The 230686-nt window shown below is 39.7% G+C and carries 236 protein-coding genes, 1 tRNA gene, 1 pseudogene and 1 riboswitch (2 of these 239 running past the window's edge); of the genes and pseudogenes, 156 read left to right on the top strand and 82 right to left on the bottom strand.

The features are described 5' to 3' along the window. The 5 genes from nifJ to FE005_RS13550 all read left to right on the top strand — a co-directional run. A protein-coding gene (gene nifJ, locus FE005_RS13570) for a pyruvate:ferredoxin (flavodoxin) oxidoreductase (protein WP_138372006.1) crosses the window boundary here: on the top strand, nt 1-1882 show its 3' portion. It extends 1814 nt beyond the left edge of the window; only the last 1882 of its 3696 coding nucleotides appear in the window; its start codon lies beyond the left edge, outside the window; its stop codon occupies nt 1880-1882. A 211-nt stretch (nt 1883-2093) separates the two neighbouring features. Continuing rightward, a complete protein-coding gene (gene cdaA / locus FE005_RS13565; protein WP_005471347.1) occupies nt 2094-2975 on the top strand; it encodes a diadenylate cyclase CdaA in 882 nt (293 codons plus the stop codon). Beyond that, entirely contained in the window at nt 2972-4063 is a 1092-nt protein-coding gene (locus tag FE005_RS13560) for a YbbR-like domain-containing protein (protein ID WP_081132015.1), read from the top strand. Before cdaA ends, FE005_RS13560 begins: the two co-directional genes overlap by 4 nt. A gap of 16 nt (nt 4064-4079) precedes the next feature. After that, entirely contained in the window at nt 4080-5435 is a 1356-nt protein-coding gene (gene glmM, locus FE005_RS13555) for a phosphoglucosamine mutase (RefSeq protein ID WP_103299784.1), read from the top strand. 173 nt (nt 5436-5608) lie between these two features. Continuing rightward, entirely contained in the window at nt 5609-5920 is a 312-nt protein-coding gene (locus FE005_RS13550) for a DUF3784 domain-containing protein (protein WP_230320929.1), read from the top strand. A 248-nt stretch (nt 5921-6168) separates the two neighbouring features. On the opposite strand, the gene glmS is transcribed toward FE005_RS13550, so the two are convergent. Further along, the gene (glmS, locus tag FE005_RS13545; protein WP_113849629.1) at nt 6169-7971 is read right to left on the bottom strand and encodes a glutamine--fructose-6-phosphate transaminase (isomerizing); all 1803 of its coding nucleotides are present in this window, start codon (nt 7969-7971) and stop codon (nt 6169-6171) included. A gap of 447 nt (nt 7972-8418) precedes the next feature. Between glmS and FE005_RS13540 the strand changes: the two genes are divergently transcribed. The 7 genes from FE005_RS13540 (at nt 8419) to yihA (ending at nt 15258) form a co-directional block, all read left to right on the top strand. Next, complete coding sequence (locus FE005_RS13540) at nt 8419-8709, top strand: hypothetical protein (protein ID WP_060813438.1); 291 nt, start codon at nt 8419-8421, stop codon at nt 8707-8709. Between the two features lie 14 nt (nt 8710-8723). Continuing rightward, on the top strand, nt 8724-9749 hold the full coding sequence (sppA, locus tag FE005_RS13535; protein WP_103299787.1) for a signal peptide peptidase SppA: 1026 nt from the start codon (nt 8724-8726) through the stop codon (nt 9747-9749). 2 nt (nt 9750-9751) lie between these two features. Next, nucleotides 9752-10537, top strand: coding sequence for an RDD family protein (locus FE005_RS13530; protein WP_138372004.1), 786 nt, complete (start codon nt 9752-9754; stop codon nt 10535-10537). Between the two features lie 149 nt (nt 10538-10686). After that, nucleotides 10687-11631 carry a hypothetical protein gene (locus FE005_RS13525; RefSeq protein WP_138372003.1) on the top strand — a complete coding sequence of 315 codons (945 nt, stop codon included), beginning with the start codon at nt 10687-10689 and terminating at the stop codon, nt 11629-11631. A 141-nt stretch (nt 11632-11772) separates the two neighbouring features. Beyond that, entirely contained in the window at nt 11773-13056 is a 1284-nt protein-coding gene (gene tig / locus FE005_RS13520) for a trigger factor (protein WP_003126431.1), read from the top strand. 288 nt (nt 13057-13344) lie between these two features. After that, a complete protein-coding gene (clpX, locus tag FE005_RS13510) occupies nt 13345-14589 on the top strand; it encodes an ATP-dependent Clp protease ATP-binding subunit ClpX (protein ID WP_005471356.1) in 1245 nt (414 codons plus the stop codon). 81 nt (nt 14590-14670) lie between these two features. Beyond that, complete coding sequence (yihA, locus tag FE005_RS13505; protein WP_003126435.1) at nt 14671-15258, top strand: ribosome biogenesis GTP-binding protein YihA/YsxC; 588 nt, start codon at nt 14671-14673, stop codon at nt 15256-15258. Nucleotides 15259-15372: 114 nt separating this feature from the next. On the opposite strand, the gene FE005_RS13500 is transcribed toward yihA, so the two are convergent. After that, the gene (locus FE005_RS13500) at nt 15373-15555 is read right to left on the bottom strand and encodes an SPJ_0845 family protein (protein ID WP_029486767.1); all 183 of its coding nucleotides are present in this window, start codon (nt 15553-15555) and stop codon (nt 15373-15375) included. A 131-nt stretch (nt 15556-15686) separates the two neighbouring features. Between FE005_RS13500 and FE005_RS13495 the strand changes: the two genes are divergently transcribed. Next, on the top strand, nt 15687-17018 hold the full coding sequence (locus FE005_RS13495) for a hypothetical protein (protein ID WP_138372002.1): 1332 nt from the start codon (nt 15687-15689) through the stop codon (nt 17016-17018). Nucleotides 17019-17140: 122 nt separating this feature from the next. Here FE005_RS13495 and FE005_RS13490 read toward each other — a convergent pair whose 3' ends face one another. The 3 genes from FE005_RS13490 to FE005_RS13480 are packed head-to-tail and all read right to left on the bottom strand — an operon-like array spanning nt 17141 to nt 20734. Further along, nucleotides 17141-19045: a fructose-specific PTS transporter subunit EIIC gene (locus FE005_RS13490; protein ID WP_103299792.1), complete on the bottom strand. Its 1905-nt coding sequence runs from the start codon at nt 19043-19045 to the stop codon at nt 17141-17143. 22 nt (nt 19046-19067) lie between these two features. Next, a complete protein-coding gene (gene pfkB, locus FE005_RS13485) occupies nt 19068-19982 on the bottom strand; it encodes a 1-phosphofructokinase (protein WP_113849632.1) in 915 nt (304 codons plus the stop codon). Then, the gene (locus FE005_RS13480; protein ID WP_003126440.1) at nt 19979-20734 is read right to left on the bottom strand and encodes a DeoR/GlpR family DNA-binding transcription regulator; all 756 of its coding nucleotides are present in this window, start codon (nt 20732-20734) and stop codon (nt 19979-19981) included. Before FE005_RS13480 ends, pfkB begins: the two co-directional genes overlap by 4 nt. Before the next feature lie 203 nt (nt 20735-20937). Between FE005_RS13480 and FE005_RS13475 the strand changes: the two genes are divergently transcribed. Further along, nucleotides 20938-22404, top strand: a complete 1467-nt coding sequence (locus FE005_RS13475) for an alpha-amylase (protein ID WP_081132025.1) — start codon at nt 20938-20940, stop codon at nt 22402-22404. A gap of 175 nt (nt 22405-22579) precedes the next feature. On the opposite strand, the gene FE005_RS13470 is transcribed toward FE005_RS13475, so the two are convergent. Further along, entirely contained in the window at nt 22580-24127 is a 1548-nt protein-coding gene (locus FE005_RS13470; RefSeq protein WP_060813319.1) for a ClC family H(+)/Cl(-) exchange transporter, read from the bottom strand. Between the two features lie 167 nt (nt 24128-24294). Here FE005_RS13470 and pcrA point away from each other — a divergent pair, with 167 nt between their 5' ends. From pcrA to coaE, 27 genes are all read left to right on the top strand, one after another. Continuing rightward, a complete protein-coding gene (gene pcrA / locus FE005_RS13465) occupies nt 24295-26535 on the top strand; it encodes a DNA helicase PcrA (RefSeq protein ID WP_138372001.1) in 2241 nt (746 codons plus the stop codon). Nucleotides 26536-26547: 12 nt separating this feature from the next. Beyond that, on the top strand, nt 26548-28578 hold the full coding sequence (gene ligA / locus FE005_RS13460; RefSeq protein ID WP_138372000.1) for an NAD-dependent DNA ligase LigA: 2031 nt from the start codon (nt 26548-26550) through the stop codon (nt 28576-28578). Beyond that, nucleotides 28568-29665, top strand: coding sequence for a CamS family sex pheromone protein (locus FE005_RS13455; protein ID WP_138371999.1), 1098 nt, complete (start codon nt 28568-28570; stop codon nt 29663-29665). Before ligA ends, FE005_RS13455 begins: the two co-directional genes overlap by 11 nt. Before the next feature lie 105 nt (nt 29666-29770). Next, nucleotides 29771-30076 carry an Asp-tRNA(Asn)/Glu-tRNA(Gln) amidotransferase subunit GatC gene (gene gatC / locus FE005_RS13450; protein ID WP_003126448.1) on the top strand — a complete coding sequence of 102 codons (306 nt, stop codon included), beginning with the start codon at nt 29771-29773 and terminating at the stop codon, nt 30074-30076. Beyond that, nucleotides 30076-31548, top strand: a complete 1473-nt coding sequence (gatA, locus tag FE005_RS13445; protein WP_138371998.1) for an Asp-tRNA(Asn)/Glu-tRNA(Gln) amidotransferase subunit GatA — start codon at nt 30076-30078, stop codon at nt 31546-31548. The genes gatC and gatA overlap by 1 nt, the downstream gene beginning before the upstream one ends. Continuing rightward, on the top strand, nt 31545-32975 hold the full coding sequence (gene gatB, locus FE005_RS13440) for an Asp-tRNA(Asn)/Glu-tRNA(Gln) amidotransferase subunit GatB (protein ID WP_003126451.1): 1431 nt from the start codon (nt 31545-31547) through the stop codon (nt 32973-32975). Before gatA ends, gatB begins: the two co-directional genes overlap by 4 nt. A 10-nt stretch (nt 32976-32985) precedes the next feature. After that, nucleotides 32986-34020 carry a diacylglycerol kinase gene (locus FE005_RS13435; protein ID WP_003126452.1) on the top strand — a complete coding sequence of 345 codons (1035 nt, stop codon included), beginning with the start codon at nt 32986-32988 and terminating at the stop codon, nt 34018-34020. A 376-nt stretch (nt 34021-34396) separates the two neighbouring features. Continuing rightward, nucleotides 34397-34696, top strand: a complete 300-nt coding sequence (locus FE005_RS13430; RefSeq protein ID WP_003126453.1) for a YlaN family protein — start codon at nt 34397-34399, stop codon at nt 34694-34696. Nucleotides 34697-34698: 2 nt separating this feature from the next. Next, a complete protein-coding gene (locus tag FE005_RS13425; RefSeq protein WP_003126454.1) occupies nt 34699-35862 on the top strand; it encodes an FtsW/RodA/SpoVE family cell cycle protein in 1164 nt (387 codons plus the stop codon). A gap of 21 nt (nt 35863-35883) precedes the next feature. Further along, nucleotides 35884-39312 carry a pyruvate carboxylase gene (locus FE005_RS13420; RefSeq protein WP_138371997.1) on the top strand — a complete coding sequence of 1143 codons (3429 nt, stop codon included), beginning with the start codon at nt 35884-35886 and terminating at the stop codon, nt 39310-39312. 16 nt (nt 39313-39328) lie between these two features. Further along, nucleotides 39329-40459: a CAP-associated domain-containing protein gene (locus tag FE005_RS13415; protein WP_103299802.1), complete on the top strand. Its 1131-nt coding sequence runs from the start codon at nt 39329-39331 to the stop codon at nt 40457-40459. After that, nucleotides 40449-40892 (top strand): YlbF family regulator, encoded by a 444-nt coding sequence (locus tag FE005_RS13410; RefSeq protein WP_003126467.1) that lies wholly within the window; start codon nt 40449-40451, stop codon nt 40890-40892. The genes FE005_RS13415 and FE005_RS13410 overlap by 11 nt, the downstream gene beginning before the upstream one ends. Further along, nucleotides 40864-41211 (top strand): YlbG family protein, encoded by a 348-nt coding sequence (locus tag FE005_RS13405; RefSeq protein ID WP_003126468.1) that lies wholly within the window; start codon nt 40864-40866, stop codon nt 41209-41211. The genes FE005_RS13410 and FE005_RS13405 overlap by 29 nt, the downstream gene beginning before the upstream one ends. 101 nt (nt 41212-41312) lie before the next feature. Beyond that, on the top strand, nt 41313-41867 hold the full coding sequence (gene rsmD, locus FE005_RS13400; RefSeq protein ID WP_003126470.1) for a 16S rRNA (guanine(966)-N(2))-methyltransferase RsmD: 555 nt from the start codon (nt 41313-41315) through the stop codon (nt 41865-41867). A gap of 1 nt (nt 41868) precedes the next feature. Continuing rightward, a complete protein-coding gene (gene coaD / locus FE005_RS13395; protein ID WP_003126473.1) occupies nt 41869-42363 on the top strand; it encodes a pantetheine-phosphate adenylyltransferase in 495 nt (164 codons plus the stop codon). Next, nucleotides 42353-43396, top strand: a complete 1044-nt coding sequence (locus tag FE005_RS13390; RefSeq protein WP_021149767.1) for a SepM family pheromone-processing serine protease — start codon at nt 42353-42355, stop codon at nt 43394-43396. Before coaD ends, FE005_RS13390 begins: the two co-directional genes overlap by 11 nt. Nucleotides 43397-43624: 228 nt before the next feature. Next, nucleotides 43625-44044 (top strand): DUF1149 family protein, encoded by a 420-nt coding sequence (locus tag FE005_RS13385; protein WP_005471385.1) that lies wholly within the window; start codon nt 43625-43627, stop codon nt 44042-44044. Nucleotides 44045-44049: 5 nt separating this feature from the next. Beyond that, nucleotides 44050-44421, top strand: coding sequence for a VOC family protein (locus FE005_RS13380; protein ID WP_103299805.1), 372 nt, complete (start codon nt 44050-44052; stop codon nt 44419-44421). A gap of 268 nt (nt 44422-44689) precedes the next feature. Continuing rightward, nucleotides 44690-45424 (top strand): metallophosphoesterase family protein, encoded by a 735-nt coding sequence (locus tag FE005_RS13375; RefSeq protein WP_138371996.1) that lies wholly within the window; start codon nt 44690-44692, stop codon nt 45422-45424. A 368-nt stretch (nt 45425-45792) separates the two neighbouring features. Beyond that, nucleotides 45793-47976 carry a Tex family protein gene (locus FE005_RS13370; RefSeq protein ID WP_138371995.1) on the top strand — a complete coding sequence of 728 codons (2184 nt, stop codon included), beginning with the start codon at nt 45793-45795 and terminating at the stop codon, nt 47974-47976. Then, on the top strand, nt 47973-48413 hold the full coding sequence (locus FE005_RS13365; protein ID WP_138371994.1) for a SprT family protein: 441 nt from the start codon (nt 47973-47975) through the stop codon (nt 48411-48413). The genes FE005_RS13370 and FE005_RS13365 overlap by 4 nt, the downstream gene beginning before the upstream one ends. 138 nt (nt 48414-48551) lie before the next feature. Further along, nucleotides 48552-49886, top strand: a complete 1335-nt coding sequence (gene murC, locus FE005_RS13360; protein ID WP_003126484.1) for a UDP-N-acetylmuramate--L-alanine ligase — start codon at nt 48552-48554, stop codon at nt 49884-49886. A 269-nt stretch (nt 49887-50155) separates the two neighbouring features. Beyond that, nucleotides 50156-50623, top strand: coding sequence for a MaoC/PaaZ C-terminal domain-containing protein (locus FE005_RS13355; RefSeq protein WP_138371993.1), 468 nt, complete (start codon nt 50156-50158; stop codon nt 50621-50623). After that, nucleotides 50604-51296 (top strand): Bax inhibitor-1/YccA family protein, encoded by a 693-nt coding sequence (locus FE005_RS13350; RefSeq protein WP_003126488.1) that lies wholly within the window; start codon nt 50604-50606, stop codon nt 51294-51296. The genes FE005_RS13355 and FE005_RS13350 overlap by 20 nt, the downstream gene beginning before the upstream one ends. Before the next feature lie 126 nt (nt 51297-51422). Next, nucleotides 51423-54068: a DNA polymerase I gene (gene polA / locus FE005_RS13345; protein ID WP_138371992.1), complete on the top strand. Its 2646-nt coding sequence runs from the start codon at nt 51423-51425 to the stop codon at nt 54066-54068. Nucleotides 54069-54083: 15 nt separating this feature from the next. Beyond that, nucleotides 54084-54926, top strand: coding sequence for a DNA-formamidopyrimidine glycosylase (gene mutM / locus FE005_RS13340; protein ID WP_138371991.1), 843 nt, complete (start codon nt 54084-54086; stop codon nt 54924-54926). Then, nucleotides 54923-55516, top strand: coding sequence for a dephospho-CoA kinase (gene coaE, locus FE005_RS13335; protein ID WP_138371990.1), 594 nt, complete (start codon nt 54923-54925; stop codon nt 55514-55516). Before mutM ends, coaE begins: the two co-directional genes overlap by 4 nt. A gap of 140 nt (nt 55517-55656) precedes the next feature. Here the strand turns inward: coaE and FE005_RS13330 are convergent, their stop codons facing one another. Further along, nucleotides 55657-56454 carry an ABC transporter ATP-binding protein gene (locus FE005_RS13330; RefSeq protein WP_003126492.1) on the bottom strand — a complete coding sequence of 266 codons (798 nt, stop codon included), beginning with the start codon at nt 56452-56454 and terminating at the stop codon, nt 55657-55659. Nucleotides 56455-56582: 128 nt separating this feature from the next. On the opposite strand from FE005_RS13330, the gene FE005_RS13325 reads away from it, so the two are divergent. From FE005_RS13325 to FE005_RS13270, 12 genes are all read left to right on the top strand, one after another. Then, a complete protein-coding gene (locus FE005_RS13325) occupies nt 56583-56915 on the top strand; it encodes a CsbD family protein (RefSeq protein ID WP_135172123.1) in 333 nt (110 codons plus the stop codon). Between the two features lie 306 nt (nt 56916-57221). Next, complete coding sequence (locus FE005_RS13320) at nt 57222-57863, top strand: FusB/FusC family EF-G-binding protein (protein ID WP_138371989.1); 642 nt, start codon at nt 57222-57224, stop codon at nt 57861-57863. Nucleotides 57864-58064: 201 nt separating this feature from the next. Next, nucleotides 58065-58565, top strand: coding sequence for a transcriptional regulator NrdR (gene nrdR, locus FE005_RS13315; RefSeq protein WP_103299819.1), 501 nt, complete (start codon nt 58065-58067; stop codon nt 58563-58565). 14 nt (nt 58566-58579) lie between these two features. Next, nucleotides 58580-59941 (top strand): replication initiation and membrane attachment family protein, encoded by a 1362-nt coding sequence (locus FE005_RS13310; RefSeq protein ID WP_167757160.1) that lies wholly within the window; start codon nt 58580-58582, stop codon nt 59939-59941. After that, a complete protein-coding gene (gene dnaI / locus FE005_RS13305) occupies nt 59941-60873 on the top strand; it encodes a primosomal protein DnaI (protein ID WP_138371988.1) in 933 nt (310 codons plus the stop codon). Before FE005_RS13310 ends, dnaI begins: the two co-directional genes overlap by 1 nt. Before the next feature lie 18 nt (nt 60874-60891). Beyond that, nucleotides 60892-61326 (top strand): hypothetical protein, encoded by a 435-nt coding sequence (locus FE005_RS13300; RefSeq protein ID WP_003126500.1) that lies wholly within the window; start codon nt 60892-60894, stop codon nt 61324-61326. A gap of 283 nt (nt 61327-61609) precedes the next feature. Continuing rightward, nucleotides 61610-62305 carry a tRNA (adenine(22)-N(1))-methyltransferase TrmK gene (locus tag FE005_RS13295; RefSeq protein ID WP_138371987.1) on the top strand — a complete coding sequence of 232 codons (696 nt, stop codon included), beginning with the start codon at nt 61610-61612 and terminating at the stop codon, nt 62303-62305. After that, nucleotides 62305-63420 carry a Nif3-like dinuclear metal center hexameric protein gene (locus FE005_RS13290; RefSeq protein ID WP_103300799.1) on the top strand — a complete coding sequence of 372 codons (1116 nt, stop codon included), beginning with the start codon at nt 62305-62307 and terminating at the stop codon, nt 63418-63420. Before FE005_RS13295 ends, FE005_RS13290 begins: the two co-directional genes overlap by 1 nt. A 12-nt stretch (nt 63421-63432) precedes the next feature. Continuing rightward, nucleotides 63433-64662, top strand: a complete 1230-nt coding sequence (gene pepT / locus FE005_RS13285; protein WP_003126503.1) for a peptidase T — start codon at nt 63433-63435, stop codon at nt 64660-64662. Nucleotides 64663-64793: 131 nt separating this feature from the next. After that, nucleotides 64794-65702: a diacylglycerol kinase family protein gene (locus tag FE005_RS13280; protein WP_138371986.1), complete on the top strand. Its 909-nt coding sequence runs from the start codon at nt 64794-64796 to the stop codon at nt 65700-65702. A 20-nt stretch (nt 65703-65722) separates the two neighbouring features. Next, nucleotides 65723-65995, top strand: coding sequence for a DUF1294 domain-containing protein (locus FE005_RS13275; RefSeq protein ID WP_005471409.1), 273 nt, complete (start codon nt 65723-65725; stop codon nt 65993-65995). A gap of 10 nt (nt 65996-66005) precedes the next feature. Further along, nucleotides 66006-67031: a lysylphosphatidylglycerol synthase transmembrane domain-containing protein gene (locus tag FE005_RS13270; RefSeq protein WP_005471411.1), complete on the top strand. Its 1026-nt coding sequence runs from the start codon at nt 66006-66008 to the stop codon at nt 67029-67031. 127 nt (nt 67032-67158) lie between these two features. Here FE005_RS13270 and FE005_RS13265 read toward each other — a convergent pair whose 3' ends face one another. Then, on the bottom strand, nt 67159-68682 hold the full coding sequence (locus FE005_RS13265) for an ABC-F family ATP-binding cassette domain-containing protein (RefSeq protein ID WP_138371985.1): 1524 nt from the start codon (nt 68680-68682) through the stop codon (nt 67159-67161). Nucleotides 68683-69089: 407 nt separating this feature from the next. Between FE005_RS13265 and clpB the strand changes: the two genes are divergently transcribed. Together clpB and lepB are read left to right on the top strand one after the other, a co-directional pair. Continuing rightward, complete coding sequence (gene clpB, locus FE005_RS13260) at nt 69090-71693, top strand: ATP-dependent chaperone ClpB (protein ID WP_103300803.1); 2604 nt, start codon at nt 69090-69092, stop codon at nt 71691-71693. A 360-nt stretch (nt 71694-72053) separates the two neighbouring features. Further along, complete coding sequence (gene lepB, locus FE005_RS13255) at nt 72054-72623, top strand: signal peptidase I (RefSeq protein WP_138371984.1); 570 nt, start codon at nt 72054-72056, stop codon at nt 72621-72623. A gap of 66 nt (nt 72624-72689) precedes the next feature. Here lepB and FE005_RS13250 read toward each other — a convergent pair whose 3' ends face one another. From FE005_RS13250 to FE005_RS13235, 4 genes are all read right to left on the bottom strand, one after another. Next, a complete protein-coding gene (locus tag FE005_RS13250) occupies nt 72690-72875 on the bottom strand; it encodes a hypothetical protein (RefSeq protein ID WP_003126511.1) in 186 nt (61 codons plus the stop codon). A gap of 302 nt (nt 72876-73177) precedes the next feature. Next, a complete protein-coding gene (locus tag FE005_RS13245) occupies nt 73178-73846 on the bottom strand; it encodes a hypothetical protein (RefSeq protein WP_138371983.1) in 669 nt (222 codons plus the stop codon). Continuing rightward, on the bottom strand, nt 73847-74332 hold the full coding sequence (locus tag FE005_RS13240) for a nucleoside 2-deoxyribosyltransferase (RefSeq protein ID WP_138371982.1): 486 nt from the start codon (nt 74330-74332) through the stop codon (nt 73847-73849). 29 nt (nt 74333-74361) lie between these two features. Continuing rightward, a complete protein-coding gene (locus FE005_RS13235; protein ID WP_005471423.1) occupies nt 74362-75576 on the bottom strand; it encodes an enhanced intracellular survival protein Eis in 1215 nt (404 codons plus the stop codon). Nucleotides 75577-75721: 145 nt separating this feature from the next. On the opposite strand from FE005_RS13235, the gene lepA reads away from it, so the two are divergent. After that, nucleotides 75722-77557 (top strand): translation elongation factor 4, encoded by a 1836-nt coding sequence (gene lepA, locus FE005_RS13230; protein WP_003126516.1) that lies wholly within the window; start codon nt 75722-75724, stop codon nt 77555-77557. A 95-nt stretch (nt 77558-77652) separates the two neighbouring features. Here lepA and FE005_RS13225 read toward each other — a convergent pair whose 3' ends face one another. Next, nucleotides 77653-78807: a site-specific integrase gene (locus tag FE005_RS13225; RefSeq protein WP_138371981.1), complete on the bottom strand. Its 1155-nt coding sequence runs from the start codon at nt 78805-78807 to the stop codon at nt 77653-77655. A gap of 402 nt (nt 78808-79209) precedes the next feature. Between FE005_RS13225 and FE005_RS16870 the strand changes: the two genes are divergently transcribed. Then, nucleotides 79210-79383 carry a hypothetical protein gene (locus FE005_RS16870; protein WP_175413554.1) on the top strand — a complete coding sequence of 58 codons (174 nt, stop codon included), beginning with the start codon at nt 79210-79212 and terminating at the stop codon, nt 79381-79383. On the opposite strand, the gene FE005_RS13220 is transcribed toward FE005_RS16870, so the two are convergent. From FE005_RS13220 to FE005_RS13200, 5 genes are all read right to left on the bottom strand, one after another. Beyond that, entirely contained in the window at nt 79361-80284 is a 924-nt protein-coding gene (locus tag FE005_RS13220; protein WP_138371980.1) for a hypothetical protein, read from the bottom strand. The two genes, FE005_RS16870 and FE005_RS13220, sit on opposite strands and share 23 nt — an antisense overlap. Before the next feature lie 49 nt (nt 80285-80333). Continuing rightward, nucleotides 80334-80549, bottom strand: a complete 216-nt coding sequence (locus FE005_RS13215) for an XRE family transcriptional regulator (protein WP_138371979.1) — start codon at nt 80547-80549, stop codon at nt 80334-80336. Nucleotides 80550-80614: 65 nt separating this feature from the next. After that, complete coding sequence (locus FE005_RS13210; protein ID WP_138371978.1) at nt 80615-81412, bottom strand: SHOCT domain-containing protein; 798 nt, start codon at nt 81410-81412, stop codon at nt 80615-80617. 11 nt (nt 81413-81423) lie between these two features. Then, nucleotides 81424-81897 (bottom strand): ImmA/IrrE family metallo-endopeptidase, encoded by a 474-nt coding sequence (locus FE005_RS13205; protein WP_138371977.1) that lies wholly within the window; start codon nt 81895-81897, stop codon nt 81424-81426. Nucleotides 81898-81908: 11 nt separating this feature from the next. Further along, complete coding sequence (locus FE005_RS13200; RefSeq protein ID WP_138371976.1) at nt 81909-82274, bottom strand: helix-turn-helix domain-containing protein; 366 nt, start codon at nt 82272-82274, stop codon at nt 81909-81911. A 165-nt stretch (nt 82275-82439) separates the two neighbouring features. Here FE005_RS13200 and FE005_RS13195 point away from each other — a divergent pair, with 165 nt between their 5' ends. The 39 genes from FE005_RS13195 (at nt 82440) to FE005_RS13005 (ending at nt 105865) form a co-directional block, all read left to right on the top strand. After that, nucleotides 82440-82688, top strand: a complete 249-nt coding sequence (locus FE005_RS13195) for a helix-turn-helix transcriptional regulator (RefSeq protein WP_138371975.1) — start codon at nt 82440-82442, stop codon at nt 82686-82688. After that, nucleotides 82685-82939 (top strand): hypothetical protein, encoded by a 255-nt coding sequence (locus tag FE005_RS13190; protein ID WP_138371974.1) that lies wholly within the window; start codon nt 82685-82687, stop codon nt 82937-82939. The genes FE005_RS13195 and FE005_RS13190 overlap by 4 nt, the downstream gene beginning before the upstream one ends. 63 nt (nt 82940-83002) lie before the next feature. After that, nucleotides 83003-83530, top strand: a complete 528-nt coding sequence (locus tag FE005_RS13185) for a helix-turn-helix transcriptional regulator (protein ID WP_138371973.1) — start codon at nt 83003-83005, stop codon at nt 83528-83530. After that, on the top strand, nt 83523-83780 hold the full coding sequence (locus FE005_RS13180) for a hypothetical protein (RefSeq protein ID WP_230320927.1): 258 nt from the start codon (nt 83523-83525) through the stop codon (nt 83778-83780). The genes FE005_RS13185 and FE005_RS13180 overlap by 8 nt, the downstream gene beginning before the upstream one ends. Before the next feature lie 3 nt (nt 83781-83783). Further along, on the top strand, nt 83784-83975 hold the full coding sequence (locus FE005_RS13175) for a hypothetical protein (RefSeq protein WP_138371972.1): 192 nt from the start codon (nt 83784-83786) through the stop codon (nt 83973-83975). A 67-nt stretch (nt 83976-84042) separates the two neighbouring features. After that, a complete protein-coding gene (locus tag FE005_RS13170) occupies nt 84043-84366 on the top strand; it encodes a hypothetical protein (protein ID WP_138371971.1) in 324 nt (107 codons plus the stop codon). Beyond that, a complete protein-coding gene (locus FE005_RS13165; protein ID WP_138371970.1) occupies nt 84363-85241 on the top strand; it encodes a hypothetical protein in 879 nt (292 codons plus the stop codon). The genes FE005_RS13170 and FE005_RS13165 overlap by 4 nt, the downstream gene beginning before the upstream one ends. Beyond that, a complete protein-coding gene (locus FE005_RS13160) occupies nt 85213-86007 on the top strand; it encodes a PD-(D/E)XK nuclease-like domain-containing protein (RefSeq protein WP_138371969.1) in 795 nt (264 codons plus the stop codon). The genes FE005_RS13165 and FE005_RS13160 overlap by 29 nt, the downstream gene beginning before the upstream one ends. Before the next feature lie 15 nt (nt 86008-86022). Next, nucleotides 86023-86883, top strand: a complete 861-nt coding sequence (locus FE005_RS13155; RefSeq protein ID WP_138371968.1) for a DnaD domain protein — start codon at nt 86023-86025, stop codon at nt 86881-86883. Beyond that, nucleotides 86864-87166 (top strand): hypothetical protein, encoded by a 303-nt coding sequence (locus tag FE005_RS13150; RefSeq protein WP_138371967.1) that lies wholly within the window; start codon nt 86864-86866, stop codon nt 87164-87166. The genes FE005_RS13155 and FE005_RS13150 overlap by 20 nt, the downstream gene beginning before the upstream one ends. After that, nucleotides 87163-87552 carry a DUF1064 domain-containing protein gene (locus FE005_RS13145; RefSeq protein ID WP_138371966.1) on the top strand — a complete coding sequence of 130 codons (390 nt, stop codon included), beginning with the start codon at nt 87163-87165 and terminating at the stop codon, nt 87550-87552. Before FE005_RS13150 ends, FE005_RS13145 begins: the two co-directional genes overlap by 4 nt. Nucleotides 87553-87563: 11 nt before the next feature. Next, the gene (locus FE005_RS13140) at nt 87564-87842 is read left to right on the top strand and encodes a hypothetical protein (RefSeq protein WP_138371965.1); all 279 of its coding nucleotides are present in this window, start codon (nt 87564-87566) and stop codon (nt 87840-87842) included. A gap of 47 nt (nt 87843-87889) precedes the next feature. Next, nucleotides 87890-88105 (top strand): hypothetical protein, encoded by a 216-nt coding sequence (locus FE005_RS13135; protein WP_138371964.1) that lies wholly within the window; start codon nt 87890-87892, stop codon nt 88103-88105. 68 nt (nt 88106-88173) lie between these two features. Next, a complete protein-coding gene (locus FE005_RS13130; protein WP_138371963.1) occupies nt 88174-88359 on the top strand; it encodes a hypothetical protein in 186 nt (61 codons plus the stop codon). Nucleotides 88360-88655: 296 nt separating this feature from the next. Further along, complete coding sequence (locus FE005_RS13125; RefSeq protein WP_138371962.1) at nt 88656-89021, top strand: hypothetical protein; 366 nt, start codon at nt 88656-88658, stop codon at nt 89019-89021. After that, the gene (locus tag FE005_RS13120; protein ID WP_138371961.1) at nt 89021-89389 is read left to right on the top strand and encodes a hypothetical protein; all 369 of its coding nucleotides are present in this window, start codon (nt 89021-89023) and stop codon (nt 89387-89389) included. The genes FE005_RS13125 and FE005_RS13120 overlap by 1 nt, the downstream gene beginning before the upstream one ends. Continuing rightward, nucleotides 89389-89607, top strand: a complete 219-nt coding sequence (locus FE005_RS13115) for a hypothetical protein (RefSeq protein WP_138371960.1) — start codon at nt 89389-89391, stop codon at nt 89605-89607. Before FE005_RS13120 ends, FE005_RS13115 begins: the two co-directional genes overlap by 1 nt. Before the next feature lie 38 nt (nt 89608-89645). After that, on the top strand, nt 89646-89828 hold the full coding sequence (locus tag FE005_RS13110; protein ID WP_138371959.1) for a hypothetical protein: 183 nt from the start codon (nt 89646-89648) through the stop codon (nt 89826-89828). After that, nucleotides 89818-90006, top strand: coding sequence for a hypothetical protein (locus tag FE005_RS13105; protein WP_138371958.1), 189 nt, complete (start codon nt 89818-89820; stop codon nt 90004-90006). Before FE005_RS13110 ends, FE005_RS13105 begins: the two co-directional genes overlap by 11 nt. Before the next feature lie 191 nt (nt 90007-90197). Continuing rightward, nucleotides 90198-90611 (top strand): ArpU family phage packaging/lysis transcriptional regulator, encoded by a 414-nt coding sequence (locus FE005_RS13100; protein ID WP_040013712.1) that lies wholly within the window; start codon nt 90198-90200, stop codon nt 90609-90611. A 232-nt stretch (nt 90612-90843) separates the two neighbouring features. Next, nucleotides 90844-90917, top strand: a tRNA-Lys gene (locus tag FE005_RS13095). 128 nt (nt 90918-91045) lie between these two features. Further along, nucleotides 91046-91834: a DUF5677 domain-containing protein gene (locus FE005_RS13090; RefSeq protein WP_138371957.1), complete on the top strand. Its 789-nt coding sequence runs from the start codon at nt 91046-91048 to the stop codon at nt 91832-91834. Between the two features lie 103 nt (nt 91835-91937). Beyond that, complete coding sequence (locus tag FE005_RS13085; protein WP_138371956.1) at nt 91938-92480, top strand: terminase small subunit; 543 nt, start codon at nt 91938-91940, stop codon at nt 92478-92480. Then, complete coding sequence (locus FE005_RS13080) at nt 92446-93750, top strand: PBSX family phage terminase large subunit (protein WP_230320925.1); 1305 nt, start codon at nt 92446-92448, stop codon at nt 93748-93750. Before FE005_RS13085 ends, FE005_RS13080 begins: the two co-directional genes overlap by 35 nt. Before the next feature lie 11 nt (nt 93751-93761). Next, a complete protein-coding gene (locus FE005_RS13075) occupies nt 93762-95276 on the top strand; it encodes a phage portal protein (protein ID WP_175413553.1) in 1515 nt (504 codons plus the stop codon). Nucleotides 95277-95280: 4 nt separating this feature from the next. After that, nucleotides 95281-96429, top strand: coding sequence for a phage minor capsid protein (locus FE005_RS13070; RefSeq protein ID WP_138371953.1), 1149 nt, complete (start codon nt 95281-95283; stop codon nt 96427-96429). 122 nt (nt 96430-96551) lie between these two features. Continuing rightward, nucleotides 96552-97118, top strand: coding sequence for a phage scaffolding protein (locus tag FE005_RS13065; RefSeq protein ID WP_138371952.1), 567 nt, complete (start codon nt 96552-96554; stop codon nt 97116-97118). 2 nt (nt 97119-97120) lie between these two features. Next, on the top strand, nt 97121-97981 hold the full coding sequence (locus FE005_RS13060) for a capsid protein (RefSeq protein WP_138371951.1): 861 nt from the start codon (nt 97121-97123) through the stop codon (nt 97979-97981). An 11-nt stretch (nt 97982-97992) separates the two neighbouring features. Continuing rightward, complete coding sequence (locus FE005_RS13055) at nt 97993-98238, top strand: Ig-like domain-containing protein (protein WP_138371950.1); 246 nt, start codon at nt 97993-97995, stop codon at nt 98236-98238. 29 nt (nt 98239-98267) lie between these two features. Beyond that, the gene (locus FE005_RS13050; protein WP_138371949.1) at nt 98268-98657 is read left to right on the top strand and encodes a hypothetical protein; all 390 of its coding nucleotides are present in this window, start codon (nt 98268-98270) and stop codon (nt 98655-98657) included. Beyond that, the gene (locus FE005_RS13045) at nt 98657-98995 is read left to right on the top strand and encodes a putative minor capsid protein (protein WP_138371948.1); all 339 of its coding nucleotides are present in this window, start codon (nt 98657-98659) and stop codon (nt 98993-98995) included. The genes FE005_RS13050 and FE005_RS13045 overlap by 1 nt, the downstream gene beginning before the upstream one ends. Continuing rightward, nucleotides 98995-99327, top strand: coding sequence for a minor capsid protein (locus FE005_RS13040; protein WP_138371947.1), 333 nt, complete (start codon nt 98995-98997; stop codon nt 99325-99327). Before FE005_RS13045 ends, FE005_RS13040 begins: the two co-directional genes overlap by 1 nt. After that, nucleotides 99327-99734, top strand: a complete 408-nt coding sequence (locus FE005_RS13035; RefSeq protein WP_113849974.1) for a minor capsid protein — start codon at nt 99327-99329, stop codon at nt 99732-99734. The genes FE005_RS13040 and FE005_RS13035 overlap by 1 nt, the downstream gene beginning before the upstream one ends. Next, the gene (locus FE005_RS13030) at nt 99734-100192 is read left to right on the top strand and encodes a phage tail tube protein (protein WP_138371946.1); all 459 of its coding nucleotides are present in this window, start codon (nt 99734-99736) and stop codon (nt 100190-100192) included. The genes FE005_RS13035 and FE005_RS13030 overlap by 1 nt, the downstream gene beginning before the upstream one ends. A 25-nt stretch (nt 100193-100217) precedes the next feature. Then, nucleotides 100218-100532 carry a fibronectin type III domain-containing protein gene (locus FE005_RS13025; RefSeq protein ID WP_138371945.1) on the top strand — a complete coding sequence of 105 codons (315 nt, stop codon included), beginning with the start codon at nt 100218-100220 and terminating at the stop codon, nt 100530-100532. Nucleotides 100533-100577: 45 nt separating this feature from the next. Continuing rightward, complete coding sequence (locus tag FE005_RS13020; protein WP_138371944.1) at nt 100578-101021, top strand: hypothetical protein; 444 nt, start codon at nt 100578-100580, stop codon at nt 101019-101021. A 9-nt stretch (nt 101022-101030) separates the two neighbouring features. Then, a complete protein-coding gene (locus tag FE005_RS13015) occupies nt 101031-101600 on the top strand; it encodes a Gp15 family bacteriophage protein (protein WP_138371943.1) in 570 nt (189 codons plus the stop codon). Continuing rightward, entirely contained in the window at nt 101593-105045 is a 3453-nt protein-coding gene (locus FE005_RS13010) for a tape measure protein (RefSeq protein WP_138371942.1), read from the top strand. Before FE005_RS13015 ends, FE005_RS13010 begins: the two co-directional genes overlap by 8 nt. A 1-nt stretch (nt 105046) precedes the next feature. Continuing rightward, complete coding sequence (locus FE005_RS13005; RefSeq protein WP_138371941.1) at nt 105047-105865, top strand: phage tail domain-containing protein; 819 nt, start codon at nt 105047-105049, stop codon at nt 105863-105865. A gap of 49 nt (nt 105866-105914) precedes the next feature. On the opposite strand, the gene FE005_RS13000 is transcribed toward FE005_RS13005, so the two are convergent. Continuing rightward, nucleotides 105915-106172, bottom strand: coding sequence for a hypothetical protein (locus FE005_RS13000; RefSeq protein WP_138371940.1), 258 nt, complete (start codon nt 106170-106172; stop codon nt 105915-105917). 63 nt (nt 106173-106235) lie between these two features. Between FE005_RS13000 and FE005_RS12995 the strand changes: the two genes are divergently transcribed. The 9 genes from FE005_RS12995 (at nt 106236) to FE005_RS12955 (ending at nt 114666) form a co-directional block, all read left to right on the top strand. Beyond that, entirely contained in the window at nt 106236-108605 is a 2370-nt protein-coding gene (locus FE005_RS12995) for a hypothetical protein (RefSeq protein ID WP_138371939.1), read from the top strand. 54 nt (nt 108606-108659) lie between these two features. Beyond that, complete coding sequence (locus FE005_RS12990) at nt 108660-109655, top strand: acyltransferase family protein (RefSeq protein WP_138371938.1); 996 nt, start codon at nt 108660-108662, stop codon at nt 109653-109655. Nucleotides 109656-109674: 19 nt separating this feature from the next. After that, nucleotides 109675-110778, top strand: a complete 1104-nt coding sequence (locus tag FE005_RS12985; RefSeq protein WP_175413552.1) for a phage tail spike protein — start codon at nt 109675-109677, stop codon at nt 110776-110778. Next, the gene (locus FE005_RS12980; RefSeq protein WP_175413551.1) at nt 110765-111637 is read left to right on the top strand and encodes a hypothetical protein; all 873 of its coding nucleotides are present in this window, start codon (nt 110765-110767) and stop codon (nt 111635-111637) included. The genes FE005_RS12985 and FE005_RS12980 overlap by 14 nt, the downstream gene beginning before the upstream one ends. After that, nucleotides 111637-111843, top strand: a complete 207-nt coding sequence (locus tag FE005_RS12975; protein ID WP_138371935.1) for a hypothetical protein — start codon at nt 111637-111639, stop codon at nt 111841-111843. The genes FE005_RS12980 and FE005_RS12975 overlap by 1 nt, the downstream gene beginning before the upstream one ends. Nucleotides 111844-111874: 31 nt before the next feature. Beyond that, the gene (locus tag FE005_RS12970) at nt 111875-112321 is read left to right on the top strand and encodes a holin family protein (RefSeq protein WP_138371934.1); all 447 of its coding nucleotides are present in this window, start codon (nt 111875-111877) and stop codon (nt 112319-112321) included. 1 nt (nt 112322) lies between these two features. Next, on the top strand, nt 112323-113216 hold the full coding sequence (locus tag FE005_RS12965; RefSeq protein ID WP_138371933.1) for a GH25 family lysozyme: 894 nt from the start codon (nt 112323-112325) through the stop codon (nt 113214-113216). Nucleotides 113217-113479: 263 nt separating this feature from the next. After that, the gene (locus FE005_RS12960; protein ID WP_138371932.1) at nt 113480-114340 is read left to right on the top strand and encodes a hypothetical protein; all 861 of its coding nucleotides are present in this window, start codon (nt 113480-113482) and stop codon (nt 114338-114340) included. A gap of 2 nt (nt 114341-114342) precedes the next feature. Continuing rightward, entirely contained in the window at nt 114343-114666 is a 324-nt protein-coding gene (locus FE005_RS12955) for a hypothetical protein (RefSeq protein WP_138371931.1), read from the top strand. A 50-nt stretch (nt 114667-114716) separates the two neighbouring features. Here the strand turns inward: FE005_RS12955 and FE005_RS12950 are convergent, their stop codons facing one another. The 3 genes from FE005_RS12950 to FE005_RS17055 all read right to left on the bottom strand — a co-directional run bounded on the left by FE005_RS12950 (nt 114717) and on the right by FE005_RS17055 (nt 115893). Next, complete coding sequence (locus FE005_RS12950; RefSeq protein ID WP_138371930.1) at nt 114717-114908, bottom strand: hypothetical protein; 192 nt, start codon at nt 114906-114908, stop codon at nt 114717-114719. A gap of 352 nt (nt 114909-115260) precedes the next feature. Further along, the gene (locus FE005_RS17060) at nt 115261-115521 is read right to left on the bottom strand and encodes a hypothetical protein (protein WP_138372222.1); all 261 of its coding nucleotides are present in this window, start codon (nt 115519-115521) and stop codon (nt 115261-115263) included. A gap of 183 nt (nt 115522-115704) precedes the next feature. Then, the gene (locus tag FE005_RS17055) at nt 115705-115893 is read right to left on the bottom strand and encodes a hypothetical protein (RefSeq protein WP_242386830.1); all 189 of its coding nucleotides are present in this window, start codon (nt 115891-115893) and stop codon (nt 115705-115707) included. 1106 nt (nt 115894-116999) lie between these two features. Here FE005_RS17055 and FE005_RS12930 point away from each other — a divergent pair. The 20 genes from FE005_RS12930 (at nt 117000) to FE005_RS12835 (ending at nt 141183) form a co-directional block, all read left to right on the top strand. Beyond that, the gene (locus FE005_RS12930) at nt 117000-118172 is read left to right on the top strand and encodes a phospholipase D-like domain-containing protein (RefSeq protein WP_175413550.1); all 1173 of its coding nucleotides are present in this window, start codon (nt 117000-117002) and stop codon (nt 118170-118172) included. Between the two features lie 107 nt (nt 118173-118279). Continuing rightward, complete coding sequence (locus FE005_RS12925; protein ID WP_138371927.1) at nt 118280-118603, top strand: hypothetical protein; 324 nt, start codon at nt 118280-118282, stop codon at nt 118601-118603. A gap of 1093 nt (nt 118604-119696) precedes the next feature. After that, nucleotides 119697-120383, top strand: coding sequence for a YoaK family protein (locus FE005_RS12920; RefSeq protein WP_138371926.1), 687 nt, complete (start codon nt 119697-119699; stop codon nt 120381-120383). A 1087-nt stretch (nt 120384-121470) separates the two neighbouring features. Further along, on the top strand, nt 121471-122337 hold the full coding sequence (locus FE005_RS12915; RefSeq protein ID WP_135172317.1) for a lytic exoenzyme target recognition domain-containing protein: 867 nt from the start codon (nt 121471-121473) through the stop codon (nt 122335-122337). After that, nucleotides 122324-123271 (top strand): Cof-type HAD-IIB family hydrolase, encoded by a 948-nt coding sequence (locus tag FE005_RS12910; protein ID WP_252711938.1) that lies wholly within the window; start codon nt 122324-122326, stop codon nt 123269-123271. Before FE005_RS12915 ends, FE005_RS12910 begins: the two co-directional genes overlap by 14 nt. A 234-nt stretch (nt 123272-123505) precedes the next feature. After that, nucleotides 123506-123922 carry a PTS mannose transporter subunit IIA gene (locus tag FE005_RS12905; RefSeq protein WP_138371925.1) on the top strand — a complete coding sequence of 139 codons (417 nt, stop codon included), beginning with the start codon at nt 123506-123508 and terminating at the stop codon, nt 123920-123922. A gap of 32 nt (nt 123923-123954) precedes the next feature. Continuing rightward, the gene (locus FE005_RS12900) at nt 123955-124446 is read left to right on the top strand and encodes a PTS sugar transporter subunit IIB (protein WP_138371924.1); all 492 of its coding nucleotides are present in this window, start codon (nt 123955-123957) and stop codon (nt 124444-124446) included. 12 nt (nt 124447-124458) lie between these two features. Beyond that, nucleotides 124459-125268 carry a PTS mannose/fructose/sorbose/N-acetylgalactosamine transporter subunit IIC gene (locus FE005_RS12895; protein WP_113849656.1) on the top strand — a complete coding sequence of 270 codons (810 nt, stop codon included), beginning with the start codon at nt 124459-124461 and terminating at the stop codon, nt 125266-125268. Then, nucleotides 125265-126092 carry a PTS system mannose/fructose/sorbose family transporter subunit IID gene (locus tag FE005_RS12890; RefSeq protein WP_060814759.1) on the top strand — a complete coding sequence of 276 codons (828 nt, stop codon included), beginning with the start codon at nt 125265-125267 and terminating at the stop codon, nt 126090-126092. The genes FE005_RS12895 and FE005_RS12890 overlap by 4 nt, the downstream gene beginning before the upstream one ends. Further along, complete coding sequence (locus FE005_RS12885) at nt 126086-126790, top strand: HAD family hydrolase (protein WP_113849657.1); 705 nt, start codon at nt 126086-126088, stop codon at nt 126788-126790. Before FE005_RS12890 ends, FE005_RS12885 begins: the two co-directional genes overlap by 7 nt. A 142-nt stretch (nt 126791-126932) precedes the next feature. Next, entirely contained in the window at nt 126933-129443 is a 2511-nt protein-coding gene (locus FE005_RS12880) for a sigma 54-interacting transcriptional regulator (RefSeq protein ID WP_138371923.1), read from the top strand. Nucleotides 129444-129918: 475 nt separating this feature from the next. Further along, nucleotides 129919-131979 carry a pectate lyase-like adhesive domain-containing protein gene (locus FE005_RS12875; protein ID WP_138371922.1) on the top strand — a complete coding sequence of 687 codons (2061 nt, stop codon included), beginning with the start codon at nt 129919-129921 and terminating at the stop codon, nt 131977-131979. 116 nt (nt 131980-132095) lie between these two features. Further along, nucleotides 132096-133079, top strand: coding sequence for a zinc-binding dehydrogenase (locus tag FE005_RS12870; RefSeq protein WP_103300818.1), 984 nt, complete (start codon nt 132096-132098; stop codon nt 133077-133079). A 606-nt stretch (nt 133080-133685) separates the two neighbouring features. After that, a complete protein-coding gene (locus tag FE005_RS12865; RefSeq protein ID WP_103300819.1) occupies nt 133686-134504 on the top strand; it encodes an ABC transporter ATP-binding protein in 819 nt (272 codons plus the stop codon). A 15-nt stretch (nt 134505-134519) separates the two neighbouring features. Further along, a complete protein-coding gene (locus FE005_RS12860) occupies nt 134520-135221 on the top strand; it encodes a hypothetical protein (protein WP_138371921.1) in 702 nt (233 codons plus the stop codon). A 233-nt stretch (nt 135222-135454) separates the two neighbouring features. Next, on the top strand, nt 135455-136930 hold the full coding sequence (locus FE005_RS12855; RefSeq protein WP_138371920.1) for a helix-turn-helix domain-containing protein: 1476 nt from the start codon (nt 135455-135457) through the stop codon (nt 136928-136930). A gap of 134 nt (nt 136931-137064) precedes the next feature. Beyond that, nucleotides 137065-137736, top strand: a complete 672-nt coding sequence (locus FE005_RS12850) for a WxL domain-containing protein (protein WP_138371919.1) — start codon at nt 137065-137067, stop codon at nt 137734-137736. Beyond that, on the top strand, nt 137723-138769 hold the full coding sequence (locus FE005_RS12845; RefSeq protein WP_103300823.1) for a DUF916 and DUF3324 domain-containing protein: 1047 nt from the start codon (nt 137723-137725) through the stop codon (nt 138767-138769). Before FE005_RS12850 ends, FE005_RS12845 begins: the two co-directional genes overlap by 14 nt. A gap of 15 nt (nt 138770-138784) precedes the next feature. Then, a complete protein-coding gene (locus FE005_RS12840; RefSeq protein ID WP_103300824.1) occupies nt 138785-139093 on the top strand; it encodes an LPXTG cell wall anchor domain-containing protein in 309 nt (102 codons plus the stop codon). Then, on the top strand, nt 139090-141183 hold the full coding sequence (locus FE005_RS12835; RefSeq protein ID WP_138371918.1) for a hypothetical protein: 2094 nt from the start codon (nt 139090-139092) through the stop codon (nt 141181-141183). The genes FE005_RS12840 and FE005_RS12835 overlap by 4 nt, the downstream gene beginning before the upstream one ends. Before the next feature lie 90 nt (nt 141184-141273). Here FE005_RS12835 and FE005_RS12830 read toward each other — a convergent pair whose 3' ends face one another. The 3 genes from FE005_RS12830 to FE005_RS12820 all read right to left on the bottom strand — a co-directional run bounded on the left by FE005_RS12830 (nt 141274) and on the right by FE005_RS12820 (nt 142943). Beyond that, complete coding sequence (locus tag FE005_RS12830) at nt 141274-141756, bottom strand: tetratricopeptide repeat protein (RefSeq protein WP_138371917.1); 483 nt, start codon at nt 141754-141756, stop codon at nt 141274-141276. Nucleotides 141757-141799: 43 nt separating this feature from the next. After that, nucleotides 141800-142204 carry a cytidine deaminase gene (locus FE005_RS12825; protein WP_138371916.1) on the bottom strand — a complete coding sequence of 135 codons (405 nt, stop codon included), beginning with the start codon at nt 142202-142204 and terminating at the stop codon, nt 141800-141802. A 196-nt stretch (nt 142205-142400) separates the two neighbouring features. Further along, entirely contained in the window at nt 142401-142943 is a 543-nt protein-coding gene (locus FE005_RS12820; RefSeq protein WP_230320922.1) for a hypothetical protein, read from the bottom strand. Between the two features lie 230 nt (nt 142944-143173). Here FE005_RS12820 and FE005_RS12815 point away from each other — a divergent pair, with 230 nt between their 5' ends. Further along, nucleotides 143174-143485 (top strand): hypothetical protein, encoded by a 312-nt coding sequence (locus FE005_RS12815; RefSeq protein WP_138371915.1) that lies wholly within the window; start codon nt 143174-143176, stop codon nt 143483-143485. Nucleotides 143486-143609: 124 nt separating this feature from the next. On the opposite strand, the gene FE005_RS12810 is transcribed toward FE005_RS12815, so the two are convergent. Continuing rightward, nucleotides 143610-144464, bottom strand: coding sequence for a LysR family transcriptional regulator (locus FE005_RS12810; protein WP_138371914.1), 855 nt, complete (start codon nt 144462-144464; stop codon nt 143610-143612). A 116-nt stretch (nt 144465-144580) separates the two neighbouring features. Here FE005_RS12810 and FE005_RS12805 point away from each other — a divergent pair, with 116 nt between their 5' ends. The 12 genes from FE005_RS12805 to FE005_RS12750 all read left to right on the top strand — a co-directional run bounded on the left by FE005_RS12805 (nt 144581) and on the right by FE005_RS12750 (nt 156665). Continuing rightward, nucleotides 144581-145492 carry an ACP S-malonyltransferase gene (locus tag FE005_RS12805; protein WP_138371913.1) on the top strand — a complete coding sequence of 304 codons (912 nt, stop codon included), beginning with the start codon at nt 144581-144583 and terminating at the stop codon, nt 145490-145492. 5 nt (nt 145493-145497) lie between these two features. Continuing rightward, complete coding sequence (gene mdcA / locus FE005_RS12800; RefSeq protein ID WP_138371912.1) at nt 145498-147144, top strand: malonate decarboxylase subunit alpha; 1647 nt, start codon at nt 145498-145500, stop codon at nt 147142-147144. A 16-nt stretch (nt 147145-147160) separates the two neighbouring features. Continuing rightward, on the top strand, nt 147161-147460 hold the full coding sequence (locus tag FE005_RS12795; protein WP_060814921.1) for a malonate decarboxylase subunit delta: 300 nt from the start codon (nt 147161-147163) through the stop codon (nt 147458-147460). Next, the gene (gene mdcD, locus FE005_RS12790) at nt 147450-149126 is read left to right on the top strand and encodes a biotin-independent malonate decarboxylase subunit beta (RefSeq protein ID WP_138371911.1); all 1677 of its coding nucleotides are present in this window, start codon (nt 147450-147452) and stop codon (nt 149124-149126) included. The genes FE005_RS12795 and mdcD overlap by 11 nt, the downstream gene beginning before the upstream one ends. Nucleotides 149127-149129: 3 nt before the next feature. Further along, complete coding sequence (locus tag FE005_RS12785) at nt 149130-149723, top strand: malonate decarboxylase holo-ACP synthase (RefSeq protein ID WP_103300832.1); 594 nt, start codon at nt 149130-149132, stop codon at nt 149721-149723. 24 nt (nt 149724-149747) lie between these two features. Further along, entirely contained in the window at nt 149748-150833 is a 1086-nt protein-coding gene (locus tag FE005_RS12780; protein WP_138371910.1) for an acyltransferase, read from the top strand. 21 nt (nt 150834-150854) lie between these two features. Continuing rightward, nucleotides 150855-151715, top strand: a complete 861-nt coding sequence (locus FE005_RS12775) for a triphosphoribosyl-dephospho-CoA synthase (protein ID WP_138371909.1) — start codon at nt 150855-150857, stop codon at nt 151713-151715. Nucleotides 151716-152024: 309 nt separating this feature from the next. Next, nucleotides 152025-152159, top strand: a riboswitch (FMN riboswitch). Nucleotides 152160-152279: 120 nt separating this feature from the next. Further along, the gene (ribD, locus tag FE005_RS12770; RefSeq protein ID WP_138371908.1) at nt 152280-153359 is read left to right on the top strand and encodes a bifunctional diaminohydroxyphosphoribosylaminopyrimidine deaminase/5-amino-6-(5-phosphoribosylamino)uracil reductase RibD; all 1080 of its coding nucleotides are present in this window, start codon (nt 152280-152282) and stop codon (nt 153357-153359) included. After that, nucleotides 153328-153948 (top strand): riboflavin synthase, encoded by a 621-nt coding sequence (locus tag FE005_RS12765; protein WP_021149731.1) that lies wholly within the window; start codon nt 153328-153330, stop codon nt 153946-153948. The genes ribD and FE005_RS12765 overlap by 32 nt, the downstream gene beginning before the upstream one ends. Continuing rightward, a complete protein-coding gene (locus FE005_RS12760; RefSeq protein ID WP_005471510.1) occupies nt 153941-155119 on the top strand; it encodes a bifunctional 3,4-dihydroxy-2-butanone-4-phosphate synthase/GTP cyclohydrolase II in 1179 nt (392 codons plus the stop codon). Before FE005_RS12765 ends, FE005_RS12760 begins: the two co-directional genes overlap by 8 nt. Nucleotides 155120-155138: 19 nt before the next feature. Beyond that, on the top strand, nt 155139-155600 hold the full coding sequence (gene ribE, locus FE005_RS12755; RefSeq protein ID WP_003126533.1) for a 6,7-dimethyl-8-ribityllumazine synthase: 462 nt from the start codon (nt 155139-155141) through the stop codon (nt 155598-155600). A gap of 114 nt (nt 155601-155714) precedes the next feature. Then, nucleotides 155715-156665 carry an FAD:protein FMN transferase gene (locus tag FE005_RS12750; RefSeq protein WP_113849678.1) on the top strand — a complete coding sequence of 317 codons (951 nt, stop codon included), beginning with the start codon at nt 155715-155717 and terminating at the stop codon, nt 156663-156665. A gap of 241 nt (nt 156666-156906) precedes the next feature. On the opposite strand, the gene FE005_RS12745 is transcribed toward FE005_RS12750, so the two are convergent. After that, the gene (locus FE005_RS12745) at nt 156907-157821 is read right to left on the bottom strand and encodes a LysR family transcriptional regulator (RefSeq protein ID WP_138371907.1); all 915 of its coding nucleotides are present in this window, start codon (nt 157819-157821) and stop codon (nt 156907-156909) included. A gap of 299 nt (nt 157822-158120) precedes the next feature. Here FE005_RS12745 and FE005_RS12740 point away from each other — a divergent pair, with 299 nt between their 5' ends. The 3 genes from FE005_RS12740 to FE005_RS12730 all read left to right on the top strand — a co-directional run bounded on the left by FE005_RS12740 (nt 158121) and on the right by FE005_RS12730 (nt 162519). After that, nucleotides 158121-158726, top strand: a complete 606-nt coding sequence (locus FE005_RS12740; protein WP_138371906.1) for an NADPH-dependent FMN reductase — start codon at nt 158121-158123, stop codon at nt 158724-158726. An 18-nt stretch (nt 158727-158744) separates the two neighbouring features. Beyond that, nucleotides 158745-161168: a flavocytochrome c gene (locus tag FE005_RS12735; protein ID WP_003126538.1), complete on the top strand. Its 2424-nt coding sequence runs from the start codon at nt 158745-158747 to the stop codon at nt 161166-161168. 124 nt (nt 161169-161292) lie between these two features. Next, complete coding sequence (locus tag FE005_RS12730; RefSeq protein ID WP_137264407.1) at nt 161293-162519, top strand: OFA family MFS transporter; 1227 nt, start codon at nt 161293-161295, stop codon at nt 162517-162519. Nucleotides 162520-163093: 574 nt separating this feature from the next. Here the strand turns inward: FE005_RS12730 and FE005_RS12725 are convergent. Continuing rightward, nucleotides 163094-163675 carry a hypothetical protein gene (locus FE005_RS12725; protein ID WP_113849682.1) on the bottom strand — a complete coding sequence of 194 codons (582 nt, stop codon included), beginning with the start codon at nt 163673-163675 and terminating at the stop codon, nt 163094-163096. A 169-nt stretch (nt 163676-163844) separates the two neighbouring features. Here FE005_RS12725 and FE005_RS12720 point away from each other — a divergent pair, with 169 nt between their 5' ends. The 9 genes from FE005_RS12720 to FE005_RS12680 all read left to right on the top strand — a co-directional run bounded on the left by FE005_RS12720 (nt 163845) and on the right by FE005_RS12680 (nt 175782). Beyond that, complete coding sequence (locus FE005_RS12720; protein WP_138371905.1) at nt 163845-165380, top strand: ABC transporter permease/substrate-binding protein; 1536 nt, start codon at nt 163845-163847, stop codon at nt 165378-165380. Further along, entirely contained in the window at nt 165381-166343 is a 963-nt protein-coding gene (locus FE005_RS12715; RefSeq protein ID WP_138371904.1) for an ABC transporter ATP-binding protein, read from the top strand. Continuing rightward, nucleotides 166330-167658, top strand: a complete 1329-nt coding sequence (locus FE005_RS12710; protein WP_138371903.1) for an NAD(P)/FAD-dependent oxidoreductase — start codon at nt 166330-166332, stop codon at nt 167656-167658. The genes FE005_RS12715 and FE005_RS12710 overlap by 14 nt, the downstream gene beginning before the upstream one ends. Before the next feature lie 223 nt (nt 167659-167881). Continuing rightward, entirely contained in the window at nt 167882-169636 is a 1755-nt protein-coding gene (locus FE005_RS12705; protein ID WP_113849685.1) for a 1-deoxy-D-xylulose-5-phosphate synthase, read from the top strand. 464 nt (nt 169637-170100) lie between these two features. Then, nucleotides 170101-171150 carry an AI-2E family transporter gene (locus tag FE005_RS12700; RefSeq protein WP_060814903.1) on the top strand — a complete coding sequence of 350 codons (1050 nt, stop codon included), beginning with the start codon at nt 170101-170103 and terminating at the stop codon, nt 171148-171150. 133 nt (nt 171151-171283) lie between these two features. After that, the gene (locus FE005_RS12695; protein WP_138371902.1) at nt 171284-171976 is read left to right on the top strand and encodes a response regulator transcription factor; all 693 of its coding nucleotides are present in this window, start codon (nt 171284-171286) and stop codon (nt 171974-171976) included. Beyond that, a complete protein-coding gene (locus tag FE005_RS12690) occupies nt 171969-172952 on the top strand; it encodes a sensor histidine kinase (protein ID WP_138371901.1) in 984 nt (327 codons plus the stop codon). Before FE005_RS12695 ends, FE005_RS12690 begins: the two co-directional genes overlap by 8 nt. A 94-nt stretch (nt 172953-173046) precedes the next feature. After that, nucleotides 173047-173805, top strand: coding sequence for an ABC transporter ATP-binding protein (locus tag FE005_RS12685; protein ID WP_005473116.1), 759 nt, complete (start codon nt 173047-173049; stop codon nt 173803-173805). A gap of 3 nt (nt 173806-173808) precedes the next feature. Further along, nucleotides 173809-175782, top strand: coding sequence for an ABC transporter permease (locus tag FE005_RS12680; protein WP_103300848.1), 1974 nt, complete (start codon nt 173809-173811; stop codon nt 175780-175782). A 200-nt stretch (nt 175783-175982) separates the two neighbouring features. Here the strand turns inward: FE005_RS12680 and FE005_RS12675 are convergent, their stop codons facing one another. The 9 genes from FE005_RS12675 to FE005_RS12635 form a co-directional block, all read right to left on the bottom strand. Continuing rightward, nucleotides 175983-176234 (bottom strand): hypothetical protein, encoded by a 252-nt coding sequence (locus tag FE005_RS12675; RefSeq protein ID WP_138371900.1) that lies wholly within the window; start codon nt 176232-176234, stop codon nt 175983-175985. 33 nt (nt 176235-176267) lie between these two features. Next, nucleotides 176268-176450, bottom strand: coding sequence for a hypothetical protein (locus FE005_RS12670; protein ID WP_003126552.1), 183 nt, complete (start codon nt 176448-176450; stop codon nt 176268-176270). A gap of 87 nt (nt 176451-176537) precedes the next feature. Beyond that, complete coding sequence (locus tag FE005_RS12665; protein ID WP_138371899.1) at nt 176538-177188, bottom strand: hypothetical protein; 651 nt, start codon at nt 177186-177188, stop codon at nt 176538-176540. Nucleotides 177189-177235: 47 nt separating this feature from the next. Further along, the gene (locus FE005_RS12660) at nt 177236-178018 is read right to left on the bottom strand and encodes a hypothetical protein (protein ID WP_103300850.1); all 783 of its coding nucleotides are present in this window, start codon (nt 178016-178018) and stop codon (nt 177236-177238) included. Next, complete coding sequence (locus tag FE005_RS12655; protein WP_103300851.1) at nt 178008-178550, bottom strand: sigma-70 family RNA polymerase sigma factor; 543 nt, start codon at nt 178548-178550, stop codon at nt 178008-178010. The genes FE005_RS12660 and FE005_RS12655 overlap by 11 nt, the downstream gene beginning before the upstream one ends. Before the next feature lie 90 nt (nt 178551-178640). Next, nucleotides 178641-179111: an HIT family protein gene (locus FE005_RS12650; protein WP_138371898.1), complete on the bottom strand. Its 471-nt coding sequence runs from the start codon at nt 179109-179111 to the stop codon at nt 178641-178643. Nucleotides 179112-179125: 14 nt separating this feature from the next. Continuing rightward, nucleotides 179126-179491, bottom strand: coding sequence for a hypothetical protein (locus FE005_RS12645; RefSeq protein WP_138371897.1), 366 nt, complete (start codon nt 179489-179491; stop codon nt 179126-179128). 353 nt (nt 179492-179844) lie between these two features. Continuing rightward, nucleotides 179845-180324 (bottom strand): GNAT family N-acetyltransferase, encoded by a 480-nt coding sequence (locus FE005_RS12640; protein ID WP_138371896.1) that lies wholly within the window; start codon nt 180322-180324, stop codon nt 179845-179847. A 49-nt stretch (nt 180325-180373) separates the two neighbouring features. Further along, entirely contained in the window at nt 180374-180739 is a 366-nt protein-coding gene (locus FE005_RS12635) for an HIT family protein (protein ID WP_138371895.1), read from the bottom strand. A gap of 172 nt (nt 180740-180911) precedes the next feature. On the opposite strand from FE005_RS12635, the pseudogene FE005_RS12630 reads away from it, so the two are divergent. After that, nucleotides 180912-181935: pseudogene (locus FE005_RS12630) on the top strand (Gfo/Idh/MocA family oxidoreductase). 82 nt (nt 181936-182017) lie between these two features. Here the strand turns inward: FE005_RS12630 and FE005_RS12625 are convergent. Continuing rightward, a complete protein-coding gene (locus FE005_RS12625; protein ID WP_138371894.1) occupies nt 182018-182350 on the bottom strand; it encodes a helix-turn-helix domain-containing protein in 333 nt (110 codons plus the stop codon). Between the two features lie 194 nt (nt 182351-182544). Between FE005_RS12625 and FE005_RS12620 the strand changes: the two genes are divergently transcribed. Further along, nucleotides 182545-182802, top strand: a complete 258-nt coding sequence (locus FE005_RS12620) for a LexA family transcriptional regulator (protein WP_138371893.1) — start codon at nt 182545-182547, stop codon at nt 182800-182802. A 52-nt stretch (nt 182803-182854) separates the two neighbouring features. On the opposite strand, the gene FE005_RS12615 is transcribed toward FE005_RS12620, so the two are convergent. Beyond that, on the bottom strand, nt 182855-183847 hold the full coding sequence (locus FE005_RS12615; protein ID WP_138371892.1) for a DNA/RNA non-specific endonuclease: 993 nt from the start codon (nt 183845-183847) through the stop codon (nt 182855-182857). A 693-nt stretch (nt 183848-184540) separates the two neighbouring features. Here FE005_RS12615 and rsgA point away from each other — a divergent pair. Next, nucleotides 184541-185494 carry a ribosome small subunit-dependent GTPase A gene (gene rsgA, locus FE005_RS12610; protein ID WP_138371891.1) on the top strand — a complete coding sequence of 318 codons (954 nt, stop codon included), beginning with the start codon at nt 184541-184543 and terminating at the stop codon, nt 185492-185494. 259 nt (nt 185495-185753) lie between these two features. Here the strand turns inward: rsgA and FE005_RS12605 are convergent, their stop codons facing one another. From FE005_RS12605 to FE005_RS12590, 4 genes are all read right to left on the bottom strand, one after another. Then, complete coding sequence (locus FE005_RS12605; protein WP_003126567.1) at nt 185754-186104, bottom strand: DUF2200 domain-containing protein; 351 nt, start codon at nt 186102-186104, stop codon at nt 185754-185756. Between the two features lie 89 nt (nt 186105-186193). Further along, on the bottom strand, nt 186194-186478 hold the full coding sequence (locus FE005_RS12600) for a hypothetical protein (protein WP_138371890.1): 285 nt from the start codon (nt 186476-186478) through the stop codon (nt 186194-186196). Then, the gene (locus FE005_RS12595) at nt 186475-186753 is read right to left on the bottom strand and encodes a hypothetical protein (protein ID WP_138371889.1); all 279 of its coding nucleotides are present in this window, start codon (nt 186751-186753) and stop codon (nt 186475-186477) included. The genes FE005_RS12600 and FE005_RS12595 overlap by 4 nt, the downstream gene beginning before the upstream one ends. Before the next feature lie 88 nt (nt 186754-186841). After that, nucleotides 186842-187204 carry a hypothetical protein gene (locus FE005_RS12590; RefSeq protein WP_029486803.1) on the bottom strand — a complete coding sequence of 121 codons (363 nt, stop codon included), beginning with the start codon at nt 187202-187204 and terminating at the stop codon, nt 186842-186844. Between the two features lie 365 nt (nt 187205-187569). On the opposite strand from FE005_RS12590, the gene FE005_RS12585 reads away from it, so the two are divergent. Further along, nucleotides 187570-187806, top strand: coding sequence for a glutaredoxin domain-containing protein (locus tag FE005_RS12585; RefSeq protein WP_103300860.1), 237 nt, complete (start codon nt 187570-187572; stop codon nt 187804-187806). Between the two features lie 806 nt (nt 187807-188612). Here the strand turns inward: FE005_RS12585 and FE005_RS12580 are convergent. From FE005_RS12580 to FE005_RS12470, 22 genes are all read right to left on the bottom strand, one after another. After that, nucleotides 188613-189467 (bottom strand): sce7725 family protein, encoded by an 855-nt coding sequence (locus FE005_RS12580; RefSeq protein WP_138371888.1) that lies wholly within the window; start codon nt 189465-189467, stop codon nt 188613-188615. A 4-nt stretch (nt 189468-189471) separates the two neighbouring features. Further along, nucleotides 189472-190146 carry a hypothetical protein gene (locus FE005_RS12575; RefSeq protein ID WP_021149701.1) on the bottom strand — a complete coding sequence of 225 codons (675 nt, stop codon included), beginning with the start codon at nt 190144-190146 and terminating at the stop codon, nt 189472-189474. Nucleotides 190147-190238: 92 nt separating this feature from the next. After that, nucleotides 190239-191873 (bottom strand): hypothetical protein, encoded by a 1635-nt coding sequence (locus FE005_RS12570; protein WP_138371887.1) that lies wholly within the window; start codon nt 191871-191873, stop codon nt 190239-190241. Beyond that, complete coding sequence (locus tag FE005_RS12565) at nt 191857-192576, bottom strand: ATP-binding cassette domain-containing protein (protein ID WP_138371886.1); 720 nt, start codon at nt 192574-192576, stop codon at nt 191857-191859. Before FE005_RS12565 ends, FE005_RS12570 begins: the two co-directional genes overlap by 17 nt. A gap of 227 nt (nt 192577-192803) precedes the next feature. Continuing rightward, nucleotides 192804-192977: a hypothetical protein gene (locus FE005_RS12560; protein WP_175413549.1), complete on the bottom strand. Its 174-nt coding sequence runs from the start codon at nt 192975-192977 to the stop codon at nt 192804-192806. A 558-nt stretch (nt 192978-193535) separates the two neighbouring features. After that, nucleotides 193536-195806 carry an AAA family ATPase gene (locus FE005_RS12555; RefSeq protein WP_138371884.1) on the bottom strand — a complete coding sequence of 757 codons (2271 nt, stop codon included), beginning with the start codon at nt 195804-195806 and terminating at the stop codon, nt 193536-193538. Between the two features lie 16 nt (nt 195807-195822). Then, nucleotides 195823-196302, bottom strand: a complete 480-nt coding sequence (locus FE005_RS12550) for a DUF6530 family protein (protein ID WP_003126580.1) — start codon at nt 196300-196302, stop codon at nt 195823-195825. 211 nt (nt 196303-196513) lie between these two features. Next, entirely contained in the window at nt 196514-197362 is an 849-nt protein-coding gene (locus FE005_RS12545; RefSeq protein WP_138371883.1) for a DegV family protein, read from the bottom strand. 96 nt (nt 197363-197458) lie between these two features. Further along, nucleotides 197459-198715, bottom strand: a complete 1257-nt coding sequence (locus FE005_RS12540; RefSeq protein ID WP_138371882.1) for an LCP family protein — start codon at nt 198713-198715, stop codon at nt 197459-197461. A gap of 131 nt (nt 198716-198846) precedes the next feature. Then, a complete protein-coding gene (locus FE005_RS12535; RefSeq protein ID WP_113849698.1) occupies nt 198847-199311 on the bottom strand; it encodes a GNAT family N-acetyltransferase in 465 nt (154 codons plus the stop codon). Beyond that, the gene (gene pheA / locus FE005_RS12530; RefSeq protein ID WP_138371881.1) at nt 199274-200149 is read right to left on the bottom strand and encodes a prephenate dehydratase; all 876 of its coding nucleotides are present in this window, start codon (nt 200147-200149) and stop codon (nt 199274-199276) included. The genes FE005_RS12535 and pheA overlap by 38 nt, the downstream gene beginning before the upstream one ends. Next, nucleotides 200150-200656: a shikimate kinase gene (locus tag FE005_RS12525; protein ID WP_003126585.1), complete on the bottom strand. Its 507-nt coding sequence runs from the start codon at nt 200654-200656 to the stop codon at nt 200150-200152. It lies immediately after the preceding gene. Beyond that, nucleotides 200653-201939 (bottom strand): 3-phosphoshikimate 1-carboxyvinyltransferase, encoded by a 1287-nt coding sequence (gene aroA / locus FE005_RS12520; RefSeq protein WP_138371880.1) that lies wholly within the window; start codon nt 201937-201939, stop codon nt 200653-200655. The genes FE005_RS12525 and aroA overlap by 4 nt, the downstream gene beginning before the upstream one ends. A 10-nt stretch (nt 201940-201949) precedes the next feature. Further along, on the bottom strand, nt 201950-203035 hold the full coding sequence (locus tag FE005_RS12515; protein WP_138371879.1) for a prephenate dehydrogenase: 1086 nt from the start codon (nt 203033-203035) through the stop codon (nt 201950-201952). Nucleotides 203036-203113: 78 nt separating this feature from the next. Then, nucleotides 203114-204280: a chorismate synthase gene (aroC, locus tag FE005_RS12510; RefSeq protein WP_103300895.1), complete on the bottom strand. Its 1167-nt coding sequence runs from the start codon at nt 204278-204280 to the stop codon at nt 203114-203116. A gap of 22 nt (nt 204281-204302) precedes the next feature. Then, entirely contained in the window at nt 204303-205355 is a 1053-nt protein-coding gene (aroB, locus tag FE005_RS12505; protein ID WP_138371878.1) for a 3-dehydroquinate synthase, read from the bottom strand. Nucleotides 205356-205438: 83 nt separating this feature from the next. After that, a complete protein-coding gene (gene aroF / locus FE005_RS12500) occupies nt 205439-206464 on the bottom strand; it encodes a 3-deoxy-7-phosphoheptulonate synthase (RefSeq protein WP_003126590.1) in 1026 nt (341 codons plus the stop codon). A 33-nt stretch (nt 206465-206497) separates the two neighbouring features. Then, the gene (gene aroE / locus FE005_RS12495) at nt 206498-207367 is read right to left on the bottom strand and encodes a shikimate dehydrogenase (RefSeq protein ID WP_138371877.1); all 870 of its coding nucleotides are present in this window, start codon (nt 207365-207367) and stop codon (nt 206498-206500) included. Between the two features lie 418 nt (nt 207368-207785). Continuing rightward, nucleotides 207786-208544: an ABC transporter ATP-binding protein gene (locus FE005_RS12490; protein WP_103300872.1), complete on the bottom strand. Its 759-nt coding sequence runs from the start codon at nt 208542-208544 to the stop codon at nt 207786-207788. Next, nucleotides 208544-209428 carry an ABC transporter permease gene (locus tag FE005_RS12485; RefSeq protein WP_138371876.1) on the bottom strand — a complete coding sequence of 295 codons (885 nt, stop codon included), beginning with the start codon at nt 209426-209428 and terminating at the stop codon, nt 208544-208546. Before FE005_RS12485 ends, FE005_RS12490 begins: the two co-directional genes overlap by 1 nt. 173 nt (nt 209429-209601) lie before the next feature. Continuing rightward, a complete protein-coding gene (gene trpX / locus FE005_RS12480; protein WP_005473151.1) occupies nt 209602-210660 on the bottom strand; it encodes a tryptophan ABC transporter substrate-binding protein in 1059 nt (352 codons plus the stop codon). A gap of 362 nt (nt 210661-211022) precedes the next feature. Further along, nucleotides 211023-211595: a hypothetical protein gene (locus FE005_RS12470; protein ID WP_138371875.1), complete on the bottom strand. Its 573-nt coding sequence runs from the start codon at nt 211593-211595 to the stop codon at nt 211023-211025. 141 nt (nt 211596-211736) lie between these two features. Between FE005_RS12470 and FE005_RS12465 the strand changes: the two genes are divergently transcribed. Together FE005_RS12465 and efbA are read left to right on the top strand one after the other, a co-directional pair. After that, entirely contained in the window at nt 211737-212126 is a 390-nt protein-coding gene (locus tag FE005_RS12465) for a DUF1622 domain-containing protein (protein ID WP_003126597.1), read from the top strand. Nucleotides 212127-212326: 200 nt separating this feature from the next. After that, entirely contained in the window at nt 212327-214024 is a 1698-nt protein-coding gene (gene efbA / locus FE005_RS12460; RefSeq protein WP_138371874.1) for a fibronectin-binding protein EfbA, read from the top strand. Between the two features lie 251 nt (nt 214025-214275). Here the strand turns inward: efbA and FE005_RS12455 are convergent, their stop codons facing one another. The 17 genes from FE005_RS12455 to FE005_RS12375 form a co-directional block, all read right to left on the bottom strand. Next, the gene (locus FE005_RS12455) at nt 214276-214764 is read right to left on the bottom strand and encodes a pyridoxamine 5'-phosphate oxidase family protein (RefSeq protein ID WP_138371873.1); all 489 of its coding nucleotides are present in this window, start codon (nt 214762-214764) and stop codon (nt 214276-214278) included. Further along, complete coding sequence (locus FE005_RS12450; RefSeq protein WP_103300877.1) at nt 214751-215695, bottom strand: AraC family transcriptional regulator; 945 nt, start codon at nt 215693-215695, stop codon at nt 214751-214753. The genes FE005_RS12455 and FE005_RS12450 overlap by 14 nt, the downstream gene beginning before the upstream one ends. A gap of 253 nt (nt 215696-215948) precedes the next feature. Then, complete coding sequence (locus tag FE005_RS12445) at nt 215949-216317, bottom strand: iron chaperone (RefSeq protein ID WP_138371872.1); 369 nt, start codon at nt 216315-216317, stop codon at nt 215949-215951. Nucleotides 216318-216347: 30 nt separating this feature from the next. Continuing rightward, a complete protein-coding gene (locus FE005_RS12440; RefSeq protein WP_034704506.1) occupies nt 216348-217025 on the bottom strand; it encodes a carbonic anhydrase family protein in 678 nt (225 codons plus the stop codon). Nucleotides 217026-217174: 149 nt separating this feature from the next. Next, nucleotides 217175-217810, bottom strand: a complete 636-nt coding sequence (gene pyrE / locus FE005_RS12435) for an orotate phosphoribosyltransferase (RefSeq protein WP_005473159.1) — start codon at nt 217808-217810, stop codon at nt 217175-217177. Next, entirely contained in the window at nt 217807-218526 is a 720-nt protein-coding gene (gene pyrF, locus FE005_RS12430; RefSeq protein ID WP_138371871.1) for an orotidine-5'-phosphate decarboxylase, read from the bottom strand. The genes pyrE and pyrF overlap by 4 nt, the downstream gene beginning before the upstream one ends. Nucleotide 218527: 1 nt before the next feature. Beyond that, complete coding sequence (locus FE005_RS12425; protein WP_060814368.1) at nt 218528-219400, bottom strand: dihydroorotate dehydrogenase; 873 nt, start codon at nt 219398-219400, stop codon at nt 218528-218530. A 48-nt stretch (nt 219401-219448) separates the two neighbouring features. Continuing rightward, the gene (locus FE005_RS12420; RefSeq protein WP_003126606.1) at nt 219449-220225 is read right to left on the bottom strand and encodes a dihydroorotate dehydrogenase electron transfer subunit; all 777 of its coding nucleotides are present in this window, start codon (nt 220223-220225) and stop codon (nt 219449-219451) included. A 22-nt stretch (nt 220226-220247) separates the two neighbouring features. Beyond that, nucleotides 220248-223430 (bottom strand): carbamoyl-phosphate synthase large subunit, encoded by a 3183-nt coding sequence (gene carB / locus FE005_RS12415; RefSeq protein ID WP_138371870.1) that lies wholly within the window; start codon nt 223428-223430, stop codon nt 220248-220250. Beyond that, nucleotides 223431-224510, bottom strand: coding sequence for a carbamoyl phosphate synthase small subunit (locus FE005_RS12410; protein WP_003126609.1), 1080 nt, complete (start codon nt 224508-224510; stop codon nt 223431-223433). Next, complete coding sequence (locus FE005_RS12405) at nt 224507-225796, bottom strand: dihydroorotase (RefSeq protein ID WP_138371869.1); 1290 nt, start codon at nt 225794-225796, stop codon at nt 224507-224509. The genes FE005_RS12410 and FE005_RS12405 overlap by 4 nt, the downstream gene beginning before the upstream one ends. Nucleotides 225797-225837: 41 nt before the next feature. Then, on the bottom strand, nt 225838-226764 hold the full coding sequence (locus tag FE005_RS12400; RefSeq protein ID WP_060814300.1) for an aspartate carbamoyltransferase catalytic subunit: 927 nt from the start codon (nt 226762-226764) through the stop codon (nt 225838-225840). A gap of 41 nt (nt 226765-226805) precedes the next feature. After that, nucleotides 226806-228086, bottom strand: coding sequence for a solute carrier family 23 protein (locus FE005_RS12395; protein WP_003126613.1), 1281 nt, complete (start codon nt 228084-228086; stop codon nt 226806-226808). Between the two features lie 19 nt (nt 228087-228105). Further along, a complete protein-coding gene (gene pyrR, locus FE005_RS12390; protein ID WP_003126614.1) occupies nt 228106-228642 on the bottom strand; it encodes a bifunctional pyr operon transcriptional regulator/uracil phosphoribosyltransferase PyrR in 537 nt (178 codons plus the stop codon). Between the two features lie 242 nt (nt 228643-228884). Continuing rightward, a complete protein-coding gene (locus tag FE005_RS12385; protein WP_003126615.1) occupies nt 228885-229790 on the bottom strand; it encodes an RluA family pseudouridine synthase in 906 nt (301 codons plus the stop codon). Beyond that, nucleotides 229791-230249 carry a signal peptidase II gene (gene lspA / locus FE005_RS12380; protein ID WP_003126616.1) on the bottom strand — a complete coding sequence of 153 codons (459 nt, stop codon included), beginning with the start codon at nt 230247-230249 and terminating at the stop codon, nt 229791-229793. Beyond that, nucleotides 230246-230686, bottom strand: partial view of a CBS domain-containing protein gene (locus FE005_RS12375; RefSeq protein WP_003126617.1) — the 3' portion only. 267 nt of this gene lie beyond the right edge of the window; 441 of the gene's 708 nt are visible here — the last part of the coding sequence; its start codon lies off the right edge, out of view — the gene reads right to left on this strand; the stop codon is at nt 230246-230248. The genes lspA and FE005_RS12375 overlap by 4 nt, the downstream gene beginning before the upstream one ends.

The raw sequence follows: 230686 nt of genomic DNA, 5'->3' as shown, positions 1-230686 counted from the left end.
TGATCGGACCCTTGAATTGCTTTGCGAGATTCAAGTGCCAGCTGAATGGGCCTTCATTGATGTGCCTGAACGGAAATCAACTGCAACATCCCGTTATGTTCGGGAGATCGTTGAGCCAATCAATCGACAGGAAGGCAATCAATTATCAGTGGGGACGCTCGTTCGGAATCAAATGACGGAAGGAGCGATGCCTCTAGGGACCACTGCAGTGGAAAAACGAGGGATTGCTTTAGAAGTGCCAGAATGGTTATCCGACCGTTGTACGATGTGCAATGAATGTGCATTTGTTTGTCCGCATGCAGCGATTCGACCTTTCTTAGTGGATGAAGATGAACTGACAGAGGCACCAGAAGGGTTTATTGTTCGAGAAATGCGAGGAAAAGATGGTCAGAAGTATCGAATCCAAGTTTCAATCGAAGATTGTACTGGCTGCGGGCTTTGTGTTGAAGCGTGTCCCGCAAAGGACAAAGCTTTGGTCATGCGCTCCTATGAAAGCCAAAAAGAGCAAGCAATGAATTGGGCCTTTGCTATGACACTACGTCAGAAAGAGAATCCGGCAAAACCGGGTACCGTAATGGGCACCCAATTCAATAAACCGCTTCTAGAATTTTCAGGAGCCTGTGCAGGATGTGGCGAAACTCCGTATGTCAAACTGTTGACTCAAATGTTCGGGGACCGCATGATGATCGCAAATGCCACCGGCTGCTCATCGATTTGGGGCGGCGCTGCTCCGGTGTCTCCTTATACGACCAACGACCAAGGGCAAGGACCGGCATGGTCCAATTCACTATTTGAAGACAATGCCGAATTTGGTTATGGGATGTTTCTAGCAAATCAAACACGAAGAGAAGCCTTAGCAGCAAAAATGCAGGCAGCCTTAGTCACTGTTCCGATAGATCTACAAGGGATTATGCAAGACTGGATCGATCATCGGGAAGAAAGTGCAGGAAGCCAACAGAGGGCGGCAAAATTACAGGCTGCTTTACAGCAAGAAATTCATCAACAGCCAAGTTTGCAAGCGATTCTTGACGACAGCGACTTGTTTGTTAAGCCAAGTCAATGGATGATTGGTGGCGATGGTTGGGCTTACGATATCGGATTTGGCGGAATCGATCATGTCTTGGCCTCAGGCGCGGATGTAAATATTCTGGTTTTAGATAATGAAGTCTATTCAAATACTGGCGGGCAAGTCTCTAAAGCAACCCCAACTTCAGCGATTGCTAAGTTTGCAGCTAGTGGGAAATATGTGTCGAAAAAAGATTTAGGGATGATGGCTATGACATATGGTCATGTATACGTGGCGCAAATTGCTTCCGGAGCCAATCAAATGCAGACGATCAAAGCTTTCGAAGAAGCGGAGAAATTCCCTGGACCATCTCTGATCATTGCTTATACACCATGCATCACCCATGGATTAGCAGGTGGCATGAGACAATCCATCAAAGAAGCAAAAGAAGCAGTAGCTTCCGGTTATTGGTCTCTATACCGTTACAACCCATTAATGACTGAAAAAGGTAAGCCAGCAATGACACTAGACTATAAAAAACCTGATTTTTCGTTGATGCCAACGTTTATGAAAACACAGGTTCGTTTTTCAGCCTTAGATGCAGCTAACCCAAGTGCTGCAAGTGCATTATTCACAAAAACAGTCTTGGATGCCAAAAACCGTTTCTATAATTATGCGCGTCTTGCTGGGCAAGAAGAAAAGATTCGAGCAAAATTAGAAAAAGAGCCATTGTCTGAAGCAGAACCTCAATCGGTGGAAAAACAAGGAGAATCTGTTAGAACTAAACAGCGTAGATCAGTCTCTGATCCTGAAGTCGAAGCAGCTCGCGCGGCAAGAAGAGCTGCCAGAGCGCAGCGGAGAAAAAAATCAGAATAGACAAGTGTCACAGCTCTAGCCAGTATCTGGCAGAGCTGTTTTTTTAAGCTCCATTACGTAAAGATCAACCGTGTTATCCAATAATCGAGAGTCCAGAAAAAAGTGAGATTTTTTTTGGAAAAATGAGATAAATTTGCTTTTTTTCAACGTGTTAAAAGAAGTCCTATGTTATACTATTATTTGAAGTCTTAAGAATAAAGGAAGGCTGTTTATGTCGATGAATTTCAGTGATTTTTTTAATTTTGATTATTGGAGAGAAGTTTTCTCGTTTAATATATTTTCTATTTCGTTTTTAATCAATGTTTTGGATGTTTTAGTTGTCTGGTATGTGGTCTACAAATTGATTCAGTTAGTCAGAGGGACCAAGGCGATCCAGCTATTCAAAGGGGTCGGGCTGTTTATCGTCTTACGTTTTTTAGCGGGTTTGATTGGTTTGAGAACTCTCTCATGGCTGATGGATCAAGTAATCACCTATGGGGTGATCGCTGCTATTGTCATTTTTCAACCGGAGATCCGGCGAGGTTTGGAACATTTAGGTCGGAGTTCGCTATTCAAGACCTCTAAGTCTGAAAAGCACGAAGACGAAGTGATGGTCCAATCTTTAGATAAAGCGATCCAGTATATGGCGAAACGCAAAATAGGTGCCTTGATTACAATTGAGCGAACTACCGGTTTGGAAGAGTATGTCGAAACTGGGATTGCCTTGGATGCCGATATTACCGGAGAACTATTGATCAATATTTTTATTCCCAACACACCTTTGCACGACGGAGCAGTCATTATACGAGACGGCAAAATTGCGGTTTCGAGTGCGTATCTGCCCCTTTCAGAAAGCTTGTTGATTCCTAAAGAATTCGGGACTAGGCATCGGGCGGCAGTGGGTGTGTCAGAAGTCAGTGATGCTTTGACGATCGTTGTGTCTGAAGAAACTGGGGATGTCAGTATCACTATGAACAACCAATTGTTATCTGGGTTATCTCGAGAACAATACTTGGATATTTTGAATCGAGAGCTTGTGCCTGAAGAAAAAACAGCAAAACGTAATCTACTGCAATCTTTCCTTGACGGTGTGAACAAAGGGGGAAGAAAATGATTAAGAAAGAACGCCAACGAAATATTTTTTATGGTATACTAGCGCTGTTCTTTAGTTTGGTGTTGTTTTTTATTGCTAGTGGTTCCACACTGCAAGTCAATCTATCCGGCTCTACTAGTGGTTATGAAGAACATCTTAGCAATGTTCCCATCCAAACGACGTATGATACAGATAGCTATTTTATCCAAGGGTATGAAACCACCGTGAATGTCACCTTGAAAAGTCGAAATCGTATCCAGTTGAATGCAGAAAAAAATGATGAGACACGAAACTTTCGCGTGATGGCGGATCTCTCTGAATTAGGGGAAGGAACGCATGAAGTTCCTTTAGAAGTTCAGAATTTGAGTTCGGGTGTAACAGCTGAAATCGAGCCGAAGACCATCACAGTGACTATTGAAAAGAAAGTAACAAAAACATTTACTGTTGAACCAGTCATATCGGGCGCAGATTTAAAAGAAGGATATTCTATCGCTTCTCTAGAGGCAGATCCTCAGAAAGTAGCGATCACAACGGGTGATCGCACCTTAAATGATATCGATCGTGTGGTGGCTGTCATTGATCCTAATGAGATCGGAACGTCCTCTTCAACAGTCAAAGGAACGATACAAGCGTGGGATACCGCTAAAAATGCATTAGCAATTTTGCCAGATCCCGAAACTGTTAACGTAACGGTAACATTAGAAGCCCCGACAAAACAAGTGGAATTATTCGTCACCCAGCAAGGAACAGTTCCTAACGGCATCTCCCATTTTATCTATAGAATGAGTGCAATCAGCGGAACGATTTCTGGTAGCCAGTCTATTTTAGATACATTAGATCAAATTGGCGTACCAATCGATATTTCAAGAATCACCTCAACTGTTGAGCGAACTGTTGAAGTGCCAGTGCCAGATGGTGTGACGGTTGATCCTAAAGTAGTGACGATCCAAGTGACACCTGTTTTCCAATCAACGGAAACGAATGGTCAAACTGGCAACGAGTCATCTGCCGAATCTCGATCAGATGAAACTAGTGAATCATCTAGTGAAGAAAACCGTGATTCAGAAAGCGAAACAACTGTTACAACTTCAGATGAGAGTAAAGAATAAGAGAGGGTAATACATTATGGGAAAATATTTTGGTACAGATGGTGTTCGTGGAGAAGCAAATAAGGAACTTACACCAGAATTAGCATTTAAACTTGGCCGCTATGGCGGATATGTATTGAGTCAACACGAAACAGACGATCGTCGACCTCGCGTCTTAGTTGGGCGAGACACACGAATCTCTGGTCAGTTATTAGAAAATGCACTGATCGCTGGTTTGCTATCTGTGGGAATCGAAGTGTTTCAACTAGGCGTCATCTCAACGCCGGGTGTGGCTTATCTGACACGGGTCCAAAAAGCTAGTGCTGGAGTAATGATCTCAGCATCACATAATCCAGCACAAGACAACGGAATTAAATTCTTCGGTAATGATGGCTTCAAATTGGTGGACGAACAAGAAGCGGAGATCGAAGCTTTATTAGATGCTGCAGAAGATACGTTACCACGGCCGTCAGCTGAAGGTTTAGGAACCGTTGATGAATTTCCAGAAGGTCTTTTGAAGTATTCCCAATTTCTCCGTCAAACGATCCCGGGTGATCTAGAGGGCATCACCGTCTGTGTAGATGCAGCCAATGGGGCGACTGCTACAAGTGTCAATCGGTTGTTTGCAGACTTAGAAACTGATTTTTATACCATGGGAACTTCGCCGAATGGTTTGAACATCAATGATGGTGTTGGTTCCACTCATCCTGAGAAATTAGCAGAGTTTGTTGTCGAAAAAGGGGCCGATGTTGGACTAGCCTTTGATGGAGACGGTGATCGGGTGATCGCTATTGATGAACAAGGTAATATTGTTGACGGCGATAAGATCATGTACATTTGTGCAAAATACTTAGCTGAACAAAAACGTTTGAAACAAGATACCATCGTTACAACTGTGATGAGCAATTTAGGTTTTCATAAAGCTGTTGAAGCCATTGATTTGAAAGATGTGATTACTCAAGTGGGTGATCGCTACGTTGTAGAAGAAATGCGCAAAAATGACTACAACTTTGGCGGGGAACAGTCCGGACACATGATCTTCTTAGACTTCAATACGACAGGGGATGGAATGCTGTCTGGTATCCAGTTATTGAATATCATGAAGCAGACTGGGAAAAAACTTTCTGAGCTGGCAGGGGAAGTTACGATCTATCCGCAAAAATTAGTTAATATTCGTGTGACAGATAAAAATGGCGCGATGGATGTACCGGCAATCCGAAAAATCGTCGAAGAAACAGAAGCAGAAATGAATGGGGAAGGTAGAATCTTAGTACGTCCTTCTGGAACAGAGCCACTATTGCGCGTGATGGCTGAGGCACCAACAACAGAAAAAGTAGATTACTATGTCGATAAAATCGCAGCTGTCGTACGGGAAGAAATCGGTGCGGAATAAATGAGATCAAAAACCAACGAAAGTCGTTTTCGTTGGTTTTTTTATCTTGTGAAAATATAATGATAATTCAAATAATGATTTTCATGTGGTATACTCACTGTATAAAGCGCAAGAAACCGATTGGTTGAATGGATCTAAACGTTAGGCAGATGTGTAGAGAGGATGAATGTGTGATGGGAAATACAACAGGATGGTTAGTCGTGGGTTTGTTTTTTATTACAGGTATCCTATTTTTAAGCAGACATGGATGGCAATTGATTGCTGGATACAATATGGCTTCTGAAGAAAAAAAGGCACAGTATGATTTAGATCATTTGTATGTAGCGAATGGCATCGGTATGTTGGTTCTGGGTGCTTTCATCCTGCTTTCATTACTTTTTAGTGATCACTGGTCATTAATGGGGAATATTTTATTCGTTGCAACTAGTTTACTGACGATAGTAGGGATAATCATCATAAATGGCACGTGGTGTGTAAAGAAATGATACATTTCTCCTATGTTGATCAACAGAGGTACAATGAATCTGGGATGAATGCTGCTTGCTGTTTTGTGCATTACTTAAAAGACTTTAAAAAAATTGAGGGACGAGAAAAGAAAGGATGATCAAAATAGGCAGTTCCAAGCAGTTTCAGCTTGTCTAAAAAAATTGCTTTTAATTGGTTGTACGAAAAAAAGAGCTGCGACAATCGTCTTGTCGCAGCTCTTTTTTCTGCCTAAAAACTTTTAAAAGTTTTATTCGACAGTCACTGATTTAGCTAAATTTCGAGGTTTATCCACGTCATACCCTCGTTGCAATGTTGCAAAGTAAGCCAACAGTTGCGTAGGAATCACGGCAACTAAACTAGTAACCAATGGATGGACCGAAGGCAAAACAATGTGATCCGTCGCTTTCGCTAGTTCTTGGCTGACGATGACTAAAGTATGAGCGCCACGAGACTCAACTTCTTTCAAATTTCCTCTCGTATGGGAGCCGGTCACTTCTTCAGTGATGATTCCGATGACTGGGGTTCCTTCTTCGATCAGTGCGATGGTTCCATGTTTCAATTCGCCAGCTGCAAATCCTTCTGCTTGAATATAAGAAATCTCTTTTAGCTTCAGTGCAGCTTCCATGGAAACATAATAGTCATTGCTTCGACCAATATAAAACGCATTGCGACTAACAGACAAATAATCTTCTGCTAATTGACTGATGACCGCTTTTTCATCAACTAATGTTTCCATAGCAGAAGCAACGATACTTAACTCATGGAAAACATCGAAGTCCTGTGCAGCAGCAATACCTTTAGCATCACCGATTGCTTTTGCTAATAAGGTTAAAACTGCGATTTGAGCAGTATAGGCCTTGGTAGAAGCTACGGCGATTTCAGGTCCGGCATGAAGTAACAATGTATGGTCAGCTTCACGAGAAAGAGTCGAGCCTGCTACATTTGTAATAGTCAGACTAGGCAAATTCATTTGATTGATTTTTACCAAGACTTGTCGGCTGTCGGCTGTTTCTCCACTTTGCGATAGAAAAATAAAGAAAGGTTTTGCAGACAGCAAAGGCATGTTGTAGCCGAATTCACTTGATAAATGTACTTCAACAGGAATCTGTGTCAGAGATTCTAGAATCGCTTTTGCGGCCCAACCAGCGTGATTACTGGTTCCGCAAGCAACGATGTAGATGCGGTCGCTCGCAATCATTTGATCCTTTAATGCGTCATCGATCGTCACTTCTCCTGTGCCTTGATACTCTTGAACGAGACGACGCATCACAGCTGGCTGCTCGTCGATTTCTTTCAGCATATAGTAAGGATACGTTCCTTTTTCGATGTCTGTTAAATCAAGTTGTGCTTCATAAGACTCGCGATAAACAAGATTTCCTTTTAGGTCTTCGATTTCAATCGTTTCTGCCGTCACAGTTACCATTTCACCGTCTTCAATTTCAACGAAATGAGTAGTCTGATCCAACATAGCCAATGCATCACTACAAATAACGTTAAACCCATCCCCAAGCCCAATCAATAACGGACTTTTATTTTTTGCTACATAGATGGTTTCAGGGTCATTTTTATCAACTAATGCAAAGGCATAAGAACCACGAATCAATGAGAGTGCCTTTTTGAACGCTTCTTTAGTCGAAAGGTCTTTTTTCAATACTTCGATCAAGTGGACGACAATCTCTGTATCTGTCTGTCCTTCGAAGTGATGATCACTTAAATAGTTTTGATGCAATTCTTCAAAATTCTCGATTACTCCGTTATGAACCAGTACTAATTCTTGGTTAGAAGAAGTATGAGGGTGGGCATTTTTTTCTGATGGTTTACCATGAGTTGCCCAGCGAGTGTGTCCGATACCGATCGTTCCTGTTACTTCTGGTGTGACTTTGTCTTCCAAGTTTTTGATACGCCCTTGTGCTTTGACTAAGTGGCCAGAAGTACGATCAGCAACATATAAACCTGCTGAGTCATACCCACGATATTCTAAACGTTCCAAACCATTCAAAATGACTTGTTCAGCATTTGATTTTCCTACAATTCCTACGATTCCACACATAATGACAAATCCTACTTTCCACTACTTATTTACGATTCGTTATGTATTTCTACCTGCGCAGCAAGAGGTTTGTTTTCATCTCACGATGAGGTTTTGTTCTTGCTTATAGAGTGCAGTCCCTAGAGTTACCCGCCGAAAACTTCGATAAACTCTTTCCTCGTCATCTGTTGTACAGATCTGGCGCTATTCCTATTGGTCTATCTATCCTCCTTAAATTATTTTGTAGAAATACATGCATTATCATAATATTTATAAGGACGTTAGTCAAGAGAAAAAGCTAAAAAAAATAATTGGTATAGATGTTATTAGAGGCAATGTTTGTTCTGTAATGGAGATTTAAAGAAGGAGAATTGCGGATGATCCAATTCGTAAAATTGGAATTGTCGTTTTTGACTATCCTTTTTTTTTTAATTTCGATACAATGACAGAAGAAAGTGAGGGATGAAGATGTCAGAAGCTGTACAATGTATGACGTTTTCCGAGTTAAAGGAAATAGTGGAAAGATTAGAGAAACAAGAAAATGTCAATGATGATACAAAAATCATGTTAGACACTGGTTGGGACAGCCTGCAGGAAATTCTTCCGGGTGCGATCTCTGTTCAAGAAGCACAAGCGTTTCGAGTGCAAGATGAATTAACTAAAGAATATTTCGGCGGCTACGCATTGAAAGAAAAAAGCGAAAAATTCGATGCAAGTGGACTAGTTGAAGCGGTAATTGTGATTGAGAACCGCTATTAAAAAGGAGTGGAAAAATGAATAAGAGAAGATGGGTGGCTGTTGCGATTGCAATTGGATTGTTTGTGTGCTCAGGTGTTTTTGCTTTGATGGCTCCGCCAGCAAATGAAGAGTCGTCACTGGACGGATTGAATGCTCTTTTATACGGAAGCAATGAATTGGAGGAACATCAAATAGCGGCTGGAGATAGCAATAACCGTATCCTTCGCTTGACTTTGGAAGGGACGATTGCGAATACTTCAGGTGGTGGATTGTTCTCATCAGAAGGATATGATCATCAATTATTTCTTGAAGAATTACGTGCCGCGCAAGAGGACCCAACGATCAAAGGGATTCTATTTGAAGTGAATTCGCCTGGGGGCGGAGTTTACGAAAGTGCAGAGATTGCTCGTGAAATGAAAAAGATCAAAGAAATTGGAATTCCTGTCTATGTCAGTATGAAGAACACCGCAGCTAGCGGTGGTTATTATGTCTCAGCGGGTGCGGACAAAATCTTTGCCACAGATGAAACTGTGACAGGTTCTATCGGAGTTATTATGTCTGGATTGAATTATTCAGGTTTATTGGATAAATTAGGGATCGAAGATAGCACCTATAAAAGTGGTGCCTTGAAAGATATGGGTTCCTCTACAAGAGCCGCTACCGATGAGGACAAGAAAGTTCTGCAAACTTACGTGGATAATGCATACGGACGCTTTGTTTCCATTGTAGCTGAAGGACGAGGCATGTCAGAAGAAGCTGTTAGAAAAATTGCTGACGGACGGATTTATGATGGTCAACAAGCAGTGGAGAACGGGTTAGTTGACGAAATTGGGTTTCCTGAGGACGCCTTCGCTGCATTAGAAGCAGATCAAGGGTTAGAGGATGCGGAAATTTTTGAATATGGTGTCGGTTCCACAGGGTTCGCTTCTACATGGCTGGGTTCTAAGCTGGCAGAGTTTCAAGGGCTGAAGGCATCTGAGTCTAGTCGTCTTTTGCAAGTAGTGGAAAGCCTAGGTACGATGGATGCGCCGAAACCTCTTTATTATTATGGAGGTGAATAACTATGCCTGAAAAAGAAACGAAAGAGCCACGAATCGAACAACAACCTGTTGAACAGGGAGCAGAAAACGTAACTCTGGAAAATCTAGAGTCGACCTCTGGAATTTATACAGAGCAGGCGAATCAAGAAGCACAACTAGCTGTGGATACCCCAAATCAAGAGGCCGCTGCGACGAATCATCCAGATGATTTCTATCAACAAGTATTGGGCTCGTTTAAGAGAAAAGAATTTAGCGAGGAAGAGATTAATCAGCGTCAAAAAGAATGGCAACGGTATGAGGGGATAGAAGACAAACAGAAAGAACGCAGACGAGTGAATGATTTTCCAGATTACTTTTTTGCTGGGTTTTGGATTCGGCTATTTGCTTATCTCTTAGATGTACTTTGTATCGGAGCTATTACAGGAATTACTCTGGATACGATCTATCACTTAGGTGGTTGGTCAAGTAGCGGTCATCCTTTTGGACTCTACCAGTTACTCTCGTTGGCCATCTACTTAGGCTATTTTGTTTTATTAACAAAGTTCAATCAGGGACAAACGGTAGGTAAGATGATTTTCGGTATTCGGGTCGTGTCATTTACAGAAGCTGATTTGAGTTGGAAAACAGTTCTGACAAGAGAACTGTGTATGCGCTACGTTTTGCAATTCAATCCTTTCTTTTATTGCGGTTATTTGCCAGTGATTTTTACTAAAGAAAAGCAGCATGCCGGAGATTATTTTTCTGAGACCAGTGTGGTTACTATCAATTTGATTAAAGCATTCAATAAACAGGCAAATGCCAATATGTAACAAGAATAGACAATAACGTAATGAGCGGTCAGTCTCTATTTGAGGCAAACGAAGACTGACCCGTTGAAAAGCGGTCTTGCTACCAGAAGATTGCACCATACAAGCGGAAGTGCGATTGCAGATCGATTACAGATAAAGGAGAATGAGATATGGGAGACACGATCCAGTTTCCAAAACCTGAAGACCGCCTGCGTCATTCAGCAGAAAAAGCATATCAGGCAAAAGATTATCTGAAGGCTTACCATGATTACCAGGAAATTTATACTGAGCATTCTTCTTTTGAGATCAATCAGTCTCTCGTTAAGTGCTTACAGCAACTGGCTGATTTTGCAAAAGCGTTGGAAGTGGCAGATGATTTCTTGGATGAATACCTACAAGATCCAAATGGTTTTGTTCAAATTGGTCATTTGTTGATTCTTGATGGTCAATACTTGCAAGCGAGAAAATGGATAAGACTCGCAGAGGAATTTCCGGTAATCTCTGAAGCGGTAAGCGAAAATTTAGTGAAAGAATTGGATAAAGTAGAAGAAGTTCAACAAATACTTGGTTTGGAAGATTTTTTAGGAAAAAAACAGTCATTGCTTGCAATGGACAGTAGCAACCAACCCGTTAGCGGGCATACATGGCACGTTTTTTCCCAAGGACTCACAAAGGATCAGTTTGTATCGTTGATGACGGAGCTGCTTCCTCAGTTAACGAATCCTTTTTTGTTACCAAAACTAGTAGAAGAGCTTGTCCGTTTAGGAAGTTCACAGCAGTTTGAATTGATAGACTACATGGGGGATCAACGGCAGATCATTCCCAATCAGTTATCTTTATTGAGGGAAGTGCCAGTTTTCAGCCAAATGCGACAAGCTGTGAATGAACGAATCGGGCAAGAAAATCCAACCTTAGCAGAAGGCATTTTAGAAGAGTTGAATGATCATTTTGCTTTAAGCTATCCGTTCTTGCCAGAATCACAAGAGATTGATCGCTGGGTACAAAGCTATATCGATGAGTATCAAGATCTTTTTGCAAAAAGCGAACCACAAGCGATCGACGAGGAGATCCAACGTAAGAAAACAAGATTACGAAAGATTTTGGGTTCTTTCTAATTCTGAAAGCAGATCACTCAAGAAAAAAACGAGAAGTTTCTAGGTAAAATGTTTACAATTAAAGAACGTTAGTGTACTATTTAAAGGTATGCATGAAACTATTTCATATGTAAAATATAATTGTTATTCGGAGGGAAATAAATGACTGCAAAATGGGAAAAAACAGGCACCAATGATGGTGTATTGACATTTTCGATCGAGCAAGCTGAAATCCAAAAAGGCTTGACGACTGCATTTAATAAAGTGAAAGGCAACTTAAACGTACCTGGCTTCCGTAAAGGAAAAGTATCCCGCCAAGTGTTTAACCGTATGTACGGAGAAGAAGCATTGTATGAAGATGCATTGAATGCTGTCTTGCCAGAAGCTTATGAAGCAGCAGTTAAAGAAGCTGGTATTGATCCAGTATCACAACCAAAAATCGATGTTGACAGCATGGAAAAAGGTCAAGACTGGGTGATCAAAGCAGAAGTGACTGTGAAACCAGAAGTTAAACTTGGTGATTACAAAGAGTTGACTGTTGAAAAACAAGATCGTGAAGTAACAGAAGAAGACGTAGATGCTCGCATCAAACGTGAACAAGAAGCACAAGCTGAGTTAGTCATCAAAGAAGACGAAGCTGCTGAAAATGGCGATACAGTCGTTATCGACTTTGAAGGTTTCTTAGGTGAAGAAACATTTGAAGGCGGCAAAGGCGAAAACTATTCATTAGAATTGGGTTCTAACTCTTTCATCCCAGGTTTTGAAGATCAATTAGTAGGAGTGAAAGCTGGCGAAAGCAAAGAAGTCAACGTCACTTTCCCTGAAGATTATCAAGCAGAAGATCTAGCAGGTAAAGATGCGGTCTTTAAAGTAACAGTTCACGAAGTCAAAGCAAAAGAATTGCCTGAATTAGATGATGAATTTGCCAAAGATGTTGATGATAGCGTTGAAACACTTGCTGAACTAAAAGAAAAATACCGCAAAGAATTGACAGAAACAAAAGAAAAAGCTGCTGAAGATGCAAAAGATGAAGCAGCGATTCGCCAAGCAGTAGAAAACGCAGAAATCGTTGAATTACCACATTCAATGGTCCATGACGAAGTTCACCGCTCAATGGATGAGTTCTTGAACAACATGCAACGTCAAGGAATTTCACCAGAAATGTACTATCAATTGACTGGTTCAACGGAAGCTGACTTGCATCAACAATTTGAAGGCGAAGCAGAAACTCGTGTGAAAACTAACCTTGTGATTGAAGCAATCGCAAAAGCAGAAGGTTTGGAAGCAACTGAAGAAGACATCGAAAAAGAAATTCAAGAGCTTTCAGAAGCTTACAACATGCCTGTTGATCAAATCAAACGCGTCTTGACAGAAGATATGTTGAAACATGACATCACAATGAAGAAAGCCGTTGAAATCGTAACTGGTACGGCGAAAGAAGCTTAATTTTCATCAAAAGAGCGGCAAACGTCTTTTCCGATGTTTGCCCTTTTTGATTGATCAAAAAGCAATGGTGTGTATATTTCATACGATCGTTTTTTGCTTACTTTGCCTTTTTGAGCAGGAGGATCTTGACTTATTTTGCGGACGTGGTCAATTGCTAAGAAAACGTAACGGCCATGAGAAATAGCTTTTTCTTTCAAATTAGTTATGATAAGATGATTAAAGACTGTAAAGATAGTAAAACCAATTCCACTCCTTTACAGGTTAGAAATTTATCAAGGGGTGAACAGTATGTACGACAACACAAATGGAAATGACGCTGTTCGTTGTTCTTTTTGCGGGAAGACGCAAGAGGAAGTAAAGAAGATCGTTGCCGGTCCTGGTGTATACATATGTAATGAATGTATCGACTTGTGCAAGGAGATCATTGACGAAGAGTTCTACGAAGAAGCCATTCGTGAATTTACCGAGGTACCTAAACCACAAGAATTGCTGCATATATTAAATGATTACGTCATCGGACAAGATCGTGCGAAAAAGACACTTGCTGTAGCGGTTTACAATCATTACAAACGAGTGAACGTTGAGCCGACCGCAGAAGACGTTGAGTTGCAAAAAAGCAATATTTGTCTAATTGGACCAACGGGCTCTGGGAAAACGTTCCTTGCTCAAACATTGGCCCGTTCATTGAATGTGCCATTTGCTATCGCCGATGCCACCAGCTTGACGGAAGCTGGATATGTCGGAGAAGATGTAGAAAATATTTTGCTGAAACTTCTGCAAGCAGCGGACTATAACGTTGAAATGGCAGAAAAGGGCATCATTTATATTGATGAAATCGACAAAATCGCTCGTAAAAGCGAAAATGTTTCGATCACGCGAGATGTATCGGGTGAAGGGGTGCAACAAGCGTTGCTGAAGATCTTGGAAGGGACACAAGCAAGTGTACCGCCTCAAGGTGGACGGAAGCATCCTCATCAAGAAATGATTCAAATCGATACGACGAATATTTTATTCATCGTTGGTGGTGCATTTGACGGGATTGATACCATCGTTAAAAACCGGATGGGTGAAAAAACGATCGGTTTTGGAACGAACAACAAACGGTTCTCAGAAGATGAAAGCATCATGCAACATATCATTCCTGAAGACTTGTTGAAATTCGGCTTGATCCCAGAATTTATTGGCCGTTTGCCGGTTATGGCAGCTTTAGACAAATTGACGACCGATGACTTGGTCCGTATTTTGACGGAGCCGAAAAATGCGCTAGTCAAACAATACCAAAAACTGTTAGCATTAGACGATACTGAGCTTGAGTTTGAACCAGCTGCTCTACGCGCGATTGCGGATAAAGCGATCGAACGCAATACGGGTGCTCGTGGTTTACGTTCGATTATCGAAAATATCATGATGGACGTGATGTTCAATGTTCCTTCTGATGAGTCGATTGAAAAAGTCATTATTACCGAAGATGCAGCCAAAGAAATCGGTGAACCGACAATCATTTATAATGAAGAAACAAAAAAAGCAGTTTGATTTTAGTAAGTCGGATAGTTTGATGACTATCCGACTTTCTTTCTGAAAGCATATGAGATTTTATTAGAAGGGAGCGAGCAGATGAAAGTACATGATGCAGAAATTGTGATCAGTGCTGTTTCACCGGCACAATATCCGGATACGCATTTACCGGAAATCGCGTTAGCGGGTCGTTCCAATGTTGGGAAGTCTTCCTTTATCAATACATTGATTAATCGAAAAAATTTAGCGCGAACGTCTTCGAAACCTGGTAAGACCCAAACATTGAATTTTTACTTGATTGAAAACACCTTACATTTTGTGGATGTGCCAGGATATGGCTATGCAAAAGTTTCAAAAACGGAGCGGGCAAAGTGGGGGAAGATGATCGAGACGTATCTTGCAGAGAGACAGCAGCTGCGGGCAGTCGTCTCTCTAGTGGATCTGCGCCATGCGCCTTCTCAGGAAGATATTCAAATGTATCAGTTTTTGAAATATTATGAGATTCCAGTAATCGTGGTGGCCACGAAAGCAGACAAGATTCCTCGCGGGAAATGGAACAAGCATGAAAGTGTGATCAAAAAAGCGCTGGAATTCGATCCAGCAGACACCTTTATTCTTTTTTCTTCCATCACTAAACAGGGGAAAGAAGAAGCTTGGCAAGCGATAGAAGCGGCCATCAAGCAATAATAGATAAGAGGTAAGATGCATGGGGCAATCTCTCAGGACTAGAAAATAAACGGAGAAAGTTTGCTCCGGAACATCTTTTATCGGAAAAATTCTGTGCAAACAAAAAAACATCGATTAGGATGTTTTTTTTGTTTGTTTTTTAAGATCCGTATTTTTTTCAGTTTCTTCTTTATCTTCTTTCGCATTCAAGAAGCGTTCGATGTCGGGTTTGTTTTCTTTTTTGTCATTGTCGGGAAGAATAGCAAACTCATCGAACATTTTATCAAGAGAATCTTCACGTTGGAATTTTAATCCCATATTCCCACCTCCAAGCGCCTCTAGTTTACCATGAAAAACAAAGTTTTTCATCTCAAAAGTAAGCGAAATAGTGTTCAATCATGAATCCCTTTACTATAATAAAATAAGAAGTACATAAAGAGGTGAGAAAGATGATCAAAACGAAGAAAATCTATGCCTTTATTCAATCGGCACAACTCGCCGATGCTCTGATGCGTGAACAAATAGCCAACTGGTTCGCTTTGGTCCGTCTTTCCTTTACCCCCACCAGCTACTATTTAAATCAAAAGGAAATCCACTCCTATGATATCGCTGAAGTACGCTCATTGCTGGAGGGAAGTATTGATGAGGTCAATTTTGAACTGATTTTAACCGATGGACAAAATGAATCCAGTATACACGTTGTCCAAGAAGCCGTACTGCAACGACATCTTTTTACATTTGATGTTTTTCAGGGATCGCGAGAACTATTACTGAGTTATATAAAGACCACAATGGAACAAGGCGGTCTCTTTAGTTATATTCGAGCTTATGATGAATTCCTCAATCATAATGTCGAAAGTGTAGAGAAACGCTATAACTTTCAGAAACCAGAAGAAATCGCTGAATTACCAAAGCGAAAAAACCATGCCAAAGAAATCGTGATCGATTGCAATCAATTTGCCGGATATGATGTTTTTTATAACGGGTTTTGTTTAACTTCCTGTTGGCGCATGTATTTCTCAGAGTACTATGAGCGAGTGTTGCCGTTAGTGATTATTAAAGATGCCCAACAAGTAGAACAAATCCAAACGATGGAGGAAGGGGTTGTCATGGTGGAGCTTTACCGTGATCCGTTTCAATGGGATCATCCTGCCAACCTTTCTTATCAACGTTTGTTTCGGGACCAAATCGGGGTGGATCAACTTACTTGGGATAACGGAGTAGGGATTTTGCGAGAACCGTTTATTGAATACGCGTTTGGCCATCAGTTGATCCAAACGATCCAATATCAAAATGATCGTTTACAGCCCACCGTCAAACGCAAAGCGACCCATTTTATCACTCGGAACTTTGATTTAGTTCGTGAGATTTACCAAGAACGTCGGGTGAGGGGATTGTTGAATGCACAGGCTTATTTCCCTTGGATCGACCAAGAAGGCATGCGGATGATGGATTACATTGTCTTAAAACCACAGTTAACGCTCGATAATGGCTTAGATGCTTATGAATTTTATATTCGCAGTCATTTAGAGGCGGATTACACTACGGAACATTTTGAAGAATACACCGTCTGTTTGCAGTTCTATTTGCCGCAAGAGGCGATGACAGATATACCTATTGACGAATTGAAAGATCGTATGTCAGATGTTCGCTTTGGTTTTTTGCATCGCAGCAAAAAATATACCTGGGTCAATCTAAAAAAAGAAACCCATCGCTTGCGGGTCTATTTTATGAATATGGAACGCTTAGCTGAACACCAATCCATTTCTGGAAATAAATAGAGCCATATAAAAAAGTAAAGACAAGAAAGTTGAATGATTCTCGCAAAAAAATCTCCAGTGTGTTTCAAACACACTGGAGATTTTTTTGCATAGGAGACGCTAGTTGTTTCACACAACACGTATTAAGCGGTAGTTACTTCTTTTTTTAACAAACCGAAGATGATTCCTGAAACAATCGCACCAATTAATATGAACAATAGGAATAATAATGGTTTTGATAGTAAAAGGACCACAAAGATCCCGCCGTGAGGAGCCATCAATTGAATATTGAATGCACCGACTAGGGCACCAGTTAAAGCAGAACCAATCACGAAACTTGGAATGGCCCGAAGAGGATCAGCTGCTGCAAAAGGAATCGCACCTTCAGTAACAAAAGATAAGCCCATCACGATATTCGTCAAACCTGCTTCTTTTTGATCTTTAGTGAATTTATTTTTGAATAAAACTGTTGCGATAAAGATCGCCAATGGCGGCACCATTCCACCAGCCATGACTGAGGCCATTACGACACTACCACCTTCGGCAACCGTTGTGGCAAGTGTTGCTGTACCGAACACATAGGCAGCTTTGTTGATTGGACCACCTAGATCGGCTGCCATCATAGCTGCTAACAGAGCACCTAGTAAAGCGGCATTTGTTCCACTCAATCCTGTTAAGAAGCTGTTTAAGCCGTCATTGATCGCTTTCATTGGGACATTGATCATTAGCATGAGGAACCCAGTAATCAACAAACCAAAAACAGGGTAAAAGAGAATCGTTTTGATTCCGTCTAATGACTTAGGCAAACCTTTGAAAAGATTGCGCAAGAATTTGATGACATATCCTGCTAAAAATCCACCAATCAATGCACCAAGGAATCCTGCGCCACCACTGTTTGCCAATGCGCCAGCAGCAAAACCAACGATCAAACCTGGGCGATCACTGATACTCGATGCAATAAATCCAGCCAAGACAGGTAACATGAATCCGAAAGCGGCATTACCGATTTGATTGAACCAAGCAGCTTGTTGATTATAACTACCTAATTGATTTAAAGCGTCTTGCGGTACACCCATGAATTGATCGACCATAAAGGAAATAGCGATCATGATTCCGCCTGCAATAACGAATGGCAACATATGGGAAACACCATTCATCAAATCTTTATAGATTCGTTGACCAAACGTACCATCAGCAGAAGATTCTTCTGCAACTGTTTGTCCGCTACTGTGAAAGACAGGAGCATCACCGCTTAAAGCTTCATTGATCAGTTGTTCCGTCTTACGAATCCCGTCACTAACAGGACGATTCACTAGATGTTTGCCGTTGAAACGATCCATCTCGACCTTTTTATCAGCAGCGACAATGACGCCAGCTGCTCGCGCAATGTCCTCTTCTGTTAATCGATTTTTAATGCCTTCCGAACCATTCGTTTCAACTTTGATTTCTACGCCTAGTTCTTTGGCTTTTTTCTTTAATGCATCTTCAGCCATGTAAGTATGAGCAATACCTGTTGGACAGGCTGTAACAGCAACGATATAAGGGCGATCACTCACTGACTCTGTAGTTGTGACATCTGTCTGTTCTTCTTTTTGTACTTCTGCTTCAGCAAATAGTTGTTGGACTGCATCCGCAGTTGGTGCTTTCTTTAATTTCTCAACAAATTCTGGATCAATCAACAAGCGGGAAAGAGCAGCTAAGGCTTGTAAATGGGTATCATTAGCCCCTTCAGGAGCAGCAATCATGAAGAAGAGGTAAGTAGGTTGACCATCCAGTGCCTCATAATCCACACCGGTTTTACTTTTAGCAAATAAAACAGTCGCTTCATTGACTGCTTGATTTTTCGCATGAGGCATTGCGATACCGTCGCCAAGACCGGTTGATGTTTGGGCTTCGCGAGCCAAGATCCCTTCTTTGTAGACAGCAATATCTGAAATGCGGCCAACTTCATAAAGTTTGGCAACCATTTCGTCAATCGCACCTTTTTTATCCGTTGCTTGAAGGTCCATGATCATGGCATCTTTTAAGAGTAAATCGTTGATTTTCATTATTTATCCTCCTTATGTTAAGTCAAAGTATCTTTTCAATAACAACTTCTGGCAATAATTCTTGAATAAATGCTGATGTGGCTAAATCATCTGAAAAAGCAGTGGCGCTGCCGCAAGCAACTCCCCATTTAAAGGCTTCCAGTGCATTTTTTGTTGCTGTATATTGTCCGATAAAGCCAGCAATCATTGAGTCGCCAGCTCCAACCGAGTTTTTCAGTGAACGCTTCAGAACATTCGAGCGGTAGATTTCGTTTCCAGTAAACAAAATGGCTCCATCTCCGCCAAGGGAGACAATGACATTCTTGGCGCCATCAGCGATTAATTTTTGTCCATAAGGTAAAATATCTTCGAAGGAGTGGAATGTCGTTTGATACAATTCCGCTAATTCATGATTGTTGGGTTTGATCAGCAACGGTTGGTCGGGTAATGCTGCGAACAACTCTGGACCCGTTGTGTCAATGACGAACTCGGCTCCAGCTTCTTTGACGATGGCGATCAACTCTTGATAGTAGTCAGCCGTCAGTCCATTTGGTTTGCTACCAGAAAAAATGACGATATCTTCCTTGGTAAGAGAAGACAGTTTGTCTTTCAATTGCTGACTTTCATCCTTTGAGATTGTTGGCCCTAATCCGTTGATTTCAGTTTCTTCGCCAGATTTTAATTTAATATTGATCCTTGTATCGGCAGCAACTTGTGTGAAATCGGTCGTGATTCTTTCATTGATCAGCCAATCTTCAATGAAACGTCCAGTGAATCCGCCAATAAATCCAAGTGCAGTGGAAGGGATCTGGATCCGCTGTAAAATACGAGAAACATTGATGCCTTTGCCGCCAGGAAGTTTAAAGTCTTGCTTCATTCGATTAAGTTCGCCCAATTGTAATGCTTCGACGTGGACAATATAGTCAATTGATGGGTTGAGTGTGACAGTATAAATCATTCGGATACCTCCATAATAGTTGTTTGTGTTCGAAATTTAGCCGCATAGTTTTTCGGACAGAAGTCTGTGATAATCTCTGCGTCTTCAATGGCAGCAACTTGAGCAAAAGTAGTTTGTTGAAATTTAGAATGGTCCAGTAATACATAAGCTTTTTGACTATTTTCAATCGCGATTTTTTTGATCATTGCTTCTTCAGGATCTGGAGTCGTAAAGCCTGCGTCTACATGAGCACCATTCATTCCAATAAAACAGCGATTGAAGCGCAGTTTTCGCAATTGCTCACTGGCACCGCTCCCCAAGACAGCGTTCGTACTGATTTTGATCGTTCCTCCTAAAATCAATGTCTCGATTCCTTGATCGATCAGTAATGCCGCATGTTTGACAGAGTTGGTTACAACCTTCACATTTGAGATCGATGACAAGAAAGGGATCATTTCTAAAGTTGTGGTTCCAGCATCCAAGTAAATGACCTCATCCTTTTTGATCAATGAGACGGCATATTGGGCGATTTTTTGTTTCTCTACTTGGAACTTTTGCGTTTTTTCTTTCATATTGGGTTCAAATCCAAGGTGCTGGATCTTTTTGGCACCTCCATGGATTCGGACCAAAACTCCCTGTGCTTCAAGTTCTTGTAAATCGCGACGGATAGTGGACTCAGATGCTTGTAATTGATGGATCAATTCGCTGACTTTCACGATATCCGTTTCTTCTAAAAGGGCTAAAATCCTTTGATGACGCTCTTCTGTAAGCATTTACATCACCTCTTCAATTGTTATGATAGCACATAAAACAGTCATAATCAATCACAATCGGTTAAAAACGGTCAAAATGTAAGGGTAATACATTTTTAAACGGTCAAAAACGGTCGGAAAATTACTCAGAAAAGAATCGAAATGGGTTAATATTTGACAAGAATGGCTATTCTTTGGCTTAATTATTTTAAGGGGGGAATTATATGAAGAATGAAGTGATATTGCAAGGCTTCGAATGGGACTTGCCTGCAGACAGTCAACATTGGAATAGATTGAAAGAAATGAGTAGTGAGCTTAAAGATTATGGATTTACAGCGGTATGGTTGCCTCCTGCATATAAAGGTACAGCGGGCGTCGAAGATGTTGGCTATGGTGTCTACGACTACTACGATCTTGGAGAATTTGATCAAAAGGGATCAATACCAACCAAGTACGGAACCAAAGATGAATATCTTGAAGCAATCAAAGCGTTGCAAGATCAAGGGTTGGAGGTTTACGCAGATATTGTATTCAATCATTTGATAGGAGCCGATGAAAAAGAAACGGCACCAGCGGTCAAATACAGTTGGGACAATCGCAACAAGCCGATAAGTGATGAAGAAGAGATCGAAGCTTGGACGAAGTTCACTTTCCCTGGAAGAAAAGGGAAATACAATGACTATGTCTGGACGTGGAAAAATTTTTCTGGCGTTGATTATGATGACCGAACCAACGATCATGCCTTGTTTAACTTTGCCCAAAAAGGGTGGGAAGATCAAGTGGATGATGAGATGGGCAACTATGATTATCTAATGGGCTGTGATTTGGATATGGAGAATCCAGAAACTATCGAACAGCTGGATAAATGGGGCAAATGGTATCAAGAGTTAACGAATGTGGATGGCTATCGCCTAGATGCTGTCAAACATATTGAGTTTAATTATTATGTTAATTGGCTTTTGAATCGCCGGGAAGAAAAAGGCAAAGATTTATTTGTGGTGGGAGAATATTGGTCGGGTGATCTGCCGAAACTAGAAGAGTATCTCGATTCTTCCGGAAATCTGATCCATCTGTTCGATGTGCCACTGCATTACAATTTCTATGAAGCATCTCATTCGAATGGTGCGTACGATATGAGTCAAATCTTTGCAGGTACATTGACTGCTTCTCGAGAAGACTACGCTGTGACTTTTGTCGATAATCATGATACGCAAGTCGGTCAGAGTTTACAGTCATGGGTAGATGGCTGGTTTAAAGTGCATGCCTATGCGTTGATCTTGTTGCGAAAAGCTGGAGTACCAGTTGTTTTCTGGGGGGATCTATTCGGTATTCCTGAACAAGGTATTGAACCAGTTGGAGAAGATTTAGAAAATCTCCTGAAATTGCGTGAGAAAATCTCCTTTGGCAATCAAGTTGATTATTTCGATGACCCAAATTGTATCGGTTGGGTACTGACAGGAGATTATGAGCACGAACTGTCTGGCTTGGCCGTGGTCATGACGAATGCCCAAGGTGCTGAGAAAGAAATGACCATCAGCGCCATTCATGGTGGTGAAACTTACGTAGATATTTTGAAAAATAATGAAGCAAAAGTTGTCTTAGACGAAACAGGTAAAGGAATTTTCCCAGTCAATGACGGTCAAGTTTCCGTTTATGTGGATGAACGTTTGGTGGAAAAATACTATAGCTAATTTCAGAAGCTGATTTTAGAAAGAACCGTTTGGCAATATTATACGACAGCGATTGTATGGCAATGAAAGAAGGAGCAAAACTGCAGAACATGTGTCTGCAGCTTTGCTCCTTCGATTTTTTTCTGATCGACAAATAAAGACAGGAGGATGTTGACGGCAATTTGGCAGCCAATGTTTAAGTCAGAGGACCATCAGCTAAATAGCTGATTTTTTTCTTCACTTCCGAAACACTATTCGAATCCGTTAAGATCAAAAGGGCATCACCAACTTTCATGATCGTATCTCCGCGGGTCAAAATTTCGTTTTCGCCACGACGAATGGAAATCAGCAACATGTTTTCTGGCCAAGGAAAGTCTCGAACGGCCATCCCATCAAATGAACTTTCTGCGGTTACCGGATACTCGATCACTGTTTTCGTTCCTCGGATATTCACAGCGGGTTCTTTATGCATCTTTTCAAGGAGAGACTCATAAATAGGATGACCACCAAGACCATCGACCACGATATAAGCTACTAAACTAACTAGTCCTAACGGCATTAGGTGATTGATTGATCCAACCATCTCTGTTACTAAAATAATAGCAGTTAAAGGAGCCTTACCGATCGCTGTAAAATAACCAGCCATTGCTACGATCACGAAATTCTTGATATAAATAGGATCCAGACCGATCGACTGTGCCAAAAAGGTACCAAAGATCGCACCAATCAGCGCACCTAATGTTAAGATAGGTAGGAAAATCCCCCCAGGCAGTCCAGCTCCATATGAAATCATGGAAAAACAGTAACGCAAAATCAGCAACATGACCAAAAACAACAGGGGAGCCCCGGTTTCTCCTAAAGTCAAGATAATTTGATTCCCGCCGCCTAAATAGTCTGGTAAAAATAGACCGATTGGAATAATCAGCACAAAAGGAATCAATCCATACCAGTCAGAGGATATGGGTAGTTTTCCATACCATTTAGGCAAAGACAGCAATGTCCACTGGTAAAATCGTCCTAAGATCCCTAGTAAGATACCTAAGATGACTAAAGCACCGTAATATTTCAAAGGCAAGTCATTGATCTTTCCTTGGTAAAGGACAGGTTTCAATCCAAAAAAATTTAAAGAGACAAAGTTGGCGGTAATTACTGAAGCAAAAGATGTCAGCCATACAAGAGGTGAAAAGGAATGATGGATCTCTTCTAAAATGAACAGCAAACCGGCAATCGGTGCATTGAAAGCCGCCGACAATCCTGCACTGGCACCACTGGAAATCAATATTTTTTCTTCTGACTTTGGGGCTTTGAAGAACTGACTTAAACCTTGTCCGACAGCAGCACCTAGTTGAATCGAAGGACCTTCCCGCCCCAAAAAAAGACCCGATCCGACGGATAAAATGCCCCCGATAAACTTTTTCCAAAGGACAGAGAACCAATTATAATCGATCTCGCCACTTAACTTCCCTTCAACTTGAGGAATACCGCTGCCTTTGATTTGAGGTTCTGATTTTACTAAAAGGATCACAATAATTGCAGTGATGATAGAGAGAATTACCCACAGTATGATCTGATCTGGATGATCAGCAAGGTGTCGATAGACAGCAGCAACTTTTTCGCCTATCCATTCAATCGCAAGGCGAAACAAACTAACCACGATCCCCACAAATGCTCCTACCAAGATTCCTTTGCCTATAAAGGCCAGGCGGGTTGTATCTAAATAATGGATTTCATGTTTCTTCATCAAACTCCTCACTTTCCTTATTTAATTTAGCCCTTTTTTGAATAGATAACAAGGAATTTTTTTGAAGGACAAAAAAGAAAAATTTAGCAACTTTTCAAGGCGTTCGGTTTTCCCTACAATCGGATAATGCTATAATTGAATGGATTGAGAAAGAAAGGATGGTTAAAACCATGTCATCCAAAAACGAATTACTTGCGAATATGAATCCCCGGCAAAAAGAGGCCGTGATGCATACAGAAGGACCTCTGTTGTTAATGGCCGGAGCCGGTAGTGGCAAAACGCGGGTCTTAACCCATCGGATTGCTTATTTGATTGAAGAAAAAAATGTCAATCCTTGGAATATTCTAGCCATTACTTTTACGAATAAGGCGGCTAGAGAAATGAAAGAACGGGTGAATCAGCTTCTTGGATCTGGGGGAGAAGATGTATGGGTCTCTACGTTTCACTCGATGTGTGTCCGGATTTTACGAAGAGATGTTGATCAGATCGGCTACTCTAGAAACTTTACGATCATTGATACCTCTGAACAAAACACTTTGATGAAACGAGTCTTAAAAGAGTTAAATATTGATCCAAAAAAATATGACCCGCGTTCCATTTTAGGAGCGATCTCTAATGCCAAAAATGAATTGTTGACTCCGGCAGATTATGAAAATCAACAAGGGAGCTTGTTTGAACAGATCGTAGGCCGCTGTTATGCGCTGTATCAAAAGGAATTACGAAATAATCAATGTATGGATTTTGATGATCTGATCATGAATACCATTCGCTTGTTCAAGGAAAATGAAGATGCACTGCAGTTTTATCAACGAAAATTTCACTATATCCATGTGGATGAATACCAAGATACGAATCATGCCCAATATACGCTTGTTAATTTATTAGCGGACCGCTTCAAAAATCTTTGTGTCGTGGGAGATGCGGATCAAAGTATCTATGGCTGGCGGGGTGCCAATATGCAAAATATTTTGGACTTCGAAAAAGATTATCCGGATGCAGCAGTGATTTTGTTGGAACAAAATTACCGCTCAACTCAGACGATTTTGAATGCTGCGAATCAAGTCATCCAAAACAACCGCAACCGTCCAGACAAAAATTTGTGGACTGAAAATAGAGCCGGTGAAAAAATCACTTACTATCGCGGGGATAGTGAACGAGATGAAGCTCGTTTTATTGTCAGTGAGATGCAAAAACAAATTGCAGATAAAGGACGTAAATTCGGCGACTTTGCTGTTTTGTATCGGACCAATGCTCAATCCCGGGTGATTGAAGAAATGCTATTAAAAGCAAACGTGCCTTATACAATGGTGGGCGGACGCAAATTCTATGATCGGAAAGAAATCCGTGATATCTTGGCTTATCTTTCGGCCATTGCTAACCCAAGCGATTCTCTAAGTCTAGAACGGATCATCAATGTGCCTAAACGTGGTATCGGGGCGACTTCTGTCGAAAAACTTCGTGAGTTTGCTTCGCTTCATGAATGGTCCTTGTTAGAAGCTGCGATGAATGTCGATTTAGCCAATATCTCAGGCAAGGCCGGCAAAGAACTTGGTAGCTTCGGCATGATGATGGACCAGTTTGCCCAAATGATTCCTTATCTGTCAGTGACAGAACTGACGAAAGAAATTTTGGATAAAACAGGTTACAAACAAGATTTGATCAATCAGAACAATCTGGAATCACAATCCCGGCTGGAGAACTTGGAAGAGTTCTTAACAGTGACCCAAGAATTTGACAAACGCTTTGAGGCGCAAAATGAAGATGATGCCGATGCGCCAGAAGAAAAATTAACTGTCTTCCTCAATGACCTCGCTTTACTTTCCGATGTTGATTCCTATGAAGAAGAAAGCAGTCAAGTGACATTAATGACATTGCATGCGGCAAAAGGATTGGAATTTCCTGTGGTCTTTTTGATTGGGTTAGAAGAGAACATCTTCCCGTTATCTCGAGCATTGATGGAAGAAAGCGAACTGGAAGAAGAACGTCGTTTGGCTTATGTGGGGATTACTCGTGCAGAAGAAGAGCTATTCTTGACAAACGCATTTTCTCGTACATTGTATGGACGCACTCAATACAATCGTCCTTCTCGGTTTGTGGAAGAGATTGAACAAGATCTTCTGCAGTCACTGGGAGAAAGAACTCAGCCGAAAGGGGCAGCTGCTTCCTTTCAGCCTAAAGTTTTCAAACCAACGTATACCCAACCTCGTCAGTCCACTGTTTCGTCGAGACAAACCACGACTGCAGCCGGCAATCAATGGCAAGTGGGGGAAAAAGTCAACCATAAAAAATGGGGTGTCGGCACGATCGTTCGGACCACAGGGGCCGCCCAGGATCTAGAATTAGATGTCGCTTTTCCCCAACAAGGAGTAAAACGGCTGCTTGCAGCATTTGCTCCGATCGAAAAACTATAAGGAGGAATCGAAATGGCTGTGCCATCAACTGAAGTTCAACAACGAGCGGAAGAATTAAGAACCACTTTGAATCAATATGCCTATGAGTATTATGTGAAGGATCAGCCGTCTGTCGAAGATTACGTCTATGATCGACTTTATAAAGAACTTGTTCAATTAGAAACGGATTACCCGCAGCTGGTCACAGAAGATTCTCCTACTCAGCGAGTGGGTGGAATCGTTCTGCCTGGATTTGAAAAGGTCATCCATGATATTCCTCTGTACAGTTTGAATGATGTGTTTGATAAAGAAGAAATCATCGCTTTTGATGCGCGAGTCCAAAAAGCGCTAGGTCGTGCCGTTGATTATGTCTGTGAATTGAAGATCGATGGGCTATCAATCTCTTTGAAATATGAGAATGGACGGTTTGTGCGTGGTGCAACACGGGGTGACGGAACAGTCGGCGAGAATATTACGGAAAACTTGAAGACAGTCAAGTCAATTCCATTAAAATTGAAAGAACCTGTTTCATTAGAAGTCCGAGGCGAATGTTACATGCCTAAAGCTTCTTTCATCCGTTTGAATCAAGTACGGGAAGAAGAGGGCTTAGAGGTATTTGCCAATCCTCGAAATGCCGCAGCAGGAAGCTTGCGGCAACTGGATACACGGATTGCTGCCAGCCGTAATTTGAGCACATTCTTATATACTCTGGCAGATTTCGGTCCTATCGAGGCACACGATCAATTCTCAGCGCTTGATGAATTAGACAGTTTGGGTTTCCGGACAAATCATGAACGGCGTTTGTGCCGAACGATCGATGAAGTTTGGGCGTATATTGAAGAATTTCGCGAAAAACGCAGTGAGCTGCCTTATGAAATCGATGGCGTTGTCATCAAAGTCAATGACTTCTCCGATCAAGATACACTAGGATTTACGGTTAAAGCTCCTCGGTGGGCGGCAGCTTATAAATTCCCACCCGAAGAAGCAGAAACGACCATTGAAGATATTGAATGGACAGTTGGACGCACAGGTGTTGTGACACCAACAGCGGTCATGACGCCGGTTCGAGTAGCTGGTACAACAGTAAGTCGTGCCAGCCTGCATAATGTCGATTATATTCGCGCCAAAGATATTCGCTTGAATGACTCTGTGATTATCTATAAAGCAGGAGACATCATTCCAGAAGTTGCCAACGTATTGACGGATAAGCGGTCAAAAGCCAGTGAGCCCTATCCGATTCCTACCCATTGTCCCATTTGCGACAGTGAATTGGTCCATTTAGATGAAGAGGTGGCACTGCGCTGCATTAATCCGAAGTGTCCTGCACAAATGAAAGAAGGATTGAGTCATTTTGTTTCCCGAAATGCTATGAATATTGAAGGGTTAGGCCCACGAGTTCTTGAACAAATGTATGAAAAGCACTTAGTTGCTGATGTTGCAGACCTATATTATTTGACGGAAGAACAATTGTTGACATTAGACAAAATCAAAGAAAAATCGGCAAACAATATTTTGTCAGCAATCGAAGCCAGTAAAGAAAATTCCGTTGAGCGTTTGATATTTGGCTTAGGGATTCGCCATGTCGGATCTAAAGCAGCAAGAATTCTTGCGGAACATTATCGCAATCTGCGTAATCTAAGCAAAGCGGATGAGTCGGAGATCGTTTCTTTAGAAACGATTGGGCAAACCATCGCGGATAGTGTTGTCACTTATTTCAACAACGAAGAAGTCCATGATCTTTTAGATGAGTTGGAAAAAGCAGGGGTCAATTTTGATTACCTTGGTTTAAAAAATGAGGAGCTCTCGGCTATTGACTCACCCTTTAAAGGTAAGACAGTTGTCTTAACAGGAAAGTTGACTCATTTCACTCGGGAAGAAGCAAAGGAAAGAATTGAGAACCTTGGCGGCAAAGTGACGGGAAGTGTCTCAAAGAAAACAGATATCGTCGTAGCGGGAGAAGAGGCTGGTAGTAAATTGACGAAAGCGCAAAGCTTGGGCATTACAGTTTGGGAAGAGAATCAAATGGTGGCAGCGATTGAAGGGAGCCATAACCATGAAGATTAAACACTTCTTGATCGTCGCGATGTCGTTAAGCTTTTTGTCAGGTTGCGGCAATCTCAACAAAGGAATCACGAATATCAACGAAGGTGAAGAGACGGCCAGCGGTAATATTACCACTGGCCGTGTCGATAATTCAGTCTATCAGGCAGTCATGACAGACGGCAAGTACCAACCGAGTGCTGCTAGAGGATTGAATGCAGAGCAAATGAACAGCGGGTTCAATCAAACCAATTTTGAGAATGGCTTGCTGAGGCTGTCCAAGCAGACTTTTTCTGTCGATACGTGCTACTTTCAAGAAGGTCAAAAAATTCCTGCTGATACGATCAAGAATTGGCTGAAACGTGTCTCTGATGATAACCCGCAAGGTCTTAACCCTGCCGGTTCAGATCAGCCGCTTATTTTTCAACAATTGATGGAGCAAGATTTTATTAAAGAAGACGGCAAAACATTGGCAGGTATTAGTTTAGGCTTTGCCTTTAATACCGTCTACTATGGCAGCGACGAGACCATTTCTATCTCTCGTGATGAGTGGATGGCAAACGCGCGGAAGACAGTCAATGCTGTTTTGACACAAGTAAGAAAAATCAAAGGGTTGGAGACTGTACCTATCGTGATCGGTTTATTCGAACAAGCTGCTAAAGATGATATCGCCGGAGGCGATTATGTTTATCAAGCAGTCAGCCAAGATGGAGGAACAACTATCGATCAGTATGAGAAAGTAGCAGAGGCCCACATTATTTTACCTGTAGCTGCGGGGGTCACCAATGCTGCCACCGATGATGGTTTGGATAATAAGTTCAAAACATTTCGTGATGCTGTCATTAGTTTCTTTCCTGACTTGAGTGGTGTGACCGGCAATGCGTATTACGTAGATGATCAACTCCAAAAACTTGTTTTGAAAGTCGAGTCGAATTATTACAGTAAAACCGAGATCACCAGTTTTGTTCAGTATAGCGCAAAGCAAGTCGAATCTGTCTTCAAAGGAGTTCCTGGCGAGATCGAAGTCCAAGTTGGCTCTCTAGGGAAACAGCAAGCTTTTATTGCCCGTAAAGATGGAGCAGAAAAAATTGAGACCTACATTTTCAATTAAGTATGATAATTTTCAAAATGTATTTCATGATTTGCTGGAAAAGTGATACAATACATTGGAAAAACGTAAACGTATTTTTATGGATGCGAGAAAGAGGAGGATTTTATGGCGATAAGCGAAGAACAAGTCAAACACGTTGCCAAGCTAGCAAAATTATCATTCTCAGATGATGAATTACATGAGTTTACCTCTCAGCTAGGAAAAATTATTGATATGGTAGAAACCTTAGAGGAAGTAGACACAGAAGGTGTGCCATTTACATCAAACGTTGCTGAAACAATCAATGTGATGCGTGAAGATATCGCAGCAGAAGGCTGGAACCGACAAGAATTGATGCGTAATGTGCCGGAATCAGAAGATGGTTTCATTAAAGTACCAGCAATTATTGATAATGGGGAGGCCGGTGCGTAATGACAGAATTAGTAAGTAAAAGTTTGGAAGAGCTCCATGGCATGCTTGTTGCCAAAGAAATTTCAGCTGTCGATTTGACAGCAGAGACATTCGAGCGAATCAAAGCGACTGAACCAAAAGTGGATTCTTTTATTACATTGAACGAGTCAAACGCGATGGCATTAGCCAAAGCAATTGATGAGAAGGGTATTTCTGAAAGCAATGTTTTGGCAGGGATTCCGATTGGGATCAAAGACAATATCGTGACCAAAGACCTACTGACTACAGCTGCATCTAAGATCTTGGCTAACTTTGAACCAATATATGATGCAACTGTGATGGAAAAAGTCTACCAAGCAGACATGATACCAGTCGGTAAATTGAACATGGATGAATTTGCCATGGGAGCAAGTACGGAAACTTCTTACTTCAAAAAAACAAAGAATGCGTGGGATCATACCAAAGTTCCTGGCGGTTCTTCTGGTGGTTCTGCAGCTGCAGTAGCTGCTGGGCAAGTACCAGTCTCATTAGGGAGTGACACAGGTGGTTCGATCCGGCAGCCTGCTTCTTTCAATGGAATCGTAGGAATGAAACCAACATATGGTCGTGTTTCACGTTTTGGTCTGATTGCGTTTGCTTCTTCATTGGATCAAATCGGACCAATGACTCGTTCAGTAAAAGATAATGCACTGGCATTGTCTGCCATTAGTGGATTTGACGCCAAAGACAGCACTTCTGCTGGAGTAGCAGTACCAGATTTTGCTGCAGGATTAACTGGCGATATCAAAGGTATGAAAGTTGCGCTGCCAAAAGAATATATGGGTGAGGGGATTCAACCTGGTGTCCGTGAAGCTGTGTTGAAAGCGGCAGAAACATTCCGAGCATTAGGAGCAACAGTCGAAGAAGTCAGCTTGCCTCATTCTAAATATGGCGTTTCCGTTTATTATATTATTGCCTCTTCTGAAGCAAGTTCTAACTTGCAACGTTTTGACGGAATCCGTTATGGCTACCGTTCAGAAAACGTAAAAAATCTAGACGATGTGTATGTCAATTCTCGTAGTGAAGGATTCGGAGAAGAAGTAAAACGCCGGATCATGTTAGGGACATTCTCATTAAGTGCTGGATATTATGATGCTTACTTCAAAAAGGCTGGACAAGTCCGTACATTGATCAAACAAGATTTTGACAAAGTATTTGCTGATTACGATTTGATTATTGGTCCTGCATCTCCAACCGTTGCTTTTGGTCTAGGTGAAAATATCAATGATCCAATCACAATGTACATGAATGATATCTTAACGATTCCAGTCAATTTGGCTGGATTGCCAGGTATGTCTGTACCAGCAGGATTTTCTGAAGGATTACCAGTCGGTTTGCAAATCATTGGTAAACATTTTGATGAAGCAACGATGTATCAAGCGGCTTATGCGTTTGAACAAGCAACTGATTTTCATACGAAAAAACCAGTGATTTTAGGAGGGAATAACGCATGAACTTCGAAACAGTCATTGGGCTTGAAGTCCACGTAGAATTAAAAACCAACTCAAAAATCTTTTCACCGGCGCCAGCACATTTTGGTGCCGAGCCAAATAGCAATACGAATGTGATTGACTGGGGTTATCCAGGGGTATTACCGGTGATGAATAAAGCCGCGTTAGAATTTGGGATGAAAGCAGCACTAGCGTTAAACTGTGAAATTTCCAAAGATACTCATTTCGACCGCAAAAACTATTTCTATCCGGATAATCCGAAAGCCTATCAAATTTCTCAATTTGACCAACCAATCGGTCATGATGGTTGGATCGAGATCGAAGTAGCAGGCAAAAAGAAAAAAATCCGTATTGAGCGGGTTCATCTTGAAGAAGATGCTGGGAAAAATATGCATGGCATCGGCGGCTATTCCTATGTGGATTTAAATCGTCAGGGCACGCCGTTGATCGAGATCGTTTCTGAAGCAGATATGCGCTCGCCAGAAGAAGCCTATGCTTATTTGGAAGCTTTGCGCTCTATCATCCAATTTACAGAAGTATCTGATGTGAAGATGGAAGAAGGATCCATGCGTTGTGATGCCAATATCTCTTTACGTCCTTATGGTCAAGAAGCTTTTGGTACCAAAACCGAATTGAAAAACCTAAACTCTATGTCCTTTGTCAAAAAAGGCTTGGCTTTCGAAGAAAAACGCCAAGCAAAAGTATTGCTTTCTGGCGGTGAGATCCAACAAGAAACACGTCGTTTTGATGAAACCACTAATAAGACAATCTTGATGCGGGTCAAAGAAGGATCATCTGATTACCGTTATTTCCCAGAACCAGATATTCCTAAATTTGTTATCGATGACGAATGGATCGAACGAGTACGGCAAACATTGCCAGAACTTCCACAAAAACGCCGCCAACGGTACATCAACGAACTTGGATTGCCAGAATATGACGCAATGGTCTTGACACTGACCAAAGAAATGTCCGACTTCTTTGAAGCAACCATCGATGCTGGGGCAGAACCAAAACAAGCATCAAACTGGTTGATGGGTGAAGTTTCGGCCTACTTGAATAGTGAAAAATTGGAATTAGAAGAAACCAAATTAACGCCGGATAATCTTGCAGGAATGATCCAACTGATTGCTGATGGAACGATCAGTTCTAAGATTGCGAAAAAAGTCTTTAAAGAATTGATCACCAATGGCGGCGATGCCAAAGAAGTTGTCAAAGCGAAAGGATTGATCCAACTATCCGATCCAGCACAACTTCTGCCAATGATCAATGAAGTCTTAGATAAGAATCAACAATCTGTTGATGACTTCAAGAACGGAAAAGACCGAGCAGTTGGGTTCTTAGTTGGTCAAATCATGAAAGCAACTAAAGGACAAGCGAACCCTGGCGTTGTGAACAAATTACTTCAAGAAGAATTAGCAAAACGATAAGAGGCGGAATATGAAAAGAGCCAGAGTCATTTATAATCCAACATCAGGAAAAGAACTGATTCGTAAACATCTTGCCGATATATTAGAAGTCTTAGAGAAAGCCGGTTATGAAGCCAGTGCTTTTGCGACGACTGCTCTCCCATTCTCTGCTCGCGATGAAGCGAGTAGGGCAGGGAGAGCCGGATTTGATCTGGTTGTTGCAGCCGGAGGCGACGGAACCATTAATGAGGTAGTTAATGGTATCGCTCCGCTAAAAAAGCGCCCCAAAATGGCGATCATCCCAGGCGGAACAACCAATGATTATGCTCGTGCATTGAAGATTCCTAGAAACGATGTGAAGGCTGCTGCAGAAGTCATTCTCAAGGAACAAACGATCAAAATGGATATTGGAAAAACTGATCGGGATTATTTTATCAATATCGCTGCAGGTGGACACCTGACTGAGTTGACCTATGATGTTCCTTCAGAGTTGAAGAGTGTGTTCGGTTATTTGGCATATCTTGCAAAAGGCGCAGAATTGTTGCCGCGAGTCAAACCAATCAAGATGCACTTTAAATATGACGATGGAGAATATATTGGCGGCGCTTCGATGTTCTTCCTAGGATTGACGAATTCAGTGGGAGGTTTTGAACAAATCGCCCCGGATGCGAAACTTGACGATGGGAAATTTTCGCTGATCATAGTGAAAACGGCAAATATTTTTGAGATTGTTCATCTGATTGCATTGATGATGAACGGTGGCAAACATATCAATGACCGACGCTTGATCTATACAAAAACGTCTCGTTTGGAAGTCGATGCGCCAGATGCAAAAGATCGTTTGATGATCAATTTAGATGGTGAATACGGCGGCGATGCCCCGATGATCTTTACCAACTTGCATAATCATATTGAATTTTTTGCTAACCTAGATCAAATTCCAGATGACGCAGTTGTTGGGGAATCTTACGAAGAACTTAGTCAGGGATTCATCAAAGAAGTCGAACGGTTATCAGATGAGGACATCAACGGTGATGGCTTTATCGGTGAAAAGCAGAAACAGTAGTAATCAAAAGAACATGAAGCGGTGCGCTTCCTGTTCTTTTTTTGAAAGGAAAAAAGAACATGTGGACAATTCCACTTCTTTTTTTTCAATAAAGGCTGCTGGATCAATCTTTTGTCTTTTTCCTTATTAAGAGAATCGCAAAAAATGTTTCACAATTGGTTCATGTTTCACGATTTACAAAGCAAAGCGGAACCCAATGAAACAGAAAAAAACGAATGAAAATACTTCTTTTTTTTATATCAGTCGATAATTCGCTTTTTTTGTTAGCAAAAAAAAATTTATGTTCGTTATTTACGGTTGAATTTATGGCATCCTACTGTGCCAAATCGGTATAGAATATGCTATAATAATGAAACTAAGAAATGGGGGGACCAGAATGGCGCAGATTGATTCAGAAATGGCATTGAATCTGCTTTTAGAGGATGCCGAACGAATCAAACGATTGATTCGCAATCAAGAAAATAGTTTGTGTATTGCTCAGTGTAAAGCATTCGAGGAAGTCGTTGACACACAAATGTATGGCTTATCACGACAAGTCGCTTTCGCAACACGCTTGGGTATTGTAGACAATGCTGCTGGCCAACAATTGATGGCAGATCTGGAAAAAGACCTAAATCAATTGTATAGCGAAGTATATGAAGAACAAAAATCTACTGAAATCGGCAAGGAGGCATAATCTTGCCAGAAAAAGTTAAAAAAAGACACCTTTTAGACTATAGCATTTTAATACCTTACCTTATTTTATGCGTAACTGGTTTGATGATGGTTTACAGTTCGACCTCATATGTCGCAATGACAGCAAAGCCACCGACTACTTCAGCAGCTTATGTGATCAATCAAGCCGTTTTTTGGGTGGTAAGTTTGATTATGATCACGATCATGTACAAGATGAAAACTGATGTCTTTCGCAATAAGAAGTTTGTCCAAATTGCCATGATCGTTATTTTCTTTCTTTTGATCGCCGCCTTTTTCTTCCAAAAAAGGAATGGTGCATGGGGCTGGCTCTCGATTGCAGGATTCTCTGTTCAGCCAGCGGAGTACTTAAAGTTTATTATCATTTGGTTCTTGTCGGTCACATTCTCTTATCGCCAAGAGGGCATCCAGCAAGACTTCTGGGGTTCTGTGAGAAGACCAATGGCAATCGTATTGGCTTATACAGTGATTTTGGCCTTCTATCCCGATTTCGGGAACGCTGTTATTATTTTCATGCTGGCTTTTGTGGTTTTGCTGGCTAGCGGATTAAACTATGTGTATACCTTGATATTAGGTGGGGCCACAGTTCTCTTTAGTTTTTTGGCGATTACTTTTGTCAATTTGACAGGTGGGAAATTTCTGCCTGAATATATCTACAATCGATTTGCCGCTTTCACCAATCCTTTTGCCGATGAATTTGATACAGGACATCAAATGGTCAATGGATATTATGCCATGTTCAATGGCGGATTATTTGGTCGCGGATTAGGAAATAGTATTCAAAAACGAGGCTTCTTGAATGAAGCCCATACCGATTATATTTTTTCAATCGTGATGGAAGAACTTGGCTTGATTCCCTCAATCGTTTTGTTAGGGATTCTCTTTTATATGGTAGGAAGAATGTTTTTGATTGGCATTCGATCAAGAGATTCCTTTAATTCCATGATGTGTATTGGGATCGGGACATTATTTATGTCACAGATCTTTATCAATTTAGGTGGGATCACCGGCTTGATTCCGTTAACGGGGATCACTTTTCCTTTTTTGAGTCAAGGAGGATCAAGTTTGTTAATGTTGTCGATTTGTATCGGCTTTATTTTGAACATTAGTGCAGAAGAAAAGAGGAAACAATATAGTTTGAATTATTGATCAATGGAATGGAGTGGTATGATGAAAAAAGTATTAGTCGCTAATCGTGGAGAAATCGCGATTCGAGTTTTCCGTGCGTGTGCAGAGTTGGGCATCAAAACAGTGGGGATCTACGCTGCAGAAGATGAATATTCAGTCCATCGTTTTAAAGCGGATGAAGCGTATCTTGTCGGAAAAGGCAAGCGCCCCATTGAAGCCTATCTGGACATAGAAGATATTATTCGCACCGCGAAAAAGGCCGGTGCCGAAGCGATTCATCCCGGTTACGGATTTTTATCCGAGAATTTAGCGTTTGCGCAACGCTGTGAAGAAGAAGGCTTGATTTTTATTGGACCTTCGACACACCATCTGGATATCTTTGGCGATAAAATCAAAGCCAAAACAGCTGCAATCGAGGCTGGTATCCAATCCATTCCAGGTTCCGACGGACCCGTCAACACTATTGATGACGTTTTGCTGTTTGCTGAAACCCATGGTTATCCAATCATGATCAAAGCAGCCTTAGGCGGTGGTGGCCGCGGCATGCGGGTCGCTCACGATGAGAAAGAAGCCCGTGAAGGTTACGAACGAGCAAAAAGCGAAGCGAAAGCGGCATTTGGTAGTGATGAAGTCTATGTAGAGAAATACATCAGTAATCCAAAACATATCGAAGTGCAAATATTAGGGGACAGTCATGGCAATGTTGTCCATCTATTTGAAAGAGATTGTTCTGTCCAACGTCGACACCAAAAAGTGGTGGAAGTCGCTCCATGTGTATCAATGAATGCTGCCCAACGAGAAAAAATTTGTCAAGCTGCGGTACAGTTGATGAAACATGTCGGGTATATCAATGCGGGAACCGTAGAGTTTTTGGTAGAAGGAGACAACTTTTACTTTATCGAAGTGAATCCTCGGGTTCAAGTAGAGCATACCATTACTGAAATGATCACTAACTTGGACATTGTAACGACACAAATTTTGATTGCTCAAGGGAAAGACTTGCACAAAGAAATCGGCATCCCGCAACAAAAGGATATCCACTTTGAAGGGGTTGCGATCCAGTGTCGTGTAACGACAGAAGATCCTGCCAATAACTTTATGCCTGATACTGGAAAAATCGATACTTATCGTTCACCTGGTGGTTTTGGCGTTCGGCTAGATGTTGGTAATGCCTATGCTGGCGCCGTTGTAACTCCCTATTTTGATTCATTGCTGGTAAAAGTTTGTACCCATGCAGCGACATTTGATCAAGCGATTCAAAAAATGATGCGCTGCTTGAAAGAATTTCGGGTTCGTGGAGTCAAAACCAATATTCTCTTTATGCGTAATGTTGTTTCTCATCCGCAATTTCGTTCTGGCGAAGCGAAAACGACATTTATTGATAATACTCCTGAATTGTTTGAGTTTCCTCGCATTCGCGACCGCGGAAATAAAACAATGAAATATATCGGTGAGATTACGATCAATGGCTTTCCGGGAATCGAGAAACAGAAAAAACCATTTTATAATGATCCAAGAATCCCGCAACAGATCGAGACATTGCCTGATTTCGTATCGGCTAAAACCATTTTAGATACTCAAGGTGCTGATGGCGTCATTCGTTGGATCAATCAGCAAAAAAATGTTTTACTAACGGATACGACTTTCCGTGATGCGCATCAAAGCTTGCTAGCTACACGAGTTCGTACCCAGGACTTCAAGAAGATCGCTGCGTTGACAGAAGAGGGGATTCCTCAACTATTCTCCAGTGAAATGTGGGGCGGAGCAACGTTTGATGTTGCTTACCGTTTCTTGACAGAAGATCCATGGGAACGGCTGCGTATGTTTCGTAAGAAAATGCCGAACACATTGTTACAAATGCTGTTTCGAGGATCAAATGCGGTGGGATATTCAAATTATCCAGATAATGTGTTAGAAGAATTTATCAAAGAATCTGCTGCGCAAGGAATCGATGTCTTCCGAATTTTTGATAGCTTGAACTGGGTTCCGCAAATGGAAAAAAGCATCCAAGCAGTAAGGGACGCAGGCAAAATTGCAGAAGCAGCGATCTGTTATACCGGAGATATTAATGATCCGACTCGTCAAAAATACTCGATCGATTATTATAAGGATATGGCCAAGGAGTTGCAAAATCTTGGTGCACATATCATTGCGATCAAGGATATGGCAGGATTGCTGAAACCACAAGCGGCGTATCGCTTGATCAGTGAACTGAAAGCGAGTATTGATGTACCAATTCATCTGCACACCCACGACACGAGTGGCAATGGCATCATCACTTACTCTGCCGCAACCAAAGCGGGTGTCGATATTGTCGATGTTGCTATGTCTGCAGTCAGTGGAGCAACTAGCCAGCCAAGTATGAGTAGCCTTTACTATGCGTTAGTCAACGGCGAACGTTGTCCAGAAATTAATGTCGATAATATCCAGCAGTTGAATCATTACTGGGAAGATGTGCGTATGTATTACCATCCTTTCGAGAATGGGTTGAATGCTCCTCAGACAGAAGTGTATAAACACGAGATGCCTGGTGGTCAATATTCGAACCTGCAACAACAAGCAAAAGCAGTGGGACTTGGGGAAAAATGGGACGGAATCAAAGAAGTTTATCATGAAGTCAATATGATGTTCGGTGATATCGTCAAAGTCACGCCATCATCAAAAGTGGTTGGCGATATGGCTCTTTTCATGGTACAAAACGGGTTATCTGAACAAGACATTTATGATAAAGGTGAAACCTTAAGTTTTCCAGAATCAGTCGTTACTTTCTTCCAAGGTGAACTAGGTCAACCAGTCGGTGGTTTTCCAAAAGAATTACAACGGATCATTCTGAAAGGTCGGCCAGCATTCACAGAACGTCCTGGTGCGTTTGCTGAACCAGTAGATTTTGAAAAAGTCAAAGCCGAATTAGCAGAAAAGATCGGCTACCAGCCTAAAACAGAAGAAGTATTGAGCTATTTGATGTATCCGCAAGTCTTTTTAGACTACCGAAAAGCATATGAACAGTTTGCCGACGTCAAGGTCCTAGATACACCAACATTCTTTAATGGGATGCGATTAGGTGAAACGATCAATGTTGAACTTGAAAAAGGGAAAATCTTGATCATCCGCTTGGATGAAATCGGCGAACCAGATATTGAAGGCAACCGCACGTTGTTCTTTAACTTGAATGGACAACGTCGGGAGATCTTAGTCAAAGATCATTCGATCATCAGCTCCGTTCAAACAAAACGCAAAGCTGAGCCAACAAATAAAGAACAAATTGGTGCAACGATGTCAGGTTCTGTTCTACAAGTATTAGTCAAAAAAGGGGATCGGGTAGCGAAAGGACAAACCGTTCTAGTAACTGAAGCGATGAAGATGGAAACAGCGATCGAAGCTCGTTTCTCAGGTGTGGTAGAACACGTCTATGTTGCAGAAGGAGAAGCCATCACATCAGGTGATTTGCTGATCGAAATCAAAGAGAAGTAGGAAGTAGGTCTTGAAGATGAAACGTAGAGGAATTTTATTTTGCTGCTTGTTTATTTTGGCGCTGGTCGTCGTCTATCTGCAGCCAGTATTTTTTCAGCGGGTTTCTCCTTCAAGACCTCTTTTTGATAATCCTGTAAAAGCGCCTACCAATTTGAATTATGAACCAATCAAAGCAGATGGCTTAGCAAAAGCGATCGGTGAACCTCTTTCTGATTTTGAAGAAGATTTTGGCTCGCCGATACGCACGTATCGCACAGGATATGACTTTGAAGTTCGCGTATATAATCACCTAGATGATCAACAATATCTCGAAATCAACACCGACGGCGAAAGTGTTCAGGCAATCAAAGTGATTGGCCAGGGCGGCGCATCCTTAGCCCCATTTTCGATTGGGATGACAATGACAGATCTTACAGAGCTTACGATGATCTATCCGAATTTTACATTGAGTCAAAATGATCGTTCAGTGAGTTTTGAACTTATGGAACAAGATATGAACTATCGTCCCTTAGTGGCGTTTGACAATGGCACTTTCGCGGTTTTGTTTTTTGATCAAACGACATCGGAATTAGCAGCAGTCACTTATCTGGATCAAACGACATTATTGAAGCTGTCTCCTTATCAATTAACAGAAGGGGAGCTGCCGCTGTTTCAAGAGTCTCAAACAGTGAACCAAGAAACAGCTGCTCTTGAAAAAGAAACGTTAGCTTTTGTGATCATCCAAAAAATGCGTGATCAAAAAGAGCTGGAAAGTTTTGGGATGGCTTTAGATACTCATAGTGAAGCCAAAGATCTCCTTCAAGAAATCACGGAGAATCTTTCGGATCACTTAACATCTCAACGGATTCATGCCTATCAAAAAGCATTGACAGCAGAACGAACCAGCACCTTCACTCTGACCCAAGAAGAATGGCAGGATATTTTAAAGGAAAAGGAAATTTCAACCGTTTCTTCCATCTTTGAAGCACCTGTCTACGATCCGACATTTACGATTTTATCATGGTATAGTGATCCTTCGGTTTACAATGTTTTATCGAATCAAACCCCTGAGAAGATAGGAATTGCTTTTTCTAAAGCAAATATGGTAGTCTTAATCCAAGAAGATGAGAATGAACACACAGAGGATAGCACATCAGATGATTTATAATGACCATTTATATGCAATTGAAGACCAAATTGAACAATTAATTTCCAGTATCAAGAATAGTCAGTTGTTTCGCTCTTATTGTTACAACAAGAAGGCGATGTACCAAGACCAAGAAGTATTGGGATTAATTGATTCATTTGTACATAAAAAGACCGATTTTGAAAAAATAGCTGCTTATGGCACGTTTGCTCCCGGGTATAAAGAACAGCAGCGGGCATTACGCAAAGCCAAAAGGGCACTTGATTTGAATCCTCAAGTCGGAGAATTTCGACACAGTGAAAACCAGCTGCAAGTCTTGCTTGATGAGATCACAGTGTCGATTGCTGATTGTTTCTCAGAGGAAGTCAAAGTGGACGCTGGAAGTCCTTTTTTTCAATCGAAATCAACATGTGGAGGAAGTTGTCATGCAAGAGGAGACGAAAGAAACGTTTGAGATCCAAAAACGACGGGGACTGATCGTATGGGTCTATAGTTTACGCCAATTAAAAAATTTACGCAGATTCGGATTTGTCCATTATGTGTCACGCAAAATGAAATATGTGGTCATGTACTTGAATGAAGAAGACTATGAAATGAAAAAAAATAAAATCGAACAATTTCATTTCGTACGGCAAGTGGAACCTTCATATCGACCAGATGTTGAGATGAATTTTGCGGAAAAAATCGGCACTGACGCAGCATACCAAGTGAGTGATGATGGATTTGATGTGGAAGAAAAAAATACGACGATTCGACTGGCAGAAAATGTATAACAAAAGTTTGGGTGCCAATCGCACCCATTTTTGTTGCTCAAAAAGATGACGGTCACTGGAATACTTTTTTAAGAAATTATGGAACCTTTGGAGGAACGCATATGCGTGTTGTTGCAGGAGATTATCGAGGAAGAAAATTGAAGAGCTTAAGCGGGGATAATACCCGGCCAACCACCGATAAAGTGAAAGAATCGATTTTTAATATGATTGGTCCTTATTTAGATGGCGGCTTAGTATTGGATTTATTTGCGGGCAGTGGCGGATTAGCTATTGAAGCTGTTTCTCGCGGCGCCGCACATGCCATCTGTGTCGATCGCAGTTATCCAGCGATTAAGATTATTCGAGAAAATATTGGCATCACAAAGGAGCCCGAAAAGTTTACTGTTTTAAAAATGGATGCCAAACAAGCCCTAAAAGAATTTGTGGGCACTCAACAGCAGTTCGACTATATTTTTTTGGATCCTCCTTATGCGAAACAAGAGCTGGTTTTGCAGCTGGAACAAATGGTACAAGCGGATCTTATGGCAACTCATGCGGTCATTGTTTGCGAAACAGCAAAAGAAGTGGATTTGCCAGAGAGGATTGGCACATTGGTCCAAAGTAGACGGCAGGTTTATGGGATTACGGCAGTCACAATTTATAGAAATGAGGGATAAGATGAAGAGAATAGCATTATTTCCGGGCAGTTTCGACCCATTGACTGCTGGTCACGTAGATCTGATCGAACGGGGAGCTTCCCTTTTTGATGAATTGATCATTGGTGTCTTTGTGAATACTAGTAAAGTCAACTTCTTTACCGGTGGCGAAAAAGTGGAATTGATCACTGAGGCACTAGCGCATGTCCCGAATGTTCGCGTTGTTGCGCAAGAGACGGAATTGACCGTTACGGCTGCCAAAAAAATGGGTGCCCAATTTTTACTGCGAGGAATTCGGAGTGTCAAGGATTATGAGTACGAACGAGATATCATGGAAATGAATCACCACTTAGATCCGACGCTCGAAACAGTCTTTTTATTGGCAAATGCCAAATACAGTTATATTAGTTCAAGTTTGCTAAAAGAAATCTTGCATTTCGGTGGCGATGTGGAAGCCTATTTACCACCAAATATTTACCAAGCAATCGTAAAGAAGCGTGATGCTCATGAATCTTAAATCAACCGTTAAATATACCTTATTACTTGTTGCAGCATTAGTAGTTGCCGCCTGTGCCTTTTTACCAATCCCTTATTATATTGAACAGCCTGGGGCAACGATCAATTTGAAAGAACTAATTACAGTCAATGACCAAAAAGATCAAAACGATGGCTCGTTTTCATTGACCAGTGTCGGTATTCGGCAGGCAACCGTTTTTACGGCAATTGGCAGTAAATTTAATCAATTTCAAGACTTGGTTTCTGAAGAAGAACTTTTTGGCGGTGCAACGGATGAAGAGTACAATCGGATCCAACGTTACTACATGGAATCCTCTCAAAATAGTGCCATTGAGCAAGCACTGAAGCTAGCAGATATTCCCTACACAATGAACTATAAAGGTGTTTATGTTATGGGTGTAGAATCCAACTCTAGCTTCAAAGGAAAAATTTCTGTTGGTGATACAGTAGTAGCTGTCAATGGAAAACGATTTGACAACAGTCAAGATTTTATTGATTATGTTCAAAGTCAAAAAGTCGGTGATAAGATCCAAGTGACGTATCTCCAAGATGATGTAGAAAAAGAAGCAACCGGATCGCTGATTGAATTGCCATCGAATAAAAAAGCCGGCATCGGCATTTCGTTAGTTGACCATACGGAAATTAGTTCAGATCAAGATATTGTTATTGATGCAGGAAATATCGGTGGGCCATCAGCAGGCTTGATGTTCACATTAGAAATCTACGAACAATTGACGCAGCAAAACCTGCGTAAAGGGCATAATATTGCCGGTACTGGAACGATTTCCAGTGACGGAACCGTTGGCCGCATTGGTGGTATCGATAAAAAAGTAGCAAGCGCAAGTGAAAGTGGTGTAGAAATCTTTTTTGCACCAGAGGATGAAATCACGAAGGAAGAAAAAGAAGTTGATCCTTCGATCAAAACAAATTATCAAGAAGCTTTAGCAGCTGCGAAGAAACTAGGGACTGACATGAAGATCGTACCAGTCTCAAATGTGCAAGACGCACTAGATTATCTCAAAACGCTTAAATAAAAAATTTTACTTAACGAAATAGAAGCAAGAACCCATCAGGAAGCAAGAATCCATCAAATAGAAAAACAATTTATCAAGTCACGATTGTATCCTAACGATCCAATTGTAACGACGGAACAAGTTTTCTAGCATGGAGGAGATCTTGCTTCTTTTTGTCTGGATTTTTTTAATGAAGGTAGGCTGGATGTCATCGGTATGCTATACTTTTAATCAAGGAGTGTGAAGACTGTGGAAATCAAACGACAACAACCAATCGTCGAAGCTTATCATTTCGATATGAAGCCTAAAGACAAAGAAATGGAAACCAAATTGAATGTTGGCTTTGCCCCGTTGAAGGTACAAGATGAAGAGTATATGAAACAAAATAGCATTATTGGCGCCCGCTTGGAATTTCAACTCGTTTTTCCTGAATATGTGCTGTCCGGTCGGGTAGGGCAGGTCAATCACATCTTGAACCGGCAAGTCCGTTCAGGTGAAGACTTAAGCAAAGCGGAGACAGACCGCTTAGTGGAGCCGCTGTTTGATATTATCAAACGCTTAACCTATGAAGTAACAGAAATCATTACCGACAAACCAGGTCTGCAATTGAATTTCAATACGTCAAATGAAGCCTCAGAAACATCAGAATCATCAACAACAGAGGAGTGAGAGATATGTTTGCGAATCAAATGCAGATCATGTTATATGTAGAGGACGTGCCCAAATCCGTTGCGTTTTGGCAATCATTGGGATTTGAAATCATTGATGAGCAAACGGCAGATGGGACTTCTGTCGTTGAAATAGCACCAAGCAGAGAATCAGATGCTCGTTTTGTGCTTTATGATAAAGGCTTTATTGAAGCCCATTCTCCTGAAGTAGCATTGAACTCACCATCGATCATGTTTTTTTCAGAAGATATCACAACGCTTTACAAGAAATTACTAGATACAAATGTAGAAGTTGGCGACCTGATCCAGATGGAAGAACGAATGGTCTTTAATTTTGCAGATCCAGATGGTAATTACTTTGCTGTTTCTGGAAAATAAAAAAAAGAGAATTCCCAGTACTTAACTGGAGAATTCTCTTTTTTTGATTTAATCAATTAACAATCAAAATTCAAACTATTTCTTACCATGTGCAGCGATAGCTCCTGTATCAAAAGCTTCTCGCATGTCTTTTTTAAAATGGATCCATTGTTGATGCAGCCAATTCATCTTCTCGCTCCTTTAGTTGGTTTTATTATAAGGAAAGGGCTAACAGTTGTAAAGTTTCGCTGGCTTTTTTATAATAATTTAAAGAAGGGGATGAACCCAAATGAAAAAACTCATTTACGTCATTAGTGATATCCACGGGATGTATGATCTTTTTAAAAAACTTTTATTGGATTACGATCCATCACTGCATCAGCTTGTTCTGATTGGGGACTTGAATGATCGAGGGCCACGAAGTAAAGAGTGTCTCTTGTTGGGTAAACAATTGGTGGAAGAGACAGGAGCGATTTATTTGCGCGGGAACCATGAAGAATATTTTCTGCAATTTTTGAACGCACCAGAAGACTGGTATTCCGCTTATGTCCGCAATGGAGGCAAGGAGACGATGGAAAGTCTTTTACATCCGGGAGCAACAGAAGAGTACTCGCCAACTGAGATTGCATTAATGATCCGGAGTCGCTACCGTGACTTAGTGGCGTTTTTGATGGCAAGGCCGCTTTCATATGAATGGCAAAAATATCTTTTTGTTCATGCTGGTGTTGATTTGACCAAGAGGCATTGGCAGGATACTTCTGACCATGATTTTATCTGGATCCGAGAGCCATTTCATACTGGAGAAAATCATACGGGAAAAACAATCGTCTTTGGGCATACCATCACACCCATGCTTCATGGTGACATGGAAACAACGGATTTATGGTTTCATGATAATAAGATTGGTATCGATGGAGGGGCAGTTTTTGGTGGTTCTGTTCACGGCGTGATTTTTGATGAAGACGGCATTGTACAAGATATTGAATACCAAAATTTAACTGGCCCTTGGCATCCAGACTTTTAAAAAACTCTTCTAATCATAGAGGAATCTATGTGTCATTATGACTATTGGGTCTAAAGGTCCTTGGAAAAAGATAGGGTATACAAACTATTTCCAAACAGATTAGTTAAGATGGATCCGCATAGTTAAAAGGAAACATCCATGCTTGGTAATAACTACGGCTTTCGAGGACGTTGAAGAAAGATTTTGAATGTAGATGACACTTCCTGCTGATGATTCAGCGGAAGTGTTTTTTGCTGGTTTATACCTTGAGCTTTAATTTCGCACCTCATGTTCTGTATGTTCTGTTTTTAGCCTGTTACTTACGTCTCTTTTCTGAGGTGTCTTTTTTATGTTAAACTTAGAGCAGTTAAATTGAAAGGTGAACGAATATGGCAGAATTAAATCATGATGTGTTGCACTTACTAATGCAGGAAACCACATCTTACAATCAACGACAAATCACGAAAGTACTGGAACTGCTCCATGAAGGAAACACCGTTCCGTTTATCGCTCGCTACCGCAAAGAAATGACTAGCGGTTTAGATGAGGTACAAATTCGTGAAATTGAAGAGCGCTATCAATATCTGGAGAATTTGGAAAAACGCAAGCAAGAAGTTGCTCGGTTGATCGACGAACAAGGAAAATTGACTAGTGAATTGGCGCAATCGATTCAGCAAGCAACAAAAATGCAGCAGGTCGAAGATCTTTATCGTCCTTACAAACAAAAACGGCGTACGAAAGCAACTATTGCAAAAGAAAATGGCTTGCAGCCGTTAGCTGACTGGATAGCGGCATTTCCAACAACAGGAGATGTCTATGCAAAAGCGGCAGAATTTACCAATGAAGCCATCCCTGACCCTGAATCTGCGTTACAAGGTGCCCACGAGATCATTGCTGAAACCATTGGTGATGAGCCGATCTATCGTTCTTGGATCAGAAGTTATTTTGCAAATAAGGGAAGTTACACGAGTACACTTCGCGATGCTGAAAAGGATGAGAAAGGTGTTTATGAAATGTATTACGATTTTCAGCACCCCATCAATAAAATGGTTTCTCATCGTATTTTGGCAACGAATCGCGGTGAAAAAGAAGATGTTTTAAAGGTTGCCTTAGTTGTCGATGAGTCAAAAATCACTGATTATTTTGAACGGCAACTCATTAAGCTCGCCAATTCACCAGCAACTCCATTTGTTCGTGAGGCTTATCTTGATGCTTATAAACGATTCATTGCACCATCGATTGAGCGGGAAATCCGCAATGAATTAACAGAGAAAGCAGATGAACAAGCAATTGCCATCTTCGGTGAAAACTTGCGAAATCTTTTGCTGCAGCCACCTTTAAAAGGAAAAATCGTCTTAGGGTTTGACCCGGCTTACCGAACAGGTTGTAAATTAGCTGTGATTGATGAAACTGGGAAAGTATTAGCCATCGAAGTTATTTACCCTCATAAACCGGCACCGATGAATAAACGCCAAGCAGCTGGTCCAGCACTGCAACGTTTGATCAATCGATACGGTGTCCAAATGATCGCTATTGGGAATGGGACGGCAAGTCGTGAATCAGAACAATTCGTTGCCGAACAATTGAAACAAATCGATCATGAAGCATTTTATGTGATTGTGAATGAAGCGGGTGCATCCGTGTATTCCGCCAGCCCAATCGCCCGTCAAGAATTTCCGGATCTACAAGTGGAAGAACGCAGCGCCATTAGTATCGGGCGTCGACTCCAAGATCCTTTAGCTGAACTGGTCAAAATCGATCCTCAATCTGTAGGGGTTGGTCAATACCAGCACGATGTTTCACAAAAACGATTGAGTGACCAACTTGATTTTGTGGTCGAAACTGCCGTCAACCAAGTAGGGGTCGATGTCAATACTGCTAGTCCTCAACTGCTGCAGCATGTCTCAGGATTGAATAAAACGACTGCACAAAATATTGTTGCTTACAGAGAAGAAAACGGTAGCTTCACGCAAAGAAGCCAATTAAAAAAGGTGCCTCGTTTAGGACCTAAAGCTTATGAACAAGCGATTGGATTTTTGCGGATCCCTGGTGGGAAGAATATTTTAGACAACACTGGAATCCATCCGGAAAGTTATACTGCAGCCAAAGAAATTTTAGAAGTTGCTGGAGTTAAACTAACTCAACTAGGAGCCCAATCAGCAGAAGCCAAAGAACGACTTGCACAGTTAAATGTTGCTGATCTTTCTAAACAACTAGCGATCGGAAAAGAAACGATCACAGATATCTTGAAATCACTGATGCAACCTGGAAGAGATATGCGAGATGAGATGCCGGCACCATTATTGCGTAAAGATGTCCTGAGCATGGAAGACCTTAAACCAGGAATGGAATTGATGGGAACTGTCCGGAATGTGATTGACTTTGGTGCGTTTGTTGATATTGGTGTCAAACAAGATGGTTTGGTTCATTTATCAAAATTAAGCCGAAATTTTGTCAAGCATCCGAAAGACGTTGTCGCTGTCGGAGATATCGTTACTGTCTGGATTGAACAAGTCGATACCACGAAAGGCCGAATCAGCCTGACAATGGTTGATCCAACACACGGAAAATGACCACCAAAGAATTGCAGCAGCTCGTTGAAAAAGTTTCTCTAGAATCGTTTGGCAAACCATTTCAACATGAGGCGTATTTCAATGGGCGGCTAAAGACCACCGGTGGACGTTATCACTTAAGCGATCATCATTTAGATTTCAATCCGCATTTATTAGCTGAATTTGGTGTAGATACATTCATTCAAATCATCAAGCATGAGTTGTGTCACTATCATCTGCATTTAGCTGGCAAAGGCTACCGACACCGAGATCCAGAATTCAAAGCTCTTTTGGCAGCTACTGGTGGACTTCGTTATGCCCCAAGCATGATGAAAAATGCGAAGCATCAGTACCAGTGTCAACAATGTGGAGCTGTGATCAATCGAACGAGAAGGCTGAACACTAAACGTTTTGGCTGTGGAAAGTGTCGCGGACGCTTGAAAGAAATAGCGATTTGAGCAAAAAGTCAAGCCCAAAAACAAAACTCGTTGCTATTTTTTTCATTTTGTATGATAATGTAGGACGTGCAACAAATCTAAATGTTAATAAACATGCGTTTATTGTAATGTGAACTTGAGAAAAGAGGATTTTAAAAAATGGAAAATCAAGACAAAGTATATCATTTTGTTGGAATCAAAGGTTCCGGCATGAGTTCATTGGCTTTGGTTCTGCATGAAAAGGGCTATCATGTACAAGGTTCAGATGTGGAAGAGTACTTCTTTACACAGCGTGATCTGGAAAAAGCCGGAATCACATTACTGCCTTTCGATAAAGAGAATATTCAGCCAGAAATGGTGATTATCCAAGGAAATGCCTTTCCGGATACCCACGAAGAAATCCTTCGTGCGAAGGAATTAGGGTTAGAAATTACGCGTTACCATGATTTTATTGGTAAATTCATTCAACCTTACACAAGTATTGCAGTCACTGGTTCTCATGGTAAAACCAGTACGACAGGTCTATTGTCCCATGTGTTGAGCGGTGTTCGTCCAACTAGTTTTCTGATTGGCGATGGAACAGGTCATGGAGACCCTAACGCAGAGTTCTTCTCATTTGAAGCCTGTGAATATCGTCGTCACTTTTTAGCGTATTCTCCAGATTATGCGATCATGACGAATATCGATTTTGATCACCCTGATTATTATCAATCGATCGACGATGTTTTCTCAGCTTTTCAATCGATGGCCAAGCAAGTCAAAAAAGGAATCTTTGCGTTTGGTGATGATGCCTATTTAAGAAAATTAGAAGCAGATGTACCGATCTATTATTATGGTGTGAATGATGATGATGATGTACAAGCAAAAAACATTCAGCGTACAACGACAGGTTCTGAGTTCGATGTCTATATCCATAACGAAAACATCGGTCATTTCGTGTTACCGGCATTTGGCCAACATAATATCAACAACGCTTTAGGGGTCATTGCAGTAGCCTATAAAGAAGGGCTGGATATGACAGAAGTTGCGGAAGAAATGTTGTCATTTCCTGGTGTTAAACGTCGTTTCAGTGAGAAGAAAGTCGCTGATATGACAATCGTTGATGATTATGCTCATCATCCGGCAGAAATCAGAGCAACAATTGACGGCGCACGCCAAAAATACCCTGAAAAAGAAATTATCGCTGTTTTCCAACCCCATACCTTTACCCGAACGATTGCATTGATGGACGAATTCGCAGAGGCATTGGATCTAGCCGATAGCGTTTATCTATGCGATATCTTTGGCTCGGCTCGGGAATCTCGCGGCGATGTGAAAATTGAAGATCTTGGGAACAAGATTCAAAAAGGTGGACAAGTGATCAAAGAAGAGAATGTGTCACCATTATTGGATCATCAAGATGCTGTGATCATTTTCATGGGTGCCGGGGACGTACAAAAGTTTGAATCAGCCTATGAAAAGTTGTTGAGTAATACGACTCGAAACGTGTTATAAAAAATACGGAGCGATGACCAAATCAAATCACCCGAGCAGATCAACGAAACAAATGATATCTCATTTGCACTGGCTGTCAACAGAACTATGATACAAAATCAACCAGTGAGACCTACTATTTAGCCTTCGTTGCTATTGCTCGCATCGATTTGACAAAAGTCAGCGCCCCGTTTTTGCTTTTTTGGGACATCGCACCACGAACTTGCACTTTTATCTGCATCTGATAAAATGAAATCAGAGTAAAATTATTTATTTTGGAGGAAATAAATTTGAACATTGGTAAACCGCGAAAATTAGGTAAGAAAATTGATGAAATCGAGGAAGGCGATTCGTTATCTTTAACAGAATCGATCGAAGACAGTCAGCTTTTGTTGTATCTCGGTTTGACAAATGATGCCAATCCGCTTTATATTCAGCATGACTATACCCAAAAAACAGAATACCAACGGCCAATCGTGCCTTCGGTAATGTTGATGGGGATTATTACAAGTGCGATTTCTAAACATTTGCCAGGACCAGGTTCTCATGTGGTGAATTTTTCGGTGAACTTTATTGAACCTGTTTTTCATTATGAGACGTTGACCTTCGATTTCGAAGTGATTAAAGTCGATAAGATGAAAGACGTAGTGACGATCTCTGTTGAAGCTGTCAATACGCAAGAAAATCGTGTGTTGGATGCAGTAGTGATGGTCCAACCTCCAAAAATCGTAGAGGAAGGTGAAGAAAATGAACAATGAAGTAGTTAATGCCCAAGGGCTCAATCGTTTTTATTCCAAAGTCTATCTATTTTTTGCTGTAGGACTAGGAATCAGCGCAGTGTCTGCCTACTTTTTCGGACAAGTATTTGCAGAACAAACAATGAATTTTATCCGTAATTTTCCACTAGGCTTTACAGGGTTATGGATCCTTCAAATTATTTTGGTCTTGGTATTAGGCGCAAAAGCGCAAAAGAATCCTTCGCTGACCATAGCAGGATATCTGGTTTACTCCCTTTTAAATGGGGTGACGCTGTCAGTTACACTAATGTATTATGACTTCGGATCGATCGCAGGTGCATTTGTTTCGGCAGCGATCACTTTCGGTGTAATGTCAGCATTTGGTATCATGACAAAACGTGATTTAAGTGTTGTGGGACGAATCGGCTACGGCATATTGATCGGGATCATCATTTCGACATTGCTGAATGTGTTTATTTTGCATAGTGGTCCAGTTGACTTTTTCTTGTCGATCGTGACAGTATTTGTCTTTATGGGAATCACTGCCTATGACAACCAACAGATCCGTAATCTATACCAAGCAACGAATGGCCAAGCAAATACTGGAATGGCTGTCTTCATGGCATTACAGTTGTATCTTGACTTTATCAACTTGTTCTTAGCGATTTTGCGAATCTTTGGTAAAAACAACTAATGAGGAAATGCGAGGAAACTCGCATTTTTTTTTGCAATTGGCTTAATCGAACAAAGGCAATCCATCGCTTTTCATGGATTTCTTTGATAGAATAAGAGAGAACTTTTGAGGTGAGGAGTTATTCAAATGACAAAAAATAAATTATTGCTAGTTGACGGAAATAGTGTCGCATTTCGGGCTTTTTTTGCACTGCACAATTCATTGGAACGTTTTAAAAACAACAATGGTTTGCATACCAATGCGATTTACGCTTTTCACACCATGTTTGAAAATGTAATGGCAAAAGAACAGCCAACTCATGTCCTGGTGGCTTTCGACGCGGGCAAAACAACTTTTCGGACTGCGTTGTATGAGGAATATAAAGGCGGCCGTTCAAAAACGCCTGGAGAATTCAAGGAACAAATGCCCTATATTCGCGAATTGATCACCGCTTTAGGTGTTCAGTATTATGAACTGGACAATTATGAAGCGGATGATATTATCGGCACATTGGCACAAAAAGTTGACAAAGAGCAATTTGATGTTGTGGTATTATCTGGAGATCGCGATTTGACCCAATTGGCTACCGACCATGTGAAGGTTGATATCACAGTAAAGGGTGTCAGCGAGATCGAAAGTTATACGCCAGAACACGTTGCAGAAAAATATGATGGTTTAGCGCCATTACAGATCATTGATATGAAAGGATTAGCTGGAGATGCCTCTGACAACATTCCCGGTGTCACAAAAATCGGTGAAAAGACGGCCATCAAACTTTTGAAAGAATATGGTTCAGTTGAAGGAATCTACGAGCATATCGATGAGATGAAACCAAGCAAGATGAAAGAAAACTTGCTCAATGATAAAGAGACAGCCTTTTTGTCAAAAAAATTGGCAACGATCGATGTGGATGCGCCAGTGGATGTGGCCATTGATTCATTGAAGTACGAAGGAAAAGATCTGGATAAATTGATTCCATTCTATCAAGAAATGAACTTCAATTCTTTCTTGGAAAAATTAAATGTGGTGACTGAACCGGAAGAAATGGAAGATATTCTTTTTGACGTTGTAACAGAGGTCACTCCGGAAATGTTTACTGAGGATATGGCTCTTTATATCGAGATGCTGGGCGATAACTATCATTTAGAAGATATCGTTGGTGTCGCTTGGGGGAATCAGCAAAAAATTTATGTGACCAATCAAGATGATCTCTTTGAAAATGAGTATTTTATTGCTTGGCTAAAAAATGCCTCTTCACAGAAGAAAGTCTATGATGCAAAACGAACGTATGTGGCGCTGAATCGTTATGCGGCTGCACCACAAGGGATTGTCTTTGATACATTATTAGCTGCTTACTTGCTAGATACCAATGATTCAAATAATGATATTGCTGGTGTTGCTAAGCATTATGGATTTGATGCGATTCAATCGGACGAAGCTATCTATGGCAAAGGTGCGAAACGAGGACTACCGGCAGATGAAGAAGTCTTTTTCGCTCATTTAGCTCGAAAAGTTGCGGCGATCAACTACCTTTCTGTCCGTTTGGCGAAAGAGCTAGCAGAGAAAAATCAGACTGCACTCTTTACTGATATGGAATTGCCATTATCAAAAATTTTAGCAGAGATGGAAATCACTGGGATTCGCGTGGACGCTTCTCGTTTGCATCAGATGAAGGGCGAATTTGCAGAACGTTTGCATGAAATCGAACAAAAGATTTATCAAGAAGCTGGCGAAGAGTTCAATTTAAATTCGCCAAAACAATTAGGTGTGATTTTATTTGAAAAGATGGGGCTTCCAGTCATTAAAAAAACCAAGACTGGCTATTCGACAGCAGTGGATGTTTTGGAACAGTTGAAGGAACAGGCACCGATCGTCGAAGACATTTTGATCTATCGTCAAATTGCCAAAATCCAATCCACCTATGTGGAAGGACTGCTTAAAGTGATTCAAGGAGATGGCAAAGTCCATACCCGTTACGTACAGACTTTAACACAAACTGGACGTTTGAGTTCCGTTGATCCAAATCTGCAGAATATCCCAATCCGATTAGAAGAAGGGCGGAAAATTCGAGAAGCCTTTGTTCCAAGAGCCAAAGATTGGGTCATTTATTCTTCGGATTATTCTCAGATCGAGCTGCGGGTTTTAGCCCATATCTCGAATGATGAGCATTTAAAAGCGGCCTTTGTAGAAGGACAAGATATTCATTCAAGTACCGCTATGCGAGTCTTTGGGATCTCCACTCCAGAAGAAGTTACACCAAACATGCGACGTCAAGCAAAAGCGGTCAACTTTGGGATCGTTTATGGTATCTCTGATTATGGACTCTCCCAAAATCTTGGGATCACTCGCAAAGCGGCGCAGCAATATATTGATACCTACTTTGAAAAATATCCAGGGGTCAAAACTTATATGGAAGAAGTTGTCCGTGAAGCGAAAGACAAAGGCTATGTGGAAACATTGTATCATCGTCGCCGCTATTTACCAGATATCAATTCCCGCAATTTTAATTTGCGGACATTCGCGGAACGTACAGCAATCAATACACCGATCCAAGGCAGTGCCGCAGATATTTTGAAAATTGCCATGATCGATTTGGATCGTCGTCTAAAGGAAGAAAAATTACAAGCAACGATGCTTTTACAAGTCCACGATGAACTTGTCTTCGAAGTACCAGAAGATGAATTAGAACGCTTAGATGCTCTTGTCAAAGAAGTCATGGAAAATGCTGTCTCACTGCATGTGCCATTGTTGACAGATAGTAACTGGGGCAAAACGTGGTATGAAGCAAAATAAATGAGGTGAAATGTTGTGCCGGAATTACCAGAAGTGGAAACAGTTCGCAGAGGACTAGAGAAACTGATTTTAAATAAAACGATCAAAGAAATGGAGATTCGTTGGCCCCGGATCATTGAATCTCCAGAAGTACCGATTTTTGCAGCGATGCTAAAAGGACAACAATTTCACGCTTTTGATCGTCGAGGCAAATTCTTGATTTTCAAATTGACCGATTATGATCTGATTTCCCATTTACGCATGGAAGGCAAGTATGAATTTTTTGAAAAAGAAGGGGTGCCGGACAAACACACGCATGTGATTTTTCATTTCACTGATGGCAGTGAATTGCATTATCGGGACGTGCGAAAATTTGGACGTATGACTTTAGTTGAAAAAGACCAGAGCAGTACGTATAAAGGAATCATGCAGTTGGGGCCGGAACCATTGCCGGAACTGTTTCTGTTGACAGACTTTACTCGTGACCTAAAGAAATCAAAAAAAGCCATCAAGCCGCTGCTTTTAGATCAAAAGCTTGTGACAGGTTTAGGCAATATCTATGTGGATGAGGCTTTATGGGAAGCAAAGATTCATCCTGAGCAATCGGCAGCGACACTGAATGAAGCCGAAATTAACTTGTTGCATCGGGCGATCATTGATGTCTTAGCCCGAGCAGTGGAGGCAGGAGGCACAACGATTCGGACCTATTTGAATGCGTTAGGCGAAGCGGGGCATTTCCAAGTCTCTCTACACGTTTATGGTCAAACCGGCAATCCTTGTGTCCGCTGTGGTACCCCGATCGTAAAAACAAAAGTTGCACAACGAGGGACCCACTATTGTCCATTCTGCCAGCAATTACACGCGGGGACAGAAAGATGAGCTTGGTTGTAGGTGTAACGGGCGGGATTGCTACTGGCAAGAGTACCGTTGTCAAGTGCTTTGAAGAAGCTGGTATCCCAATCATCGATGCTGATATCATTGCTCGTGAAGTGGTGGAGCCAGGGATGCCAGGGCTTGAAAAAATCAAAACTGTTTTTGGGCCAGAGGTCATCAATCCCGATGGGACACTAGCTCGGAAAAAATTAGGAAAAATCATTTTTGCGGATGACAATAAACGGGAATTGCTGAACCGCACATTAGGGCCCTTTATCCGTAAAGAAATCCTACGACAGATTGAAGTCATGAAAGCAAAAGCTGATCTTGTGATCGTAGATATTCCTTTGTTATACGAAACTGGTTATGAATCCCTGCTAGATCAAGTAGCGGTCGTCTATCTTCCGGAATCGATCCAGTTGCAGCGACTGATGAAGCGAGACCATTTAACCAGCATCGAAGCCCAACAACGTATCAATAGTCAAATGCCAATAGAAGAGAAGCGCAAACGGGCAGATATCCTCTTTGACAATCAAGGAACCATTGAAGAAGTTAAGACGCAAGTTCAAGAATGGCTTGCTAAAAGAAAGAATTAAGACAGAGACACCGGCACAAAGGAGCCCCCTTTATTTCTGAAAAGCTAACAGTTGACGCATTATTTTGTCGTTTGCTGGAAACTGAAGTTAGAAAGGATATCTGGAAAGAGGCTTTGGTTGTCGCTGTCTCTTTTTTTGTTTCATTTTTTGTTTAGTGAGTTGCTTTTTGGTAAAACTGCCAGGCGATCGGAAGTGACTTCATGGAAAAAAACAGGTTTCCCATAAAAAGCAGATAACGTTTTTTCGTTAAAAATTTGCTGGCGCTTGCCAGAAGCGTGGATTTTACCATTTTTCAGCATCATGATATGGTCAAAAATCGGTAAAATCTCTTCTGTATGGTGGGTCACATAAATCAACGTAGGTGATTCCTTGTGCGCCATCTCGCCAATTCGACTTAGCAATTCTTCTCGAGCAAAAAGATCCAATCCATTACAAGGTTCATCTAAAATCAACAATTCGGGATTTGCCATCAAAGCGCGGCTGATTAAGACTAATTGACGTTCCCCTTGAGATAACTGATGAAATGGCTGGCCAATCAGTTGACTGCCGCCAGTTGAACAAAGAATGGCAATAGCTTGGTTCAAGTCTTTCATTTGGTAGTCTTCATAAATACCGATACTAGCATATTTTCCCGATAGAACGACCATTTCTGAGAGCTCCTGAGCAGGAATCTTCTCTTGCAAGGTCGCACTTATCCAACCAATTCTGCGTTGAAGGTCTGGCACAGATGTTTTTCCGTAGACTTGACCTAGGACTTGCCGTTTGCCAGAAGTCGGCCAGATCATCCCAATGATCAGTTGTAATAAAAGTGTTTTGCCAGCACCATTTAATCCTAAAAGTGCCCAATGCTGATTTTTAGCAATTTGCCAGTTGATGTCTTGCAACAAAACAGTTTGCTTGCGAACCAACTGGATGTCTTCAAAATTTAAGATGTCCATAAACTGCTCCTTGTCAAAGAATATTCTGAAAATTTGATTCAGTATACCATATCTTTAAATGAAGCGCATACGTATCTTTTGTCAATCGAAGAAATTCTTGCTATGCTAATAAAAAAGGAGGAATCATCATGGGATCATTGAAAGACGAAAAAGATGTAATTGTTGGTTCTGCAAAAGAAAAAATTGGTGAATGGATCAATAATGAAAAAATGGAACAAGAAGGAAAAGAACAGGCAAATGAAGCAAAAGCCAAAAAAGATCACCGTCAACAACAGGTAGACGAAATTGAGGATCGGCATGATGAATTAGATGCTCAACCAGGTGATAAAACATCAGAAACACTTGGTCGGGACCGATTGCTAAACGAAAATGAAGACACAGATGCTGCAAAGATCTCTTCAACCGAACGACGGGATGCTGATCATTTGAAACATTATACAGGAATCGAAGAAAAACTCTAGACAGGATCTGGAGTTTTTTTTATGATAAACCATATTCGTCAATCAATATAAATAGATAAAAAAGAAGGAAATCCTGTTTTAAAAGGTAACAATAATTCCACTTTGACAAGAAAAGAATGCTGTCTGCGGACAATGATTGACAACCCCTGAAGGAAAAACTATAATAGCCAATGACTTTCCACAAAAAAAGGGAAGTCCAGGAGGTGGTCAACAAATGCTGAATTCTGCATTGTCCTTGACTGTGGTCAGAGGAATTTATCAGTAATATCTTTTGTTTTTTCATTAAAGAGAGGATCGATATCTATTATGACCACCATTGAACCCTATCAATTTCATTTCATCAAACATCAAGTCCAACAATTAGTTCGGACTTATCAGTCTGTTAATGATCGCCATACGATTCGCACAGTTGAAATGTTAACTAAAGAAGCCATTCAACCATTTTTTTCTGAGGAGGACAAAGAAGCACAGTCTCTGATTCGTCAATTTTTTGATTCATCTTTGACGATGTCAAAGAGCTTGACCATTCTTGAAGCACTAAAAAAGAATGTCCGACCTTTTCAAGTGCCTTCAGTCAAACAAACAGAGAAACTGTTTCGTAAAGTAAAAAAATTAAAAGTACCTGATTTTTCCCAAACAGACCTTCGTGATTATACGTATTTGGCTTGGGATGACATCGGCAGTCAAAGTAAATTTATGATCGTAAATACTCAAAAAGGCTACCAAGGAATCTATGGTCATTTATCTACAGAAGTAAAAAAAGGAATCTGTCCTTTATGTCAGCATGAGTCTACTGTCTCCATGTTTTTATCGTTGACAAAAAGTGGTGGCGATGGAACATACACCAAACGAGGAAATTACATTTGTCGCGACAGTGAGCAATGCAACCAACAAATGGAACAACGGGAAACTCTGGATGAGTTTGTGTCACTGTTACAAATGAGATAAGGAGGAGAACGACAGAATTGATTCTGTCGTTTTTCTTTTGTGGCTAAAAAAACACCCGTCACATTATTTAAAATTTGTAATATTTCTTTCGCTTGAAAGACTTTACCTATTAGATAAAAGAATTTCATGTTATAATTAAGCATATAAATCATCGCTGTCTCGCCATCATTCGAGACACGGAAGAGAGAACGGGGTGGAACTATGCAATGTCCAAAATGTCATCATAACAATTCTCGAGTGATTGATAGCCGCCAAGCCGACGATGGTCGCGTGATTCGCCGCCGCCGCGAATGTGAAAACTGTGGTTATCGATTTACCACATTTGAACGAATTGAAGAAGCACCATTATTAGTTATTAAGAAAAATGGCGCTCGTGAAGAATTTAATCGTGAAAAGATATTAAGAGGGTTGATACGCTCTGCTGAAAAAAGACCCGTTACAATGGAACAAATGGAAAAAATTGTTGATCATGTGGAGAATCGTGTGCGAGCACTAGGTGAAAATGAAGTTTCGACAACGATGATTGGCGAATATGTCATGGAAGATCTAGTCGACTTAGATGAGATTGCTTACATTCGGTTTGCTAGTGTCTACCGCCAATTCAAAGATATGTCAGTCTTCTTAAAAGAATTGCAGGACATCGTTGAAAAGGCAAAAGAACCAAGTGATCCGCAAGAAACAGCAGAGAATCAAGAAGAATAGGAGGTCCCTGAATGGTGGGCAACATATTACCAAATCAATTGTATCGTGTCTTCAAAAGTCGTCCACTAACAACTGAAGGGAAGGATGCGCTGATTCATCTTTATCAGCCAATCATCGAAAGTGATGCCTTAGCACTCTATCTGACACTGACTGCGGATCAGCAGGATCCGCAAGAAAGTGAGTTTATTCATCTAGATATTTTGAATGCGATGAATGTAGGGTTACAGCGTTTTATTCAAGCACGAAATAAGTTAGAAGGAATCGGCTTACTCAAAACGTTTGAAAAAGAAGATGACGAGTTAGGAATCACATTTTTGTATCACCTGCAAGAGCCAGTTCATGCGAGCGATTTCTTTCAAGATGAACTCTATAGTTTCTTATTGCTTAACCATGTTGGCGAGCGAAAGTTTCGACAACTTGTTTCATTGTTCCAACCAGCAAAATGGCAAGCAGAAGGCTATCAAGAAGTTACGGCTTCTTTTATGGATGCTTATCGCTTGGATACACAACAATTTGCAGCCAATGAAGAGGAATTACAGGAAGTCAATGGCAAATTCCAAGACACTCAAAGCAGACTGGTGTTAGATGAACAACAACTAGATTGGGATTTTCTTCTTTATGAAGCACAACGCCGCTACATCCGTGCAGACAATTTCGATAAAGATTTTCGGCAAAAACTACTCCTATACCATTCATTATACGGCTATGATGTGATGGAGCTGTTGGATCTGATGACAGATTCGGTTTCTTTAACTACTGGAAAAATCGATCAGAAGGCATTAGAACAATTGATTTTACAAAAAGCACGGACGCGTTTTACCAAAACTGTAAATAAAGTGGATCCCACTTCAGATGAAGAGATCCGACGATTTAATACATTAAAACAAAATGGGTATAGTGATAACGATCTAGCATTGATCCGCGAAAGTGAGAATAATGCGCCGATGGCATTCTTGAAAGCAATCAAAGCTGAAAAAAAGAGCTTTGTCACAGACTCGGAACAATGGCTGCTAAAAAGCTTAGTGGAACGCTCGCCATTATCCAATAGTGTGATCAATGTTCTTATTCATTATGTGTTAGTGGTACAGAACAATGCGGCTTTGCCAGCAAGTTATGTCAATAACATTGCGGCACAATGGTCTGAATTGCAAGTAAAAACCGCGGAAGAAGCGATCAAGCATGTACGGGACTTAGTTAAAGAAGCAAAAGAAAAACGCACACGGCCGCAAAGCCCGTCTAAAAAGATCATTCGTGAAGAAAAACTGCCAAGCTGGGCCGAAAAACCAGTTGAAGAAACGACATTATCCCCAGAACGTCAGGCAGAGATCGACAAAAAACTGCAAGCCTACTTGCAAAAGAAAGCAGGTGACAATTAATGGAAGATGTTGGGAAGAATCTATCAAAAATTTTAGACAAACGAAACTATCGCGATCGTTTCTCAGAAATGATGGGGGACGTATTGAAAGATCCGGATGTCAAAGAATTCATTGCAGAACATCGGGAGGAACTGACAGATGCAGATATCCAAAAAAGTTATGCGAAACTCTATGAATTTGTTCAAGAAAAACGAAAGTTTCGTTTGAATGACCCTACGATGATCGCACCTGGATATGAGCCACGACTAGCGTTGAACTTTCATTTTATCGATGTCACTTATGTGCCCACGCAAGAGCTTTTAGCGCATCAACGACAAGAAGAGATCCGTAGTCGCATCAAAGCAATGGATATGCCGAAAGATATTCAAGAGGCCAATTTTGCTCAGTATGAAAGTACTCCCGGCCGGGGCGAAGCTTTGATGGCTGCAGTCGAGTTTATTGAAAACCTAAAAAACGATCCAAGGGCTTTTCACAAAGGATTATATCTGGTGGGAAGTTTTGGGATCGGCAAAACTTATTTACTAGGGGCAATTGCCCGGGACCTTGCGGAAGCAGGTTATACGACGACCCTTGTTCACTTCCCGACATTTGCTGTCGAAATGAAACAAGCAATCGGCAAAGACTTGGTTGGCGACAAACTCAATGCAGTTAAAAAAGCCCCCATCCTAATGATGGATGATATTGGTGCAGATGCCATGAGCAGCTGGATCCGTGATGAAGTCTTTGGTGTCATTCTGCAATATCGGATGCAAGAACAACTGCCAACGTTCTTTTCCTCTAACTTTTCCATGCAAGAGTTAGAGAAGCATCTATCCGTTACTCAACGTGGAGAATCAGAGCCATTGAAAGCCAAGCGGATCATGGAACGAATTCGTTACTTGACAAAAGAGATCCAAATGACTGGCAAAAATCGCCGGAATTCGGAAATATAGAAGAGAGGAGAACTTCTTATGAAGAAATTGACGATTTTAGGTTTGGCTTTGACAACCTTATTATTAGCTTCCTGCGGTTCGCCGTCAGATAATGATTCGATGAGTGAAACAACTAAAAACGATGAAAGCACGACAAATAGCACTGTCGAAAGCGAGGCAACGACTATTTTTACAGGAGTTCTTCAAGAAAATGCAACAGCTGGCGACAACGAAACGATACAGATTTTTCTAAATGATATCGAAGCAGTCGACGATCAAGAAACGATTGTTCCTAACTTTCAAACAGACGGCGTGATCCTACACGCACCGCAAGAATCATTTGAAGGTCAAGTTTCTGAGTTGACCAAAGGAACAACGGTCCAAGTCACATTGTCAGGCTTGCCAGTAATGACTATGTCAATCCCACCTCAAGTTCCAGGAAATTCAATCAAAACAGTTGAAATCGTGCAATAACCCCACGCGTTGTCCCAACGGACAACGCGTTTTGCTGCGAATCACTGCGATTGGCTTGCGAAGCAAGACAGAGCAGATGATGAGCAGTACTAGGCGGCCGAAGGGAGCGCAGTAACCTTCATATGGATCACAACGATTGGTTTGAAAAGCAAGATATGCAAGTTTTCTTTACGAAAAGTGCAAAAGTAACTCTAGGCGAAGTAAAGCCGTAAATAAAAGGAGTAAAAACTCTCCCTTTAAAATGCAATAAAGAATGATATACTATTTCTGAAGGAGTGACGTTATGAACGAACAATCATTATCCCTGCGATTGACTCGTGTTGGCGAACAGATTCCGGATCAAGCCCGCTTGGCAGATATTGGATCAGATCATGCCTATTTACCCGTGGCATTGATGCTACAAAATAAAATTCAGTATGCAGTAGCAGGTGAAGTTGTAAAAGGACCATTCGAATCTGCTTCACGGCAAGTCGAAAAAAATGGCTTGAGCGACAAAATCACTGTTCGCTTAGCAGATGGGTTAGCTGCAATCCAACCTGATGATCAGATTGATACGGTGGTTATTGCTGGTATGGGTGGCACTTTGATTCGAACAATTTTAGAAAATGGAAAATCTCAGCAGAAAATTACTGGGAAGGAGCGCCTTGTCTTGCAACCCAATGTGGGGGAGCGGACTTTGCGAGAATGGCTTCAGGAGAATAATTACATGATTTTACACGAAGAACTGATTGAAGAAAACCATAAAAACTACGAAATCATCGTAGCTGAAGAAGGCAGTAAAATCTATACACCACAAGAATTATTTTTTGGCCCGTGTTTATTGAAAGAAAAAAATCTCGTTTTTTATAAAAAATGGGCCCATGAATTGCAGCAGCGAGAAATCGTTTTGCAAGAACTAGAGAAAGCGGTAATTCCTCCTCAAGATAAAATAAGTGAGTTAAACGAACAGATTGATTGGATCAAGGAGGTGCTGGAATAATGTTAGCTAGAACGTTTATTGAACGTTTCGAAAGATATTGTCCGCAATGGTTAGCAGAAGATGGTGATCCAGTGGGATTGCATATCGGAACGTTGGACAATGAGATCCAACGGGTAATGATGACACTAGATGTTCGTCCAGAAGTCGTTGCAGAAGCAATTGAAAAACAAGTAGACTTCATTGTTGCCAAACATCCACCGATTTTTCGTTCCATACGTCGTTTGAGAGCCGATGATCCGCAACAAAAAATGTATATGGATTTGATCAAACATAATATTTCAGTCTATGCTGCGCATACGAATATGGATATTATTCATGATGGGCTGAATGACTGGTTTTGTGAAATGCTTGGAATAGAAGAAACCACGTATCTCGTTCCCACCCATACAATCAAAATGAAAAAATTGGCTGTTTTTGTTCCAATTGAGCAAGGCGCATCAATGAGGAAAGCTTTAGGAAAAGCTGGAGCTGGACAGCAAGGAAATTATCAAAACACCAGCTATTCTCTGATTGGTACCGGCCGTTTTACTCCTCAAGAGGATGCGCATCCTGCGATTGGTGAAATTGGGGAAGAAGAGTCGGTACAAGAAGCAAAAATCGAAGTGATTTTCCCAGAGACCATCACCGAAAAGGTGTTGCAAGCGATGGTTGAGGCGCATCCCTATGAAGAACCCGCCTATGACCTTTATTCCTTGGATAACTTGTCTCAGCATTATGGGATCGGGCGAGTAGGTCAATTAAAAGCACCTGTTTTGTTGGAAGATTTCATCGATGAAATCAAAAGTGTTTTTCAGTTAGAGGGGTTGCGTTTGATCGAACCAAAAGCAAAGCGGCAAAACGTTCAACGGATTGCTATATGCGGCGGCAGTGGCGAACAGTTTTATCAAGAAGCCGTGAAGGCCAAAGCAGATGTGTATATTACTGGAGACATCAGTTATCACACCGCTCATGATATACAAGCAAACAGCTTGACGGCAATCGATCCAGGTCATAACATTGAACGGGAATGTATCCCTCGTTTTATCAAAAAATTCAATGAATGGAAAGCGGAAGAAGGTTGGCAGGTAGACTTTATTCCTTCAGAGACTTCCACAAATCCATTCCAATATAAATAGGAGTGATCAATTATGTACGAAAATTTATTACCGCGTTTTTTAAGATATGTAAAGACGGAAACTCGTTCTGATGCGACAAGCCAAACAACACCCTCCACACAAACGCAAGTGGCGTTTGCCAAGACATTGCAAAAAGAAATGGAAGAATTAGGACTTCATGATGTCCATTATAATGAGGAAAATGGTTTTGTGATTGGTACGTTACCAAGTAATGTTTCCGAACCAGTTCGTTCCATTGGATTTATCGCACATATGGATACGGCGGATTTTAACGCGGTGAATGTGGATCCCCAAATTATTGAAAACTATGACGGTGAGTCAACGATCAAATTGGATAAAGAGGGCAAATTTACACTGAATATCAAAGACTTTCCTAATTTGAAAAATTATCGTGGAGAAACATTGATTACGACAGATGGCAGCACGCTTTTAGGAGCCGATGACAAAGCAGGTATCGCAGAGATTTTGACGGCGATGGAAATTTTGCTTAACCATCCTGAAATCAAACACGGAGAAATCAAAATCGCCTTTGGACCAGATGAAGAAATTGGGGTGGGGGCTGATAAATTTGATGTGGCTGATTTCAATGTTGATTTTGCTTATACCATGGATGGCGGTCCAGTGGGTGAGTTACAATATGAAACTTTCAATGCTGCACAAGCTGAACTAACGATCCAAGGGAAAAATGTACACCCAGGAACCGCAAAAGATACGATGATCAATGCTTTGCAATTGGCGATTGATTTTCATAATCAATTGCCAACAGATCAAGTGCCAGAAAAAACCGATGGTGCGGAAGGCTTTTTCCATTTGATGGCGTTGAACGGAACCGTCGAAGAAGCAAAAATGGCGTATATCATTCGTGATCATGATCGTGAAACGTTTGAAAATCGTAAAAAACAATTGCTTACAATCCAAGAAAAAATGAATGCCCAATTTGACGAAGCAAGAATCCAAATGGATTTATATGATCAATACTACAACATGAAAGAAATCATTGAAAAAGACATGAGTATTATTGAGTTAGCTAAGTCTGCAATGGAAGATCTGGGTATCGAGCCAGTGATCGAACCAGTTCGAGGCGGAACAGATGGATCGAAGATCTCTTATTTAGGGATTCCGACACCAAATATTTTTGCCGGTGGTGAAAATATGCATGGACGCTATGAATTTGTTTCCTTGGAATCAATGAAAAAAGCAACTGATGTAATCGTGAAGATTGCCGAGAAAAACGCACAGTAGAACTTTATTTTGTTTCGTTTTCAAGTGGAAAAATGTCGCTTGATAATGAAAAATGAGTTGAATAATGGGCTGAGACTTGATGCAGAAGTCTGCACCATTCGCAGCCCTATTTTATTTAGGAAGTGAAAAATATGAAGATCATGGTTTTATATAATGATACGGCTGGTAAAAGCGATGCCAAGGATACTGCAGAGTCTTTTAAGAACTATCTAGAAGAACATGATCCTAAAAGTGAAGCAGTCTTGCAACCTTCCAATCCTGATATTGAGCCGGAAACAATCCAAAAAAATGCGAAAGAACATCAAATCGATACGATTGCAATCATTGGTGGAGACGGTACAATCCATCATGCGCTGCAAACATTTGTGGATCAGTTAGATAAGCTGACAGTGGCAATTATTCCAGGCGGAACGGTCAATAACTTTGCCCGTATGTTAGGGATTCCTCTCAAACCTGAAGAAGCATTTGAAACGATATTGAATGGGACTGATCGACAAATTGATTATGGAATGGTCAATGACTCCATGATGATCTCGACGATGACCATCGGATTGCTGGCCGATACGGCAGCGGCTACTTCGCAAGAAGAAAAACAACAGTTCGGACCACTCGCTTTTACCAAGCGGTTTTTCCATTATTTATTCAAAAAGAAACAATACAAATTAGAAATTATTGCAGACGGAAAACGCTGGCGTGGCAAGAGTCAATTGTTAACAGTAGTCATGTCCAATTCAGCTGGCGGATTTACCAATTTCGACGAGTTGGCACGACCAGATGACGGGCTGTTTCACATGATTTTATTGCCAAAACTCAATCTATTGGAATTCATTATTTATTTGCCCCGGATCATACGTGGTCGTATTGCGAAAGTGCCAGGTGTCGAGTACTTTACTGCAAATGAAATTGAGATTCGTGCTCAGGAAAAAACTGTTTATACACGAACTGATGGCGATCCGACAGATAATCTGCCTGTTAAAATGAAGGTGATGAAACAGGCCCTTCGTGTCCGTGTTCAAGAAGAAGACTTGGATGCTAAATAATATCAACCAGAGGAGAAATGATGACAGAATTTATACAAAATCCATTGTGGTTTTATTTACTTATAGCGAATCTTTATCTTTTTGGCTTGATGGGGTATGATAAATACCAAGCCGTAAGAAAAAAATGGCGTGTCCCTGAATGGAATCTGTTGTTTATGGGATTGATTGGCGGCGGAATCGGTGGATTGATCGCGCAACGCGTTTTTCACCATAAAACACGCAAACGTAAATTTTATATTTTTTTTGCTTTCGGTGTGATTGTAGATCTTCTATTGTTTATTAAGTTTGCCTAAGGAGTTAAAAATGAAAGCAAAAGTGAAATTTGCCTTAAACCTGCTATTAATGGTCGTGATCTTAGGTGCGATGTACTATTTTATTCGCAGCTCTATGACTGATATTTTGGCGGAATTAAGACAAACCAGTCTGTCGATCGTTACAGCAGTGATGGCGTTAGGAACAATTTACTTATTTATTGAAGGACGTTCCGTCAAAGAGATCGCTGTAGGATTTCAACCGGAGTTTACAACGAAAGACGGCTTATTTACCGTCTGTTACTCTGGATTCTATCGAATTATTACTTTTGGTGCCGGGACGTTGATATCAGAAGTCAATTTTTATCGTAAAAATGGATTGAAATTGTCACAAGGTGTAGGTGTGACTACGTTGCATATGGTCATGTATAAATTGGCGGTCTTGACTTATGCTATCGCAGGGCTAGTGATTCAATTTTCTTTATTCTTTGAGAAAGCCCCAAATATGATTTGGGTGATATTAGCTGGTATGGTCGTTACTTTTCTGATTATTGCCTTTTTACTTGCACTTTCTGTAAGTGTCAACGTTCAAGTCGCTTTTGTGGTAATCAGCGACAAACTTTTCAAAAGTAAGAGCATGCGCAAAATCATCGATACTTGCAATACGCAGATTTACTCGTTACGGGAGACAGTCTATTCGATTCTCCGTGATCGTACGGCTTTTTTACGGATCTATTTCTGGAATGTCGTTAAATTGGCTGCTTGGTATGTGATTCCTTATGTAGTATTGGCACCTAAACATCCAGAAATCGACTTCTTACTGACGCTTTCTTTTGTCAGTTTTGCAGTGATCCTATCGGGTGTTATTCCTACGCCGGCTGGAATCGGTTCGTTTGAATTTGTTTATATGTTACTTTTTGGACCAATGGTAGGAACTGTTGATGCAGCGTCATCGATGTTGCTTTATCGATTTGCTACTTTTATTTGGCCATTCGTGATCGGTTTCGTCTATGTCATTTTGGAAAAACGCAAAACCATGAGTGCTGAGTTGGAAGAGTTGAAGAACGAAAAAGCGTGAGCAAAGGAATGAAACTTTTTCTTTCTCCTATTAAATCTAAATCAAAAAAATCTCGAAGGCATGCCTCAAAAACTTCAGCTAGTTCGCTGAAATTTCGGCACTTCTTCGAGATTTTTTAGTGTCGTACTTATTCACTTAATTCAATAATTCGATCTGCAAAGTCTTCGTAGAAATCGGCTTCGTGGGAAACCACTAAGACAGTTCCTTGAAAATCAGCCAGTGCTGCATTCAGATTATCTTTGGTTGCTTGGTCAATATGATTAGTAGGCTCATCCAATAGAAGAAAATTGCTTTTGATCATCATCATTTCAGCAAGTTTGACTTTTGTTTGTTCGCCACCACTCAATGATTTTAGCGCTTCTTGTGCCAGCTGACTCGGCAATCCTGCACGGGATAATTGGCGTCGTAGTTCTTTGATTGTGGCTTTAGGAAATTTATCGCTCATATAGTGCAAAGGATTTTGTAATGGTTGTTCCCAAGTTAAATCTTGCGAGAAATAATTGAATTTTGTGTGTTGGGGAAATGAAACCGATCCATTGATAGCCGGTATCTGACCTAAGAGTGTCTTGATCAACGTTGATTTCCCAATTCCATTAAACCCGCGAATAGCGATTTTTTCACCGTAGCGTATCGTCAAATCGATCGATGACAAAAGCGGTTTGTCATAGCCAATTTCTAAGTGTGTTGTTTCCAACGCCAATGTTGTGACGATAGGGGCATAAGGAAAAGCAATATGCTGTGTCGGCGCATCTGTTGGTGGCGTTAATCGTTCGATTTTCGCTAATTGTTTTTCTCGGCTTTTAGCCATCGTAGAACGAGAGCCCGCTTTATATTTTCGAATATAGGCTTCCGTTTTCTTGATATGTGCCTGTTGGGCTTCATATTGTTTCAAATAACTTTCATTTTGCAACGCTTTGAGTTTCAGTGATTTTTCGAGATTGCCGGTATATTTCGTTAATTTGCCAAATTCAATATCAATGATATGCGTCGTGATCTGGTTGAGAAACTGTTGGTCATGAGAAACCACCAAATAGGTGCCATTGAAATCATGGAGAAATTGAACCAGCCACTTGATGTGCTCATCATCTAAGTGATTGGTTGGTTCATCCAAGATCAGCATATCGGGTTTTTCCAATAACATTTTTGCTAAGATTAATTTTGATCGCTGACCACCACTTAAATTGACCAGTGGGGTTTCCATACCAAGAATGGCAATGCCCAGACCTTCCGCTAAGTCAGCAATCAGTGTGTCCATTTGATAGAAGGAACCTTGATCCAATTGATTTTGTAATTCACCGGCTTTTTCAAGTAACTCATCATCCAATGTTTCAGCATATTCACCATATAGTGAAGCAATTTTTGCCTCTTTTTCAAAATCAGCAGCAAAGGCTGAGCGTAAGAAATCGCGAATGGTTTGGGTTTCGTCCACATTGACATATTGATCCAAATAGCCCATTTTCAGATTTTTTGGGAAAGTGACCTGGCCTTCATCAGGAAGAATCTCCCCGGTAATGATTTTGATCAAGGTACTTTTTCCGGCACCGTTTCGTCCAATCAGTCCGACTTTCTCGCCACGATTGATTTGAATGCTGACTTCTTCATACAAGATTTTGTCGCCGAATTGTTGCGATAGATTTGATAGTGTTAACATGATTTTCCTCCATATAAAAAAGCCATAGACAGTCATTGTCTACAGCTTACAATCTTTTTAGTATCCACCAAAAATCAGGGCATGAGAAAGAAACCTCACTCCGAGTCTTTGATGAAGCAGATGCGCTAGGCGCTTGTAGGCTCTTAACAATGCTTCATCGTGTTCTTGTTAAGAGCAGATTTTCTGATAAATTTAAAGATAAATTTAAAATAGTAGCGTGACATCTGCTTTTCCTCCGTTGAAATGGTTCATTAAGCATACCATCTTAGCTTTCCTTATGTCAACTTTTGCTGATAGTTTGCTAAAAAAGAAAGTCAAAAAGTGCTTGCATATCTTTTGACCATTACTGACCAAAGTGGTATACTACAATGTAGGAGAAATCCTAGAAATGACGGGGAGGTAGAACAATGAACCCAGAAAAAATGACAACAACTTTACAAAGTGCCATTGCAGAAGCACAACAAGTAGCGATAACACGCCATCATCAGGAGATAGATATCGCTCATTTATGGAAAATTTTATTGCAAGCCAATCAATTTGGCCGCAATTTTTATACGGACGCTGGTCTTGATGTCGATGCTTTCGAGAAGGAAGTTGACCGACTATTGGATGAAATCCCATCTGTTGAAGGTGGCAATGTTCAATACGGACAAAGCATGAGTCAAAACTTATTTCGTTTGCTTTCTGAAGCAGACCAACTAAAAAAAGAGTTCAATGATGAGTATTTATCGACTGAAGTCGTTTTACTCGCATTAATGAAACTAAAAAACCATCCATTGACCAATTACTTAAAAGGTCAAGGAATCAATGAAAAAGAATTAAAAGCAACCATTGAATCTTTGAGAGGGGGAGAACGTGTGACATCTCAAAACCAAGAAGAACAATACAAAGCCTTAGAAAAATATGGTGTGGACCTCGTTCAACAAGTCCGCAGTGGAAAAATGGATCCGATCATTGGCCGGGATGAAGAGATCCGCGATGTGATCCGTATTCTTTCAAGAAAAACCAAAAATAATCCTGTTTTGATTGGAGAGCCTGGTGTCGGTAAAACAGCGATCGTTGAAGGACTGGCGCAACGAATCGTTAGAAAAGATGTACCGGAAAACTTAAAAGACAAAACGATTTTCTCTTTAGACATGGGCGCATTGATCGCTGGAGCAAAATTCCGTGGTGAATTTGAAGAACGGTTGAAGGCGGTCTTGAAAGAAGTCAAGAAATCTGAAGGACGGATCATCTTATTTATTGATGAGATCCACAATATCGTGGGTGCCGGCAAAACGGAAGGCAGCATGGATGCTGGTAATTTACTAAAACCAATGCTGGCTCGTGGCGAACTTCATACGATCGGTGCAACAACATTGGACGAATACCGTCAATATATGGAAAAAGATAAAGCTTTGGAACGTCGTTTCCAAAAAGTTTTAGTCAAGGAACCAACGGTTGAAGATACCATCTCGATCTTGCGGGGACTAAAAGAACGCTTTGAGATCCATCACGGGGTCAACATTCATGACAATGCACTAGTTGCTGCAGCGACATTATCCGATCGTTATATCACAGATCGCTTTTTACCGGATAAAGCAATCGATCTGATTGATGAAGCGAGTGCAACGATCCGCGTAGAAATGAATTCAATGCCAACTGAACTCGATCAAGTCACGCGACGTTTAATGCAGCTGGAAATTGAAGAAGCCGCATTGAAAAAAGAAACGGATGATGCTTCTAAAAAACGGTTGGCAAACCTGCAAGAAGAATTAGCTGATTTGCGGGAAGAAGCCAATACCATGAAGATGCAATGGGAAACTGAGAAAGATGAAGTCAATGCGGTTTCCAATAAACGGGCAGAAATCGACAAAGCCAAACATGAATTAGAAGATGCTGAAAATAATTATGATTTAGAGCGCGCTGCTGTTTTACGCCATGGAACGATTCCGCAATTAGAAAAAGAACTTGCCGAATTGGAAGCAAAAAACCAAGCGGAAGGCGTTCGAATGGTGCAAGAATCTGTGACTGAAAACGAAATTGCACTAGTTGTTGGTCGCCTAACAGGCATTCCGGTTGCGAAATTGGTAGAAGGCGAACGGGAAAAACTACTGAAATTGAATGAAACACTCCATCAACGCGTGATTGGCCAAGACGAGGCAGTCGATGCAGTAAGTGATGCGGTGATCCGTTCCCGTGCAGGTCTCCAAGATCCAAATCGACCATTAGGTTCTTTCCTATTCTTAGGGCCAACAGGAGTCGGTAAGACCGAGTTAGCCAAAGCGTTAGCCGTCAATCTGTTTGATTCAGAAGATCATATGGTGCGGATTGACATGAGTGAGTACATGGAGAAACATTCTGTGTCACGTTTAGTCGGAGCACCTCCAGGTTATGTTGGTTTTGAAGAAGGTGGCCAACTGACAGAAGCTGTTCGCCGTAACCCTTATACGATCGTCTTATTGGATGAGATCGAAAAAGCCCATCCAGATGTTTTCAATATTTTATTGCAAGTATTGGATGACGGCCGATTGACGGATTCAAAAGGTCGAGTGGTAGATTTCAAGAACACGGTCTTGATCATGACGAGCAATATTGGCTCGCAAATACTATTAGATGGTGTGACTGGGGAAGGAACGATTCCAGAATCGGTGGCTGAAAATGTTCGTTCGCTATTACGCGGTCATTTTAAACCAGAGTTCTTGAACCGTATCGATGATACAATTTTATTCACGCCACTAAGCTTAGCCAATGTTACAGGTATCGTGGATAAAATTATTGCTCAATTGTCTCAACGATTGGAAAATCAAGACATTCAATTATCCATTACAGAAGAAGCCAAAAAATGGATCGCAGAGCATTCGTACGAACCCGCTTATGGCGCAAGACCATTGCGGCGTTTCATTACACGGGAGGTAGAAACACCTCTGGCTAAAGAAATCGTTGCAGGACGTGTTCTGCCGAAAACAAAAGTGACGATAGAAGTGTTGAATGACCAGCTTGTTTTTGAAAATACACCGATAAGTGAATAAGAGATTTCTTAGTCATCTAACTTAAACGAGAAAAATACCCCTTGAATTACCTGAATGATAGACGGAATGATACTGTGGGAAAGACCTGAATAAAGTCTTCTGCCTATTCCGCTATTTTTCAGGTTTTTTCTTTTGAATAAAAAAATCATCATGTTATTATGCTACGTCAATGTGGTTTAAGAACTTTCTTTTTATTAAACAAAGATTGGTAAATTTCTCGTAAAAAAAAACTTTCGTAAAAAGATTTTACTTGCCGAAAAGGCAAATTAAACGTAAGATTGAGAAGTAAACGCAAAACGCAGGTCTATTTTCTAATGAAGGATCTACTGAGAAAATAGTTGAAGGAGCAAATAAAATAAGATGCAGAAATTTTTAAAAGAGAATTGGTTTATTCTCGCTTTTATTGTGGTGATTGTTGTCGTTCGATTGTTTATTTTAACGCCTGTCAAAGTCAGCGGGCATTCAATGGATCCAACTTTGGCTGATGGGCAACGCTTGATTGCTTCCAAGATTTCAAGTTATCAGCGGCAAGACGTGATTATTTGCGTAGAACCGGATGATACCAGTAAAATTGCGGTGAAACGCCTAATTGGTTTGCCTGGAGATAAAATCGAGATGAAAAATGACGTCCTGACAATCAATGGCAAAGAGTATCACGAAGAGTACTTAGAAGATTTTAAGAAGCAATTTGCGGATGATCAGTTGCAAAAGAAATATAGCTACCGGGAATTATTCCAGCAAATCGCGGCCAGTGCAACCCAATTCACTGAAGATTTCTCTATTACCGTCCCTAAGGGAAAATATTTTGTTATGGGAGACAATCGTCTGATTTCAAGAGATAGCCGTTCTTTTGGTGTGGTGGATGCCGATCAAATGCAAGGAAAAGTTATCTTGCGTTACTGGCCATTAAGTGAAATTTCATTATTTTAAAAGCACAGTAAAAAAGCATTCTTGCACAGGAGCGAGTCTTCACTCGAAACATGCAAGAATGCTTTTTTAAACGACCCAAGCTACTAGCGCAATCACGGAAAAGAACATTGTCCAAACGGCAATCGCCGCAGAAGCAATGAAAATGATTTTAATAGGCAGGGGTTGGACGAATTTTCGTGCATCTTTAGAAAAGGCATAGGTAATAGATGAAAAGATCATGCAGCACAAAAGAAAAAATACCGTCAAAATCATGGCGATCTCCTTACTGACTTCCAGGTCGACTTATTGTTAAATATTATAACAGACCTTTTGAGAATCGTGAAATCAAATACACTGCATTTCAGGCAATTCTTTTTGCAATTATTGGTATAAAGAGGACTCGTCCAATAACATAAATTATTAAATAACGTTTATTCCTTTATTAATGAAAGGGGTTCAATGAATTTGGGAGATTTTTGCTAAAAAAAGACCATTGTCAAAATTAGTTTTTGCGAAATCATTAGGATAAAAAAACTGTCTGAACTAATAAAATTAGTTCAGACAGTTGATAAAAATCACTGTTCACTTTTTTTGATACGATAGCTTTCAAAATAATCAGGCTTGCCTCGCCCTTGGAAGTAAGCAATCAATCCCATCAATACAGCTCCGATCGTGTTGGTCAAAAGATCACCCATCGTATCCATCAATGCCTCGCGGCCAATGAATGGGGTGCCTTCTAGCGTCGCATAGCGCTGCAGATTCATTCCACCAAGCGAATCGCAGACAAACTCCCAGAACTCCCAAAAAACACCACACAGGCCTGCAAAAGCAAATCCCATCAGAAGAAAAAGCCATGGAGAAACTTCTCGTACTGGAACATCTTTTAGGAACATACAGATCAGCCCATAACCAACTGCTGTCAGAACCATCGGACTAACTGTGTGCAGTACTTTATCCCAGAAGGAAATAATTTCAATCAGATGCAAAATCGTTCCCATAAAGACCGAGATCAACAGAAAGAACCAATAAAAGTAAATAGTCGCATTGGGAAGTTGAATCCGGAACAGCTTTTTACTGAATTCAGGTACATAGATCAACAAAATACCTAGTAATGCTTGAACTAGAAAAATCAGTGCTTGCTGTTTAGGATAGACACCTTGAAAGAATTCCCAAACAGAAAATGCGAAAACAAGGAAGCCAAATAGTGTAAATAGTTTTAATAAACGTTTATAATTATCACTCATTTATTGTTCCTCCCCGAGATAGGCAGCCAAGCCTTCTAGTAAAGCAGTTTCTGAAGAATAGATCTCTCCATTCAGTTTGATCAAACCGACTGTATAGAGATTCAAATAATGAAATTGATTTTCGGCTACAGTTTTCAGTGCAGTAATCTTTTGCTGATTATCTGCTCCTTGTTGGCGATTGTCTGTATATAGCCCCAAGACAGGGATTTCTTTGGCAAAAGCCACGCCGATTTCTGAAGCTACGCCTGGATCGATCGTTAGACCATCTAATAATGCAATCATTAGGTCACTTTCCAATACTTTTTCTGTATCAGCTTGAGCTATCATTTTACTATCAGCATAAGCAGACTTATCATTAATGGATGCATTTTCTTGTGGCAAATAGATATCTGCTTGTGGATAGGTGCTTCGGATTTGATTGACTAGATCGGCATTATAAAGCAGATCACTTTTAGCAAAGAGGGGGGCTGCAAAGTAAATATTCATTTTCATTCTCCTTCATTTTATCAACATGATTAAAAATAGTCGCCAAAATAAGCTTCCATATCAGGAATAATAGTCTCCAATAACTGTAACGTATCCGAATCGGTATGGAGACGCTCGATTCGAGCCAAATACGCAGGTCTTCGATAATTCATCAGTACGCAAGTTAACGTTTGGATATCTAATTGGACCGCTTTTCCGATCGGATCATTCGAAACGATGACTTCACCTTTAGCATAGTTCAATCCAAAAATACCATTATTCCATTCAGCAACAGGATCGGAGACAACGAAATGAAAAGGCTGATCGAATGCTTTAAAGGGGAATTTTTTCAAAAACTCTGTTACGTCAACGATGCGTGCCATATAGTAAGGTTCGATCGTTTCTTTGATTTGGCTGTCTTCCAACAAGAAAGCCAAAGGTTCATTTTTATAAATATCGCCTTTGACCCAGTAGACCATAGAGAAATGAGCCGAGATAAAGTTCCATAATCCATTGCGGGCTTCTTGATTCAAGTAAAACATTTCTTTCACGTGAAAGACTTCTTCGGCGACCCAATAAAAAAGTACACCAGTGGGGTGACCACTTTTATTATAATAGACAGCTGCTGTTCGGCTTTCTTCGTTTTCGTAGCGCCAGTATTCTTCCCAGTGAAAAGCGGTCCGCTGTAATGCGCCATGATTTTCTCTTGAGAATTGATTATAGACAGTGAAAACGTCAGGATCATCTACCTCTTTTCGTTCAACGATTCCTGGAACTTCCACCGTTTTTGGTAACTGGGTATCACGTATTTTGAAGGTTAATTTATCTGACATCATCTCCCAGCCCTTACGACGATAATAAGGAACATTATAAGGATAGAGATAAGAGATCCATTGCTGATCTGCTCGCATCGTTTCAAGAGCGAGTTTGATCAAGTCTTTCATCAGTCCATGTCCCGCATATTCAGGGTAAGTTCCGACACCGGTCACGCCGCCCATTTTGTAAAGAGTTCCATGAATGTTCACTTCACAGGGATAGACAGCAATTTGTGAAACAAGCTGATCACCGTTGAACCACCCGAACACTTTAGATAATTCCAAGATTGGTCGTTTTGATTTGATCATTTCACGCTTGCTTTCATAACCGCTTTCCTCGATGTCCGACTCAGTGATTTGAAAAACATAGCTTAGAAGCTCATTGAACTGATCGACATCTTTTTCTTCTACTGGTCGAATATGCAAATCTTGATGAAAATTATTGTCCATTCTTTCAACTCCAATTTATTTACTAGCTATAGTATAGCAAAACCTGAACAAATTTGTTTAGATATCGGTCAAGAAAAATACTTTAATTATCAGCATTTCGTTGGTATAATAGAAAAGCTGACTAAAAGAAATGAGGAACGTATCCATGAATATAGAAGAAATGAAAAAACGACAGGAAAAGATTCGTAACTTTTCCATTATCGCTCATATTGACCACGGAAAGTCTACGCTAGCCGATCGGATTTTGGAACAAACTCATACGGTAACGTCCAGAGAAATGCAAAATCAATTATTAGACTCCATGGACTTAGAACGGGAACGGGGAATCACCATTAAATTGAATGCGGTTGAGTTGAATTATACCGCAAAAGATGGTGAAACCTATATTTTCCATTTGATCGACACACCAGGACACGTGGATTTCACTTATGAAGTATCGCGGAGTTTGGCTGCGTGTGAAGGTGCTGTATTGGTTGTGGATGCAGCTCAAGGGATTGAAGCTCAAACATTAGCCAATGTTTATTTGGCTCTGGACAACGACTTAGAGATCTTACCAGTCATCAATAAAATCGATCTGCCAGCAGCAGACCCAGAACGAGTACGTACAGAAATCGAAGACGTTATCGGTATCGATGCAAGTGAAGCGGTTTTAGCTAGTGCCAAAGCCGGAATTGGCATCGAAGATATCTTAGAACAAATTGTCGAATATGTACCGGCACCAGCTGGAGATATTGAAGCGCCATTGAAAGCATTGATCTTTGATTCTGTCTACGATTCTTATCGAGGGGTTGTTCTGAACGTCCGTATCATGGATGGGATGGTCAAACCTGGGGATAAAATTCAAATGATGAGTAATGGAAAAACCTTTGATGTCACCGAAGTTGGGGTGTTTTCACCTAAAGCGATCCAACGGGATGCATTGATGGTGGGAGATGTTGGTTATATCACAGCAGCTATCAAAACAGTGAAAGATACACAAGTAGGGGATACTGTGACACTAGCAAATAATCCAGCCCAAGAAGCTTTGGAAGGGTATCGTCAAATGAATCCAATGGTGTATTGTGGACTCTATCCAATCGATACTTCTCGTTACAATGATCTGCGGGAAGCATTAGAGAAGCTGCAATTGAATGATGCGGCACTCCAATTCGAGCCTGAAACTTCTCAAGCGCTAGGCTTTGGTTTCCGTTGCGGTTTCCTAGGTCTCTTGCATATGGATGTTGTTCAAGAGCGTTTAGAACGTGAGTTCAATTTGGAATTGATCACGACAGCGCCTTCTGTTATCTATCATGTCAACAAGACAGACGGAACAACCGTGACAGTCGATAATCCAGCAGATTTCCCTGAACCAGGTACTATTGAAAATGTCGAAGAACCTTTTGTCAAAGCACAAATCATGGTACCAAATGACTATGTAGGTGCAGTTATGGAACTCTCACAGCGTAAACGGGGAGATTTTGTCACCATGGACTACCTAGATGATTATCGGGTCAATGTCGTCTATGAAATTCCATTATCTGAAATCGTCTTTGATTTCTTTGACAAACTGAAATCCAGCACAAAAGGTTACGCATCACTGGATTATGAAATGTCCGGTTACCGTACCAGCAAGTTAGTTAAAATGGACATCTTGTTGAACGCTGAGAAAGTCGATGCATTAAGCTTTATTGTTCACCGAGATTTTGCCTACGAACGCGGAAAAGCCATCGTAGAAAAATTGAAAAAACTCATCCCGCGTCAACAATTCGAAGTACCGATACAAGCAGCGATCGGCCAAAAAATCGTGGCTCGCTCCGATATCAAGGCTCTGCGCAAAAATGTTTTAGCGAAATGTTATGGTGGGGATGTTTCTCGTAAACGGAAACTCCTAGAGAAACAAAAAGAAGGTAAGAAACGCATGAAACAAATCGGTTCAGTAGAAGTTCCGCAGGAAGCCTTCATGGCCGTTCTGAAAATGGACGAGGACGAACCGAAGAAATAGCAAGGAATTCTTGAAAACAATTGTTTTTTTCTTTGTGAATTTTCAAAAACATTCGCCCGATTGTCGCCCATAAATTTAAATGGGCGACAATTTTTTTATCTTTCAGCGGATTTTTTCAATCGTTGGGCGAAGATATCAACGGCTTCTGTTTTCATCTTTTTAGTCACATGTACATATTTGTCCATTGTTGTAGCAATCCTTGAATGGCCCAATCTTTCTTGAACAATTTTTGGCTTGACTCCATCTTCTAAAAGCATGGTAGCGTGAGTATGTCGAAGAGAGTGAAAATTAAAATCAATTCCGAGTTCCTTTTTTATACGAGAAGAGTGCCATTTTATAGAATTTGGTGTCACTGGTTCGCCATTGTCTTTTGTACAGACAAAAGTTGAATCGTAATAGAATTTACCATACCTAAGTTTATTCTCTGATTGACTCTTTCTTGCTCTTCTTAATTCAGCTGCTAATACATCATCAATTGCTATTGTTCTGAAACTTGCTTGTGTTTTGGGAGTGCCAAGCTGAATTCCGTGCTTGTCCTGTAACATTATTCGATCTACTGTTATTGTTTGCTCATCCAATGAAATATCTGACCACTGTAGACCACATACTTCACCTCTCCGCAATCCTGTATGAAAACCAATCATGAGTGGTAATCTGAAAGGGCTGGATGGGGGGTTAAGTTCAAGTATTTTTTGATACTGATCCATAGTGATAATTTTCATATCATCCCTTGTTTGTTTGGGCTTATTTTCGAAGGTTGGCATTTCAACGTATACCATAGGATTTGAATTGATTGCTTGCCATGGATAGACAGCTCTTTTGAATGCTCCTTTTAAAACAGTAAATACAATTTCTACGGAATGTTTAGCAAGAGGGCGGTCAAATCCATTGGGTAACTTGTTCATTAAATCTTGAAGACGAGAGGGGCCGATAGAGCTCAAGTAATACTTGCCTATCTCTGGTTTAATGTATTTCTTAATGATGTTTTGATAATTTTTCTGAGTATTGTATTTTAACTTTTTCTCAACGTAGTTTTCAAACCAATAATCAAAGTAATCAGCAACACTCATTTCTTTTATATTAACTTTTCCTCCTTCCTTGTATGTATTCATAGCTTTTCTTAGTTCTTCTTGTGCTTCGGCTTTTGTATTCCATCCGCCTTTTTGTATACGTTGACGTTTGCCGTCAACCTTAGCCATTTCTATTACAAAATGCCATTTGCTGCCGACTTTTCTAACATGTCCGTTCATTTATGTTTTCCCTCCATTGTTTTTTGTATAGAGTAGGGGATAGCTCTATACAAACATATGTTCTTTTTCTTTTAAAAAGAAAAGCCCGAAGGCTAATCTCATTAAAATTAAATTTGATATTGTATTGCGAAAGTTATTCAATTATACTTAATTTGAGTTAAGGGGCACCATTACTATGGGACTAACCCTTTACTATCCGCACCTTTCACTCATTCAAATGGGCTTGAGAGTTTTTTTTGTGTTGAATAATCTCATGATCACCATTAATAAGAAGGTCATAACCATAAAAAAGTTTTCGGTAATCTAATCAAAATCGAATTCCAACCTGACAAGCTATTTGTGTACTCTTATCCAAAAAGTGTTATAATCAACTTAAAAAATCATTAAGGTGGGGGGATAAGCATGCATTTATTTAGAGCGAAATCCAATAAAAAGCAACTAGAAGAAAAATTCAATGCTTTTTCCCGCTACAAAAAAGATAACCACCAACAAATAGAAGAAGGTTTTCAGAAGTTAGATAAATTAAACAAAGATTTTGATAAGTCCTTTAGTTTTATTCAAAGAAAAGAGCAATAGGGCGGAGTATTCGGTCATCGGCTTTTAACATACCAAAATTAGATAAGAATACATCATGGAAAAAAGAAGGAATTCTATTCAGTTCATTTTCCTTGATTTCGTCAATATTTCCAGTAGGATGTACTGTAGTTTGTATCGCAATAACTCGTCCAATAATTTTAATTTCTCGAAAAGATTCCGTTAAAAAGGAAAGTTCGGCTTTGTTCATTCTAAAGTTAGATCTTTTACATATCATGAGCAATTTTTCACCACGAATGACGATATTATTGTCAAATATCTCATTAGCGAATGACGAAGCTTTGTTTATTACATCAAGACTCTTATCATCAAATCCGCCTTTTTCAGCTTGTTGAATTTGTCTTTCAAGTTCCATAATTTCGATTTTTTGTTCTTGTGTTAATTTTCCCTTAGAACGCATAACTCTGAGTTGACTACGAATTTTTCTTATTTCTGATTTGTCTGTCTCTGCAGGTTCTTGCATAAAAATTGACATGTTTTTTGGAGCTGAAATATTAGCAATTAAATTAAAGTCGTATATTTGAAACGGACTAGATAAAACAACGAAATCACCTTCATCAGCATCTTGGATAGAACTTTTCTTTTTTTCGTAGTCATCAATTTTATTTAATAATATGTCGACTCCGTAATCTTTTAAAACATAATCAATTGTTCTTGATTGACTCTCAGTTAATTCGGTTCCGCTTTGTTCCTTGACACCCTTTACATATTTTGCACCAATAGATACTATACCATCTATGCCACCTTCAGTCGTAGTTTCGGATGACTCTTGCCTAGCTCCAGAACTGCCACTTTCTTTTGAAAAACTACTTATTAAGCCTTCTTCGTATTGCGCAAGGACGGAATTCAATAGTTCTTCATCCAAGTATATATACTCTTTCATACGAATTCCTCATTTCAAATTATTTCATTTAAGTTCTTTAAACCAAAATTTAAAAATTTTTGTCATGCGGGGCGGTATGTTCATCAATCCTATTTAACGTTGATAAATTCTTTCTAACGTAGTCACGAATAACTATTCTATCGTGTTCATTAGGAGGATTTACTTTATAGTCACTCGCGCTATCTAGCGCAAGATCGATTAGTTTATCAGCCTTAAATTTTTCAAACTCACTTAATTCTTCATAAACTTTGTTTGACCAATCCAAAAAAAGAACCACCTTTATTAATCTCAAACTTTCAACTAAAAGAAAGGTCCGGAGATAGTTACTTATCATAAACCCAATAAATCTTTTTTCTTTTCTTCGAATTCTTCTTTAGTGATTATGCCATCGTCTAGTAACTCTTTGAATTTTCGTATTTCATCAGCGCTGCTCTGAGGTTCCAAAGATGACTCTTGTACTCCAATATCCGCAGATTCTTTAAATTGAGATTCCAATAAATAGATGATCTTTTCAGCGTCTTTAACAGCTGTTTTATATATTATGGAAGTTCTTTTAGTTTTCGAACTTATCAAATCAATAAAAAGAACGGGATTATCAATATCAGACATCAATATTTTAACTTGCATGGACTCTACAATAGAGGTTGAATGTTTTTTCCCAGTAACGGCACCAACAATTGCTCCTGCACCACCAAACGTTAACGCTCCTACAGCAGCTCTTCCTAAGCCGCCAGAAGTGACTGAGCCACCGTTTTCTACTATTTCATATCCTCTGATAGAATCTAAATCATAGATTGTAAGACCATTTAAAAGACCTTTAATCTTAAATTGTCTTTTTTTACTATCAATCAATAAGTAAGAAGAAACCTTTAAATCTGCCTTGAATTCTTTGAGACGATTTGCATTTTCTTTTTGCTGTTCTTTTTTTTCGAGCTTCAGTGCTTTCTTATCAGCTTTGGCATCTTTTTTTAAATCGTCCAATGTAATAGATCTAATTTCGTTGAAAGAAGTAGACATGCCATATCCCGCTTTTTTCATACATTTTGCACAAGCGCGTTGACCATCAGAAATCTTATAAGATCCAAATCCAACTTTTTTACCGCAGACAGCACACACTTTTTCAGCCATCTTTTCATCTCCTAATAATTATTAAATGATTTTAAAACTGCTACTGTCCCATTTTTTTGAAATAGGAGAGTGTAGTTGTTTTCTGTTTTTATACCATTAAATTTTCTAGCGTAATATTCAATGGCTGTTTTTAACGTTTCTATTGTTATCTGTAAAAAATTAGCGCTTTCAGCAAGGGTTTTACAACCATTTTCATAACAATTGATAATTTCATAAGGGCTAACTACAATTACAGCTCCCAACGTTCTTGCTTGGCGTTCTTGTTTCTTGTCATTTAAAGTCTTTTGCCTTGTAATATCACCTACAGTTGTTAAATAGTGAGCAATTTCTTCACCGATTGTACAAGGAAGTTCATAGTATGACTGTTTGGGATTTAAATAAACAACATCGCCATCGAGAAACCCCTTTTGCTTTTCGGGCATAAGGGGATCGTATAAAAAATCTAATTCAGGGGTGACAGACATCAATTCTTCACACAACTGCATCAAAAAAACACCTACTTCTTTTTCTTCAAAGGGTTATTTTTCCTGTATTCGATATAACGCAGAATATCTTCGAGATCTTCTTCAGTTGCATCATCATCAATATGAGCAGCAACTACTCGAAGTTTATCATTCACTTCCTCGAAAGAATTATCCCATTCCCTTTTATACCCGTCATCACCGTTTAATAGATAATCGGATGATACATTGAAAATTTTTGAAAGTTTTGCTAGTTCGTCGGTTGATACTTTTCTAGTACCATTTTCAATCTTATTCATAACGGATTTTTCAACACCCAAGCGTCTTCCTAATTCAGCTTGACTCCAATCTTTAGATTCTCTCAGATTAATTATTCTCGAAATTAAAGTATTATCAGTCATGGTTTACTCCTTTCGTAGAGGTTTAAGCAACTATATTCTAACATGGTTGCGAAAAAAGATATAAAAAGTTGCGAAAAAAGATATAAAAATCCTTGACGTATCTAAAATCGCAATGTATTATATGGATATAAAGTTGCTAAAATAGAAACTTATGGAGGTGGAAAGATGTTTCAAGTTGATTTAGAACTTATTAAAAAAGCTAGACTGGAAAAAGGATATTCGTTACAAGATATGGCTGATAAAATGAACTTTAACAGCAAAGCCAAATATTATCGTCGGGAGATTGGAGAGTATAATTTTAAATCTGAGGAAATTCCTTTGATTTCAAAGATACTCAGCATTCCAATTACAAAAATTTTTAAACCTAAAGTTTCGAAAATCGATACGAATAATTTGAAGCAGGTCTCCAAATGAAAGACAAACCACAAACGATCAAAGTAAATATCGATTCTGGATTTCTTAAACAATATATAGAAATGATTGTTCCAGCAATAAAGAGAAAGTTCAACATTTCTATCGGTATTGAAGGCGAACTGTTTATAAACACTGGCGGTGTTGAAGAAATCATTATTCGTTTCTTAGCTACAGATGAAGTAGCGCAGGACATTTATTCATATATTGATGAAAAATGGCAGTTCGCCTCAACACCAAAACTTATTGCTTAATTACATTTTATGGCAGTTCAACTGCTACGAAAATAAATAACTAAATACAAAGGAGATGACGATATGAGCGTAAATCCCATTGAAAAGAACATTGCGGCTATCTATCGAAAGGAGGTAGACAAGCAAGCACTTAATCAACGGATGATGGCTCAAGATATAAATATTTCTCCACAATTGCTGAGTCATGTTTTGAATGGAAGAAGATCCATGGGAGTTGAGAAGATAGTCGATATTGCTGATTATTTGCAAGATCCGGAAGTAGATTTCGAAGTAGCTGCTGAATTATTTCATACACCTAAGCCTTTGAACAGAAAAAGGAGGGACAATCATCCGCTTTCGAAAATGGTCGGTCAAGATAAAGAAGAGCTTGAGCGAATTGAAGTAGAAAAGAGATATGAAATTTGGGATTTGTTGACGATTGAGCCTGATGAGTTAACAGATGATGAAATCGATCATTTAAAACTTTATTGGTATGAGTTGAGTGATGAAGTGAGATTAGAATTATCGGTTTTATCTTCAATGTGTAACAGGTTTGGTTGGAATATGCGAGAAATGACAATTCTATCAGAAAAAATAGAAAGGAATGACTAAAATGTTGGTTTACACATTACCAGAACTGGCTAAAGAGTTCCGGACCAGTAAAGAAAATGTATATCAATTGGAAGAACTTGGGGAAATCAAAAGTATTCAATTTAGTTCTTGCAAAGTAGTAAGCATTTATGAAGCTGAACGCTTTCTAAAGGAAAGTGCCGGAAGAAAGTTTGATCAAATTCTTAAAGAAGCAAAGATGCGTAAGAATCTTGGAAGTGTTTCAAATGTTGTAAATCTAAAGGAGGCATAAAACATGAAACGATCAATTAAAGATACATTCATCGTCACAGCACTATTGATTTTTGTAGTAGCATTTACAGCAATTCATGTAGTAGCAGGATTAGTTTTAGTATTTCTATGGTCTTTCGCAAATATTGTCTACGACATGGCTGCAAAAGACTATCAAGACAAAGAAAAAAGACTTGCTAGCCGTCCAAAGCAATAGCAAGTCACAAGAAATACTTTTGAAAATATCTTTGTCTCCATTTTAAAACAGAAAAGGGGAAATGACAATGCTTAACCCAAGAGAAATATTAGAATTGGACAGCTTTTTAGTTCGACTTCCCGACGAGGATGAATCTCCTTTCATTGAAGAAACAGAAATTACTGACTCTTTCGGAGATCAGATAGAAGATGAAGATGCAGTATTCGAACTTACTTTTACACTATATGAACCAGACTTTGAATTAGGGGAAATTGTATCTCAAGAAATCACACGAATTGTTACTCAGTTAAATATTGCTGATTGTATTGAAGAAAATGAATCGAAAAGTTTAAAGCATATTGAGTTTGTTGGATTTGGAAAACAATACAAAGAAATGGAGAAAACAAAATGACATACGATTTAGCGAACGAATTTAGTTCTCAACAAAATAACAGTGTTATGGCGCAATCTAGTTCAAGCAGAGAGATTGAAGAAGTAAAAGGACAGATTTTTATGGCAAAACAGTTCCCGAGAAATCCTTTTGATGCAGAACGACGGATTTTAGATGCATGCAAACGCCAATCTCTAGCAAAAACAGCTGTCTATAACTATCCCCGTGGAGGTCAAATGATCAGTGGTCCATCGATTCGATTAGCAGAAGTAATTGCTCAAAACTGGGGGAATTTATCCTTTGGAATTAAAGAACTGCAACAATTGCCTGGAGAATCGATTGCTATGGCTTATGCATGGGATCTTGAAACGAACACACGGCAAGAGAAAGTATTCACGGTAAAACATGAACGCCACACCAAAAAAGGAGTTACTTTCTTAAAGGATCCAAGAGATATTTATGAGTTAGTAGCTAACAACGGTGCACGGCGTGTGCGAGCTTGTATTTTAGGAGTTATTCCCGGAGATATTATTGAAGCCGCAGTTGAAGAATGCAATAAAACGATGGCTGGCGCAAATGATAAGCCGCTGAAAGAACGACTGGATCAAATGTTCAGATTGTTTAAAGAAAAGCTTGACGTTACACAAGAAATGATTGAAGCAAGATTTGGCTATAAAGCAACTGCTTTTACTGAAAAAAATGGTGTGGATTTAGCAAATATCTATAATTCAATCAAAGATGGCATGAGTAAAGTAGAAGATTGGTTTGAGGTTCCGACCGCCGAAAAGAAAGAATCCTCGAAACTAGAACAAGAATTTTCTCAAACAAAGAAAGATCCTTTGAAAGAAGCGAAGGTGACGGATACCGATGGACTTAAACAAGAAGAACTATTATAGCAATGAAGCTGACTGGCAGTATATGTCAGTCAGCCAATTCAAATCATTTCAAGAATGCGAAGCAGCGACTTTGGCAAAATTAAAAGAAGAATGGTCGCCAGAGAGTGATCCTACGGCTTTACTAGTTGGAAACTATGTCCATTCCTATTTTGAGTCTCCTGAGGCACATCAAGAATTTATACAAGAGAATGCAAGTGCTATTTATAAAAAGAATGGATCAGAACGGGCAGAGTTTGCTCAGGCGATCAATAGGATTGAAACCTTAGAATATGATGATTTTTTTCGTTTTGTCTATCAAGGCGAGAAAGAACTGATTCTAACAGGAACGCTATTTGATACGGAATGGAAAGCCAGAATTGATTGTTTCAATTTAGAGAAAGGTTATCTTGTTGATTTAAAAACGACTCGGAGTCTTTCTCAGAGATACTGGTCACAAAAATATAGTGGCTACGTTTCGTTTGTTGAGCAATATGGCTATATTCTACAAATGGCTGTTTATAAAAACTTACTCGAACAAACCTATAACAGGGAAATTACACCTTATATCTTTGCAGTAACAAAAGAGTCGCCTCCTGATATTGCTGGTATCAGTATTTATCTTGGACGCTTTGATTTTGAACTTCGATTATTGGAACAAGAATTACCTCATATCTTACGAGTGAAAAATGGAGAAGAAGCGCCGAAAATGTGCGGGAAATGTGAATACTGTCGCCAACATAAGTCTTTAACAGGATTTTTAGAAGTAGGCGATTTAATAGATATGTAGAAAGGAGGAACAACCTTGGATTACATCAGACAGATTAATGCCTTCGAGAATTGGAATGAGTATAACGAACTCGGGCCTGGGGCACAGTTGCTTTGGTACAAATTAATGCGAGTAGCAAACCTGAGCGGTTGGCAGAATGAACTATCTATTTCCAATACAAGGCTACAATCAATGACTAAGTCATCTGAGAAGACACTGATTAATAACCGTAATCAGTTAATCCAAAGCGGACTCCTTCAATATAAAAAAAGAGGACGTACAAAAGCAGGTATTTACATTCTTATCGATCTAACTACTGGAATAGCTCCAGTAAGTAAAGCATCTACTGGAACTATTCCTGTAAATACTTCAGCAGATTGTTCAGTAGATACTACAGTAAAAACTTCAGTAGTTTCTTCAGTAGATACTTCAGCTTATATAAACAAAACTAAACTAAAAGAAACTAAACAAAATAATATTATTGATATTGATAAGCAAAAGATTCGTGATGCTTACGCACAAAAGATAATTCCGATGGATCGACCAGAACAAGTTGATCGAGTCGAAAGTTTTGTGGAGGAAGAATTCGATCTTGATGTTGTGTTATTCGCTATTGACTATGCAGCAAGCGAAAGAAAAAGATCTGCAAACTATATTGTTAAGCTGCTCAATGATTGGAAAAGGTCAGGTGTAAAAACTGTTGAAGATGCAAAAATAGCAGTCGAAAATTTCAAGCAGTCATTTCTTCAATCTAAACAATCTTACAACAATAAGCCAATCCGTACAGAGCCTATCCCAGAATGGCTCAACGATCCAGAAGGATATAACGCTCAAAAGGAAGCTGAGATCATGGACCGACTACGAAAAGAAGCGGGGGATGATCCATTTGGAAATTGATCAATTAAACCGAATCACTGTAATTAAGCAAATCTACGCTGCATTAGACCCTAGTCACAAGAACTTGATGGAAAACGTTAAGCGAATCCTCGACAGCAATCAGCCAGAAGAGGTCCGCTTTCGAATCTTCATGGTAATGTATCGTCACACTCGAATCAGCTTGGGAAAAGTATCGAAGACGCACTATGGCGAGTTTCTCACTGCCGGAACCACTGAATCAATGTGGCAAGAAGCCAAGTTGCTATATCTAGGACTGATGGCAAGAGAAGGTGCGGCAGTATGAGAGCAACTAAACTATCCAATAAACCAAAATATAGCAATCGAAAAACTGTTGTCAATGGCATTAAATTCGATAGTGTTGCTGAAGCACGATACCTTCCATTCGCTGCTAAATATGTGGAAACCAATGGTTTTGAACTTCGATTACAAGAAAAATTCGAGCTTCAACCCAAATTTCGCATAGGGAATAAAACCATACGCTCAATCACTTATACTCCGGATTTCACATTTTGGGATGGTAGCAAATTGGTTCAAGCGGTGGATGTTAAAGGAGTTCAAACTGAGGCATTCAAAATAAAAGCTAAATTATTTTGCTTTAGATATCAAATCGAATTGATATTGGCTAAATATGACCGAAAAACTGGACTATTTATCGAAAGTAAGTTTTAGGAGGAAAAACCATGAGAATACAAGACACTTTTGTCATTCATCCGGAAGGACGTCGCTTTGAGATTCAACCGAAGGTCAGACCAGCAAAAACAAAAGTAAAAGTCGGCAAGATCTACAACTGTGCCATCGAAGGGTTTTCGGGATTGGTTAGAACTGAATGCCTGAAAATTTATGAGAAATCGGCACATGTGAGAATTATTGTCTGTCACAAAGAACAGGACGAGTGGCGGCAAAAAGTTCTTGGTGATCAAACTGTGGTAAAGCTGAAAAATATGGTTTTGGCTAAATAAGGGGTTTGTAATCGAAAGAAATAGCAAACTAGGAAAGGTGGGAGGATATGGCGTTATCAGCGGACTTTCAAGATTTGACTGTTGTCAATAATCATGCCAACGACACGCATACAATGTTTGCGGATATTGGTACAGGTTTCATTTATTTTACAACGGTGGATCAGCAAAATGTTATGCAGCACGATATTTCTATGACTTTTGAGGAATGGGAACTTTTTAAGCAAATAATTGATATGGGCATAGCAAAAGAAAGATGTAAGTGACAGATATTACCAACTGAGAGAGGTGTTTGAGATTGAAAACTGAAAGTTGTCACAAGGAGTTTTTAGAAGTGTTAAAGAACAGAAAGTCAGAATGCATAGCAAAAATAAAAGAGCTAGAACAAGAAGCTAGGTCTTATGCAGATGATGAAAATCAAGAGCTGTATTACAATCTGGCGAATGTTTGGCGTACGAAGGTTGATACTCTCAATTTCGCAATTTGGAATTTTGAGGAGATTATTCTACGCAGTACGTAGTCAACTATCCACCAAAATTGTGGAAATAAAAAAACTACCCTAAAAGAGTAGCAACAGATTCATCAATTATTTTTTTTGGAATCGGAAATTCCGTGTTTAACTGCCAATCTGATGATTCCATAAAGCATAAATCCTATAAAAATATACCAAATAAAAGCTAAAAAAGTTCCCAAAGCAATACCTCCTTTTAGGTATTGTAACATATTTTATATTTTACCAAGTCAGTTATCCGACGAAATAGAAAACTGAATTTGTGGCCTTCAGAAATGAGGGTCACAAGAAAGCGAGGAATGAACGTGAGTGAAGAAAATAGTATTACATCAAAGACAATAGGCAAGATATTTCAGGAATCCGCTTGGAATATTGAACCAACAATCACCATTCTTGGAGTGACATATACCGCTAAAGAATTCAATAAAGCTGTTGAAATGTTAAAGCAACCGCAACTCAACGAGAATCAGCAGAGCTTAATCACCTGGATGCAAGATAACGAATGCGAAACTAATGATCCACTAGAATCAATATCCGACTTATTTTTGGAAGCTGAGGCATCTTCCTGGGAAACTTGCTTATCAGCGGCTTATAAGAGTTTAACCAATCGGGAAAAGGCGGAAATGGTGCAAGAGTATTTAAAACAGTATTTGGAACAGGAGGAAGAGTGATGGTGCAAGTAGAAGTTCTAAAGTTCATAGGATTTGTAACGGAAATATCACCGAAGGTATTCATCAATCGAAGAAATGAACTAATCTTAGTCCCAACCAAGAATATTTATTTTAACTTAAACGGCGTAGAGTCAAAAAGAGACATAACAGTAAAGATATTTCATTGGCTATCAAGACCAGCGCATAAAGGGGTGGGCAGTTATTGGGAAACCCGTATCAGAGCAATCATCAATAACTACTTACAATCTGACTTTAACCGAGATGATTTTGATTTAATCTACACAAAATTGGGGAATGCAATAAATCCAGAATTAACAGAAAAATTCATTGACTCGGATTATGATCTCAAAGTACTGGAGGAAGAGTGATGAAACTATTTATTTGGCACGGAGATGGCGTTTTGGAAGATTGGTCTAGTGGACAAATCACATGCATAGCAAAAGATTTGCCAACTGCTTTACAAATAATTGATGAGGAAATGGGATACGAAAGCGATTCTTTCCCAAGAGAAGAACCAACGGAAGTAATAGACTTGGGCATTGAGGAAGTTCAACAACGAGCATGGGTAACGTACGGCGGTGGTTAAGTCCGCAATCGTCAGCGATAGCAAACAGGAGGGATAAGATGACCAGAAAAATAAGAGTTGATATTGAAACCACGTGGTCTGGTGTTAGTGAAGTTGAATATTTTGAAGTGGAAGATGATGCGACTGAAGAAGATATCGCAGAAGAAGCGCATGAAATTTTCCAACAATACTGCAATTACGGTTGGTCAGAGGTTGAACAGGATCAATCCGATGAATCGTAAAACTATCCTTGTATTATTAATAGCAGCGATCTCAGCAAAAAGTTGGCTATCCTATACAATTGTGGATAAACAGAAGCAGATTGAACAACTTCAAGAGCAACTGCAACACGAGCAATTCAAATACAAAATGTTATATCGTGATCCAATGGTAAAAAAAGCAATCGAGAGTGGAGGATAAGAATGACAGTTGCAGTGTTAGGGTTTACAGGATTCGTGTTATTAATGATTGCTGCAGTCGTTGTAGGAAAGAAGATGGACGAGAGAGAAGGCAAATAAAAAAGCATTAAGCAGCCGCCCAATGCCCCTACAATAATGATTTTGCACCCGCCAAGGTAATTTCATTATACCAAATAAAGGGGCGATTGAGCAATGATGCTATTAAGAGAGATAGATTTTCGTAGGACTAGGCAGAATGCAAAAAGCATTTTGAGAAATTATCGTCGGTTGGAGCGGATTGCTGGTCGATCTAAGATTGATGTCCGCTCACCGATCATCACTGATATGCCTAAAACACCAAGTAACGGCAACAAATCAGAAGATGCGATCATCCAGATGATGGATGCGGAGGCAGAAAGGGATGCTATTGTAGTAGCTCTTTTGGCGTTGGGAATAGATAGTCGCCAAGTTTTGTATTATTCGTATTGTACTGTTGATCGATACTCAAATGTTGGAATTGCTCAGCAAATGGGTTATTCGGTTAGGACAATCGAAGATTACAAAGCAACCGCCTTGATTGAATTTGCTGAAGCCTATCGAAAAGGAAAATTAATAGAATATTGCTGAATCGATGTGGTTTTTATGTGGAAATACTGCGGTTTTTACATGATTTTGCGTAGTATTATTGTAGTATCAACTATTGTAAATAACAGGGCGCACTCCTTTATGATGTGTTGGCAGACCTCCTTTCTGAATTTCATTTTCAGCGCCCTGTATTTAAACTAAGACGGCGACAAAAAAATTTACTATAGAATGGAGTTGAATTCACTCCTTTTCTTCATTCGCTAGCCGTCTTTTTCAGGAATTAGCTCAGTTTGGTAGAGCGTCAGATTTTTAATCTGAAGATCGTAGGTTCAAATCCTACATTCCTGATTGGGAGTTGTCGATTGGATTACTCACATGATCTTTGATACTTCCTACTAAGCAGTCCTTCGGGGCTGTTTTTTGTTATGGAATTTTTTGTTCTTTCTTGATATTCTGATATTAAGAGGGGTGAAAGAATGCAAGATGTTTTTTATAAACAGTTAGTAAAGGTAGAGAAAGATATAATGTATAAATTTTATGAGGAAAAACGAATTGAATTTGGTTTGCATGATGGCGCTATATATGGTTTGATTATTGAATTTCGAAAGAAAAGTATGAGTGCATTATATTTATTGGAAAACAATTTGACATCTGGTGTCGGCAGTTTGATTCGATCATTATTTGAAATAACTATATACCTTGAGTTTATAGTTAAAAAAGACTCAGTGAATAGAGGAACAGCTTTTTGGTTGGATTATAAGTTAACACAGGCCAAATTGTTTTCGTTGCTAAAAGGCAATAGTAACGAAAGTAGAAAGACAAGGGAACTTTTACAAGTGAATTTAGATGATTTTCTAAGACATTCTGAGTCTTATTTCCCTGAAGAGAGTGTCGATAAATGGGAAAACCAATATGAAAAGTTACTTCCAAGGAAAGGTAGGAAACGAAGAAAATGGTATGATTTTGACGAAAAAACCAAAAATTTTTATGACCTATGTAAATCTATGGATAAAATTGGAGAATACAACACTATTTTTAGAATCTTTTCGCAGAATACTCATTCAAGTGACGTATCTAGGAATTTCAATATAGGAGAAAATTATTTAGAGATTGAGAGTCAGGTTGATGACAGAGAAGCGTTGACTAAGTTAGTACAAAGTTTAACATATTCTATTCTTAATAGCGCATTTAAATATTATGATCTTAAAGGCACGGAAAGAGCAGTGAGTTCTTCATTAAAACTATATTTTGACAATAATAAATAACCTTTTATTTCTAATAAAAAATTCAAGACACTGTTCTTGAGTTTTTTTTCTTTTTTATCTTTTATTTTCAAAACAAACACAGATTGCGAGGTGGTGGAAATGGATGGTTAAATTAACCGAAAAGCAACGTCGATTTGCGGACGAATACATCAAACTAGGAAACGCTACAGAAGCGGCTAGGTTGGCTGGATATTCGACTAAGACGGCTGCAGTAGTTGGCGCTGAAAACCTAACAAAACCTAATATAAAATTCTATATTGATAAGGTTCTTTCAGAAATGGCATCTAAGAGAGTTATGGATGCCACTGAAGCAATGGAGCTTTTGACCAGCATAGCTCGTGGGGAAATCGAAGAGATAGTCTACATCGGCACCGCAGATGGCGTGATTAAAGTGGAGAAACCACCGGATATTAATCAAAAGACTAATGCACTAAAAGAAATCTTGAAAAGGTATCCGATTGATAGAGAAGGCAAACAACGTCTATTGAAAGCTCAAGCTGATAAAGCCGTTGCTGAGGCTAAGATTATTGAAAATACGGCTGCTAAACTTGATGGTAGTGGTAAAGTTAACCAATTACTAAAAGCCTTGTTAGATGTTAAATCTGGAGGTGATGGTAGTGGCTCAACAGATCAAGTTCAGTCCTAAACAGATTGAAAATATCAATTTTGATTCTAGTTCTATTACAGTTGAATTAAACGAAGGAACTCCCAGAAGTGGAAAAACAACATCCGATATATTTAAAATGGCAGATTTCTATTTAAGAAGTCCTGATATGAATCATCTTGTGACTGCATATAACCAGGAACAAGCTTATAGGATGTTTATGGATGGCGATGGATTAGGTCTTGTGCATATCTTTGATGGCTGCTCTAGTATTCGTCATGATGAACACGGAGATCATTTGCTACTTCAAACTCCTATCGGAGAAAAGAAGATTTACTATAAAGGTGGAGGGAAGGTTAATAGCGTTGGGGCGATAACAGGGATGTCTCTTGGGTCAGTTGTTTATCTTGAATTCAATTTGCTAAATTTAGCATTTATAAGGGAATCGTTTAGACGGACCTTCGATGCAAAGTGGCGGTACCATCTTGCTGAACAAAATCCACCGGCTCCAAATCATCCGAATCTTGAAGAACTCGAAAGATTTGAAAAATCCGGACGTTTCTTCTTTAGACACTGGACACCTAATGATAATCCGATATTAACTGAGCAACGTAAAAACGAGTTGAAAAATGAGTTATCAGTTTCTGATTATTTGTTCAAGCGAGATTGGCTCGGACAAAGGGTGATGCCTGAAGGTGTGATTTACTCAATGTTTGATCGTGAGAAACACATTTCCAGTCAAATAAAAGGTAAAGTTGTAGAATGTTTCTTCACTGCTGATGGTGGTCAGTCTGATGCAACAACGTGTGCTTGCAATGTTATCACTTGGGATGAAGGCACTTATTACCTTTATCGAATGGCCAACTACTACCATAGTGGTGCAGATACAGGTGTAACTCTTGCGATGAGTGTCTATGCGACTAAAATTCAAGAGTTTGTAAACTGGTGTTATAAAGAGTGGAATTGGTTACCAAGATACAACTGGTTTTTTGTAGATCCGGCATGTAAATCCCTAAGGGAAGAACTCCATTTGCTAAATATCCAAACTACAAGAGCCGATAACAATTCCTCGGATAAAATTACGAGCAATGGAACCAAAATCGAAGTCGGAATAGAAAGAATGCAGAACGCCTTTTCTAAGGGCGTTTTTTTGTTGTATGACATCAACGGTATTTATGATCATTACAATTTTATCAAAGAGCTAGGAATGTACGTGAGAAATGACAATGGCACACCGGTTGATAAAAACAACCACGCGATGGATGAATGCCGGTATGCGATAAACTATTTCACTCGTAGATATTTGGTTTAGGAGGTGACAAATTGGGACTAATTCAGTCAATTAAAAGTTTATTTAGAAAGGGGGCTGAGGCTATCTTGCCAGTTCAAAGTCTTAACTCGGTCTTGGACCATCCGAAAATCAACTTAGAGTCAGAAGAATACAACAGAATCATTGAAAACCTTAGATACTATGAGGGCAAGCATGATGATATTCAATTTAAGAATAGCAACGGAAAGACAAAAAAACGCCCTTTTTCTAGCATTAACATGATGAAAAAAGTCGCCGGACAGTATGCAACAGTAGTTTTCAATGAGCAATGTGAGATTGAAGTAGATGGTGATGCAAAAGAGTTCATCGAAAAAGTATTCGAACACAACGATTTCAAGAAAAACTTTGCTAAGTATCTAGAGCCAATGTTTGCACTTGGTGGCCTAGCATGTAGACCGTATTTGGATAAGAAAACCAATCAAATTGAATTTTCTTGGGCGTTAGCAGATGCCTTTTATCCATTAGATAGTAATTCAAATAATATTAGTGAATGTGCTATTCCTTTCAGGACTATCCGAACAGAAGGCGGAAGACAGGTCTATTACACATTGTTGGAATTTCATGAATGGCAAGAAAATGGGATGTATACAATCACAAATGAGCTATATCGATCGGAGATGCCAGAAATAGTAGGATCGCAGGTCAATTTATCCTTGCTTTATGATGATCTAGAACCTCAGTCAACTTTCAATACAGGCGTATTGTCCAGACCGTTATTCGCATATCTAAAAACAAGTGGGTTTAATAATATTTCTCCATATTCTCAATTGGGGTTAGGTGTTTGTGATAACTGTAAGAAGACATTAGACCGCATTAACCGGACGTTTGACGAATTCAATGAGGAAATCAGACGAGGAAAGAGACGGATCGCTGCGAGTGAGATGCTTCTGAAAAGTCGTGTAGAGAATGGCCAGGTCAAAATGTACTTTGATGATGACGAAGACACTTTCCAAATTATACCTGGGGCCAATATGGATGATTACACAATCAAAGATCTAACCACTAGCATTCGGACAACGGAATACGTTGCTGCGATCAACCATCATCTGAGAACCTTGGAAATGGAAACAAATCTTTCTAGCGGAACATTTAGTTTCGATAGTTCTGGAAAGTTATCCACAAAAACTGCTACAGAAGTGGTCAGCGAGAACTCTCAAACTTATCAGACACGATCAATGCAAATCACCAATATCGAAAAGTTTGTTAAGGAACTGGTTATCACTGTTTGCGAGCTAGGTAAATCATTAAACGTCTACGATGGTTCAATCCCGTCATTTGATGATGTAGGTGTCAATTTTGATGATGGAGCATTTACATCTACGAGTGAAAAACTCACGTTTTATCAGCAACTGATAACGCTAGGTTATCCAGTTAATAAAGCTTTTGAGAAGATTTTGAATCTTCCAGAAGACGAAGCATTGGAACTTTATCAGTTAGGATTGCGACAAAGTGCGGATAAGTTATCCGGAATGATGTCTAATGCAGGTCTACCAGAGGAAATGGAGTGATTAAATGGCAATCACTCAACGACAACTAGACATTAAATCTGCTGCAATACAAGATTCTTACTTAACTCTTGAAGAAGAAATTATGCAGCTAGTTGTTGATCGATTAAAGATTAAAACTAATGCAGAACTCTCCAAGGATACTGTTTTTCAGTGGTATCTTGAAAAATTGGATCAACTGGGGCTACTTAACTGGGAGACAATCAATGAGTTGGTTGAGGAAACCAACGGTGTTACCAAGAATGAGCTAGCCGATATTGTTACAAAAGAAGGCTACAAGAAGAATCTGCAAGAAAACAAGAAACTTGCTAATTTGGCCAAAACACCCGTTAAAGAATGGACTAACTTGGATCAAATACTCAACCAATATTTCGAAAGTCAATGGTTAGATTTTGAGAATCATATCAATCAGACACTTTTGTCTACCAATTATCAAGTAAACTCAATTGCAAAGATGTATCAGCAAGTTCTGAATGATACGGTCGCAAGAATCATCGGGGGTCTGGTAACGCCACAGAAAGCTTTTAGAAGGGCAATCTATGAAATGGTTCAAAAAGGGATTGATGTCAGTCTAAAAGACAAGTCAGGGAAGTCGTGGACGCTTGAGGCGTATGTACGTACCGTGATCAAATCAACAACAGGCACTGTACTTAATGATTTGAGACTCGAAAGAGGTATAAACGAATATGGAATAGTTACAGCTCTTATGAGTCATCATCCGACAGCTCGTGATGCTTGTAGCAAGATCCAGGGTAAATATGTTCTGATGGTTCCTAAAGCTCAAGCACCTGCAGAATACCGTCACTTACCTAGCGTATACGACTATGGTTGGAAGACACCTGCCGGATGTAACGGTATTAATTGTAATCATCGTTGGTATTCTCAACTACCTATGGAAGATACTGGCATGACTGATCCTGTGAACCCAGAAATTGCTCAACAAAACGCTAAAATTGTTGCTAAACAACGAAGATTAGAGCGATCAATTAGAATGGCTAAGAAATCTCTCAAGGCTTCCGAATGGTTAGGCGATCTAGAAGACATCGAACACTTTAAATCGATTGTACGAGCAAGACAAGCTGTCCTGCGACAATTTATTGAAGACAACAAAACTCTTTTACATCGATCATATGATCGGGAACAAGTTTATTCATAATCCATATCCAAAAGTCTAGTATTGCTGGGCTTTTTTGTTTTGCTTTAGACCTGCTCGGATGTCTCTAAAAGACGGACTCGAAGCGGGAGTTGCCGCTCTAAAAACACTTAGGAGGAATATTGATGAAAAAAGAAGACTTAATCGCTTTAGGAATTGACGAAGATACGGCTAAAAATGTGATGGCTTTGCACGGTAAGACAGTAACGCAACTTAATGCGCAAGTAGCTACCGCAGAAAGTGAGCGTGACAGTGCGAAACAGGAACTGCAAGCCAACCAAGCTGAATTAGACACGTTGAAAGAATCAGCAAAAGGTAATGAAGATCTCGAAAAGCAACTTGCTGACTTACAAACAAAGTTTGACGAATCAAAAACCAATTCCGAAAAGCAATTTGCTGAACAACAGAAAGATTTTGCTATCAAATTGGCGCTTAAAGAAGCACAGGCGCTTGATGAGGACATTGTCCTTACTCAATTAGACAAGGACACGATTAAAGTCGTTGATGGCAAATTACAAGGATTTGATGAACAACTAAAATCCCTACAAGAAAGCAAAGCATTCTTATTTCAGCAACAAGAACAAAACGAGGATAAACCAACTCCTACGATCTTTGCTGGGGGCATTCCTAAAGGAGCTGGCAGCAATGAAAAAACGATGGTACAAAAAATTCAAGAAAGATTAGGTGAATAAATATGGCTTTAGTATTAGACAGTAAAGACTTAGCAACTATTGATAAGGAATTCCGTGCCGATTCTCAAGTTTGGGATGTTCTGACCCAAGGAGCAAAGAGCATCACTGCGGCTGACTTTGTCGGAGTAAATGAAGTCCGAATTAATAAAATGAGTGGATTTGTGGAAGCAACACAATATAAACGTAATCAAGACAATGCTAGAAGTGCAGTTAGCATTGAGAAGGAAACGATCAAACTTACTCATGAAGACTGGTTTGCATATGATGTAGATCAGTTAGATCAATCTGAGAGTGCAGCTTTGACAATTAACAATGTTGTAACTGAACATAAACGATTGATTACCGTTCCTCATCGTGACAAAGTGGCTATTCAAGTTATGTTTGACAATGCAGGTAAAAAAATCAATGAAACTTTGACTTCGAAAAATATTCTCACTGCATATGACGCTGCAGAAGAATACATGACAGACAATGAAGTTCCTGGCGGATATGTGATGTTTGTTTCAGCAGCTACTTATCGATTATTGAAAAATGCTGATGGAGTCAGCAAAACTTTCTCCACAAATCAAATGCAGATTAACGGAATCAATCGTACGGTTGCTCAAATTGACGGTGGTGTGCCAATTATCAAAGTTGCAAAAGGCCGTATGTCTGGTTTGACAATTGAAGATACTGTAAACTTTATCATTACACCACTAACAGCAATTGCTCCAATCGTTAAATTTGGTACGGTTGACACTGTTCCGGCTAGTCAAGATCGCAATGGCTACCGTGATACAATTAAAGGTTTGGACTATTACGATGCGATTGTATTTGATAATGCTAAAAAAGCAATTTATGTATCTTACGTCCCAAAAGCGTAGCCCCATCAGGAGTGACGTTAGATCAAACGACGTTATCTCTTGAAGTTGGGGGCACAGCGACGTTGAAAGCTACCGTTTCGCCTGCAGAATCAAGTGACAAATCAGTTCAATTTAGTTCCAGCGATACGGCAATTGCGACTGTCACTCCTGTACAAGGGAAAGTAACAGCGGTAGCGGCTGGATCTGCAACGATCACAGCAACAACAGTAAATGGCAAAACTGCAACTTGCCAAGTTACCGTGACGGAGGGAGCTTAATAAGCTCTCTTTTTTGGAAGGAGGGACTTATGGCTTACTTGACTTATACGGAATACAATGAAATCGGATATACATCAATGACTGAAGACGAGTTCGATGAGTTAGTCAACAAAGCTTGTGATCTTGTTGATGTACAAACAAGAAATTTTTATCAGTTCAACGATCTAGAATCTGACATTGACTTTCGCAAATCGAAATTCAAAAAGGCAGTTGCAGCTCAAATAGAATATATGTATCAAGCGAATGCTACTTCGACACTTGAGATCAACAGTCCTCAAAGCTGGTCAGTAGATGGTATGAGCGTAACTGAAGCTAGCAGATACAATAATACAGGAGCAAACGAGTCGCCCTCTATTATGTCCGACGATGCTATCTTACTTCTATCCGGCACGGGATTGCTGTTTAGGGGGCTAGGGTAATGGGTTATTATCGTTTACCACCAAAAAAAGCGTTCTGTCACACGATAACCTATAAGGAAGTAATCGGAGAAGATGATTGGCAAAATCCTATTACCAAAGATTGGACGGTTGAAAACTGTTGGTTTAACTTTGCTTCAAAGTTTACTCGTTCAGGAATAAACTCTACTGATGATGCTCCAAACGCTTCTATCACCATGACAGATCGCTACTGTGGACCGCTACCAGATTTCAAAGTAGAAACAAAAATTGAGTTCAAAGGTGATGAGTTTACAATTATTACTTCTAAACCGTTGATTTTAAATGGACAGTCCATTGGTTGGCGACTGGAGGTAGTCTGATGTCTGGTATCAAAGTTGATTTAAGTGGAGTTAGGAAAAAGTTGTCAACTGAAAATTTTGAGCGTGGTCAGTTCAATATGGCATCAAGGATGCATTCAACGATGAACGAAAACTTTGTCCCTGAAAAAGACGGCGATCTTCGTAAAATGAGTAATGTCGCTCCAGATGGTAGTCAGATTGAATGGATTTCCGTATACACTAGGCGCCAATTCTATGCGCCGGGCGGTTGGAAGTACACGACTCCAGGAACCGGACCAAGATGGGATCTAAAAGCAGAAGCAATCTTTATGAGCGACTGGATAAAAGCATTTAAGAAAGGAGCCGGGTTGTAGTGGACTTTATAGAACGCTTAAATCAATCAGTGAACACTATTCCGAGCCTGCCACTCAAATGTGTTCTGGGTTATTTACCACCAAAGGATGAAGCTTTTGTTTTGTACCCGTTAGCAGGTGGCCAAGTGACCCAAGAATTCTTTGACGGTACAAAAGATCAAGAGTTGAACTTTGAATTTGCAATGAAGTCACAAGATCAGCAGAAAATAAGTAATGCACTTTGGCTTGTACAAAATTATCTAGAAGAGCTGTCGGAGCTAAATAGTTCTGATGGCTCTTTTGATTTCGACTCTATTAGCATTACAAACAAACCATTCATCAATCAACTGGATGAAACAGGAACCTATATCTTTTTGGTTGATATAAAAGCAAAAATCACAACTTATCCTAAGGGGGAAACAAACTGATGGCAAGAAAAAAGAACGCCCTACGGCAACATTTTGTTGCTGACTATGATGCAACGAAACCTGATACTAAACCATTGGAAGATGCCTACAAGAAATTTGGGCGTTACGTAACAACTATCGAAGACGATGGCGATATCCAATCGGAAGATTATTCAGATTATGACGGTGATGGATCTGTTTCTACAGATGTTACTGGTGTAACTGAAAAATGGAATTTTTCTGGTTATTGGGATCCGGAGCAAGAAGCTCAACAACTTGTCAAAAAGAAGAAACGTGCTAAAGGTGATGATCGGAAAGTTTGGCATAAGATCATTGAAACAGACGAAACGACAATTGAAGGCGTTGGAACTCTTAGCGAGAAGATCGTAGTCGGTTCTGGTGAAGCTTCTGATTGGGAACCTTTCAGCTGTGCTATCACTTATGACAAAACACCAGAAGTAACGGAACCAACACCCTAATGCTCCCCGGAAGGTAACCGGGGAAATTAAAGAAGAGGGATCTATTTCTCTTAGCTGGGATGCTATAGATGATGCACAAAGTTATATTGTTCATTACGGCAATGCTAATCAGTCAGAACCAACACAAGCTGTCAATATGGGTTATACAGAAACAAACTCATGGACTTTAGCGACTGGAGATGTGCCAACATTGGCAGCTGGAGATAAGATTTATCTCTATGTTCAGACGTACAGAGAAAAAGGTGTAGGCGCAACGGATGTTGAGAAAGCTCGTTATCTACATGATGGGCCTTATACCGGTTCAGCTTGGTCAACGCCAACAATTTTAACTAAAGACTAAAAGGGAGGGCTTATTGCCCTCTTTTTTTATTAGGAGGAAACAAAAATGCAATTTGAAATTAAACGTTCTGGATTTCCTATAAACATCGGAGGAATTGAGTTTTTCTTTGGAACAACAGTCGAGGAATTAACACGCTTTTTCGATGTTCAAGACGAAGTCGAAGAAAAGATTGCGCCATTGGTGAAAAAGCGAGAAAAATTAGTGATCGATCAAGAAAATATTACTAAAAGTGATGCTGAAAGTCTTATTGAGATCTCTAATGAACTTAATGCTATTCAATATGATGCATTATTAGGCGAAGGTTCATATGAAAAAATCTATTCGAAACACAACGATGTACTTCTGCTATTCGATTTGTTTGATCCAATCGCTGAGAACGTTGCTGAAGCAATTGAAAACGATGCGAAAGATCGTGAAGACAAATTAGCACAACGCAAAGCAAATATGCTGAAGAAGAAAGCTCTTAAAAACAAAAAGAAGAAAAAGTAGGTGATTTAGATGCGGTTGAATGACCCATTGACCACTGAAATTGAGTTTGAAGGTATTACGTATCCACTAGATCTGGCTTTTGATAATGTCTTGGATGTTTTAGATGCAATCTCTGATAAGTCGTTGATGGTTTGGGAAAAGGTTGATTTGGCGCTCAATCTCCTTGTAGGCGAATCTAATCTTACCTTCAAGAAACAAATGGAGCTTTGGGAGTTGATTTTGAATCGGCATATTCAGATCGGAAGTCAAGAGAAAGTGATTTATGACTTAGAAGGCAATCCTATGCCAACGCCTAAATCTTCTGATGAAAAAAAGAGTATGGACTTGGTCCAAGATGCTAAGTACATATATGCCTCCTTCCGTCAAATCGGCATTAATCTTTTTGAAGAACAAGGGAAAATGCATTGGGAAGAATTTCAAGCTATCCTAGAAAGCCTTCCTGATGACACAATTCTTCCAAAAATTGTTCAAATCCGTAACTGGTCGCCTAGTAAAGGCGAAAGCGAAAAGGAAAAAGAGCGCATGAGAGAACTGCAAGTCAAATACTCCTTAAATAGGGAGGTGAATGCTGATGGCTGATGGGAAAATTGTTATTGCTGTGGATGTTGATGGAAAACAGGTGTCTGTACTAAATAAGAATTTGGATCAATTGGAAGGAAAGTCTTCCAAAGCCGGAGCTTCCATAAAAAACATGGCTGTCAGCATGGGGCTTGTAAAAGTTGCCGGTGCAGCATTTAAAGTCCTAGCAAACTCTTTAGATAGTGCGATAAGTCGATTTGACACGATGCAAAAGTTTCCCAAAGTAATGAATGCACTAGGTTTTAGCGCAAAAGAATCACAAAAATCTATTGATAAACTATCCAATGGAATCGACGGTCTTCTTACTAAACTTGATGACGTTGTTGCAAGCACCCAGCAAATGACTGCTATCACAGGGGATTTGGATAAATCTACCGATACTGTTCTAGCCTTGAATAATGCTTTTCTCGCATCTGGAGCCTCTACAGAGGACGCTAGTCGAGGAATGCAACAATTTAATCAAATGTTATCAACAGGCACCGTTGACTTAGAAAGTTGGAAAACTCTTCAAGAAACGATGCCTTTAGCTTTGCAAAAGACCGCTGAAGCTATGGGATTTGTTGGCAAGTCTGCTCAACGAGATTTATATGCAGCTTTGAAAGATGGAACTGTAACATTTGACCAATTCAATGACAAGCTTATTGAGCTCGGAACTGGCACTGGAATGCTTGCTGACCTTGCCAAAGAAAATAGTTTAGGGATTGCTACTTCTTTTGGAAATTTGAGCAATGCTGTAGCCAAGGGTGTAGCCAATGTAATTACTAAGTTAGATGAGTTGTCTCAGGTTTTGACAGGTAAAACAATTGCTCAAAACATAGATAGTGTTAAAGGTGTCATTAATAATGCATTCTCAGCAGTCACCGACTCTATACAAATCGTTATCGATAATTCAGATCAGCTGGTATCTGCTATTGGCGTTTTGAAAGACACAGCTGAAATAACTGCCCCCTTTTTAGTGGCACTTGCTGGAGCAATGCTTTCATTAGAAATTGCTTCTGCAGTATCTACTGCGATTAATTTTCTAACTGCCGCGATAACTGGTCTAAAAATAGCATCGATGACACTGAGTAATTTAGGACTTGCCGGAACAATTAAAATGTTAGCTGGTTTTATGAGTCCTGTTAGCTGGATAATAGCAGCAATTGGTGCGTTAGTAGCATTATTCGTATACTTTTACAAAACAAATGAAACCTTCCGAGAAGGAGTTAACAAAACTGTATCAGTCCTAAAAGAAGGTCTTTTCTCTGCTTTCAACTGGCTAAAAACTGTTTTAGCTGGTGTTTTACCAACGCTTCAAAAAGTAGCTTCAATAGTCGGTACGGCAATAGTCAATGGATTCAATAAAATGGTAGTTGTTGGTTCGGCAATTCTATCCGTCGTTGTTCCAGCCCTACAACGATTCGCAAGTGCTGCAAAGGAAGTTTTGTCTTCCGGATTGGAAAAAATGGGTTCAATTTTATCCACAATCGGCAATATTCTTTCGGGCGCTTTTTCCTCTGGCATACAACTAGCAGGCGATTTGTTAGAACGTTTAGGTGGTTCTTTTGGGAAAATCGGCGGTGTAGTAAGTATTGTGATTAGCGTGCTGACGAAACTGGCACTTGTTGCTTTGGGATTAACAGGTCCATGGGGGACTTTGATTTCCTTAGTCTTATCTTTTGTAGCAGCGTGGGTTAAAACAGGAGACCTCTCGGCAGATGGAATCACTCAAGTTTTTGATAACTTGCAGTCAACAATCACAAACGTTGCTGGTTTTATAAGTACCAACTTACCCAAATTCGTGCAGCTTGCAACAGATCTTATCACCGGATTTTTGAACGGATTGACTGCAGCTTTACCAGGAATTGTTTCTGTTGCTACAGAAATCATTCAAACTCTGGTTAATGCTATAACTACAGTTTTGCCTCAAATTATTTCATTAGCGACGCAAGTGATCACTACTTTAGTTCAAGGGTTAGCAATGGCATTGCCAGCGTTGATGATTGTAGCTTCTCAAATAATTGTCCAGCTTATTACGGCTATAGCTGATGTCTTACCACAATTGGTAGAAGTTGGTGTCTCTGTCCTTAAAGCCCTAATAGAAGGGATAACGAGTGCGCTACCAGTCATTATCAAAGCGGCAATAGGCATCTTGAATGCACTAATTGATACTCTTTTATCAGTTTTGCCAATGCTGCTCGATGTTGGTCTGCAAATTATCACTACTTTGTTAGACGCAATTATTTCGGCACTCCCTGCGTTGACGGAAGCAGCAACAACGATTGTCACTGGATTACTGACGGCCTTTATAACAGCTTTACCAATGCTTATCGCTGTTGGGGTACAAATATTAATGGCACTGATCCAAGGGCTGTTATCAATACTTCCAACATTACTAATGGCTGTCTTACAAATTATTATGGCACTTGTGACAGCGTTGATTGCGGCATTGCCACAAATCATTGAAGCCGGAATTCAATTATTAATGGCGCTGATCCAAGGTATTTTGTCAATCTTACCACAACTGATCAATGCGGCTATTCAAATCATTACGGCCTTATTAGGGGCTCTTATCGAAGCCTTACCGCAACTGATTGATGCTGGTGTTCAACTGTTGCTAGGATTAGTTGCTGGTGTCATATCGGTACTTCCACAGTTAGTTGCAGCTGCTTTGCAACTGATTGTAGCTCTTTTAGGTGCATTGATTGGTGCGGTTCCTCAGCTGCTATCTGCAGGTGTTAAGCTAATTGGAGCTCTAATAAGTGGGGTTTTAAGCTTGCTAGGACAGTTATTATCTGCTGGAGGCAAGTTAATTAGTGGGTTACTTTCTACAATTTTAGGATTCTTAGGAGACTTATTGTCAGCAGGTGGCAAGTTAATCGCAAGTCTCGTATCCGGAATAGGTGGAGCGATTGGCGGTGTATTCTCTGCAGCAGGAGATATTGCAAGTGCAGTTATCGACACTATTTCAGGAATTGACTTATTCGGTGCTGGTAAAGCTATTATCGATGGCTTTTTAGGTGGCTTAAAATCAGCTTATGAAAACGTCAAAAGTTTTGTTAGAGGAATTGCGGACTGGATTGCAGAACACAAAGGGCCTATTAGTTATGATAGACGTTTGTTAATTCCAGCCGGTAAAGCTATCATGGGCGGATTTGATGAGAGCTTGCAGTCGAACTTCAAAAATGTACAACGTACAGTAAGTGGTATGGCTGACCGATTAAATTCAAGTTTTAATTTGACTCCAGAAATGGCTTTAGGCGTTGGGAATATCGGCACAGCAAGTCTAGGATCATCTATTGCGAACAATTCAACAAGCACTTCGACTGTAATCAACAATCAAGGGCTATTAGAAGGTGCTATCTTCCAAGTTAGAGAAGAAGCAGATGTTCAGAAAATAGCAAAAGAGATCAATGATTTAACCACAAAAGAAGCTGGAAATAAAGGATTTAGGAGGATGAGATAGTATGATTACATTAATAGACGGCACAAAATCAATTAGACTTGAAGAGTTTGATATGCGTCCTTTGCGTAATCATACACGTCCTCGCTCTGGTAAGATCACCCATCGTACTCAACACATTGATGGTCGAATGGGCGATTGGTACTTTGGTGCTGAGATAGGACCGAAAACTTATGGGCTTCAAGCAAACACATTGATTCAAAAGTGGGACAATTTAGAAGAGCGGTTAGATCAACTATCTGCTTTTTTATTTGATTCCAAGGGACATCCTAAGCTTTTGAAGTGCAAGTGGGATAATACAGAAAAGTTTGCTTTCGTACGTCTTGCGGAAGCTATAACTCCTGATGTATCTACTATTCTTGAAAAAATTCCTATTCAGTTTATAAATTATGATTCTAATGAATATGCTAAGTCAGATGCATACGATCTTGACCAACCTTTGAAATACGATGCTGGGAATGAGTATGGATCAAAAGCTTATCCTAACACTCAATCATTTGTTTGGAATATTGTTCCAAATCATTACGCTGGTATTGAAAACTATTCTTATCTTGATACACCTATGAAAATTACAATTAAAGGTACTATAAAGGGTGGATCGATAAAACATTTAGAGTCTGCTAAGTCAATTTCTTTTCCCGATGTAAGTAATGGAACAGTCATCATAGATACAGAAACATATAATATTTCTGTTAATGGCTCTGATAGTCTTGAATTTGATGGAGAATTTTTTGAAATGTCAAACGGCAGCAATGGATTTCAGTTTAGTGCTGAACAAGCGAACGCAACGGTTACTTTTGACTGGGTGCATAAATATATGTAAAAAATGCTTATACACAATTTTTATAGTGTATAAGCATACTTCCTTAGTATTAATAGAACTTAGCTTCTTGATCAATTATCACGGTATCGCCATCTCGAGTAAATTCACGATTTGTTCGAATTCTCCGTCCTCCTTGAGAAACTTCATCGCAGATTACCGTTCCGTTATCATAAGTATAGAATCTTTGAAAAATAAAGCTATCATTAACAACGAATTTGGATATTAATTTCCCAGGAACTTTAAAAGATAACCCTTGTGGATGTGTATCATCCAAGATAATAATATTTGATAGGTTAGTTTCTTCCATTAATAACCACCTCACTTTCTATAAGTCAATTATACCAGAATTTATTTTTAAGGAGTTGATAAAATGCCAATTCAACCAGTAAGCGGTGAGATAAAGGCTCAGCCGCTTAATGATAATTTTAGCTATCTAGACAGCAAAGCAAGCTCAATGATTGGTGGACCAAAAGAAACATTTACCAGTCTAAGTGCTTTAAACATTAAATATCCTAATGGATCAGGATCAGCTATGCTTGTTACTGATTCAAATGGAGCAAATGGATATTTATATACATGGAACGGAACTGCGTGGATAAAGGGTCCCTTGTATCAAGCACAGGGAATTGCAACTGGATCTGTTACTACTCAAAAATTAGACGAAGGGATCTTGAAAACTTATACAGCGGAGAAATTAATTTTTCGTTGGGGTTCAATGAACGCAAATGATGGTAGTCTTGTTGGTGTAAACAATATTGCAGTGACTTCAACACGAGCAATTAGTTATAGTTATGTATATAGCAAAGGCACCAAATTTAAATTAAATGATGTTGTAAATTATAAAGCATGGGTAAACATATTTCACGAAAACGGCTCTTGGAATAAATCAATTAGCTTAAATGCTATTGATGAATGGATCTTGGAAGAAAATTCTAAAATTTATCTTGTTGTTGCTATTGCTGGTGATACATCATTTAATGCGCAGACTCTCAACTTAATCCAAAAAGAAATATCAATAACGACACTAAAATCTGATTATGATACAAGATTTCCAGTAACAGCTAGACTATTATCAGGGTCAGAGTTAGATTGGTATTATCTAACTATTAATGCAGATACCGGAATCGCAACAGCAAGTAACACTAGACTTAGTTCTGACTATATCTATGTTCCTAAGGGGACCATAATTTATTCGGATACTCCGACATTAGGACAGTGGGCTGCTCATCTATATAATTTAGATAAGACCGTTCGTACAAAAGATAGTAAATTATTTGGAAATAGTTTTTTAGGATTGTTAATTGAAGAAGATTCTTATATTCGGATAGTCATTGCAAATCCAGACAATTCGACAATAGATGCTAGTAGTTCAATTTCTAAGCAGTTAGTTTCTATAAGAATTCCTTTTACAGTAGGTATCGCTAGATCTGAAAACATAACATCATCTGTAAATAATGTATCTTTACCTCTGAGCTTTTTCAATTTTATTTATGGTAGTGGTAATATTAACACTGGCGAATTAACGAATGGGGGGAACAACAGAATAAGGACTGCTCAAAGCTTCTATGTGAAAAAAGGAGTTACAGTTGAAATTGAATCTAATCAGCAATTTTCAATATATTTTTACGAGCTATCCTCTGGCGAATATATTAGAGATTATTCAGTATCTTTTCTTTCGGGTAGAACTAAATATTTCACACCAGATGATGGTTATATCGCAATAGTTATTGCAAATTATGATAATTCTCCGATTGAAGATATATCAGAGTTAGCAAGTAAAATAAGAATATTTTTGACAAATGATAACTATCTTTATCTAAAAGCTGATGACAGAGCAATAGCAAATATTACAGGAATAAAGGAAATAAGTTTACCTTTTGAATTTGGATCAAGCTTGACTTTTATAGGGGATGAATTATGGAAATTTAATCCGAGTGAAGATGATAATTCGGCTCAGTCACTTGCAAGTTCTTATATTATTGATTTTGAAAAGGAAGAGATTGTTCAAGTTAGAACCCTATTGATAAACTGGGGACACGTTAACACGCTTAATTATAGCGAATACAATGATTCAATTGTATTTTCTAACGGGAATATTGAAGATACAAATGAAAGAAGTAAAAAATTTTTTGTTTTGGAAAATTTTACTAGCAAGATGTCTAAATCAGCAATAGATATTAGTGAATGCATTGAATATAATGTCAGTTCCCTAAATATAGAAAATACCAAAGGGTTATCTGTTGCGTTACAACCTTGTTGGGGTGATTGCAATGACTATAGAAACAATATTATTTATTTGCTATGGAACGATGGTCATACAAAAAAAATATCTAAAATATTGCTTGGACAAGGTGCGAATGATTTAGGAAGTGGAAACTTTATTCCTCAAAAAGGGGATAATGAGTTTAATGGAACAATGAAGCTTATAACAACATATGACGGACATGATTATACGGACAAAGAATGTACGCAAGACGCTACTTATGCAAATGGATATATATTTGAAGGTATAGGGCATGATGGATTTTGGTATGACAAGATCAAACTAAATGAAGCTGAAAACACATTCTCCAAGTTATCTTTTCAAGAAAGACATTATTCGTCAGATGGGAACTTATACAATAGTGTCACGAATGGCGTTGCTGTAAGAGACGGTTTCCTATTTTCGACAGTTTATCATAGAGCTAATAGCGATAGTGAAGCCGATTATGTAAAGCTTGTTTCTCGAAAATTATTATGAGAAAGCGTATTAAAACAAATCCAGTTTTGGTATACTTCATCTGGAGGTGTTTTAATGAAAGGGGAAAGAATAGACTGGGTAGATAACTTAAAAGGAATAGGAATAATGTTGGTAGTTTGGGGGCACTTTTATCCTCCAATTCTTATAAAGAAATGGATATATAGCTTCCATATGCCGCTGTTTTTTTTCCTATCAGGATATTTAAGAAAACAAAGAAGCTTTAAAGATACTATGGCAATTAAAACAAAAACTTTGCTAATTCCTTATATAGTCATAGCGCTAATATCTTTTCCAATTGGTTTTATTAGAGATTATGCTTTTTCGATACAAACTTCTCTTGGAGAAAGAATTGGACAACTATTTTTTATAGATGGATCGGTTGGCTGGAATAGTCCAATATGGTTTTTATTAGTATTATATTTAGTTGAAATAGCATATTCCTTTATTGACAGCATTAAAGTCAATAAAAATCTTATATTAATAATTTCCTTTTTTGCTGGTTATGTAATTTATATGATGGGTATAGTTCTACCACTAGGTATTCATATAGTTTTATGGATGCTACCGTTTTATCATATTGGTTTTTTATTTAGAAAAAGTGATATTATCAATAGAGTCAGGAAGAAACAAAGCGTGTTTTTTGGCCTTTTATTTGTTTTAGCAAATATCATTATTACAACTTTTACTTCAAAAGAGGTTCCTGAAATATACCATAGTATCCTAAATAATTATTTTGTATATTATATAAACGCAGTGATTATGATCATTGGGTTGTGCCTTCTATTTAAATATTTTCGAAAAATAAACATACTAGAAACGTTCTCTAGAAATGCCTTGTTTATATTGGAAACTCATTATTTCATGTATTATGGATTTTTAGTAATAGATCGTTTCGTTGCTGGAAATAGATTGTTCTTGTACTCATTTATTCCATCAATTTTCATGACTTCATTTGTTTTGTTAGCTTATTATATTTATTTTAATTATTTAGATATTATCAAAACAAAAATTTCCGCTGTGAAAACTAACATTTCTGAAAAATTGTTTTAATTTAAAGAGGAGGGATTACTTGATAACAATATATAACTTAAATAAAAAGAAAACTGCTATCCTTCGAAATTTTTATAAAGTTTCATATGAAAAACCAGTCAACCAAATATGGTCGGCTGGTTTTTATTTGCCCGCAAATGATCCCGCAAGAAAGAAAATCGACCAGTTGCACTATGCTGAAATAAAGGATAAAGATGGAGAGTATATTGGTTTATTCCGCATCATGAATCGTACTACGACATTTAATTCAACGGATAAATATATTAAGTATGAATTATCTCATGTGTTATCGACTTTAATTGATTCAGCTATAGAGGGCTACAAACAGACAGGAAAAGCATGGACTACAACAAAAGTTATCAATTGGATTTTGTCCTTTCAAAAAGTAAAGAACTGGCAATTAGGGCGGTGCGACTTTGACCGCCTTTTTGAATACTCTTTTGAGAACCAAAATGGGCTTGCAGATGCGTTGTTTTCAGTGACTGAACCATTTTCAGAGGAGTATATGTGGACCTATGACACAACTACTTACCCCTGGACAATTAATCTTATCAAGCCGGATACTAAACCAGTCTGCCGGATTCGGGAAGGATGGAATCTAAAAGATCTTTCTGTAGAAGAAAACCCTTTAAAGGTTGTAAATAAAATTTACGCTTTAGGCAAAGGGGATGGAATCAATAACCTTAATTTCAAAAAAATAAATGGTGGAAAAAATTATGTGGAAGATCTTCAAAGCCAAAATGATTATGGATTGATTGAATATATTTGGAAAGATGAGCGGTTTACAAACGAGGAATCCTTACTAGCCTCGGCTACGGCAATGCTTGAAAAATTCAAACGACCGATAGTTACTTGGAAAACGACAGCAGTTGATCTAACGAAGTCAATCCCAAGCAAATCAACTATCAAAATTCCGTCAGTGGATAAATTAAGGTCTGGCCAGGTGGTACAGCTTTGGACAGAAATGTTCGGAGTTGTAAATCTAAGAATCGTCAATGAAAAAAAATCAGATATGTTTGGAGATCCGGGAAATATAGATTTGGAGATTGGATATATCGGGGAAACAGTGGCTACTACTCTTGCGGATCTTGAACGACAAATGGAAACAAATGGAAATATCTAAGCTTTCTAGTGTTGGGGCAACAAATAAAGATACGGTGACTTTTGCAGAGAATTGCGATGAAAACTTTCCTCTAAAAATCAATTTTTATTGTGAAGAGGAACTCAAAAGAATCAATAAAATATTGCTTACCTATCAGACAGAAAAATACAGGGCCTACAGTAAAGCTACTAAAGGTGGGGGTGCCATCGTATCTGGCGGAACAACAGCTGGGGGAGGTGCCTACGTGAGTGGATCGTCTACCCAAAGCGGTGGCGGAACTACTGTCGGAAGTACCTCGCAAAGCGGTGGAGGGGCAACAAGTAGCGCTAACGGAAGTCATAGACACGCCACTTTAAAGTATATATCTGATGTCTCTGGAGAAACTTCAGTTGGTTCACCACGTCTTTATGAAGCATATGGAACAGGATTTCGGCTTATTATCCCTTCTGTCTCAATGGCTGGTGATGTGACCACCTCTCAAGCAGCAGATGACCATACGCATACTGTTCCGGCACATACTCACAATTTCAGTGTCACTGTACCAGCTCACTCACATCAATTTAATATCAATATTCCAAATCATACTCATGATTTTAAGATAGATATTCCTGATCACACACACGAAATTGATTATGGTATTTGGGAAGATTCGAAAACTCCTTCAAAAGTAGAAGTGAATATTGATAATAAAGTGGTCACTACATTAACAGGTACCAGTGCAGATCGATTTGATATTGTTGAGTTTCTCTATAACGATGATGGATTAGTCACACGAGGCTGGCACACGATTGAAATCAAACCTATAGGGGCAAGAGCAAGGTTTGTCGGTCAATGTACAATATATGGATTTATAGGGGCTACAGACGGAGGTGAATTTTAATGAAAATACGCTATCTAGTTGAAGGAGAATCAGAACCAAGAGAGGTTGGTGAACCTAATTTTGATTTTGAAGAATATAAAAATATCATGATGGGAAAGATAACAGATGAACACGGTAATGCGCTAAATGATATCTTTATCGGCAATCGATCTTACAAAAAGATTGCAATTAAATGGTTAGAAGTTTTAGGAGATCAGCCTAAATAGGGCTTTTTATTTTATAGAAAAGGTGGTTAATATGGTGATTATTAATAATGGAATGTTACTGAACGAATTTCGTGGACTGTTAACAAATGGATATATTCAACTTTTTTTGTGGGTTGTAGTAGGTGATATTGTTACAGGTCTGTGTAAAGGGATTTTTGTGAAAGAGGCAAATAGCACAAAAGGGTTGTTAGGAATCGTTAAACACATGTTAGTTGTCTGCTTAGTAATTATTGCTTACCCATATTTAAAGATTATGAATCTTGAGACGTTTGCGACTGCATTCGTCTTTTTTTATATCGCAGTCTATGGGATTTCAATTACTGAGAACTTAGGTCAATTAGGTGTACCGATTCCAAATTGGGTCAAAGAAAGATTGTCGAAGTTACAAGATACAAATACTAATCCAAGTGTTAAGAATACTAATTCAGAGAAAGATTATGGCGATGGGCAGGAGTTCACTGAGCGAAAGGATGATTAGAATGAGTATTCCAAAACCAGTTATTCTAGATATTAGTGAATGGCAGACGCCAAACTCTATCAACTATGATAAGTTGGCTAGCGCTGTTGACGGTGTAATTGTTCGCATACAGTATGGATCACGGTATATCGACAAGCACTATAAGACTCACATTGCAGAATTTCAAAAACGTGGTGTTCCAGTGGCGGTATACGCTTGGGTTCGAGGAGTTTCAAATTCGGATATGGAGAAAGAGGCGACAGACTTCTATAACCGTGCGAAAGCATATAATCCAACGTTCTGGTGGCTTGACGTAGAAGAAAAATCAATGAGCGATATGAGAACTGGGATTGAAAAGTACCGAGCAAAATTTAAATCTCTAGGTGCTAAAAAAGTGGGGGCATATATTGCTAATCATTTGTATGCAAGCTTTAATTTAGATACTTCAAAATTTGATGGTATCTGGATTCCCACATACGGTTCAAACAATGGTCAGTATAATGGTTCGAATCCCACAGCTACTTCTAACTATGATATCCATCAGTACACATCTAACGGCAAGTTAAGTGGGTATTCCGGACCACTCGACTTGAATCGGATTGTTCGTAAAGGATTTGAATATTTTTTTGGCAATAGTTCCACTGGCTCAAACACAGATAATGGATCTTCTAGCAACTCAACAACAGGAGGAAAAATTAAAATGAAAACTATTACTTTAAAAGCCAATGTTAACTTACGTGTTAGCGCAAATACTAATAGTAAGATTATTGCAACCTTGAAAAAAGGTAGTAAAGTTGAGTTCAATGATATTGTAACTGGTTCGGGCTATATTTGGGGTGTGCAGCCTCGAACGGACAGTTACAAAAAAGGCTATATAGCCATTGGAAAGATTTCTGATTGGGGAAATATTATATAAAAATAGCCTGCTACGGCGGGCTTGTACATAGAATAAAAACACCCATTACGCTATTTGTTTGATATTTATAAAAAAGATAAAAAAACAATTTATTTGTATTTATTAGTGTGTTATAACTTAGTTGTGAAGTTATTTCAGTTGGAAAGGAGTAAAAAAAAGAAATATATGCTTAAGAGTAGTAAAAATATAAGTTGTTCAGTGTTTTATTTCTTTTGGGACATGTTCTTCATTTAAAGTTGGTTTATGAATTGGAGGTCGATTAAATGTATAGAAAAATAAAGCGTTCAATATTTAGTGTATTGTTAGGACTATTATTGGTAGTCGGAGTGAAAGCATATGCATCTGAGACTACAGATGCAAGTACAATATATGATGATGCTGTAAAAGAGAATATTATTGATCCAGCACTCTATCCTAAAAGTAATTGGCTTGATGATGAGAAGAAGTACATGCGACCAAACTATGATTTTTTTAAATCCAATATACTTGATTCTGTTAGCTATAACGAATGGTTAGAAATGAATAACTATGGTGTTATGAGTGATACAAAATTGCCTTTACTGCAAAATAAAAATTCTAACAGAAGACAGGCTCGGTCTGCACAAGACAATATTAATAAATTTTGTAAAGATGCTAAAGCTGGTGATATTTTAATAGTTAGTGGCAATTTTCCAACCGGTGTGATAGGTCATGCTGCGATAATGAATTCTGATAATACAGTGCTGGAGATGAGTGGCGGAGAAGGATGGAAAAAAGGAATTCCAGATAATAATCATCAATATTCAAAAAGAACATGGATTAAAAATCATATTAAAGATTGGACAAGCATATATAGAATATCAGATTCTAAATTAGCTAAAAAAGTTGCTAGGTATGTTGATACGCATTATTTCTCTTCAAAAGGTACTGCAACAAAAGATATCCATATTGATTATAAGATTGATTCACTTCTGAAAAATAAAAATCCAAATTATTGTTCAAAATTGGTCTATCAAGCTTTTTATTACGGGACTGGAGACTTGCCTGTAATGAAACCAACAATTCCTTGGGGTGTAATACCACCTGCAAATCTTCCAACAACCTTTTCGAATAGTTATAAACCAACTTATATAGGGAGGTATTAACTATGAAAAAAATGGTAGGAATAGTTCCTTTTCTATTATTGATTTGGCTGCATCTAGGCTATGGTACCTTTGGTAAAATGTCTGTGTTTCATCAATCTTTTATGACTCTATCTAATTTTATGGATCGGGTTGTACAAAACAATCTTGTGTCAACATTAATTCTTTTTTTAGGAATTCCCGTTTTATCAATAGTTGGTTGTTATTATAGTCTTTATAATGTGAAGAGTAACTATCAAAAAATCATTTTTGGGGTTATGGTACTCGTATCAATTATTAGCTTTGGCTTCTTCCTACTTATTACGTTAATGGGTGTAGCAAATCAATAACGCATAGATAGGGAAATAATGGATCTTCAACTGAAATAAAAAAGACCCTCTTACTCAGAATCGAGTAGGAGGGATTTTTTGCGCTCCAATATTAAGTTTTCCATCTCTTCTATATCCTCAAGAGTAGCTTGTTTGCGAAGAAATGATCTAGTCGTACTGCGGTTGCGCAAATATCTTGCGTGTTCGCGATTTTTTTCTTGCCATTTCTTATTTGCTTCAGTCTGTTTGCTATTTTCTTCCAAGGGTACACGCCTCCTTTATTTACTTAAACCAAATAAGCCAAATGATTAATCCGATGAAACCTATCCAGGCAAGAGTCACTTTCCAATCTAATTTAATTTTCTCTAAAGTGATAATTATATTTTTCCATTCTTTTTTCATGGTATAATGAACATAGAAGCTAGGGGGTGTTAACCACCCCAGCTAAGTTTGATTGAGAACTTGAATATTAGAAGTGTGATTTCGAAGCCAACTTCTAATTTTCGGGCTCTCTTTTTTCTATGTCTCACTTTCTATATTTATATTATACTATCGATAGTATGGATAATCAAGCTTTTCCTGCCTTTTTTGTAAAAAAATAGCCCTTTTCAGGGCTCAAAAGGATCTGTTCAAAGACTCGAATTCAATCATAATTTTCGTTTTTCCAATCACCGAATACTTCTTCACAACAAACTGCTTACGATCGTTAAACTCACCAGCAACTACTATCCGCATTCCTTCGTCCACATCTGCTAAAAAGTTGAGACTGTGTGCAGCGATCAAACAATTTACATTATCCAGCGAGAAACGCACTAAAGGGGTCCTCGATATTTTCAACACTCGTGGCTTCGAAACTACACCTTTCAATGACTTCATGATTATCGCCACCGTATCGTTGTACATAGTAATTAAAATTAGTTTTCCCTAAAGTAAGTTTGACATAATGATCAACGCAACGAGTTCCAAAAACGCACTCTTGAGATTCAGATATACTATCAGGAAATTCCTGTACAAACTCTGAATAAGAAATATAGCCCTGCTCATACTGACTGATTACATTCATGAGAGATCAAACCATTTTAGCTCCCCGGCGTAAAATTCTACATTTCGAATTTCCTCATATTCAACGAGAGTAGAATCAACGTAAATTCCTATTTCATTATGCCCGGAAAGGCAGCCTACAATGTCCGGCAAGAATTTGTCATTCTGGGTGTAGTTAAGCTGAACAGCAATCTTTTTATTTTTCAAGAGAGCCTCTTGAAGAAATTCTCCAATTTCTTCAATTTCCATTTCCGGTTTAGGTGGGTAAGTGTAGCTCGTTCCTTTTCAACTTTATTTACACTTGTTGTATGTTCCGATAAAAAGAAACCTATCCATTTTAATTTTTTCCGGTCCTCGTAATGTTTAATCATTCCCATAATTATCACTCCTCACGGAATTTGTACGAACCTTTATTCGTTTTTTTGTAAAGCGAACAGATTATTAATTCCCACATTATTCCCACGAAAAATGTAAAAACATATAATATTCCAGAAATTAAAATAACTCTATATAAAAGAGCACATAGAAATACATCACTGTATTAAAGTCGATTATAAACGCTCAAATAGATCTGGATAAAAGGATAGAAAAGGGTATAAAAATGAGATATTTTAAGAAGCCTTCATGGCCGTTTTGAAAATGGACGAGGATGAGCCGAAGAAATAAGATTTTAAAAGTAAGATCAATAGGAGTGGGTTACAAACAATATTACATTTTCAGTTGTGGTTTTATTGCTATTGGTATAATATAAAAGTATCTTATGGAGGAGATGCTTTTTTTTTGCATTCAAATTAAACAAGAGCCTAGATTTAAGATAAGGAAAATTCTAAAAAATAAACTAAGTCCAAAGAAGTTGTTAAAAATGATAGGGATTACTCGTCAAAATATAATATGTTATGCGGATGGAAAACAAATACCTAGTTTAGATATTAAGTAGGAACCATTCTCAATTTTGAAAAAAAATTATGTGAAAAATCCGAAAACCGATAGTTTATCTACTCATATTAAGACAAACGGAGAAAGAGATAACTCAACAAGTGTTATCAGAAATGCTTGATGTTTCTAGATAAGAAATATGTAGTAGGACACCACTAAAAAAGACAAATGCGAAAATTGATGGTTTATAAGTTGTTTGTATGGTAAAAAATTGGTTCAAAGAAGCAGAGTTTTTTCAAAAGATTAGTGATTCTTCTATGTATTGATATACAAAAAATCGAGGTATTTCTAACACAGAAACATTAGATTGGCATGTACACTTAAATAAGGTTTCATAGATATGGAGTAAAAAAATTTTTTATGATAGGAGAAAAACATTGGTCTTTTTTGAAAGTTTTCATTTTGATGAATCAGATACTAAATTTATATTTAGTAAAGATAGTCTTTGTTTTCAAGAAGTTATTGATTCATTCAGTAATGCAAAATCTATTGTTGTAGTTACATATTCACTTCCGACAAGTAAAAATAGTAAAGATAGTTTTTTAATGAATTCTATTTTAGAAGCTACAAAAAACGAAATTCCAGTAAAAATTATTACAAATATTCCTGGAAGATTTGAAGAGTATTATAATAAAGGAAGTAAAAGTAAATCAAGACAAAAAATAAGTAAATATGTAGAGAGTTTCAATCCAAAAAAATTTGGTTATCTGTTGACTATGTACTTCAACTTTAATAACCATATTAAAATTATCATGACAAATGAGATCGCTTTTGTAGGATCAGCGAATTTCAGTGAGGCTAGTGGTAATAATTATGAATCAGGGATAATATCACGAAATCCTTCTTTTTTAAGACACTTGACAAATAAAATTATTCCAGAGATTGAAAAGGAGTCTTTAGGATACTACGACTCAATTGAAAGTGAGATTTTATTGGATAATATAATAGCTCTATTTTATGTTGAGGACTATATTCAAAGAGTACTAACAGATATTTCTCAAACAAGTTTTTATATTACTGGTACGAAATATGGAGTAGGAAAAGAATTTAACGATTGTAAGGATTCATCTGACGAGTTGCGTTGGAAGAGACTAATTCACGTATCAGATATGCTAGAATTTTTTTGTGACCATTTAACTGATTTAGATAGTACCTACTTTAATTATGATAAGGACCTACAAGAATTCAAGAAATTTTATGATGAAACTACCGAATTTCTTTGTACTAAAATAGCTAACTTAGGATTGAGAATCGAAGAAGGAAAAAAATTTGATGAGTATGAATTCATCATGAATTTGGTTGAGGAATTGGAACATAGTTCAATTGGATACCTAGAAGACAATTCTTCTCTCGAAATAGCACAAAATATGGCATATCATGAATCCCAAAATCGAATGTATGAATTACGTGATGATCTAATCAAGTTAATGGATTTTATCCAAGAGTATATCGATACGGTCTCTGAAGGGCGAGAACAATTAGGGAAATTTGTTTCTAAATACAATAAGTTGAATAGAAGAATTGATAATACGAATTTACAGCAAGAATAATTTTAAACTTTTCTGATTAGATATTCTTGGAATTTAATACCACCCCAAAATCTTCCGACAACTTTTTCGAATAGTTACAAATCAACTTATATAGGGAGACATTAATTATGAAAAAAATGGTAGGAATAGTTCCTTTTCTATTATTGATTTGGCTGCATTTAGCCTATGGTACTTTTGGTAAAATGTCTGTGTTTCACCAATCTTTTATGGCCCTATCTAATTTTTTAGATAGTGTTGTACAAAACAATCTTGCGTCAACATTAATTCTTTTTTTAGGAATTCCTTTATTGTCAATAATTGGTTGTTATTATAGCCTTTTTAATGAGAAGGATAGCTCCCAAAAAATATTTTTTGGAGGCATGGTACTCGTATCAATTATTAGTTTTGGTATCTTTCTATTTATTACGTTAATGGGTTTAACAAATCAATAATCAATAGAGAAATAATAGATTTTTATGTGTAGAAATCAAAATCCCTCGTACTCGATTCTGGGTAGGAGGTTTTTTGTCAAAGTACAAACATACGTTCGAAATGATGTGAGACATAGTCCTCAACTATCAGAACTGTATGAAGTGTAGCACAAAAGTACGAATATGATTAGCTATACTCAAAAAATAAAAAAACAAGAGATACAGAATTCTTATTTGCTAGTCCAATCACAAACATAAAATCTAACAATAATGTTTTACTAAATCAAAGACCCTAGCCATGCTAAGGCCTTTCTTCATTGCTTCAAATTCAATCATAATCTTCGTTTTACTAATCACCGAATACTTCTTCGCAACAAACTACATTAGTTTTAATCATCTGTGAATTTATTTATCGATCTTTTTAATAAATAGTAATACCAAGATATCATTGGAATAAAAATAAAACTTAGTAGGTAAAAGAGGTAATTTTTTTGAATAAATAAAATAATCGTAGCAATAGAGAAGAACACTAGTAACACTAAGAATAGATTGATGGCCGTATTACATGTCTCTTAAAGTTTTTACTCATAACTTTCCTGCTTTCATTTTAGTGAAAGTATATCATTTTCCATAAATTCACTTGATGCTTTTTGAATTGTAGTGGGCTTTGTTTACAATAGAGACTTGTTAATTGATTCATATAACAAGTAATATTTTTTTAAAACATTTTTGCATACTTACTTATTGAAAACAATTTATAAAATCACTTTCATTTTATAAATAACTGGATTTTTATCAAATAAAAGTTCAAAATACTTATAGAATATAATAGGTTTTTTCATCAAAAAAGCTAGAGACTTCAGAATATTTTAGCGAAAACTCATTATTATCTCCATTTATTAACAATTCTGAGGAGTATACTGCTTCTGTTAAATGAAAACCACGAAAGAAAATTAACTGATTTCCCTAAGAATAGAGGAGAACATTTTAGCTCACATGAATGAATGCTAAGTGGATGCTTTCTTTGATGAGACAGCCTCCTAATGGTGTGTTTCTGTAGAATAGTTAAGTGTAAATCTGGTTACAAAATTTAAAAAGTGTTGAGGAGTCCACTATGCAAAAAATTTTTCCCAAAGTTCCTGCTGTTTCGAACAATAGTCGTTTGTTTGCTATTCTAATGGCTTTTTCAGGAGGAGCAATAGATGTCTATTGTCACAATTATTTCCATGGACTAGTTGCTACACAGACCGGAAATATAATATTGATGGCGTCGAATTTATCTCAAAATGATTGGCAGCAAATGCTTCCTAAAATCCTATCTATCATCATGTTCACAGTAGGTTTTTTATTAGGGATTCTTCTTAAACGGAGTAACTTCAGTGACTACTGGCGAAGTTACACCATGTTGCCTGCGATTTTATCTAGTTTTGTCATTCCATTATTACCTCATGATCTTCAGCTTTTTAAAATTGGTATTCTTGCTTTCGGGAGTGGTTTACTTATGCTGACGTTTAGCGGTACTCAAATTGAAGGAAATCCTTATACGATTATGATGACCTCGGGGAATTATCGTAAGATGCTTAACGAGTGGTACTTGTATTTGACCTCAAAAGATAAATCTTCCATGCAAAAACGGAATGCACACAACTATACTATAGTCGTTGTCTCTTTCATAGTTGGTGCATGTTTACTAGCCTTTATCAGCCAGTCTTTAAAAATGTATTCGATTTGGATAGTAACGATCACATTTACCATTTCTTTTTTTATTGAAATTTACCATGCCAAGAAGACGAATAAATAAAACGTCAAAGCAACATGTATGTTAAACAAGCTAAGTCTTATTTTTAAACATATGACCACTAAGTATTATTGATGAAAAGAGAAATTAGTGGATGAAATTCGTACAAAAGAACATGTGAGATAGTTATGGCAATTGGGGAGTTTAAAAAAGCGCAAAATAATTTCTGTCTTTCTGACTTTTCAAAAAGACTGTTGAACCAACTGATTATAAATACACTACCTAATTGATCAGATAAGGCACAAGATAATGTAATCGAGCCCGTATCAAATTTGTTAATAGAGTCTCACGAAAAGTTATATTTTTAAGTTTAATCTATTAGCTAGTGTCTCCAAGTATTTGCTTTTTGATGGATGAGCCATAGAGCCATAATAGTTTATCAGTTTTCTCTCAAAAGAGTCACATAATAACCAAAAAAGTAAATATTATTTACAGAATGATTATTGTAACTAAAACTCTCTCTTACACGGAATTAAGTAGGAGAGATTTTTACGTTCAATTCAATTTTTCCTTAGTTCGTTAAGAATAGGTGATTATTACATTAATCTTTAGTATCGTTATCAAACAGTCGTCAAACTAAAGAAGTGTCATACTTCTTTGGAATCGTTAATGCCATGTTTAACAGCAAGCCGAATAATCCAGTATAAGACAAAGCCAATAAAACCATACCAAACAAAACTGAAAAGCCACATTTTGAACTCCTCCTTTTTCCTAAATTATACCACGATAAAAAATAGTCACTTACAAATATTTAGAAAAGAGAAAAGAGGATAATTAGTCTTCATGTCTCTCCAAAGCACCATTGCTCATTAAAATAACTTCTCTTAGAAAAAATAATACTTAAGAATAAGGATTTTTCCATTTTGGGAAGATCTTTTTTGTCAAACAAAGCAACAAATATTCTTTTGATAATAAAATAATCTATGAATAAATTATTGATTCAAAGAAACGAGCATAGTATAATTAAGAAAATAAAAAATATATTTCTACTAATTTATTAATTGCTATTTAATCTGACTTAGGATAAGGTATTAAGCCATCATGATGGGTTTTAATATAAAGAAACGAAGGAGTGTGGAGATAGATGAACATGAAAAAATTTCGTAAGAGTCTTTTGTTTGTTGCGGGCTTATTTGTTGTTACTTTTGGTGGTCTTTTCTTCTCTGAAAATGCCTCTGCCACATCGACTTCTCAGGCAACATCCTGGGTAAATAGCTCTATTGGTAAATCTTATGATTTTGATGGCGTGTACGGGGCGCAATGCTTTGATTATATCAACAAGTATGCCTATGATCTATTTGGAACAAGTTTTTCGGGGGCTGGCGCAATTGATTTATTGAATACGGGTAATAAGAATGGTTTCAAAGTTATCAGAGATGGCGCTAATCTTTATCCTCAGACAGGAGATATTTTTATATATCAGGTATATGGCTCACCTTGGGGACATACAGGAATTGTTATTAATGCTGATAAGAATGGGATGACGGTAGCGGATCAAAACTTTAACAATGTTCAACGAGTTCAAAAGCATTATATTAAATACAATGACTCATGGGGTGTTATCAAAGGGTGGATCAGACCACCGTTCAACAATCAGACCAATCCAAATCCTACACCCAACCAAAGGCTAAAAGTTTATAAAGTAGATGATCTACAGCATATAAATGGGCTTTGGCAAATCAAATCCAATGATCTCGTACCAACTGGCTTTAATTGGACAGATAATGGGATTGCTGTAGGTGATGTGATTGAGGTTGATCGAAATGGGAACAAAACTAGCGATCAAGTGATTGAAAAAGGCAGCTATTTCGTTTTTGATTCAGCAAAAGTGATCAGTGCGACGAATGCCCAAAAAGGAACAGGTGGCTGGTTCTGGTCGAATGTTCATTTGAAAGATAGCGGGTCGATCTGGTTATCCGTATGGAATAAAAATGATTTACTCTATGGAAAAAAATAGCAAAATTAGCCGCCTTATCCTAGGCGGCTTTAAAATTTTGAAGATCATGATTAAAAATTTACGTTTGCTTATTTTTCTTGACATGGAACGCGTTTCATTGACTATAATCACCTTGAAGGGTGGTATAAAAATGACAATAAAAATGATCGCTGTTGACATGGACGGGACGTTCTTAAATGATGAAAAGAAATATAATGTCGTTCAATTCAATCAGATTTTTCAGGTCCTAGAAGAAAAGAAAATTAAATTTGTGGTAGCAAGTGGCAATCAGTATTTTCAGTTACGTTCCTTTTTTCCTTCTCATTATGAAAGAATGGCTTTTGTAGCAGAAAACGGCGCAAATATTTTAATTGGAAGGAAACATATTTATAATGCAGAAATCCCGTCTGAGAATATCAAGAAGACATTGGCAATTCTTGAAAAATTACAACCGAAAAATTTGATTTTATGCGGCAAAAAAAGCGCTTATATTTCTGAAACGATATCAGACTCCGCGCTAAATGAAGCAAAATTTTATTATCCTGTACTAAAAAAAATAGCTAACCTATATGATATAGGTGATGAAGATGATGCGATTTTTAAGCTGGCTCTTTCATTTGATGAAGAGGACGCGAATGAAAAATTACACATTCTAAAAAAATCCTTAACCGGTATACTGATTCCAGTGTCAAGTGGACATGGAGACATCGATTTAATCCTCCCGGGAGTTCATAAATTGAACGGACTAAAAATTTTAGGAGAAAAGTGGGGAATCGGCTTAGACGAAATGGCAACATTCGGAGATAGCGGCAATGATTTAGAAATGATCAGGGGTGTCAAAAATAGTTTTGCTATGGAAAATGCGCAACAAAAGATTAAAGAAGCAGCGACAACTGTGATTGGAACGAATAACTCTGGTGCTGTTTTGGATACCATCCAATCTCTGATAAATTAGAATCAGAGACAATTTTTCTTGTTACAAACCATTCCATTTACAATAAAAAGTCATTAAGTGATACTTTTTGGGACTCAAAGTCAATGGACTAGAAGGTGAAGAAAAGTATCATGTGTTTAAAATAAAAAAATCTGTTTAAACAGACCAAAAAGGGTAAAAAGCTTGTAGTTTAGGGCTTTTTACCCTTTCATTTTTTGGCATGAATCTTGCTTTTAATAGAGTGAGGTGAAGGATATGAAAAAAAAATTTTTAGTGGCAACACATGGAAAACTAGCCAGCGGTTTTCAAAATTCGTTGACAATATTAGCTGGTCGAGGCGCTGATCTTATCGTTGTTGATGCATATTTGACAAATGAGGATTATACGCCAATCATTAGTGATTTTATCAACTCGATCAACGCTGATGAACAAGGCATTATCTTTACTGACCTTTATGGTGGTAGTGTCAATCAAACAGCGGTGACCGAGCTGATGAGAAACAAGAAGGAGCAGATCTTTGTCATTTCTAACAGTAATTTGGCAATTATTTTATCATTAGTTCTGACTCCTGAAAGTGAAATTTTCACTCACAATAGTATCAATGAAGCAATTAATGATTGTCAGGTTCGCTTAGTGTCCACTCAATTACCAGAGGAAGAAGCACTTTTTTAGATAAATAAGAAGAATTTATAGGAGGAAAAAAGATGATAACACAAATACGCGTAGATGATCGCCTGATCCATGGACAAGTGGCTGTCGTTTGGACAAAAGAATTGAATGCTCCCTTATTAGTTGTTGCCAACGATGAGGCAGCAAAAAATGAAGTGATGCAAATGACATTGAAAATGGCGGTGCCTAATGGAATGAAGTTATTGATTCGATCCGTCGAGGAGGCCATTCAACTATTTAATGATCCTAGAGGAGCTGATAAACGAATTTTTGTGATTGTAAACAGTGTGAAAGATGCCAACAAAATTGCTCAAAATGTTGCAACCGTTGAAACTGTAAACATTGCTAATGCTGGTCGATTCGACAAATCAGATAAAGCAACAAAGACGATGGTTTTTCCGAGTGTGCAATTAAATCCTGATGAGTTGGCTGCGGCAAGGGAATTGGTGCGTTTGGACCGTGTTACCTGTTATAACCAAGTTTTGCCGTCTAATCCGCAATTAAGTTTAAAAGATGCTTTAAAATAGGAGGGGAAAGAAATGTTAATGCATGCAACGATGGCAGCTCTGGCGGTCTTTATCTGTTTTGCCGGAAATTATTTGACTGGTCAAAGTATGTTGGAGCGCCCATTAGTGGTAGGGCTTGTAACTGGTATATTGATGGGAGATATGAAAACTGGAATTCTAATGGGTGCATCATTAGAGGCGGTCTTTTTAGGAAATGTAAATATTGGTGGGGTAATTGCTGCAGAACCAGTGACAGCGACAACGTTAGCAACAACTTTTGCAATTATTTCGAATGTGGAACAAAATGCAGCAATGACATTAGCGGTTCCTATCGGTATGCTAGCTGCATTCGTAGTGATGTTCTTAAAAAATGTATTCATGAATATCTTTGCTCCATCCTTGGATAAGGCGGCTCGCGAGGATAATCAAAGAATGATCGTGCTTTTGCATTATGGAACGTGGCTTATTTATTATTTGATTATCGCTTCTATCGCTTTTATTGGTATTTTAGTTGGCAGTGGTCCGGTCAATACATTTGTTGAAAATATTCCTCAAAATTTGATGAACGGGCTTAGTGCAGCAGGAGGTTTGTTGCCGGCTGTGGGATTTGCTATGTTGATGAAACTTTTGTGGGACAAGAAGCTGTCGGTCTTTTATATTTTAGGTTTTGTCCTAACCGCTTATTTGCAATTGCCGGCAGTTGCGGTTGCAGTTATTGGTGTAGTGATCTGCGTGGTCAGTGCGCAACGAGACTTAGAGATCCGCGACGTGAACAATGGAGGAAACAGTCGCCATGTTGGACCGATGACAAAAGCGGAAGAAGAGGAGGACTTTTTCGCATGAAATTTCAAGAGAATTTATCCAAAGAAGAAAAGAAAATGATGCGCTCCGTCTTTTGGCGTTCATGGACGATGAACGCCAGTCGTACAGGAGCAACGCAATACCACGCAGTAGGTGTGATCTATACGTTATTGCCAGTAATCAATCGTTTCTATCAATCGAAGGAAGAGCGTGCAGAGGCGATCGTCCGTCACACGACCTGGTTCAATGCAACGATGCATATCAACAATTTCATTATGGGATTAGTTGCATCTATGGAAAAACAAAATAGCGAAGATGACCAATTTGATCCGAGTTCGATCACAGCGGTAAAAGCTTCATTGATGGGACCTATTTCTGGGATCGGTGATTCTTTCTTTTGGGGCATTTTGCGGGTCATTGCAGCTGGAATCGGTATTTCACTCGCGGCGACTGGCTCACCATTAGGTGCTATCTTATTTCTAGTGATCTATAACGTTCCTGCCTTCTTGATTCACTATTATGCACTTTATAGCGGATACTCGGTTGGCGCTAGTTTTATTCAGCGGATGTATGAATCCGGTGGTATGAAGATTTTAACGAAAGCATCTAGCATGCTTGGTTTAATGATGATGGGTTCAATGACAGCATCCAACGTGAAGTTTAAAACCATTCTCGAAGTAAGCGTTGAAGGAAGTAAGGAAGCAATGAAGATCCAAGATTATTTGGATCAGTTATTTGTGGGGATTGTCCCATTAACAGTCACATTGATTGCTTTTTGGCTCTTACGGAAAAAAGTGAACGTCAACGCCGTGATGTTTGGGATTATGTTTCTTGGTATTATTTTGGGACTGTTAGGAATATGTTAGATAAGCAAGCTGTTTTTTTCGATATTGATGATACATTATTAGATAACTATTGTGCCTTCAAGGAGACGATCCAGGAATTCTTTCCTGGATCTCTGAATGAATTCGCTTTGAAACGGTTGTATCGAAACTTTCGCCAAAACAGTGAAAAGATCTATCAAAGCTACTTAGATGGAAACAGGAAGCACAAGGCTGATCGCTGGCGGTTAGTTCTTCAAACATTACAGCCAACTTCAATCGTTAATATTTCTGAGTTAGACGACTATTACCATCTACGCCAAGGAAAACAACTCCTATCAAAAGAGATGCAACTTCTTTTGCGAAGCTTAAAGAAAAGCGGAATCTTATGTGGCGTGCTGACCAATGGATTTACGTTGCAACAGCAGAATAAAATCGATCAATTGATGCTTAATCAATTTATTGATCCAAATTGGCAGTTTATCTCAGAAGAGATAGATGATGCGAAGCCCAATGTAAGCTGTTTTCAGAAAGTGGCAAAGCAATTACCAGAGCAAATACAACGAATCTATTATTTAGGAGACAGCTATTCGAATGATATTATCCCCGCTCAAATGGCAGGCTGGCGGCCAATCTGGCTAAATCGGTTTGGCGATAAGGGAGAATCAGCTATTATTCAAGCAAAAAATGCAGAAGAAGCTGTCGTTTTACTTTTGTCACAATTGCTTTCTAATCGGGTATAAATCGGGGAATCAATCAACGTTTTTAAAAAGTACAGGAATTTTTATCCCCTAACAAGAAAGTTTATAGCAGAACTAATTCTCTTACAGAGACGGAGTGACTTTTTTTCTTCTATGCTGTATTTTTTATGGGGGAGGTAAAGATATGCGAAAAGAAACACGAGAACAGATACTACAGCTAGTAGTACAAGAAAAGGCCATGACGACGCAAGAAATTGCCAACGCTATTGGGTTGAGTCGCTCAGCAACCAGCTTGTACTTAAATGAACTGCTAAATCAAAACATCGTAAGTAAAGTTGGAACGAAGCCTGTCTACTGGGAGCTTGTTTCAGATGACACTTTTGTGGAAGACGTCTTTTCTCAGTATATAGGCAGTACTGGTAGTGCAAAAAATGCCATTGAAAAGTGTAAGTCAGCCGTTTTATACCCTCCATTAGGATTGCCCTTGCTCTTACATGGGGCGAGCGGTGTAGGTAAAAGTTTTTTGGCGGAGTTGATTTTTGATTATCTTCAAATGAAAAAATATCCAGGCGCACAAAAGTTTTTGGTCTTTAATTGCGCTGATTACGCGAATAACCCCGAACTATTGTCTTCCATTCTATTTGGGCATACGCGAGGAGCTTTTACTGGAGCAGAAAAGGAAAAAAGCGGACTTTTAGCTTTGGCAGACAATGGGGTATTGTTTTTAGATGAAGTTCATCGACTCTCGCATGAGAATCAGGAGAAGCTTTTTCAATTTATGGATACCGGGAGATTTCGTCCAGTTGGCGAAGAAGCAGAGATGGTCCAAGCAAATGTGCGACTCTTATTTGCGACGACAGAAGCGCCTGAAGAAGTTTTACTGCCTACTTTTTATCGTCGAATTTCAGTAATTGTGGATTTACCTTCTTTTCATGAACGACCCATTTTCGAAAGAGTAGATTTGGTCACCCATTTATTTGAGCGGGAGGCAAAGCGCATCAAGAAAAGTATCGTCATTTCAAATGATGTTTTTTCTGAATTAACCCACCAAGAACTTCCAGGTAACATTGGCAGCTTGTCAAACCAGGTAAGAATGGATTGCGCCAATGCATTACGGATAGCGCCAAACAGTTCAACATTATTTATCGGATCGGACAATGAACATACTATTCAAATCTCTTATCCACCATCACCAAAGGCAACTTCGGCCAATCTTCATCTTTTGAAGCAGAAACTGATTTCATTACTTGATATAAGTGATTTCATTGTTATGAAAGAAAAGTTACAAGATTTTGATAACAAGTATCTTGAACGAACTATATCCTGGATGAACGATAGTCTTTCAATAAACATTATCACTAGCATTCAACAGCAAAACCGATTAGTGATTGATAATGAATCTTTGACAGAGGATGCTGCTTCCTTAGTTTGTCGGCTAATACAAGTATTACAAACCGAGACTACTACGAAAAAAATAACAGAGAAACGTCATCTTCTTTCAAAAGAATACCCAAGAACCTTGCTTTTATCAACAAATTTAACAAAGACATTACCCGATGAGATTCAACCAATAGCAAATTTTCTTCTGGCAGTGCTGCTTATTGGCAAAGTTACAGAAGATATTTACTATCAAGCGCTTCTTGTTGCTCATGGAAATACCACCGCTAGTAGCATCCAAGCTGTGGCAAATAAAATGTGCGGTGACTATGTTTTTGATGCCATTGATATGCCTTTGACTTCTTCCGCAAGAGATATCGTTTTGAAAGTTAGCGATTGGCTATCAGAAAGAGATACTTCTGAAGGGGTCATCATGCTAGTAGATATGGGCTCATTGACACATTTGTATAAAAGTTTAAAACCTCAGATTCTTGGTGAACTATTAGTGATCAATAATTTAACCACCTCTTTCGCATTAGAGATCGGACAGCAGCTAATAAATGGGCATTTTTTTTACGAGATTGCCAAAACGGCAGAGCAGGATTTTGTTACGAATATTCAATATTTTGAAGGGTTTGCTGTAGAAAAGAATGTCATCATAGCCAGTATATCTGGCCGAGACGTCGCCAAACAAATCAAAGCCATTTGCGAGAAATATTTTAATCCTGATATCAAGCTGATTGTATTGAATTATAGTGAACTAGTGAATACATTAGAGCGCGCCTCATCAGAAGAAGGTTACTTGAAAGAAACCGCATTGATCGTAACCACTTCTTACCTAGATAATTCGGCGGCTGTTCCTAGTATCAACTTGATTGATGCACTAGATGAAGATGCAGAGGGACATTTGAATAAACAACTGAAAAACTTGATTCACCCAAGTAGCGTGCCATTATTAGTCAAAGAGTTCATCCATTTTTTCTCAAAAGAAGGACTGTCAGAAAAGCTAGAGTTCTTGAACCCTGATGTCATTATTCGTCAAGTAGAAGATGTGGTAGAGAAGTGCGAGAAAAGGTTCAACTTAAGATTGAATGCAAAAATGAAATTCAACTTGATGATGCATTTGGCGTTGATGGTGGAACGAACAATTCTTGGAGCCGAAGATTATCCTGTACCGGAAGACATCAATAAGTTAAAAATAAACCAGAAACCTTTTTATCAGAATGCACAGATGATTTTTTATACTCTAGAGCAATTTTATAAAATCAAAGTATCGACTTGGGAACTGTATATCGTGTATGAGATTTTGTTAGGATAAAGCTTGATAAAAATGATCAACTGAAACCTTTGAGAATATTCAACAGGTGTTTTTAACAAATTGCATAAAAACGAAAAAAGATCTGAGATGGTAGTTACCGTTCAGATCTTTTTTCTATGGGCTCAGCTATAGATAAAAGGAAAGGGCGTTCCCTTTAACCATTTTTGTTTATTATTTTATTAACAGCATTTTTTCAGCTCCCAAGAAAAACATTGCACTAGAAGCGACAAATTGTTCATGAGAGAATAAAAATATATGGTGATCCACTTTATATTAAAGAGAAAGTTTTAAATGCTCGTTTCAAGAATTGATCGAAGTAGTGGATGATTGAGATAGGTAGAACGATTGTTGGACTTACTTTGAAGGGTGAAATGATGCTGGCCTCTTTGCACAATATGTGATTCTTTCCGACGAAAAGTAACGGATATACCGATGGAAAAATGGAATAACTAAAAAAAGATGAAGGAGTATTGATATGAAAAAGAAAGCAAAAATCTATTGTTTACTAGTTCTGGTCGTATTTACAGCTGGATGTATCAGCAAAACTGAAATAGGATTTGCTGAAGAGAATGGAACAATTTCCGCTAGTTCTGATAGTTCAGCTTTTATTGATTCATTCAAGAATGATTCATCCAAATGTTCAATAGCGGCATCGCAATGTCCAAATTCTGAGTCTTCATCTTCAAGTACTGAAGTTAAAACTAGTGACGAACGACCATCCAATGATAAAAAAACTCTAAATACAACTGAAGATTCGATTTCGGACAAGCAAATGGAGTCAGAAGGAAAAAAAGAGTACCGTGCAAAAAAAGACTTGAAAAAGGCATCAATAGAGAACTCTGTGACGGTAAACACATATCCTGAATTTAAGGCTGCGTTGCTTGACTCAAAGGTACAATCGATTACTTTAGCTAAGGATCTTAAAGTATTGGAAACATTTAATATCTTCAATAATAAAAAGATTCTTGGAAATGGTCATACAATCGATATGAATTATCAAAAAATTGGTGTAGCGTTAAACAACGCTGTATGTGGGATCGAAGACATTCACTTAACCAATCAGCCTATCTATCCGCTTTTCTGGTCTGAGTATCCAGGCGTGACTGTTAACTATAAGAACGTGACTTCAACAGGAAATCAGTTTATTTATTTGGCGAATGGAACGGCAAATTTGGAAGGAACCATAGAAGCAAGTGCCAATTTAGAAGAAATCTTTCAAGGAAAGCAGTTAAACATCGCAAAAGATGCGATGGTGAAATTTACAGATACCGCAAATTACATTGCTCTTAATACAGGCGACGGCCTAAACGTTGGTGCAAAAGCAAATGTAAAAGTAGCTGCAAAAGGATTAGGACTATCTATGTATAATCCTAACGGAAACATTGCTGTCCACGGAAATGTAACGATCGACTCCGATGTGGACTCTGCCATTCGTGGTGCAGCAGGAGGAAACTTGGTAATTGATCATGCTGGAACATTAGACACAAGTTCAAAGGTAACTGATGAAGAAGCGATTCTGCTTTATAATGGATCAGTGACAGTCAAAAGCAATGGGACATTGGTTGCTTCCTCTGAAGGACTGCAGGCAACACTTCAAACTGGGAACAAATTAAATCTCCTTGAAGGTTCCAATTTCAAGATTTCCAATAGTAAGGGGCCTGCTTTGGGGGCCTGGGCGCTTCCAACAACTGTTCATATTGATTCCTCAAAGGGACTAAGTACGTGGAAAGTAAAAAATACCGAATCAGAAGAACCAGATGCTGTTTATGAAGGTCCCTTAACCGCAAGTTTTGTTCTAGATACCTATACAACTGGCCAACGAACGTTAGACTTGGAATCAACTAATGCAGCTTTCTTAAAGAATTTTGATTCAGGAAAAGTTGGGAAAATTGTTGGCGGCAGTTTTTCAAAGAAAACAGAGATCGCCCCAACTACGATTGAGGCATTGACCACTGAAAGTACGCAAGTAAGTGGAACGGCTGAACCGAAAGCGGAAATTGTAATCAAAGTGAATGATAACGAAATCGCAAAAGGAACGGTCAACAAAAACGGAAAATATCTGCTGCCAATTCCACAACAAAAAGAAGGGACGAAAGTTGTTGCAGTGGCAACATTGAATGAATTATCATCCGATGCAAGTACAATAGTCAAATACGTTGGACCTCGCTTCGAAATACCAGATACCCTCGATTTCAAAGAGCAAGAAATTCCAGCTTCGGATGAGTTTGTGAATCTGCCAAGTAACCAAGAAATACGAGTGAATGATACTAGCAGTAAAAAGAAGGAGTGGTTCCTGTCTGTTCGCGAAGAACAACCTCTGCAGAATAGTCACGGGGATCAGCTAAAACATCGATTGAGCATTGTTGAACAAGAACAGATAACTCAAATCAACTCAACGTACCAACCGGTTTTTGAAGGCAAAGGAGCTGCCAAGATTAAACTCGCAGAATGTCTTCGAATGACGGTTCATCCGACAGATCAAAAAGGAACATATGAAGGACAATTAACTTGGACTTTGACAAATGGTCCTCAATAATAAAGTGATTTTCAAAACGAAAACAAAGCTTTTAACGTTTGTTCTTGTTATGCCGCCAAGAACGAACAATAAGGATTCATTTAAGCCGTCATAAGGATAAAAAGGAGATAAGAAACATGAAAGCAGCAGTGATTAAACACATTGGATCGCCGGAAAAAATAGAAATTGTAACGTTGCCAGATCCGAAAATTTCGCCAAATGAAGTTTTGATTGAAGTATGCGGTGTTGCTGTGAATCATGTCGATACCTTTATTCGTTCTGGAAGTTACCAAACACCCATTCCTTTGCCTTTTATTATTGGACGTGATGCAGTAGGAAAAGTCATTGATGCAGGTGAGAAAACCAGTAAGTTTAAAGTGGGAGAATGGGTTTGGACCAATAGCATGGGCTATGGAGGCCGTCAAGGAATTACCAGTACACTCGCTGCCATTCCAGAGGAGCGCTTGTTTCGCGTGCCGGAAAACTGTGATCCATTGCAACTTGTTGCTTCTGTACATTCAGCAGCCACTGCTGCTATTTTGCTGAAGGATGTGCTAAATTTATCTGGTGAAAGAACACTATTGATTGAGGGAGGCGCGGGGCATTTAGGAAAGAAGTTGATTCAGATTGCTTGTGACTTAGGTGCTCATGTTTTAACAACGAGCCATCCTGATTCCTTTGGTGGGCTCCGAAGTTTAGGCACCCAAGAGTGTTACAGTTATCATACAGATGATCTAGTTCAGCTGATTCATCAAAAGCATCCTCAAGGGGTCGATTTTGTGATTGATACTTCTGGACAAGTCTCTTTACAAACAAACCTGGACTGCTTATCTGTTAATGGTGTCCTAGGACTCATCACAGCACCGATTCAACCAGCTGCTTTTTCCGTGCAGTCTTTCTATACCCAGAATAAACAAATCAAAGGATTTGTGATTAGTTTAGCTACAATTTCTCAACTTCAGTCTGCTGGGGAACAGATAAATCGCTATTTTGGTCAGGGAAAATTACTGGAAAACAATATTCTCATCAAACATTTTTCCGATGCCTCTTGGGCTCATTCGATCCTCGAAAGAAATGAGGAAAAACGTAAAATCGTTCTAATCCCTGGAGATGAACAATAAAGGAGGACTCTTTCAAATCCGATAATTCATACACGGTGCTAGTTGAAAACCGCTGTTTTTAAAATCTAAAGTAATCATTTTATTAGAAAGGACTGGTTTACATAAGAAAGTAAGCTGGTCTTTTTCATTTTGTCCCTACACGTTCATTTTTATTCGCTTCTCGCGAAATTTATTAAACTAGAAAAATTTTGCCTATCATGGGAAAATAATTTTTGGTCGATTTTGGACCCTAGTTTCTGTAATAAGTTGTACAAAGAGAAAATGACAATTTTTCATTAAAAGAGGTTATCAATTGACGTTTCTTAAAGATCGTCTCATCATATAATTAAGACATCACTGTTTATTCATAAAAGGTATAAAAATTAAAAGGCCTGATTCTAAAAAATTGTTGTGGGAACTTTCATGTCTTTAGATTGTAGATGAGTGGTATTTTTTCCTCTCAAGAAGGTAATGGCGGACTTATCCGCTTCAGAAAGAAAACATTTCTTTCTAAAGCATTAGGAATTACAAGTCTGAACAAGTTAGCGGAAGAAATATTTTAAGAAATTCGTTTAAAAGGCGTGATTTTAACGGTTGGTGATAGTAAATGAAAAGGAAGTGGGTAGAATGGAATTAAAACAAATTTCTAAAACGATTGAGAACAAACCGATTTTGAACAATATCGACCTCGACGTTCGACCGGGAGAAATCGTTGGTTTGATCGGTCCGAATGGTGCGGGTAAGACCACCACGATGAAGATAATGAGCGGTTTAACGGTTAACTATACAGGGGAAGTGACTGGCGATGAACGAGTGGGGATGTTGATTGATGGACCAAAGTATTTTCCAAACAAGACAGCAAGAGAAAACTTGTCTTATTTTCAGGCTATGTCTAATGATAGTTACCCGCTAGAATATATCGAGTCGCTTTTTAACATGGAAGGCTATCAAAACAAAAAGGTAAAGAACTTCTCTTTAGGCATGAAGCAACGTCTAGGGATGGGAATCGCACTCATTAATAAGAATGATTTATTGATTCTGGATGAACCGATGAACGGTCTTGATCCAGATGGAATTCAAGCAACCATTGACACACTGAAACACCTTGCGAAAGATTTAAATCTCTCGATAATCATATCGAGCCATATTTTAAGAGACTTAGAGAAACTTTGTGACAGAGCTTATTTCATCAAGAATGGCGAAATTGTCTATCATGCGGAACTCGGCGCAAAAGAGCGTTATCAATTTGTTTTCTCAAAAGAAGACATAGCCAACGTTGAGAAATTGATCGGCCAAATTGGAGAATATGAACAATTGAATGAAACCTTTATCGTAGACGCTTCGGTAAGAGTTGAATTAATGAAATTACTTGTTCGTTTTGATTTATTTCCAACTGAAATAAAAAAATACCAATCAAATTTGGAAGAGCTGTATTTTTCAATGTAGGAAGGAGAAAGAATGATGAATGTATCCGTATTAACAAGAAAAGATATTCGAAGACGCGTCGTCTCTTTTGGCAGCAAGTATTTAATTGCAGTTAGCCTAGTTTGTTTAGCATTGCCATTCCTAAACTATTTTATGGGAGATCCTTTGGATTTCACTGATTATCTGAGCGCGGTTAACTTTATTTTCCCTATTTTATTGCCTATACTAGCCGTTCATTTCCTAATAGACGATCAAAACACGCATATTGGCGATTTCTTCTTTAAAACAAAGAAAGGCAGAAGAAACTATCTTCTTTCGCTTTTGCTCTCTGCATTTGCTCTAGGTATTGTGGCAGGAATGTTATTATTGATTTTTAGTTTAGTCTTTCAATTTGGCTTTCAAGTGACAGTTCCCTGGGAACCAGTTCTGCTTTCGATAGGGGCTTATCTTTTGTGTCCGCTTTTCTATTTGAGCATTGCGTTGATTTTAGCGTTTTTTGTTAAATACGAAGGGGTAACACTGATGACTATCACGATTTTGTTGCTGATCCTGTTACCAATTTTGATCTCGATTGGTGCTGCCAATATCGGGCTTTCTTTTCTATTTGAGACACCATTGTATTTACTTAGCTTTTTAGGAGTAGGGTCCGTTGCAGCAATCGATCTTGTGTATACAGCGTTTGTGATCCTTATTCTTTATCTGATAGCTAATTGGAGAATCAAAAAGATTGATTTCTAAATGGGGGCTTCAGCAAAAAACTTAGCGTGACAATATATGTTCATAGACGAATGAACATCAGTCTGTAAAAAGATTTTTTAAATGATTAATTTCAGTATTCGCCTACGTCCATAAGAAATGTAGGTGATTTTTTAAGTTCTAGAAGCTGTTATTTTTCTCTGACCTTACTTGATCGGCTAGAATGAAGAACTTCAGAGAATAGCAAATAATTCAAAAGATTTGAGGTGCGAACAATGCAAACTTTTTTAACAAAAACATCCTTGAAGAAAATCGTTCTACTAGATTATTTACTTGAACAGAACACTCCCTGTGAAATCGACGAATTAAAAAAGATCCTCCATGTAACAGATCGATCAATCTTAAATTATATAGACGAACTAACAGAATTATTCGAAAAATATGATAGCAAAATCTTGTTGCTGAATGATAATAATAAACGATTTCAAATCCAAAAAGAAGAAGATTTTCCGATATACACTATCTATCTTCATTTTTACAAAGCATCCTATAATTATCATTTGATTCAGTTCATGTACAATCACCCAGAAAAAACCTTGAAAGACTTTGCTGAAAAACAATTTACTAGTGTCTCGACTGTTCTTCGTTATGCGAAACTTCTTGAACAGTACTTTAATCGTTACCGAATACATTTCCATCCATATCGATTGCAATTAACTGCAGATGAGAGAAAAATCCGCAGCTTTTTCTATTACTTCTATTGGAATGCTACTAGAGAAAATGGTGACAAATGGCCTTTCCAAACAACTTTAAGCAAAATAGAGCATCTGATAAGTTCTTTTGAAAAAAACTATCAGATTACATTAGAACCTTTACAAAAAAGGGTCTTTTCTTATTGGCTGGCGATCAATTTAGAGCGAAGTCAAATCAAAAAGGTCGTTGTCACTGTTGATGATCAGTCAGTGATCCAAGCAGATCCTAATTTTGAGCGATTGCAAAAATGGAACAATCAGTCAGGTTTGTTTCTTGATGAAAATGAACTCTTTTTTCTTTATCAAGTAATTTATTCTTTTGGTATTATCGATGGAAATAGCCAATATGAAAATAGTTATGCTACTGTTCAGAAAAAACATCAAACCCGTTCTTATAAAATTGTTTTACATTTGGATAAAGTTTTAAGAGAGATGTTTAAGTTTAATCTAGCAGTTGATGATCAAGAATTAATTTTTAATTTTATTGCGTTTCATGAGCGTAGTTCCTTTTTCTTTGGAAATACGGATCTTTTTTTTAATCGTTCCTACATCGATGAAGTAAAAGAAGAAAGCCCAAAGAAATATCGCATTATTGAAGAATTCCATCAGCGATTGACTGACACAACAGATCAAGATTTAGCACTTCTTTTGCAGAACTGGGAACAATTATTCTTAAATTATTATTTTATTCTCGATTACTACGATCTTTTCTCATTTTATATTGATCCGATAAAAATTTTAGTTCATGATGATTTGCATCATACTCACCGGCTGTGGTTGATGAATAAAATCAATGCGCTTTTCGGACATTCTTATACCTTTGCATTTTATGATTACCAAACAAATATTAGGGAGGTTGATTTAGTGATTTCAAATTACTACTTCAACACTGGTGAAATTCCATTGATTTTAATGAAAAACATTCCTACAGAGCGCAACTGGCGCCAACTTGGAGAAGTGTTATTTCAGTTAACAAGTATCAAAGCAAGTTTGCGTTAAACGCAGATTTGCTTTTTTAAATCGTAATTTCTTCTCGAAACAAGAAAATTCTTGAACTAGAAAAAGCAATCAGGGCATGGCAAAATATTCTTAGATCTTAATTAGATCAATTATTATTTAGGAGGAATTACAAAATGAAAAAAACTTTGGTTGCTACAACCGCGCTAGGACTACTCGCACTTAGCGCAACAAGTATGACTGCTTTAGCAGACAGTCAAGAAAGTCCTTTGACAAGCATTACGAACAAAACTGACGTAACTTTTACGCCTGGATCAGGAGAAGATGTAGATCCAATCGTTCCTGATGATACCCATGATGACGATCCAAGTACAGGAGATACCGGTTCATTATCAATTCCTTTCGCTTCGAACATCACATTTGGTCAACATGAAGTCTCTCAAGGAGACGAAACGTACTTTGCATTGAACCAAAAACCACACGTACAAGTAAACGACACCCGGGGCGGAGCAAAAGGTTGGTCACTTGGTGTGACATTGAAACCATTTGTTGGTGAAAATGGGAACGAACTAACTGGAGCCAAAATGACATTGTCTAATGGTAAAGTTGTCACTAAAAACAACAAATCTCCTATGCCTAAGATGGCAGACACATCATTCGAATTGAATGAACAATACCAAGACTTAATGCTTGCTAAAGAAGGGCAAGGTGCTGGTGGCTTTGCTGCTGTTTTTGAAGGGGAAGACGGAAATAACCAAAACGTGAAGCTTTATGTTCCACGAGCAGGAGTTGAGGCACAAGCTTATACAGCAGATCTAACGTGGGTGTTAACTGATGCGCCAGCCTAAGAATCACGGAGGATGGGGAATAGCATTCTCCATCTTTTTTATTTTTTCTATTTTCTTCTTGTTAGGTACATCTCCCTTAAATGGCTTTGCAGAGGACGATTCGAAAACAGACAATAAAGTTTCTTTTGATGCACAAGCTGTTTTACCGGAAAATCAACAATCAGAAGCAAGTTATTACGATTTGAAAGTTGCTCCTGGAAGTTCACAAAAGTTAGTTCTTAAACTGCGAAATACCAGTACAAAGGACATCAAGGTCAATGTAGAAGCAAACAATGGAGTAACCAATCAGAATGGGGCAATTGACTATTCTAAACATGGGGAAAAACTTCTTGGAGGACCTTCTTTTGAAGAACTGATTTCAAAGTCACAAAAAATCTCCTTAAAACCGGAAGAAGAAAAAGATGTTACTTTTGAACTGAAAATTCCTAAAGCAGGGTTCGATGGAACTGTGCTAGGCGGATTTTATTGCTATGAAGACACGGAAGGAAAAGAAGAACAATCCAAAGGGTTTACTCTAAACAACAAATTTGCCTATACGATTGGAGCGAAATTGATTTGTTCTGGTAAAAAAGTGCAACCAGACTTTGCTTTGACAAAGGTTACGCCGGGTTTAGATAATGGCTATTTAACAGTTTTTGCTGACCTGGAGAATTCGCAACCTATACTCATGAGCAAATTGGATATGCATGCTACGGTCACTAAAAAAGGCCAAAAAGATGTGCTAAAAGAAATGAATAAAAAAGTCTCTTTTGCTCCTCGGACTAAATTCAGTCTGCCAATCAGCTGGAACAATGATCCATTAAAAAAAGGAACCTATGAATTAGTCATTGATTTGAAGAATGACGAAGGAAAAACATGGCAATTGAAGAAAGACTTTGAAATCAAGGGGAAAGATGAAGAACTTAACACGAAAGCAGTCGAAGTAAACAAAGAAAAAGACAACACCTTCATTTATGTGATTGCTGCACTGTTCTTAGTGATCATTCTGGTATTAGTCGGCTATATTTACAATATGAAACGTAAAAAGCAATAGAATGGGGGAAGAACAATGAAAAAAATCTTTAGTCTATTCTTATTGATGGTATTACTTGGGGGAGCAGTATCAGTATCAGCAAGTGAACAAGTCAAAAGCGAAGTAGGAATCTCTTTCTATCAGCCTACCAATAAAAATCAAGTAATCCCAATGGAAAAAGTAGCTGTTGGGGATAATGGTGTGGCTGTAGGACCTAAAACATTGCCAAAAACTGGAGAAGAAAGACCGTTTTTCTTACAAGGATTCGGTGTACTATTACTAGGCACAGCTATTACGCTTTACTTATTGAAGAAGAATCAGAAGGATAAAAGGGATGCTTTATGAGAAGATATAAGCATCTAATCTACTGGTTGATACTATTTTCCGGCATCTTTTTAGGTGCAGTTACAGCAGAAGCTGCACCAAGACCTTTAACTGATCTAGGCTACTTTCATTGGGCCAATCAATCAGTGACACCAGCTGAGAATACATTTGTCATGCACTACGGTGAAAATACAAAGATTGAACCAATTGAAGGCGATGTGTACTCGGATTATTTAACAGTTGGTAGGAGTGCTGCTAGTCTTAGTAAAGCAGTGGTTAAAAACGTAGGTTACTATCAAGGAAAAGCAGTAAATTTACTAGTAACTTTGAAAAAAAATCAGAGCAACATGGATGGCGGTTCAATAAGTTTTGATAAGTCATATTTTTTAGGTATAACTGTTATTGGAGAAGTAATGGTAAGTCTAGATTTTATTGATCAAGATGGGAATCCAATGATAGTAAAAACAGCTTTTAATTATTATGGATTAAACGCAAATAAGTATATTGGATATAAGAATCCAGGGAATCTTATTCATTCTCTATATGCAGATAACCCAACACATATTCTTTATGATACTTCGGATGGAGGAAAAGATGATTATTGGCTATATCTAAAAAATCAAACGCCAGGAATTCCATGGCGTGACCCAAGACAAAGATTTGAGCTGGTAACCAATGCCATTTCCAATATGACTTTTGTTGTTCATAATAATGATAACACGCCATCTTCCATTGTTTACTTTACTGATTTTTTGTCTAAACCAGAATTTCCTCCGGCTTATGCATCAGATTCTAAATTTGAAAAAGTTAAAGGAGTTTCACTGAATGCGAAACAAACCATTCCCAATGTAGATCAATGGCAGAAATCTCAACAGATAGAGATTGATTTCAACTTGGATCAAGTAGAAAAAACAAAACAGTTTGAATTTGAGAAAGTTTGTGTCACAAATTTTGCTGGTGATGATCTTACAGATTTATTTACTAGCAAGATGATAGATGAGAAAAAAATCCAAATTGTTGCTAAGAATCCTAGCGATAATCGCTTGTATGATACTGTTTTACAATACCAAGTAATACTAAAATGGATAGGCAATGAACATCCTGTGGATACTTCCATTATTTCAGATGGTGACTTAGATTTACCATTTAATGTGAATACAATCTTCGATGGAACTAACCTAGGAGAAAAATCGGCGTCTTCATTAGTCAACTATAGTAGTCAAGTAACTGTTGCTTTTCTTGGTGAGAATGACAATATTCTTCTTGCCTCGTTAATAAAAAAAGGGATTTTAACAACATCATTTGATTTATCTGATGACTACCCTGAAATAGCTGGCTACACACCAATTAAAAATAATAGACAAGACAAAGGGACCTTTTTACCAGATAATCAATTGGTTGTTCATCGATACAAAAAAGGACAACCTTTACACTTTGAACTCCTTAATAAAGAAAGTCCCCTACTGGTCTCAAGGTTTAACAACAAAAGAGAGTTAGCTATCCAATACTCTCAAGATCCTTCAAAAGAGAAAGCGACAACTCTCTCTTTCGTTGCCAAGTATCAGGATGATGAAAAAGTTGTAAAAGAAATTCCGTCTGCTCCTCAAAAAGGGGCTGCTAAAATTACCTTCACATTTCCTGAAGAATGGATTGGTCATGAGGTTTCTTTTTACATGAAAGATACAGATGGTCAAGAATCGAATATGGAAACGCGGATCATCGAAAAGGAAAAAGGCCCTAGCTTGTCTCTTCCCGATGAAATCAGTTTCGGTGAAGTTGCTATTCCTACAGAGGACAAAGTCGTCTTTCCAATTACTAAAGATAAGGCTCAAATCGAAGATTATAGTAAGCTAGATCGAAGTCGCTGGAAAGTGAAAGTCAAAGAAGAACGACCACTTACGAACGAAGATCAAAAAATACTAGCTCATCGTTTAATCATAAAAGGCGATAAATCAGACTTTCAGATCAATAATTCCGACCAAGAAATCTGGTCAGGAAGTGGAAGTGCTTCTTTTGATTTATCGAAAGATCTAAAATTGGCTGTCCATCCTTCTGATACTGTAGGAAGCTATCATGGTTCTTTACGATGGACTTTTGAAGACGCGCCATAATTAGAAATTTGATGGATAAAAATCAACTCGCTATTATCAGAGAACAATCAAAAGGACTAGCGAAACAGCTAGTCCTTTTTCTATGGAATTCTATTCCCAAGTTTGATTCATTTTGTCAGCATAAAAAGCAATCGCTTTGTGATAATCTCTGATATTTTGATCCGATGAAGTTTGTGCCAGCAGTTCTAATAAAATCTGATTGGATTGGCTGTATTGCTGAAGGTTAAATAGAGCCATCGCATAAAACACCTTTAGCGCATTATTAGTCGGGAATTTATCTTGTGCTTCACTTAAAACTTGTTCCGCTTTTTGATAGTTCCCTAAAGCCCGGTAAGTACTGCCTAATCCCAGGTAGGCTTCTTCCAGATCTGGCTCAGTCAATCCTAATTGAATCGCTCGTTCATAATAAGGCACCGCTTGAGATTCTTTTCCTAAGACATCAAAGCTCCAAGCAATTTGATAATTTAGATAGGCATTCTCAGGATCAGTTGGATAGATTTTTAGCAATAAGTCATTTGAATCTTGAAATTTTCCAGCTTTTCTTAACTGGATGGCTGTTTCGATTATATTCATTTGGTTTTCCATCATCTGTTATAAACACCCTTCGATTATATCCTTATTTCTGATAAGCCTCAAGCCAATGATGAGGCTGTAAGCTTCTCAATTCTGCAAATTCAATCCTGTCAACATCTTTTGTGGTCAATGCACACAACACATCACCACCCCAAAGAGCAAGCCGTTCTTGACATATGCCGCAGGGAGAAAGAATTTTGAAGGGAGCATTTTCGTCCTCTCGAACCAAACAGAGGGTATGGGTGATTCGTGCATTCATTTTAGCCGCTTCCAACATACAACCTAGTTCCATACACACACTGGAACCGGCATTCGGAAAGTCTGGCGAGATGCCAATTACTATTTCATCAGTATCTAAATAGGCACCGGCAACACCACCCCAACCTGTCGGATACCGCTGAAGTAACTCCGATTTAACCGTTTCAAAAAGTCTTGTTTCAGCTTTCATAAAAATCTCCTTTTCTTAATCGTGTCCTAGAAAAGCTTCTTTAGCGCTAAAAAGTAGAAGGGGACAAGCTTATGAAAGGAGAAATGCTTAGTTCGCCTCTACTTTTATGTGGCACTCTCTTTAAATACTAAACCCATTTAAATAAGAAACTTCTAAAGAAAATCAAACTGGCAATGTTGCTGTTCGCCTTCTTTTATTAACTGGCTGTTTCGTATTCCCGATGCAGTTTACTGATTCTTTGTTTCTGCTTATCTGTCAGGTGCGGTAGGTTTTCTAACTTGGAGAACAGAGCAGGCAATGCCTCAAGAGGGGTAATTTGAGCAACACGAATCGCATTTTGAAGCATAATCAGCAAGTTGCTGATTTTTTCAGTTTCAATCATCCCCAGGTAATCGTCTTTGATATTTGAAAACTTATTCTCAACATCACAAGCAACTAAATGACTGACCAGATCATGGGCGATTCGTCGATGATAGGAGTTTTTATGGGCATGCAGTTGCCAAAAATCCTCCCAGTATGGATAAAAAAGTGTTGGTTCCAACAGAGAAGCTCGTTCAATAATCAAGTAACTATTGAAATAATAATTAATGTGATTCTTGCCATCAATGACATTTTTAACTAATTTTTCTCTTAACGAGTGGTCCAGCAAAGTGCTTTTTATATACGGTGTTGGGTCAAAACTTGTCGTATCAAATTTTGATTCAATCATTTCATAGGTAAACCGTTCCGAGTAAGTCATAACAGCGCTCCTTTATAAGTAGTTGAGAGAAGTGAATCACTATTGTGGATTACTATTATAGTATCAAAGAATGAAAAAAATTACTTAAAAAAATTGCTCTTCTTCAATTAGCCCTTTTTGTTCTCTTTACTATTGAAGGATTTGATTGGAGATGACAAAAATGATAGTTACTGACTGGCATTTTTCGTGCTATATTGTGTAAACCCTATTAGTGAAAGAAGGAATTCTCGATGCCAGTCATCGCTATTTTAATTGATTTGATTACTTGTGTTAGCTACTTTTTTCAATTGCATTCCACACCGTCACAATCCTTGTACTTGTTGGGAATGATCTTACAAGCATTCTTTGCCCTCATTTTATTGATTATCGCTTTCACTTATAGCGGTAAAAAATTTGCTCGTATCCAGCCCCATCTTTTTTACCGGGTCGTTTCTATTAGGTATGGGATTATTTTGATCTCTACATTCATCAACGGAGCAGTCCTGTTTTTGTATGTCCTGAATTACTTAGGTATCAATGATGTAGTCTTTTCCAACTTCTAATCAAGCAAAACAGTAAAAATCACAAAAAAAATCCACTCGTATAAAGTGGATTTTTTTTGTGATTTTCATTTAAATTAGGTGGCAGACGAAAAGGCAATTAGCACTTCGTCTTTTTATTTCGATCTTAGGAGAGATAAAACTCTTTCAACGTTTTCGCGATCATTTTTGCGATGGGATGGCCCTCGGTAAAGCTGGAAGACAGATAAATCGTACGAGAGAGCGGGAAATCATCCAAGGTGCGCAATACGAATGGGGCACTTTCTTTGTAGCCCCAGGTCACTTTAGGAAAGAAGGTGATCCCTAATCCCTGATTGATTAATGAACGCAATGTTGCCGGATCATCTGTGGTGGCGCCAATACTCAAAGCAATTTTTCTTGATTCAAATGCTTCGTCAATAGTACGTCGTAATGGTGTATTCGATACCAGCATGATTAGTGGCAAATCAACGATATCAGCGGTCAATAGCGCTGCTTTTTTCGCTAATGGATGATTTTTAGGAATGGCCAACAAAATCGGTTCGGTAAAAATGGGTAAATTCGTCATTCCGGTTTTCGGTTCAGAAGTAATGTAAAAGACCCGACCTTTTTCCTTTTCAGCTTTTCCGTGTTGTTTGATTGAAAGTTGAATATCTGGGTGCTTCTCAACAAAAGTTTTGACCAAATTGGGAATTGATACCGAGGCAACTTCAGAATAGATCGTGATGGAAGGAATGATTTCTTCATTAAGAGATCGAATCGCTTCTAATCCTTGGTCATATTGTTCCAGTGTTTTAGTGACATAAGGGTAAAATTCTTCCGCATACATCGTCAGTTCAATGTGACGGCCAGTATGATAGAACAAAGGCACGCCTAAATCACTTTCTAAATGTTTCATGGCCCGGCTCAATGCCGGTTGCGAAATATACAGTTCTTGCGCAGATTGAGTAATATTTTTAGATTCCGCGACTTTTTGGAAATAACGTAAATGTTCGAGGTTCATAGGACACTCCTTATTCCATACCTTTTTGTTATGGATACTCATCAAATTGGTATTTTTTATTATAACAAACTTTGACTAGAATAACAGTGTAAGAGAAATTGTTAAGGAGGTTCTTCATGAGTACAGGTTTCTTATTCCCAGGTCAAGGCAGTCAAACAAGCGACATGTTGCATGATGTACCAGATGATTACTTCATTCGCTTGGAACAAGCTACTGGCTATCCATTGAAAAAGGCAACGAACATTGAAAGTGACACTGTCTATATTCAATTAGCTATGCTTGTCAAAGCTGCTTATTATACCGACCAGATCAAGAAAGCAGGCATTTATCCTGATTTGGTCGCAGGTCATTCAATCGGCGCTTTTTGCGCAGCATTGGCTAGTGAATGTCTGAGCTTTGAAAATACTGCCAGTCTGGTCTATCATCGAGCGACACTGATGAAAGAAGCGTATCCTGCAGACTATGCGATGGGTGTAATCGTTGGGCTGACAAGATCAGAAGCGGAAAAGGTAGTTGCAGAAAGTTTTGACATCAATTTTCCCGTGTATCTATCTAATGAAAATTGCCCAATGCAACATACCTTATCTGGACATATCAAGGGTTTGCAACAAGCATTAGACCATGCGAAAACGTATCATGCCCAGACCGCAAAGCTACTAGCAGTTCCTGTTCCATCTCATTGTGAATTGATGGACGAAACCGTCAAAAAGTTTGAGCCCTTCTTGCAGAACGTCACGATCAATTCGCCAGCTTGTCCTTATGTCAAAAATATTGACGGACGATTGACAACTGATCCAGCAGAGATCCGCAAAGATCTGTTACAAAATATTGCTCATCCAGTGCAATGGAACAAAATGATGGATGTCATAAAAGAAATGGGAACCGATATCGCTCTTGAATTTCCTCCCGGCAATACCTTAACAAAGCTGATTCATGCGAAATTTGGTGAAAACAAGGTGATCCGAACCATCAACTTGGACCAACACGGTATTGATGATGCCATATTCCTATATCAAAAATGGAGATGAACACAATGGAAAAACCAGCAAGAAACTGGGCCAGCAAACGCGAGCAAAAAGCCCAAACAATGAAAAAAATCGAACATTTGCTTGATGGAAAATATGTACCAACTGAAGCCATTATCGAAGTGTTAGAAACGGTTATTCAACCAGGTGACAAAGTCGTTCTAGAAGGAGATAACCAAAAACAAGCAAGCTTCCTTTCAAAAAGTTTGGAACAAGTCAATACAGATAAAGTCAATCAATTGCATATGATCATGTCGAGTATTTCTCGTCCAGAACATTTAACTATTTTTGAAAAAGGCATCGCAGCAAAAATCGATTTTTCATACGCTGGTGCGCAAAGCACACGTGTCGCTCAAATGATCGAAGACGGCACAATGAAATTAGGCGATATTCATACTTATTTAGAATTATACGGACGTTTGTTCGTTGATTTGATTCCTAATGTCGTTCTTGTCGCTGCAGACAAAGCCGATAAACAAGGGAATCTTTATACAGGCTACAATACAGAAGAAACACCAACTATCGTTGAAGCTGCTGCTTTTAAAGATGGCATCGTCATCGTGCAAGTCAATGAAGTGGTAGACGAATTGCCACGGGTCGATATTCCAAGTGATTGGATCGATATCGTCGTCCTGGCTGATCAACCTTATCAATTAGAAGCATTATTTACTCGGGACCCTCAAAACATCACCGAATTACAAATCTTGATGGCAATGATGGCATTAAAAGGAATTTATGCCGAACATGAAGTTCAATCATTGAATCATGGGATTGGGTTCAACACTGCCGCGATCGAGCTACTTTTACCAACCTATGGCGAAACGTTAGGAATCAGAGGGAAAGTTGCTAAAAACTGGGTCTTAAATCCACATCCAACAATGATTCCTGCTATTGAATCTGGTTGGGTCGAAAGCATTCACAGTTTTGGCGGCGAAGTAGGGATGGAAGAATATATTGCTGCTCGTCCAGATATTTTCTTTGTTGGGAAAGACGGTACGATGCGTAGTAACCGTGCTTTGTCGCAAACAGCTGGTCAATATGCGGTTGATATGTTCATCGGTTCCACTCTGCAATTGGATTATGAAGGAAATTCTTCAACCGTAACCAAAGGACGTTTATCTGGTTTTGGCGGTGCGCCAAACATGGGTCATAACCCTGGCGGTCGTCGTCACTCAACACCGGCATGGCAATCATTGCGTGACGAAAAGGATCCATTAGGCAAAGGTCAAAAATTAGTTGTTCAAATGGTCGAAACTTACAGCTCAAACAAAAAACCTGTCTTTGTTGAAACACTAGATGCATTGGATGTTCAAAAACAAGCGGGCTTAGCCAACGCCCCTGTAATGATCTACAGTGATGACACAACTCATATTGTGACCGAAGAAGGAATTGCTTACCTTTATAAAGCCACTTCTAAAGAACAAAAACAAGCAGCAATCGCAGCAATCGGCGGTGTCACCCCATTAGGTATGACGAGTACCAAAGAATCATTGGATCAATTGCGTGCTGCTGGCATTGTAAAATTACCAGAAGATCTTGGTATCAAACGCAGCGATGCGAAACGTTCATTACTAGCTGCGCAAACCGTGGATGATTTGATCGAATGGTCTGATGGCTTGTATCAACCACCTATGAAATTTAGAACTTGGTCATAAAGGAGAGAAGAATAAAATGGAACAATTAGCATATACCTATAAAACAACCAAACCCATCAAAGAAAAAATCCATGTTGGTGTGGTGGGTTCAGGCGATTTAGAAATTTTACTTTTTCCAACAGATAAAGCGGAAACTTCAGTGAAGATTTGTACCGGAAGTGACGGCTTTGGCGATGTTTGGCAAAATGTTTTGACACGCTTCTTTGAACGTTACCCAATCACCGCAGACATGGTTATCAATGACTTTGGTGCTACTCCTGGAGTTGTCTATCTTCGATTAACACAAGCAATGGAGGAACTTTCAGATGAAAAATAGTTTTGTTGAATTAAATGCCCGCGAACGTGTCAATGCGTTAATTGATAATGGCCGTGAATTGATTGATCCCTTTGATCAAATGATCGCGCCTAATTTGGTCGCACAAGATATTGTTCCCCAAAGTGATGACGGGATCGTGGTTAGCCGCGGTAAAATTGCTGACAAAGAAGTTGTCGTTATTGCTATGGAAGGTAAATTCCAAGGTGGCGGTATCGGTGAAGTTTCCGGTGCGAAAATCATTGCCGCTTTGACCCATGTACTGGAAGAAAACCAAAACGGCCACGAAATCTATCCAATCATTGTATTGGATACTGGTGGTGTCCGTTTGCAAGAAGCCAATTACGGGTTGCTCTCGATTTCTGAAATTGGTAATTTGATCGTCGCTTTGAAAAAATATGTTCCAGTCATCGGCTTAGTTCCTGGTCGTGTTGGTTCATTTGGTGGGATGTCCATCACTTCAGCCTTAATGAGCTATTTGATTGCTACCAAAAAAGCCCGGATCGGTTTAAATGGACCAGAAGTGATTGAACAAGAAGCGGGTGTTCGCGAATTTGATTCCAGTGATAAAGACTTGATCTGGAACACAATCGGTGCCCGGCAACGGTTGAATGCGCAAATCGTTGATGAATTAGTAATAGATAGCGTTGAGGCAATCAAAGCAGCTGTGATTGCAGCAATCAACGAAAAGAAAGACAGCCATCGCAGCGAAAACGCCGACTTTTATCTTTCTTTGTTGGCAAAACTAGATTTATCCAAACCATTGGCGATTGACAAGTACAATCAAGCATTAGCCGCTCACAAATCAGCAGCTGTGAAGGAAATCAACGTAACAGAAGGGACAGAAGATGCTGCTACAAGTGTTGGTTACGACTGGTTTGCGGCATTGACAGGGTTGAAACACCCAACTTCTACAAGTGCCACGGTTTATGCTGCAGCTTCAAACTTATTCAACGAAGATGCGGTTGTCACAGCCATTGTCCCAAATGCACAAAACCCAATGTACCGTGTTCGTAATGGGGAAGTTGGCTTGATCGAAGGTTTTGAAATGGCTCATGTCTTAGAAACCGTTTATCAAGAAGACAAAGAGAAGGCCGTGAAACGTCCGGTTGTTGTCGTGATCGACGTACCAAGTCAAGCTTACGGTTATAACGAAGAATTGATTGGAATCCACGTAGCCTTAGCAAATAGTGCTGCAGCTTATGCAAAATTGCGTCAAGCAGGTCATCCAGTGATTGGCTTTATCGCTGGGAATGCGATCTCTGGTGCATTCTTAGCCCATGGCTTACAATCTAGTCGCTTGATCGCTTTGAATAGTACCAATATCACTGTTCAAGCAATGTCTAAAGAAAGCGCCAGCCGTGTAACAAAACGGTCAATCGCAGCGATCGAAGCAGCAGCAGAAAAAGTGCCAAGTATTGCCTACGACATCAAAAATTATACGAAGCTTGGTGCGATTTTCACTTTCTTAGAATCAATTACGGATCAAGAAACCAGCGCTGACCATGTCAATGCGGTGATCGACGCCATCAATGCAGCGATTCTTGATGTTCGTCAAACAAACGACACTATGTTGACCAACCGATACACCAACGAGATTGCTGTTAAAGGCGGTCGTTTAGAAACAAATAAAGTTTTTGCCCGTATGAATGAAGAATGGACTGATTAAACAATGAACTTTGCTCACGATATTGTATTGATCGATAACCAAGCGCTTGCCGATCTCGTTTTACCAGATTGGCTGCAACAAAGGGAAAAAATGTATGCGACTGTCCGTAGAGGCATTCCTCAAAGCCCACAACATATCCTTGTCGGCTTTCGAGGAACAAAACGGGAACAGCGCTTCGGCACCGAGATACTTTCTAAGTATGTGATGGCGACCATTCATCCATGGCAGCTGATTGCCAAAGAAAGTTTTCGCCAAAAAGACATTGCAGATTATCCTGTTTATCGCCAATATCGTGAGGCACAACGATTGTTGTGTGATTGTCAGTGGGGTGTGGGTGGCAGTTTGGGGTTTGAATTGGCTTCAGACCAAACCGCGATCAAAGTAACCAGTGACTTGGATCTCTTGCTTTATGCTGATTCTGCCACTCAACTTCCTTTACAACTCATTCAGGACAATAAAGATTTTTTCAATGATTTAGATATTCAAGTAATAACTAAAAAAGGCGGTTTTTCCTTAAAAGAATATTTGAGGAACCCCCAAAAGAAACTATTACTTAAGACAGACGAGGGGCCAAAACTCACCAACGAGATTTGGTAAATATAAGAAAAGTGAGCGAAAACAATGTTCGAAAATAAAGAAATCAAAATCAATATCAGCGACTTCCTAAAAGTCTTTGCTGTGACCGCCGTTATGATGCAGACTGTTTTGAGTTTTGCTTTAGCAAATGTCCAAAACGAAAAAACCGCCGCCTTTATTGGTATATTTTATGTCATCGTGAAATACACTGCACCAATGTTTATTTTTGCAATTGTTTATAATATGGTAAAAACAAGCCAACATCTTTCTTATTGGGAATTTCTGAAAGAAAAATTCTTTGAATTAGTGGTTCCTTATCTGTTGTGGACGACTGCATACTTATGGCTCTTTCCAGCCGTTCAACAAGGTCAACCCTACACAGATACTGCTTCATTCTTATTGAAATATATTACCGGTGACGGCGCACCCCATCTATGGTATACCGTGATGATGCTTCAAATACAATTATTGATGCCGTTTTTCGTATGGTTAGGCTACAAAGTCTTTTCAAAAAAGAAGAATGTTTGGCCTGTCCTAATCGTTGCGACAGTTTTATATGTAGCTTGGTATTTATTCTATGATGCGCAAGTTTTTGCCGGACCTCATCATGACAACTGGTACTTATTGGATCGTTTCGTTGCTAGCTTTGTGATTTATGGTATTTATGGCGAAGCGGCATTGATGTATCATGAAGCCATTTACCGCTTTTTATATAAAATGCGCTATGCACTATTGCCAGTTGGCTTAGTATTAGCTTTATTTTCAGCTGATCATTTATTACACTTTAGCGGAGATCTTTCTTTCGCTCATGCACCTTATTTGAATACATTACAAAGTCTTTATAGCTTAGTGGTGATCTTCGGCGTCTTTATGTTAGGCTCAACTATGATCAAGAGCAATGCACCACAGCTTCGTGCATTCAAATGGTTATCTGTATATGCGTACCGTACCTATTTAGCCAATGTATTTGTATTTCAAGTTATTCTAGTTTGTTTCAAAGATACACTATTACAATTGCCAACGGGAATCATGATTCTTGTTGCCTATTTAGCTACTGCCAGCTGCAGCTTTTTATTAAGCTATCTTCTGCATGTGATTTGGGCAGGGATCAAAGGACCATTTAGTAATTAATTCATAAAAAGAGGGGATCTTATGGAAGAACAATCTGCCTTCGCTACCTGTCATCAACTGGCAAAATTAGTTGAAAAAGCGCTGATCGATGAAGTGGAACTCTCACCCAAGCCAGGCTTAGTCGATCGTTTTACAACTGGTTCACATAGCGATATGGATCACGAACTATTTGTCTTATCTGCACGAACGCTGACACCATTTTTTGAAGAAATGGCGCTGGCTTCTTGGCAAAAAAGACCGAGCCAAGCCGTCAGAGAAGCGATCGCTGAGATTGGTCGCCGTGCTGAAACAGCCATGTTTGCAGCTACTGGTGGAGTCAATACCCATAAAGGGGCCATTTGGGCAATGGGATTGTTTATCAGTGTGATCAGTAGCCAATACAGCTGTGATCGTCAGTTGTTTTTACCAAAGATTTTTACAGAGATTCAACAACTGGTCGCTTATCCAGATCGTCGGATACAAGTTGCGGCTACTGGAAGTCACGGAAACAAAGTCAAACAAAAATATGGTTATACGGGTGCTTTTGGGGAAGCAGCAGCAGGTTTTCCTCATGTTCAAGTGGCATTATCTGATTTTTTGTCACGACAAATAAAAGATTCACCAGAAAAAAGACTCCATATGCTCCTAGCGATCATGGCCACTCTTGATGATACTTGTATTTTGTATCGCAGCGATCAACAAGTGCTGAACCATATTCAACAGTTGGCAAAGCAAGCCAATAAACAGCCCATTCCTAGCGCCGCTTTTGAAGCATTGAACAACTATTGTCAACAGCAAAATGTTTCACCCGGCGGAAGTGCCGATTTATTAGCTGCCAGTTTCTTTCTGCTTTCTTTGAAAAACTTAACGAGTCAGAAACTTTATTTCACTACAGCAAAATAACATATTTATTCCATTCACAAGACTTTTAAAGAGATTGTTTCTTAAACTCTTTAAAAGTCTTTTTTTATCTGTTCAAAAAACGTGTTATTCAATCGAAATAAATAAAATATAAAAAGAGAAATAATTTATCCAGGAAACCTCTTTTAATTGTTTGTTTGGAGGTCGCTAATTCCTAAAAAACTTTTTAAAGTCTTCTCCGATAACGGAGAATGTTGTACTTAAACGTTTGTCTTAATCGTTATTTAAAAAGGATAGAAGAGGGGTTTGACACCTGAATTAAAAAATAGTAGTATCTAACGTGAATTGAATATGTTTCTTCGGGGCAGGGTGTAATTCCCGACCGACGGTGACAAGCAATGCTTGAAGTCCGTGACCCGCATTCGTGCGGTTGATCCAGTGAAACTCTGGAACCGACAGTTAAAGTCTGGATGGGAGAAGAAAAACTTACAAGAATATTGATGGGAGGAGTCTATCCTTTTTGTCATCGTTTCTTTGAGTTTGTCTAATCATGACCTCGTGTACTTATGCACGAGGTCTTTTTATTTAAAGAAAGGAGGAATGTTTATGCATGAAACGTATATGAAGCGCGCCATATCCGAAGCACTAAAAGGCAAAGGACAAACCTTCACGAACCCTTTAGTCGGTGCTGTCATTGTGAAAGATGAGGAAATAGTTGCTGTAGGCAGCCACATGGCTTATGGCCAGCCACATGCGGAAAAGAACGCCATCGATTCATGTAGTTCCCCCGAAAAACTAATTGATTCAACCATTTATGTGACCCTTGAGCCTTGCCACCATTACGGAAAACAGCCACCTTGTACAACTGCTATTCTACAAAGCGGCATCAAAAAAGTGGTAATTGGTCAATTGGATCCCAATCCGTTGGTATCTGGCAAGGGCAAAGCGTTTTTAGAATCACAAGGAATAGCAGTGATCACCGGTGTTTTAGAAAAGGAGGTACGTGAAATCAATCGCCACTATAATACGTATCACGAAGAGCAACGTCCTTTTGTGGCTTTAAAGCAAGCAACCACACTTGATGGAAAAATCGCTTTGGCTGGTCAGCGAACAAGGATAACCGGTGAAGCTGCATTGCGCCGGGTTCGTCAGGAACGTTCAGACTACCAGGCTATTTTGATAGGGAGCCGCACTGCCTTAATCGATAATCCTATTTTGCGGACAGAGGCTGCCTTTCCGACTTATCGAGTGGTCCTAGATCGTAAAGGAGAAACCTTGAAACAGCAACTAACTCTTTTTGAGGATACCAGTAGTCCTGTACTGGTCTTTACTACGAAAAAAGTCCAAACTGTTTTCTCAAATCACGTGAAAATCATTACCACGCCTTCACTGACTCTCTCGTTTGTCATGAAAGAATTGTATCGACGCAAGATTCAATCGGTTTATGTTGAAGGCGGAAGCAGCATTCATGATGCCTTTCTGGCGGATGGTTATTGGGATCAAGTTATCACCTATCTTTCGCCAAAACTTATCGGCGGCAATGGAACAGCGAGTTTTGCTAGTTCTCGAGAAGTGAATCAGATGTTTGCGCTAACGGAAGTCACTGTTGAACCGGTCGGAGAAGAGTTAAGGATCGTTGGAAGGAGGCAGGAAAATGTTTACCGGACTCATTCAAGAAAAGGGTAAGATCACACGGATCGTGCCTAGTGGTCGCACCATTGCATTGACTTGTCATGCTTCTGAAGCATTGTTAACGGATTATCGGGTTGGCGATAGTATGGCGATCAATGGCGTATGTTTGACAGCGATCAAGACTGGCAAACAAGAATTCACTGTCGAGATCATGCCGGAAACTTATCAACGAACCACCTTTTCGACCGCAAAAATCAATGACGAAGTCAATTTGGAACGAGCGTTAGCTTTCAACGGCCGCTTGGAAGGACACTTGGTGGCAGGTCATGTAGATACTACGACAACACTGCTAGAAAAGCGTGTGTTGGAGAATGCGCTGATTCTGACATTTGCTTATCCCGACGAACTGAGAAATGAGATCATTCCACAGGGCTCTATCGCATTGAATGGGGTTAGTTTGACGATTATCGAGACCACACTGCGCTATTTCTCCGTTGGACTGATTCCTCATTCCAAAAATCAAACCAATCTGGGGCGACTTAACCGCGGTGAAGCAGTGAATGTTGAAACAGATCTATTAGGAAAATATGTCAAAGCCAATCAACTGATCCGTGGCGGAAGAAAGGAAATGTCCTATGAGTAAAAATAAAATCGAAACAGCATTAGACTATTTAAGAAATGGGCAATTAATTATTGTTGCTGATGATGACGACCGGGAAGCGGAAGGAGACCTTGTTGGGATCGCTAATCTAGCTACGATGGAAAGCGTGAATTTTATGACGAAATTTGCTCGAGGGTTGATTTGCGCACCTATCTCAGCTCAACTAGCTGACCGCTTGCAGCTAACTGAAATGGTCGCGCAAAATACGGATACTTTCAAAACAGCCTTCACTATAAGTGTCGATCACCGTTCAACGACAACAGGAATTTCTGCTGAAGAACGCGCGCGAACGATCCGAGCATTGGCTAATCCTCAAACTAAGGAAGAGGACTTTCAAAAACCAGGTCATATTTTCCCGTTGATCGGAAGAATAGGCGGGGTGCTGGAAAGAAGGGGCCATACCGAGGCTGCATTGGATTTAGCAAAATTGACCAATCAAAGTGAAGCGGCCTATATTTGTGAGATTCTAAATGAGGATGGCACGATGGCTCGCCGCCCACAATTGGCTCAATTCGCGGAAAAATGGCAGCTGCCGATGATCACTATCGAAGAGTTAGCGACTTATATGGCAACAAGTCAGTTAACCGTTCAATTGCCAACCGCATTTGGATCCTTCGATTTAACCTTATTTGAAGATCAGCATCATCTTGAGCACTTAGTATTAGCAAAAGGGGATTTGACTAATCCCGCAAAACCATTATTGGTTCGTCTTCACTCAGAATGCTTGACCGGAGATGTTTTTGGATCCCAGCGGTGCGATTGCGGGGAACAACTACATGAAGCCATGCGTCAAATCGAAAAAGAAGGTACCGGAGCCATCTTGTATTTGCGTCAGGAAGGCCGAGGTATCGGCTTGAAACAGAAACTGCAGGCGTATCAATTACAGGAAAAAGGCTTGGATACGTATGAAGCCAATGTTGAATTAGGTTTTCGTCCAGATGAACGGGATTATGGTTTTGCGGCGATTATTCTGAAGTCTCTTGGCATCGATACGATTCGCTTGCTGACAAATAATCCAGAAAAAATCACCGAGTTAGAAGCTCATGGCATTCATGTTGCTGAAAGAATTCCGCTGGAAATAACTCCAGTTGCAGAAAATAATCGTTATCTTCAAACAAAAAAAGAAAAATTCCATCATTTATTATCACTTTGAGAAAGAAGGAGAGCACAACATGACACAATTTGAAGGAACATTTGACGGACAAGGAATGAAAGTAGGGATCGTGGTTGCGCGTTTTAACGAGTTTATTACGGCGAAACTTTTGAGTGGCGCCCAAGACAATTTGATACGGCATGGAGTAAAAGAAGAAGACATTGATGTTTACTGGGTACCCGGTGCCTTTGAAATTCCCTATATAACAAAAAAATTAGTCAACGTGAAGCAATACGATGGCTTGATCACACTGGGTGCAGTTATCCGCGGTGCGACTACCCATTATGAGCTTGTTAGCAATGAAGTCGCGAAAGGCGTGGCCCAAGTTGGATTAGCGGCAGACATTCCAGTCATGTTTGGCGTTCTAACTACAGAAACTATCGAACAAGCCATCGAGCGGGCCGGAACCAAAGCGGGCAATAAAGGTTCAGAAGCGGCGCAAGGATTGATCGAAATGATTTCATTGAACCGGGTGATTTAATGTTTTAAAGCCTGTCCGCGACTTTCTTATAGGTGCATTTATTTGCTAAAGGCATTCAATTTTTTCTGAAAAACTGCTATGATGAACAAAAAAAACTAGGGGCGAAACGAACGGATGCAAGAAGGAAAAAGACAAGTCAAAGCGATGGGAACGATCATTCAGCTTTGGATCCAACATGAAGATCCCACACCAATTTTGGAAGCAGCAGTCCAACAAATCAGAGCGTTTGAAAAACGGTTTAGTGCCAATGATCCTGCTTCAGATCTGATGAAAGTCAATCAAAACGCCGGAATTCAGCCGACCAAAGTAGCCAAAGACTTGTTTGCTTTGATCGCCTTAGCAAAAGAGCACAGCTTGCCAGAGGATAGTTTCTTGAACATCGCGATGGGACCCCTGATTCAGGAGTGGCGTATTGGTTTCTCAGATGCCAAAGTGCCGACTGCCGAAAAAGTGACGGAATTACTACAGGTGACCGATCCTCAACGAATCGAATTGGATAACAAACAGCAGAGCGTTGCCTTAGCTGCCGGTATGTCAATAGACCTAGGTGCTGTGGCCAAAGGCTATTTCGCAGATCAGCTGGCAGATTTTTTTAAGCAATCTGGTGTCAGTGCCGCTTTGATTGATCTGGGCGGGAATGTTGTTACCTTTGGTGAAACACCAAATCATGCGGATCACTTATGGCGTATCGGAATTCAGAATCCTTTTTTGCCAAGAGGAAATTTCGTGGCAGCCTTAAAAATCCGCGATCGTTCTATCGTAACCTCAGGGATCTATGAACGTTCCCACACCGTCGACGGTAAGACCTATCATCATATTTTCAATCGTAAAACCGGTTATCCGATAGAATCAGCGTTAGCAAGTATCACGATTATTTCCGATCGTTCAGTGGATGGCGAAATTTGGACCACACGTCTCTTTGGTAAAAAACCTGAAGAAATCATGAAACAACTCAGCCAACTCGATGGCATCACTGGATTAATCGTAACCCGACAAGGCCAATTGCTTTATCCCTCTACGCTACAACCACTGATTGAGTTACCTGAAACGAATCAAAAAGCCTAATTGAAACATACTCAAAGATAGAGACGAAACTGCCTTGACAAAGCAGCTTTCAGAGTCTGGTAAATGAAGTAAAATGAAGTATTTAAACTGGTGAAACAAGATAGCAGAACGACTGCGCCCCCTGGCAATTGCACGATCTTAAAGTGCCTGCTTAATCTGTTTAGCTCGTTTGACATACCATTACTTCTGACTCTTTCTTCTTTGAGTATGTTTTTTTTACTTTTGATGGCGGTTTTAGCGATCATACTTTTTCTAGAAAATAGCGAATCAAGTTTTGATCAGCTATCGATAACGGACGCTCTGCTTGATGAGCGATAAAATAATTTAACGTTAGCATTTCTTCAGGTATCGGATAAAGGTTGAAAGGCGTCATTGTCGCTGCTTGCAAGACACTTTCAGGAACGATGGCCAACCCGAGATTGTTTTCAGCAAGTGCTGCTGCAGTATAAATATTGCTGCTTTCTACGAGAATGGTTGGTTCAACTTTGTACTTTTTCAATAATTGATCAATTTGCCGACGAATCGCGGAGCCGCTTGTCGTCAATATCAACGGGCTTTGTAACAGTTCTTTCATTGAAACACTGTCTTGAGAGAGAAATTTTTTGTTTGCTTGATACAAAGGCGAAATAGGGGGGATGATCGCAAAATAATTTTCACTCTTTGTGGCGTAAGTCGTCAAATTAGGTGAAATAGTCTCCGGGTTCTGGCCAACAAAAAAATCCAATTGATTACTTAATAAACGTTTCTCATTGTGCTTTGGCAAATCTTCACGCAAAAAAACGGTCACATCCTGGTGTTCTGCCAAATAGTCAGGTAAAAAAAGTGGGAGCAAGAACGAGCCCAGACTGGGCAAGATACCCAATCGCAATGTTTTGGTTTCTGGTGATGTGTAGCGCAGTAACCGATGACGAAATTTCGCGGAAGCGGTTTCCAATGTTTCAAGGTATTGATAATAGATTTTACCGGCTTCAGTCAAATGCAAAACACCTGACTGACGAATAATGATGGTCGTTCCCAATTCTTGTTCGACTTTTTTGATGGCTTGCGTAAGATAAGGCTGAGAAATAAATAGGTCTTTCGCTGCTTTGGTATAGTTATTGTACTTTAGTAATGTGTCGATGTACTGCAGCATCAAATGGGAATCTTTAAGAGACATAGAAGTTGCTCCTTCCGTAGAAATATGTCTATTATAACAAAAAAGTTATCCTAATATAATTAAATAAATATTTCACAAATGTGAATGGTCAGACTAAACTGTAGAAGTACTTAATTGGAACAAATAAATTGTCCTTCAGATCCTTCTATCGGAATGAAATCAGAGAGATTTAAGCTGAGTTTGACCATTTTTATCTTTCTAAGACGACTATTTGTACGATTAACTTTTGAAACAATTGATCTAAAAGCGAGTTATAATCGAATCAATTGTTAAATTTATCACATTTAGGAGAGATGAGTATGAAACTGATCGGAGTCGTTGGCACTAACTCTGCACGTTCGACCAATCGCCAGTTATTGCAATTTATCCAAACCCATTTCAAAGATCAGGCAGAAATCGAGCTTTGCGAAATCAAAGATCTGCCAGCATTCAATGAACCAGAAGACAGAACAGCACCTGAAGCAGTTCGAGAATTAGCAGAAAAAATCGAGGATGCTGATGGCGTGATTATCAGTACACCTGAATACGATCATTCCATTCCAGCAGTACTAAAAAGCATGATTGAATGGCTTTCTTATACGACCCGTCCCTTGATCGACAAACCAGTGATGATCACTGGTGCCTCACTTGGTGCTTTAGGTTCTTCCCGAGCGCAAGCACATCTTCGCCAAATTCTTGATGCACCGGAAGTCAAAGCACGAATCATGCCTAGTGCCGAATTTTTACTCGGTCATTCGATGCAAGCCTTTGATGAAGAAGGATGCTTAAAAGATGAGGAAAAAGTCGCTGAATTAGAAGACTGCTTCAATGAATTCAAATTATTCGTGGAAATCACGAATCGTCTCGTCAGTGAATATTCGACTGCCAAAGAGCGCTCAAAGAAATTTTCTTGGGAACAGGTATAAGAAAGAGAGGAAATGTCCATGAAATTTGTCGGTATGATCGGTACAAATGCAAAGAAATCGACTAATCGCCAACTGGTGACATATATGCAACAAGCATTTGCCGATTTAGCAGAAATCGAAATTTTAGAAATTGATCAAGTTCCTATGTTCAATGAAACAGAGGATCAAACCAATAGTGAAGTCATTCAAACATTAAATCAAAAAATTTTGGCTGCCGATGGCGTGATTATCGCGACACCAGAACACAATCATTCCATACCATCCGCACTAAAAAGTGTCTTAGAGTGGTTGTCCTTCAATCTACACCCGTTTGATGGCAAACCAGTGATGATCGTGGGTGCTTCTTATGACGTCCAAGGTTCTTCACGGGCACAACTACACTTGCGTCAAATTCTTGATGCACCTGGTGTCAATGCAACGGTTATGCCTGGTAATGAATTTCTTTTAGGTCGTGCGCATCAAGCATTCGATGAAAATGGGCAGCTGAAAGATCAACGGACTGTTGACTTTTTGGAAAGCTGTTTCAGAAAATTCATTCGCTTTACAGAAGTTGCTAATATCTTGAATGTTCCCGAAGAAGTAGTTTATCAGCCTGGGGATTATACTGTCACGGCACCAGGACACAATGGTGATTTACCAATGGTGGTTACATTAAGTGAAGAACGGATCGAAGCAATCAATATCGATACTTCCGGTGAATCGGAAGGAATCGCAGATGTAGTCTTTGCGCGTGTTCCACAAGAAATCATTGAAGGCCAAACATTGAACGTCGATGCGATCTCAGGTGCTTCCGTTACCAGTAACGGTGTCGTTGATGGTGTCGCGAAAGCAGTGAAAATGGCTGGTGCAAACCCAGATGTTTTAAGAAAACGTCCTAAGGCAGCCAGTGCGCTAAAAACGGAAGATGAAACTTACACCACGGATATCATCGTTGTCGGTGGTGGTGGGGCAGGATTGAGTGCCGCAGCAAGTATCCTCCAAGAAGGCAAAGAGGTGATTTTAGTTGAAAAATACCCAGCCATCGGTGGGAATACCGTTCGCACGGGTGGACCAATGAATGCCGCAGATCCGGATTGGCAAAAAACATTTGCTGCGCTTCCAGGTGAACGGGCTGCGCTAGAAGAAATCATTGCCGTAGATGAAGCAACCATTGATGCAGAATACTTGGCTGATTTTCGATTGTTGAAAGAACAAATCACAACGTATTTACAAGCAACGACTCCAGAAAAAGAATTCTTATTTGACTCTGCCATCTGGCATCGTATCCAAACTTATTTAGGCGGCAAACGGACCGACTTAGAAGGAAATGTGATTTACGGTCAATATGACTTAGTAAAAATCCTAACTGATCGTGCACTAGAGTCTGTGAAATGGCTAGAAGAAATCGGCGTTGAATTTGATTACAAACATGTCGATATGCCAGTTGGAGCAAAATGGCGCCGAGGCCATAAACCATTGAAAAATGAAGGGTACGCTTTTGTTTCTGCCCTACACAATTTCGTCAATGAAAATGGTGGAAAAATTCTTACTGACACACCAGTCAAAGAATTGATCATCGAAGAGGGACAAGTCGTAGGGATCATTGGGGAAGGTCGCAATGGACAAAAAGTAACGATCCATGCCAAAGCAGTTATCTTAGCTTCTGGTGGCTTCGGTGCGAATACACAAATGCTGAAGCAGTACAACACGTATTGGACTGAAATCGAAGATGACATCAAAACTTCCAATTCGCCGGCAATCACAGGGGATGGTATCAAACTAGGGGAAAGTGCCGGTGCGGATCTAGTTGGAATGGGCTTCTCACAAATGATGCCGGTATCTGATCCGAATACGGGAGCATTATTCAGCGGTCTGCAAGTACCTCCCGCAAACTTTGTGATGGTCAATCAAGAAGGCAAACGTTTCGTCAATGAATATGAAAGCCGTGATGTATTGACACAAGCAGCAATCGATAATGGTGGCCTATTCTATTTGATTGCTGATGAAGAAATCAAGAAAACAGCGTACAATACGTCCCAAGAAAAAATCGACAAACAAGTAGCTAACGGAACATTATTCCGCGCCGATACCCTTGAAGAATTAGCAGAACAAATTAATGTTGATCCAACCATCTTGAAAGAAACGATCACTGCATACAACGCCTATGTCGATGCAGGAAAAGATCCTGAATTTGGCAAAGATGTGTTTGATCTTAAAGTAACGACTGCTCCATTTTATGCAACTCCAAGAAAACCGGCAGTACATCACACCATGGGGGGGTTAAAGATCGATACACAAACCCATGTGTTATCAAAAGAAAATCAAGTGATCAAAGGTCTATATGCAGCTGGTGAAGTAGCAGGAGGAATCCATGCAGGAAATCGCCTTGGTGGTAACTCATTGACTGATATCTTTACCTTTGGACGGATCGCTGGTAAGACAGCAGTTGCAGAAAATCTTTAATAGGTTAAAAGAAATGTGCAGAGAATCGCACTGCACATTTTCTTTCAAAACGTTATGTGAAATAAGTAACATGAGGTGTATTCATTCAATTTATTTAAACAAAACTATTTTTTGGGGGTAAAATATGGAAACAAAACTCAACCGTTGGCTAGTCTTGATTGCTTCAACTGCTGTTCTGTTATGTACAGGTGCCGTTTATGCATTTAGCGTTTTCGCTGGACCGCTTAGTCAACTAAAAAATTGGACAATGGAAGAAATCATGCTGGCATTTACAATCAATGCTGCTGTCGGACCTATCACAATGATTTTAGGAGGATTCTTGACCGACCGTGGATTGGCAAAATGGACGATTACTTTTGGTGGTTTATTATTTGCGCTAGGTTTCTTCTTAACTGGATTTGTGGAATCACCTGGGATGCTCTATCTAACTTATGGTGTGCTTTCAGGTCTTGGTCAAGGATTTGCTTATTCTGCTTGCTTAAGTAATACGATTCGTTTATTCCCAGACAAACGTGGACTTGCTTCAGGATTGATCACTGCAGGTATGGGCGGTGCAGCCATCATCGCCGCACCGATCGCGAATGCAATTATTGAATCAAGAGATGTGTTGACTGCTTTTCGTTTTATCGGTATTGCTTATATGATCGTCGTTGTAATGGCAAGTTTCTTTATCAAAAAAGCCCCTGCAGATTATCGTCCAGCAGGATGGGTCCCACAAACTTCTGCGGCTAAAGGAACCGCAGCAAATTATTCCTGGCAAGAGATGATGAAAACACCTGCTTTTTATTTGATTATCTTGATGCTCGGAGTTGGTGCATTTTCTGGTTTGATGATTGCTTCCAATGCTGCTGTGATTGGGCAGGAAATGTTCGGATTAACAGCTACAACAGCCGCTTTTTATGTTAGTCTATATTCTTTAAGCAATTGCTTAGGTCGAGTGATTTGGGGAACAGTTTCTGATAAGATTGGGCGCTCCAATACATTGATGATCATTTACGGTGTCGTTGCGTTATCTTTACTCGTTTTGACACTTTCAAGTGCAGCGATGATCTTTGCAGTGGGAATCATTGGGCTAGGACTCTGCTTTGGCGGAGTGATGGGGGTTTTCCCATCGATCGTAATGGAAAATTACGGACCAGCTAACCAAGGAGTCAACTATGGAATCGTCTTTGTTGGTTATTCTACTGCTGCTTTCTTTGGACCACGAGTAGCAGCAGGAATGGCTGCCAGCAACAATGGAGATTTTACAAACGCATTCTATACAGCAATTGCTTTAGCAGTCGTCGGCTTTATTTTGAATATTGCTTATGTTCAACTAAAAAAATCACATAACGTTTCAATCGCCAAATAAACAGCGCAGCATTGAAAGGGCTATAAGTCTCTATAAAAAGATAAATAATCAGTAGTACTAATATAGATATATGCGGATTGACAGACTTGATTGACCATGATCATGGTCAATGAACTTAGAAATGCTTGTACCGGTGACAGGAGTTAGTACGATTGATTAATCAGTTAGATGGAGTAGCTTTTCAAGTACTGAGAATAAAAAAGTGGTAAAGTCTTTAATTTCTTTTTTTTCATGTTCCAGTGCAAAAAGTGATTATACTATTTTTTCCCTAAGTGATAGGATATCAGGTAGAAAGATGATTTTATAAAAGGAAACTCGAATCAGCTGATTATTCATTTTTATACGATAGTCATAATATTCATGAAGGAATGAAAAAATAGATTTGGTAGTGTCAATACACGTCGCTTATCATAAAAAGGCAACGTGAATTTTAATAACCATCAGTAATAGAAGTGCTTGGGGAAGTCTTTTCTTTTGCTGATGGTTTTTTCACAGCGACATCGGATGTTTGACTAAAATAAGAATAAAGAAGGACACTAATCTGCTTTCCTAAGATTAGTGTCCTTCTTATCTTTCATTCAAGTTGGAAGTTAGCAATAATTTTCTGGCTGACCATTTCGGGTGACAACTCAGTATTATCGATTTTCATCGTTTTTACTTTTGGAAAAAGGGATGCCAATTCCGTCGAATGGCTTTCCAAACGGTATTTTTCATTAAAAGTAAGAAGTTCTTGATGCGAAAAAGCAAGATCCCGTTTTGACGGCTTCGCTTTTAAACGTGCTTCCTGACGGTTACGTGCGATGCGCTCCTCTAATTGCGCAACAAGTTCAACAAAATAAACCGGTTGTCCAGCGCTTAAAAAGATCTCAGAAATTTTGTGTAAAAAAGCAATATCTTCTTTCTGATCAAATCCCACTAAAACAGTAAATATGATTGTCTTAACTGTATTCTGTTCACCAGCCACAAATGCTTTGAAAAGTTCGATCCTAGTGGAATCAGACAACTTAAATGCCGCAGGCGTATACCCAAGATAATTGGCAAATAAATCAATAGTTTGATGATTAAATAGTAATTTACCATCAATTCTTTTTTCAAGTTCGCGACCGACAGTCATTTTTCCAACAGCCTGAGCACCAATCAAAACCAGTAATGGCATAGAAGCACCTCATTCTTTTAGACTTATTGTAACAGAATGTCAGGAAAAATGGATCCTATTTAGATGCGAAAGGCCAACTTTTCTCCCAATCCTGCTGAGCGAATCTTTTTGTTGCGTTTGGGCATTCAGCTATACTTAAGGCAGACTAGAATAGTGGAGGATGGAATATATGAATGAAATCATTCAAACGTTTAGCGAGCGAAAGGAGGAGTTGCTGCGGGCAATCTTTCAACACTTGGCCATTTCGCTGAGTGCGTTGATTTTAGCCATTTTAATTGCTATTCCATTAGCAATTTTGTTGAGCCAAAAGAAACGAATGGCAGAATTTGTTTTACAGATCACAAGTATTCTACAAACAATTCCATCATTGGCATTATTGGGATTATTGATTCCTTTTGTTGGTATTGGCACCGTTCCCGCTCTAATAGCATTGGTAGTTTATGCGTTACTGCCCATTTTTCAAAACACGTATATTGGGCTTTCCGAAATCGATCCGTCGATTGAAGAAGCGGCGGATGCATTCGGTATGTCTCGCTTGCGAAAACTCTTCAAAGTTGAGTTACCTATTGCAATGCCTGTCATCATTTCTGGGGTACGTACAGCATTGGTGTTGATCATTGGAACGGCCACGTTGGCAGCATTGATTGGTGCTGGTGGATTGGGAACCTTTATTTTGTTAGGGATCGACCGTAATGATCCGAGTTTGACACTCATAGGGGCGGTTAGTTCGGCTCTATTAGCAATCTTATTCAGTGGACTGATTCGTTTTTTACAAAACCGCAGTATGAAAACCACACTGATCTCTTTAGGTGTTATCTTTCTTGGAATCGGCGGAATTCTTTTCGCACAGTATAATCCTATTTCAAATAAAACGGTAACGATTGCTGGTAAACTCGGTTCAGAACCAGATATCCTTATCAATATGTATCAAGCAGTGATCGAAGAAGAAGATCCTAGTTTAACCGTCGAGATCAAACCAAACTTTGGTAAAACAAGTTTCTTATTTAGCGCCCTTGAAAATGACCAGATTGATATTTATCCCGAGTTTACGGGAACAGTATTAGAAAGTCTAGTCAAAGTCCCAGAAAATACCCAAATAGATGGTTCTCCAGAATCAACTTATCAAGAAGCAACAAAACTGCTTAGTGACCAGTTTAATATGCGCCTGTTAGAGCCGATGACCTACGAAAACACCTATGCTTTAGCCATGCGTCGTGAACAAGCAGAAGAGTTGGGTATAACGAAGATTTCTGAATTAGTTGCTCATGAGTCAGAGCTTCGGGCTGGTTTTACTTTAGAGTTTATTGATCGGGAAGATGGCTATCGCGGGATCCAAAAACAGTACGGGCTGACTTTTGATTCTGTCCAAAGTATGGAACCGGCACTGCGCTATCAAGCGATCCAAAGCAAGGATGTCGATGTGATCGATGCTTATTCGACAGATAGTGAGATCAAACAATACAATCTCGTCGTTTTAGAAGATGATCGACAGCTCTTTCCACCTTATCAAGGAGCCGCATTGATGAAAGATGAATTTGCTGCAGAACATCCGCAAGTCGTCAAAGCATTGGAAAAACTATCAGGAAAAATCACAGAGGACCAGATGATTGACATGAACTATCAAGTGAATGTGGAAGGAAAACAACCGGCAGATGTTGCTCGTGAATTTCTAAAAAAAGAAAAGATTATTGGGGAGGGAAACTAAATGGAACCAATTATCGAATTTAAACAAGTTGCCAAAGAATTTGAGGGACAAGTCGTATTAAAAGAATTGGATCTCTCCATTCATCAAGGAGAAATCTTTGTCTTAGTAGGTCCCTCAGGAAGCGGAAAAACAACCTCCCTTAAAATGATCAATGGACTGATCGAACCGACGGAAGGCAATGTTTACTTCAAACAAAAACGAGTGAAAGACTATCAACTCCAAAAGTTACGTTGGAAAATTGGTTACGTGTTGCAGCAAATTGCTTTGTTTCCAACGATGTCCGTCAAGGAGAATATTGAAATCATTCCAGAAATGCTCGGTTGGGATAAAAATCGTCGCAATCAACGTGTCGATGAACTACTCACTGAGGTTGGACTTGAACCAGAGACGTTCAAAAAACGGATGCCGGCTGAACTTTCAGGTGGTCAAAGCCAGCGGATCGGAATCTTGCGAGCGTTGGCTGCAGAACCGGACATCATCTTGATGGATGAACCTTTTAGCGCCCTTGATCCGATTTCTCGAACCAATCTTCAGGATCTCGTATTAGATTTGCATAAAAAATTAGGCAATACGATCGTCTTTGTTACCCATAATATGAATGAAGCCTTAAAATTGGGAGATCGAATCGGTGTGATGAATGAAGGCAGACTGGTACAATGTGATACGCCTGAAAAAATATGGACAGAGCCAAAAACGGATTTCGTTCGCGCCTTTTTTGACGAAACACAAGGAGCACAGCAAGAACAACGTCTTCAAGCGATTATTGATGCTGGTTACTACCAACAATCAACTACACAAGAGGGAATGTCCCTCGATGTGAAAGTCCCTCTTTCACAAGTATATGAAGTCTTGGCCAACCACGAACATTTGGTTGTTACAGAACAAGGACAAGCGATTGGTGAAGTTAGCCGTACAGATATCTTTCATTTTCTAAGTCAGGAGGAGCAAGATGCAAAACTATGATGTAATCGTTGTGGGTGGTGGACCAGCCGGAACTGCTGCGGCCTATTCTTTCAGCGAGCAAGGGAAGACTGTCGCAATCGTTGAAGCTGATCTCTGGGGAGGAACTTGCCCCAACCGCGGGTGCGACCCCAAGAAGATTTTAATGAGTGCCGTTGAAGCAAAGGCGAAGGCTGCTCACTTAGCAGGAAAAGGGATCACTGGAGAGCTGGGTATTGACTGGAAAACTTTGATGGCTTTCAAGCGCAGTTACACGGACACTGTTCCTACACAGACGAAGCAGGGCTTAGTGGATACTGGAATCACGACCTATGAAGGAGAAGCGGGATTTATTGATGAACAAACGCTGCGGATTGGTTCAGAAATCGTTTCAGCTGATCAGTTCTTGATTGCTACAGGACAACGACCTGCGCTACTCCCGATTAAAGGTAAAGAATATTTGCATACAAGCACCGATTTTCTTGCAATGGAAAAAATGCCCGCGAAAATCACTTTTTTAGGAGCGGGGTATGTTGCTTTTGAACTTGCGACAATCGCTCAAGCAGCAGGAGCAGAGGTACACATTATTCATCATAACTACAGACCACTGAAAGCATTTGATCAAGAATTGGTGAATGCCTTTGTTGAGCAATTACAAAAGCAAGGAATTTCCTTTCATTTCAATGTTGAGATTGAAAGCATCAGCCAAATCAATGAAGGATACACGCTGCAAGGTACAGGCTTTGAGCTGGACACCGATTACGTGGTAAGTGCTGTTGGACGCATCCCAAATGTTGAATCCTTGCACTTAGAAAATGCAGGAGTTGATTATTCCAAACGCGGGATCAAAGTCAATGATTATTTACAAACATCGAACCCACGAGTTTTTGCCTGTGGAGATGTATTGGATAAGGAACAACCTAAACTGACACCTGTTTCAAGTTTTGAAGCAAAATATGCGGTCGCTTCAATGAGCCAAAAAGGTTCTCGTTCTGCAATCACGTATCCCCTGATTCCTACAATCGTCTTTGGTGGGTTGAAATTGGCTCGGATCGGTCAAAGTGAAAAACAGCTCGCTCAAAATCTGCAGATCCATAGTGAAACAATCAACCTTGCCGATTGGTTTACGTACCGTCGCATCAACGATCCTGTTGCGATGCTTAAACTTGTTTACAATCAAGAGGGACAAATCATTGCGATTACCTGTCTTTCAAGTATCGCAGATGAATTGATTAATTTGTGCTGCTTGATTCTGGAAAAACAGCTCACTCACCAAGAAATTGAAGCGCTGATCTTTGCTTATCCAACTCCTGCAAGTGATTTGACTTACATCATTTAACGCTGGAAAACGATCGTGTCTCATAACGAATGATTTTGAAAGAGTCTCTCCTTCAACTTTTCTGCTGATAAAACAGATCACCATGACAAGTTGAAGGGTGGGCTTTTTTGTGTTCATGTGTTCTACCTGTCTGTTGCTTACTTTCGTGAAAAAGTTTCAAAAGTTTCTTGACTTAAAGTGAAGGTGAAGCAGTATACTATCAAACAGAGAAGGGAGTTTTTTGATGTTATTAAAATCAATTACAGATCCAGCAGATTTAAAGAAGCTATCCGCTGCAGAACTACAACAAGTTAGTGAGGAAGCAAGAACCGTGTTATTAGAAAAAATCAGCCATCATGGAGGACATAACGGGCCGAATTTGGGCGTTGTCGAAATGACAGTTGCTTTACACGCTGTCTTTGATTCTCCAAGAGATAAAATGATTTTTGATGTTTCTCACCAAACCTATATTCATAAAATGCTGACTGGGCGAGGTCAAGCCTTCTGGGATCCAGCGCATTATAGCGATGTCTCTGGTTATACCAATCCAAAAGAAAGTGACCATGACTTGTTTACAGTGGGGCATACATCCACGTCATTGTCTTTAGCAAATGGGGTTGCCAAAGCACGAGACTTAAAAAATGAGGAAGGGAACGTAATTGCGGTCATTGGTGACGGCTCGTTATCTGGTGGTCTGGCTTATGAAGGATTGAACAATATCGCAGAGACTGGAACAAACACTATCGTGATTGTAAATGATAACGACCAGTCGATTGCGGAAAACCACGGAGGTCTCTACAATAACTTACGAGCATTGCGAGATACGAATGGTCAAGCGGAAAACAATTTCTTTAAGTCATTAGGGTTTGACTACTATTATCTTGCTGATGGCAATGATCTGACAGCCTTGATGCATCTATTCAAACAAGTGAAAGACAGCGATCATCCTGTTGTCCTTCATATTCAGACCGTTAAAGGAAAAGGCTTCAAATTTGCCGAAGAAAATCGCGAGAAATTCCATGCTGGTGGACCATTTAGTCTTGAAACAGGGGATTATCTTGCAAATTCTGGTGGAGAAACTTATTCAACGGTAACGACCGATTATCTTTTAGAAAAAATGGCACAGGATCCAACAGTCGTTGCAGTAAATGCTGGCACGCCGATGATCCTTTTTACCCCTGAACAACGAAAAATCGCCGGCAGTCAATTTGTTGACGTCGGGATCGCAGAGGAACATGCTGCAACCATGACTGCCGGTCTGGCAAAAAATGGGGCGAAACCCGTTTGGGCAGTTTTTTCAACCTTTATGCAACGAAGTTTTGACCAAATCTCACATGATTTGTCTTTGAACAATGTGGCGGGAACTATTTTAGTTTATGGCGCTTCAGCTTATGGCATGAATGATGAAAGCCATTTAGGGATCTTTGATATTCCATTTTTGAGTCATATTCCGAATCTTGTTTATCTTGCACCGACCAATAAGGAAGAATATTTAGCGATGCTGGATTGGTCTATTGACCAATCCCAACACCCGGTGGCAATTCGCGTTCCTGTCGGTCCATTAGAATCAGGTCGTGTCGATCAAACAGATTACAGTCAACTAAACAAAAATCAACTCATTCAAGCGGGCAGCAAAGTTGCCTTACTTGGTGTAGGAAATGCTCTTGGCCTGGCAAAAAAAGCAGCTGCCATGATAGAAACCGAGCTTGGGATCACACCTACGGTCATTAATCCTAGATTTATTTCTGGATTAGATACTGACACATTGTCTGGCTTAATTGCTACACATCAATTGTTGCTCACTCTTGAAGATGGCCTTCTTGAAGGAGGCTATGGACAAGCTGTCGCTAGTTATTTAGGAAAAGCTCCGATCAAAATTGTCAATTTTGGTTTAGATAAAGCCTTTCATGACCGTTATCAAGCAAATGAGTTGCTACAAGAAAATGGGTTGACCGTTGATGCCATTCTTCGAGAAGTTCGTCAAGAATTGTCTCTTTAGTCATAGTGAGCTAGTCGCATAGTGAGCGTCCTTTTAAGGAAAGCAGACAATTCGTCTAGGAGTAACAACTGATAAGAATAAATATAGAATCGTTTAAACTGCCCTTTGTTCGATAAAAACCGAACAAAGGGCAGTTTTTGATAAAAAAGGCGTCTGCCTTAGTTTCCGCTAAGACAGACTGTAAATTATTATGTCAAGGTCTATTGTGTCATAGTAACCTTAAAACAACCATAAACTTTTCGAAAAAATAGGCATTTATCTTTTGAAAATAATCATCAGTCCTTCATTCACGATACTTGGTCCAGTTGCCACTGGCAGCAGGCTGCTTTTGCTTTAGCATATGACTCTACCCACAATAGTCTTCTTAATTGATTTGAGTTGATAATTGCTTCAAAAAGTGGTTAGATTAATTGGGGAATGAAGTAACAGTCGTTGATTGACGACTTGAAAAAAGGAGCGTGTTCATGAATTACTACCATCGGTTTGTTGCCAATGTTCCATTAAGACGTTGGACAGTGCTGATCTTTCTTTGCGGGATCTTATTTCTGCTTCGCAGTATGATGACTATTATTTTATTAACCTTTATTTTTACTTATTTGATTTACAAACTGGTCCAGCTAATACGCAAGAAAGTGAATGTGTCAATCAAACTTCTTTCAATCGTGTTGTACTTGATCGTTGTCGCTTTGGTTTACTTAGTCATTACCAAGTATGCACCGATTCTTTTGAACCAATCCGCGCAACTGGTCAAGTCAGTGACCGATTTTTATCAAAAAGCAGACTCTAACAATGAGTTATTAGAGTATTTGCTACATTTGGTGCAAACAAGCGATTATGTCCAAAAAATCCAGAATGGAGTCGTCGTCGTCATCAATTATCTTTACAACTTCGGTGAATTGGCTTTGACTGTATTGATCTCTTTCTTATTGAGTTTTTTCTTTATGATTGACAACAAAAAAACAGTGGCATTTTCTCAGCTCTTTTTGCAAGGGAGTGCTTCCTGGTTTTTTGAGGATGTTTACTATCTCGCAAGGAAATTTACCCGCGCATTCGGAAGTGTGATCGAAACCCAGCTATTGATTGCTATCGTTAATACAGTGATCACAGTGCTTGCTTTAGCTGTCATGGGCTTTCCTCAGCTGTTAAGTTTGGCCATGATGATTTTCTTCTTAAGCTTGATTCCAGTAGCAGGAGTCATCATTTCTTGTATTCCATTAACTTTTATTGCCTATACGATTGGCGGACTCAATGATGTTGTCTATGTTTTATTAATCATTATTTTTGTTCATGCTCTCGAGTCCTATGTTCTCAATCCGCGGCTGATGTCCCATAAAACAGAGATTCCCATGTTCTATACGTTCATTGTTTTATATCTGGGTGAGCATCTCTTTGGTATCTGGGGTCTGATCGTGGGGATCCCACTATTTACTTTCTTATTAGATCTAATGAAAATCAAGCAAGTCCCATCAATCCGCAATGCACTAAAAAAAAGTGAGTCGAGTGAAAAAGTGTAAATAAATGCCAACCAGTACTCAGATTAGAGGACTGAAGAAACGTCTAGAATGATTTATCTTAACTAGACGTTTCTTTTTATTTTCTGGTACACTGTCTGTGATAGCTTCACCAATTTAGTGATAGGAGAGAATCATGCAAAAAATATACCTTGTAGAAGATGATGCTACGATCGTTTCAGTACTGGCTGATTATTTAAGACAATGGGGATATGAGTGTTATCCCGCCAAAAAATTTGCTGAAATTTTGCAGGAATTTCGTGTGGTAAGTCCCGACTTGGTTCTTTTGGACATTTCTTTGCCTTATTACAACGGGTACCATTGGTGCCAAGAAATTCGTAACATTTCTGAAGTGCCAATCATTTTTCTTTCTTCAATGGATCAACAAATGAATCAAATCATGGCAATGAACATGGGAGCCGATGATTATCTAACAAAACCTTTTGATTTGGCGTTTGTTTTGGCTAAGATCCAAGCACTGTTGCGCCGCAGTTACCAATATACCCATCAACAAGTCCAGACGTTTTCATTAGGAGAAGTCACTTTTCATCCAATAGAAAATTTGCTGAAAAGTAAAACGGAATCTTTGCCGCTGTCGCCAAACGAATCTCGAATCCTTTCCTTACTCTTGCAACAGCAAGGGAAAATCGTTCCCAAAGAAACGATTATTGAAATGCTTTGGAATAGCGAAGAGTTTATTGATAATAATACATTAGCCGTTAACATGACCCGCTTGCGAAAGAAATTAAGTCAAACTGGATTGTCTGATTTGATTCAAACAGTGAAAAACAAAGGCTATTTGATTGAAAAGGAACAAGCCTATGATTAACTTAAAAGAGTATTTTTTGCTTTACGGCAAGTTCTATTTGTTTTTGATTTTGTTTAGTAGCGGTCTTTTAGGCTTGTTCTTTCTCCATGAGCTTCCTTTAGAGCCCTTCATCGATTATGTGATTTTCACAGGAGTGATTTTAGGTATTTTCTCTGTCTGGCAATATATGCGTTATCTACAAAAAAGACGTCAATTACAAAACTTATTAGCCAAGAAAATGATCACTGAAGCAGCTTTGGCTTTCTTGCCGATTGCGCGAAACAGTATCGAAGAAGAATACCAGCAGCTAGTCAAACGACAAGCTAAAGAAAAAACCGCCTCCGAGTATCAAGCAGCCTTGAAGAATGAAGAAATCTACGAAGACTTCGGATTATGGCTGCATCAGATCAAAACACCATTAGCAGCGATGGATTTGTTAGTGCAAAGTGATGGCCTATCGCCCACTGAAGTCAAAGCAGAACTATTTAAAGTGAATGATTATTTGCAAATGATGCTGAATTATTTACGACAAAACTTGAAAAATGATGACTTTGTTTTTGAACCGATTGTGTTAGCACCTCTCATTCACCAAGCAATCAAAAAATATGCCTTGTTTTTTTCAAAAAAAGACTTGCAACTGGATTTGGCTATCGACTTGACCGTTACTTCGGATCGAAAATGGCTGACTTTTATCTTTGAGCAGTTGCTTTTTAATAGCCTGAAGTATACAGAAAAAGGCGGAATCCGGATTTTTACCGAAAACAATTGTCTTTTGATTCAAGACACAGGGATCGGTATTCGTCAAGAAGATTTGCCGCGGGTTTTTGAAAAAGGTTATACAGGACAAAATGGACGCTTTCAGCAGCGTGCTAGCGGATTAGGATTATATTTGAGCCAGCAAGCAGCAGAAAAAATCGGCTGTCAGCTAACGATTGACTCCGAAGTAGGGAAGGGAACTACGGTGACGATCCATTTTCCCACTAAAAATTTTATTTGACCGCAAACTTTCAACACTGTAAGTTTGCGTTTTTTATTGTAAGTCGCTTTTTTCTTCTAAACAGCTTATGCTAAAAAAGAAGGGAGAGAGAACAATGCCACTATTAAACATTCAACAAGTAAAAAAAGTGTATCAAAGTCAGTTGAACGGCCAGCCGGTCGAAGCATTGAAGAATATCACGTTTTCAGTAGAAGAAGGCGAATATGTCGCCATTATGGGAGAATCAGGATCTGGAAAAAGCACCCTACTGAACTTGATGGCTACGTTAGATCAACCGACAGCGGGAGAATTAGCGCTTAATGGTATCGATTTGACGACCATCAAAGAAAAAGACGCTGCAAGTTTTCGCCGAGATCATTTGGGCTTTGTTTTTCAAGATTTCAATTTATTGGATACTTTTTCTGTCAAAGACAATATCTTATTACCATTAGTCTTATCGAAAGTGCCGGTCAAACAAATGGACCAACGACTGCAACCATTAGTGCGAACACTGGGAATTACCGACTTGTTACAACACTATCCCTATGAATTATCCGGCGGCCAGAAACAACGGGTAGCTGTCGCACGCGCGATTATCACAAAGCCGGATCTCTTACTAGCAGATGAACCAACTGGGGCGCTAGATTCAAAAACTTCCGATCAATTGCTGACGTTGTTTCAGCAAATCAATCAGAATGGACAAACGATCATCATGGTTACTCATAGTTCCATTGCTGCAAGCCGCGCGCAACGAGTATTATTCATCAAAGATGGTCACGTCTTCCATCAGCTTTATCGCGGGGAACGAACGAATAGCGCTTTTCTAGAAGCAATCTCGGAAACCATGACAGCTGTCTTTGCAAGGGAGGAGTAAGGAATGTTCTTTCAAAAAATCGCCTTTTCCAATTTGCGAAAAAACACCAAAGCTTATACTCCTTTTTTACTGTCCATGAGTCTTCTAGTTGCAGTGATAATGATGACACAAATCATTGTAAATAATCCAGGGATGAATAAACTGCCAAGCAGTCAAAGTGCTATTTTTATGTTTCGACTAGGAAATATCATTTTAATGGTTTTCGCCGCCATTTTTTCGTTTTACACCAATAACTTTTTGATCAAACAACGAAAAAAAGAATTTGGACTTTACAATGTTCTAGGATTAGGGAAACGAGAAATTGCGTTAGTGGTCTTTTGGGAACTTTTTTATAGCTGCCTCATCAGTCTGGCCGCAGGGCTAGTTGGAGGTCTTTTGTTTGCACGATTGGGGTTCTTGATTTTAAAAAGAATTCTAGAGGTGGGAGAATCCTTCGTCTTTGAACTTTCTGTAGAAAGTATCGGTCTTGTGATCCTTTACTTTTTGATGGTTTATGGCTGCCTTTTTCTATTCAATATGCTGCAAGTCCGGCGAACCAAGCCGATCGAACTGCTGCAAGGTAGTAAGCGCAATGAACAAGAGCCGCGAGCAAAAGGCTTTTTAGCCCTTCTAGGGATCATTTGTTTAGCGGTAGGGTATACGATTTCTGTCACAATCAAGTCGCCCATCAGCGCCTTGGCACTCTTTTTTGTCGCTGTGATTCTTGTGATCATCGCCACGTATCTGTTGTTTATTTCTGGCAGTATTAAAGCATTGCAGTTTTTAAGAAAGCGATCCACTTATTATTATCAGACGACCCATTTCATCAATGTATCAACGATGCTTTATCGAATGAAACAAAATGCAGCAGGTCTAGCAAGTATTTGTATTTTGTCAACAATGGTTTTAGTGACTGTTGCCACAACAGCTAGTCTTTATTTCGGACAGAAGAATGTGGTGGAAACACGATTTCCTTATGACTTTCAGATCGAGTCAGAGGCGAATCTGCAACAATTGAACCAAGCCATCGATAGTCTTGAAAATAAAGTAACGCTCAAAAACCGGAAACAAGTCACTGCTACTAAAGACTTACTTTTTACGGTTGAGGGAAACACACTTACTCCTTCAACAACTTTTGAAGATAACAGCGAGAATTTAGAAAAAGCGGTCTTTCTCACATTTGTTACTAGTACGGAGTACCAAAGAATCACAGGAAAAGAAGGACCAGAAAAAGATGAATTGTTGGTCTTTCCAGAAACTTGGACCCATCAAGCGTTGCCTAAAGAGCTGACGATCGATCATAGTCAGTTCACTCTTCGATCACTAACTGAGCTGCCACCTTTTACTCAAGTGGAGAATCCCGTTCAACAACTTGTGGTGGTAGTCGATGATACTTGGCTTTCTGAGAAATTAACTAGTTGGTATCAGGAAAAAGAATTCCTTATCTATCAACAACCAGTGATCACTACTGTTTTTGACTTCCAAGTGCCTGAAACCAGTGATCGAGAAACAATGGGCAAAGAGATACGAAAGGACCTTCAAGCAGCTGATCCGAATGCACGCATTGAATCAAAAGATCTCTTCCAAGTACAGACCAAAACGTTTACGGGAGGATTCTTTTTCTTAGGGTTGATTTTTGGACTGATCTTTATTTTGGCAGCTACATTAATCATCTATTACAAGCAAGTCTCTGAAGGAATAGAAGATAAAGAACGTTTTGAGATCTTACAGAAAGTTGGCTTAAGTCATAAAGAAGTCAAGCAAGTGATCCAACAACAAGTATTGATGATTTTTTCTTTTCCATTGGTAGCTGCGATCATCCACCTTGCATTCGCGTTTCCGATGATTCGCAAGCTGCTTTTGCTTTTCGGGTTGACCGACCGCAATCTGCTGATCAGTGTGACTGTTGTATCAGTTGCTCTTTTCGCAGTCATTTATCTGTTGGTATACCTTATCACAGCAAAAGTCTATTACCGACTTGTTGAACGAGAGCAATAATTGTTTGTCACTCACTAAGTTAAATTAGTTAAATTGAACAAAAAATACCCAAAGGAATAGAGCCCTCAGTGTTTGCATTACTGCAAAGACCTATCGTCAATGACAACGTCATGACTTGCTCTTTTCTCTGGGTATTTTTTAAGAAAATTCTCTATGCTAGCTTCTCCGATTCACTTTCGATACGAATAAATGAAAACTAATCACCGAAGCACGAAAGGTAGCATCCAGATGCCATAAAGCAGACAAGCAACCAGAACACTGCCTAAAAAAGAATTTTCTGAATGCCACATAAATGCAAGTTCGATTGCAAAATGAACGAGAAGAATAGCGACAGCAAGTACCGCAGACTGATCAGTAAACAACAACCAGCCATAAATAAGTATCAGACAGATAAGATAGAGAATGTACCATTTTCTTAACTTTCTTGGTAGATAACGAACATTGCCAATCATCTGATGCTCCTTTCAATAAATCCACTCTCGGAACTATTTGTTTTTCTTGATCGTCATGACTACTAACGGGATCGTTAATGTGATATACCCAATAATAGAGGCCACCAACAAATAAAATGGCATAGTTGAAATATTGAATAAGTTGGTCAGTAAAACAGCAACCACCATAGATACGAAATAGCAAATAAACAATTGTACAAAACGTTTGAGATTCATCGATTTTCCTCCACAACAAATTTTTGATTATTCCTGCAATATTGTAGTCAAGCTAAGGTTCTGAAAGTTAGGTTCTTCTGAAGTGATTTAGGGAAGAACTTCCTGCATGACATCCATCTGATCTGCAGGAACGTTGCCAGCATAGTTCGGCGTTGCTAGGGAAAGCCCACCATCATGGTTGTAAAACAAATACATTGTACCATGGTAGTCTTTACGATCTTGGGTTCCACCCAGTATTTTACCGATTGAGATTTGTGTATTCACTTTGACTTCACGAATTTGATTCGTTCCTACACTAAAAACGCGAATTGTTTTTGTGGGAACCGTTGCGATTGTTGCTCGGTAGCGGCTAGTCACGGAATCATCGGGTGTAGAACTTTCAAAAGTAACTTCCTCTTTGCTCTGATCAATAGTAACAGTGTCAGGAACGTTGAATCCTTCAAAAGAAAATGTCAGGACATTGGATTGTTGTGACATATCTACTTGATAGGGATATGCGCTTGCTGTTTCTGGAGTCTTTGGTGACTCCGTCTTTGATACCGATTCACTGGTAGACCCGCTAGCAGAAGCCCTCGTAACAGTTTTTGCATCTGAAAGAGAAGATTGCGATGATTCTACGGTTTCGCTAGTCATTTGTTTTTGGCTGCTCGAAGATGTGGCTGCTTCTTCTGGTACGTTTGCAGAACAGCCGCTTAATAGCAAGGATAGCAGCAATGGGACAAGTACCTTTCTTTTCATAAAACGGGTAGACCTTCTCTCGTTAATTTTTGACTATTATAACATAATTATCGGACAAAAAATGATCTCTGATCAACAAACCCAATCAAATCACGATAGTACCAGTCTTTAAAAATCCCGATTCCAAAGACGATCCCCAAGACTAACCCAATAGCTAAAAGAATTAGTAAAAGATTGACGAATATCATCAATCGATAATTGAAATGCCAATTACTGATTATGTAATCTAAGGGATTTTTACGGTGGATTTTTTCAGTGATTGGAATTTTTTTGAGTGCAGGAATCGTGTCATGGAAATGTTGAAACAGTTGATAGTCTTTCTTTGTCAATACATCACTAAAAATATGGCTATCCGATTGAAAATCAAAGTAAGCCCAAAACATGATTTCCTCGTCTTCTGGTTTCTCAAAGCGATTCAGTTTACGCGTCTTCAAAGAAAATGCCGGAATCGAGGAGTAGGGGTAACTGAAATAGGTTTGATCATCTAAAAAGTCGATGATCACAAGAAAAAGGATCCGTTTTTCTGTAAAAACAAATAGACGATTACTCCGAGTATCATTGAACTGTGCGACATATTGCTTTGCTCTTTCTGTACGTGCATAAGACAAACCAGCTATCCCTTGATTACTGATTGCAAGGTTGCCTGAAGTTGAGAGAGGGAGATAGCCTTGAACTGTTTCGTCTTTATCTAAGAGTGATTGAATTTCAGTCATCAATTCTTGAAAAAAGATATATGTTTTGCCATTAGCTAAAAGACGATTTTTTTCATCTTGCGTTACTTCATTTCTGAGACGACGATTTTCTGAATCAACGATCTGTTTAAAATTCATCACGATTCATCCTTTCTTTCCAAATCTTTTTCAACAATTTTCTGCCGCGAGATAAGTGATTATAAATAGCTGTTGTCTGCAAATCCAGTTGTTGCGCGATCTCTTCTGGACTTTCTTGATAAAAATAATATAAAAGAAAAATTTGTTGATCGACTTGGGATAACTCTTCGAGCCAAATCAGAAATTCTTCTTCACTTAACGGGGATTCCGTAATAGCTAGCTCTTGATATTCTTCAATACTTTCTTGTTGAAATGCTTTATTTAACTTACGCTTGCGATCGATTCCGCGACTTCGAGTAATCAGCAAGATCCAAGTGATAAAACTACTTTTCTCAGGATCATAGGCCTCGATTTTTTGCCAGATTTCATAAAATACTTCATTTGCTACATCTGACCATTCACTTTGTTCATGAGGGGCTTGTAAGATTCGATGGATGGTCATAAGAATACTTGACCCGTAGCTATCAATTAGTTGTTCCAAGCCGGTATAATCTTTGTTCTTGATCAAATGAATCATTTGATGATCGTTCATTTTTTCACCTCTTTGTCTATTATACGGACGTCTCAACTGTTTTCTATCAGAGTTGTGAAAAATTCTTTTATCAACAAAAAAAGCTCCTGGTCAAGAGCTCTCATTGATCACCGGAACGGATTCAGTCAAAGAAGTCGTGATTCGCTGACGTATGAGGTGATGTTTCTCTTCATCATAGGTATTCTGCGGACATGTCCAATATTTTGCTGGATATAGCCAAACAGGTTTTGAACGACGCTCTTCGGTCTCCCAAGAATATCGTGGAAAAACGTGTGCATGAAGAAATTGATCCGTGTTGCCAAGAATATCGTAATTGACTCGCAGTGGCGAACAGGCGGCTAAAATGGCATCACCCAGAACACTCATCGAGACGAGAAATTCTTGTCTTTCTTCCAGTGATAAATCATTTAGGCTTCCGACTGATTTTTTAGGTAACAACACACAGTAGCCTGGTAAAAATTGGGTATCGCCAAAAACCGCAAAACCACCCGATAATTCCTTCATTAACATGGGATTTGTTCCATTTTGACAAGCTTTGATCCGATCATTGCGCCAATCCATCGAAATTCGCTCCTTTAATGAATTATTTTATCAGTAAACCAACGAAATCTAAATCGTTGACAAAAATGATCCCACAAAAATGTACCAAAAAACGCACCCACGAAGTAGAGTGTCCATGAAGCAAGTTCAAAGGGATTTCCAAATAAAAGAGACATGATTCCACCGATAATAAAAAGATAAGTACCAATCAGAATCTTTCGCAAGGTAGAAGGTAACTGGCGAATGAAAAAGGAGAGTAGAATAAATATTAGGAAATTCATTAATTGCAGCACGTCTAACCAAGCGAAATGATGAACGATAACCTGTTTCATAAGATCTGCTCCCATAAAAATCAAAAAGAAAAAAAGCAGTTTTATCCAGGATGGTTGATGTTGTTCCATAAATCCACCTTCTCTTATAGTAATTATCTAGTTTTAAAATACATAATTAATTATAACATAAGATCAGCAACATTATAGAAAGATGATGAAAAGGAACTAGGAAATAAATTGCATAAATAAGGAAAGAAACTGATAAAAGCTAGTTGAGAAAAACGAATGAGTGGCTCCAAAAAACGCTTGTATGAGACCTTTTCGTCAAATTCGTTTGAACTTTCTCTCGAAAAGTATCAAGGAAACAAGAAGTGTTTTTTATTTACCAGTATAATATTATGTAAACAAGATTACCTATGACAGTCGCTCTTTAAGAGACTCTGTCATAGGTAATGGGGAGAAAAGACAATAAGTAATGAGTTTTAGTGGATATGTTTGGTAAGAAATACACGATCCATACCAGTCACAATCGGACTCGTACGATCTGATAGCTGATAACCGAGTGTTTGATAAAATGAAAGTAGGCGGGTTTCTTGCAAAATCGTACTTAGCTGCCACGTCTTAATAGACGAGAATCTAGCTTCGACTAACTGAATGGCCATTTTACCAATCCCATGATTTTCATTAGCAGGCAAAATACAGATGGGGGCCACTCGAGCTACCAGCGCCGGGGCTTCTGATAGAACGATTCGTACAAAACCTACTGCTGATCCGTCGGCTTGGATCAAATAGAAATAATTATTCTCTCGTTGGTACTTTTTAGAGAAATTCTCATACGTTTCCAGATAAGGGGAGGTTTCTGTATCCTGATAGTGTTCAAACAACTGTTTAAAACTTGCTTTTTGTATCCGATACGCTATCGGTAATGTTTGGTAGGTAACTTTTTCTAACTGAATATCCATTGATCATTCTCTCTTTCATTGTTCAATTGACGACTCGTTAATAACCTTCTTACTTTTTACTGTCATGAAAATCGGGCCAAGCATTGATGCCGTCGCCTTCTTTTCGAGGAATCAAATGGATATGCAGATGATTGACGGATTGTTGGGCAGCAGCGCCATGGGCACTTAAGAAATTGATACCTTCAAAGTTACCAGATTTCACGCAATCTGTTGCCACCTTTTTTGCTGCCTTGGTAACTTGCACCCATATTTCTTCGTCACAAGCAAGAATAGAAGTTACATGTTGTTTCGGTATAACTAAGAGGTGACCGTCTGCAGCGGGATTTTTAGGAAGAATCGCCATTGTCCATTGATTTTCATAAATGATTGTTGCAGGAAGCTGTCTGGCTGCGATCTGACAAAAAGGACATCTCATCGTTTTCTCCTTTTTGAATCAATCATAGACTATTCGTTTAAAAATGATAAGCGCTTTGTTTCATTAGTTAATTAAGGAGACATACAAATCGGCGGCGAGAAGGATTCTTGCTTCCATCTGATCGTTTGTTTGACTATAATGGAACTATCATGAAAAATGGGGGCTTTAAACTATGCTAACAATTGCTTATATTGGCAATGGAAAAAGCACTAATCGCTATCACTTGCCGTTTGCTACTAAATTATCCGACAAAATCCACGTGAAAACAATCTATTCCCGAGTGATTCGCGATACTTGGGCAAAACTTCCTGGAACGACCTACACAACAGATATCAACGATATCTATGATGATCCAGCGATTCAATTAGTCGTTGTGACTACTCCTAACCATCTGCATTTTGAAACTGCCAAGGATGCATTGCTTCACGGAAAGAATGTATTGCTAGAGAAACCTTTTACTGAAACATATGCACAAGCTCAAGAACTTTTTGCTTTGGCTGCAGAAAAAGGACTGTTGATTCAATGTTATCAAAATCGCCGCTACGATTCTGACTTTCTGACTGTCCAAAAAGTTATTGAAAGTGGCGTTCTAGGGGATTTACTTGAAGTAGAAATGCACTATGACTATTATCGCCCCGAAATTCCAGAAAATACACAAGAATTCTCATTAATATAGTAGTTATCTTTATGGACATGCTTGTCATACCATCGATCAAGTGCTGTCTTATTTCGGCGAACCAGAGACATACCATTCAGAAGTTCGCCAACTTTTAGGTCCGAATCGCATGAACGATTATTTCGATCTGGACTTCTTCTATGGCCCTTTAAAGGTATCGATCAAATCAAGCTATTTCCGAATCAAAGAACGACCAAGCTTTGTCGTTTATGGTAAGAAAGGCATGTTTGTCAAACAAACCAAAGATCGCCAAGAAGAGCATTTAAAAATGTTTTATATGCCTGATCATGCGGACTTTGGAATTGATCTTCCTGAACATTATGGCTGTCTGACGTATTATGATGATGAAGGAATCTATCATGAGGAAAAAGTAGTTTCTGAAGTAGGGGACTATAGCCGTGTTTATGCCGGACTGTATGAAGCTATTATTAATGGAAAGCCTAAAACAGTCAAAGACGAAGAAACCCTAGTACAAATGAAGATTCTTGAAGACAGTATCCAAGCAGTTTATCCACGATAATTTCATTTCTGGTAATTCTCGTCAGAGAGCAGGCCAAAAGCCATCTGATTCTATTTTTTTAGAGACAGATGGCTTTTTTCAATTAGCGTTTTCTATTTTTTTGCTTAACAAAAGCGATATATTCTAAGATATCCGTGATTTCTTCCTCGGTCATATCTTTGATTTGATGGGCCACTCGCCGTTGATTTTCGTCATAATCCCATTCATCATATGAAACGGAATCACCAATCAATAAAGGCAATGGGACTGAGAGTGCTTTTGCCAATTTTTTTGCAGTATCCACATGGGGTGTCTTACGCTTACCATTTTCAAAGCGGGAAATTTGCGCTGCACTGACTCCAGATTTCAAAGCCAACTGATTGACGCCGAGCTGTTTTTCTTCTCGGAATTTTTTTAGATTTTCGCCAAAACTCATACCAACGCCTCACTTTTTTCTTCTACTCTTTTCATCATAAAGTCAAAAGAAAACAAATGCGATGAAAATCCAGCGACTTCTTCAAAAACTGTTGTTCCAAGGGAATTTTTCATTTATAATATTACCTATAGGAAATGAACGCTTAGGTTTTTCAATTGTCCGTTGCTTTTGTCTTCTACCCCCTGGAGGAAAATATGATTAGAAGAGATCGGATCTTATTATTTATTGATGCTTATCAGCAAGAACAGAAACGAGCACCATCTATTCGAGAAATTTGTGCCCATGAAGGAATCAAATCAACTTCTCTCATTCACCGTCATCTACTTCGGATGGAAAATAGAGGCCTAATCACGAGAGAAAAATTTCCAAAATCACGCACATTGCGTTTAACAGAAGCAGGAAATAACTATTTGACAGAGTTACAAAAATCAAGGTACGAGCATGCGCTATAAGGTTAACTTGTCGAGTAGGGATGCTCTCAAAATAAAAAAGCCTATGGCTTTTTTATTTTGGTGCTCGATAACCAGCAGCTTTGGCTTCCGCAATCGTTTTGAACCATTCTTTTGGATTTGTCGTCTGTTCATAGCCTCTCGTACCTGGCAGATGATAAATGCCATTTTTTGACCCTTTGATCAGACCATTTCCCTTCGCGTCTACATATTCTTTTTCATCTTCAGCAACATTCGATGTAGTATTTTTTGCCGAAGTGCTAGTCGCATCCGATGCTTCTTCAGAAAGCACACTTGTCCCATCTTGGTAATGGATCGTCACACCATCTTGAATATTGAATATATAAATATTGAAGCGGATCGTATTATCGCCAATCGATTGGGCTTGCATTTGAACACCTCGTGCCACTAATTCATCACCGCGGTAAATAGGAGTCACCGAATAACGAACATAATGGCTGGGATCTTGTTCTAAATAGTATTTGATATCCATTTCATAGCGTAACATTTCGGGATTATTCAACTGTTGTGTACCTGTGATCAGATTTTTCCAGTTGGCATTTTCTCCCGCCAGAGCAAAGCCGATCAAATGAGTTCGATTATAAAGATAACCTTTTTTCAGCTTTTTATTGTGCCAGCCTGTAGGCGTGACACTAGAGATATCCCCGCGTTTTTCAGTAGGCATCAGGGATTGATTCAACATAGCTTCCGCAGAAGTGGCTCGATTTAAGTGATCGAGATCACCATATTTTTCCCATGCACCATTTTTTGTAGAGAGGGTATCTTGTGAGAAGGAGGGGACATTGTTATTGATAGTAATGGTTTGTGTCCCTTGATACGTCAATGCAGCGAGATTATTTGCTGACTGGGTTTCTTTTATATGCGAATCTGATGCTTTAGAAGACTCTGACTGTTTCACCTGTATAGTAGATGAGTGTCCAGGTGATGAAGTGGGGTTCGGGTCTTTTTGGGTTTGCGTGTACAAGCTGATACCAAGTACAGCAGCAATCAAAAGACCACTGATTGTACCAAGAAGTTTCTTTGCCATGATTTTCTCCTAACATATGGTTTGCTCCTTTGTAAAATCGCGAGCGTAAGATGTGGTTGCGAGTTTCAATAAAGGAGGAAAAAATAAATATTCTGCTGCTATCATACCATTTTTTAAATAACAGTTGAAAAGAAAAAAACTTTTTTTACCAAATATTTCTTATATGAATAAATAGAAAAGAGAATATTATATAACGAATCATTCACAAAAGAACTAAGATTATTCACTAATGGGTAAAGGAGAGTGGTCAAAAGTTAATGAACATAGGGAAGATAGGGCAAGAATGGGGATCTCTGAAGAAGATAGGAAGGAACAACAATAATAGTAGAACAGTGATACAAGGGGAGGCTTATTGCTTAATGAGCGAGGAGCTATCTTGAAAAAATCGTAGAGGATAAAGAGAGTTTAAAGGGGACTGTCTATCGTGTGAGTTTCAGCTTTTTCGTTTTAGTGGTTTTGAAGCTATTGACAGGGGATATTCAACGCTCCATAGCACTTCTTGCGGCTAATCATTATTGAGCCATAAAAGAAAAGCTAGTCTGACAATCGCAAGAAATGCTATACTAGGGATACATCAATCGATGAATTTACTCACGAAAGGGGAAATGTCATATGAATACTTATAATGGACGTCAAGATCATGGAGGTTTCCCTTTATAGAGTGGCACCTCCAAACATAAATGGAGGGAATTCATGGAAAATCAAGGAACTGTTATCTTTCAAGCGAAAGATCTGGCAAAAGTATTCTTGTCTTCAGGAGAAGAACGTTATGCCCGTGTCTCCGGAAAGTTTCGCCAGCAAGCAACAGCATTGAAAGACTATCCGATCGTAGGCGATCGGGTAATGGGGCATTGTTATGATCAAAATCAATTTTTGATTGATACCGTCTTGCCGCGAAAAAGTTTTTTACAGCGGAAAGTAGCTGGAAATCGACCAGACGAACAAGGAATCGCTGCTAATGTGACGACTGTCTTTCTTACAACAAGCGCCAATGAAGAGTTTAATCTCGCTCGCTTGGAGCGGTTCGTTACGATTGTTTGGAACAGTGGAGCCAATCCAGTCATTGTATTAACAAAAATCGATCAGATGGACACAACAGAAACAGAAGCAATCATCAACCAGCTGAAGCTGACATTCGCTTTGCCGGTTTTAGCTACCACCATCTACAAAGATGAGCGGACGCAATTCGAACCATTTTTGACGCCAGAAAGCGTGGTAGCCTTTATTGGTTCTTCAGGGGTTGGTAAATCTTCTTTACTCAATCAATTACTAGGAGACGAACGGCAGACAACCAAAGCCATTCGTGAAGAAGATGGGCGTGGTCGTCACACTACCACGAGTAGACAGCTGTTCCGCTTGCCAAATGGGGCAATGGTCATCGATACTCCTGGCATGAGAGAAATCAGTTTGGAGACGGTTGCTGCTTCTTCATTAGATCGGCATTACCAGATGATTGAACTTTTAGCAGAAAAATGCCGCTTCAAAAATTGTCGTCATGAATCAGAGCCAAATTGTGCAGTCAAAGAAGCGTTAGCTTCTGGAGAACTCTCGCAAGATCTATTTAACCGTTACCGTAAAATGGAGAAAGAATTGGCCTATTTGAGACACAAAGAACACCTGCAAGCACGTAAAAAAAGAGAAAGATAGCAATACTAAAAGCGCTGTGACCTGAATGCTGTATACATTTTGACTCGTTTTCCTAGTCACATTAAGAAAGGGAGGTACCAAAATGGGATTCCTGCAAAAGAGCCACAGCGCTTTTTTTAGACTGAATTTAAATAAAAAAAATCCGTCGGACAGGAATGCCCAACGGATCGAAGCAAACGATTTGCCCCTGCCAAGGTAGTCTCATTATACGTAATGGACCAATGAAACGCAATAATTATAGAATAGGACCACTTAAAAACTAACCTCGCAAAATTTTTTCAATTGTTTTTCCTCTGGCTAATTCATCAATCAATTTATCCAAGTATCGAATTTCTTGCATTAAAGGTTCCTTGATCTCTTCTACACGAACGCCACAGATAACTCCTTTGATCATTTTTCTTTTCGGATTCAAGTCAGGCGCCTCTGCGAAGAAACGTTCCATTGAAACTTCTTCTGCTAATTGTCGGGACAGACCTTCTTTCGAATAACCAGTTAACCAAAAAATAATCTGATCCACTTCATCTTGGGTACGATTTTTGCGCTCCGCCTTCTGTACATAGAGGGGATAGACACTTGCAAAAGACATGGTGTATATGCGCGGATTTCCCATTTTTTACCTCCGTTGAAAATGTTTTCTTAATCTATAGTATACCATGAATAAAAAGAAGAATGATTGGTTGGTATCTCACAGAAAAAAGATCAGAGAATGATCTGTTGATCTTCTTCACGAAACCCATAGACCTTTTGTCGTTCTTCACCGTCCCAATAGAGCAAAGGTAAGTTTTTGTGCAACATTAAACTCGTATAAAGTTCTTTGATGGATAGTGGGGGACGATTAGGTTCAAAAAATAAAATCAAGTTCCCAGAAGCATCTTGTGCAATCGTCGTGAAAGGGACCAAGGTTTCCTTACGGCTTAAGTAAATTCCCTGATACTCTTGTTGTGTCGTTGTCGTTAATGCTGTCAGCAAATCCCGCGCTCTCATAAAAGAACCGCCTTTCCTCGTTGTTTAGACAATTGTTCGATGTCCATCATAATTTTCGTTTTCCCCCGAACAGCATATTTACGGACAATAAATTGCTTGCGCGCATTCCACTCGCCAACAGCCACCAAAGACATGCCTTCCGTGACATCTGCTAAAAAAGATAAGCTATGGCGATTGATCAAACAATTCGTCGTTCCTACTGTAAAACGGACGAGGGGAGAAGAAGTAAACGTCAGCAATCGAATCTTTGTCACTGTTCCTTTAATCGTTTGCATAGGGGAAACCTCCTTTAAAAAAAATAGATTTGCACATTCCGTAAAAAACTTTCCGATTGTACGCTTGTCGTGGCTCATCGCCTACGATTCATTCATCCAGTGCGAACCATTTCGTCTCTTCGAAAAAGGAAATATGCCGGATCTCATCGTAATGTACTTTACGTCCATCAATATAAATACCTAAAGAATCGTAGCTTTGGATCATGCCGACCACGTCAGGAGGGTAGAGACCGTCTTCATTGACTTCTTCACATTGGATCGCTACTGCTCGACTTTTGATCCTAGCTAAAGTCAACACTTCATTGATCTCTTCGCTAGTCATGGCTGGCTTTGCAGGCCACACAAAGTGACGCTGGCGCTCATCCTGTCCGACTTCTGTTGTATGTTCCGATAGAAAGAATCCCTGCCATTTTAATTTTTTTCGATCTTCGTAGGGTTGGAGCATGCCCATAAGAATCACCTCTCACCACTATAATACAAACATTCGTTCGCATTTGTAAAGCGAACAGTTCTTTAAATTTTGCCGCAAAAATAGAGAAGAGTGAGGGCGATCTTAAACTCAAACAGGACAGGGATGGATACACTTTTTTAATGACTTTTATCAGCAAGATCTTTTTCCCTCAACTCACATCAGGTCAGTAGTAAACCAACACGATAAAAAAACGCGTATCATAACAATATAAAAAAATAAAACAAAACAATCTATTTTATTTATATGTTGATAAGTAAAGATTATTGAATTAAACAAGAATTAAATTTACAATAAAAATAACGTACAAACCAATAAAAATAAAAAGGATGGAGAAATAATATTATATGATAACGCTTTATTGCAAAACTAATTGTATTCAATGCAAAAAGACAAAATTATTTTTAGACGCTCATCGAATCCCATATATCGAAAAGAACATTGAAGAAAAAGAAGAATTTCGCGAAGAAGTGAAACTATACGGATTCCAGTCCGTACCAGTTTTAATCCCTAATGCCTCAACTGGTTTGAACCCGTGGTTTGGCTTTCGCCCAGATGAATTAAGAAAACTCAAACAGAAATGATCGTCGCAGCCGCCAGACACAACCACAGGAATGCATTTTATAGCAGTCGATCGCTATTTTTTGAAGTAAACTCAAGAATTGATTTTAAGGAAATTAACTCAGCTTAATCTGATACCTGATAAACTTATAAACGAAACATACACAGCAACAGCAACAATTTTATGAAATCAAACAAATGAGTCACTTAGTAACAAACGAAAGATCTTAATGACGAGACCCAATCAAATGAAATCGATGTATTAAACTAGTGATCAGTGACATACACCAAGACAATACATCAATTAGCAGCCAAATAAACACCAATGACAGGAAAATTGGCGAATCGTTGTTGATTTCAACATTCATAAGGGGAAAAAGACAGCGAGAGAGGGTCAAAATGCAAAAATCAAAAACATTTTGAACCGTCTTTTTCCAAATATAACTTTGTATAATATATATTATGTAAACTAAAATAAATAATTTTTAAAGTTCTGAAAAAATCTGGTGAATTTACTTCTCCTCCCTCTGATTGAGCTGTATTTTTTCTTAAAAACAGCGATTTTTCTTAAAGTGAACCATTTTGAGTAAAAAATGAGTCTTTGCCGCGCAGATTGATGATTTTTATGTATTGAATGCCAGTATTGTACAGTTGGCTTCCTAAAACAAATTTTAGCGTGCTTCAGCTGCTTATTAGGATTTTTGATGCATGACTGATTGGTGATTTCAGTGATGATTGAACTGCAACCAAAATCTATGATTGTAGCTGCAGTTAGATTTCAACTCCTGAGAGAAACTTTTCTTTATATGACTGATGACATAACTAACAATCATGTAAAATGATAACGGCTGATTAATTCCAAGTGGTTCATGACAGCAGCTTTCCGCAAAACACCCATACCTGGAAACTTATCCTTTTTGTATGCTTCAAGTAATAACTCTAAGCCTGATGTTTGAGTTGGATAGATTTCTTCATGTTGCAAAACTTGTGACATGAGCTGTAGAAACTTTTCTTTTTGAGTTTCTAATGATTCGTCCGAAACAAAATGAGTGATTCGCAACTTTTGCTGCTGATCAACAAATAGCCAGTGTAAAACAATTGTTTTAGAGGGATAACTATGTGCATAATAGATTTTGCTGTCGATAGAAAAATCACTATAGCCGGAAAATCCTTGCTGCTCGTAGTGTTGATAAACGGTTGGTAGCACTTCTTCTGGTACTTCCTGATAGAAGCTGTTTCTAGGAAGTTTAGTAAAAAAATCATGCATGAGAATCTTTGGTCCCTGGATTTTTTTCAATAAACGGAATTCTTGTCCAACTAAGATCGGTGTCTGATTTTTACTCCAGTCACTGGCCAACGCTGGAGCAGATTCATGAACAACCCAAAGGTCCGGCTGACAGTCAATGGTTTCAATTGGCTGATCGATGATATAGGCTTTAGCGTTAGGCAGTGTTTGTAATAAACGACTTCCTTCTTCCGTCAGAAAGTCCCCCGCCTGTGGATTGACGATAACAAAAAAAGGATGCGCTTTTTTCTGAAACAGCTCGACTGTATCCCAAAAAGTCTTGGATTGCCGGATAGGCTCAATGACGGGTTGAACTTCTAAAGACAGCTGTTCCATTTCTAATAGACTTTTTAATGCCAACAAGTCAAATTGTTTGCCGCGAAAATATGGATAATACATAGTGCTACTCCTTTTCTTGTGTCAAAAAACGCTGTTCCAATTCGAAATAAGCTTCTCGCGTTGCAGCCAGTTCTTCTTTTAGCGCTTCAATAGCTTGTAGCTGCGTATCTTCAATAAAACGGTCGTAGTAATTGACCCCGCCGCCAAATAAATCGTATTCTGGTTCCCTTTTCTTTAGTTCTTTGTACAATCGTTCCGTCGAGAAAACGCGCAAACCTCGTGCTGTTTGCTTGGCCTTCCCCACTTCTCGTGCTTGTGCAGAGATCAAACGATACAACAATGCGTTTTCGTTGACGAGTAAAGATTGCCGCTGCGGTTTTTTCTCGACACTAAAATAACCAGGGCTCCCCTTTTCTTGATCAGCAAATGCATGGTAAACCAATACACCGATGGCAGCAGGAATCTCTTCCTTGACCTTTACATATAATGCATGCGGCAAAACAAAATAATTATAATGCCCAATAAATGACAGCTTCGCTTTTGAACGAAAATCCGCCAGGCTGACTTTTAATTCATAACAGCGCCATTCAAACAAATTTTCTGGTGTTAAGCGACAACTTAGAGTATCAACGATTCCTTGATCATCCGGCATGATTACCTCTTCGATGACGATATCACTGTTTTCGCGACAGTAATAATAAAGGGCTTCTTCCATTTCAAGAGTCAACGTAGTTTTCATCTGACTAGACCCTCCTATTCACAACTTTCTCTCATTATAAAACATATGTTCGCATTTGTGAATAGGTTTTATAATGCAGTCCTGATTCTCTCCTATTCTTTGATTTTAAAGGTCTTCGGCGCGAAGCGAATGATTAGTACATATCCGACAAAAACATAGAGTAATAAGACCATTGAGACAACGATCGAGTAAGCAAATCCAGAAACATGCAGGCGCAGGTTGATATAGCTGATCCAATACAATACTCCACTGACAAATTTGTAGACCGGGTTGACCACTCTCATGTCCCCAGTAAAAGGTTGTAGCAAGTAATAGATAAATAATTCATGAAATGAGAACAATGCTGTCAAACTCGTCAATAATAAAAATAAGACCCCAATGAAATACCAGCTAGCTTGCAATCCATTTAGCAAGTCCCATAATAAGAAGCCGCCAAAAATACTTCCCGCAAAGACTCCGTTGTAAAACATTGATTTGATAAAACGGTAATTAAACCCACTGAGGATCGTTTCTTTCTCCCGATAAAAAGGATAGTAAAGCATGGAGATGTCACAGTTAACAAAAACCATTTGGACGATTGCTTTTCCCAATGAACCAAAATACATGACTAAAAATAGCGCTGGCAGTAGTGATGTCAGATCCTCTTCATTAGGATATGGAACAATCTTCAAAAAGGATAATAAAATCAATCCTAAAAATAGAATAGACACAATACCGACACGGTTCAGCAATTTTTTGCGCAACAGTTTACGGTATCTTTGAAAGAGCAATCCGTTGAGGTATTCTGATCCTTGCAAATGAGTGAGTGGCTTCTCCTGATCCAAAGAAAGTTTTTTCTGCATTTCAATCCCTTCATTGAGATATTGACTTGAATCTGAACTGATGGTTTCTAGCACACTAAATTGCTGATAGCTTTTTTCAACAGAATAAAGGAAAAAATCATTTTCTTGTGTAAAGTGTTTTAGGTAGTAAAAACAGCCAGTGCCGGCAATCAGAAAGAACGCCAAAAGTCCCAACCCGAATGTCATAGTTGGAATAATCTGTTGAAGCAATAAGCCGTAGAGCGACGCTAAAGTCAGCATAGATATGGCTAGTCGCCAACCGATGCGCCAGCCACTGCCCCATTGCTTTTGGAATCCCCAGCGAATTAGACTGGCAGCTGCCACACAAGTAAAGCCAGCACCAAAGATACCAACGAAGGTCAGCCAACTATTGCCAGCAAAAAAGCTGTACAACAAAAATGCTGGTAGATAATAAATAATGGATTGGATCGTCTTAAAGAAAAGATTCATTCGCAAATACTGTCGTTTTGACACCATGAAGTAATCCGTGAATTCAATCGCTTTTTGATCTAATGTAAATGAGAACAAAGAAAAAAAATTGCTGGCTAGTGCAACGACCACTAGCCAAGTATAAAAACCAGCAATCATTATTTGTTCTTCAAACTGATCAAAAGAACCAAATAAATTCTCCCAACCATGAAAAGCAACCAAGGCAATTGCATAATAAAAAAGCAGCCAAATAATTTTTGTGAAAAATGGCAAGATCAAGCGCAAGCTAAATAATACAGTAAAAAGCATTTTTTTGAGACCGTATTGCCCATAAAGATCATGGGGAAGATGTTTTCCAATCAAAGGAATTTTGGTCAAAAAATAGAGAAATCCATTCGCTTTCGTTGAAAAAATCGTCTCTTCATAAAGCCAATAAAGTTTAATCCATTGCAGCATCGGGCTCCCCCTTCGTCAGCAAAGTAACGATTTCTTTCTCAAAATCTGGTTCATGAATGTGAGAAGGATCAATCCCGGTCAATTGATGATTATTTAGTAGGACCACTTCATCACATAAATCTTGTGCAAGCTGTAAAATATGAGTGGAAAACAGTATGATCGAATCCTCTTTTGCTGATCGGATCATTTGTTTGATTTCATGGGCAGCTACAACATCGAAAGAGGTCAATGGTTCATCAAACAACATGATTGGTGGCTGCACCATCAAAGAAAGAAGCATTTGTACTTTGTTTTTCATGCCATGGGAATAATCTTTCATTAAACGATGCTGCTCTTCTGAAGAAATTCCTACAGACATTAAAAATTCTTCTGGAGAAAGCGACTGTTTGATGCGCTCCCGATTGACATCCATAAAAAAGCGCAAAAACTCAATCGCCGTCATAAAACCTGGCAGATGCGGTTGCGTGAATGTAAATCCGACATCTGTATTTTCATAGGTTCGTTGATTGCCGTCTTCAACTAAATAAATACTCCCTTTATCAACGGTCATATTCCGAGCGATACATTGGAATAACGTCGTTTTCCCTGCCCCATTGCGCCCTAAAATACCATAGATTTTTCCGGTTTCAAATTGATAACTTGCCTGATCAAAAATTTGTTTCTTGTCAAAGCTTTTGGAAATAGCATTGATCTCTAAAAACAAAAAAACACCCCTTCTCTTTAAAAACAAAGATTATTAACTAGAGATCCCGCTTGCAAGGTTTTCTAAGTGAAACGATTTACGTTGGTAGCCGTCATCATCTTAGCAAGCAAGTGCAAACGAGACTCGTTCATTTTTTTCTCATCGATAGAACATTATCCTTTCACATCAACTTACTTCATGGCGATTGACGATTTCAGGCAACCGGCTCCTGTAGCCAAGCCAACAGCCTAGGACCACTGCAAACCAATTAGTAAATGCCCTGCCCAAGGTATCACTGAAGAACCGCTATTCAGTAATCCAGCAGGCAACTGATAAAACTGGCTAAAATCATGAAAGGCTCGTTCGAAAACAATCCCACCTAATGAATCGCCAACCAAAAAAGTCAAACCAATCCCGTTCAAGGAAAAAAGAGTCTCCTCGATAACCATCAAATGAAGCGATTGTCCTACTAAAAAATCGGATCGTCACGGATTTTTCCCCTTGGGAAAAAAGGAATTGTTTGTCACATGAACGACTATATAGGAAAAAGATAACTGCCATGCCGATCCATAGAATACCGACCACCCCTAGGAAAATAAGGAGTAAAAAGAGCCAACTTTGAAAAGAACTGTCTTGTGAAGTCTGTTTTAAACGCCGTTCAAGAGCATACCAACGAAAAAAAGAATGTCCACTTTTCACAAAAAAATAAGAGCGAACTCACAAATGTAAATAGTTCATAACTCATCCACAATGTTCTTCTTCGAATGAAATAAGCTCCTGCAGTAGAGAAAGGATAGATATAACGCCAATTCAAAGTCATTGTTGTTCCTCCTTTGTGATCAGTTTAGCATACGAAGCTGAAATTGAAAACGTTCGTTTAATTTAGTTTACATATTCTTTTTATAAGAAACAAATAACATCCGCCTCCCACTTCTATGCAAGACGGATGTTATTTAAAAAGCAGCCGAATGCATCGTAATTTAGAAATAGCGGCTGATCAGTGTTAGTAATTGTTTGGGAAATTCTTTAAGATTGCTGATATCGATATATCTTTCCGCGCCATAGATTTCTTTGATGACGTCTTTGTCTTGTCCGATGGCAGCGGACAAGAAGATGATTTCCTGGCGTTCATACTCTTTGATGACTGCTTGAATATCCGCTTTCGCCTTATTGCCCGTATAATCTGGCATCGCCTTTGGCTGACCATCACTAATCGTCAATAGTAATTTTGTCGTAGCAGATTGTTGGGAAAGTTTTTCAGCTAGTACCCGCAGCACTGCCCCATCACGATTGTTTTGTCGGGGTTGAAGAGACATCAGCTTTGCCGGCACATAATCAAAAGGTTCAGCAAATTCCTTATAAGAATAGAGAGAAGTCTTCTCTCGTACAGACAAATCGGCTGTGTCGCCATAAATCATCAGCGGGAGATCTAGGCGCTGTGCAAACGCACTCACTGCGAGTGCAGCTTGTTGTGCAGCGGTGATCCGTCCCTCCCGTACCATGGACCCTGATTCATCGATTCGTAAAGCGATCGCTAATGAAGGCTGTTCATGAGGAGGATTTTTCTTATCAAATGTTCGAAAGTCGCCATAAGCAACACGACTTGCATCAAAGCGTGTCCCGCTATATTTTCCTTTGCCATAAGAAGAAGCTGCTTCATTTTCTAATAATTCAAGCAACTGTTTTGTTATTGTTTCAACCACCGGCAACAACGGTGCTAGAAGTTGTTGGGCTTTCTGAGAAGCATTTTCTTGGAGTTTTGGCCGATGCACAATCAATCCTTCTTTCGCATGGATAGATTGTTTTAGCGCTTGCCGCGCTTCTTGATTTGCTTGTTTTCTTACTTCTTTATCCAATTGCCTGAATTCTTCGATCGAAAGATGCTGACTGGAAGGTTCTTGAGCAGATTGTTCACTTCCTTCCTTTGTGTGTCCCTCATCAGACGAATGTTGGCTCTCTAAAGAGTCTCCATCTATAGTGTCTTGAGGCACCGCTTCCTGATCATCTTGGTTTGTTTCCTGTGTATCTAGCACCTCAGGTGTCTCCAGTGTCTCTGCTGTTTCTTCAGTACTAGCTGCTGTCCCCATCTGCAAGGATGCTTCTTCAATATTTCGCGCATCCGCCTCTTCAGCAGATACGATGCGTCCTTGTATTGGTTGTCGATGACTCATTTTCTGTCCTTGATACAAACGTCTTAGCTCTAAGAGCAATTCTGATTGATCGAGGGCTTCTTGCAGCAGGCGCAATTCGTCTGGATCTGTCGTTAACTTGTATAAGACTTTGACCGCTAACGTATTTAAAGGTGATTGCCCATTTTTAACCGTATTCAGCCAATAAAAATAAGACCGCATACCAGCCACACCCTTGATGGCATTTGCTCGTGCAGAAGTATCGAGAAGTCGAATAATCTCTGCCATTTTGCTAGCGATCGCTTGATCTTGAAAGCCGGTTTTAGCAAGTCCCCGTGCGACCATCACAGATAGTTCAGGAAGGTCCATTTTTTCCGCATGTTGCATCCGATCTCTAAGAGATTCATTCAATGGACGATTGCCCTGATAGTTCCGATTTGTTGTGATAATGACGACACAATCCGGATGGCGCCTGACAACGCCAGTTGGCAGATTCAGCATCCCATTTTGCTCCAATGCAGAGTTGAGAGCGACGAGTACCGAGGCATCCCGGATGACTGTTGGTTCTTGGATTTCTAATAGATACCCTTTTTCCATCGCACGAACGATTTCCGAAGGATAAAATTTATAATGAACGACATCGGTCGTATCTGTTTCTTCAATTCGTCGAATCAAGTCTGCTAATTTTTCTCGGGCACCCTCACTGGTGAGCGAATAGTGATCCGCAATCACTTGAATAACCTGATCTAAGCTATCACTCAAATAGATCGCTTCTAACAATTCACTGTCTTCTTCTTGATCTGTTGCTACGATCGGCAACAATGCACCAAAAACATCTGATTTATCCATATCAGCAAAACAGGTGATTTTGGTATAAGGCAATTGAAGATCATAGGAGAGAGCTTTGGCTAATTGCGTTTTTCCAGAGCCAGCATCTCCTTCCAATAAAACATTGAAAATCTTCATCTCTGGATCTTGCCAGTTTAGCTTGATTTCTTGAGCGATCGGCAGTTCTTCTTGACTTGTCTGATGACTCGCTGGTTTTTGCCAAATCATTTGCTGTTCTAACTTGCTGAACTGTCGACCTTCTGTCAAAGTAAAAGGGGTACGATTGATCTCCATGTAGATTCCTCCTTTCTTAATAGCCCAATTCGTTTAACAACCGACTTAAAATTCGAAAACGTTCACCGATCAATTCACCATCTTTTTGCAAGGCATCATAGAACAATAGAATATCCTCATCAATTTTAGGATTGTCTGTATCAACTTCTACTGTCATCCGATTTCCTTGCAGTCCAATAATATCGATGAGTGGGTTTTCTGGATCATAAAACTTTTCATGACGATAGGCATCTTGAAAATAGAGGCTAGATTGCGCGACAAGGATCGCTAAGTCAAGAATCCGTGATAATGGGAGTTCTTCTGATTGACGAGACCACTTTTCCCCCGTGTGCCGCCATACTTTCCCTGAGATATCTACTTTACCTCGATCATTCCATTGTGCCAGACCCAACGATAAGCCTTTCGCATCCGTATGAAGCGCATAGCGTCCGTCTACTGTATCATAGTCTTCAACTTTGATGACGGGTTTGTGTTTTAAGTTTTCTGGTATTTTCATTTTCCATCCTCCTGTTTAGTAATTTACTAAAGTAGTAATTGGATTAAGTATAGTCAGTGTGAATCAGATAAACAAGCAAGATGCTTTTAAAGCAAAAAAAATACCCATGTGACCAGAAACTAGCAAAAGGAATCCCTTGACAAGCTTCTAAGTAACATAGGTATTTTTATAAAAATCAAATAATTGCATAGGAATAAATAACTCACTTTTATTATTGCGCTGCGATGGCAATCCCAATCGCTTTTTCACCCAAATGAGAACCAATCACAGGACCAAAATGACCCACTTCGATTTCGGCATCAGGGTATTTCTTTTGCAGCTTCGCCTTTTCCTCTAAAGCCACAGACAAGTTATTGGCATGGATCACATAGAATTTCACTGGGTAAGCGATTTCTGATTCTCTTTGACCAATAATGTCTTCTGCGCGATTAAAAGCTTTTTTACTGGAACGAATCTTCTCATAAAGCACGATTTTTCCTTCGTCAAAAGTCAAGATCGGTTTGATCTTCAATAATCCGCCGATCAATGCAGCACCATTTGTTAAACGTCCACCTCGCACAAGATTGTTTAAGTCATCTACGATCAAATAAGCATACGTATTATCGCGGATGCGATCGATGTGGGTCACGATCTCTTCAATGGTTTTGCCTTGTTGGTTCAGATCCAACGCAGCTTCTACCATATGTCCCATTGGCATGCTGGTGATTTTAGAATCATAGGGAATAACCCGCGCGCCTTTGATATCATCTTTGATACCATATAACGTATTGATAAAGCCAGAAATGCCGCTAGAAAGGTGAATACTTAAGATCGTATCATAACCTTTCTGGGCAAGGGTTTCGTATAATGCAATCACTTCACCAAGGACAGGTTGAGAAGTTTTAGGAAATTCTTTACTGTTTTTCAGCAAAGTGTAATATTCATCTGGCTGAATGTCGATCCCTTCGTTATAGCTTTTTCCATCTAAAATAACAGGTATTGGGATAACGAACAAGTCAGCGTGATCCTGGATGCGTTCAGGCAAGTAAGCTGTACTATCAGTAACAACGGCTAATTTCATTTCTTTTCCTCGTTTCAACATATTTCAAACGTCATTAATAATATAGCATAAACCAGTAAGCTTTCAAAACTCTTTTCAAAAAGTTTTCAGTTAAACTTACTGATTTAAGAAACTTTCGATGGCTTGTTTATTGGTATCAAAGTTGATGACCAGCACACTTCCTGCTTCATAGGTTGAGCCATACTGCCATGAATCATCGACAGGAACAGTTAAGCGATCAATGCCCCCTGCGCCTTTGGCAATCGAAAATGTGTTTCTCAGCAAGAAGCTAACTGGCAGATTAGTAGAAGCATACCCTAGGACTTTCCCTGCTGCGTATGGCAATTTAACGATGGATAAAGGATTCTTCATGGCATTAAACACAGCATCCATCACTTGTTGTTGTCGACGCACACGCCCAAAGTCGCCTTCTTCATCCATACGGAACCGCGCATATTGCAATAATTCTAAACCGTTCATATTCTGTTGCCCTTTCTTGATAGGGACTTCAAGGTTTTTACTCATATCTTTCTCAGCGTTGATCGGTACACCACTAGGAAAAAGGGTGTCAATTACTTTTTCGAAAGATTGAAAGTCTACTTTGACATAATAATTCGTTTGGATTCCGAAATTTTCAGCTAACGTTTGCCGAACTAACTCTGCCCCGCCAAATGCATAAGCTGCATTGATCTTGTTTTCTCCATATCCCGGAATCGTGACTAGCGTATCCCGCATGAAAGAAAGCAGCTTCGGTTTCTTTGAAGGGCCATCCAATTGCAGCACCATGATCGTGTCTGCACGACCAGTTTCGCCTTTACGGCTGTCGCTTCCTAAAAGCAAAATATTTTTTGCTCCGTTCGCAGATGCTACACCATTAAACGTTTCCGTCTCTGAGACTTGTGCATCACTTTTGGCCACCTGCTGCCCTGCCACAAAAGCCACGATCGAGTAAGCAAGTACAAACACTAGCACATACAGGATGAAACGCAAAATTGGCCGTTTCTTACGTTTAGCTTCTTTTGATTTTACTTTCTGCTCTTGTTTCGCTGGCTTCTTGTTAACTGACTGACCATTGTTGCCGAAATCCTTTTGTTTACCAAAGGATTTTGACTTGTTTTTTTTGCCAGTTAACAGATTCGGCCGCTGAAGGGTTGTTTTTTTTGACGAATGATTGCCAGAAGACCGCTTCTGACTTGTTTGGTCGTTCTCCCTTTGTTGTGCAAAATCGTTTTCTGCTGAATACTCTTCTTCCTTTTGAGGTCTTCTCACAGATTTTGTTTCTCGACGAGCAAAGATCGTTTCTTTATGAGCAGCTCGTTGCTCTTCTTTCGCTAATTGTTCATGCAATTTTTTGTTGCGGTCCATTCGACTCATAGGACAGTTTCCTCCAAATAAAAAAAGCTTTTCTTTCTTATAAGAATACCTTACGAAAAAAAGAAAGAAAGCTATTTTTTTAAATTTTAAGATTTTCCTAGCAACTTTTTGATAGAAAGATGAAAAGCGGCTCATAAAATCTTGCTTGCTCTGTAACGTTCAACTTGAAAACCATTTCGTTGGTAAAAATCAGCCACTTGGTTTTTGGCCCAGAAATTCAAAGTGAGGGTTGCAAACTGCTTTTCTCGAGCAAAATCTGCGGCATGGGTTAATAAGGCTTCACCGACCCCTTGCTTCTGGTACGCATTTTCAACCGATAACGCTTCGATCTCAAGTCGACGTTGAGAGACCATCAGCGGTGTATCCGATAACTCAATCTCTTTTAGATGAATAAATCCGCAAGGTTGTTTTTGCCAGGCTACAAAAAAATGATGCGTTTCTGCGGCAAGCAAATCCTGTAACAAGTCGCGGAATGCCTCGTAGTCAAAGGATTTGAAAACGTTAGGTATCAATTGATGATGGACCTCTTGAACACTTTGATAAAGTTTAGCTAATAAATCAGCGTCCTCGCAAGGAATGATTTTCCTCTCTTTCATTTCCTTCACCTATTTTCTTCACAGCATACGTACCTAGAAGATGGACATTACAATTTAACATCCTGATTTCTTCTAAGGCATTCTCAACCAAGGCCCAAGGCTGATTTAGCACTAAATCTATCACAAAAAAATATTCCCCTAGACTCGTTTTTAATGGTCGGGATTCGATTTTGCTCAAGTCAATGCCGCGCCAGCCAAAAGCGGCCAAAATCTGATGCAGACTACCTGGTCGATTGGTAGGCAAGGTCACATAGATCGTGGCTTTCGTTGCCTTATCATGGAAAACGCTCGATTCGTTTGTGTCTTTTTGCAAGATCCAAAAACGAGTTTGGTTGCTAGTCGTATCCTGGATATTTTTTTCCTGAATGAATAGACCATAAGCATGGGCTGCTTCTTTGGAAGCAATGGCTGCTACCGACTCCACTGGATGCTCTGCGACAAAGACGGCAGCAGCAGTCGTCGATGCCACCGCTTCAATAGGAACATCTGGAAAGTTATGTTGCAAAAACTCCGCACATTGGGCCAAAGCCTGTGGATGAGAAATGATTTTGGAAATCGGCTGTCCTGACTGAATGGTCAGCAGCTGATGGTTGATAGGCAAAATCACTTCTTGTTCAATAATTAGTTCCTTTTGTCGGAAAAGTGTATCGATTGTCGCATGAACCGAACCCTCTAATGAATTTTCATTGGGGACTACCGCTCGTTGGATGTCCCCTGCTACTAATGCTTGAATACATAATGGGATCGATCCAAAAGGAACCATTTCTTCATTTAAAAAAGATTCACAGGCGGCTCGATAAGTGAAGGAGTTTTTTGGGCCTAGATAACCAATCTTCATTTATTCACCTGCTTTTTGAATGATTTCAGTCACGATCTCTGCTGGAGATTTGCGGGTGGTATCGATCACTACTGTCGCACTTTCTTCGTATAGTGGCATTCTTGGACGATAAATATCAATGATTTCTGCCGGCGATTTCGAAACGACAAGCGGACGAATATTGACCGTATCCTTTTTCAACCGATCGAGCAATTCTTCTGGCTCCGTTTTTAAATAGACGACTTTCGGAAACTGCTGCAATAGTTGCCGATTTTCTTCTTTTAGGATGATGCCGCCACCAGTAGAGATCACTTGATCAAGTGTTAATGAATGAGTCAAAATCTCCGTTTCTTTTTCTCGAAAAGCGGCTTCCCCGTAACGATCAAAATAGTCTTGGATCGTCATGCCGATTGATTCAACGATCAGATCGTCAAAATCAACATGTGCCAACTGTAATCGTTCTGCTAACAAGCGGCCAATAGTTGTTTTACCAGCACCCATAAAACCGATCAAAACGATTCCTTTCATTCAACATCACCTCCAGTTAATTGGCGGAGATCCTCAAAGAAGTGGGGGTAGGAGACCGCTACTGCTTCCGCCTGTTCTAATTCCACATCTTCTTGCGTCAATAAAGCAGCTACTTGCAGCATCATACCAATTCGATGATCGCCGCGACTGGACACGTTACCACCATGAAGGGGCGTCGGACCATTAATAATCAGTCCATCTTCCGTTGGCGTGATATCTGCTCCCAGTTTCGTTAATTCTTCTGCGGTCGCATCGATTCGGTTCGTCTCTTTGACTTTCAATTCTTCAGCATCACGAATCACCGTTTGGCCGACAGCTTGTGTAGCTAACAAAGCGATGATTGGTAATTCATCAATGAGTCGAGGAATGATCGCGCCTTGGATCTCGATTCCTTTTAATACAGAAGAACGAATAGTAATCGTAGCTGATTGATTGTTCTGATCGATCGCTGTCAGTGAAATCTGAGCACCCATTTGTTCCAGCACATCTAAAATTCCTGTTCGCGTCGGATTAATCCCAACATTTTCTAGCGTGATTTCACTATTGGGTAAAACAGCTCCTGCGGTTAAGAAAAAAGCAGCTGAAGAAATATCACCTGGTACAATCACTTCTTGTCCAACAAAGGATTGAGGACCTGTAATTTGAATCTCCTTTCCTTTAACCGTGATCTCGCCGCCAAATTGACGAATCATTTCTTCCGTATGGTTGCGGCTCGGTTCTTTCTCGACGATTCGGGAGGTACCCTGTGCTTGCAATGCGGCAAAAAGTAACGCTGATTTGACTTGTGCACTAGCAACAGGCATTGAATAATCGATTGGGCTTAAATCGCGTGTACCTTGAATAGTAATCGGTGGAAACTCACTTTCATTGCTGCCGTTAAGTCTCGCACCCATTTGATTCAATGGCAACATCACTCGATTCATTGGTCGCTGATTCAACGAATCATCCCCCAGTAAAGTAGTCGTGAAAGGTTGACCGGCTAAAATACCCATCATTAAACGAATCGTTGTGCCTGAATTTCCTACATCAATCGGACGGTCAGCAGCTTTCAAACCGCCAAACCCTTGACCAGTGATCGTGATCGTCTCGCCGTCATCTTGAATGGGGATTCCCAATTCTTGAAAAGCGTGAAGGGTACTAAGACAATCTTCCCCTCTTAAAAAATTACGAACCGTCGTCGTCCCTTCTGCTAATGCACCAAACATGATGCTGCGGTGAGAAATAGATTTATCTGAAGGGACTGTCAGTGTGCCTCTTAGGTGGTTAGCTTTAAGTAGTTTCATCATTGTTCTCCTATTTTATCCGACATTGATAGGTCGTATTTTCAGTGATCAGCTGCTGGGCTTGCTGCAGCTCTTTTTGACTTTTGAAAGAAATCTGCAAGACACCAAGTATATCTTCACGCGTCTCTAAAATTTTTAAATTGATCAATGAGAGATTGCCCGTGCTTAACAGCTGGGTGACCTCTGCTACCACACCCGGATGATCCGGAACATCGATCAATAGATCATAGAACGCTGGAATTGCTCCAGTTTGGTGGATAGGTAAATGGTCTCTTGTTTCTTTAGCATCTTCAAAAAAACGGAATATTGCTTTTTCATCTTTGGTCAGCAACCACTGTGATACTTGCTCCATTTGTTTTTGCCAGGTTGTGATTAGCTGCAAAAGCTCCTGTCGATTACTTAATAAAATATCCGTCCACATGCGGGGATCGGAAGAAGCAATGCGAGTGATGTCCCGAAACCCTCCTGCGGCTAGTTGCTGAGCTCTAGGCTGTGATTGATTAAACGTATTCGCCTGATTGACTAACCCGGAAGCAATAATATGAGGTAAATGACTTAGCATTCCAGTGATTTGATCATGCTCGTTTGGTGCCAATTCGACGTATTTTGCTCTGGTCCCTTGAAACAATCGCTGCAGTTCATTCATGCGGTTGCTAGTAGTCGGGGTGAAAATGTAGTAGGCATTTTCGAATAAATTCTCATCTGCTGCTAAAATACCCGATTTATGAGAGCCAGCCATAGGATGACCGCCAATAAAATCAAAGGAGAATTGCTGCGCAAATTGAACAATCTCTGCTTTTGTACTACCAGTATCCGTTACTAAGACATTTGACTTTAAAGTTACTCTTCCCAATTCAGCCAAATAAGCTTTCGTGATCTCCACTGGAAGTGCCAAAATGATGATATCTGATTGGATCGCTCCTTCAGTAAATGAAGCTGGCACGAAGTCAACAATCTGTGACTGTATGGCAATTTCATTGGTCGATTCACAATGATCCCAACCAATCAGATAGCTGTCAGCAACAGCTTTTTTGATGCATTTTGCCAACGAAGCACCGATCAATCCTAGACCAGCGATCATGATTTTTTGTGACATTGGAATGTCCCTCGTTTCCTTTTTCTCAAGATATTTTTTTAGTAGTGGGATAAACTCCACTACTTTTAGTAATGAATTTTAGTAATGAAGCAAGTAGTCACGGTATTCTTGGACAGCTGTTTGTAATTCTTCAAAGGAGTCACTCGGAAATTTTTCGAGTATTTCATTGGCTACTACTGTAGCAACGACATTTTCACAAACCACACTGGCTGCAGGAACTGCCGTACTATCTGAACGTTCAACACTTGCTTTGTAGGGCTCTTTGCTATCGATATCAACGCTTTGCAACGGTTTGTATAATGTTGGAATGGGCTTCATCACTCCACGAACGACAATCGGTTCTCCATTTGTCATGCCTCCTTCAAATCCGCCCAAATTATTGCTGCGACGCGTGTATCCTTTTTGCTGATCCCAGAGGATTTCATCCATCACTTGCGAACCGGGTAAGACTCCTGCTTCAAATCCGACACCAAATTCAACACCTTTAAATGCATTGATACTAACCACGGCCTGCGCAATTTTGGCATCCAATTTTTTATCCCACTGCACATAGCTGCCTAGACCAGCGGGGACACCCCCGATTAGAACTTCTACGACGCCACCAATCGTATCCCCATTTCTCTTGGTTTGGTCGATCAATTGCTTGATTTCTTCTTCGACAGAAGGATCCAACACCCGAACTTCAGATGCTTCGGAGCGCTCGGCAATTTCTTGAACAGTCAAACCATCAGGAATAGCTGCTTTGATGCCGCCAAGCATTGTCACATGGCCAGCCACTTCAATCCCTAATTCCTTTAAGATTTTTTTGGCAATTGCACCAATGGCCACTCGCATCGTTGTTTCCCGCGCAGAGGAACGCTCTAAGACGTTTCGCAAATCCTGATGACGGTATTTCATGCCTCCGACCAAGTCTGCATGTCCTGGTCTAGGCCGAGCTACTCGTCGTAATTTCCGATCTTTTTCAGGAACTTCCTCGATTGCCATCACTTTCGTCCAATTTTTCCAGTCTTTATTTTCCACAACCAATGTCACAGGCGACCCTAATGTTTTTCCATGTCGGATGCCGGAAGTAATACGGACTTGGTCTTTTTCAATCAGCATGCGACCGCCGCGGCCATAACCCGTTTGTCTTCTCGCTAGTTCGTGATTGATATCTGCTGCTGTTAAGGGTAATCCCGCTGGTAGACCTTCAATAATTGCGGTCAATTCAGGTCCGTGGGATTCACCTGCTGTAATATAACGCATCATCCGCCGCTTCCTCTCTTTTTTATAAATAATTTTTGATTTCTTCTGTAGGGATCGTAACGATCTTCGCTTGACCGATTTTTTCTAACAAAATAATCTTCAATTGGTTTCCTCGGGTCTTTTTATCATGAGTGATCGCTTGATACAACTGATCTTTGTCAAGCGATTCTGACTGAGTAGGCAAATGAAACTTGCTGATCATTTCTATTAATTGGGCCGTAGTTCCTTTTGGAGATAATCCGATGGACTCCGCGTGTTGGGTGATCATCACCATGCCGATTGCTACTCCTGCACCATGGCTGATTTCAAACGCTGCTGTTTTTTCTAGCCCATGTCCGATGGTATGGCCGAAATTCAACATCAAGCGACTGCCATGATCGAAAGGGTCTTCCTCGACAACTTTTCGTTTGACCGTTAAAGCCGCGGTGATCACTTGTTCTGCATGGTCCAATAATGCCGCCTCATCTTGCAATTCGGCTAGTTTTTGCCATAGCTGGTCATCAGCGATTGCTGCCGACTTAATGATCTCCGCAATTCCTTCTTGTACGCGATAAAGTGGTAATGATCGTAAAAGTTCTGGATCGATCAAAACACCAGCGGGTTGGGCAAAGGTTCCAACCAAATTTTTAGCATTTCCAGTATTGACAGCTGTTTTGCCGCCAATACTAGAATCTACTTGCGCCAATAAAGTCGTGGGAATCTGAAGAAAATGGATTCCTCGCATATAGGTCGAAGCCACGAAACCTGCTAAATCTCCGATTACTCCGCCGCCCAGCGCAATTATTCCATCGCTTCGGGTCAGCCCAAGTTCTGCTAAACGATCATAAAGAATCGTCGCTTGCTCAAGAGACTTGCTCTTTTCTCCCGCTGGAACAACAAGTAATTTTGCTGCAAATCCTTCATGAGTAAGCGCATCAATAATGACTTGTCCATAGATTGGGGAAACGTTACTATCCGTAATCACTGCAATCCTTTGAGGTTGCCAAAGTCCTTTGACCCATTTCCCTACTTCTTGAAAGGCACCTCGTTGAATGACAATATCATACGAATGTTCTGCTAAATTTATGTGTAACATCAAATGGTACACTCCTTTTTTTAGACTTCACAATGACTTGATTTCTTCTGAAATAGCTGTCACTCTCAGCTGAAAAACGACGATTATTTTTGCAGTGCTTTGATTTCTTTCATCGCTTTTTCCATGATATGGACTTCATTCATCATATTCATGTAGGTTTTTTCGTTCAATGATTGAGGACCATCAGACCAAGCATTTGCCGGATCTGGATGGATCTCAACGATCATGCCGTCTGCGCCCGCAGCAACCCCAGCTCTAGCCATTGGCGGAACTAGATCCCAGATACCTGTCCCATGACTAGGATCAACGATAATTGGGAAATGACTCAACTTTTTGATGATCGGTACAGCACTAAGGTCGAATGTATTCCGCGTTGCTGTTTCGTATGTTCGAATTCCCCGCTCAATGAAGATCACTTCACTTTTATCTTGAACAGCAATGTATTCTGCAGCATTCAACCATTCATCAATTGTTCCTGAAATTCCCCGCTTCAATCCAATAGGTTTTCCTGTTTTACCGACAGCCGCTAATAGTTTGAAATTCTGCATGTTACGAGCACCGATTTGCAAAATATCGCTGTATTCCGCAACCATATCGATATGTCCTTCGTCCATTACTTCAGTGATGACTTTCATCCCTGTTTCATCGGCAGCTTGACGGATGTATTTCAGCCCTTCTTCTTCCAGACCTTGGAAAGCGTAAGGAGAGGTCCGAGGTTTGAAAGCACCTCCTCGTAAGATTTGAGCACCGCCAGCTTTGGCGATCCGTGCACATTCACGGATTTGTTCTAATCCTTCGATCGAACATGGGCCAGCCATTGTTACGAAATGTCCATCTCCGATTTTGACACCATCAACATCAACTACCGTGTCCTGCGGATGAAATTCCCGCGAAGTCAATTTGTACGTATTGGAAATACGAATTGCGTCTTCTACACCATCGTAGCTGCGAAAAGCGACATCTTGGATCAGACGCGTATCTCCTTTAAGTCCAATGACGATTTGTTCCTTCCCTTGATTGACCTGTACATCTAATCCTTCTTTTTTGATTCGTTTCACAACAACTTCTACTTGTTCTGCCGTGGCATTTGGTTTCATAATTACGATCATTTTTTCTTCCTACCTTCATAGTTATTAGTTTTTTTACATTTTTTCAATCAGTGTTTTGACTTTCTCAATCGGCATTTTTTTATCAGTCCATAGCTCAAAAGCCGCCGCGCCTTGGTAGAGCAACATACTTAACCCATTGGCTGTTTTTGCTCCCGCGGCTTTTGCTTCACGCAACAGCCGTGTTTCTCGCGGATTATAGATCACGTCATAAACTGCCAACGATTCTCGTAACATTCCGCGGTCTTTTAATGGGCTGGCATCTTCCTGCGGCTTCATTCCAACACCAGTCGCATTTACTAGCAATTGGCTCTCTTTGATCGCCAGACCCAATGCTTGCTGATCATCTAGATCACCAAGCGTGATGTTGCAGGTAGTGGCCGCCGCGATTTGTTGCAGCTTGCTTTCAATCACTGGATAAAATTCATCGTTTCGATTAAAAACATGAATGGTTTCTACCCCATCTAAGGCAGCTTGACTAATAATTGCTGTAGCAGCTCCACCAGCGCCGATAACTGTCATGGTACCGCCAATAATCGAGACCTCGATGTCTCCTAGCGCTCGCATAAATCCAATCCCATCCGTATTGTGACCGATCAAATGACCTTTGTGGTTGACGATTGTATTGATAGCACCAATCAGTTCTGCGGCAGGAGATAATTCATCGACTAAAGGAACAGCTGCCATTTTGTGCGGCATCGATAAATTGACTCCTAACAAATCAAGCTGACGAATACTTTGGATACTTGCTGCTAAACTTTCTGGTTCAACATCAAAAGCTAGATAGACAGCATCCACTTTTTGATCTTCAAAAGAAAGGTTGTGCATGGCTGGTGAGACGCTGTGTTTGGCAGGTTTCGCAAACAACGCTGCTAAACGGGTGTGTCCAGTGATTAATTGGTTCATCCTATTCATTCCTTTCAACAAAAAAAGATGTCCACTGTAAATTGATAGAATCTACAGTGAACACCTTCAAACATTACATATCAGCTGATATGTGAATATAAAAAATAGCCACTATAGATTTTACGATCTACGTGGCTTTAAAGTCATTACGAAATGCCTTAGCCATCATAGATACAAACGAGTGTTTGTACCCATGTCTTTCATGAATACAAACCTATCTAAAATAGCTAAAGTAATATTTATTCAGTTGTGAGGGGTTCGCTTGCAATTGTTTCATGATTGTTCGCTCCAAACTGATGTAAGATTGTCCTAAGTATAGGTTGAACTTTGAAAGTTGTCAATGATTTTTTCTTATTTTTTTCATTTCACTGGTTTTCATTTATTTTTTTCTGCGATTTTCACTGGTAGATTCGGTTTTCTAAAGGTCGTCTTCAAAGAATAGTAATAGATCTTGCAAACGAAGCTGCGCTTTTTCTGCTGCGGATAAATCTTTCACGATCTGCCCTTTACGAAGCAAGATCAATCGGTTGCCATATTTTAGAGCATCTTCCATGCGATGAGTGATCATCAAGCAAGTCAACTGTTGTTGTTCCACTCGATCTGCAGTGATTTGCATCAACTGTTTAGACGTTTTCGGATCCAATGCCGCAGTATGCTCGTCTAAAAGCAGCAATTTTGGGGTCTGGATCGTTGCCATCAAAAGACTCAATGCTTGGCGTTGCCCACCAGATAAATTTCCTGTTGGTGTATCCAAATGTTGTTCGAGCCCGTTGCCCACTTCTTGACATAATTGGTAATAAACATCTTTTTGTGCTTGTAATTGGCGCAAATGCAAATTCCTTTTCTGTCCACGACGTTGCGCCAACAATAGATTTTCAGCGACGGTCATTCGCGGCGCAGTGCCCATTTTAGGGTCTTGAAAGACTCTTGACAAGTAAGCAGCTCTTTTTTCTTCTGACAACTGCGTGACATCTTGGTCATCGATCAAGATCTGACCACTAGTAAGTGGCAGTGAACCGGATATACAATTAAACAATGTACTTTTTCCAGCACCATTGCCGCCGACTACAGTCACAAATTCCCCTGGTTGCAGTTTTAAATCTACTTTCTGTAAGAGCGTCTTCTTTTCATGAGGACCATTGCCAATGATTTTGGTTGCTTTATTGATCGTTAACATCATTCATCCTCCTTTTCGAAACCCGTCCGCAAGTGCAGTGCATTTTTGAATTGCGGGATCAATAGACAAAGCGTCAAGACGATCGCCGAAAAGATTTTTAAGTAAGTAGTATCAAAGCCAGCTCTGATCACAAATAGGATCAACAGCTGATAAATGATACTGCCCACAACAATCGCTACGAGCCGCTCCAATAATGTTAGTTCGCCAAATAATACTTCACCGATGATAATCGATGCTAACCCTATTACAATGACCCCGATTCCTTTACTAACATCTGCGTAACCATCATTTTGGGCGATCAATGCCCCAGATAATGCAATCACTCCATTGGAAACAACTAAGCCAATGATCTTCATAGTGTCTGTGTTGATCCCTAGTGATTTAGCCATATGCTCGTTGTCTCCTGTAGCAATATAGGCTTGCCCAAGATTGGTATGGAAAAAGAATAGCAAGATAGCCCCGATCACTAATACCATCACTAATCCGATCAACACAGTATCAAAGTAATTAGGCAAATTTAGCTTCGTGAAGAAATTTTGGATTTTTGGTTGATTCAATAGAGAAAGATTTGGCGAGCGCATCACAAACAGCATCACTGAATTTAGTCCCGACATCACAAGGATTCCAGCTAGAATTACTGGGATCTTGCCTTTCGTATATAAAAGACCAGTTACTAATCCGGCACACATCCCCGCACCTACCCCTAAAAGAGTAGCTACTATCGGTGAGACACCTTGCGTGATAGCAGTCACACAGACCGCGCCGCCAAGAGGAAAAGAGCCCTCAGTAGTCATATCTGGAAAATTTAAAATTCGATAAGTCATAAAAATACCTAACCCAAGAATCCCCCAAAGGAATCCTTGCCCAATCGCTGAAACGATCATTTTTTTTCCTCCTCGTTACTTGTTTTTCTATCTGTCTTCCAAACCCCTGTCCTGTCAACAAGAAGTTTCTGTCAGGACACATACTCCTTAAAAGCAATAGATTTTTTTCTTGTTTCTTTATGAAACGTTAGTTAGCATTGCTATAACCCTTTTAAGAGCAGCTGTTTCAATAGTTAGTCTGTGCTTGATGTTGTTTCGGTCGCTTCGTCAGAAATGAGTCTGGCTTTTTCTTTGAGTGCTTCTGGAATAGTGATGCCAAGAAATTCAGCTTGCTTTTCATTAATGACCGTATCGCCATCTTTAAAAGTATAGATGGGGGTTGTTGCTGGATCAGATTCCCCTTTTAAGATCGCAGCCGCCATTTTACCTGATTGGACACCTAAGCTAAACTGATTTTGACCCACAGTCGCCAAGCCACCTTGTTGCACCATGGTTTCTGCAGAGGTGATGATTGGTGTTTTCGTTTTGTTTGCTTCTCCGACAACCGTCTGCATCGCATTGGCAATCGTATTATCCAATGGGATAAAAATGAAATCGACGGTTTCTGCCATCACCTGTACCGTCTGAGCAATTTCATTGCTTGAAGGAACTGCATATTTTTTTGACGTCAAACCATATTTTTCTGCGGCCGCTTCTGCTTCTGCTGCTTGATACTTGGAGTTATCTTCTGTTGAAGAATATAAGATACCAACTGATTTTGCCTCTGGCATCAATTCTTGGGCTAATTCAAACTGAGCAGCTACTGGTGTTTTATCTGATACTCCAGTGATATTTCCTCCAGGTTTATCCATATCAGCCACTAGATTGGCCCCAACCGGATCGGTCACCGCGCCTAAAACGATTGGCACATCCTTAGTAGTATTAGCCAATGCTTGAGCAGCAGGTGTTGCTATCCCTACTAATACATCAGCGCCTTTGTTCAGCAATTGCTGACTCATGGTCGCTAATTTACTTTGATCCGCTTGGCCATTTTGAAATTCGATTGTTAAATTATCCCCTTCGGTATAACCCGATTGTTTTAACCCTTCTTTGACGCCTCGAGTGATTTCGTCGAGCGCTTCATGACTGACAAATTGCAGAATACCCACCGTTTTGTGTTCTTTTTTTGCTGTTTGATCCGTAGGTTGTTCAGCGGATTCTCCTGTTTGTTTTGCTCCCATTTGGTACCCAAAAGCCGCCAATAAAAATCCAAAAATAACAATAACTGCAGCAATTAATCCTTTGTTTTTCATTTTTAACTCTCCTCGCTTCTTTCTCATTTTTTTGTTTATACTTGAGAACTAAAAAAAGCAACTGCCGACAATCCGGCAGTTGCTTCAAGCAAAAACCGCATAGACTAATCGTTCTATGCGGTGAAAGATTCATTTACCAGCATAGATACAGCACTTTAGAAGGTTCTCTAAAAAGTTGTATCTATGGATTGAGGTCCACCAATACAACTATCTACGCCAGTTTTGCCATGAATTTGATTGCAATGCGTAAAATAGTCTCATATTAGCTCCTCCTTTTTCCATTTGTTTAACTTTGTTTCACTTAGTTTAGCGTATTGATAAAAGAACGTCAATAACTTTTATTCAAATTGTCAGATTTTTTCTTACTCTGCTAATTTGCGAATATTCCACATTGGTAACCGATTCAATTCAGGAATAAATTCTTCTGCAGGATCTTTAAGTGATTGATAAGTAAACCGATTTTTCTCTTGTCCGTTTTCAAAGAAAACAAAGGTGATCTCATTTGCTTTTACACCGTAAGTATCTAAAAAAGACTGTGTATCATATACGATCGGATAATAGTACACGGATCGATTCATTTCATTCTCTTTATCATTAAACAATTGAAACACTTCTGCCAACTCTTCGCCATTCGGTTTACTAAACATCACAGAAATGGCTTTTGTGTCCCGAATCGTCTGATCTGCTTCTGCATATTCTAATGGTTCGATCTTATCAGAAGGCAATTCTTCAAAAGCCATCTTGTGGATCAGCGATGTTTTGATCCTCGTTTGAGAAGTAATAATCACTACAGCAAATAGCACAGCAAGTAGAATACCCATACCTAAATAATACATGGTCTTACGCTGATTTTGGTAGACACTTTGGACAAAAGCTTCCCAGCTTTCTCGCATCTTCTCTTTTACCAACTGAAAAAAATTCTCGAATCGCTCCATCCTAAACCCCGCCCTTTTCATCTGCCATCAACCTTATCTTTATACTAGCAAGATGTCTTTGGAGCGTCAAGAAACTTCCCATATAACTTCCCATATTAAGTAAAATTCGATAAGATAGAGAAAAAACCAAAGGAGTTAGTCATGGCTGATCTTGCTGAACTTTTAATGGATAATGCAATCCCCATTTTAGATTTAATCGTCGTTTGTCTGAATCTGCTTTCAATTTTAGTGCTTGTGTGGGGAGTTGTAAAAGCTGGTTTTGATTTTATTCGTTTTGAAATAAAAGCGAAAGACCGTATGAGTGCGGCCAGAGAAAACAATTTTATTCGAAATTTTCTCGGCAGTTATGTTTTGCTTGGTTTGGAGATCTTGATTGCTGCAGATATCATTGAGACCATCATCCATCCGACATTTGCCGATATCGTCCGCTTAGCAGTAGTCGTAGTCATTCGAACAGTCATTTCCTATTTCTTGAATATGGAGATTGAAAAAGCCCTAAAGGATGCACAAAACAATAAAACGGACTCTTAGTGAATGCTTCAATATATCCTAAATCTGATGGGGTATGTCCTGCTTGGATCAGGATTGGTCTTTCTGGTTTCTTTTCGTTATAATAGAACTACTCGATTCAATCTAGATTTGTTAATCTTACTTACCTTTATCGGTCAAATGTCTTGACCTCAAAAATTGAATGAGAAAAAAGTTTGATAAAACAGAAATGAGGGAAACAAATGTCCTTCGATGGCATCTTTACCCACTTGATTGTTCAGGAATTACAAAATGAACTCGTCAATGGTCGAGTGAATAAAATTCACCAGCCTTATGAGAACGAAGTGATCTTCGTGATTCGTTCTCAAGGGAAAAATCACAAATTATTGCTATCTGCCCATCCGAGCTATGCTCGGATTCAATGTACACAAGCTACCTATACCAACCCAGAAACACCTCCAACATTTTTGATGATGTTACGGAAGTATTTAGATGGCGCAATCCTGGAAACGATTGAACAAGTTGCGAATGATCGAGTCGTTCATTTCCATTTTACTCGTCGTGACGAATTAGGCGATTTACAAAACTTTGTTTTGATCGTTGAATTGATGGGCAGACACAGCACGATTCTCTTAATGAATCGGGCAACCGGTAAAATCGTTGATACGATCAAGCACATTGGCCATTCGCAAAATACGTATCGTACCTTGCTGCCAGGGTCCCTTTATCTTGCTCCGCCAAAACAAGACACTGTTGATCCGTATACACTCAATCAAACAAAAGTCTTTGAAATGCTGTCTCGTCTAGAAGAATTGTCGCCCAAAGTCTTGCAGCAGACTTTTCAAGGATTTGGCAGGGATACGGCAGATGAGCTGGTATCTCGTCTGAAAGAACGGCCAAATGAAAAAGTAACCGTTTGGGAAGAATTTTTTGCCGAGCTAGCGGATCCTGTTCCTACCTACTTGAAATCCGGGAACAAAGAATTCTTTACTCCGGTCCCCTTTCATTCACTGATGGAACAAGCGGACTGGCAGGAAACTTACCAGAGTCTAAGCGAATTGCTTGATGCGTTTTATCATGAAAAAGCTGACCGTGACCGAGTAAAACAGCAAGGCAGTGAATTACTGAAAAAAATCGACAATGAGCTGAAGCGAAACAAGCACAAGCTAGAAAAAAGACAGCAAACTTTGCGAGAATCTGAGAATGCGGAAGAATTCCGTCAAAAAGGCGAGCTTTTAACGACTTTCATGGCGCAAGTCCCTCGCGGTGCAAGCGAAGTGGAATTAGCCAATTACTATGATGAGAACAAACCAATAAAAATTGCCTTAGATCCGGCCTTGACACCCAACCAGAACGCGCAAAAATATTTCCAGCGTTATCAAAAGCTGAAAAATGCTGTCAAACTGATTCATCAGCAAATTGCTGAAACAAAAGATGAGATCGCCTATTTGGAATCAGTTGAAGCACAGTTGGAAATTGCCGCACCGAAAGATCTTTTGACGATTCGCGAAGAACTTGCTGCCCAAGGATATGTCAAAAATCGGACGAAACAACGGAAAAAACAAACGCCCTCGCAACCGGAACGTTTTCTCTCTTCTGATGGAACGGAGATTCTGGTAGGCAAAAACAATCTGCAAAATGATCAGTTAACATTAAAAACGGCACGTAAAACAGATTATTGGCTCCATACGAAAAATATCCCCGGGTCTCATGTGATCATTCGGTCGGATTCACCTAGCGAAGAAACAATCTTGGAAGCCGCAGAATTAGCTGCCTACTTCTCGAAATACCGCCACTCCGCACAAGTACCTGTGGATTTGGTACAAGTCAAACATATTCGCAAACCAAATGGTGCAAAACCAGGCTTTGTGATTTATGAGAACCAGACGACTTATTATGTAACGCCTGAGGAAACAATTTTGGATTTAAAGCAAAACTAACGCTGTTCTTTTGCTGATTTTCCAAAAAAATGGGCGAAGAACAAAAAAATGACCCGCTTACATGTCTCTAACACACAGCCTTCTCGTCAATCGCTGAGAATGGGTGGATAGAACAAATCCGTAAGCGGCTCATTTTTTATGGAAAAATACTTGGAATCGCTAAGAAGCTCTCGGACACATCAGCCAAGCCATTTCATCGAAACAACGCTAGTCCAGATGACTGATCAATGGAATCGATGCATTGTTGGTGGTTAAAAAGTATCATTTTGATCAATCATGCGCTTATTTTCAAAATCAAAATGATAGAGCTTTTCCCAGTGATTGATATTCAATGTCCCTTTCGTTAACCGAATGGCAAGAAAACAACAGCCTTGATCCGCTTCATCATTAACTTCATCGTACCAAACAAACGCCTTGCGAATTTTCTTTCTCAATTCCGCATTTTTTGGGTCCAAGACCCATCCTAGATTTTCTCCGAAGCCATTAGCGGTAAACCATTCGCCACAGACTGCGATAGAAACTTCGGGATTTTCTTTGATTTGCTGGATTTTGTTGGAGCTTTCATGGGTCGATACATAAAAGACACCATTCTCATAATAAGCATCGACATCCCGCACCATAGGACGAGGCAACCCATTTTCACCGCAATTGCGCGCAATCGTTGCTAAAGAGATCAAATTATCTTTGTCGTTACCAAACTTTTCTTCCAGTAATGTCAGGCCCTCTTCATAATTCATCATTTGTTTTTCCTCCTTGAAAATTTTCTCTTGTTTTAAAAGGAATCCATAATTCGACAATCATGATCTCCGCTTGCGATTGTCGATAAAGCTCAGGAAAAAAGCCATCCGCTATCAAACCGTGTTTTTTTAGCCAAAAACGAGTATACCTCATTGCCTTACCCATCCCGACGATCATTTGTGCTTTAGTCGTCTCAAAGCTGCAAACAACATAGTCACGGGCCGGTAATGTCCAGCTTGTCAGATGGCTCATGTCTTTCTCATATCTTCCAGTGACAGATTCTGCCCCGACAAAATAACTGGAATGACCTGCTGGTGCCTCTCCAGGATAGGAAACACCAATGAGCGTCTCTGCTCGCAAAAATGGATGATTGGCGCAAGCGTGAAAAAAGTCTTGCCAAATCTTTTCAACTGGATCTACGCCGGTTCTTTCTCCTAGCATTTTGCCATACTTGAAAGGATAATAACCAACGATACCATTGAAAACCCGCGGCTGATCCATTGTTTTCTGCTGTATTGCTAAGACGACTCCTTCACTGATCAACGGTTCCCCTTCCTCTACCACAATGTGGCTAAGGGATAAATCTGGTTTATCGAAATTTTGTAATGGGAGCAACTGTTTCTGATAGTGTGAAGGTGAAATGCCATAAACTTCTTTAAACGATCGCGAAAAAGAAATAGGATTATTGAATCCAACCTCCAGCGCAACATCAATGATTCGCCGTTGCTGTTCTTGTAAATAGGTGGCTGCTACAGCCAAACGGCGTAACTTGATATACTCTCTGACTGAGGATTTGACTAATCGCGTGAATAAACGCTGATAATAAAACGGCGACAAAGCAGCAACTTTGGCTAACTCATCAATTTCGATTGTCTCAGCTAAATTTGCTTCAATATGGTCCAATGTTTTCTGTATGGCTTCCCATGCATGCATAGAAGTCTCCTTTCTCACACTATAAAACAACTAAAAGAAAAAAGCTTAACGACCTCTGCTCTTTTTCCTAAAAAAGATTCGATTGTGCTTTCGTTCACAATAGCTGGTATTTTTAAAAGGATTTTCGTGTATTTTCCACTATTTTAGCATAATTCGATCGCTATTGTCTGATGATCCCGGATTTAAACCAACAAAAAAGACGAATAAATCGTCTTTTTTGTTGGCCATTAAAATTTATTTTCAGAACGACTATCTAGCGCCAAAAGGTTTGACAATCCGCTTTGTCTTCCATATTAAAACGGATAATGTCGAAGATCAGCTTTTCGTCAACCGGCTGATCCCATAAAATACGAAAAATGTTTTTTGTTTGTGAATAGCCACTTGCTTCAATGCGGATATTGAACAAGGCCATCGTTTTCACTTCTGGCGAGACTGAGAAATGTTTCTTCGAACTGCTAATCCCCAAGATGAAGGTTCCATGATCCGTAAACATCGGCTGGTTCCAAGCAATTCGAGTCTGCAAATCCGGGAATTCAGTTAATATATGTTCAAATAATGGCTCCAGGACTTTTCGCTGTGCCTCTGACAATTCTTTTGTTAGGTACTCTTGAAACTGATCCATTTCGTAGCCTTCCTTTCGTTCGCTAGACCATCAGTAAAAGTAGATTGGTCGGTCTTTTCGATCCTGCAATGGACGATTATTGTTTTCCAAAACTTCTTCACGAAATTCCAGAATAAAGCGACGACTCATCTCGCCTACCCAGTCAAATACAAACCAGTTGATTGGACCTTTAGTTGGAGGAGTTGTCAAAGAACCTACATAGTGAAAATGGTGGGTCATTTCCGGTAAAAACATCGATGGGTCAAACCATTGGGTATGGTTTTTGAAATCCCAAATACTATCATCTTGCTGATTACAGATCCAGTTTAATTTATCTGTTAACCGGAACAAAATACCGACGACTAAGTTTTCTCCTTGTTCATTCATATGTACCAAATGAAATTCAAGTTCTTGCTGCTCATCATCGATGATATGCTCAGAAGGCATATGAAAATGAATATCCGTTAGGTAGTAATTGATGCCTTGAAAGGTCACGTAACTTTCTTTATTGTATGGAACAAAATGAATCGTATTTTTAAATTCTTTTTCAGTAAAGCGTTCCCGATGGTAATGGAAGCTTAAATCCTCATCGACAGGTTCCTCTGTATCGTCATGGTAAAGCGCAATGGGCGATTGCAATGGAAACTTTGCTCCTTCAGCATACCAGTCACACAATGTGTGCCAATACTCAGGACCATTCTCCCCAGAATAACTCCATGGAACATCCATATTTCTTTTCAATAAAACTGCCTCCCTATTGAAACTGGCTGCCTTTCAACTGCCAGATAACTTTTGATGAATCGTCTCAAATCGTATCAGAAAAAAGATAAAAATAAAACGAATATGCTCTTGGATCACTCCAGGCATATTCGTTGTTCTTATTTACCAGTCCAAGTTTGAGGTGACTGTTTCCATTGCTGCAGCAATGCAATATCTTCTTTTCCGATATAGTCCATCTCTAATGCAGTATCGATCATTGTTGAATAGTTGGTCAACGTCACTAATGGCAGCTGGGCCTTTTCAAAGTTGGTTAATCCCTGCGGCAATTCATAGGTAAAGATCGCTGCCACCCCCAGAACATTTGCCCCTTCGCGAGCGGCTGCTTCGCAAGCTTCTAACACACTGCCGCCAGTAGAGATCAAATCTTCGATCACAACCATTTTCTGACCTTCTGTGATACGTCCTTCGATTTGGTTTCCTTTGCCATGATCTTTGGCTTTGCTGCGGATATAGACCATTGGCAAATCAAGAATATCTGCCACCCAAGCGGCATGAGGGATCCCAGCAGTAGCTGTACCCGCAATTACTTCGACGTCTGGAAAGTGTTCTTTGATTTGCGCAGCCAAACCACTGGCAATCGCTTTACGTACAGCAGGGTAACTCATTGTCATACGATTATCACAATAAATCGGGCTTTTGATGCCGCTTGCCCAAGTAAAGGGTTCATTTGGACGTAAAAATACTGCTTCAATTGTTAAAAGGTCTTTGGCAATTGCTTTACTGATTTCTGTCATTGAATAGCTTCCTTCCATGCTTGTTTAATTTCCTGGTAAGTATCAAAAGGTGTTGCAGATTGTGTGATTGGTCGACCGACAACAATCGCAGAAGAACCAATTTGTCTTGCTTTTGCTGGTGTGACGATTCGTTTTTGATCTCCGGCATCACTACCAGCCGGACGAATTCCTGGGGTTAAGCACATAAATTCAGGATTGGTAGCTACCTTGATGGCAGCAGCTTCTTGGGCGGAACAAACCACGCCAGCTAATCCTGCTTTTTCTGCACATTGAGCATAATGACGCACGCTTTCTTCTAAAGAAACAGAAATTAGCTGTTCTTGCTGCATTTGTTCTTCGCTAGTAGAAGTCAGCTGTGTGACAGCAATCAATAGCGGCACATTTTGGCCTTCCTTGGTTCCATTTTGCAGTCCCCGCCTTGCTGCTATCATCATCTCAATACCACCCGCCGCATGAACATTGGTGATCGCGACCCCAAGATTTGCCAAACGTGTCATGGCCCGCTCGACGGTATTGGGAATGTCGTGAAGTTTTAAGTCTAAGAAGATATCATGGCCTAAATCTTTTAAGCAGCTGACGATTTCTGGTCCTTCTTGATAAAAGATTTCCATACCGACTTTGACGAATAATTTTTCTGTTTTAGGAAATTTCTCTAAAAAAAGCTCAATTTCTTTTTTGCTTGGAAAATCCAAAGCAATAATTGGTCGTTCAATCATCTTAATGCCCCTCTCTTACTTCCTTGATCAACTGTGCCAAAGATTCGATACCTAATTCTGCCATTCGTACAGGCAATTCTTCGATCAACTTGGGACAAATATAAGGATCGGTAAAATTTGCGGTACCAACTGCTACTGCACTCGCTCCAGCTAAATACATTTCTAACACATCATCAACCGTCATCACACCGCCCATGCCAATGATTGGCAACGAAGAAACTTGTGCCACTTGTTTGATCAAACGAATCGCCACTGGCTTGATGGCTGGGCCTGAGAGCCCCCCGGTCTGGTTGGCCAAAATAGGACGTCGTGTCTTCAAATCAATGCGCATACCCAATAACGTATTGATCATCGTGAAACCATCGGCACCCCCCGCCTCGATTGCTTTTGCAATGGGTACGATATCGGTCACATTTGGCGATAGTTTGACATAGATTGGCACTTGCGAAACTGCTTTGACCGCTTGGGTCAGTTCTTTCGCCACTTGAGGATCGGTACCAAAAGTAATACCACCATGTTTGACGTTTGGGCAGGAAACATTTAATTCAATGGCTTTTACATTCGGCGCTTGACTGATTTTTTGACAGACAGTGACATAATCTTCTTGAGTGGAACCAGCCACGTTTGCGATGATCGGCAGATCTGGATGCTTTTGCGCTAACTCTGGCAAAATGTCTTCCATGACTACTCGAAGGCCAGGATTTTGTAAGCCAATCGCATTCAACATGCCGCTTGGTGTTTCAGCCACTCGCGGTGTTGGATTGCCAAAGCGTGCTTCTGGGGTCGTGGCTTTGATCATGACGGCACCGAGCTGACTGATATCATAATACTTGTTGTATTCTGCGCCAAAACCAAAACAGCCACTAGCCGGCATTATGGGGTTTTTGAGAGACAACCCCGGTAATTCAACAGCTAAAACCACTTAAATAACCACCTTTCCAGCTTGAAAAACAGGGCCTTCGTCACAGACTTTGACACTTTTGGTCCCTGTTGGATCATCGGCTTTATGACAAACACAAGCATAGCAAGCACCGATCCCGCAAGCCATGCGAGATTCCAATGAAAGTTGCACATTCGGACAGTCTTGGAAAAGTTGTTCAACCGTTTTTAACAAGCCATTGTTGCCGCAGGCAAAAACAGCCGCAGGTTTGCTATCGGCTGCTAACAATAGATTACCGACATTCCCTTGAACGCCATAGGTGCCATCATCCGTTGCGATTCGTGTATCCCCTAGAGCTTGAAACGCCTTTTCGTAATACATGACTTCCGAACTAGCAAATCCCAAAAAATGAATCGTCCGTACACCTTTTGCGACTAATTGTTTAGAAAGTTCGTAGAGTGGCGGAACTCCGATACCACCACCTACGATAAAAACAGTCTCATCTTTTTGTAAATCTTCGATATGAAAGCCATTCCCTAGAGGGCCTAAAACATCCAGTTGATCCCCGCTTTGCAGATGGGCAAACCGCTTGGTCCCCTCCCCTTCTGTCCGATAAATGATGCGACAACTTTGGCTTTCTTGATCGATCCAGCTAATACTGATTGGTCGTCTTAAGAGAAAGGCATCATCCGGCACTCGAATATGCAGAAATTGTCCCGGTGTGGTCATTTCTTGAACGAGAGCACCAGAGAGAGTCATCTCGTAGATTCGCGGTGCGAGCATTCGCTGTTTTGTAATGGTCATTCGTTCTTGTTTCATGAGCTGTTTTCCTTTCTGACTGCTAGATTGCTTTCGTTGAAAAACCTCTTGATTCCATTACTTGAAGAATGGCATCAGCGGTGTCTAACGAGGTGAAGAGCGGCACCCCATGCTCGACTGCTTCCCGGCGAATAATAAATCCGTCTTCAGTGGCTTTTTGCCGATTTTTGTCCATTGTATTGATCACCACTTGTGTCACGCCTTTTCTGATGAGATCAACGACAGTTTCATCTTCTGTTTCCGAGATTTTCGCTACCCGGGTGACTGGCAAGCCATAGCCTTCAAAGTAATCGGCTGTTCCTTTTGTCGCTAAGATCGAGAAGCCGATTTCGAAAAAGCGCGCAGCCAACACGGCGGCCTCTGCTTTGCTTTCATCCGCTACGGTAAAGAGAACTTTCCCGAATTCCGGAATATGCAAACCAGCTGCTTCAAAAGCTTTATATAAAGCTTTTTCTAAGTTTTTGTCTGAACCCATGACTTCACCGGTTGATTTCATTTCCGGACCTAAGTAAGTATCGACTTTTTGTAACTTGGTGAAAGAAAAGACCGGTGCTTTGATATGAACTTCGTTTGGTGTTGGATAAAGGCCATCACGGTAGCCCAGATCCGCCAATTTTTCTCCTAAAATCGCTTTTGTCGCGATCTGTGCCATAGGAATCTCTGTGACCTTGCTCAAAAATGGAACGGTTCGGCTGGCCCGAGGATTGACTTCAATGACGTAAACTTTTTCCTCGTGGATAACAAATTGAATATTCATCATTCCGACACAATTCAATCCCAATGCTAACCGTTTCGTATAGTCTTCGATGGTGGCAATCGTTGCGTCAGAAAGGTTTTGCGGTGGATAGACTGCCATCGAGTCACCTGAGTGGACCCCTGCTCGTTCGATATGTTCCATGATTCCCGGAATCAGAACCGTCGTGCCATCACAAATTGCGTCAACTTCACATTCTTTCCCTACTAAGTACCGATCGACTAAAACAGGATGTTCGGGAGAAGCTTTTACTGCATGCTTCATATAATCTTCCAGATCCGCTTGGTTCTCAACGATTTCCATTGCCCGACCACCTAAGACATAACTCGGACGAACAAGGACCGGATAACCGATGCGATTAGCGATCGCCACTGCTTCCGTGGTATTTGTAGCAGTATCTCCTGGGGGTTGCGGAATAGCTAATGCCTGTAACGCTTGTTCAAAGAGATCACGGTTTTCAGCACGATCGAGGTCTTCGATACTCGTACCTAAGATGCTGACTCCTGCGGCAACTAATGGCTCCGCCAAATTGATCGCTGTTTGACCGCCAAATTGAACAATGACCCCAATTGGTTGTTCCAGTTCGATCACATGCAAGACGTCTTCTAGTGTCAATGGCTCAAAATACAATTTATCGGAAATCGAGAAGTCTGTCGAAACGGTTTCCGGATTGCTGTTCATAATAATGGCTTCATAGCCCGCAGCCTGAATTGCTTTGACCGAGTGTACTGTTGCATAATCGAATTCCACACCTTGACCGATGCGGATCGGCCCAGAACCTAAGACTAAAACAGATTCTTTTTCACTGCGAACACTCTCGTTCTCAAACTCATACGTACTATAAAAGTAAGGCGTTGCCGACTCAAACTCGGCAGCACAAGTGTCTACCATTTTGTAGACGGGAAGCAACTGATTTTCCTTACGGATGTCTCGAATCTCTTGTTCTGTCATCTGCCATAACTCAGCAATTTTTTTATCGGTAAAGCCGTTTTGCTTCGCTCGTTTTAATGTTGTAAAATCTTGGCTGTTGGCAGCAAGTTCTTGTTCGATTTCATAAATGTGCAGCATTTTATCCAAGAAGAAAAGATCGATTTTAGTCATTTCGTTCAATTCTTCAATGGAATAGCCGCGGCGAATGGCTTCCATGACATAAAATAAGCGATCATCTTGCGCTTTGATCACCTTATCGATCAAGTCATTGTCTGAAAGCTGTTCTAATTCTTTCATTTCAATATGATGTGTGCCGATCTCCAATGAACGCACAGCCTTCAGCAAAGATTCCTCGATATTCCGACCGATAGCCATCACTTCACCGGTTGCTTTCATCTGTGTCCCTAAACGGCGTTCGCCGGACTCAAATTTGTCAAAGGGCCAACGAGGGATTTTGGCTACCACGTAATCCAATGCCGGTTCAAACTCGGCATAAGTTGTTTCTGTGACAGGGTTTTTCATTTCATCTAATGTCAACCCAACAGCAATCTTTGCTGCTAGCTTCGCAATCGGATAGCCAGTTGCTTTACTTGCTAAAGCAGACGAACGGGAAACCCGGGGATTGACTTCGATCACATAGTAATTAAAGCTGTGGGGATCAAGCGCTAATTGAACATTACAACCGCCCTCGATTTTCAATGCGCGAATGATTTTTAGAGAAGCATCACGCAACATTTGGTACTCATGATCGGAGAGTGTTTGACTCGGTGCAAAAACGATCGAATCACCTGTATGGATCCCGACAGGGTCAAAGTTTTCCATGTTGCAGACAACGATCGCATTATCGGCTGAATCCCGCATGACTTCATATTCGATTTCCTTATAGCCGGCAATACTGCGTTCGATCAGACATTGCGTCACTGGTGACAGTTTTAGACCATTCTCAGCAATCACTCGCAATTCCTCTTCATTATTACACATACCGCCTCCAGTACCGCCAAGGGTAAAGGCTGGACGAACGATGATTGGATACCCAATCTTAGTTGCAAAAGTAACTGCTTCTTCCACTGTTGAAACGATCTCCGATTCAGGAATCGGTTGATTTAACTCTTCCATTAATTGTTTGAATAGATCACGGTCTTCTGCTTGATCAATCGCTGCTAATTTGGTTCCTAACAACTCGATTTCCAACTCATCCAAGATGCCGGAATTGGCTAATTCCATCGCCATATTCAAGCCGGTTTGACCGCCTAATGTTGGCAAGATCGCATCCGGACGTTCTTTCCTTAAAATCCGGGAGACAAATTCGAAAGTGATTGGTTCAATATAGACTTTGTCGGCAATTTCTTTATCGGTCATGATCGTTGCAGGGTTCGAGTTGACCAGCACAACTTCATAGCCTTCTTCTCGCAACGCTAAGCAGGCTTGCGTTCCTGCATAGTCAAATTCGGCTGCTTGGCCAATAATGATCGGTCCAGAACCGATAACCATGATTTTCTTAATATCTGTACGTTTTGGCATTTAGTTCTGCTCCTTCCATGCATCGATCATTTCTAAAAATTCATCAAATAAATGTACACCATCATGAGGTCCCGGTGCAGCATCTGGATGATACTGAACACTAAATGCTGGGTAGCGACGATGACGGACACCTTCAATGGTTCCATCATTGACTTCCACATGAGTGATGATCAGTTTCTCTTGATCAATCGATGCTTCTGCTACTGCAAAACCGTGATTTTGTGAGGTGAAATCAATTCTTCCTGTAGCGATTTCTCGAACGGGATGGTTCAATCCTCGGTGACCGAATTTCATTTTGTAAGTATCAGCGCCATTAGCTAAAGCAAACAACTGATGTCCTAAACAGATACCGAAAATCGGTACTTTTCCTTGGATTTCTTGAATCATTTTGATGGCTTCAGGGAGGCTTTTCGGATCACCAGGTCCGTTGGTCAGCATGACACCATCTGGCGCGAGATCCAAAATTTCCTGAGCGGTGGTATTGTAGGGTAAAATCGTCAGATTACAATTTCGTTGAGAAAGTTCTCTTAGAATGCTGTGTTTCAAGCCAAAATCGATCACGACGATATTCCGTCCTGTTCCTGGACTTGGATAAGGCTTTGAAGTTGAAACTTGTGCCACTTGATTGGTGGGCAAAACGGCTGCTTTCAATTGATCAAAGGCATGAGCAAATTCATCATTGGCATCCACAATACTAGCTTTCATCGTTCCAAATTGGCGGATTTTACGAGTCAAAGCCCGAGTATCGATTCCTGCGATTCCCGGAATGTTTTTGCGCTTTAGAAATTCGTCTAAGGTCAATTGTTTCCGCCAGTTGCTGGCTACACGAGCATGTTCTTTCACTACAACACCTTTACAAGTGGGAGCGATTGATTCATAGTCATCGCGATTAACACCGTAATTTCCCACCATTGGGTAGGTAAAGGTGATGATCTGACCGTTGAAACTTTGATCCGTAATGGTTTCTTGATACCCTGTCATACTAGTGGTAAAGACAATCTCGCCATAGACATTGATCTCTGCGCCAAATCCCTCACCTTCAAATAATGTGCCATCTTCCAAAATCAACCAGCGTTTCATAAAATCCCCCTACCTTTTTGCCAAACTAATTTTCCATTGACCAATGTATGGGTGGTATCCCCATATAATGGCCAGTTATTAAATGGTGTGTTTTTTCCTTTCGAAAGAAATTGATCCGAATCGACAGTATAAGCTGTCTCTAGATCAAAAATCGCGAGATCTGCCGGAGCTCCCACCATTAATCTGCCAGCTTTCAATCCAAAGATTTCAGCAGGCTTCTCGGTCATCCAAGCCACCGCTTGTTGGAGTGTAAAGCGGCCCGTTTTGACAAAATGCGTATAAATCAATTGAAAAGCATATTCTGAACCGACGATTCCAAATGGTGCTTTTAAAAAACTTTGCATTTTTTCGTCATAGCCATGTGGCGCGTGGTCTGTTGCGATACAATCGATCGTCCCATCCAGTAATCCTTCGATCAATGCCTCGCGATCTGCTCTACCTCTAAGCGGCGGATTCATTTTCCAAAATCCTTCATCGCCAGGGATATCTTCATCGATCAAAAGCAAGTGATGGGGGGAAACTTCTGCCGTCACATGGATTCCTGCTTGTTTGGCTTCACGTATGACCCGCACACTTTCTTTTGTCGAAACATGGCAGACATGGTAATGGGCCCCGGTTTCTTCTGCCAGCAGTACATCCCGGGCAATTTGTGATGCTTCTGTAGCACTAAGAATCCCCGGCAAGCCTAATTCTGCTGCTCTCTTACCCGCATGCATCACACCGCCAAATAACAGAGAGTCATCTTCTGTATGCGCCACTAATGCCATCTGGTTTTTGGCCGCTTCTTTCATCGCCAAGTACATCGTACCAGCAGTTTGGACGCCAACGCCATCATTGGTGAATGCAAAAGCGCCGGCTTCTTTCAATGCTTTTTGATCCGTTAAAACTTCACTACGTAATTCTTCTGTGATCGGTGCATACTGCAAAACATGAACCACGGCGTCTTCTTGGATACGTTGGTAGACTTGTTGCAATTTTTCTGCGGTATCTGGCACAGGATTTAAATTTGGCATGGCACAAACCGTAGTGAAACCGCCACGAGCGGCTGCCATACTTCCTGTTTTGATCGTTTCTTTGTATTCAAATCCTGGCTCTCTGAAGTGAACATGAACATCCACTAATCCTGGAGTGATCAGTTGTTGCATTGCATCGATCACTTGATCGAACCCTGTTTCTGAAAAAGTCGTTCCGATCGCTTGGATGATACCATCTTCGATCCAAATTTCTGCAGGGATACAATGATCACCGTCAGCGATGATCTTTCCGTTCTTAATGAGTGTTTTCATGTTGCTTCCTCCTCTATCTCTATTGGTCGCGTTTCTTATAATTAAGCTTTGCCATTCAATACCGCTTCTAAAATTGCCATCCGGACAAACACGCCATTCGTCATTTGCGTGACAATTCTTGAACGCAGCCCTTCAACTAATGGATCTGCCAGCTCAACATCACGATTGACTGGAGCCGGATGCATGATGATGGCATGGTCTTGCATTTTTGCTGCACGTTCCACTGTCAATCCATAATCCCGTAAGTAAGCCTCTTTTGAGAAACTTTCTGAGCCATCATGGCGTTCGTGTTGGACCCGAAGCATCATCATCACATCGACTTGATCCACTAATTCATCTAGAGGCAACCAGTGTCCATACACTTCAAATTCATTGTCATACCATTGTGGCGGGCCAGAAAAATACACTTTGGCGCCTAATCGTTTGAGCATTTGCATATTTGATTTGGCGACACGGGAATGGGTGATGTCTCCGACGATCGCTACTTTCAGTTGATCAAAGTGGCCAAATTCTTCATAGATCGTCATCAAGTCTAATAAGCATTGCGTGGGATGCTGTCCGCTGCCATCGCCTCCATTGATGATGCTGCATTGGATCGTTTTACTTTGGATCAGCTCATCGTAATAATTTTCATCCCCGTGGCGGATCACAGCGACATCCACGCCAAGAGCTGACATTGTCAGCACGGTATCATAAAGGGTTTCGCCCTTTTGCACAGAACTCGTTGAGGAGTCAAATTCAATCACTTCAAGACCTAATTTCTTTTCGGCTACATCAAAACTTTTGTGGGTTCTGGTACTATTTTCAAAGAAAAGGTTCGTAGCAAAGTATTGTTCTTTTTGCGGCATCCATTTGGCCCCTCTTTTAAATTCCTGCCCTCTGCGGATAAGCCCCATCACTTCTCGATCTGTTAATGCTTCAACGGTCAAAAGATGCTTTAAACTGATTCTTTCTGATTGGATGATCATGAATAATACCTCCTAGTTTTTCCCTTTTAGTTGACTGCTAGCTATTGTTCTTCACTGCGTGATGTTTCTGGCAAAATTAGATTTAAAATGATTCCTAAGACAGTTGCTAATGCCATGGCTGATAAGGTGAATGTTCCGACCGTAAAGACAAGGCCGCCGATTCCGATCACCAGAATCACAGAAGCAATGATCAAATTCTTTTTGCGGTCAAAATTGATTTTATTGTCGATCAAGATTTTCATCCCACTTGCAGCAATGACACCGAACAATAGGAAGCTGATTCCAGAAATGACCGGATTTGGGATACTCAAGATCAAGGCACTCAATTTTCCGACAAAGCCTAACAAGACAGCCAAGACAGCCGCACCACCGATAACAAAGACACTGTGCACTCTCGTAATGGCCAAGACACCAATGTTTTCACCATAACTTGTCACAGGGGGTCCCCCAACGAATCCGGCAACGATTTGCGCAAAGCCGTCTCCCATCAATGTTTTGTTTAATCCTGGTTCTTCAAAAAAGTTACGCTTTGTTAGTTTATTCAAAACCATCAAATGGCCAATATGTTCTGTCATCGTGACAAAAGCGATAGGCGCCATCGTCGTGATCGCATTCAAATGTAGCGTTGGCTTGTATTGAACAAAGGGAATTTCGAAGCTTGGTAATGAGAACCAAGCAGCATCAATGATTGGCTGCACATCTACGATCCCAGCAGCTAAAGCTACTAAGTAACCACCAATGATCCCTAGTAAGATGGGGATCAAGCCAAGAAACCCTCGCAAAAACATGTTGAAGAAAATCGTCAATCCCAATGTAACCAATGCAACTAAGATAAATTTAAAATCATAGATGTCCCCATTGTACATTGCGTTTTGAGCGGCATTAGCAGCTAGTCCTAACCCGATAACCATGATCACAGGCCCTACGACGATCGGCGGCAAAATTTTATCCAGCCATGCAGCACCAATCTTTTTGATGATCAGAGAAACGATGATGTAAACCAGTCCTGTTGTAACAGCTCCTTGGGCGATTGCCGGGTAGCCGTCTGATTTCATCAACATTTGCATTGCAGCGATAAAAGCAAAGCTGCTCCCTAAGTATGCGGGAATCTTTCCTTTCGTCGTAACGAGGTAAACAAGTGTCCCCAAACCAGAACTTACTAAAGCGATACTTGGGTTGATCCCAACTAGGATCGGTACTAAAACAGTTGCTCCGAACATCGTGAATAAATGTTGAAGACTTAAGCCTAACCAAGGCAATGCCTTTGGGCGATCATTGATATCTAATACCACATCGGTATTGCGAAATTCTTGCTTTTCCATGTGTCTGTCACTCTTCTTCCTACTCGTTTTCTTTATTGATCATGATTCGATCAGAACCGTCAGATTCTTCCATTTCAACAATGATTTGTTCGCTTAATGCCGTTGGAATATTTTTCCCTACAAAATCTGCCCGAATCGGTAATTCTCGATGCCCCCGATCGACTAGTACTGCTAGTGAAATCCGGCGAGGACGACCGAAATCCATGATGGCATCTAACGCTGCCCGGATGGTGCGCCCTGTAAACAACACATCATCGATCAAGATGACTTCTTTGCCATCGATTGCTGTTGGAATGTCAGAAGAATGGATCTCAGGATCTTCATCTGATTTTTTATCATCTCGATACAATGTGATATCCAGTTCGCCAACGGGGACTTCTACTCCTTCCAATTGTTTCAAGCGTTCAGCAATTCGTTGTGCGATATAGATTCCCCTAGTCTTGATTCCTACTAAGACTAGGTCATCAATCCCTCGGTTGCGTTCGATGATTTCATAAGTGATTCTGGTCAATGCTCGTTTCATTGTTACTGCATCTACTACTTCTTTGGTTGGCATTTCGTTCCCTCCTAATTTTGAACATAAAAAAACTCCTGCCTAGTGAGGCAGGAGTTATGTTTTCCGATCATACTTTCTGGCGCTGTATACAGCGATCCAGAATATGCGCAATCATCCAGCAAGTTTTCGATGCTCCAACGCGGGAGTCGTCTGCTTGCTCATTTCCTTCTTAGCCTCACGGGACTACACTTAAAGGAGCTATTTATTTGTTACACACACTATACAGTTCTTTGAAAAAAAAATCAATCATTTTTTCGCAATTTTTTTAAGGTTTCCTCAAAAAGTTCGGGTAATGGCGCTTCAAAAACCATTGATTCTCCAGTTGTCGGATGGGTAAATCCTAACAGTTTGGCGTGAAGGAATTGGCCATTGCCTTTCAAAGTCTTTTTAGGGCCATATACAGGATCGCCGGCTAATGGAAAGCCAATGTATTGCATGTGGACCCGAATTTGATGGGTCCGACCCGTTTCCAACTGTAATTCGACTAAAGTAAATTGATCAAAACGTTCCAAAACTGTAAAATGTGTCACAGCTGGCTTACCATCTTCTTGCACTGCTTGCATCTTGCGATTCACTTTAGAACGGCCAATCGGTGCATTGATCGTGCCTTTTTCGTGAGAAATATTCCCATGGACCAGCGCAACATACTTCCGTAAAGAAGTTTTGTCTTTCAACTGTTTGGCTAACGCTTCATGGGCATGATCATTTTTGGCAATCATCAATAGCCCTGACGTATCCTTGTCGATACGATGAACAATTCCTGGTCGTACAACATCATTGATCGAAGATAAATCGGTCATATGATACAACAATGCATTGACCAGAGTTCCGTTAGGATGCCCTGCCGAAGGATGAACGACCATTCCTTGCGGTTTATTGATCACGGCAACATCTTGGTCTTGATACACAATCGTCAAAGGAATATCTTCAGGTTCCAGATCTAGGGACTCCGGTTCTGGTACTTGAATCACTAACTGGTCACCAGCTTTTACTTTGTAATTTGCACGAATTGGATCCCCTTGACAGGTGACCGCACCTTCTTTCAACCATTGTTGAATTTGCGAACGGCTCGCTTCTAGACGATCTGCCAATACTTTATCGACACGCCCTTTTTCTTCATGGATTACTACTTCAATTTGATTATTCATTTATTTTCCCTTCACTTCATCATCAACTAACGCATAGATAAAAATCAATAACACACCGATCACTAACGACATGTCTGCAATATTAAAAATCGGAAAATTGATAAAATCTAGCTGAAACATATCCACGACGTACCCCAAACGCAAGCGATCGATAAAATTTCCGATCGCTCCGGCTAAGATAAAGGATAGTCCCAATCGAAACCATATACTGCTTTTACGATGACGGATCAACAAATAAGTTACAACAATAACAGCGGCAACCGTGATGATCGTAAAGAAGGTCATCTTCCCTTCTAAGATACTCCATGCGGCACCGGTATTCCGAATATAAGTTAGTGAAAAGACATGGTCGATCAACGTTTGAACATCACCTAATTCAAAATTGCTGACGATCCAAAACTTCAACCACTGATCAAGTCCAACAATTATGGCACTTAGTAAAAAAAACAAAGCTATCATCTTTTTTCCACACTTTCTTCATTAAAAATATCCCGCGGACGAACGATGCCTAATAAATTTCCATTAGGATCGCCATTTTTTGTGATTAATACCGCTTCAAGCAAAGCATTTTTATGGAACAGGTCTTCTACTTCAGTGACCGTTGTTGTCGCGGGTACAAACTGATAATTGGACTCTTTACCGTCTTTGATCAACAAGTCTTCTGCTTTACGCCCTTCTAATCGGATCTCTCCTTTTAGACTTTCTTGAGCAAACCAGTATCCTAACATACGTAAAGTGATCAACCCAACAAAACGTCCTTTGTCATAGAGTGGAAATTGTGAAAACCGCTTTTGAGCGACGATCTTCAAGATTTCTTTCAGCGCCAACGTTTTTTCAAAACCGGTCACTTTTTTACCAAACTTAGGTAAGACCGTTTCAGGCTGCAACAAGGCCTG

This window comes from Enterococcus sp. M190262 (genome assembly GCF_005843965.1).
In the GTDB taxonomy this organism is placed as follows: domain Bacteria; phylum Bacillota; class Bacilli; order Lactobacillales; family Enterococcaceae; genus Enterococcus_D; species Enterococcus_D gallinarum.
This window is presented reverse-complemented; position numbering and strand designations above follow the sequence as displayed.

What these genes read in the sequence shown, in the direction of transcription:
- cdaA (WP_005471347.1), top strand. Translation starts at nt 2,094, where the DNA reads ATGTCGATGAATTTCAGTGATTTTTTTAATTTTGATTATTGGAGAGAA.
- FE005_RS13560 (WP_081132015.1), top strand. Translation starts at nt 2,972, where the DNA reads ATGATTAAGAAAGAACGCCAACGAAATATTTTTTATGGTATACTAGCG.
- glmM (WP_103299784.1), top strand. Translation starts at nt 4,080, where the DNA reads ATGGGAAAATATTTTGGTACAGATGGTGTTCGTGGAGAAGCAAATAAG.
- FE005_RS13550 (WP_230320929.1), top strand. Translation starts at nt 5,609, where the DNA reads ATGGGAAATACAACAGGATGGTTAGTCGTGGGTTTGTTTTTTATTACA.
- glmS (WP_113849629.1), bottom strand. Translation starts at nt 7,971, where the DNA reads ATGTGTGGAATCGTAGGAATTGTAGGAAAATCAAATGCTGAACAAGTC.
- FE005_RS13540 (WP_060813438.1), top strand. Translation starts at nt 8,419, where the DNA reads ATGTCAGAAGCTGTACAATGTATGACGTTTTCCGAGTTAAAGGAAATA.
- sppA (WP_103299787.1), top strand. Translation starts at nt 8,724, where the DNA reads ATGAATAAGAGAAGATGGGTGGCTGTTGCGATTGCAATTGGATTGTTT.
- FE005_RS13530 (WP_138372004.1), top strand. Translation starts at nt 9,752, where the DNA reads ATGCCTGAAAAAGAAACGAAAGAGCCACGAATCGAACAACAACCTGTT.
- FE005_RS13525 (WP_138372003.1), top strand. Translation starts at nt 10,687, where the DNA reads ATGGGAGACACGATCCAGTTTCCAAAACCTGAAGACCGCCTGCGTCAT.
- tig (WP_003126431.1), top strand. Translation starts at nt 11,773, where the DNA reads ATGACTGCAAAATGGGAAAAAACAGGCACCAATGATGGTGTATTGACA.
- clpX (WP_005471356.1), top strand. Translation starts at nt 13,345, where the DNA reads ATGTACGACAACACAAATGGAAATGACGCTGTTCGTTGTTCTTTTTGC.
- yihA (WP_003126435.1), top strand. Translation starts at nt 14,671, where the DNA reads ATGAAAGTACATGATGCAGAAATTGTGATCAGTGCTGTTTCACCGGCA.
- FE005_RS13500 (WP_029486767.1), bottom strand. Translation starts at nt 15,555, where the DNA reads ATGGGATTAAAATTCCAACGTGAAGATTCTCTTGATAAAATGTTCGAT.
- FE005_RS13495 (WP_138372002.1), top strand. Translation starts at nt 15,687, where the DNA reads ATGATCAAAACGAAGAAAATCTATGCCTTTATTCAATCGGCACAACTC.
- FE005_RS13490 (WP_103299792.1), bottom strand. Translation starts at nt 19,045, where the DNA reads ATGAAAATCAACGATTTACTCTTAAAAGATGCCATGATCATGGACCTT.
- pfkB (WP_113849632.1), bottom strand. Translation starts at nt 19,982, where the DNA reads ATGATTTATACTGTCACACTCAACCCATCAATTGACTATATTGTCCAC.
- FE005_RS13480 (WP_003126440.1), bottom strand. Translation starts at nt 20,734, where the DNA reads ATGCTTACAGAAGAGCGTCATCAAAGGATTTTAGCCCTTTTAGAAGAA.
- FE005_RS13475 (WP_081132025.1), top strand. Translation starts at nt 20,938, where the DNA reads ATGAAGAATGAAGTGATATTGCAAGGCTTCGAATGGGACTTGCCTGCA.
- pcrA (WP_138372001.1), top strand. Translation starts at nt 24,295, where the DNA reads ATGTCATCCAAAAACGAATTACTTGCGAATATGAATCCCCGGCAAAAA.
- ligA (WP_138372000.1), top strand. Translation starts at nt 26,548, where the DNA reads ATGGCTGTGCCATCAACTGAAGTTCAACAACGAGCGGAAGAATTAAGA.
- FE005_RS13455 (WP_138371999.1), top strand. Translation starts at nt 28,568, where the DNA reads ATGAAGATTAAACACTTCTTGATCGTCGCGATGTCGTTAAGCTTTTTG.
- gatC (WP_003126448.1), top strand. Translation starts at nt 29,771, where the DNA reads ATGGCGATAAGCGAAGAACAAGTCAAACACGTTGCCAAGCTAGCAAAA.
- gatA (WP_138371998.1), top strand. Translation starts at nt 30,076, where the DNA reads ATGACAGAATTAGTAAGTAAAAGTTTGGAAGAGCTCCATGGCATGCTT.
- gatB (WP_003126451.1), top strand. Translation starts at nt 31,545, where the DNA reads ATGAACTTCGAAACAGTCATTGGGCTTGAAGTCCACGTAGAATTAAAA.
- FE005_RS13435 (WP_003126452.1), top strand. Translation starts at nt 32,986, where the DNA reads ATGAAAAGAGCCAGAGTCATTTATAATCCAACATCAGGAAAAGAACTG.
- FE005_RS13430 (WP_003126453.1), top strand. Translation starts at nt 34,397, where the DNA reads ATGGCGCAGATTGATTCAGAAATGGCATTGAATCTGCTTTTAGAGGAT.
- FE005_RS13420 (WP_138371997.1), top strand. Translation starts at nt 35,884, where the DNA reads ATGAAAAAAGTATTAGTCGCTAATCGTGGAGAAATCGCGATTCGAGTT.
- FE005_RS13415 (WP_103299802.1), top strand. Translation starts at nt 39,329, where the DNA reads ATGAAACGTAGAGGAATTTTATTTTGCTGCTTGTTTATTTTGGCGCTG.
- FE005_RS13410 (WP_003126467.1), top strand. Translation starts at nt 40,449, where the DNA reads ATGATTTATAATGACCATTTATATGCAATTGAAGACCAAATTGAACAA.
- FE005_RS13405 (WP_003126468.1), top strand. Translation starts at nt 40,864, where the DNA reads ATGCAAGAGGAGACGAAAGAAACGTTTGAGATCCAAAAACGACGGGGA.
- rsmD (WP_003126470.1), top strand. Translation starts at nt 41,313, where the DNA reads ATGCGTGTTGTTGCAGGAGATTATCGAGGAAGAAAATTGAAGAGCTTA.
- coaD (WP_003126473.1), top strand. Translation starts at nt 41,869, where the DNA reads ATGAAGAGAATAGCATTATTTCCGGGCAGTTTCGACCCATTGACTGCT.
- FE005_RS13390 (WP_021149767.1), top strand. Translation starts at nt 42,353, where the DNA reads ATGAATCTTAAATCAACCGTTAAATATACCTTATTACTTGTTGCAGCA.
- FE005_RS13380 (WP_103299805.1), top strand. Translation starts at nt 44,050, where the DNA reads ATGTTTGCGAATCAAATGCAGATCATGTTATATGTAGAGGACGTGCCC.
- FE005_RS13375 (WP_138371996.1), top strand. Translation starts at nt 44,690, where the DNA reads ATGAAAAAACTCATTTACGTCATTAGTGATATCCACGGGATGTATGAT.
- FE005_RS13370 (WP_138371995.1), top strand. Translation starts at nt 45,793, where the DNA reads ATGGCAGAATTAAATCATGATGTGTTGCACTTACTAATGCAGGAAACC.
- FE005_RS13365 (WP_138371994.1), top strand. Translation starts at nt 47,973, where the DNA reads ATGACCACCAAAGAATTGCAGCAGCTCGTTGAAAAAGTTTCTCTAGAA.
- murC (WP_003126484.1), top strand. Translation starts at nt 48,552, where the DNA reads ATGGAAAATCAAGACAAAGTATATCATTTTGTTGGAATCAAAGGTTCC.
- polA (WP_138371992.1), top strand. Translation starts at nt 51,423, where the DNA reads ATGACAAAAAATAAATTATTGCTAGTTGACGGAAATAGTGTCGCATTT.
- coaE (WP_138371990.1), top strand. Translation starts at nt 54,923, where the DNA reads ATGAGCTTGGTTGTAGGTGTAACGGGCGGGATTGCTACTGGCAAGAGT.
- FE005_RS13330 (WP_003126492.1), bottom strand. Translation starts at nt 56,454, where the DNA reads ATGGACATCTTAAATTTTGAAGACATCCAGTTGGTTCGCAAGCAAACT.
- FE005_RS13325 (WP_135172123.1), top strand. Translation starts at nt 56,583, where the DNA reads ATGGGATCATTGAAAGACGAAAAAGATGTAATTGTTGGTTCTGCAAAA.
- FE005_RS13320 (WP_138371989.1), top strand. Translation starts at nt 57,222, where the DNA reads ATGACCACCATTGAACCCTATCAATTTCATTTCATCAAACATCAAGTC.
- nrdR (WP_103299819.1), top strand. Translation starts at nt 58,065, where the DNA reads ATGCAATGTCCAAAATGTCATCATAACAATTCTCGAGTGATTGATAGC.
- dnaI (WP_138371988.1), top strand. Translation starts at nt 59,941, where the DNA reads ATGGAAGATGTTGGGAAGAATCTATCAAAAATTTTAGACAAACGAAAC.
- FE005_RS13300 (WP_003126500.1), top strand. Translation starts at nt 60,892, where the DNA reads ATGAAGAAATTGACGATTTTAGGTTTGGCTTTGACAACCTTATTATTA.
- FE005_RS13295 (WP_138371987.1), top strand. Translation starts at nt 61,610, where the DNA reads ATGAACGAACAATCATTATCCCTGCGATTGACTCGTGTTGGCGAACAG.
- FE005_RS13290 (WP_103300799.1), top strand. Translation starts at nt 62,305, where the DNA reads ATGTTAGCTAGAACGTTTATTGAACGTTTCGAAAGATATTGTCCGCAA.
- pepT (WP_003126503.1), top strand. Translation starts at nt 63,433, where the DNA reads ATGTACGAAAATTTATTACCGCGTTTTTTAAGATATGTAAAGACGGAA.
- FE005_RS13280 (WP_138371986.1), top strand. Translation starts at nt 64,794, where the DNA reads ATGAAGATCATGGTTTTATATAATGATACGGCTGGTAAAAGCGATGCC.
- FE005_RS13275 (WP_005471409.1), top strand. Translation starts at nt 65,723, where the DNA reads ATGACAGAATTTATACAAAATCCATTGTGGTTTTATTTACTTATAGCG.
- FE005_RS13270 (WP_005471411.1), top strand. Translation starts at nt 66,006, where the DNA reads ATGAAAGCAAAAGTGAAATTTGCCTTAAACCTGCTATTAATGGTCGTG.
- FE005_RS13265 (WP_138371985.1), bottom strand. Translation starts at nt 68,682, where the DNA reads ATGTTAACACTATCAAATCTATCGCAACAATTCGGCGACAAAATCTTG.
- clpB (WP_103300803.1), top strand. Translation starts at nt 69,090, where the DNA reads ATGAACCCAGAAAAAATGACAACAACTTTACAAAGTGCCATTGCAGAA.
- lepB (WP_138371984.1), top strand. Translation starts at nt 72,054, where the DNA reads ATGCAGAAATTTTTAAAAGAGAATTGGTTTATTCTCGCTTTTATTGTG.
- FE005_RS13250 (WP_003126511.1), bottom strand. Translation starts at nt 72,875, where the DNA reads ATGATTTTGACGGTATTTTTTCTTTTGTGCTGCATGATCTTTTCATCT.
- FE005_RS13245 (WP_138371983.1), bottom strand. Translation starts at nt 73,846, where the DNA reads ATGAGTGATAATTATAAACGTTTATTAAAACTATTTACACTATTTGGC.
- FE005_RS13240 (WP_138371982.1), bottom strand. Translation starts at nt 74,332, where the DNA reads ATGAATATTTACTTTGCAGCCCCCCTCTTTGCTAAAAGTGATCTGCTT.
- FE005_RS13235 (WP_005471423.1), bottom strand. Translation starts at nt 75,576, where the DNA reads ATGGACAATAATTTTCATCAAGATTTGCATATTCGACCAGTAGAAGAA.
- lepA (WP_003126516.1), top strand. Translation starts at nt 75,722, where the DNA reads ATGAATATAGAAGAAATGAAAAAACGACAGGAAAAGATTCGTAACTTT.
- FE005_RS13225 (WP_138371981.1), bottom strand. Translation starts at nt 78,807, where the DNA reads ATGAACGGACATGTTAGAAAAGTCGGCAGCAAATGGCATTTTGTAATA.
- FE005_RS16870 (WP_175413554.1), top strand. Translation starts at nt 79,210, where the DNA reads ATGCATTTATTTAGAGCGAAATCCAATAAAAAGCAACTAGAAGAAAAA.
- FE005_RS13220 (WP_138371980.1), bottom strand. Translation starts at nt 80,284, where the DNA reads ATGAAAGAGTATATATACTTGGATGAAGAACTATTGAATTCCGTCCTT.
- FE005_RS13210 (WP_138371978.1), bottom strand. Translation starts at nt 81,412, where the DNA reads ATGGCTGAAAAAGTGTGTGCTGTCTGCGGTAAAAAAGTTGGATTTGGA.
- FE005_RS13205 (WP_138371977.1), bottom strand. Translation starts at nt 81,897, where the DNA reads ATGCAGTTGTGTGAAGAATTGATGTCTGTCACCCCTGAATTAGATTTT.
- FE005_RS13200 (WP_138371976.1), bottom strand. Translation starts at nt 82,274, where the DNA reads ATGACTGATAATACTTTAATTTCGAGAATAATTAATCTGAGAGAATCT.
- FE005_RS13195 (WP_138371975.1), top strand. Translation starts at nt 82,440, where the DNA reads ATGTTTCAAGTTGATTTAGAACTTATTAAAAAAGCTAGACTGGAAAAA.
- FE005_RS13190 (WP_138371974.1), top strand. Translation starts at nt 82,685, where the DNA reads ATGAAAGACAAACCACAAACGATCAAAGTAAATATCGATTCTGGATTT.
- FE005_RS13185 (WP_138371973.1), top strand. Translation starts at nt 83,003, where the DNA reads ATGAGCGTAAATCCCATTGAAAAGAACATTGCGGCTATCTATCGAAAG.
- FE005_RS13180 (WP_230320927.1), top strand. Translation starts at nt 83,523, where the DNA reads ATGACTAAAATGTTGGTTTACACATTACCAGAACTGGCTAAAGAGTTC.
- FE005_RS13175 (WP_138371972.1), top strand. Translation starts at nt 83,784, where the DNA reads ATGAAACGATCAATTAAAGATACATTCATCGTCACAGCACTATTGATT.
- FE005_RS13170 (WP_138371971.1), top strand. Translation starts at nt 84,043, where the DNA reads ATGCTTAACCCAAGAGAAATATTAGAATTGGACAGCTTTTTAGTTCGA.
- FE005_RS13165 (WP_138371970.1), top strand. Translation starts at nt 84,363, where the DNA reads ATGACATACGATTTAGCGAACGAATTTAGTTCTCAACAAAATAACAGT.
- FE005_RS13160 (WP_138371969.1), top strand. Translation starts at nt 85,213, where the DNA reads ATGGACTTAAACAAGAAGAACTATTATAGCAATGAAGCTGACTGGCAG.
- FE005_RS13150 (WP_138371967.1), top strand. Translation starts at nt 86,864, where the DNA reads ATGATCCATTTGGAAATTGATCAATTAAACCGAATCACTGTAATTAAG.
- FE005_RS13145 (WP_138371966.1), top strand. Translation starts at nt 87,163, where the DNA reads ATGAGAGCAACTAAACTATCCAATAAACCAAAATATAGCAATCGAAAA.
- FE005_RS13140 (WP_138371965.1), top strand. Translation starts at nt 87,564, where the DNA reads ATGAGAATACAAGACACTTTTGTCATTCATCCGGAAGGACGTCGCTTT.
- FE005_RS13135 (WP_138371964.1), top strand. Translation starts at nt 87,890, where the DNA reads ATGGCGTTATCAGCGGACTTTCAAGATTTGACTGTTGTCAATAATCAT.
- FE005_RS13120 (WP_138371961.1), top strand. Translation starts at nt 89,021, where the DNA reads ATGGTGCAAGTAGAAGTTCTAAAGTTCATAGGATTTGTAACGGAAATA.
- FE005_RS13115 (WP_138371960.1), top strand. Translation starts at nt 89,389, where the DNA reads ATGAAACTATTTATTTGGCACGGAGATGGCGTTTTGGAAGATTGGTCT.
- FE005_RS13110 (WP_138371959.1), top strand. Translation starts at nt 89,646, where the DNA reads ATGACCAGAAAAATAAGAGTTGATATTGAAACCACGTGGTCTGGTGTT.
- FE005_RS13105 (WP_138371958.1), top strand. Translation starts at nt 89,818, where the DNA reads ATGAATCGTAAAACTATCCTTGTATTATTAATAGCAGCGATCTCAGCA.
- FE005_RS13100 (WP_040013712.1), top strand. Translation starts at nt 90,198, where the DNA reads ATGATGCTATTAAGAGAGATAGATTTTCGTAGGACTAGGCAGAATGCA.
- FE005_RS13090 (WP_138371957.1), top strand. Translation starts at nt 91,046, where the DNA reads ATGCAAGATGTTTTTTATAAACAGTTAGTAAAGGTAGAGAAAGATATA.
- FE005_RS13085 (WP_138371956.1), top strand. Translation starts at nt 91,938, where the DNA reads ATGGTTAAATTAACCGAAAAGCAACGTCGATTTGCGGACGAATACATC.
- FE005_RS13080 (WP_230320925.1), top strand. Translation starts at nt 92,446, where the DNA reads ATGGTAGTGGCTCAACAGATCAAGTTCAGTCCTAAACAGATTGAAAAT.
- FE005_RS13070 (WP_138371953.1), top strand. Translation starts at nt 95,281, where the DNA reads ATGGCAATCACTCAACGACAACTAGACATTAAATCTGCTGCAATACAA.
- FE005_RS13065 (WP_138371952.1), top strand. Translation starts at nt 96,552, where the DNA reads ATGAAAAAAGAAGACTTAATCGCTTTAGGAATTGACGAAGATACGGCT.
- FE005_RS13060 (WP_138371951.1), top strand. Translation starts at nt 97,121, where the DNA reads ATGGCTTTAGTATTAGACAGTAAAGACTTAGCAACTATTGATAAGGAA.
- FE005_RS13050 (WP_138371949.1), top strand. Translation starts at nt 98,268, where the DNA reads ATGGCTTACTTGACTTATACGGAATACAATGAAATCGGATATACATCA.
- FE005_RS13045 (WP_138371948.1), top strand. Translation starts at nt 98,657, where the DNA reads ATGGGTTATTATCGTTTACCACCAAAAAAAGCGTTCTGTCACACGATA.
- FE005_RS13040 (WP_138371947.1), top strand. Translation starts at nt 98,995, where the DNA reads ATGTCTGGTATCAAAGTTGATTTAAGTGGAGTTAGGAAAAAGTTGTCA.
- FE005_RS13030 (WP_138371946.1), top strand. Translation starts at nt 99,734, where the DNA reads ATGGCAAGAAAAAAGAACGCCCTACGGCAACATTTTGTTGCTGACTAT.
- FE005_RS13020 (WP_138371944.1), top strand. Translation starts at nt 100,578, where the DNA reads ATGCAATTTGAAATTAAACGTTCTGGATTTCCTATAAACATCGGAGGA.
- FE005_RS13015 (WP_138371943.1), top strand. Translation starts at nt 101,031, where the DNA reads ATGCGGTTGAATGACCCATTGACCACTGAAATTGAGTTTGAAGGTATT.
- FE005_RS13010 (WP_138371942.1), top strand. Translation starts at nt 101,593, where the DNA reads ATGGCTGATGGGAAAATTGTTATTGCTGTGGATGTTGATGGAAAACAG.
- FE005_RS13005 (WP_138371941.1), top strand. Translation starts at nt 105,047, where the DNA reads ATGATTACATTAATAGACGGCACAAAATCAATTAGACTTGAAGAGTTT.
- FE005_RS13000 (WP_138371940.1), bottom strand. Translation starts at nt 106,172, where the DNA reads ATGGAAGAAACTAACCTATCAAATATTATTATCTTGGATGATACACAT.
- FE005_RS12995 (WP_138371939.1), top strand. Translation starts at nt 106,236, where the DNA reads ATGCCAATTCAACCAGTAAGCGGTGAGATAAAGGCTCAGCCGCTTAAT.
- FE005_RS12990 (WP_138371938.1), top strand. Translation starts at nt 108,660, where the DNA reads ATGAAAGGGGAAAGAATAGACTGGGTAGATAACTTAAAAGGAATAGGA.
- FE005_RS12980 (WP_175413551.1), top strand. Translation starts at nt 110,765, where the DNA reads ATGGAAATATCTAAGCTTTCTAGTGTTGGGGCAACAAATAAAGATACG.
- FE005_RS12975 (WP_138371935.1), top strand. Translation starts at nt 111,637, where the DNA reads ATGAAAATACGCTATCTAGTTGAAGGAGAATCAGAACCAAGAGAGGTT.
- FE005_RS12970 (WP_138371934.1), top strand. Translation starts at nt 111,875, where the DNA reads ATGGTGATTATTAATAATGGAATGTTACTGAACGAATTTCGTGGACTG.
- FE005_RS12965 (WP_138371933.1), top strand. Translation starts at nt 112,323, where the DNA reads ATGAGTATTCCAAAACCAGTTATTCTAGATATTAGTGAATGGCAGACG.
- FE005_RS12960 (WP_138371932.1), top strand. Translation starts at nt 113,480, where the DNA reads ATGTATAGAAAAATAAAGCGTTCAATATTTAGTGTATTGTTAGGACTA.
- FE005_RS12955 (WP_138371931.1), top strand. Translation starts at nt 114,343, where the DNA reads ATGAAAAAAATGGTAGGAATAGTTCCTTTTCTATTATTGATTTGGCTG.
- FE005_RS17060 (WP_138372222.1), bottom strand. Translation starts at nt 115,521, where the DNA reads ATGAAGTCATTGAAAGGTGTAGTTTCGAAGCCACGAGTGTTGAAAATA.
- FE005_RS12925 (WP_138371927.1), top strand. Translation starts at nt 118,280, where the DNA reads ATGAAAAAAATGGTAGGAATAGTTCCTTTTCTATTATTGATTTGGCTG.
- FE005_RS12920 (WP_138371926.1), top strand. Translation starts at nt 119,697, where the DNA reads ATGCAAAAAATTTTTCCCAAAGTTCCTGCTGTTTCGAACAATAGTCGT.
- FE005_RS12915 (WP_135172317.1), top strand. Translation starts at nt 121,471, where the DNA reads ATGAAAAAATTTCGTAAGAGTCTTTTGTTTGTTGCGGGCTTATTTGTT.
- FE005_RS12910 (WP_252711938.1), top strand. Translation starts at nt 122,324, where the DNA reads ATGGAAAAAAATAGCAAAATTAGCCGCCTTATCCTAGGCGGCTTTAAA.
- FE005_RS12905 (WP_138371925.1), top strand. Translation starts at nt 123,506, where the DNA reads ATGAAAAAAAAATTTTTAGTGGCAACACATGGAAAACTAGCCAGCGGT.
- FE005_RS12900 (WP_138371924.1), top strand. Translation starts at nt 123,955, where the DNA reads ATGATAACACAAATACGCGTAGATGATCGCCTGATCCATGGACAAGTG.
- FE005_RS12895 (WP_113849656.1), top strand. Translation starts at nt 124,459, where the DNA reads ATGTTAATGCATGCAACGATGGCAGCTCTGGCGGTCTTTATCTGTTTT.
- FE005_RS12890 (WP_060814759.1), top strand. Translation starts at nt 125,265, where the DNA reads ATGAAATTTCAAGAGAATTTATCCAAAGAAGAAAAGAAAATGATGCGC.
- FE005_RS12885 (WP_113849657.1), top strand. Translation starts at nt 126,086, where the DNA reads ATGTTAGATAAGCAAGCTGTTTTTTTCGATATTGATGATACATTATTA.
- FE005_RS12880 (WP_138371923.1), top strand. Translation starts at nt 126,933, where the DNA reads ATGCGAAAAGAAACACGAGAACAGATACTACAGCTAGTAGTACAAGAA.
- FE005_RS12875 (WP_138371922.1), top strand. Translation starts at nt 129,919, where the DNA reads ATGAAAAAGAAAGCAAAAATCTATTGTTTACTAGTTCTGGTCGTATTT.
- FE005_RS12870 (WP_103300818.1), top strand. Translation starts at nt 132,096, where the DNA reads ATGAAAGCAGCAGTGATTAAACACATTGGATCGCCGGAAAAAATAGAA.
- FE005_RS12865 (WP_103300819.1), top strand. Translation starts at nt 133,686, where the DNA reads ATGGAATTAAAACAAATTTCTAAAACGATTGAGAACAAACCGATTTTG.
- FE005_RS12860 (WP_138371921.1), top strand. Translation starts at nt 134,520, where the DNA reads ATGAATGTATCCGTATTAACAAGAAAAGATATTCGAAGACGCGTCGTC.
- FE005_RS12855 (WP_138371920.1), top strand. Translation starts at nt 135,455, where the DNA reads ATGCAAACTTTTTTAACAAAAACATCCTTGAAGAAAATCGTTCTACTA.
- FE005_RS12850 (WP_138371919.1), top strand. Translation starts at nt 137,065, where the DNA reads ATGAAAAAAACTTTGGTTGCTACAACCGCGCTAGGACTACTCGCACTT.
- FE005_RS12845 (WP_103300823.1), top strand. Translation starts at nt 137,723, where the DNA reads ATGCGCCAGCCTAAGAATCACGGAGGATGGGGAATAGCATTCTCCATC.
- FE005_RS12840 (WP_103300824.1), top strand. Translation starts at nt 138,785, where the DNA reads ATGAAAAAAATCTTTAGTCTATTCTTATTGATGGTATTACTTGGGGGA.
- FE005_RS12835 (WP_138371918.1), top strand. Translation starts at nt 139,090, where the DNA reads ATGAGAAGATATAAGCATCTAATCTACTGGTTGATACTATTTTCCGGC.
- FE005_RS12830 (WP_138371917.1), bottom strand. Translation starts at nt 141,756, where the DNA reads ATGAATATAATCGAAACAGCCATCCAGTTAAGAAAAGCTGGAAAATTT.
- FE005_RS12825 (WP_138371916.1), bottom strand. Translation starts at nt 142,204, where the DNA reads ATGAAAGCTGAAACAAGACTTTTTGAAACGGTTAAATCGGAGTTACTT.
- FE005_RS12820 (WP_230320922.1), bottom strand. Translation starts at nt 142,943, where the DNA reads ATGACTTACTCGGAACGGTTTACCTATGAAATGATTGAATCAAAATTT.
- FE005_RS12815 (WP_138371915.1), top strand. Translation starts at nt 143,174, where the DNA reads ATGCCAGTCATCGCTATTTTAATTGATTTGATTACTTGTGTTAGCTAC.
- FE005_RS12810 (WP_138371914.1), bottom strand. Translation starts at nt 144,464, where the DNA reads ATGAACCTCGAACATTTACGTTATTTCCAAAAAGTCGCGGAATCTAAA.
- FE005_RS12805 (WP_138371913.1), top strand. Translation starts at nt 144,581, where the DNA reads ATGAGTACAGGTTTCTTATTCCCAGGTCAAGGCAGTCAAACAAGCGAC.
- mdcA (WP_138371912.1), top strand. Translation starts at nt 145,498, where the DNA reads ATGGAAAAACCAGCAAGAAACTGGGCCAGCAAACGCGAGCAAAAAGCC.
- FE005_RS12795 (WP_060814921.1), top strand. Translation starts at nt 147,161, where the DNA reads ATGGAACAATTAGCATATACCTATAAAACAACCAAACCCATCAAAGAA.
- mdcD (WP_138371911.1), top strand. Translation starts at nt 147,450, where the DNA reads ATGAAAAATAGTTTTGTTGAATTAAATGCCCGCGAACGTGTCAATGCG.
- FE005_RS12785 (WP_103300832.1), top strand. Translation starts at nt 149,130, where the DNA reads ATGAACTTTGCTCACGATATTGTATTGATCGATAACCAAGCGCTTGCC.
- FE005_RS12780 (WP_138371910.1), top strand. Translation starts at nt 149,748, where the DNA reads ATGTTCGAAAATAAAGAAATCAAAATCAATATCAGCGACTTCCTAAAA.
- FE005_RS12775 (WP_138371909.1), top strand. Translation starts at nt 150,855, where the DNA reads ATGGAAGAACAATCTGCCTTCGCTACCTGTCATCAACTGGCAAAATTA.
- ribD (WP_138371908.1), top strand. Translation starts at nt 152,280, where the DNA reads ATGCATGAAACGTATATGAAGCGCGCCATATCCGAAGCACTAAAAGGC.
- FE005_RS12765 (WP_021149731.1), top strand. Translation starts at nt 153,328, where the DNA reads ATGTTTACCGGACTCATTCAAGAAAAGGGTAAGATCACACGGATCGTG.
- FE005_RS12760 (WP_005471510.1), top strand. Translation starts at nt 153,941, where the DNA reads ATGAGTAAAAATAAAATCGAAACAGCATTAGACTATTTAAGAAATGGG.
- ribE (WP_003126533.1), top strand. Translation starts at nt 155,139, where the DNA reads ATGACACAATTTGAAGGAACATTTGACGGACAAGGAATGAAAGTAGGG.
- FE005_RS12750 (WP_113849678.1), top strand. Translation starts at nt 155,715, where the DNA reads ATGCAAGAAGGAAAAAGACAAGTCAAAGCGATGGGAACGATCATTCAG.
- FE005_RS12745 (WP_138371907.1), bottom strand. Translation starts at nt 157,821, where the DNA reads ATGTCTCTTAAAGATTCCCATTTGATGCTGCAGTACATCGACACATTA.
- FE005_RS12740 (WP_138371906.1), top strand. Translation starts at nt 158,121, where the DNA reads ATGAAACTGATCGGAGTCGTTGGCACTAACTCTGCACGTTCGACCAAT.
- FE005_RS12735 (WP_003126538.1), top strand. Translation starts at nt 158,745, where the DNA reads ATGAAATTTGTCGGTATGATCGGTACAAATGCAAAGAAATCGACTAAT.
- FE005_RS12730 (WP_137264407.1), top strand. Translation starts at nt 161,293, where the DNA reads ATGGAAACAAAACTCAACCGTTGGCTAGTCTTGATTGCTTCAACTGCT.
- FE005_RS12725 (WP_113849682.1), bottom strand. Translation starts at nt 163,675, where the DNA reads ATGCCATTACTGGTTTTGATTGGTGCTCAGGCTGTTGGAAAAATGACT.
- FE005_RS12720 (WP_138371905.1), top strand. Translation starts at nt 163,845, where the DNA reads ATGAATGAAATCATTCAAACGTTTAGCGAGCGAAAGGAGGAGTTGCTG.
- FE005_RS12715 (WP_138371904.1), top strand. Translation starts at nt 165,381, where the DNA reads ATGGAACCAATTATCGAATTTAAACAAGTTGCCAAAGAATTTGAGGGA.
- FE005_RS12710 (WP_138371903.1), top strand. Translation starts at nt 166,330, where the DNA reads ATGCAAAACTATGATGTAATCGTTGTGGGTGGTGGACCAGCCGGAACT.
- FE005_RS12705 (WP_113849685.1), top strand. Translation starts at nt 167,882, where the DNA reads ATGTTATTAAAATCAATTACAGATCCAGCAGATTTAAAGAAGCTATCC.
- FE005_RS12700 (WP_060814903.1), top strand. Translation starts at nt 170,101, where the DNA reads ATGAATTACTACCATCGGTTTGTTGCCAATGTTCCATTAAGACGTTGG.
- FE005_RS12695 (WP_138371902.1), top strand. Translation starts at nt 171,284, where the DNA reads ATGCAAAAAATATACCTTGTAGAAGATGATGCTACGATCGTTTCAGTA.
- FE005_RS12690 (WP_138371901.1), top strand. Translation starts at nt 171,969, where the DNA reads ATGATTAACTTAAAAGAGTATTTTTTGCTTTACGGCAAGTTCTATTTG.
- FE005_RS12685 (WP_005473116.1), top strand. Translation starts at nt 173,047, where the DNA reads ATGCCACTATTAAACATTCAACAAGTAAAAAAAGTGTATCAAAGTCAG.
- FE005_RS12680 (WP_103300848.1), top strand. Translation starts at nt 173,809, where the DNA reads ATGTTCTTTCAAAAAATCGCCTTTTCCAATTTGCGAAAAAACACCAAA.
- FE005_RS12675 (WP_138371900.1), bottom strand. Translation starts at nt 176,234, where the DNA reads ATGATTGGCAATGTTCGTTATCTACCAAGAAAGTTAAGAAAATGGTAC.
- FE005_RS12670 (WP_003126552.1), bottom strand. Translation starts at nt 176,450, where the DNA reads ATGAATCTCAAACGTTTTGTACAATTGTTTATTTGCTATTTCGTATCT.
- FE005_RS12665 (WP_138371899.1), bottom strand. Translation starts at nt 177,188, where the DNA reads ATGAAAAGAAAGGTACTTGTCCCATTGCTGCTATCCTTGCTATTAAGC.
- FE005_RS12660 (WP_103300850.1), bottom strand. Translation starts at nt 178,018, where the DNA reads ATGAATTTTAAACAGATCGTTGATTCAGAAAATCGTCGTCTCAGAAAT.
- FE005_RS12655 (WP_103300851.1), bottom strand. Translation starts at nt 178,550, where the DNA reads ATGAACGATCATCAAATGATTCATTTGATCAAGAACAAAGATTATACC.
- FE005_RS12650 (WP_138371898.1), bottom strand. Translation starts at nt 179,111, where the DNA reads ATGGATTGGCGCAATGATCGGATCAAAGCTTGTCAAAATGGAACAAAT.
- FE005_RS12645 (WP_138371897.1), bottom strand. Translation starts at nt 179,491, where the DNA reads ATGGAACAACATCAACCATCCTGGATAAAACTGCTTTTTTTCTTTTTG.
- FE005_RS12640 (WP_138371896.1), bottom strand. Translation starts at nt 180,324, where the DNA reads ATGGATATTCAGTTAGAAAAAGTTACCTACCAAACATTACCGATAGCG.
- FE005_RS12635 (WP_138371895.1), bottom strand. Translation starts at nt 180,739, where the DNA reads ATGAGATGTCCTTTTTGTCAGATCGCAGCCAGACAGCTTCCTGCAACA.
- FE005_RS12625 (WP_138371894.1), bottom strand. Translation starts at nt 182,350, where the DNA reads ATGAGTTTTGGCGAAAATCTAAAAAAATTCCGAGAAGAAAAACAGCTC.
- FE005_RS12620 (WP_138371893.1), top strand. Translation starts at nt 182,545, where the DNA reads ATGATTAGAAGAGATCGGATCTTATTATTTATTGATGCTTATCAGCAA.
- FE005_RS12615 (WP_138371892.1), bottom strand. Translation starts at nt 183,847, where the DNA reads ATGGCAAAGAAACTTCTTGGTACAATCAGTGGTCTTTTGATTGCTGCT.
- rsgA (WP_138371891.1), top strand. Translation starts at nt 184,541, where the DNA reads ATGGAAAATCAAGGAACTGTTATCTTTCAAGCGAAAGATCTGGCAAAA.
- FE005_RS12605 (WP_003126567.1), bottom strand. Translation starts at nt 186,104, where the DNA reads ATGGGAAATCCGCGCATATACACCATGTCTTTTGCAAGTGTCTATCCC.
- FE005_RS12600 (WP_138371890.1), bottom strand. Translation starts at nt 186,478, where the DNA reads ATGAGAGCGCGGGATTTGCTGACAGCATTAACGACAACGACACAACAA.
- FE005_RS12595 (WP_138371889.1), bottom strand. Translation starts at nt 186,753, where the DNA reads ATGCAAACGATTAAAGGAACAGTGACAAAGATTCGATTGCTGACGTTT.
- FE005_RS12590 (WP_029486803.1), bottom strand. Translation starts at nt 187,204, where the DNA reads ATGGGCATGCTCCAACCCTACGAAGATCGAAAAAAATTAAAATGGCAG.
- FE005_RS12585 (WP_103300860.1), top strand. Translation starts at nt 187,570, where the DNA reads ATGATAACGCTTTATTGCAAAACTAATTGTATTCAATGCAAAAAGACA.
- FE005_RS12580 (WP_138371888.1), bottom strand. Translation starts at nt 189,467, where the DNA reads ATGTATTATCCATATTTTCGCGGCAAACAATTTGACTTGTTGGCATTA.
- FE005_RS12575 (WP_021149701.1), bottom strand. Translation starts at nt 190,146, where the DNA reads ATGAAAACTACGTTGACTCTTGAAATGGAAGAAGCCCTTTATTATTAC.
- FE005_RS12570 (WP_138371887.1), bottom strand. Translation starts at nt 191,873, where the DNA reads ATGCTGCAATGGATTAAACTTTATTGGCTTTATGAAGAGACGATTTTT.
- FE005_RS12555 (WP_138371884.1), bottom strand. Translation starts at nt 195,806, where the DNA reads ATGGAGATCAATCGTACCCCTTTTACTTTGACAGAAGGTCGACAGTTC.
- FE005_RS12550 (WP_003126580.1), bottom strand. Translation starts at nt 196,302, where the DNA reads ATGAAAATACCAGAAAACTTAAAACACAAACCCGTCATCAAAGTTGAA.
- FE005_RS12545 (WP_138371883.1), bottom strand. Translation starts at nt 197,362, where the DNA reads ATGAAATTAGCCGTTGTTACTGATAGTACAGCTTACTTGCCTGAACGC.
- FE005_RS12540 (WP_138371882.1), bottom strand. Translation starts at nt 198,715, where the DNA reads ATGAGTCGAATGGACCGCAACAAAAAATTGCATGAACAATTAGCGAAA.
- FE005_RS12535 (WP_113849698.1), bottom strand. Translation starts at nt 199,311, where the DNA reads ATGAAAGAGAGGAAAATCATTCCTTGCGAGGACGCTGATTTATTAGCT.
- pheA (WP_138371881.1), bottom strand. Translation starts at nt 200,149, where the DNA reads ATGAAGATTGGTTATCTAGGCCCAAAAAACTCCTTCACTTATCGAGCC.
- FE005_RS12525 (WP_003126585.1), bottom strand. Translation starts at nt 200,656, where the DNA reads ATGAAAGGAATCGTTTTGATCGGTTTTATGGGTGCTGGTAAAACAACT.
- aroA (WP_138371880.1), bottom strand. Translation starts at nt 201,939, where the DNA reads ATGAAACTACTTAAAGCTAACCACCTAAGAGGCACACTGACAGTCCCT.
- FE005_RS12515 (WP_138371879.1), bottom strand. Translation starts at nt 203,035, where the DNA reads ATGTCACAAAAAATCATGATCGCTGGTCTAGGATTGATCGGTGCTTCG.
- aroC (WP_103300895.1), bottom strand. Translation starts at nt 204,280, where the DNA reads ATGCGTTATATTACAGCAGGTGAATCCCACGGACCTGAATTGACCGCA.
- aroB (WP_138371878.1), bottom strand. Translation starts at nt 205,355, where the DNA reads ATGTTACACATAAATTTAGCAGAACATTCGTATGATATTGTCATTCAA.
- aroF (WP_003126590.1), bottom strand. Translation starts at nt 206,464, where the DNA reads ATGATCGTAATTATGAAACCAAATGCCACGGCAGAACAAGTAGAAGTT.
- aroE (WP_138371877.1), bottom strand. Translation starts at nt 207,367, where the DNA reads ATGAACCAATTAATCACTGGACACACCCGTTTAGCAGCGTTGTTTGCG.
- FE005_RS12490 (WP_103300872.1), bottom strand. Translation starts at nt 208,544, where the DNA reads ATGTTAACGATCAATAAAGCAACCAAAATCATTGGCAATGGTCCTCAT.
- FE005_RS12485 (WP_138371876.1), bottom strand. Translation starts at nt 209,428, where the DNA reads ATGATCGTTTCAGCGATTGGGCAAGGATTCCTTTGGGGGATTCTTGGG.
- trpX (WP_005473151.1), bottom strand. Translation starts at nt 210,660, where the DNA reads ATGAAAAACAAAGGATTAATTGCTGCAGTTATTGTTATTTTTGGATTT.
- FE005_RS12470 (WP_138371875.1), bottom strand. Translation starts at nt 211,595, where the DNA reads ATGGAGCGATTCGAGAATTTTTTTCAGTTGGTAAAAGAGAAGATGCGA.
- FE005_RS12465 (WP_003126597.1), top strand. Translation starts at nt 211,737, where the DNA reads ATGGCTGATCTTGCTGAACTTTTAATGGATAATGCAATCCCCATTTTA.
- efbA (WP_138371874.1), top strand. Translation starts at nt 212,327, where the DNA reads ATGTCCTTCGATGGCATCTTTACCCACTTGATTGTTCAGGAATTACAA.
- FE005_RS12455 (WP_138371873.1), bottom strand. Translation starts at nt 214,764, where the DNA reads ATGATGAATTATGAAGAGGGCCTGACATTACTGGAAGAAAAGTTTGGT.
- FE005_RS12450 (WP_103300877.1), bottom strand. Translation starts at nt 215,695, where the DNA reads ATGCATGCATGGGAAGCCATACAGAAAACATTGGACCATATTGAAGCA.
- FE005_RS12445 (WP_138371872.1), bottom strand. Translation starts at nt 216,317, where the DNA reads ATGGATCAGTTTCAAGAGTACCTAACAAAAGAATTGTCAGAGGCACAG.
- FE005_RS12440 (WP_034704506.1), bottom strand. Translation starts at nt 217,025, where the DNA reads ATGGATGTTCCATGGAGTTATTCTGGGGAGAATGGTCCTGAGTATTGG.
- pyrE (WP_005473159.1), bottom strand. Translation starts at nt 217,810, where the DNA reads ATGACAGAAATCAGTAAAGCAATTGCCAAAGACCTTTTAACAATTGAA.
- pyrF (WP_138371871.1), bottom strand. Translation starts at nt 218,526, where the DNA reads ATGATTGAACGACCAATTATTGCTTTGGATTTTCCAAGCAAAAAAGAA.
- FE005_RS12425 (WP_060814368.1), bottom strand. Translation starts at nt 219,400, where the DNA reads ATGCCGGCTAGTGGCTGTTTTGGTTTTGGCGCAGAATACAACAAGTAT.
- FE005_RS12420 (WP_003126606.1), bottom strand. Translation starts at nt 220,225, where the DNA reads ATGAAACAAGAACGAATGACCATTACAAAACAGCGAATGCTCGCACCG.
- carB (WP_138371870.1), bottom strand. Translation starts at nt 223,430, where the DNA reads ATGCCAAAACGTACAGATATTAAGAAAATCATGGTTATCGGTTCTGGA.
- FE005_RS12410 (WP_003126609.1), bottom strand. Translation starts at nt 224,510, where the DNA reads ATGAAACGCTGGTTGATTTTGGAAGATGGCACATTATTTGAAGGTGAG.
- FE005_RS12405 (WP_138371869.1), bottom strand. Translation starts at nt 225,796, where the DNA reads ATGAAAACACTCATTAAGAACGGAAAGATCATCGCTGACGGTGATCAT.
- FE005_RS12400 (WP_060814300.1), bottom strand. Translation starts at nt 226,764, where the DNA reads ATGATCATCCAATCAGAAAGAATCAGTTTAAAGCATCTTTTGACCGTT.
- FE005_RS12395 (WP_003126613.1), bottom strand. Translation starts at nt 228,086, where the DNA reads ATGGAAAAGCAAGAATTTCGCAATACCGATGTGGTATTAGATATCAAT.
- pyrR (WP_003126614.1), bottom strand. Translation starts at nt 228,642, where the DNA reads ATGCCAACCAAAGAAGTAGTAGATGCAGTAACAATGAAACGAGCATTG.
- FE005_RS12385 (WP_003126615.1), bottom strand. Translation starts at nt 229,790, where the DNA reads ATGAATAATCAAATTGAAGTAGTAATCCATGAAGAAAAAGGGCGTGTC.
- lspA (WP_003126616.1), bottom strand. Translation starts at nt 230,249, where the DNA reads ATGATAGCTTTGTTTTTTTTACTAAGTGCCATAATTGTTGGACTTGAT.